This is a genomic window from Micromonospora sp. NPDC003241, from assembly GCF_053589795.1.
This window is the reverse complement of the sequence record NZ_JBSFSO010000003.1, coordinates 1-230,686: the sequence shown is the minus strand read 5'-3', so window position 1 is coordinate 230,686 and position 230,686 is coordinate 1. Positions and strand designations below refer to the sequence as shown.

The 230,686-nt window shown below is 72.7% G+C and carries 198 protein-coding genes, 4 pseudogenes and 1 riboswitch (1 of these 203 cut by a window edge); of the genes and pseudogenes, 77 read left to right on the top strand and 125 right to left on the bottom strand.

The window, feature by feature from the left end; all coding sequences use genetic code 11:
* From ACWDVW_RS04350 to ACWDVW_RS04310, 9 genes are all read left to right on the top strand, one after another.
* A protein-coding gene (locus ACWDVW_RS04350) for a hypothetical protein (RefSeq protein ID WP_449944647.1) crosses the window boundary here: on the top strand, nucleotides 1-1,900 show its 3' portion. 401 nt of this gene lie to the left of the window's left edge; 1,900 of the gene's 2,301 nt are visible here — the last part of the coding sequence; its start codon lies beyond the left edge, outside the window; the stop codon is at nucleotides 1,898-1,900.
* 184 nt (nucleotides 1,901-2,084) lie between these two features.
* Complete coding sequence (locus ACWDVW_RS04345; RefSeq protein ID WP_449944644.1) at nucleotides 2,085-3,908, top strand: ATP-binding protein; 1,824 nt, start codon at nucleotides 2,085-2,087, stop codon at nucleotides 3,906-3,908.
* A 32-nt stretch (nucleotides 3,909-3,940) separates the two neighbouring features.
* The gene (locus ACWDVW_RS04340) at nucleotides 3,941-5,089 is read left to right on the top strand and encodes an exonuclease SbcCD subunit D (protein WP_449944641.1); all 1,149 of its coding nucleotides are present in this window, start codon (nucleotides 3,941-3,943) and stop codon (nucleotides 5,087-5,089) included.
* Nucleotides 5,089-7,563 (top strand): AAA family ATPase, encoded by a 2,475-nt coding sequence (locus ACWDVW_RS04335; protein WP_449944638.1) that lies wholly within the window; start codon nucleotides 5,089-5,091, stop codon nucleotides 7,561-7,563. Before ACWDVW_RS04340 ends, ACWDVW_RS04335 begins: the two co-directional genes overlap by 1 nt.
* Before the next feature lie 114 nt (nucleotides 7,564-7,677).
* Complete coding sequence (locus ACWDVW_RS04330; protein ID WP_449944636.1) at nucleotides 7,678-8,637, top strand: hypothetical protein; 960 nt, start codon at nucleotides 7,678-7,680, stop codon at nucleotides 8,635-8,637.
* Nucleotides 8,637-9,494 (top strand): spermidine synthase, encoded by an 858-nt coding sequence (locus ACWDVW_RS04325; RefSeq protein ID WP_449944633.1) that lies wholly within the window; start codon nucleotides 8,637-8,639, stop codon nucleotides 9,492-9,494. The genes ACWDVW_RS04330 and ACWDVW_RS04325 overlap by 1 nt, the downstream gene beginning before the upstream one ends.
* 84 nt (nucleotides 9,495-9,578) lie before the next feature.
* Nucleotides 9,579-10,271: a sigma-70 family RNA polymerase sigma factor gene (locus tag ACWDVW_RS04320; protein WP_119579049.1), complete on the top strand. Its 693-nt coding sequence runs from the start codon at nucleotides 9,579-9,581 to the stop codon at nucleotides 10,269-10,271.
* Nucleotides 10,268-11,041: an anti-sigma factor family protein gene (locus ACWDVW_RS04315; RefSeq protein ID WP_449944629.1), complete on the top strand. Its 774-nt coding sequence runs from the start codon at nucleotides 10,268-10,270 to the stop codon at nucleotides 11,039-11,041. The genes ACWDVW_RS04320 and ACWDVW_RS04315 overlap by 4 nt, the downstream gene beginning before the upstream one ends.
* 196 nt (nucleotides 11,042-11,237) lie before the next feature.
* Nucleotides 11,238-11,924, top strand: a complete 687-nt coding sequence (locus tag ACWDVW_RS04310) for a COG4315 family predicted lipoprotein (protein WP_449944626.1) — start codon at nucleotides 11,238-11,240, stop codon at nucleotides 11,922-11,924.
* 61 nt (nucleotides 11,925-11,985) lie between these two features.
* Here the strand turns inward: ACWDVW_RS04310 and ACWDVW_RS04305 are convergent, their stop codons facing one another.
* Both ACWDVW_RS04305 and ACWDVW_RS04300 read right to left on the bottom strand, forming a co-directional pair.
* Nucleotides 11,986-13,755 carry a stealth conserved region 3 domain-containing protein gene (locus ACWDVW_RS04305; RefSeq protein WP_449944623.1) on the bottom strand — a complete coding sequence of 590 codons (1,770 nt, stop codon included), beginning with the start codon at nucleotides 13,753-13,755 and terminating at the stop codon, nucleotides 11,986-11,988.
* Entirely contained in the window at nucleotides 13,752-15,713 is a 1,962-nt protein-coding gene (locus tag ACWDVW_RS04300; RefSeq protein ID WP_449944621.1) for a stealth family protein, read from the bottom strand. The genes ACWDVW_RS04305 and ACWDVW_RS04300 overlap by 4 nt, the downstream gene beginning before the upstream one ends.
* 470 nt (nucleotides 15,714-16,183) lie before the next feature.
* On the opposite strand from ACWDVW_RS04300, the gene ACWDVW_RS04295 reads away from it, so the two are divergent.
* Complete coding sequence (locus ACWDVW_RS04295) at nucleotides 16,184-17,101, top strand: DNA-3-methyladenine glycosylase family protein (RefSeq protein WP_449944618.1); 918 nt, start codon at nucleotides 16,184-16,186, stop codon at nucleotides 17,099-17,101.
* Between the two features lie 5 nt (nucleotides 17,102-17,106).
* Here ACWDVW_RS04295 and ACWDVW_RS04290 read toward each other — a convergent pair whose 3' ends face one another.
* Complete coding sequence (locus ACWDVW_RS04290) at nucleotides 17,107-17,319, bottom strand: hypothetical protein (RefSeq protein ID WP_449944615.1); 213 nt, start codon at nucleotides 17,317-17,319, stop codon at nucleotides 17,107-17,109.
* A 135-nt stretch (nucleotides 17,320-17,454) separates the two neighbouring features.
* Here ACWDVW_RS04290 and ACWDVW_RS04285 point away from each other — a divergent pair, with 135 nt between their 5' ends.
* The 4 genes from ACWDVW_RS04285 (at nucleotide 17,455) to ACWDVW_RS04270 (ending at nucleotide 21,349) form a co-directional block, all read left to right on the top strand.
* Entirely contained in the window at nucleotides 17,455-18,561 is a 1,107-nt protein-coding gene (locus tag ACWDVW_RS04285) for an ATP-dependent DNA ligase (RefSeq protein ID WP_449944612.1), read from the top strand.
* Nucleotides 18,562-18,633: 72 nt separating this feature from the next.
* Complete coding sequence (locus ACWDVW_RS04280) at nucleotides 18,634-20,202, top strand: alpha/beta hydrolase (protein WP_449944876.1); 1,569 nt, start codon at nucleotides 18,634-18,636, stop codon at nucleotides 20,200-20,202.
* A gap of 139 nt (nucleotides 20,203-20,341) precedes the next feature.
* Complete coding sequence (locus ACWDVW_RS04275; RefSeq protein WP_449944610.1) at nucleotides 20,342-20,848, top strand: hypothetical protein; 507 nt, start codon at nucleotides 20,342-20,344, stop codon at nucleotides 20,846-20,848.
* A 48-nt stretch (nucleotides 20,849-20,896) separates the two neighbouring features.
* Nucleotides 20,897-21,349, top strand: a complete 453-nt coding sequence (locus ACWDVW_RS04270; RefSeq protein ID WP_449944607.1) for an N-acetyltransferase family protein — start codon at nucleotides 20,897-20,899, stop codon at nucleotides 21,347-21,349.
* A 613-nt stretch (nucleotides 21,350-21,962) separates the two neighbouring features.
* Here the strand turns inward: ACWDVW_RS04270 and ligD are convergent.
* Nucleotides 21,963-22,988: a non-homologous end-joining DNA ligase gene (gene ligD / locus ACWDVW_RS04265; RefSeq protein ID WP_449944604.1), complete on the bottom strand. Its 1,026-nt coding sequence runs from the start codon at nucleotides 22,986-22,988 to the stop codon at nucleotides 21,963-21,965.
* Between the two features lie 47 nt (nucleotides 22,989-23,035).
* On the opposite strand from ligD, the gene msrB reads away from it, so the two are divergent.
* A complete protein-coding gene (gene msrB / locus ACWDVW_RS04260; protein WP_449944602.1) occupies nucleotides 23,036-23,446 on the top strand; it encodes a peptide-methionine (R)-S-oxide reductase MsrB in 411 nt (136 codons plus the stop codon).
* Between the two features lie 456 nt (nucleotides 23,447-23,902).
* Here the strand turns inward: msrB and ACWDVW_RS04255 are convergent, their stop codons facing one another.
* The 3 genes from ACWDVW_RS04255 to ACWDVW_RS04245 all read right to left on the bottom strand — a co-directional run bounded on the left by ACWDVW_RS04255 (nucleotide 23,903) and on the right by ACWDVW_RS04245 (nucleotide 25,741).
* Complete coding sequence (locus ACWDVW_RS04255) at nucleotides 23,903-24,511, bottom strand: DUF305 domain-containing protein (protein WP_449944599.1); 609 nt, start codon at nucleotides 24,509-24,511, stop codon at nucleotides 23,903-23,905.
* A gap of 104 nt (nucleotides 24,512-24,615) precedes the next feature.
* A complete protein-coding gene (locus tag ACWDVW_RS04250) occupies nucleotides 24,616-25,362 on the bottom strand; it encodes a lytic polysaccharide monooxygenase (RefSeq protein WP_449944597.1) in 747 nt (248 codons plus the stop codon).
* A 103-nt stretch (nucleotides 25,363-25,465) separates the two neighbouring features.
* A complete protein-coding gene (locus ACWDVW_RS04245) occupies nucleotides 25,466-25,741 on the bottom strand; it encodes an isoamylase early set domain-containing protein (RefSeq protein WP_449944595.1) in 276 nt (91 codons plus the stop codon).
* A 206-nt stretch (nucleotides 25,742-25,947) separates the two neighbouring features.
* On the opposite strand from ACWDVW_RS04245, the gene ACWDVW_RS04240 reads away from it, so the two are divergent.
* The 3 genes from ACWDVW_RS04240 (at nucleotide 25,948) to ACWDVW_RS04230 (ending at nucleotide 28,107) form a co-directional block, all read left to right on the top strand.
* Nucleotides 25,948-26,208, top strand: coding sequence for a Prokaryotic metallothionein (locus ACWDVW_RS04240; RefSeq protein WP_131057241.1), 261 nt, complete (start codon nucleotides 25,948-25,950; stop codon nucleotides 26,206-26,208).
* A gap of 177 nt (nucleotides 26,209-26,385) precedes the next feature.
* Nucleotides 26,386-26,826 (top strand): GNAT family N-acetyltransferase, encoded by a 441-nt coding sequence (locus ACWDVW_RS04235; RefSeq protein ID WP_449944592.1) that lies wholly within the window; start codon nucleotides 26,386-26,388, stop codon nucleotides 26,824-26,826.
* A gap of 177 nt (nucleotides 26,827-27,003) precedes the next feature.
* A complete protein-coding gene (locus ACWDVW_RS04230; RefSeq protein WP_449944589.1) occupies nucleotides 27,004-28,107 on the top strand; it encodes a lytic polysaccharide monooxygenase auxiliary activity family 9 protein in 1,104 nt (367 codons plus the stop codon).
* A 224-nt stretch (nucleotides 28,108-28,331) separates the two neighbouring features.
* Here ACWDVW_RS04230 and hemQ read toward each other — a convergent pair whose 3' ends face one another.
* The 3 genes from hemQ to hemE are packed head-to-tail and all read right to left on the bottom strand — an operon-like array spanning nucleotide 28,332 to nucleotide 31,543.
* A complete protein-coding gene (gene hemQ, locus ACWDVW_RS04225) occupies nucleotides 28,332-29,033 on the bottom strand; it encodes a hydrogen peroxide-dependent heme synthase (RefSeq protein ID WP_131057853.1) in 702 nt (233 codons plus the stop codon).
* Complete coding sequence (gene hemG, locus ACWDVW_RS04220) at nucleotides 29,030-30,439, bottom strand: protoporphyrinogen oxidase (protein WP_449944586.1); 1,410 nt, start codon at nucleotides 30,437-30,439, stop codon at nucleotides 29,030-29,032. The genes hemQ and hemG overlap by 4 nt, the downstream gene beginning before the upstream one ends.
* 6 nt (nucleotides 30,440-30,445) lie before the next feature.
* On the bottom strand, nucleotides 30,446-31,543 hold the full coding sequence (hemE, locus tag ACWDVW_RS04215) for a uroporphyrinogen decarboxylase (protein WP_449944583.1): 1,098 nt from the start codon (nucleotides 31,541-31,543) through the stop codon (nucleotides 30,446-30,448).
* Between the two features lie 199 nt (nucleotides 31,544-31,742).
* Between hemE and ACWDVW_RS04210 the strand changes: the two genes are divergently transcribed.
* The 5 genes from ACWDVW_RS04210 (at nucleotide 31,743) to ACWDVW_RS04190 (ending at nucleotide 38,124) form a co-directional block, all read left to right on the top strand.
* Nucleotides 31,743-32,315 (top strand): DUF3000 domain-containing protein, encoded by a 573-nt coding sequence (locus tag ACWDVW_RS04210; RefSeq protein WP_449944580.1) that lies wholly within the window; start codon nucleotides 31,743-31,745, stop codon nucleotides 32,313-32,315.
* A gap of 91 nt (nucleotides 32,316-32,406) precedes the next feature.
* On the top strand, nucleotides 32,407-33,765 hold the full coding sequence (locus tag ACWDVW_RS04205) for a ribonuclease D (protein ID WP_449944577.1): 1,359 nt from the start codon (nucleotides 32,407-32,409) through the stop codon (nucleotides 33,763-33,765).
* Between the two features lie 181 nt (nucleotides 33,766-33,946).
* Nucleotides 33,947-35,143 (top strand): thiolase family protein, encoded by a 1,197-nt coding sequence (locus tag ACWDVW_RS04200; protein ID WP_449944575.1) that lies wholly within the window; start codon nucleotides 33,947-33,949, stop codon nucleotides 35,141-35,143.
* Nucleotides 35,140-37,206, top strand: coding sequence for a 3-hydroxyacyl-CoA dehydrogenase NAD-binding domain-containing protein (locus tag ACWDVW_RS04195; RefSeq protein ID WP_449944572.1), 2,067 nt, complete (start codon nucleotides 35,140-35,142; stop codon nucleotides 37,204-37,206). The genes ACWDVW_RS04200 and ACWDVW_RS04195 overlap by 4 nt, the downstream gene beginning before the upstream one ends.
* A gap of 123 nt (nucleotides 37,207-37,329) precedes the next feature.
* A complete protein-coding gene (locus ACWDVW_RS04190) occupies nucleotides 37,330-38,124 on the top strand; it encodes a hypothetical protein (RefSeq protein WP_449944569.1) in 795 nt (264 codons plus the stop codon).
* Nucleotides 38,125-38,173: 49 nt separating this feature from the next.
* Here the strand turns inward: ACWDVW_RS04190 and ACWDVW_RS04185 are convergent, their stop codons facing one another.
* Nucleotides 38,174-38,596, bottom strand: a complete 423-nt coding sequence (locus ACWDVW_RS04185; RefSeq protein ID WP_449944566.1) for a VOC family protein — start codon at nucleotides 38,594-38,596, stop codon at nucleotides 38,174-38,176.
* Nucleotides 38,597-38,688: 92 nt separating this feature from the next.
* Between ACWDVW_RS04185 and ACWDVW_RS04180 the strand changes: the two genes are divergently transcribed.
* Nucleotides 38,689-39,675 (top strand): helix-turn-helix transcriptional regulator, encoded by a 987-nt coding sequence (locus ACWDVW_RS04180; protein WP_449944564.1) that lies wholly within the window; start codon nucleotides 38,689-38,691, stop codon nucleotides 39,673-39,675.
* A gap of 4 nt (nucleotides 39,676-39,679) precedes the next feature.
* Here ACWDVW_RS04180 and ACWDVW_RS04175 read toward each other — a convergent pair whose 3' ends face one another.
* From ACWDVW_RS04175 to ACWDVW_RS04160, 4 genes are all read right to left on the bottom strand, one after another.
* The gene (locus ACWDVW_RS04175; protein ID WP_449944561.1) at nucleotides 39,680-40,075 is read right to left on the bottom strand and encodes a VOC family protein; all 396 of its coding nucleotides are present in this window, start codon (nucleotides 40,073-40,075) and stop codon (nucleotides 39,680-39,682) included.
* A 128-nt stretch (nucleotides 40,076-40,203) separates the two neighbouring features.
* On the bottom strand, nucleotides 40,204-41,403 hold the full coding sequence (locus tag ACWDVW_RS04170) for a sensor histidine kinase (protein ID WP_449944558.1): 1,200 nt from the start codon (nucleotides 41,401-41,403) through the stop codon (nucleotides 40,204-40,206).
* Nucleotides 41,400-42,068, bottom strand: coding sequence for a response regulator transcription factor (locus ACWDVW_RS04165; protein ID WP_396744997.1), 669 nt, complete (start codon nucleotides 42,066-42,068; stop codon nucleotides 41,400-41,402). The genes ACWDVW_RS04170 and ACWDVW_RS04165 overlap by 4 nt, the downstream gene beginning before the upstream one ends.
* Before the next feature lie 78 nt (nucleotides 42,069-42,146).
* Nucleotides 42,147-43,448 (bottom strand): outer membrane protein assembly factor BamB family protein, encoded by a 1,302-nt coding sequence (locus ACWDVW_RS04160; protein ID WP_449944555.1) that lies wholly within the window; start codon nucleotides 43,446-43,448, stop codon nucleotides 42,147-42,149.
* Nucleotides 43,449-43,527: 79 nt separating this feature from the next.
* Here ACWDVW_RS04160 and ACWDVW_RS04155 point away from each other — a divergent pair, with 79 nt between their 5' ends.
* On the top strand, nucleotides 43,528-45,381 hold the full coding sequence (locus ACWDVW_RS04155; RefSeq protein ID WP_449944552.1) for a hypothetical protein: 1,854 nt from the start codon (nucleotides 43,528-43,530) through the stop codon (nucleotides 45,379-45,381).
* A gap of 80 nt (nucleotides 45,382-45,461) precedes the next feature.
* On the opposite strand, the gene ACWDVW_RS04150 is transcribed toward ACWDVW_RS04155, so the two are convergent.
* From ACWDVW_RS04150 to ACWDVW_RS04110, 9 genes are all read right to left on the bottom strand, one after another.
* Entirely contained in the window at nucleotides 45,462-45,854 is a 393-nt protein-coding gene (locus ACWDVW_RS04150; RefSeq protein WP_449944550.1) for an AtzH-like domain-containing protein, read from the bottom strand.
* A gap of 88 nt (nucleotides 45,855-45,942) precedes the next feature.
* Nucleotides 45,943-47,625: a regulator gene (locus tag ACWDVW_RS04145; RefSeq protein WP_449944548.1), complete on the bottom strand. Its 1,683-nt coding sequence runs from the start codon at nucleotides 47,623-47,625 to the stop codon at nucleotides 45,943-45,945.
* A 13-nt stretch (nucleotides 47,626-47,638) separates the two neighbouring features.
* Complete coding sequence (locus ACWDVW_RS04140) at nucleotides 47,639-48,331, bottom strand: cysteine hydrolase family protein (RefSeq protein WP_449944545.1); 693 nt, start codon at nucleotides 48,329-48,331, stop codon at nucleotides 47,639-47,641.
* A gap of 8 nt (nucleotides 48,332-48,339) precedes the next feature.
* Nucleotides 48,340-49,029, bottom strand: a complete 690-nt coding sequence (gene biuH, locus ACWDVW_RS04135; RefSeq protein WP_449944543.1) for a biuret amidohydrolase — start codon at nucleotides 49,027-49,029, stop codon at nucleotides 48,340-48,342.
* Between the two features lie 40 nt (nucleotides 49,030-49,069).
* Entirely contained in the window at nucleotides 49,070-49,822 is a 753-nt protein-coding gene (locus tag ACWDVW_RS04130) for an allophanate hydrolase-related protein (RefSeq protein ID WP_449944872.1), read from the bottom strand.
* Nucleotides 49,705-50,934 carry an amidase family protein gene (locus tag ACWDVW_RS04125; RefSeq protein WP_449944540.1) on the bottom strand — a complete coding sequence of 410 codons (1,230 nt, stop codon included), beginning with the start codon at nucleotides 50,932-50,934 and terminating at the stop codon, nucleotides 49,705-49,707. Before ACWDVW_RS04125 ends, ACWDVW_RS04130 begins: the two co-directional genes overlap by 118 nt.
* A 75-nt stretch (nucleotides 50,935-51,009) precedes the next feature.
* Complete coding sequence (locus ACWDVW_RS04120; RefSeq protein WP_449944539.1) at nucleotides 51,010-51,675, bottom strand: GntR family transcriptional regulator; 666 nt, start codon at nucleotides 51,673-51,675, stop codon at nucleotides 51,010-51,012.
* Nucleotides 51,676-51,723: 48 nt separating this feature from the next.
* Complete coding sequence (locus ACWDVW_RS04115; RefSeq protein ID WP_449944870.1) at nucleotides 51,724-53,526, bottom strand: hypothetical protein; 1,803 nt, start codon at nucleotides 53,524-53,526, stop codon at nucleotides 51,724-51,726.
* Entirely contained in the window at nucleotides 53,526-55,436 is a 1,911-nt protein-coding gene (locus ACWDVW_RS04110) for a hypothetical protein (RefSeq protein WP_449944868.1), read from the bottom strand. The genes ACWDVW_RS04115 and ACWDVW_RS04110 overlap by 1 nt, the downstream gene beginning before the upstream one ends.
* A gap of 412 nt (nucleotides 55,437-55,848) precedes the next feature.
* On the opposite strand from ACWDVW_RS04110, the gene ACWDVW_RS04105 reads away from it, so the two are divergent.
* Nucleotides 55,849-57,045, top strand: a complete 1,197-nt coding sequence (locus ACWDVW_RS04105) for a hypothetical protein (RefSeq protein ID WP_449944536.1) — start codon at nucleotides 55,849-55,851, stop codon at nucleotides 57,043-57,045.
* Nucleotides 57,046-57,189: 144 nt separating this feature from the next.
* Here ACWDVW_RS04105 and dxs read toward each other — a convergent pair whose 3' ends face one another.
* The 4 genes from dxs to ACWDVW_RS04085 all read right to left on the bottom strand — a co-directional run bounded on the left by dxs (nucleotide 57,190) and on the right by ACWDVW_RS04085 (nucleotide 63,864).
* Entirely contained in the window at nucleotides 57,190-59,148 is a 1,959-nt protein-coding gene (gene dxs, locus ACWDVW_RS04100) for a 1-deoxy-D-xylulose-5-phosphate synthase (RefSeq protein ID WP_449944534.1), read from the bottom strand.
* 70 nt (nucleotides 59,149-59,218) lie between these two features.
* Nucleotides 59,219-60,391, bottom strand: a complete 1,173-nt coding sequence (locus ACWDVW_RS04095; RefSeq protein WP_449944531.1) for an anhydro-N-acetylmuramic acid kinase — start codon at nucleotides 60,389-60,391, stop codon at nucleotides 59,219-59,221.
* Between the two features lie 36 nt (nucleotides 60,392-60,427).
* Entirely contained in the window at nucleotides 60,428-61,792 is a 1,365-nt protein-coding gene (locus tag ACWDVW_RS04090) for a class I SAM-dependent RNA methyltransferase (RefSeq protein ID WP_449944528.1), read from the bottom strand.
* Nucleotides 61,789-63,864: an APC family permease gene (locus ACWDVW_RS04085; protein ID WP_449944526.1), complete on the bottom strand. Its 2,076-nt coding sequence runs from the start codon at nucleotides 63,862-63,864 to the stop codon at nucleotides 61,789-61,791. The genes ACWDVW_RS04090 and ACWDVW_RS04085 overlap by 4 nt, the downstream gene beginning before the upstream one ends.
* A gap of 152 nt (nucleotides 63,865-64,016) precedes the next feature.
* Here ACWDVW_RS04085 and ACWDVW_RS04080 point away from each other — a divergent pair, with 152 nt between their 5' ends.
* Together ACWDVW_RS04080 and ACWDVW_RS04075 are read left to right on the top strand one after the other, a co-directional pair.
* Nucleotides 64,017-64,679: a potassium channel family protein gene (locus tag ACWDVW_RS04080; RefSeq protein WP_396745026.1), complete on the top strand. Its 663-nt coding sequence runs from the start codon at nucleotides 64,017-64,019 to the stop codon at nucleotides 64,677-64,679.
* A gap of 1 nt (nucleotide 64,680) precedes the next feature.
* The gene (locus ACWDVW_RS04075) at nucleotides 64,681-65,370 is read left to right on the top strand and encodes a potassium channel family protein (RefSeq protein WP_131056112.1); all 690 of its coding nucleotides are present in this window, start codon (nucleotides 64,681-64,683) and stop codon (nucleotides 65,368-65,370) included.
* A 13-nt stretch (nucleotides 65,371-65,383) separates the two neighbouring features.
* Here ACWDVW_RS04075 and ACWDVW_RS04070 read toward each other — a convergent pair whose 3' ends face one another.
* The 4 genes from ACWDVW_RS04070 to dut form a co-directional block, all read right to left on the bottom strand.
* Nucleotides 65,384-66,064: a DUF3159 domain-containing protein gene (locus ACWDVW_RS04070; protein WP_449944522.1), complete on the bottom strand. Its 681-nt coding sequence runs from the start codon at nucleotides 66,062-66,064 to the stop codon at nucleotides 65,384-65,386.
* Between the two features lie 31 nt (nucleotides 66,065-66,095).
* Complete coding sequence (locus ACWDVW_RS04065) at nucleotides 66,096-66,476, bottom strand: OB-fold nucleic acid binding domain-containing protein (RefSeq protein ID WP_396745032.1); 381 nt, start codon at nucleotides 66,474-66,476, stop codon at nucleotides 66,096-66,098.
* 130 nt (nucleotides 66,477-66,606) lie between these two features.
* Entirely contained in the window at nucleotides 66,607-67,275 is a 669-nt protein-coding gene (locus tag ACWDVW_RS04060; protein WP_449944518.1) for a DUF3710 domain-containing protein, read from the bottom strand.
* The gene (dut, locus tag ACWDVW_RS04055; RefSeq protein ID WP_350693932.1) at nucleotides 67,272-67,802 is read right to left on the bottom strand and encodes a dUTP diphosphatase; all 531 of its coding nucleotides are present in this window, start codon (nucleotides 67,800-67,802) and stop codon (nucleotides 67,272-67,274) included. The genes ACWDVW_RS04060 and dut overlap by 4 nt, the downstream gene beginning before the upstream one ends.
* Nucleotides 67,803-67,887: 85 nt before the next feature.
* On the opposite strand from dut, the gene ACWDVW_RS04050 reads away from it, so the two are divergent.
* On the top strand, nucleotides 67,888-68,379 hold the full coding sequence (locus ACWDVW_RS04050; RefSeq protein ID WP_449944515.1) for a DUF3093 domain-containing protein: 492 nt from the start codon (nucleotides 67,888-67,890) through the stop codon (nucleotides 68,377-68,379).
* A 96-nt stretch (nucleotides 68,380-68,475) separates the two neighbouring features.
* On the opposite strand, the gene ACWDVW_RS04045 is transcribed toward ACWDVW_RS04050, so the two are convergent.
* Together ACWDVW_RS04045 and ACWDVW_RS04040 are read right to left on the bottom strand one after the other, a co-directional pair.
* On the bottom strand, nucleotides 68,476-69,330 hold the full coding sequence (locus ACWDVW_RS04045; RefSeq protein WP_449944512.1) for a hypothetical protein: 855 nt from the start codon (nucleotides 69,328-69,330) through the stop codon (nucleotides 68,476-68,478).
* Between the two features lie 222 nt (nucleotides 69,331-69,552).
* The gene (locus ACWDVW_RS04040; protein WP_007075406.1) at nucleotides 69,553-69,849 is read right to left on the bottom strand and encodes a DUF4193 domain-containing protein; all 297 of its coding nucleotides are present in this window, start codon (nucleotides 69,847-69,849) and stop codon (nucleotides 69,553-69,555) included.
* 431 nt (nucleotides 69,850-70,280) lie between these two features.
* Here ACWDVW_RS04040 and ACWDVW_RS04035 point away from each other — a divergent pair, with 431 nt between their 5' ends.
* The gene (locus tag ACWDVW_RS04035) at nucleotides 70,281-70,796 is read left to right on the top strand and encodes a LytR C-terminal domain-containing protein (RefSeq protein WP_350693926.1); all 516 of its coding nucleotides are present in this window, start codon (nucleotides 70,281-70,283) and stop codon (nucleotides 70,794-70,796) included.
* 94 nt (nucleotides 70,797-70,890) lie between these two features.
* On the opposite strand, the gene ACWDVW_RS04030 is transcribed toward ACWDVW_RS04035, so the two are convergent.
* Nucleotides 70,891-71,712, bottom strand: coding sequence for an inositol monophosphatase family protein (locus ACWDVW_RS04030; protein ID WP_449944509.1), 822 nt, complete (start codon nucleotides 71,710-71,712; stop codon nucleotides 70,891-70,893).
* 287 nt (nucleotides 71,713-71,999) lie between these two features.
* Between ACWDVW_RS04030 and ACWDVW_RS04025 the strand changes: the two genes are divergently transcribed.
* The gene (locus ACWDVW_RS04025; protein WP_449944507.1) at nucleotides 72,000-73,598 is read left to right on the top strand and encodes an RNA polymerase sigma factor; all 1,599 of its coding nucleotides are present in this window, start codon (nucleotides 72,000-72,002) and stop codon (nucleotides 73,596-73,598) included.
* 243 nt (nucleotides 73,599-73,841) lie between these two features.
* Nucleotides 73,842-74,075 carry a DUF7455 domain-containing protein gene (locus ACWDVW_RS04020; RefSeq protein ID WP_117226588.1) on the top strand — a complete coding sequence of 78 codons (234 nt, stop codon included), beginning with the start codon at nucleotides 73,842-73,844 and terminating at the stop codon, nucleotides 74,073-74,075.
* Between the two features lie 256 nt (nucleotides 74,076-74,331).
* Here ACWDVW_RS04020 and ACWDVW_RS04015 read toward each other — a convergent pair whose 3' ends face one another.
* From ACWDVW_RS04015 to ACWDVW_RS04005, 3 genes are all read right to left on the bottom strand, one after another.
* The gene (locus ACWDVW_RS04015; RefSeq protein WP_449944503.1) at nucleotides 74,332-76,056 is read right to left on the bottom strand and encodes a DEAD/DEAH box helicase; all 1,725 of its coding nucleotides are present in this window, start codon (nucleotides 76,054-76,056) and stop codon (nucleotides 74,332-74,334) included.
* Between the two features lie 286 nt (nucleotides 76,057-76,342).
* A complete protein-coding gene (locus tag ACWDVW_RS04010; protein WP_449944501.1) occupies nucleotides 76,343-76,996 on the bottom strand; it encodes a trimeric intracellular cation channel family protein in 654 nt (217 codons plus the stop codon).
* A gap of 40 nt (nucleotides 76,997-77,036) precedes the next feature.
* The gene (locus tag ACWDVW_RS04005; RefSeq protein ID WP_449944499.1) at nucleotides 77,037-77,255 is read right to left on the bottom strand and encodes a DUF3039 domain-containing protein; all 219 of its coding nucleotides are present in this window, start codon (nucleotides 77,253-77,255) and stop codon (nucleotides 77,037-77,039) included.
* Between the two features lie 89 nt (nucleotides 77,256-77,344).
* Here ACWDVW_RS04005 and ACWDVW_RS04000 point away from each other — a divergent pair, with 89 nt between their 5' ends.
* Complete coding sequence (locus ACWDVW_RS04000; RefSeq protein ID WP_449944497.1) at nucleotides 77,345-78,280, top strand: pseudouridine-5'-phosphate glycosidase; 936 nt, start codon at nucleotides 77,345-77,347, stop codon at nucleotides 78,278-78,280.
* Nucleotides 78,277-79,218: a carbohydrate kinase family protein gene (locus ACWDVW_RS03995; RefSeq protein ID WP_449944495.1), complete on the top strand. Its 942-nt coding sequence runs from the start codon at nucleotides 78,277-78,279 to the stop codon at nucleotides 79,216-79,218. The genes ACWDVW_RS04000 and ACWDVW_RS03995 overlap by 4 nt, the downstream gene beginning before the upstream one ends.
* 59 nt (nucleotides 79,219-79,277) lie before the next feature.
* On the opposite strand, the gene ACWDVW_RS03990 is transcribed toward ACWDVW_RS03995, so the two are convergent.
* Together ACWDVW_RS03990 and ACWDVW_RS03985 are read right to left on the bottom strand one after the other, a co-directional pair.
* Nucleotides 79,278-79,634: a DUF3099 domain-containing protein gene (locus tag ACWDVW_RS03990; RefSeq protein WP_396691590.1), complete on the bottom strand. Its 357-nt coding sequence runs from the start codon at nucleotides 79,632-79,634 to the stop codon at nucleotides 79,278-79,280.
* 88 nt (nucleotides 79,635-79,722) lie between these two features.
* On the bottom strand, nucleotides 79,723-80,304 hold the full coding sequence (locus ACWDVW_RS03985) for an HhH-GPD-type base excision DNA repair protein (RefSeq protein ID WP_431729042.1): 582 nt from the start codon (nucleotides 80,302-80,304) through the stop codon (nucleotides 79,723-79,725).
* Between the two features lie 121 nt (nucleotides 80,305-80,425).
* Here ACWDVW_RS03985 and ACWDVW_RS03980 point away from each other — a divergent pair, with 121 nt between their 5' ends.
* Genes ACWDVW_RS03980 through ACWDVW_RS03970 form a run of 3 tightly spaced genes read left to right on the top strand, consistent with a single transcriptional unit; the run spans nucleotide 80,426 to nucleotide 84,201 of the window.
* Nucleotides 80,426-81,487, top strand: coding sequence for an iron ABC transporter substrate-binding protein (locus ACWDVW_RS03980; RefSeq protein WP_396745436.1), 1,062 nt, complete (start codon nucleotides 80,426-80,428; stop codon nucleotides 81,485-81,487).
* Nucleotides 81,488-81,531: 44 nt separating this feature from the next.
* On the top strand, nucleotides 81,532-83,088 hold the full coding sequence (locus ACWDVW_RS03975; RefSeq protein WP_449944864.1) for an ABC transporter permease: 1,557 nt from the start codon (nucleotides 81,532-81,534) through the stop codon (nucleotides 83,086-83,088).
* A 54-nt stretch (nucleotides 83,089-83,142) separates the two neighbouring features.
* Entirely contained in the window at nucleotides 83,143-84,201 is a 1,059-nt protein-coding gene (locus ACWDVW_RS03970) for an ABC transporter ATP-binding protein (protein WP_449944491.1), read from the top strand.
* Nucleotides 84,202-84,308: 107 nt separating this feature from the next.
* On the opposite strand, the gene ACWDVW_RS03965 is transcribed toward ACWDVW_RS03970, so the two are convergent.
* Entirely contained in the window at nucleotides 84,309-85,529 is a 1,221-nt protein-coding gene (locus ACWDVW_RS03965) for a S8 family serine peptidase (RefSeq protein ID WP_449944489.1), read from the bottom strand.
* A gap of 178 nt (nucleotides 85,530-85,707) precedes the next feature.
* Between ACWDVW_RS03965 and ACWDVW_RS03960 the strand changes: the two genes are divergently transcribed.
* The gene (locus tag ACWDVW_RS03960) at nucleotides 85,708-87,192 is read left to right on the top strand and encodes a DUF7782 domain-containing protein (RefSeq protein ID WP_449944486.1); all 1,485 of its coding nucleotides are present in this window, start codon (nucleotides 85,708-85,710) and stop codon (nucleotides 87,190-87,192) included.
* Nucleotides 87,192-87,614 carry a D-aminoacyl-tRNA deacylase gene (gene dtd / locus ACWDVW_RS03955; RefSeq protein WP_449944483.1) on the top strand — a complete coding sequence of 141 codons (423 nt, stop codon included), beginning with the start codon at nucleotides 87,192-87,194 and terminating at the stop codon, nucleotides 87,612-87,614. Before ACWDVW_RS03960 ends, dtd begins: the two co-directional genes overlap by 1 nt.
* A gap of 57 nt (nucleotides 87,615-87,671) precedes the next feature.
* Here dtd and ACWDVW_RS03950 read toward each other — a convergent pair whose 3' ends face one another.
* Nucleotides 87,672-88,460 carry a sporulation protein gene (locus ACWDVW_RS03950; protein ID WP_449944481.1) on the bottom strand — a complete coding sequence of 263 codons (789 nt, stop codon included), beginning with the start codon at nucleotides 88,458-88,460 and terminating at the stop codon, nucleotides 87,672-87,674.
* Nucleotides 88,461-88,734: 274 nt separating this feature from the next.
* On the opposite strand from ACWDVW_RS03950, the gene sigB reads away from it, so the two are divergent.
* The gene (gene sigB / locus ACWDVW_RS03945) at nucleotides 88,735-89,745 is read left to right on the top strand and encodes an RNA polymerase sigma factor SigB (RefSeq protein WP_449944479.1); all 1,011 of its coding nucleotides are present in this window, start codon (nucleotides 88,735-88,737) and stop codon (nucleotides 89,743-89,745) included.
* Nucleotides 89,746-89,907: 162 nt separating this feature from the next.
* Complete coding sequence (locus tag ACWDVW_RS03940) at nucleotides 89,908-90,324, top strand: VOC family protein (protein ID WP_449944478.1); 417 nt, start codon at nucleotides 89,908-89,910, stop codon at nucleotides 90,322-90,324.
* A gap of 48 nt (nucleotides 90,325-90,372) precedes the next feature.
* On the opposite strand, the gene ACWDVW_RS03935 is transcribed toward ACWDVW_RS03940, so the two are convergent.
* The 3 genes from ACWDVW_RS03935 to ACWDVW_RS03925 are packed head-to-tail and all read right to left on the bottom strand — an operon-like array spanning nucleotide 90,373 to nucleotide 95,023.
* Complete coding sequence (locus tag ACWDVW_RS03935; RefSeq protein ID WP_449944476.1) at nucleotides 90,373-92,925, bottom strand: bifunctional acetate--CoA ligase family protein/GNAT family N-acetyltransferase; 2,553 nt, start codon at nucleotides 92,923-92,925, stop codon at nucleotides 90,373-90,375.
* 24 nt (nucleotides 92,926-92,949) lie between these two features.
* Complete coding sequence (locus tag ACWDVW_RS03930; protein ID WP_449944474.1) at nucleotides 92,950-94,131, bottom strand: acetoin utilization protein AcuC; 1,182 nt, start codon at nucleotides 94,129-94,131, stop codon at nucleotides 92,950-92,952.
* A 37-nt stretch (nucleotides 94,132-94,168) separates the two neighbouring features.
* Nucleotides 94,169-95,023, bottom strand: a complete 855-nt coding sequence (locus ACWDVW_RS03925) for a sulfurtransferase (protein WP_449944472.1) — start codon at nucleotides 95,021-95,023, stop codon at nucleotides 94,169-94,171.
* Nucleotides 95,024-95,120: 97 nt separating this feature from the next.
* Here ACWDVW_RS03925 and ACWDVW_RS03920 point away from each other — a divergent pair, with 97 nt between their 5' ends.
* On the top strand, nucleotides 95,121-95,810 hold the full coding sequence (locus tag ACWDVW_RS03920; RefSeq protein WP_449944470.1) for a metal-dependent transcriptional regulator: 690 nt from the start codon (nucleotides 95,121-95,123) through the stop codon (nucleotides 95,808-95,810).
* Between the two features lie 4 nt (nucleotides 95,811-95,814).
* On the opposite strand, the gene ACWDVW_RS03915 is transcribed toward ACWDVW_RS03920, so the two are convergent.
* From ACWDVW_RS03915 to nrdR, 4 genes are all read right to left on the bottom strand, one after another.
* Nucleotides 95,815-96,054: a DUF5522 domain-containing protein gene (locus ACWDVW_RS03915; RefSeq protein WP_449944467.1), complete on the bottom strand. Its 240-nt coding sequence runs from the start codon at nucleotides 96,052-96,054 to the stop codon at nucleotides 95,815-95,817.
* A gap of 290 nt (nucleotides 96,055-96,344) precedes the next feature.
* On the bottom strand, nucleotides 96,345-96,626 hold the full coding sequence (locus ACWDVW_RS03910) for a DUF3892 domain-containing protein (protein WP_449944466.1): 282 nt from the start codon (nucleotides 96,624-96,626) through the stop codon (nucleotides 96,345-96,347).
* A 197-nt stretch (nucleotides 96,627-96,823) separates the two neighbouring features.
* Complete coding sequence (locus ACWDVW_RS03905; protein WP_396745442.1) at nucleotides 96,824-99,700, bottom strand: vitamin B12-dependent ribonucleotide reductase; 2,877 nt, start codon at nucleotides 99,698-99,700, stop codon at nucleotides 96,824-96,826.
* A gap of 70 nt (nucleotides 99,701-99,770) precedes the next feature.
* Complete coding sequence (nrdR, locus tag ACWDVW_RS03900; RefSeq protein ID WP_350693877.1) at nucleotides 99,771-100,259, bottom strand: transcriptional regulator NrdR; 489 nt, start codon at nucleotides 100,257-100,259, stop codon at nucleotides 99,771-99,773.
* A 567-nt stretch (nucleotides 100,260-100,826) separates the two neighbouring features.
* Here nrdR and lexA point away from each other — a divergent pair.
* The gene (gene lexA, locus ACWDVW_RS03895) at nucleotides 100,827-101,606 is read left to right on the top strand and encodes a transcriptional repressor LexA (protein WP_449944463.1); all 780 of its coding nucleotides are present in this window, start codon (nucleotides 100,827-100,829) and stop codon (nucleotides 101,604-101,606) included.
* Nucleotides 101,607-101,715: 109 nt separating this feature from the next.
* On the opposite strand, the gene ACWDVW_RS03890 is transcribed toward lexA, so the two are convergent.
* Nucleotides 101,716-103,698: a hypothetical protein gene (locus tag ACWDVW_RS03890; protein WP_449944460.1), complete on the bottom strand. Its 1,983-nt coding sequence runs from the start codon at nucleotides 103,696-103,698 to the stop codon at nucleotides 101,716-101,718.
* Between the two features lie 52 nt (nucleotides 103,699-103,750).
* Complete coding sequence (hflX, locus tag ACWDVW_RS03885) at nucleotides 103,751-105,202, bottom strand: GTPase HflX (RefSeq protein ID WP_449944457.1); 1,452 nt, start codon at nucleotides 105,200-105,202, stop codon at nucleotides 103,751-103,753.
* A 174-nt stretch (nucleotides 105,203-105,376) separates the two neighbouring features.
* Between hflX and ACWDVW_RS03880 the strand changes: the two genes are divergently transcribed.
* Complete coding sequence (locus tag ACWDVW_RS03880) at nucleotides 105,377-106,849, top strand: NAD-dependent malic enzyme (protein ID WP_396745111.1); 1,473 nt, start codon at nucleotides 105,377-105,379, stop codon at nucleotides 106,847-106,849.
* A 221-nt stretch (nucleotides 106,850-107,070) separates the two neighbouring features.
* On the opposite strand, the gene dapF is transcribed toward ACWDVW_RS03880, so the two are convergent.
* Genes dapF through ACWDVW_RS03865 form a run of 3 tightly spaced genes read right to left on the bottom strand, consistent with a single transcriptional unit; the run spans nucleotide 107,071 to nucleotide 109,594 of the window.
* Nucleotides 107,071-107,904 carry a diaminopimelate epimerase gene (dapF, locus tag ACWDVW_RS03875; protein WP_449944453.1) on the bottom strand — a complete coding sequence of 278 codons (834 nt, stop codon included), beginning with the start codon at nucleotides 107,902-107,904 and terminating at the stop codon, nucleotides 107,071-107,073.
* 8 nt (nucleotides 107,905-107,912) lie between these two features.
* Entirely contained in the window at nucleotides 107,913-108,830 is a 918-nt protein-coding gene (gene miaA / locus ACWDVW_RS03870) for a tRNA (adenosine(37)-N6)-dimethylallyltransferase MiaA (RefSeq protein WP_449944450.1), read from the bottom strand.
* Nucleotides 108,827-109,594: a hypothetical protein gene (locus tag ACWDVW_RS03865; protein WP_449944448.1), complete on the bottom strand. Its 768-nt coding sequence runs from the start codon at nucleotides 109,592-109,594 to the stop codon at nucleotides 108,827-108,829. The genes miaA and ACWDVW_RS03865 overlap by 4 nt, the downstream gene beginning before the upstream one ends.
* A 258-nt stretch (nucleotides 109,595-109,852) precedes the next feature.
* On the opposite strand from ACWDVW_RS03865, the gene ACWDVW_RS03860 reads away from it, so the two are divergent.
* Both ACWDVW_RS03860 and ACWDVW_RS03855 read left to right on the top strand, forming a co-directional pair.
* Complete coding sequence (locus ACWDVW_RS03860) at nucleotides 109,853-111,061, top strand: DUF349 domain-containing protein (protein ID WP_449944446.1); 1,209 nt, start codon at nucleotides 109,853-109,855, stop codon at nucleotides 111,059-111,061.
* 419 nt (nucleotides 111,062-111,480) lie between these two features.
* Nucleotides 111,481-112,914: a pectate lyase family protein gene (locus ACWDVW_RS03855; protein WP_449944443.1), complete on the top strand. Its 1,434-nt coding sequence runs from the start codon at nucleotides 111,481-111,483 to the stop codon at nucleotides 112,912-112,914.
* Nucleotides 112,915-112,960: 46 nt separating this feature from the next.
* Here ACWDVW_RS03855 and miaB read toward each other — a convergent pair whose 3' ends face one another.
* Nucleotides 112,961-114,466: a tRNA (N6-isopentenyl adenosine(37)-C2)-methylthiotransferase MiaB gene (miaB, locus tag ACWDVW_RS03850; RefSeq protein ID WP_449944440.1), complete on the bottom strand. Its 1,506-nt coding sequence runs from the start codon at nucleotides 114,464-114,466 to the stop codon at nucleotides 112,961-112,963.
* 51 nt (nucleotides 114,467-114,517) lie between these two features.
* Between miaB and ACWDVW_RS03845 the strand changes: the two genes are divergently transcribed.
* Complete coding sequence (locus tag ACWDVW_RS03845) at nucleotides 114,518-114,736, top strand: DUF2277 family protein (protein ID WP_117226614.1); 219 nt, start codon at nucleotides 114,518-114,520, stop codon at nucleotides 114,734-114,736.
* A gap of 163 nt (nucleotides 114,737-114,899) precedes the next feature.
* On the opposite strand, the gene ACWDVW_RS03840 is transcribed toward ACWDVW_RS03845, so the two are convergent.
* Complete coding sequence (locus tag ACWDVW_RS03840; RefSeq protein ID WP_396745135.1) at nucleotides 114,900-115,379, bottom strand: hypothetical protein; 480 nt, start codon at nucleotides 115,377-115,379, stop codon at nucleotides 114,900-114,902.
* A 300-nt stretch (nucleotides 115,380-115,679) separates the two neighbouring features.
* On the bottom strand, nucleotides 115,680-116,669 hold the full coding sequence (selD, locus tag ACWDVW_RS03835) for a selenide, water dikinase SelD (protein WP_449944435.1): 990 nt from the start codon (nucleotides 116,667-116,669) through the stop codon (nucleotides 115,680-115,682).
* 170 nt (nucleotides 116,670-116,839) lie between these two features.
* Here selD and ACWDVW_RS03830 point away from each other — a divergent pair, with 170 nt between their 5' ends.
* The 4 genes from ACWDVW_RS03830 to ACWDVW_RS03815 all read left to right on the top strand — a co-directional run bounded on the left by ACWDVW_RS03830 (nucleotide 116,840) and on the right by ACWDVW_RS03815 (nucleotide 120,270).
* Nucleotides 116,840-117,607, top strand: a complete 768-nt coding sequence (locus ACWDVW_RS03830; RefSeq protein ID WP_162854365.1) for an amino acid ABC transporter ATP-binding protein — start codon at nucleotides 116,840-116,842, stop codon at nucleotides 117,605-117,607.
* 64 nt (nucleotides 117,608-117,671) lie between these two features.
* Nucleotides 117,672-118,550: a glutamate ABC transporter substrate-binding protein gene (locus ACWDVW_RS03825; RefSeq protein ID WP_449944431.1), complete on the top strand. Its 879-nt coding sequence runs from the start codon at nucleotides 117,672-117,674 to the stop codon at nucleotides 118,548-118,550.
* A 23-nt stretch (nucleotides 118,551-118,573) separates the two neighbouring features.
* Nucleotides 118,574-119,281, top strand: a complete 708-nt coding sequence (locus ACWDVW_RS03820) for an amino acid ABC transporter permease (RefSeq protein WP_350693854.1) — start codon at nucleotides 118,574-118,576, stop codon at nucleotides 119,279-119,281.
* Complete coding sequence (locus ACWDVW_RS03815) at nucleotides 119,278-120,270, top strand: amino acid ABC transporter permease (RefSeq protein WP_449944427.1); 993 nt, start codon at nucleotides 119,278-119,280, stop codon at nucleotides 120,268-120,270. Before ACWDVW_RS03820 ends, ACWDVW_RS03815 begins: the two co-directional genes overlap by 4 nt.
* 70 nt (nucleotides 120,271-120,340) lie before the next feature.
* On the opposite strand, the gene rny is transcribed toward ACWDVW_RS03815, so the two are convergent.
* From rny to ACWDVW_RS03760, 11 genes and pseudogenes are all read right to left on the bottom strand, one after another.
* Nucleotides 120,341-122,107 carry a ribonuclease Y gene (gene rny, locus ACWDVW_RS03810; protein ID WP_449944424.1) on the bottom strand — a complete coding sequence of 589 codons (1,767 nt, stop codon included), beginning with the start codon at nucleotides 122,105-122,107 and terminating at the stop codon, nucleotides 120,341-120,343.
* Nucleotides 122,104-122,244: a hypothetical protein gene (locus tag ACWDVW_RS03805; protein ID WP_449944421.1), complete on the bottom strand. Its 141-nt coding sequence runs from the start codon at nucleotides 122,242-122,244 to the stop codon at nucleotides 122,104-122,106. The genes rny and ACWDVW_RS03805 overlap by 4 nt, the downstream gene beginning before the upstream one ends.
* Before the next feature lie 455 nt (nucleotides 122,245-122,699).
* Entirely contained in the window at nucleotides 122,700-123,449 is a 750-nt protein-coding gene (locus ACWDVW_RS03800; RefSeq protein ID WP_449944418.1) for a regulatory protein RecX, read from the bottom strand.
* Between the two features lie 8 nt (nucleotides 123,450-123,457).
* Entirely contained in the window at nucleotides 123,458-123,958 is a 501-nt protein-coding gene (locus tag ACWDVW_RS03795; RefSeq protein ID WP_350694093.1) for a hypothetical protein, read from the bottom strand.
* Between the two features lie 171 nt (nucleotides 123,959-124,129).
* Nucleotides 124,130-124,705: pseudogene (locus ACWDVW_RS03790) on the bottom strand (LAGLIDADG endonuclease); the annotation flags it as partial.
* Nucleotides 124,706-124,744: 39 nt separating this feature from the next.
* Nucleotides 124,745-125,596: pseudogene (recA, locus tag ACWDVW_RS03785) on the bottom strand (recombinase RecA); the annotation flags it as partial.
* A gap of 185 nt (nucleotides 125,597-125,781) precedes the next feature.
* Nucleotides 125,782-125,982 carry a DUF3046 domain-containing protein gene (locus ACWDVW_RS03780; protein ID WP_449944415.1) on the bottom strand — a complete coding sequence of 67 codons (201 nt, stop codon included), beginning with the start codon at nucleotides 125,980-125,982 and terminating at the stop codon, nucleotides 125,782-125,784.
* A 5-nt stretch (nucleotides 125,983-125,987) separates the two neighbouring features.
* Entirely contained in the window at nucleotides 125,988-127,373 is a 1,386-nt protein-coding gene (locus ACWDVW_RS03775; RefSeq protein ID WP_449944412.1) for an MFS transporter, read from the bottom strand.
* A 66-nt stretch (nucleotides 127,374-127,439) separates the two neighbouring features.
* Entirely contained in the window at nucleotides 127,440-128,579 is a 1,140-nt protein-coding gene (locus ACWDVW_RS03770) for an acyl-CoA dehydrogenase family protein (RefSeq protein WP_449944409.1), read from the bottom strand.
* Between the two features lie 27 nt (nucleotides 128,580-128,606).
* A complete protein-coding gene (locus tag ACWDVW_RS03765; RefSeq protein WP_449944406.1) occupies nucleotides 128,607-129,308 on the bottom strand; it encodes a UdgX family uracil-DNA binding protein in 702 nt (233 codons plus the stop codon).
* Nucleotides 129,309-129,390: 82 nt separating this feature from the next.
* Nucleotides 129,391-130,731: an aminotransferase class I/II-fold pyridoxal phosphate-dependent enzyme gene (locus ACWDVW_RS03760; RefSeq protein ID WP_449944403.1), complete on the bottom strand. Its 1,341-nt coding sequence runs from the start codon at nucleotides 130,729-130,731 to the stop codon at nucleotides 129,391-129,393.
* A gap of 34 nt (nucleotides 130,732-130,765) precedes the next feature.
* Between ACWDVW_RS03760 and ACWDVW_RS03755 the strand changes: the two genes are divergently transcribed.
* Both ACWDVW_RS03755 and leuE read left to right on the top strand, forming a co-directional pair.
* Nucleotides 130,766-132,010 carry a bifunctional pyridoxamine 5'-phosphate oxidase family protein/GNAT family N-acetyltransferase gene (locus tag ACWDVW_RS03755; RefSeq protein ID WP_449944401.1) on the top strand — a complete coding sequence of 415 codons (1,245 nt, stop codon included), beginning with the start codon at nucleotides 130,766-130,768 and terminating at the stop codon, nucleotides 132,008-132,010.
* A complete protein-coding gene (gene leuE / locus ACWDVW_RS03750) occupies nucleotides 132,007-132,669 on the top strand; it encodes a leucine efflux protein LeuE (RefSeq protein WP_449944398.1) in 663 nt (220 codons plus the stop codon). The genes ACWDVW_RS03755 and leuE overlap by 4 nt, the downstream gene beginning before the upstream one ends.
* A gap of 176 nt (nucleotides 132,670-132,845) precedes the next feature.
* Here the strand turns inward: leuE and ACWDVW_RS03745 are convergent, their stop codons facing one another.
* The 11 genes from ACWDVW_RS03745 to ACWDVW_RS03695 form a co-directional block, all read right to left on the bottom strand.
* On the bottom strand, nucleotides 132,846-133,775 hold the full coding sequence (locus ACWDVW_RS03745; RefSeq protein WP_449944395.1) for a sporulation protein: 930 nt from the start codon (nucleotides 133,773-133,775) through the stop codon (nucleotides 132,846-132,848).
* A gap of 11 nt (nucleotides 133,776-133,786) precedes the next feature.
* Nucleotides 133,787-134,854: a hemolysin family protein gene (locus ACWDVW_RS03740; protein WP_449944393.1), complete on the bottom strand. Its 1,068-nt coding sequence runs from the start codon at nucleotides 134,852-134,854 to the stop codon at nucleotides 133,787-133,789.
* On the bottom strand, nucleotides 134,851-136,200 hold the full coding sequence (locus tag ACWDVW_RS03735; protein ID WP_449944390.1) for a hemolysin family protein: 1,350 nt from the start codon (nucleotides 136,198-136,200) through the stop codon (nucleotides 134,851-134,853). Before ACWDVW_RS03735 ends, ACWDVW_RS03740 begins: the two co-directional genes overlap by 4 nt.
* Before the next feature lie 587 nt (nucleotides 136,201-136,787).
* Entirely contained in the window at nucleotides 136,788-138,341 is a 1,554-nt protein-coding gene (locus tag ACWDVW_RS03730) for a M20/M25/M40 family metallo-hydrolase (protein WP_449944387.1), read from the bottom strand.
* Nucleotides 138,342-138,505: 164 nt separating this feature from the next.
* Entirely contained in the window at nucleotides 138,506-138,928 is a 423-nt protein-coding gene (gene mnhG / locus ACWDVW_RS03725; RefSeq protein ID WP_449944384.1) for a monovalent cation/H(+) antiporter subunit G, read from the bottom strand.
* Entirely contained in the window at nucleotides 138,925-139,188 is a 264-nt protein-coding gene (locus ACWDVW_RS03720; RefSeq protein ID WP_131053511.1) for a monovalent cation/H+ antiporter complex subunit F, read from the bottom strand. The genes mnhG and ACWDVW_RS03720 overlap by 4 nt, the downstream gene beginning before the upstream one ends.
* Entirely contained in the window at nucleotides 139,185-139,793 is a 609-nt protein-coding gene (locus tag ACWDVW_RS03715) for a Na+/H+ antiporter subunit E (RefSeq protein ID WP_449944381.1), read from the bottom strand. Before ACWDVW_RS03715 ends, ACWDVW_RS03720 begins: the two co-directional genes overlap by 4 nt.
* Nucleotides 139,790-141,292: a Na+/H+ antiporter subunit D gene (locus tag ACWDVW_RS03710; RefSeq protein WP_449944378.1), complete on the bottom strand. Its 1,503-nt coding sequence runs from the start codon at nucleotides 141,290-141,292 to the stop codon at nucleotides 139,790-139,792. Before ACWDVW_RS03710 ends, ACWDVW_RS03715 begins: the two co-directional genes overlap by 4 nt.
* A 37-nt stretch (nucleotides 141,293-141,329) precedes the next feature.
* A complete protein-coding gene (locus ACWDVW_RS03705; RefSeq protein WP_449944375.1) occupies nucleotides 141,330-141,800 on the bottom strand; it encodes a Na(+)/H(+) antiporter subunit C in 471 nt (156 codons plus the stop codon).
* On the bottom strand, nucleotides 141,797-144,634 hold the full coding sequence (locus ACWDVW_RS03700; RefSeq protein ID WP_449944372.1) for a Na+/H+ antiporter subunit A: 2,838 nt from the start codon (nucleotides 144,632-144,634) through the stop codon (nucleotides 141,797-141,799). Before ACWDVW_RS03700 ends, ACWDVW_RS03705 begins: the two co-directional genes overlap by 4 nt.
* A gap of 260 nt (nucleotides 144,635-144,894) precedes the next feature.
* On the bottom strand, nucleotides 144,895-145,233 hold the full coding sequence (locus ACWDVW_RS03695) for a hypothetical protein (RefSeq protein WP_449944369.1): 339 nt from the start codon (nucleotides 145,231-145,233) through the stop codon (nucleotides 144,895-144,897).
* 178 nt (nucleotides 145,234-145,411) lie between these two features.
* On the opposite strand from ACWDVW_RS03695, the gene ACWDVW_RS03690 reads away from it, so the two are divergent.
* On the top strand, nucleotides 145,412-149,995 hold the full coding sequence (locus ACWDVW_RS03690) for an ATP-dependent helicase (protein ID WP_449944367.1): 4,584 nt from the start codon (nucleotides 145,412-145,414) through the stop codon (nucleotides 149,993-149,995).
* 42 nt (nucleotides 149,996-150,037) lie between these two features.
* Here the strand turns inward: ACWDVW_RS03690 and ACWDVW_RS03685 are convergent, their stop codons facing one another.
* On the bottom strand, nucleotides 150,038-150,598 hold the full coding sequence (locus ACWDVW_RS03685; protein WP_396745206.1) for a hypothetical protein: 561 nt from the start codon (nucleotides 150,596-150,598) through the stop codon (nucleotides 150,038-150,040).
* Between the two features lie 114 nt (nucleotides 150,599-150,712).
* On the opposite strand from ACWDVW_RS03685, the gene ACWDVW_RS03680 reads away from it, so the two are divergent.
* The gene (locus ACWDVW_RS03680) at nucleotides 150,713-151,546 is read left to right on the top strand and encodes an SAM hydrolase/SAM-dependent halogenase family protein (protein ID WP_449944860.1); all 834 of its coding nucleotides are present in this window, start codon (nucleotides 150,713-150,715) and stop codon (nucleotides 151,544-151,546) included.
* 24 nt (nucleotides 151,547-151,570) lie between these two features.
* Nucleotides 151,571-151,813 (top strand): CPCC family cysteine-rich protein, encoded by a 243-nt coding sequence (locus ACWDVW_RS03675; RefSeq protein WP_350693818.1) that lies wholly within the window; start codon nucleotides 151,571-151,573, stop codon nucleotides 151,811-151,813.
* A gap of 52 nt (nucleotides 151,814-151,865) precedes the next feature.
* Here ACWDVW_RS03675 and ACWDVW_RS03670 read toward each other — a convergent pair whose 3' ends face one another.
* Nucleotides 151,866-153,095 (bottom strand): hypothetical protein, encoded by a 1,230-nt coding sequence (locus ACWDVW_RS03670; protein ID WP_449944364.1) that lies wholly within the window; start codon nucleotides 153,093-153,095, stop codon nucleotides 151,866-151,868.
* 111 nt (nucleotides 153,096-153,206) lie between these two features.
* On the opposite strand from ACWDVW_RS03670, the gene ACWDVW_RS03665 reads away from it, so the two are divergent.
* Together ACWDVW_RS03665 and ACWDVW_RS03660 are read left to right on the top strand one after the other, a co-directional pair.
* A complete protein-coding gene (locus ACWDVW_RS03665) occupies nucleotides 153,207-154,055 on the top strand; it encodes a zinc finger domain-containing protein (RefSeq protein ID WP_449944361.1) in 849 nt (282 codons plus the stop codon).
* 246 nt (nucleotides 154,056-154,301) lie between these two features.
* Nucleotides 154,302-158,081, top strand: coding sequence for a hypothetical protein (locus tag ACWDVW_RS03660; protein WP_449944358.1), 3,780 nt, complete (start codon nucleotides 154,302-154,304; stop codon nucleotides 158,079-158,081).
* Nucleotides 158,082-158,896: 815 nt separating this feature from the next.
* Here ACWDVW_RS03660 and pspM read toward each other — a convergent pair.
* From pspM to ACWDVW_RS03625, 7 genes are all read right to left on the bottom strand, one after another.
* Nucleotides 158,897-159,679: a phage shock envelope stress response protein PspM gene (pspM, locus tag ACWDVW_RS03655; protein ID WP_449944355.1), complete on the bottom strand. Its 783-nt coding sequence runs from the start codon at nucleotides 159,677-159,679 to the stop codon at nucleotides 158,897-158,899.
* 23 nt (nucleotides 159,680-159,702) lie between these two features.
* Nucleotides 159,703-160,575 carry a PspA/IM30 family protein gene (locus ACWDVW_RS03650; protein ID WP_449944352.1) on the bottom strand — a complete coding sequence of 291 codons (873 nt, stop codon included), beginning with the start codon at nucleotides 160,573-160,575 and terminating at the stop codon, nucleotides 159,703-159,705.
* 204 nt (nucleotides 160,576-160,779) lie between these two features.
* Nucleotides 160,780-161,238 carry a helix-turn-helix domain-containing protein gene (locus ACWDVW_RS03645; protein WP_449944350.1) on the bottom strand — a complete coding sequence of 153 codons (459 nt, stop codon included), beginning with the start codon at nucleotides 161,236-161,238 and terminating at the stop codon, nucleotides 160,780-160,782.
* A gap of 125 nt (nucleotides 161,239-161,363) precedes the next feature.
* On the bottom strand, nucleotides 161,364-161,888 hold the full coding sequence (locus ACWDVW_RS03640; protein WP_449944858.1) for a CinA family protein: 525 nt from the start codon (nucleotides 161,886-161,888) through the stop codon (nucleotides 161,364-161,366).
* A gap of 49 nt (nucleotides 161,889-161,937) precedes the next feature.
* A complete protein-coding gene (gene pgsA, locus ACWDVW_RS03635; RefSeq protein WP_449944346.1) occupies nucleotides 161,938-162,531 on the bottom strand; it encodes a CDP-diacylglycerol--glycerol-3-phosphate 3-phosphatidyltransferase in 594 nt (197 codons plus the stop codon).
* 56 nt (nucleotides 162,532-162,587) lie between these two features.
* The gene (gene rimO / locus ACWDVW_RS03630; RefSeq protein ID WP_449944344.1) at nucleotides 162,588-164,123 is read right to left on the bottom strand and encodes a 30S ribosomal protein S12 methylthiotransferase RimO; all 1,536 of its coding nucleotides are present in this window, start codon (nucleotides 164,121-164,123) and stop codon (nucleotides 162,588-162,590) included.
* A gap of 135 nt (nucleotides 164,124-164,258) precedes the next feature.
* A complete protein-coding gene (locus tag ACWDVW_RS03625) occupies nucleotides 164,259-165,182 on the bottom strand; it encodes an ornithine cyclodeaminase family protein (protein ID WP_449944341.1) in 924 nt (307 codons plus the stop codon).
* Nucleotides 165,183-165,275: 93 nt separating this feature from the next.
* A riboswitch (guanidine-III (ykkC-III) riboswitch) is annotated at nucleotides 165,276-165,341 on the top strand.
* A 60-nt stretch (nucleotides 165,342-165,401) separates the two neighbouring features.
* On the opposite strand from ACWDVW_RS03625, the gene ACWDVW_RS03620 reads away from it, so the two are divergent.
* Nucleotides 165,402-165,716 (top strand): DMT family transporter, encoded by a 315-nt coding sequence (locus tag ACWDVW_RS03620; protein WP_449944338.1) that lies wholly within the window; start codon nucleotides 165,402-165,404, stop codon nucleotides 165,714-165,716.
* Between the two features lie 81 nt (nucleotides 165,717-165,797).
* Nucleotides 165,798-166,040, top strand: a complete 243-nt coding sequence (locus ACWDVW_RS03615; RefSeq protein WP_131057160.1) for a hypothetical protein — start codon at nucleotides 165,798-165,800, stop codon at nucleotides 166,038-166,040.
* Nucleotides 166,041-166,166: 126 nt separating this feature from the next.
* On the opposite strand, the pseudogene ACWDVW_RS03610 reads toward ACWDVW_RS03615, so the two are convergent.
* A pseudogene (locus tag ACWDVW_RS03610) lies at nucleotides 166,167-170,087 on the bottom strand (DNA translocase FtsK 4TM domain-containing protein); the annotation flags it as partial.
* Nucleotides 170,088-170,200: 113 nt separating this feature from the next.
* On the opposite strand from ACWDVW_RS03610, the gene ACWDVW_RS03605 reads away from it, so the two are divergent.
* Both ACWDVW_RS03605 and ACWDVW_RS03600 read left to right on the top strand, forming a co-directional pair.
* Nucleotides 170,201-170,668: a YbjN domain-containing protein gene (locus ACWDVW_RS03605; protein ID WP_449944334.1), complete on the top strand. Its 468-nt coding sequence runs from the start codon at nucleotides 170,201-170,203 to the stop codon at nucleotides 170,666-170,668.
* Nucleotides 170,665-172,395, top strand: coding sequence for a YbjN domain-containing protein (locus ACWDVW_RS03600; RefSeq protein ID WP_449944331.1), 1,731 nt, complete (start codon nucleotides 170,665-170,667; stop codon nucleotides 172,393-172,395). Before ACWDVW_RS03605 ends, ACWDVW_RS03600 begins: the two co-directional genes overlap by 4 nt.
* A gap of 57 nt (nucleotides 172,396-172,452) precedes the next feature.
* On the opposite strand, the gene ACWDVW_RS03595 is transcribed toward ACWDVW_RS03600, so the two are convergent.
* The 6 genes from ACWDVW_RS03595 to ACWDVW_RS03570 all read right to left on the bottom strand — a co-directional run bounded on the left by ACWDVW_RS03595 (nucleotide 172,453) and on the right by ACWDVW_RS03570 (nucleotide 179,328).
* Nucleotides 172,453-173,637, bottom strand: a complete 1,185-nt coding sequence (locus ACWDVW_RS03595; RefSeq protein ID WP_449944328.1) for a S1 family peptidase — start codon at nucleotides 173,635-173,637, stop codon at nucleotides 172,453-172,455.
* Between the two features lie 71 nt (nucleotides 173,638-173,708).
* Nucleotides 173,709-175,400, bottom strand: a complete 1,692-nt coding sequence (locus tag ACWDVW_RS03590; RefSeq protein ID WP_350693796.1) for a ribonuclease J — start codon at nucleotides 175,398-175,400, stop codon at nucleotides 173,709-173,711.
* Between the two features lie 52 nt (nucleotides 175,401-175,452).
* Entirely contained in the window at nucleotides 175,453-176,379 is a 927-nt protein-coding gene (dapA, locus tag ACWDVW_RS03585; RefSeq protein WP_449944324.1) for a 4-hydroxy-tetrahydrodipicolinate synthase, read from the bottom strand.
* A gap of 80 nt (nucleotides 176,380-176,459) precedes the next feature.
* On the bottom strand, nucleotides 176,460-177,203 hold the full coding sequence (gene thyX, locus ACWDVW_RS03580) for an FAD-dependent thymidylate synthase (protein WP_350694085.1): 744 nt from the start codon (nucleotides 177,201-177,203) through the stop codon (nucleotides 176,460-176,462).
* A gap of 206 nt (nucleotides 177,204-177,409) precedes the next feature.
* Nucleotides 177,410-178,102, bottom strand: coding sequence for a DUF2752 domain-containing protein (locus ACWDVW_RS03575; RefSeq protein ID WP_449944321.1), 693 nt, complete (start codon nucleotides 178,100-178,102; stop codon nucleotides 177,410-177,412).
* Complete coding sequence (locus tag ACWDVW_RS03570) at nucleotides 178,099-179,328, bottom strand: winged helix-turn-helix domain-containing protein (protein WP_449944318.1); 1,230 nt, start codon at nucleotides 179,326-179,328, stop codon at nucleotides 178,099-178,101. The genes ACWDVW_RS03575 and ACWDVW_RS03570 overlap by 4 nt, the downstream gene beginning before the upstream one ends.
* A gap of 79 nt (nucleotides 179,329-179,407) precedes the next feature.
* Here ACWDVW_RS03570 and ACWDVW_RS03565 point away from each other — a divergent pair, with 79 nt between their 5' ends.
* The gene (locus tag ACWDVW_RS03565) at nucleotides 179,408-179,959 is read left to right on the top strand and encodes an N-acetyltransferase family protein (RefSeq protein WP_449944315.1); all 552 of its coding nucleotides are present in this window, start codon (nucleotides 179,408-179,410) and stop codon (nucleotides 179,957-179,959) included.
* On the opposite strand, the gene ACWDVW_RS03560 is transcribed toward ACWDVW_RS03565, so the two are convergent.
* Nucleotides 179,858-181,159 (bottom strand): glycosyltransferase family 87 protein, encoded by a 1,302-nt coding sequence (locus ACWDVW_RS03560; RefSeq protein ID WP_449944854.1) that lies wholly within the window; start codon nucleotides 181,157-181,159, stop codon nucleotides 179,858-179,860. The two genes, ACWDVW_RS03565 and ACWDVW_RS03560, sit on opposite strands and share 102 nt — an antisense overlap.
* 35 nt (nucleotides 181,160-181,194) lie before the next feature.
* On the opposite strand from ACWDVW_RS03560, the gene ACWDVW_RS03555 reads away from it, so the two are divergent.
* Entirely contained in the window at nucleotides 181,195-181,809 is a 615-nt protein-coding gene (locus ACWDVW_RS03555; RefSeq protein WP_449944313.1) for an N-acetyltransferase family protein, read from the top strand.
* Between the two features lie 362 nt (nucleotides 181,810-182,171).
* Here the strand turns inward: ACWDVW_RS03555 and dapB are convergent, their stop codons facing one another.
* The 6 genes from dapB to truB all read right to left on the bottom strand — a co-directional run bounded on the left by dapB (nucleotide 182,172) and on the right by truB (nucleotide 189,417).
* Entirely contained in the window at nucleotides 182,172-182,945 is a 774-nt protein-coding gene (gene dapB / locus ACWDVW_RS03550) for a 4-hydroxy-tetrahydrodipicolinate reductase (protein WP_449944310.1), read from the bottom strand.
* A 68-nt stretch (nucleotides 182,946-183,013) separates the two neighbouring features.
* Nucleotides 183,014-184,423: a M16 family metallopeptidase gene (locus ACWDVW_RS03545; protein ID WP_449944307.1), complete on the bottom strand. Its 1,410-nt coding sequence runs from the start codon at nucleotides 184,421-184,423 to the stop codon at nucleotides 183,014-183,016.
* A gap of 100 nt (nucleotides 184,424-184,523) precedes the next feature.
* Nucleotides 184,524-186,884, bottom strand: a complete 2,361-nt coding sequence (locus ACWDVW_RS03540) for a polyribonucleotide nucleotidyltransferase (RefSeq protein ID WP_449944304.1) — start codon at nucleotides 186,882-186,884, stop codon at nucleotides 184,524-184,526.
* Nucleotides 186,885-187,110: 226 nt separating this feature from the next.
* Nucleotides 187,111-187,380: a 30S ribosomal protein S15 gene (gene rpsO, locus ACWDVW_RS03535; RefSeq protein ID WP_117226670.1), complete on the bottom strand. Its 270-nt coding sequence runs from the start codon at nucleotides 187,378-187,380 to the stop codon at nucleotides 187,111-187,113.
* A 170-nt stretch (nucleotides 187,381-187,550) separates the two neighbouring features.
* Nucleotides 187,551-188,480: a bifunctional riboflavin kinase/FAD synthetase gene (locus ACWDVW_RS03530; protein ID WP_449944301.1), complete on the bottom strand. Its 930-nt coding sequence runs from the start codon at nucleotides 188,478-188,480 to the stop codon at nucleotides 187,551-187,553.
* 52 nt (nucleotides 188,481-188,532) lie between these two features.
* The gene (gene truB, locus ACWDVW_RS03525) at nucleotides 188,533-189,417 is read right to left on the bottom strand and encodes a tRNA pseudouridine(55) synthase TruB (RefSeq protein ID WP_449944298.1); all 885 of its coding nucleotides are present in this window, start codon (nucleotides 189,415-189,417) and stop codon (nucleotides 188,533-188,535) included.
* Nucleotides 189,418-189,559: 142 nt separating this feature from the next.
* Between truB and ACWDVW_RS03520 the strand changes: the two genes are divergently transcribed.
* Entirely contained in the window at nucleotides 189,560-189,880 is a 321-nt protein-coding gene (locus ACWDVW_RS03520) for a hypothetical protein (protein ID WP_449944296.1), read from the top strand.
* A gap of 18 nt (nucleotides 189,881-189,898) precedes the next feature.
* Here ACWDVW_RS03520 and ACWDVW_RS03515 read toward each other — a convergent pair whose 3' ends face one another.
* From ACWDVW_RS03515 to rimP, 10 genes and pseudogenes are all read right to left on the bottom strand, one after another.
* Entirely contained in the window at nucleotides 189,899-191,248 is a 1,350-nt protein-coding gene (locus ACWDVW_RS03515) for an MATE family efflux transporter (RefSeq protein WP_449944293.1), read from the bottom strand.
* Between the two features lie 561 nt (nucleotides 191,249-191,809).
* Complete coding sequence (locus ACWDVW_RS03510; RefSeq protein WP_396745455.1) at nucleotides 191,810-192,019, bottom strand: DUF6186 family protein; 210 nt, start codon at nucleotides 192,017-192,019, stop codon at nucleotides 191,810-191,812.
* On the bottom strand, nucleotides 192,019-192,426 hold the full coding sequence (locus tag ACWDVW_RS03505; protein WP_350693770.1) for a hypothetical protein: 408 nt from the start codon (nucleotides 192,424-192,426) through the stop codon (nucleotides 192,019-192,021). The genes ACWDVW_RS03510 and ACWDVW_RS03505 overlap by 1 nt, the downstream gene beginning before the upstream one ends.
* Before the next feature lie 66 nt (nucleotides 192,427-192,492).
* Complete coding sequence (locus ACWDVW_RS03500) at nucleotides 192,493-193,488, bottom strand: DHH family phosphoesterase (RefSeq protein ID WP_449944849.1); 996 nt, start codon at nucleotides 193,486-193,488, stop codon at nucleotides 192,493-192,495.
* 194 nt (nucleotides 193,489-193,682) lie between these two features.
* Nucleotides 193,683-194,180, bottom strand: a complete 498-nt coding sequence (gene rbfA, locus ACWDVW_RS03495) for a 30S ribosome-binding factor RbfA (protein WP_449944289.1) — start codon at nucleotides 194,178-194,180, stop codon at nucleotides 193,683-193,685.
* A gap of 142 nt (nucleotides 194,181-194,322) precedes the next feature.
* A complete protein-coding gene (locus tag ACWDVW_RS03490) occupies nucleotides 194,323-194,616 on the bottom strand; it encodes a DUF503 domain-containing protein (protein ID WP_350693767.1) in 294 nt (97 codons plus the stop codon).
* A 90-nt stretch (nucleotides 194,617-194,706) separates the two neighbouring features.
* Nucleotides 194,707-197,709, bottom strand: coding sequence for a translation initiation factor IF-2 (gene infB / locus ACWDVW_RS03485; RefSeq protein ID WP_449944284.1), 3,003 nt, complete (start codon nucleotides 197,707-197,709; stop codon nucleotides 194,707-194,709).
* Between the two features lie 93 nt (nucleotides 197,710-197,802).
* Nucleotides 197,803-198,133: pseudogene (locus ACWDVW_RS03480) on the bottom strand (YlxR family protein).
* Between the two features lie 16 nt (nucleotides 198,134-198,149).
* Nucleotides 198,150-199,193: a transcription termination factor NusA gene (gene nusA / locus ACWDVW_RS03475; RefSeq protein WP_449944281.1), complete on the bottom strand. Its 1,044-nt coding sequence runs from the start codon at nucleotides 199,191-199,193 to the stop codon at nucleotides 198,150-198,152.
* The gene (gene rimP, locus ACWDVW_RS03470; RefSeq protein WP_350693760.1) at nucleotides 199,190-199,846 is read right to left on the bottom strand and encodes a ribosome maturation factor RimP; all 657 of its coding nucleotides are present in this window, start codon (nucleotides 199,844-199,846) and stop codon (nucleotides 199,190-199,192) included. The genes nusA and rimP overlap by 4 nt, the downstream gene beginning before the upstream one ends.
* A 174-nt stretch (nucleotides 199,847-200,020) precedes the next feature.
* Here rimP and ACWDVW_RS03465 point away from each other — a divergent pair, with 174 nt between their 5' ends.
* The 7 genes from ACWDVW_RS03465 (at nucleotide 200,021) to ACWDVW_RS03435 (ending at nucleotide 206,573) form a co-directional block, all read left to right on the top strand.
* A complete protein-coding gene (locus ACWDVW_RS03465; RefSeq protein WP_449944277.1) occupies nucleotides 200,021-200,533 on the top strand; it encodes a hypothetical protein in 513 nt (170 codons plus the stop codon).
* Nucleotides 200,530-200,991, top strand: coding sequence for a ferritin-like domain-containing protein (locus ACWDVW_RS03460; protein ID WP_449944274.1), 462 nt, complete (start codon nucleotides 200,530-200,532; stop codon nucleotides 200,989-200,991). The genes ACWDVW_RS03465 and ACWDVW_RS03460 overlap by 4 nt, the downstream gene beginning before the upstream one ends.
* An 82-nt stretch (nucleotides 200,992-201,073) precedes the next feature.
* Entirely contained in the window at nucleotides 201,074-201,655 is a 582-nt protein-coding gene (locus tag ACWDVW_RS03455) for a PadR family transcriptional regulator (RefSeq protein ID WP_396745313.1), read from the top strand.
* A gap of 92 nt (nucleotides 201,656-201,747) precedes the next feature.
* On the top strand, nucleotides 201,748-202,461 hold the full coding sequence (locus ACWDVW_RS03450; RefSeq protein ID WP_449944847.1) for an ABC transporter ATP-binding protein: 714 nt from the start codon (nucleotides 201,748-201,750) through the stop codon (nucleotides 202,459-202,461).
* Nucleotides 202,462-202,484: 23 nt separating this feature from the next.
* Nucleotides 202,485-205,202 carry an FtsX-like permease family protein gene (locus ACWDVW_RS03445; protein ID WP_449944271.1) on the top strand — a complete coding sequence of 906 codons (2,718 nt, stop codon included), beginning with the start codon at nucleotides 202,485-202,487 and terminating at the stop codon, nucleotides 205,200-205,202.
* A gap of 63 nt (nucleotides 205,203-205,265) precedes the next feature.
* Entirely contained in the window at nucleotides 205,266-205,784 is a 519-nt protein-coding gene (locus ACWDVW_RS03440; protein ID WP_449944268.1) for a nitroreductase/quinone reductase family protein, read from the top strand.
* Nucleotides 205,785-205,853: 69 nt separating this feature from the next.
* Complete coding sequence (locus ACWDVW_RS03435; protein WP_449944265.1) at nucleotides 205,854-206,573, top strand: nucleotidyltransferase domain-containing protein; 720 nt, start codon at nucleotides 205,854-205,856, stop codon at nucleotides 206,571-206,573.
* Between the two features lie 12 nt (nucleotides 206,574-206,585).
* Here the strand turns inward: ACWDVW_RS03435 and ACWDVW_RS03430 are convergent, their stop codons facing one another.
* Nucleotides 206,586-207,302: a VIT1/CCC1 transporter family protein gene (locus ACWDVW_RS03430; protein WP_396745325.1), complete on the bottom strand. Its 717-nt coding sequence runs from the start codon at nucleotides 207,300-207,302 to the stop codon at nucleotides 206,586-206,588.
* Nucleotides 207,299-208,156, bottom strand: a complete 858-nt coding sequence (gene map, locus ACWDVW_RS03425; RefSeq protein WP_449944261.1) for a type I methionyl aminopeptidase — start codon at nucleotides 208,154-208,156, stop codon at nucleotides 207,299-207,301. Before map ends, ACWDVW_RS03430 begins: the two co-directional genes overlap by 4 nt.
* A 94-nt stretch (nucleotides 208,157-208,250) precedes the next feature.
* Between map and ACWDVW_RS03420 the strand changes: the two genes are divergently transcribed.
* The gene (locus ACWDVW_RS03420) at nucleotides 208,251-208,565 is read left to right on the top strand and encodes an STAS domain-containing protein (RefSeq protein WP_396745331.1); all 315 of its coding nucleotides are present in this window, start codon (nucleotides 208,251-208,253) and stop codon (nucleotides 208,563-208,565) included.
* A gap of 18 nt (nucleotides 208,566-208,583) precedes the next feature.
* Here the strand turns inward: ACWDVW_RS03420 and ACWDVW_RS03415 are convergent, their stop codons facing one another.
* From ACWDVW_RS03415 to pcaF, 9 genes are all read right to left on the bottom strand, one after another.
* A complete protein-coding gene (locus ACWDVW_RS03415) occupies nucleotides 208,584-212,222 on the bottom strand; it encodes a SpoIIE family protein phosphatase (protein ID WP_449944256.1) in 3,639 nt (1,212 codons plus the stop codon).
* 174 nt (nucleotides 212,223-212,396) lie between these two features.
* Nucleotides 212,397-213,161, bottom strand: a complete 765-nt coding sequence (locus ACWDVW_RS03410) for a 3-oxoacyl-ACP reductase (protein WP_449944253.1) — start codon at nucleotides 213,159-213,161, stop codon at nucleotides 212,397-212,399.
* 3 nt (nucleotides 213,162-213,164) lie between these two features.
* A complete protein-coding gene (locus tag ACWDVW_RS03405) occupies nucleotides 213,165-214,520 on the bottom strand; it encodes an aldehyde dehydrogenase family protein (RefSeq protein WP_449944250.1) in 1,356 nt (451 codons plus the stop codon).
* A 243-nt stretch (nucleotides 214,521-214,763) separates the two neighbouring features.
* Nucleotides 214,764-216,128 carry a glutamine synthetase family protein gene (locus ACWDVW_RS03400; RefSeq protein WP_449944248.1) on the bottom strand — a complete coding sequence of 455 codons (1,365 nt, stop codon included), beginning with the start codon at nucleotides 216,126-216,128 and terminating at the stop codon, nucleotides 214,764-214,766.
* Between the two features lie 544 nt (nucleotides 216,129-216,672).
* A complete protein-coding gene (locus ACWDVW_RS03395; protein ID WP_449944245.1) occupies nucleotides 216,673-217,173 on the bottom strand; it encodes a DUF456 domain-containing protein in 501 nt (166 codons plus the stop codon).
* Nucleotides 217,174-217,185: 12 nt separating this feature from the next.
* The gene (locus ACWDVW_RS03390) at nucleotides 217,186-217,368 is read right to left on the bottom strand and encodes a hypothetical protein (RefSeq protein WP_449944242.1); all 183 of its coding nucleotides are present in this window, start codon (nucleotides 217,366-217,368) and stop codon (nucleotides 217,186-217,188) included.
* Between the two features lie 55 nt (nucleotides 217,369-217,423).
* On the bottom strand, nucleotides 217,424-219,583 hold the full coding sequence (locus ACWDVW_RS03385; RefSeq protein ID WP_449944239.1) for a putative bifunctional diguanylate cyclase/phosphodiesterase: 2,160 nt from the start codon (nucleotides 219,581-219,583) through the stop codon (nucleotides 217,424-217,426).
* A gap of 4 nt (nucleotides 219,584-219,587) precedes the next feature.
* The gene (locus ACWDVW_RS03380) at nucleotides 219,588-220,406 is read right to left on the bottom strand and encodes an SAM-dependent methyltransferase (RefSeq protein ID WP_449944844.1); all 819 of its coding nucleotides are present in this window, start codon (nucleotides 220,404-220,406) and stop codon (nucleotides 219,588-219,590) included.
* Nucleotides 220,407-220,521: 115 nt separating this feature from the next.
* Nucleotides 220,522-221,724 (bottom strand): 3-oxoadipyl-CoA thiolase, encoded by a 1,203-nt coding sequence (gene pcaF / locus ACWDVW_RS03375; protein ID WP_449944236.1) that lies wholly within the window; start codon nucleotides 221,722-221,724, stop codon nucleotides 220,522-220,524.
* 105 nt (nucleotides 221,725-221,829) lie between these two features.
* Between pcaF and ACWDVW_RS03370 the strand changes: the two genes are divergently transcribed.
* The 3 genes from ACWDVW_RS03370 to ACWDVW_RS03360 all read left to right on the top strand — a co-directional run bounded on the left by ACWDVW_RS03370 (nucleotide 221,830) and on the right by ACWDVW_RS03360 (nucleotide 224,704).
* A complete protein-coding gene (locus ACWDVW_RS03370) occupies nucleotides 221,830-222,795 on the top strand; it encodes a glutathione S-transferase family protein (RefSeq protein ID WP_449944233.1) in 966 nt (321 codons plus the stop codon).
* Nucleotides 222,788-223,564: a DUF998 domain-containing protein gene (locus tag ACWDVW_RS03365; protein WP_449944231.1), complete on the top strand. Its 777-nt coding sequence runs from the start codon at nucleotides 222,788-222,790 to the stop codon at nucleotides 223,562-223,564. The genes ACWDVW_RS03370 and ACWDVW_RS03365 overlap by 8 nt, the downstream gene beginning before the upstream one ends.
* A gap of 72 nt (nucleotides 223,565-223,636) precedes the next feature.
* On the top strand, nucleotides 223,637-224,704 hold the full coding sequence (locus tag ACWDVW_RS03360) for an NADH:flavin oxidoreductase/NADH oxidase (protein ID WP_449944228.1): 1,068 nt from the start codon (nucleotides 223,637-223,639) through the stop codon (nucleotides 224,702-224,704).
* Nucleotides 224,705-224,756: 52 nt separating this feature from the next.
* Here ACWDVW_RS03360 and ACWDVW_RS03355 read toward each other — a convergent pair whose 3' ends face one another.
* Nucleotides 224,757-228,449 carry an ATP-binding cassette domain-containing protein gene (locus ACWDVW_RS03355; RefSeq protein WP_449944225.1) on the bottom strand — a complete coding sequence of 1,231 codons (3,693 nt, stop codon included), beginning with the start codon at nucleotides 228,447-228,449 and terminating at the stop codon, nucleotides 224,757-224,759.
* A 110-nt stretch (nucleotides 228,450-228,559) separates the two neighbouring features.
* Nucleotides 228,560-229,399 (bottom strand): GNAT family N-acetyltransferase, encoded by an 840-nt coding sequence (locus ACWDVW_RS03350; protein WP_449944223.1) that lies wholly within the window; start codon nucleotides 229,397-229,399, stop codon nucleotides 228,560-228,562.
* Nucleotides 229,400-229,584: 185 nt separating this feature from the next.
* Here ACWDVW_RS03350 and ACWDVW_RS03345 point away from each other — a divergent pair, with 185 nt between their 5' ends.
* Nucleotides 229,585-230,163 (top strand): PadR family transcriptional regulator, encoded by a 579-nt coding sequence (locus tag ACWDVW_RS03345; RefSeq protein ID WP_449944220.1) that lies wholly within the window; start codon nucleotides 229,585-229,587, stop codon nucleotides 230,161-230,163.
* Nucleotides 230,164-230,686 lie beyond the last annotated feature (523 nt).

Below are 230,686 nucleotides of genomic sequence, written 5' to 3'. Positions count from 1 at the left end.
CGTGACCGTGGACATCATCGGCTGGCAGTGCACGCCCTACCAGCCCTGCGTGCACAACCGCCCGTACCTGTCCTGGCTGTCCGACCTGCCGCTGGGGCCCCGCCTGGCGCTGCTCGCGCTGCTGCCGATCGGTGCGCTGCGGCTGCTCTGGTGGCTCGGCGAGCGGTCCGCCCGGGTGTTCGAGGCGTTCCCGGCCGCGCGCGGGCAGGACCGGGGCGGCGGCGGGGAGGACCGGATCGACAGTCCGGGCTTCTGGAACGACGCGCTCGTGGTGCAGCGACTCCGCGCCATCCACCGGGCGGTCGGGCTGGGCACCCTGGACGCCATCCTGCTCGGCGCACAGATCCACATCCGGCCCACCCTGGTCGCGTACGTGCTGTTCGTGGCGACCTGGGTCCTGATCGCCGCCTGCGTGGTGCTGCTCGTGGTGCCCGCCCGCCGGGTCGACGAAGGTCCGGGCCGGGGGCCGGTCGACGTCCGGGGCATCCGGCCGGTGCGGCTGGTGGCCACCGGGCTCACCGTGCTGGCGCTGGTCTACACCGTAATCCCGCTGGAACCGGCCCCGCCCCGGGAGCAGCTTCCCGGATTCGAGGGGGCGGTGGCCGCGTTGATCGCGGTCCAGGCCGCCCTGCTGGCCGTGCTCACCGCCACCACGCTGCACCAGCGCCGCCACGCGGCGAAGGGCTCGTCCTGGTTGAGCGGGCTGGCCGCGCCGGTGTTCGCCGCGGCGGCGGTCGCCGCGGCGTACGGGTTCTCCGCCGCCCTGGTCTACCGGGTCGCCGACTTCCTGGACCGGGGTGAGATCCCGAACCCGATCCGGCCGAACGTGCCCGGCGCGCCGCCCCTGGAACCGCCCGTCTCCTACCGGTGGGCAGCGCTGGCCGGACTGGTGGCGATCGTGGTGGTGGCCGCGACGGCGATGTGGCGGGTGCTGAGCAGCCGACGGCGACGACGCCGGATGGCCGACGAGATCGTGCGACGCGACTTCCCCGACGTACCGCCGGAGGCGGTCCCCCGGCGCCGCACCGTCCGCCAGGTGGTCGCCCGGGCCGCGATCGCCGAGCAGCTCACCCCGGCCTTCATCGTGTTCCTGGTGCTCTCCCTGCTCGGCGTGGCCGTGGTGGGGCTCGACCTGATCGGCATCGGACCGTCGGACCTGAGTCGACGACTGGCCGACACCGACGGCGTGGCCACCACGAACCTGGCCATCGCCACCGACGTCGGCATGTACGTGATCGGTCTGGTCGCTCTGGGCATCCTGGTCCTCGGGGTGCTCTCGTACCGGTCCGAGGAGACCCGCCGCACCGTGGCGGTGATCTGGGACCTGGGCACGTTCTGGCCGCGTACGGTGCACCCGTTCGCACCACCCTGTTACGCCGAGCGGGCCGTGCCGGAGCTGGCCAAGCGGGTCACCGCGCTGACCAGCCGGGGCGACGTGGTGCTCTCCGGGCACAGCCACGGTTCCGTCCTCGCCGCCGCCACGCTGCTCCAGTTGCCGGACCCGGTGCGGCAGCGGGTGGCGTTGCTGACCCACGGCAGCCCGCTGCACCGGCTCTACGCCCGCCTCTTCCCCGCCTTCCTCGGCGACGCGACCCTGTGCGAACTGGGCGAACGGGTCGGCTGGCGGTGGGTGAACCTGTGGCGCGACACCGACCCGGTGGGCGGGCCGATCTTCTCCGCGCACCACCCGGGCGAGCGCCCGCGCGTGTCGGGGCCGCCCGGTACCGTCGACCGGCGGCTCCGCGATCCCCGCGCGGTCGTCGTCGACCCCGACGACACCGTCCCGCCGCCGATCGACCAGCACTGGCCGTTCCACACCGACCGGGGGTACGAAGCGGCCGTGCACGAGTTGGCCGGGCGGCTCGACCCGAGCGGGCAGCCGCCGCGGCGACACCGGTAGCTCGTCCCGCCGGTAGCTCGTCCCGCCCATCGACACGCAGCGTCGACGGTCGGTCGCGGTACGCGCCGGGCGGGTGTGACCGGGGCGTGGTCTCCGCCGCGTCGCGTGGCGGCCTGTCGTACTCCTCCGGCAGGATGCAGGGCGTGTGTGCCGACCGCGACGACCAGCCGACCGGAGCTGCCTGATGACCGACCAGGAGATCTACAGTCCGGGCGAGATCGTCGGCCCGGTCGAGGGGGTCGGTCCGGGCGGGATCGACGGTCCGGGCGAGATCGACGGTCCGGGCGAGGGGGTCGGTCGGGTGCTCGGCACCGCCGACGCCACGCCGCTGCAGTTCTGGACGGCGGTCGCCCCCGGCAGCTACCTCCAGCTCGACGACGTCGTGGTCACCCGGCGGGAGCTGCCGGACCGCGAGCCGGTGACCATCGCCGGGGTGGTCACCCAGGTCCGCGCGCGGCACGAGGGCGCGCAGTTCGACTCCGACGTGTTCGCCATCGCCGACGGCACGCTGCCGGCGCAGGTGCAGGAGGCCGCCGAGATCACCACCACCCGGGTGGACCCGGAGTTCTACGTGCCACCGCACCCGGGCGCGGTGGTGCACCGGGCCGAGGGGGACGCCCGCGCCCGGGCGCTGCACTTCGACCGGATGGAGCGACGTGTCCCGATGGGCACCGGGCGCGACGGGGTGCCGGTCTATCTCAACGCCGACTTCCTCGACGGCACGCGCGGCGCACACGTGTCGATCTCCGGCATCTCCGGGGTGGCGACCAAGACCAGCTTCGCCACCTTCCTGCTCTACTCGGTGTTCCGCTCCGGCCAGCTCGGCGGGGACGCGGTCAACGCCAAGGCGTTGATCTTCAACGTCAAGGGCGAAGACCTGCTCTTCCTCGACCATCCGAACGTCCGGCTGGACGACGCCACCCGGGCCGCGTACGCCCGGCTCGGTCTGGTCGCCGACGCCTTCCCGGACGTGCGGGTGTACGCCCCGCCGAGGATCGGCGACTCCTCCGGCACGCCGGACGTGCACAACCGACTGACCGGAGTGGACAGCTTCTACTGGACGCTGACCGAGTTCTGCGAGAAGCGCCTGCTGCCGTACGTCTTCGCGGACGCCGACGACGAACGGCAGCAGTACACGATGGTGGTCCACTCGGTCGCCGCCCACCTGGCCCGCTACGCCCAGCCCGCCGACGGCGGGGTCAGCGTCGACGGGGTGCGGCTGGGCACCTACGCCGACCTGGTCGACCACATCGTCGAGCAGCTCAGCGACGACGAGACGCGCAGCGACTGGGCGGGCAGCGCGGTCGGCCTGGGCACGGTGAACGCATTCGCCCGACGACTCATCGGCAGCAAGAAGGACCTGTCCCGGCTGATCCGGGGCGACCTGGCGACCCGCCGCCCGCACTCCATCAACACCGCCGAGTCGGCCCAGGTCACCGTCGTCGACCTGCACAACCTGCCGGATCGCGCGCAGCGTTTCGTGGTCGGTGTGACCCTCAAGACCGAGTTCGACAACAAGGAGAAGCAGGGCGCCAAGCCGCTGCTGTTCGTGGTGCTCGACGAGTTGAACAAGTACGCCCCCCGCGAGGGCTCCTCCCCGATCAAGGAGGTGCTGCTCGACATCGCCGAGCGGGGCCGCTCGCTCGGGGTGATCCTGATCGGCGCGCAGCAGACCGCCAGCGAGGTGGAACGGCGCATCGTCACCAACTCCGCCATCCGGGTGGTCGGCCGGCTCGACCCGGCCGAGGCGTCCCGCCCCGAGTACGGTTTCCTGCCCCCGGCGCAACGGCAGCGGGCGCTGCTGGCCAAACCCGGCACGATGTTCGTCAACCAGCCGGACATCCCGGTGCCGCTCTGCCTGGAGTTCCCGTTCCCGGCCTGGGCGACCCGGGTCTCCGAGGCCGGTGCCGCCCCGTCGCAGACGCTGCGCTCGATCACCCAGTCCGCCGACCCGTTCGCCGTGGTGGGTTCCGGTGGCGGCAGCGCCGACGACGACATCCCCTTCTAGACGACTTCCGCGCCACGAGGAGAGGGCTACCCGTGAAGATCCTGCACACCTCGGACTGGCACGTGGGCAAGGTCCTCAAGGGGCAGTCCCGGGCCGAGGAGCACAAGCAGGTGCTGGCCGGGGTCATCGACATCGCCCGCCAGGAACGGCCCGACCTGGTCGTCATCGCCGGCGACCTCTACGACACCGCCGCGCCGACGGCGGAGGCGACCCGCCTGGTCACCCGGGCGTTGACCGCGTTGCGCCGCACCGGCGCGGACGTGGTGGCGATCGGTGGCAACCACGACAACGGCGCGGCGCTGGACGCGCTGCGGCCGTGGGCCGAGGCCGCCGGCATCACGCTGCGCGGTGCGGTCCGCGAGGATCCGGCCGAGCACGTCGTGGACGGCACCACCGCCGACGGGGAACGCTGGCGGCTGGCCGCGCTGCCGTTCCTGTCCCAGCGGTACGCGATCCGCGCGGTGGAGATGTACGAGCTGACCGCCGCCGAGACCAACCAGACGTACGCCGACCACCTGGGCCGCATCCTGGCCCGGTTGACCGAGGGCTTCGACGAGCCGGACCGGGTGCACCTGGTCACCGCGCACCTGACCGTGGTGGGCGCGACCACCGGTGGCGGCGAACGGGACGCGCACACCGTGCTGGGGTACGCCGTGCCCGCCACGGTCTTCCCCGGCACCGCGCACTACGTGGCCCTGGGCCACCTGCACCGCGCCCAGCGGGTCCAGGGACCGTGCCCGATCCGCTACAGCGGCGCCCCGTTGGCGGTGGACTTCGGCGAGCAGGAGAACGTCCCGTCGGTGACCCTGGTCGAGGTGACCGCGACGACGGCGGCACGGGTCCGGGAGGTGCCGGTGGCGGAGGCGACGGCGCTGCGCACGGTACGCGGCACGCTGACCCAGCTCGCCGGGATCACCCCGCCGGAGGGCTGGCTGCGGGTGTACGTCCGCGAGCAGCCCCGGGCCGGGCTGCGGGAGGAGGTGCAGGAGCTGCTCCCCCGCGCGTTGGAGATCCGCATCGATCCGGAGCTGGTGCCCGCGCCGGGCAGCGGCACCCGGGTCGCCCAGCGGGCCGGCCGGTCGCCCCGCCAACTCTTCGCCGACTACCTGGACAGCCGGGGGCATGCCGACGACGGGGTCCGGGAACTCTTCGACGAGCTGATCGAGGAGGTCGATCACTGATGCGGCCGATGCGGCTGGACATGGCGGGCTTCACCGTCTTCCGGGACGAGACCACCGTCGACTTCACCGACGCCGACTTCTTCGCCCTGGTCGGGCCGACCGGTTCGGGCAAGTCGACGGTGCTCGACGCGATCTGCTTCGCGCTCTATGGCACGGTGCCCCGCTGGGGTGGCGCGCGGGGGCTCGGCAACGCGCTGGCCCCGTCGTCGACCGAGGCGCGGGTGCGGCTGGTCTTCGAGTCCGGCGGGGCCCGCTACGTGGCCACCCGGGTGGTGCGCCGGGACAGCCGGGGCAACGCGAAGACCGCGAACGCCGGTCTGCAACTGATGCCCGACGGGTTCGACGTCACCAAGCTGGACACCGGGCTCAGCCCGGAGGACCTGGGCGAGGTGGTCGCCGGCACGCCGGCCGAGATGGAGACCGCCGTGCTGGAGGCGGTGGGCCTGCCGTACGAGCAGTTCACCAGTTGCGTGGTGCTGCCGCAGGGGCAGTTCGCCGACTTCCTGCACGCCCGTCCCGCGACCCGCCAGCAGATCCTGGTCAACCTGCTCGGACTCGGCGTCTACGAACAGGTGCAGCAGCGGGCCACCACCCGCGCCGGGCAGGCCGAGGCCAAGCTGGAGGCGGTCGACCAACTGCTGGCCGGGCTCGCCGACGCCGACGACGCCACGTTGACACAGCTCACCGACCAGGTGCACCGGATGCGGGAGCTGGCCGGGGCGGTGGCGGAGGCCGTACCGGAGCTGGACGCGGCGCGGGCGACGGTGCGCGAGGCCGGGACGGCGCTGGCGGCGCTGGACGCCGAGTTGACCGTGCTGGGCGAGGTCCGGGCACCGGACGGGGTGGCCGAGGTGGCCCGGGCGGTGGACGCCGCGCGGGCCGAGGCCGACGCGGCGGCGGGCGCGGTGTCGCTGGCCGAGGAGCGCGAGGAGAAGCTGCGCGGGGAGTTGGCCGCCGCCGGTGACGAGAGCGCGCTGCGGATGCTGCTGCGCGCGTACGCCGACCGGGACCGGCTCGACGCCGAGGCGGAGCAGGTACGCGCCGTGGTGCAGACGGCCGGTGCCGAGCACGAGGCGGCGGCCGGGGCGCTGGCCGAGGCCCGGACGGCGGCCGACCGTGCCGAGGCCGAGCTGGCGGCGGCGTTCCAGGCCCACGAGGACGCCAAGGCGACCGACCAGGCGGCGGCGTTGCGGGCGCACCTGAGCGCCGGCGACTCCTGCCCGGTCTGCGAACAGACCGTCGCCCGGGTGCCGGCGATGCCCGCCGGTTCGGCGGTGGCGCAGGCGGTGGCGGCCGGCAAGGCGGCCCGGGCGGCCAGCGAGGCGGCCAAGCGACTGCTGGCCGAACGCGACTCGGCCGCCCGTGAGCTGGAACGGGTGCTGCTGCGGGCCCGCGCCGAGCAGGACGGGCTGCGCAGCCGCCTGACCGAGGTGGACCAACGGCTGGACGGTGCGGCCACCGCCGAGGCGCTGCGGGCCACGCTGGCCGAGCACGCGCGGCTGCGGCAGGCACTCGACGAGGCGGCAGCGGCGGTCCGGTCCGGTCGGGACAGCGCCCGGCGGGCCCGGGGTGCGCTGGACACGGCCCAGGAGCGACTGCGGTCGGCGTGGCGGCGGTTCGACGGCGTACGCGACGGGGTGGCCCGGTTCGGGCCGCCGGCCGCCGACCGGGACGACGTCGCCGCCGCGTGGACCACGCTGTCGGAGTGGGCCCGGGAGCAGGCGCGGCAACGCCAGACGCTGCGGGCCGGGTCGGCGGAGTCGGTCGCCGCGGCCGAGGCGGTGGCCACCGAGGTCGCGGCCCGGATCGCGGGCATCTTCACCACCGCCGGCCTGCCCGCTCCCGACGATCCGGTACGCGCCGCCACGGTCGCCGTGGAGCGCGCCGAGGCCGACCTGCGCCGGCTGACCGAACGCCGGGCCCAGGCCGAGGAGCTGCGCGCCCAGCGGGCCGAGCACGAACGCCGGGCCCAGGTGGCCCGCGCGCTGGCCGGGCACCTGCGGGCCAACAACTTCGAGCGGTGGCTGCTGGCCGAGGCGCTGGACCTGCTCGTCGACGGCGCCTCGGGCATCCTGCGGGAACTCTCCGGCGGGCAGTACGACCTGGTCCACGACAAGGGCGAGTTCTTCGTCGTCGACCACTACGACGCCGGGCTGCGTCGGGGCGTACGTACCCTCTCCGGCGGCGAGACGTTCCAGGCGTCCCTGGCCCTGGCGCTGGCGCTCTCCGAGCAGTTGGCCGGGATGTCCACCACGGCGGCCAGCCTGGAGTCGATCGTGCTGGACGAGGGCTTCGGCACCCTCGACGCGGCCACCCTCGACACGGTCGCCGCCACCCTGGAGAACCTGGCCGCCCGGGGTGACCGGATGGTCGGCGTGGTCACCCACGTACCGACCCTTGCCGAACGCATCCCGGTCCGCTTCGAGGTCCGTAAGGACGCCCGCTCGGCCCGCATCGAACGGACCGGCCGGTGAGCGCGAGGAGTGCAGCGCAGCGGAGCCCCGCAGTCGCGAACGAAAGGCAAGTCCCGTGAGCGCGAGGAGTGCAGCGCAGCGGAGCCCCGCAGTCGCGAGCGAAAGGCGTGACCCGTGAGTGCCGGGCGGTTCTTCGTCGACGCGTGGGATCCCGCCTACGGGGCCTCGTTCGAGGCGTCGGCGGCCGGGCCGGCCGCGCCGAGCAGCGCCCAGGTGGAGGCGGAGCACGAGCTGCCGGTGGTGGACTGGCGGGCGATCGGTCCCCGGCCCGGGGTTCGCGCCCCGGACGTGGTGTTGCTGGTCGACGGGGTACGCCGGATCGACGCCAGCGTCTGGACGGCGGAGGAGGACGGCACGTCGTTCCCCGGCCTGGCCGCCTCGTACGCCGCCGGGGTGGTCCGGTGCGACCTGGAGCGGGGCGCGGCCCGGTTGGCCGGCGCCACGGTGGGTCGGGGCCTCTTCACGGCCAGCCCGTCCGCCACCGACGTGGTCGCCGGCACCGTCCGTTATCCGGTGCACCGGGTCAGCGGCACCGGGGAGCTGGCCAAGCTGCCGGCCGCCGTGCAGGGGCCGCTGACCGCGCTGGAGGTGGAGGTCTCGTCCGCCGCGCGTACCGATGACGACCTGCTGGTGGTGGACGGACCGCTGCGCAACCGGCGGCAGTTGCCGCGCACCCTGGGCTACATCAAGACCCAGCACAGCCAGTATCTCGACGCCCGGCTCACCGCGGTGGTCACCGGGCTCGCCGCCGGCCACCGCTCGCCGGTGTTCCGCCTGGGTACGGCGTGGGGTGGCTGGTCGTGGTATCTGCGGCTGCCGGTGGCCGCCGGTGCGCCCTGGGCCGGGATCGTCCGCCTGGAGTGCTCGGCGGACCTGGAGATCACCGAGGTGGTGCGGCTGGCCGACCTGTCGCTGGTCACCCTGCCCCGGTTCGCCTCCACTCCCTACAAGGACCCGCGCGCCCCGCAGAACCTGGTCCCGATCGCCGGGCTGGAACGGTTGCTGCGCTCCCGGCTGGGTGACTCCCGGCTGCTGCACCGCGCGTTGACCGCCGCCGCCCGGCGAGGTCGCTGATGGGTCGGCGGCGCGACGCCGACCGGATCACCGCGCAGGTCGACACCGGGCAGGCCGAGCTGGCACCCGACCCGGACCGGCCCGGGTCGTGGACGCTGCTGCTGGACGGCGCCCCGCAGTCGCATGTGGACCTGACCGACCCGACCCACCTGGAGTTCGAGTACGTCCGCCGCCTGGCCGCCGCGATCGACCTGGTCGCACCCGCCGGTACGCCGTTGCGGGTGCTGCACCTGGGCGGCGGTGCGCTCACCCTGCCCCGGTACGTCGCCGCCACCCGCCCCGGCTCGGTGCAGCGGGTGGTCGAGGTGGACGGTGCGCTGGTCGACCTGGTCCGTCGGGAGCTGCCCTGGCGACCCGATGCGCGACTGAAGGTCCGGGTGGACGACGCGCGGGCGGTGTTGGCCGGCGGGCGGGACGCCGGCTACGACGTGATCGTCGCGGACGTCTTCGCCGGCTCCCGGACACCGGCCCGGCTGACCTCGGTCGAGTACGCCGCCGAGGTGGCCCGGGTGCTGCGGCCGGGCGGCTGGTATCTGGCGAACCTGGCCGACGGGCCGCCGTTACGGTACGCCCGTGGGCAGGTGGCGACCGTCCGCGAGCTGCTGCCCCGGGCCTGCCTGGTAGCCGACGCCGCGGTGCTGCGCGGGCGGCGCTACGGCAACCTGGTGCTGGTCGCCGGTCGGCAGGAGCCGCCGGTGGCGGCGTTGACCCGGCGGGCCGCCGGTGACTGGTTCCCCGGCCGGGTGCTGGCCGGCGCGGAGCTCGACCGGTTCGCCGGAGGCTCCCCGGTGGTGCGCGACAGCGACGCCAGCGACTCCACACCGCCCCCACCGGGGATTTTTTCCGTCCGCCGTTGATCCGTTCGGCGAGGCCCTCCGTACTACCCGGCAGCCATGCCCGTGGGGGGACGGCTTTCTGTCCATGGACATCCGGAGGTCTGCATGCATGCACTGGCGGTCGGTTGGCAAGGCGACCGGGTGCGGGTGGACTGGATGTCCGCTCGATCCCAGTCGCGGCCGACCACGTCTGACCGTGGGGTCGACTCCCGGGCGACGTCTCGCCAGAATAGCCCGGTGACGCCGCGACCTGCCCCTGGCCGACACCAGGCCACGACGACCGAGGCCGCCCACTCCGACCAGTTGATCCGCACGCTGTACGCCGAGCACGCCGGCCCGCTGCTGATGTTCGTCATGCGGCTGACCGGTGGGGATCGGCAGCGGGCGGAGGACATCGTCCAGGAGACGTTGCTGCGGGCCTGGCGAAATGCGCACCGGCTGGGTACGCAGGGGCAGGGGTCGCTGCGGCCGTGGCTGGTGACGGTGGCTCGCCGGATCGCCATCGACGAGCATCGCAGCGAGCAGGCGCGCCCGGCCGAGACGTACGACCGGGACCTGACCGCCTTCGCCGAGTCGGACAGCACCGACCGGGTGCTGCGCTCGATGACGGTGGCGGACGCGTTGCGCACGTTGAGTCAATCGCACCGGGAGATCCTGGTGGCGACGTACTTCCGGGGCCGGACGGTGCCGGAGGCGGCCGAGGAGCTCGGTCTGCCGTTGGGCACCGCGAAGTCGCGGGTCTACTACGCGCTGCGCGCGCTGCGCACAGCTCTGCAGGAACGGGGGGTGACGGAATGAGCCGGGTAGACCACATGGACGTCGCCGCGTACGCGCTCGGCGTACTGGACGAACAGGACATGGAGCGGTTCGAGGAACACCTCGCGACCTGCTGGGCCTGCGCCGCCGAACTGGAGTCGATGGTGCCGGTGGTCGGGCTGCTCTCCGACATCGACGAGGAGTCGGTGACGGCGCTGGAGCAGACCCACTCCGATCCGGTCCTGCTGGACCGTACGCTCGTGGCGTTGCGCAGCCATCGGCGCAAGGCCCGGTTCCGGCAGATCCTGGCGACCGCGGCGGCCGTGGTGGTGTTCGGCGGTCTGACCGGCGTGGTTTTCAGCAACCTGTCCGGCGACAGTGGCGCACGGCCCTTCGCCGGGCCGAGCAGCGCCCCGGTCGACCCGTCGGGCGGCGGCTCCGGCAACCCGGGCCCCGGCTTCGGCGGCAACGAGCAGGAGGGTGAGCAGGTCGACGTGACCGACCCGAGCACCGGTGTCGAGGGCACGTACTTCTTCATCGGCAAGGACTTCGGCACCAAGCTGGACTTCAGCCTGGGCCGGCTGCCCGGGCCGCGCACCTGCCGTCTGGTCGTGGTGAAGAAGGACAACAGCACCGAGGTCGTCTCCACCTGGACGGTGCCGCCGTCCGGGTACGGCACCAACAGCAACCCGGTCCGGGCCACGCTCTCCGCGACCACGTCGGCGCAGTTGGACGAGATCAAGCACGTCGAGGTGCAGGAGGTGAACGGCAGGGGCGCCGCCCGGTCGCTGCTGACCGTGCCCGCTCCCTGATCCGTACCGCATCGACGAAGGCCCGTCTCCGTTCGGAGGCGGGCCTTCGTGGCTCTGGTCTGCGGATACGCACTCCTACGCAGGTTCAGGGGTTCCGGTTCAACGGCTCCACTGTGAAATGAGCCACCGTTTCGCATTCAACCTTGACACTGCCGTCCCCGTATATCCCGGTGACTGTCAAGCATGAGGAGGGCACGTGGCACAGATCAAGCGGACCGTCATCGCTGTGAGCGCCGTGGGCGCCATGGTCGTACTCACGGCCTGCGCTCCCGCCGGCTACGACGGGACGAACGCCGGCGCGGTCGAGCCGGTGGCCGTTGCCGCGGCCGAGCCCACCGTGACCGCCGACCCGGAGGCCAGCGCGAACCCGGAGGCGAGCGCCACGCCGGGCGCCTCGGCATCACCCGGCGCGGGAGACGACAACGACGTTCCCCTGCCCGACGGCCTCGAACTGACCGAGAGCCTCACCGGCAAGAAGTTCCCCCGGATGGGGAGCGCGGTCGTGAACCAGGACGGGTTCCTCCTGTACCGCTTCGACAACGACACCAACGACCCGCCGGCCAGCAACTGCGAGGGCCAGTGCATCGAGGTGTGGCCGGCCGCGCTGACCGACGGCAACCCGAAGCTCAAGGGCGTCTCGGACGACGCGGTGGGCACCATCACCCGCCCCGACGGCACCCGTCAGATCACCCTCGACGGCTGGCCGCTCTACACCTACATCGGTGACAAGAAGCCCGGCCAGTGGAAGGGCCAGGGCGTCGGCGGCACCTGGTTCGTGGTGAACCCGGACGGCAGCAAGAACCTGGAGTGCCTGCCCAAGGGCACCCCGAAGGCGGTCGCCCCGCCGTCGAAGACCAAGTCGGACAGCGGCTCGGACTACTGATCCGATCCGTCACCGGTGGCCGGTCGCAGCCCGTACGGGCGCGGCCGGCCACGGTCGTCTCTCAGCCGTTCTCCCACGGGCTGGGCACCGGGAAGTAGGTGTCCAGGAACGGGGTGACGACCTTGAGCTGGTCGGCCAGGTCCTCCTCGGTGGAGAAGGCGTCGTTCAGACAGAACACCTGCCGGTCCCGGCGGGCCAGCAGGTACGCGAGCCGGGCGGGAGTGTCCGGGTGGGACAGTTCGGCGATGGCGTACCGCAGGTCCCCCGGCACCGCCCGACCGGTGTGGAACGCGTAGTAGTGGTGCAGCGACGAGGCGATCGAGATGTCCGTCATGCTGCGGAAGCGAGCGCCTGCGGTCAGGCCGTGCGGTCCGGCGAAGTTCTCCTCGATCTCGTACAACACGCTGCGCCGCAGTGCGTGCGGCATGTGCTTCATCTTCTGCGTCAGCACGGTCCCGAAGCGCTCGGTGATCAGGGCACGGTTGTTCTTCCCCGCCGCCGAGGACGGGATGTCCTCGGCGGTCGCCGCTCCGGGCGGCACCAGCGCCGGTGACGGGAAGAACCGGGAGATGCCGTTGGCGAGGAAGAAGTCCGAGGGCAGCACCTCGGTACCGAGGAACACGTCGTCGTTGAAGTAGAGGAAGTGCTCGGAGAGCCCGTCGATGTGGTGCAGTTGGCTCTCGATGGCGTGCGAGTTGTAGGTCGGCAGCACCGACGGGTCGGCGAAGACGGCCCGGTGGCTGACCACCCGGATCCCCGGCGCGGACCGCGCCAACCACGGCGGCACCTGGTCGTCGGTCACCAGATAGACGTTGCGCACCCAGGGCGCGTACAGGTGCAGCGAGCGCAGTGAGTACCGCAGTTCGTCCCGGCTGAGGAAGCGCGCCGGGTTCGCCGCCTCGCTGTGGTAAGGCACTCCGGTCACCTCGGCGCGGCGCCGCAGCCAGTCGGGGTCGGTGCCGTCCACCCAGGTGTAGACCACGTCGACCGGGAACGTGACGTCGAAGGGGCGCGGACCGGCGAACGGGGACCGGGTCCGGGCGGTCGCCGTGGTGCTCGCCGGCTCCAGCCCGGTGAACAGCGCCTCGGACACCACGACCGGGGGCCCCTCGGCGTCCACCTCGGCCGTCACCCGGTTCGGGCGGGGCGCGACGAGCACGGCACCCTGCCGGGTCCAGAACTCCACCTCGCACCCGTACGCCTGACCCAGCACCAACCGGTGCCGGGGATCGGTCCAGTACCAGGTCAGCCGCAGCACCGAGGCGTCCACGACACGCCGCCAGGTCTTCGCCTCGAACCCGGGGGCGAGCAGACCCGGCCTGCCGCCGGACAGCACGGTGACGTAGCCGGGCATCCGCTCGCAGGCGCCGGCCAGAGCGGTGTACGCCCGTTCCCGGTCCGCCGCGTCGACCGCGACCACCGACGCCCGGTGGGAGGCACCACGGACCCGGAAGTACGCGACGCCGGCCTCGTCGAGCGCAGCCGTCACCGCCGTCAGGTTCTGACGCCGTACCTGCGCCGGGGTGACGGTCGCCGCCACCTGGGCGATCCGGGGCGCCTGGTCGGCGACGACCACCGCCCGATCCGCGCCGGCCAGCAGCTCCGGCTGCCGACGCGCCAACCGTTCCCCCCGCCGACCGGCGGTACGGCTGTCCCCGGTGGCACGCGCCACCCACTGCTTGAGCTGGTGCCGGGTACGCGGGCTGACCCTCTTCGCGATGGCGCGACGGGTCTGCTTGCTCAGCACCCGCCGATAGACCTCCACGAAACCCGACGGCTCGGCCACCGCCTTGGGGATCTCTTCGGACGGGACTCGCCTGGACTCGGTCACGAGCCGCGCTCCTCTGTGCTGCCGCTGGGGCCGATCGACGACGGCGAAGCGGACTCCGGCTCCGCCGGCAGACCGACGGACCTGCGGTCGACGCGCCCGGCGGCTCGGCCCGACGGCAGGGTGGGCGCGTCCGGTCGGGGCTCGTCCGGTCGGGGCTCGACCGGGAGTGTGGGCACCGTGGTCGCGTCCACCTGCCTGCCGATCCGCAGCGACGGCGTCGTCTCCGCGTCCACCTGTCCATCGGTCCGGTCACTGGTCCGGTCGCACCACAGGGCGCTGGCACTGCGCTTCCGCCGCTCCACCACCTCGTCCTCGGGCAGTTCGAACGGCGCGGGGAAGGGCAGGTAGCGCGGCAGGAAGTCGGCCAGCATCCGCTCCTGCTCGGCGAACGTCCGTGGGTCCGAGTCGGTGTCGTTGAGGCAGAACACGTCGCGGTGGCGACGGCTCAGCAGCTCGGCGAGGCGGGCGGGGGTGGACGCGTGGCCGAGGTCGGCGTACTCGTACTCGATGTCGCCGGGCACGGCCTGCCCGGTCAGGTATGCCCAGTACTGATGCAGCGACGACGGGATCGACAGGTCCTCGTGGTGACGGAACCGGTGCTGCGCGGTGGCGGTGACGTCCGCCAGGAGCATCTCCTCGATCTGATAGAGGATGCTGCGCCGCAGGGCGAACGGAGTGTGCTTCATCTTCTGCGTGATGGTCACCCCGAACTGCCGCTGAATGTGCCGGCGGTTGTTCTTCCCGGCGGCGTTCACCGGGGGGTCGGTGGGTTTCGCCGCGCCGAGACCGAACTGCGCCGGGGACGGGAAGAACTTCGCGATGCCGTTGGCGTGGAAGAAATGCGTGGGCAGCAGCGGACGCCCCAGGAATACGTCGTCGTTGAAATAGAGGAAGTGTTCGGCCAGGCCGTCGATCCGGTGCAGCCGGGATTCGATGGCGTGCGAGTTGAACGACGACAGGCCACCGAGGTCGGCGAAGAGATCGGTGTGCGGGACCACGGTGATCATCGGGTGGGTCGGGTCGAGCCAGCTCGGCAGTTGACTGTCGGTGACCACGAAGATCTTCCGCAGCCAGGGGGCGAAGGTGTACAGCGCCCGCATGGCGTACCGCAACTCGTCCCGGTTGTGGTAGCGCGAGGTGTTCGCGGCGATGGCGTGCACCTCGTCGCCGGGCGTGCCCAGCGCCGCCTGCTTGCGCGCCAACCACTCCGGGTCCGAGCCGTCCACCCAGGTGAAGACCGCGTCGATCGGGAACCCGACCCGGTCCGGAGCGCGGACGACGAGGTCTTGGCGGGTGCCGTAGGTGTGGTCGTCGGCCTCGGGCACGAAGTGGCTCAGCAGTGCCGCCGCCACCCGGACCGGTTCGGCGGCCGCCGGAGCCTCGTCGATCACCGCGTTGTGTCGGGGCGCCCGGACCACGTCGCCGACGCAGGTCCACAGCTCGATCTCGCAGGCGAACTCCGCGCCCAGCACCACACCGGCCCGGACATCCGTCACCGGGAACCACACCTGGATCACCTCGGTCGGCGCCAGGTCCGGCTGGTGGCGTTCGGGTCGGACCTCGACGACACGGACGTGGGCTCCCGACAGTTCCGGCGCGGAGCCGACCAGCTCGCGTACCACGTGCCGCTTGTCGTCCAGGATCGCCACCGTGCTGCGCAGGTGGTCGTCGTTGCGGACGCAGTGGTAGTCGATGCCGGCGGACTCCAACATGGAGGTGACGGCGGTCAGGTTGCGGTGCCACATCTGCAACGGTGTGGCCGCCGCGACGACCTCGGCCTGTGTGCGGATCCCGTCCTCGGTGACCGCCACCCTGGCTCCGACCGGATGCACGGTCTCGCCACCGCGAGGTCGGGTGAGGGTGCGGACGACACCGATCCGCCGGTGCTCGGGCAGCAGCCGCAGCAGGCGGCGCCGGGCGGCGGCTGGCAGCAGTCGGTAAACGCGCAGAGCGATCATCGGACCCGCCGTCGAGTTCGGCGGGTCATGGTGTGGGCGTCCACGTCAGTGTGAGAACGCATGTGACGAGACGGCGGCTCCGCGCCACCCCGGCTGAATCACCGTTCCAGCAGACATCTCTTGTGCCTTTCGGAAAAGCTCCCCGTGATACGCGACTCGGTGACCGGAAACTGACCATTCGGCCTCCCCCGACTGTGCACTCACATCCGGTGTGGACGGGACGGGTGCCGCGCGAATCGGACCATAGCAGCGGGGCGTAGGGGCACGACAGCGATGAATCCGTGATGGCGTCACCGAACCCTCATGATCGCGCTGGTTACATCAGCATCTAGGGGGATTTGACCGAAGAATCCTGGCCGTTCAGGTAGACGGTTGCAGAACGGACGGTTATTGATTGGTTTCGGCATCGCAAACGAGGAACACCCCGACCGCGCTGCACCGGCTCGCCGGGCGGGTGGCAGAGTGGGGTGGTGACCGGGACCGCGCCGACCGCGAGCCGGACGCTGTGCCCGCCACCCGGCTACCGGCTGGCCGCCTCGATCCGGCCGCTCACCTTCAGCCCGTACGACCCCTGCGCCCGGATCGTCGACGGCACCCTCTGGTGGGCGACCCGTACGCCGGTCGGACCCGCCACCCTGGCCCTGCACGAGATCGGGGGCGAGCTGCGGGCCGACGGGTACGGGCCGGGTGGCGACTGGGTGGTCGCGCACGCCGACGCCATCGCCGGGCTGCGCGACGACCTCACCGGCTTCGCCGACCTGGCCCGGTCGCACCCCGTGGTGGCGCGACTCGCCGCCCGACACGCCGGGGTGCGGATGCCCGCCACCGGCCTGGTCTTCCCCCGGGTGCTCCGGGCCGTCTTCGAGCAGAAGGTGACCGGCAAGGAGGCGTACCGGGCGTACGCCGCCACCGTCCGCCACTTCGCCGAACCGGCGCCGGGGCCGGTGTCGCTGCTGCTGCCGCCCGAGCCGGCCGCCGTCGCGGCCACCCCGTACTGGGTGTTCCACCCGTTCGGCGTCGAACAGCGCCGGGCCGAGACACTGCGCCGGGCCGCCGCCGTCGCCGACCGGCTGGAGCGCTGCGCGGACGCCGCCGAGGCCACCCGCCGGTTGACCGCCGTCGCCGGCATCGGCGTCTGGACCGCCGCCGAGGTGGTACGCGTGGCGTACGGCGACGCGGACGCGGTCAGCGTCGGCGACTTCCACGTGCCGAACACGGTCGCCTGGGCGCTGGCCGGTGAGCCGCGTGGGGACGACGCCCGGCTGTTGGAGCTACTCGAACCGTTCCGGGGACACCGGGGTCGGGTCTGCCGGCTGCTGGAGATCGCCGGCGTCCAGGCGCCGAAGTTCGGCCCCCGCGCGCCGATCCGCTCCTTCGCCCGCTTCTGAACGGATCAGGCGGCTTCGCGCAGGTCGGCCAGGCTGACCGGGGTACGCCTCAGCAGCAGTTCCGCCAGCTCGGGCACCGAGCCCACCTCGCCGAGGACGTTCTTGCCCCCGCCGAAATGCGACGGATAGTGGTGCACCAGCCGGTACACGTACCGCTGCCGGATCAGCTCGACGCTGACCCGCCACCGCCCGCAGCACCCGCACACCCACTCCGGCACTCCGCGAAAGTAGCCCTGACCTGCGGTTTCCTGATTCGCCCGGGTGGCACGGCAGGGCGTACGGGCGGACACCGCGCCCACGGCACGCCCGTGATCTGCCTCACCGCTGTCGGTGCCGTCTGGTTGACTGGCGCCGTGGACCTGCCGATCAACCCGCCGGTGGAGCCGATGCTGGCGCGCAGCGTCGCGTCGATCCCGACCGCGCGGGGGATGACCTACGAGCCCAAGTGGGACGGCTTCCGCTGCATCGTCTTCCGGGATGGCGACGAGGTGGAGCTGGCCAGCCGGGGCGGCAAGACGATGACCCGCTACTTCCCCGAGGTGGTGGAGCAGGCCCGTCGGCAGCTGCCGGAGCGCTGCGCGGTCGACGGCGAGCTGATCGTGATCCGCCGGGACGGGCCGAGCGGGCAGCCCCGGCTGGACTTCGAGCTGCTGGCCCAGCGCATCCACCCGGCGGCGTCGCGGGTGAAACTGCTGGCCGAGACGACCCCGGCCGACTTCGTCGCCTTCGACCTGCTGGCGCTGGACGGCGAGAGCCTGCTCGACGCGCCCTACCCGACCCGCCGCGCCCGGCTGGAGCAGGCGTTGGCCGGGGTACGGCCACCGGTGCACGTCACCCAGGTCACCACCGACGCGGACACCGCCCGCCGCTGGTTCGACGTGTTCGAGGGCGCCGGGCTGGACGGGCTGATCGCCAAGCCGGCCGACCTGCCGTACGAGCCGGGCAAGCGGCTGATGTTCAAGGTCAAGCACGCGCGTACCGCCGACGCGGTGGTGGCCGGGTTCCGGTGGCACAAGTCCGGCCCGGTGGTGGGTTCGCTGCTGCTCGGGCTCTACGACGACGCGGGTGTGCTGCACCACGTCGGGGTGAGCGCCTCGTTCACCATGGCCCGGCGGGCCGAGCTGCTGGAGGAGTTGGCGCCCTACCGTGACGTCGGCGCCGAGCACCCGTGGGTGCACGGCGACCACGAGCGGGGCCAGCGCATCCCGGGCGGGGTCAGCCGGTGGACCGGCACCAAGAACCTGGAATGGGAGCCGGTCCGTCCGGAGCTGGTGGTCGAGGTGGCGTACGACGCGATGGAGGGTGACCGGTTCCGGCACACCGCGCGGTTCGTCCGCTGGCGGCCCGACCGCGACCCGCGCTCCTGCCGATACGATCAACTCGACCGGCCGGTGCGGTTCGACGTCGACCAGGTCCTGCGGGGCGACCCGGCGGTGCCGGTGGGATCCGCGCCCGACTGACTCGCGCCCGACCGACCCGCGGCCGTCGACCCGATCACGGAGGCCCGACTCGTGACCCGTACTTCCGACCGGATCCGCCGCCGGCGGCTCACCCTGGCCGGCCTGACCGCCGCCGTACTCGTCACCGCCGGTTGCACAGTGCCGGCCTTCGCACCGCGCGCCGAGGTCGACGCGCAGGAGTCGGCTGCCCCGCCCGGCACGGCACCCGACTGGCGGGCCTGCCCCGAGGTGCCCGACGACCTGATCGGACGTCGCGCCCCCGGCGTCCGGTACGACTGCGCCCGCATCCAGGTGCCGCGCGACTGGGCCGGCGGCACCGGCGCCACCACCGGTCCCGGCGCCGACGAGACCTTCGAGATCGCCCTGTTGCGGGTCCGCTCCGACAACCAGCGCGACCGCATCGGCTCACTGCTGATCAACCCGGGCGGCCCGGGCGGCTCGGGCGTGGACACCGCCGTCTACCTCTCCTTCGGCGAGCAGTTCGGCGGCCTGCCCGACAGCATCATGCAACGGTTCGACATCATCGGCTTCGACCCGCGCGGCGTGGCCCGGTCCAGCCCCGTCGAGTGCATCTCCGACGCCGACCTGGACGGCGTCTTCGGCTACGACCCCGACCCGGAGAGCCAGGAGAAGTTCGACGTCTTCGTCACCATGGCCAAGCGGATCGGCCAGGGCTGCGGCGACAAGTACGGCGACCAGCTCAAGCTCTACTCCACCGAGCAGACCGCCCGGGACATGGACGCGATCCGCGCGGCGGTCGGCGACGACAAGATGACCTACCTCGGGTACTCCTACGGCACGCTGCTCGGCGCCACGTACGCCCAACTCTTCCCGCAGCGGGTGCGGGCGCTGGTGCTCGACGGCGCGGTCGACCCCCGACAGAATCTCATCGCCGGCTCGGAGAGCCAGGCCAGAGGCTTCGAGCGCGCCTTCGACAACTTCGGCCGGTGGTGCGCGGCCAACGCCGCCAACTGCCCGATCGCCCCCGACGCCCGGGCCGCGGTCGTTTCCGCCATCGACAAGGCCACGTCCTCCCCCGTCCGCTCCGCCGACGGCCGTGAGGCCACCGCCGGCTGGGTCTTCTACGCGGTCATCTCGTCGCTGTACAACGAGACCGGCTGGCGGCAACTCGCCCGCGCCATCGACCAGTTGGACAAGGGCAACCCCGACGCGGTGTTCCAGCTCGCCGACAACTACACCGACCGCGACGAGAACGGCCGCTACACCAACCTCTTCGACGCCAACACCGCGATCAACTGCGCCGACGACGAGGAACGCCCCAGCCTGGAGCGCATCCGCCAGTTGCAGTCCCAGTGGCGTACGCAGTACCCGCTGTTCGGTCCGGCGCTCGCCACCGGCCTGATCTCCTGCACCGAATGGCCCGGCGGCACCGACCCCTACCCCACCGGCCGCGCCGCCGGCTCCCCACCCATCCTGGTCATCGGCACCACCGGCGACCCGGCCACCCCCTACGAGCAGACCCCGGCCCTGGCCGAGATGCTCGGCGTCGGACGCGTGCTGACCTGGGAGGGCGAGGGGCACACCGCGTACCCGCAGACCCCCTGCATCACCGAGGCCGTCGACGCGTACCTGATCGATCTGACGCTGCCCGCCGAAGGCCTGCGCTGCCCAGCCCGCTAGTGCGGTGTCCAGGAACGTTGGCGGTCACCTCAAGCAGCGCGATCAGGCTCCGGCGCGGCGCACACGGCGACCGACCGCTCCGCGAGGGCGACCGGCATGTCCCCGAGGACAAGAGTGGGCATAGCGGTCTAATGGGCTGGTGCTACGGATCGATGTCCTCGTTGTGGGGCTGCTGCTGACGCTGGCTGGCTGCTCCTCCGGTGCCCCTCCGACACCCACCGACGCCTCGTCAGCCCAGTCCCCGACGCCACCTGCCCCGACGGTCGAGAGAGGCCGGGTTCTGGACGGTGACGGTTACCGGACCCTGGTCGCCGGCGCCACGTACGCCTTCCTCGCGGCGATGCACGGCCGGGTAGCCGTGGGCGACGGCGGTTGCCTGATCCTGCGGGACGAGACAGGTCCCGGAGCGGTCGCGGTCTGGCCACCGGGAACCACGATCCTCGACGACGGACGGGTCGGTGTGCACGTGCCTGGGGTCGGCGCGATCGTCGTGGGCGATCGCGTCGAGGGCAGCGGCGGACACTTCGAGGCGCCGCGTACCGAGGACGAGCCGCCGGGCCACCTGCCACCCATGCCGGCCGAGTGCGGAGCCGCCGGCGCCCCGATCTCGGTGTTGCAGGACGTCACCCGTCACAACGACGGCTGACGCCGCTCCGCCGCGCATCGGTTCGCGCCGCTGTGGGACGCTCGCGGGATGAGCGACGCGTTCTTCCGGGAGGCGGTCCGGGCCGACCTGCCCGCCGTCCTCGATCTGCTCGCCGACGACGTGTTGGGGCGTACCCGGGACGTCGGGGAGGTCGACGCCACGTACGAGAAGGCGTTCGCCGACATCAGTGCCGACCCGCGTAACCACCTCGTCGTCGCCGAGGCCGAGGGTGAGGTGCTGGGATGCATGCAGCTCACCTTCATCCCGGGGCTCGGCCGGCACGGCACGGAGCGACTGTTGATCGAGGCGGTACGGATCCGCTCGGACCAGCGCGGGCGGGGCGTGGGCCGCCTGATGATGACCTGGGCGATCGACCGGGCTCGGCAGCGCGGCTGCGGGCTGGTGCAGCTCACCACCGACAAGAGCCGCCACGACGCGCACCGTTTCTATCTCGGCCTCGGCTTCGTCCCGAGCCACGAGGGCATGAAGCTCAGTCTCTGACCCTCGCCTCGACCGAGGATCCCGGCGGCCTGAACCGTCCACGTCACAGCCGCCCAGAGACCCGTGAGCCTCGACGACACCCCGATCGACTGGCCCGCCGTGAACAGCGGCAGATACTGCGGACGCCCAGACCCGATCCGTGGATCAGGCCCCGAGTGTTCTCCCGGACACCCAAGACACAGGCCGGTCACCTGCACGTGGCCTCCAACCTGAGGTAGCCCCGCATGTCCCGGCCTGCCGAGTATCGGGCTGCCACCCGACGAACATCACGCTCGATCCAGGATCGAGTGGTCTCGTCGCGCTATGAGGCCACTCGATCCCGGATCGAGCGTGATCTTGCCGAACGCGCCGCACCCGGCGTCCCGCACGGCCTCGCGAACGCGCCGCACCCGGCGTCCGGCGTCCGGCGTCCGGCGTCCGGCGTCCGGCGTCCGGCGTCCGGCGTCCGGCGTCCGGCGTCCGGCGTCCGGCGTCCGGCGTCCGGGCATGGTCACGCGGAACGCGCCGCAACCGACGACGCAGAGCCCGGCGACGCGACGGGTCGCGGTCAGCGGAGACGGTCGCCATGGTCGCCATCAGCGGAGACGGTCGCCGTCAGCGGGGACGGTCGCCGTCAGCGGGGACGGTCGCGGTCCTTGGAGGGTTGGACCCGCTTGGGTTCGCCGGGCATCTTCGGGTGGTCCGGCGGGTACGGCAGGTCGCCTTCGCCGGCTGCGGCGTCCCGCTCGGCCCACTCCAGCAGCGGGGTGATGTCCCACCCGGCGTCGTCGATGCCGGCGTGCGGGTCGCCGCGCTCGGCCAACCGCTTCGGCACGGTACGCAGGTCGAAGTCGTCCGGGTCGACGTCGGGCAGTTCGTCCCAGGTGACCGGGGTGGAGACGGTGGCCCGGGCGTTGGCCCGCAACGAGTACGCGCACGCGATGGTGCGGTCCCGGGCCATCTGGTTGTAGTCGACGAAGACGCGCTCGCCGCGTTCCTCCTTCCACCAAGCGGTGGTGACCAGCTCGGGGCGGCGGCGAGCGAGTTCCCGGGCCAGGGCGATGGTGGCCCGGCGTACCTCGACGAAGCTCCAGCGCGGCTGGATGCGCAGGTAGACGTGCACGCCCCGGCCGCCGGACGTCTTCGGCCAGCCGGGCACCCCCAGCTCGTCGAGGAGCGCGCGCAGCTCGACGGCGGCGGTGGCCGCGTGGGCGAAGTCGGTGCCGGGCTGCGGGTCGAGGTCGACGCGCAACTCGTCGGGGCGGTCCACGTCGGCGGCGCGTACCGGCCAGGGGTGGAACACCACCGTGCCCATCTGCGCGGCCCAGGCCACATGGGCGAGGTCCGCCGGGCACAGCTCCGCGGCCTTGCGTCCGCTGGGGAAGCTGATCTCGGCGGTACGCACCCAGGGCGGCACGCCTCGCGTCGGCACCCGCTTCTGGAAGAACATCTCGCCCTCGATGCCGTCCGGGAAGCGTTGCAGGGTCGTCGGGCGGTCGCCCAGCGCCCGCATGATGCCGTCGCCGACGCTGCGGTAGTAGTGGAAGACGTCGGCCTTCGTGAAGCCGCGCTCGGGGAAGATCACCCGATCCGGGCTGGACAGCCGGACCGTGTGCCCGGCGACCTCGATCTCCTCGGCCGCAGCCTTCGCACCTGCCATGGCGCGACCATATGCGATGGGTCCGACCTTCGACGTACGGTTGTCCGGTGAGTCTTCCCGACAGCGAACTGCCCCGCACCGAGGACGAGTGGCGGGTCCGGCTCAGCCCCGAGGAGTTCCGGGTGCTGCGCGAGGCCGGCACCGAACGGGCGTGGACCGGAGAGTACGTCGACACCAAGACGCCGGGGATGTACCGCTGCCGTGCCTGCGGCGCGGAGCTGTACCCGAGCGACACCAAGTTCGACTCGCACTGCGGCTGGCCGAGCTTCGACGACGCCATCCCGGGCGCGATCACCGAGATCGAGGACGACAGCCACGGCATGCGGCGGGTCGAGATCCGCTGCGCCCGCTGCGACAGCCACCTGGGGCACGTCTTCCGGGGCGAGGGCTTCACCCCGAAGAACACCCGGCACTGCGTCAACTCGCTCTCCATCCGCCTGGACCCCAGCACCGCCTGACAACCGAGCGCTCCCCCGGCCCGGCGGCGCCACCGCCGGGCCACGCCGCGTGGCGGCCCCCGTCGACCCGGTCCTCCTAGCGGTCAGACGTCGGCCAGGCCGGTGTGCCGACCAGCCGTCGGCCGAAGCCCGGCCCCCGGCAGACCTCATTCGAAGCCGGATCCCGGTCGGGCCACAGCCCAAGCCGGGTCTCGACCAGCCCCCGCCCCGAGCCGGGTCTCGACCAGCCCCCGCCCCGAGCCGGGTGCCATCAGACGGCGAACCAAGCCGAGTCAGCCCTGGCCAGGGTGCCGACCAGCTGCCGACCAAGCCCGGTCCCGGGCAGGCGCCGGGCCGCGTCCGGGCCAGCCGTCGGGCCCCGCCAGGTCCGGGCCAGCCGTCGGGCCCCGCCAGGTCCGGGCCAGCCGTCGGGCCCCGCCAGGTCCGGGCCAGCCGTCGGGCCCCGCCGGGTCCGGGTCAGCCGTCGGCTGCCGGGCGCGCCGTCAGCATCGCCACCTGGGCGGTACGCGACTGGGCGACGCGCCGGGCGAGGTCGCGTACCCGCTCGTCGGTGCCGGCGGCGAGATGCGCCCGGGCCAGGTCGGCGGCGGCCTGCTGATGGGCGCCGAGCACCTCGACCAGGACCACGTCGACCTGGCCGGGTGCGGCGTCGCGCAACCGGGCCAGTTGGTCCGGGCCGGTGCCGTGCCCGGCGTGGTCGTCGGCCCGCGCGGTACGTCCGGCCTGCGCCAACCAGGCACGGGCGTCGGCCAGCTCGTCGGTCTCGGTCACCTCGACGGCGGCCACCAGGGTCCGTAGCTCACCGTCGACCAGCCGGTCCCGGACCAGCCGGACGATCTCCAGGGTCTGCTCGGTGTGCCCGGCCATCATCGACAGGAACAGCAGGTCGATGCCGGTCATCTCGGTCGCGGCGGGCGGCGTTTCCGGTGCCGCGACCGCTGACGGCGTACCGCTCGGCGTGTGGTCCGCAGCCGGCACGGACGAGCCGCCGCATCCGGCGGCGAGCAGCACGACGAGCAGGGCGGGCAGTGCGGTACGCCAGCGACGCGACGCGGCGGACCGCACGGCAGGCCGGTGGTGTCGCAGGCGGGACGCGGCGGCGCGTACCGCCGGGTGGGGAGCCGGCGCGAGGTGCGGTGCGGGCCGGGCCCGACCGCACCTCACGCTGGTCAGACCTGGGTCCACAGCGCCGGTACGTTCGGCGGCTCCCATCCGGCGATGGCGGTGTGCGCCTGCCGGCAGCGGTACGTGCGCCCGCCGTAGGTGACCTGGTCGCCGACGGCGTAGGCGCGGCCGGCGGTCCAGGTGCCCCCGGCCGGCGGGTTGGTGGTCGGGCCGGTCGTCGGGGTCGGCGACGGTGCCGGCGGGGTGGTCGGGCTCGGGCTCGGCGTGGGGTTGCCGCTGCCGCCGCCGATCTGTAGGTCGACGCAGGAGTAGAAGGCGTTGGCGGTGTCCGAGATGTTCCACACGGCGAGGAGCTTCTGGCGGCCCGAGTAGCCGGACAGGTTGACCGTGTGCGAGACGGTCGGACCCGGCTGGCGATTGCCGCCGCTGAACACCGCGACCCGGCTGTTGCCGATGAAGTACTCCCAGTCGCGGGTGGCGTGCTGCGCGGTGTTGACCCAGGTGAAGGTCACCGTGGTGCCGACCGAGGTGGCGGGCCAGCCCCGGTTGTCGTCGTTGAGGACGGCGAAGTGGGAGATGTTGGCGTGGCAGTTGCGCAGTCCCTTGGGGCCTTCCACGCTCTGCGGCTCCCAGCGGATCTGGCCGCAGTCCGGGACGCGGTTCTGGGCGCAGAGCGCCTGGCGGCTCGGCGGCGACGAGACGTAGCCGTGGGCCTGGGCCGGGGTGGCGACGGCCAGGGTGGAGACCATGGCCCCGGCGGCGACGAGCGGGAGGGTGATTCTTCGACGCATGGCGGCACTCCCTTTCGGCATGTTGCCTGGTGAGGTGCCACCAACATAATTTAAACCTTGTTAACAGTAAAGACCACTATCGATAAAACGCACGCTCCGAACATCAGAGGACCAGCAGGCTCCCTCGCTCGTCGATCCGGTCGGCCGACTCGTCGTCGAACCACAGCCCACCCGTGGCGAGATAGCGGAAGCGGTATCGACCCGGACCGAGGCGGACGGTCACCGTCCGGGTGCCGTCGCGTCGCGTGACCAACTCGTGCCGGCCGGGCTGCCACTCGTTGAAGCAGCCGACCACGCTCACCACGCCCGGCGGAGAGTCCCGGGGCAGGCAGAAGGTGACACGGGTCTGACTGCCGAAGAGTCGACTGCGCTTGATCATGTTTCCTCCGGTCCACGATCACCGGGACGCCAGCGCCACCCGCCGGCTCCACCGGATCGCCCACGCTCGGCCAGGTCACCTCGTACAACGGGCGACGCGCGCAGCCGACACGCCGGACCGACCGGACGAGTCGCCGCGATTTCTCGTCGAGCCGGCGCGATATGGGGTCAAATTACACAAAAGGTTTCTAAATGGAGGGATCCGTCGTGGCCACCTGTGAGGTCTGCGGTAACGACTACTGGCTGGCGTTCGAGGTGCGTACGGTCAGCGGCGACGTGCACACGTTCGACAGCTTCGAGTGCGCCAGCCACAAGCTGGCCCCGATCTGCGAGCACTGCGGCGTCAAGATCCTCGGGCACGGCGTGGAGGTCTCCGGCCGCTTCTTCTGCTGCGGGCACTGCGCCCGGGCCGTGGAGACCGAGCAGGGCGCCGAGATCCGCGACGCCGTCGGCGCCCGCCCCGCCTGATCGCTCCCCCGCCTGATCGCTCCCCCGCCTGATCGCTCCCCCGCCTGGCGTCCCGCGAGGTGCGCAGCTCCGCGAGGTGCGCGCGGCCCGCGTGTTAGCAGGGGTCCCCTGCTATGCACGAGGCGTTAGCAGGGGACCCCTCCTTACACGCGGCCGGGCACGGCCTAACCTGGCCGGGTGTCGAGCACCGAACTGCGGGTCGCGCGCTTCGCCGACCTGGACGCCCGAACCTTTCACGACCTGGTACGCCTGCGCGCCGACGTGTTCGTGGTCGAGCAGCAGTGCCCGTACCCGGAACTCGACGGGCGGGACGTCGAACCGGGCACCTGGCACCTCTGGCTCGCCCACGACGGCGCCCCCGTCGCGTACCTGCGGATTCTCGCCGACCCGGACGGCGTCGCCAGGATCGGACGAGTGGTGGTGGCCCCGGCGGCGCGCGGCGGCGGGCACGCCGGGCGGCTGATGACGGAGGCGCTGGACCGGATCGGTGACCGGCCCTGCGTGCTGGACGCCCAGTCGCACCTGGTGGCGCTCTACGCCCGGTACGGCTTCACGGTCAGCGGGCCGGAGTACGTCGAGGACGGCATTTCGCACACCCCGATGCGCCGCACGAGCTGAACCGCTTCACTACCTACTCCGCCCACGAGCACGACCGACACCACTTCCGCATTGACCAGTGGCGATGGTGTGTGCCATTCTTCGGGCGAAGCCAGGGCAACGTGATCAGGCCGGGAGAGGCAACTCCCGAGCGATCCGGGCGATGTCGCGATCCCGACGACTCCCCCTGGGGGCTCCATGTCCAAGCTAATCCGAAAATCACGGGCACTGTCGCTGTTGGGTGTGGCGGCCGGTGCCATGCTGCTGCTCTCCACGGCGCTGGTCGCTCCGGTCTCCGCCCACGGTTCCGTGGCCAACCCGGTCTCCCGCAACTACGGCTGCTGGCAGCGCTGGGGCGGTGACTTCCAGAACCCGCGGATGGCCACCGAGGACCCGATGTGCTGGCAGGCCTGGCAGGCCAACCCGAACGCCATGTGGAACTGGAACGGCCTGTTCCGCGAGGGGGTGGCCGGCAACCACCAGGGCGCCATCCCGAACGGCCAGCTCTGCTCTGGCGGCCGTACCGAGAGCGGGCGCTACAACGCGTTGGACGCGGTCGGCGCCTGGCGGACCACCTCCGTGGCCAACAGCTTCCGGCTCAAGTTCTTCGACCAGGCCAGCCACGGTGCCGACTACATCCGGGTGTACGCGACCCGGCAGGGCTACGACGCACTGACCAAGCCCCTGGCCTGGTCGGACCTGGAACTGGTCGGCCAGATCGGCAACACCCCGGCCTCGCGGTGGCAGCCGGAGACCGGCGGGGTGTCCACCGAGATCCCGGTGAACGCGCCGGGACGCAGCGGACGGCACGTGCTGTTCACCGTCTGGCAGGCCAGCCACACGGACCAGTCGTACTACATCTGCAGCGACGTGCAGTTCGGTGGCGGCACCACGCCGCCGCCCACCACGCCGCCCCCGACCACGCCGCCGGCCTCGCCGACGCCGACGCCGACCTTCGACCCGCCCACCACGCCGCCGACGACCACCGCACCGCCGGTGGCGGGCGCCTGCGCGGCGACGTACCGGGTCACCTCGACCTGGTCCGGTGGTTTCCAGGGTGAGGTGCAGGTGACCGCGGGCAGCGCGGCCATCCGGAGTTGGCGGGTGACCTGGACGTACGCCAGCGGACAGCAGGTCAGCCAGGCGTGGAACGCCACCGTCAGTTCCAGCGGTTCGACGGTGACCGCCCAGAACGTCAGCTACAACGGCGGTCTCGGAGCCGGGGCGAGCACCACCTTCGGCTTCCTAGCCTCCGGAAGCGGGTCGAGCGCGCCGACGCTGACCTGCACGGCGACCACCTGACCCCGAGCGGGGCCGCGCCTACCTCCCTCGGGCGCGGCCCCGCCCGGCTCGTCGCGTCGACCGGTGCCGCCGCGCGCCGACCGGTGCCCGCCGCGCGTCGAGCGGTGCCGCCGCGCGTCGGCGCGGGTGTTAGCAGGGGACCCCTGCTATGCACGAGGCGTTAGCAGGGGACCCCTCCTTACACCTCAGCCCAACAACTCAGCCCAACACCTCAGCCCAGCAACTCAGGCGAGCGCGGAGACGATGTCGGCGATCGGGCGACGGCGGCCGGTGTAGAACGGCACCTCCTCGCGGACGTGCAGGCGCGCCCGCGAGCCGCGCAGGTCACGCATCAGGTCGACGATCCGGTGCAGCTCGTCGGCCTCGAAGGCCAGCATCCACTCGTAGTCGCCGAGCGCGAACGAGGCGACCGTGTTGGCGCGTACGTCCGGGTAGCCCCGGGCCATCTTGCCGTGCTCGGCGAGCAGTTCGCGCCGCTCGGCGTCGGGCAGCAGGTACCAGTCGTACGAGCGGACGAACGGGTAGACGCACAGGTAGGCGCGGGCCTCCTCGCCGGCCAGGAACGCCGGGATGTGGCTCTTGTTGAACTCGGCCGGCCGGTGCAGGGCCATCTGCGACCAGACCGGGGTCAGCGCCCGACCCAGCGCGGTCCGCCGCAGTCGCAGGTACGCGTCCTGGAGGTCGTCGCTGGACGAAGAGTGCCACCAGATCATCAGGTCGGCGTCGGCGCGCAGACCGGACACGTCGTACGTGCCGCGCACCACCACGTCCTTGCCGGCCAACTCCTCGATCAGCGACTCGACCTCGCCGGTGACGTTGTCGCGCAGCGACGGCAGCGGCGCGCTGGCCCGGAACACCGACCACATCGTGTAGCGGATGGTGTCGTTGAGTTCCCGCAGCCGGGCCGCGTTGCTCTGCTCGGTCATCTGCCCGATCCCTCCAGTGCTGTGATGATCTCTTCGGCCGCCGTCTCGCCGGAGCGGACGCAGACCGGAATGCCGACGCCGTCGTAGCCCGCGCCGGCCAGCGCCAGCGTCGGATGTGTCGCCCGCAGCGCGGCCCGCGCGGCGGCCACCCGGTCGAGATGACCGGGGGTGTACTGCGGCAACGCGCCGCCCCAGCGCTGCACGTGTCCGTCGACCGGGGCGGGCAGCGGGGTGTCGAGCACCGCCGACAGTTCCCGGTGCACGGTGGCGGCGAGGTCCTGGTCGGGGCGCTGGAGTTGGGCCTCGTCGCGGTAGCGGCCCACCGAGGCGCGGACCAGGGCCACCCCGTCGGACCGGCGCAGGTGTCCCCACTTGGTGGTGAAGAAGGTGGACGCCTTGATCAGCAGGCCCTCGGTGCCGGGCACCAGGAAGCCGGAGAGCGCCGGCAGCGCCGGCTCCGGCAGGGCCAGGGTGACCAGGGCGACGCTGGCATAGTCCAACTCGCCGATCCGCGCCGCCACCTCGGCGACCGGTTCGGCGAGCAGCCGGGCCGCCGGGCGGGCCGGCACGGCCAGCACCACCGCGTCGACCTCGACGTGCTCCGGGTCGCGGGTGGGTCCGACGGTGAGCCGCCAGCCGGGGCCGACCGGGGTCAGTTCGCGGACCGCCGCGTTGCGCCGGACGGTCGCCCCGGCGGCCGTCGCGGCGGCGTCGACCAGGGTGCCCAGTCCGCCGGCGAGGGTGCCGAAGACCGGCTCGCCGGGGGCGCGCGGGGTGGCGGCCTGCGCCGCGCGTACCGCTCCGAGCAGCGTGTGTTCCACCCGGGCGGCCCGGGCCAGCGCCGGCATGGTGGTGGCCAGCGACAGGTCGTCGGCACGCCCGGCGTACACACCGCCGAGCATCGGGTCGACCAGCCGGTCCACCACGTCGTCGCCGAAGCGGGTCCGGACCAGCGCGCCGACGGCGACGTCCTCGTCCGGGCCGAGCAGCGGTCGACCGCCGTCCCGGTCGGCCTCCGGCGTCGGCCGGGCCACCGCCGCCACCTTCGCCAGATCACCGGGTACGCCCACCAGCGTCCCGCCCGGGATCGGGCGCAGCCCGCCGTCGACGGCGAGGGCGGCCTGCCCGACGGTCGGGTGCACGATCCGGTCGGCCAGCCCGAGCCGGCGGACCAGGGTCACCGCGGCCGACTCGCCGCCGGCCGGGTCACGCATCAGGAACGACTCGGCGCCGAACTCCACCGGCCCACCGGCCAGCTCGCCGGTGCACAGCTTGCCACCGAGCGCGCCGGACTGCTCGTACACGGTGATCTCGGTGCCCTCGGGGGCGCGGTCGCGCAACCGCAGCGCGGCGGCCAGCCCGGTGATGCCGCCGCCGACCACCGCCACCCGCCACCGCGTCGCCATGGCTCGTCAGTCCCGGTCGGCGGACCGGGCGGAAAGCTCGTGGACCAGCGCGACCACCCGGGTCAGCACCTCCGGGTCGGTCTCCGGCAGCACGCCGTGGCCGAGGTTGAACACGTGCCCGGGGGTGGCCCGGCCCTCGTCGAGGATCCGGCGCACCTCGGCCTTGATCACCGGCCACGGGGCGAACAGCAGGCACGGGTCGAGGTTGCCCTGCACGGCCTTGTCCGGCCCGATCCGGCCGGTCGCGACGTTCAGCGGCGTACGCCAGTCCACGCCGACGACGTCGGCCCCGGCCTCGCCCATCGCGCCGAGCAGCTCGGCGGTGCCCACCCCGAAGTGGATGCGCGGTACACCGGCGTCGGCCAGCCCGCTGAGCACGGCCGTCGAGTGGGGCAGCACGAAGCGGCGGTAGTCGGCCTCGGAGAGCGCGCCGGCCCAGGAGTCGAAGAGCTGCACGGCGGAGACGCCGGCCTCGATCTGCACGCGCAGGAACGCCGACGTCACCTCGGCCAGCCGGCCGGCCAGCGCGTGCCACAGGTCGGGCTCGCCGTACATCAGTGCCTTGGTCTTGGCGTGGGTCCGCGACGGTCCGCCCTCGACCAGATAGCTGGCGAGCGTGAACGGGGCACCGGCGAAGCCGATCAGCGGCGTGTCGCCCAGCTCCTTGACCAGCATCCGGACCGCCTCGTCGACGTACCCGACGTCGCTGCGGTCGATCAGGCGGATCCGCTCGACGTCGGCGGCGGTGCGTACCGGTTCGGCCACCACCGGGCCGGTCCCGGGCACGATGTCCAGGTCGACCCCGGCGGCGGCGACCGGCACCACGATGTCGCTGAACAGGATCGCCGCGTCCACGTTGTGCCGGCGTACCGGCTGGAGGGTGATCTCGGTGACCAACTCGGGGCGGCGGCAGGACTCCAGCATCGCCACGTTGGCCCGGATCTCCCGATACTCGGGCAGCGAGCGACCGGCCTGGCGCATGAACCAGACCGGAGTGTGCGGGACGGACTGGCGGCGGCACGCCCGCACGAAGGGCGAGTCGGCCGGCCCGTCGGGGCGGGTTACGTCGTCTCGGGCAGCGTCGCCCGTGGTGTCGGTGGCCATCGCGGCAATCGTGCCACGCGCCCGATCCCCACTCCGCGCCCACCGCCGGCATTGTGACGTGAAAGGAAGGGACCCCTACTAACGCCTGCGGTAGAGCAGGGGACCCCTGCTAACACAAAGGCGAGCGGAGCACGGCGTGTGGGGAGATCGTCGGCGCGCCATCCGGGCCGCGAACCGGGCGGCGGCTTAGGCTGCGAACATGGCCGCCCCGATCGCGCTTCCGGACACCTTCGCCCGCGCGGTCACCGGGCTCCGGGTCGCGGCGCCTCGACCGGAGATCATGCTGGAGGAGGTCGGCGCGCCGCAGCGGCTGGCGCCGTACTCGTTCGCACTCTCCGCGGCGGTGCTGCGCGACGGTGACGAGGTGGCCACCGCCCGGCTGATCCTGCTGCACGACCCGGCGGGGCACGAGGGGTGGCAGGGCACCCTGCGGCTGGTCACCTACGTGACCGCCGAGCTGGAGGTCGACCTGGCCACCGATCCGCTGCTGCCCGGGGTGGCCTGGACCTGGCTCACCGACGCGCTGGAGACGCACGACGCCGGGCACCGCGCGATCGGCGGCACGATCACCCAGACGGCGTCGACCCGGTTCGGCGACCTGGCGGGTCCGCCGGCCGCCTGCGACATCGAGATCCGCGCGTCGTGGACCCCGACCGACATCGAGCTCACTCCGCACCTGTACGCCTGGTGCACGTTGCTCGCCTCCACGGCGGGTCTGCCGCCGCCCGGCGTCACCGCGTTGCCCGAGCGTCGCGCCGCGGCCGCCGGTTGACGGGGCCGGTTCGGCCACCCGGCGACGAACCGCCGACACGCGGCGGGGCGGGTGCGCGCCGCACGATCCGTTGGCGCACTAGGGTTGCCAGGTGACCGACGAACCACCCCTGCGCCGTCGGACCGCCGCAAGCCGTTCGGGAAACGACACGCACCACGAGCCGTCGGCGCGGCCGGAGCCGTCGGACGCGGGGACCGAACCCACCGGCGGCGAGTCCGTGCCGTTGACCGCCCCTCGTGAGGGCACCCCCGAACCGGTGGCGACACCGGACCAGCTCGCCGAGGTGGTGGCCCGTTTCGCGGCCGGCACCGGCCCGGTGGCCCTGGACGCCGAGCGCGCCTCCGGCTACCGGTACAGCCAGCGGGCGTACCTGGTGCAGTTACGCCGTCAGGGTGCCGGCACCGTGCTGATCGACCCGTTACCACTGCCCGACCTGAGCACCCTGGACGCGGCGATCGCGGACACCGAGTGGGTGCTGCACGCGGCCAACCAGGATCTGCCCTGCCTCGCCGAGCTGGGGTTGCGACCACGCCGACTGTTCGACACCGAGCTGGCCGCCCGGCTGGCCGGGTTCGAGCGGGTCGGCCTGGCCGCGCTCACCGAGCAGTTGCTCGGGTTCAGCCTGGAGAAGCACCATTCGGCGGCGGACTGGTCCAGCCGGCCGTTGCCGGAGTCCTGGCTCACCTACGCCGCGTTGGACGTGGAACTGCTGACCGACCTGCGGGACGCGCTCGACGCGGAGCTGTCCCGGCAGGGCAAGTCCGCGTGGGCGGCCGAGGAGTTCGCCGCGCTGGTGAACAGCGGGGACCGTCCACCGCGCGTCCGGGCCGATCCGTGGCGACGCACCTCCGGCATCCACCGGGTACGCGGGGCGCGGGCGCAGGCCCGGGTCCGCTCCCTCTGGTACGCACGTGACCAGATCGCCGCCCGCCGGGACGCCGCACCGGGGCGGGTGCTGCCCGACTCGGCCATCGTGGCCGCCGCCGAACTGGACCCGAAGGACGAGAAGACGCTGCTCACCCTGCCCGGCTTCGGCGGTCGGTCGGTACGCCGGCTGGCCCGGACCTGGCTGACGGCGCTGGACGACGCCCGGCAGTTGCCGGACGACGAGTTGCCGGTGACGCCGACGGTGGAGGGTCCGCCCCCGCCGCACCGGTGGGCGGAACGGGACCCGGCTGCCGCCGCCCGGCTGGCCCGCTCCCGTGAGGTGGTGCTGCGGGTGGCCGGTGGGCACCATCTGCCGCCGGAGAACCTGATCTCCCCCGACACCATCCGCCGCGTCGCCTGGCAGCCGCCGGAGGAGATCACCGAACACACGGTCGCCGAGGCGCTCCGCAGCCACCACGCCCGGGAGTGGCAGATCGACCTCCTCCTCCCCGACCTGGCCGAAGCCCTAACCACCCCACCCCCACCCCCTCCCCCGCCTCCGCCCCCACCCCCACCCACCTGATCCGGCGTTGATCAAGAGGTTTGCGTCCGATGGGCGGCCGGTAGCCGACGCAAACCTCTTGATCAACGCGAGCCGTCGACATGAGCGTGGGTGTGGGATGGGCCACAGCGGGGGCGCGGGCACTGGTTATTACTGGCGAGTAGCATTCGAGGGAAACGCCAGTGCTGGCTAGGAGGCTCAAGTGCCCCGTGAAGTTCGGGATGTCGTCTTCGTGGACGGCGTCCGCACCCCGTTCGGCAAGGCGGGTGGGATGTACGCAGACACCCGCGCCGACGATCTCGTGATCCGATGCATCCGTGAACTGCTGCGCCGCAATCCGCAGCTCCCCCCGGAACGGGTCGAGGAGGTGGCCATCGCCGCCACCACCCAGATCGGTGACCAGGGCCTGACCATCGGCCGTACCGCCGCGCTGCTGGCCGGCCTGCCCAAGACGGTGCCCGGCTTCGCGATCGACCGGATGTGCGCCGGAGCGATGACCGCGGTGACCACGGTCGCCAGCGGCATCGCCGTGGGCGCGTACGACGTCGCGATCGCCGGTGGCGTCGAGCACATGGGCCGCCACCCGATGGGCGAGGGCGTCGACCCGAACCCGCGCATCGTCGCGGAGAAGCTGGTCGACCCGTCCGCGCTGGTGATGGGCTCCACGGCGGAGAACCTGCACGACCGGGTCCCGCACATCACCAAGGAGCGCACCGACGCGTTCGCCCTCGCCTCGCAGCAGAAGACCGCGAAGGCGTACGCCAACGGCAAGCTCCAGGACGACCTGGTCCCGGTGGCGGTCCGCGACCCGGAGACCGGCTGGGGCCTGGCGACCGTGGACGAGGCGCCCCGGGACACCTCGCTGGAGAAGCTGGCCACGCTGAAGACGCCGTTCCGCCCGCACGGCAAGGTGACCGCCGGCAACGCGGCCGGGCTGAACGACGGCGCGACCGCCAGTCTGCTGGTCGCCGAGGACGTCGCCCGTGAGCTGGGCCTGCCGATCGCCATGCGGCTGGTGTCGTACGGCTTCGTCGGCGTCGAGCCCGAGGTGATGGGCGTCGGCCCGATCCCGTCGACCGAGAAGGCGCTGCGCATCGCCGGCCTGAGCATCGACGACATCGGTCTGTTCGAGCTGAACGAGGCGTTCGCCGTGCAGGTGCTCGCCTTCCTCGACCACTTCGGCATCGCCGACGACGACGCCCGGGTCAACCAGTGGGGCGGCGCGATCGCCATCGGGCACCCGCTCGCCTCCTCCGGCGTACGGCTGATGACCCAGCTCGCCCGGCAGTTCGCCGAGCACCCGGAGGTCCGCTACGGCCTCACCGCGATGTGCATCGGCATCGGCATGGGCGGCACCGTGATCTGGGAGAACCCGCACTGGGAGGGTGACGACAAATGAGCCTCGCGGCACCGAACGAGGTGGTCACCAGGGCGCTGCTGCGTCAGGTGAACGTGCCGGGGCTGGACCGCCCGGCCGCCCTGATCACCCTCGACAACGGATTCGACCACACCAAGCCGAACACCTTCGGCCCGGGCGGCCTGACCAGCCTGGACGAGGCGATCAGCGCCGCGCTGGCGGCCGAGCCGGCGTTCATCGCGGTGACCGGCAAGCCGTACATCTTCTGTGTCGGCGCGGACATCACCAGCCTGCCGCTGCTGGCGGACCGGGCGCAGGCGTTGGAGATCGGCCGGCTGGGGCACCGGGTCTTCGCCCGGCTCAAGGACAGCCCGGTCCCGACCTTCGCCTTCGTCAACGGGGCGGCGATGGGCGGTGGCCTGGAGCTGGCCCTGCACTGCCACTACCGGACGCTCTCCGGCGGCGCGGCGGCGCTGGCGCTGCCCGAGGTGTCGCTCGGCCTGATCCCGGGTTGGGGCGGCACCCAACTCCTGCCGCACCTGATCGGCATTCCGGCGGCCACCCAGGTGATCATCCAGAACCCGCTGATGCAGAACAAGATGCTCAAGCCGAAGCAGGCCGCCGAGTTGGGCATCGCGGACGTGCTGCTGGAGCCGGCCGACTTCCTGGAGCGGTCGCTGGAGTGGGCTGCCGGGGTGGTGCGCGGCGAGGTGACGGTCACCCGGCCCGAGGTCGACAAGGACATGTGGGCGGGCGTGCTCTACTTCGCCCGGCAGACGCTGGACCAGCGGCTGCACGGCGCGGTCCCGTCCGCGTACCGGGCGCTGGACCTGCTGGAGACGGCGAAGGACGCCGACTTCGCCACCGGGACGGCCGCCGAGGACGAGGCCCTGGCCGATCTGGTCTTCTCCGAGGAGTTGCGCAGCGGTCTGTACGCCTTCGACCTGGTGCAGCGGCGGGCCAAGCGGCCGGCCGGCGCGCCGGACAAGGGGCTGGCCCGCCCGGTGACCAAGGTCGGCATCGTCGGCGCGGGCCTGATGGCCGGCCAGTTGGCGCTGCTGTTCGCCCGCCGCCTCCAGGTGCCGGTGGTGCTCACCGACCTCGATCAGGCGCGGGTCGACAAGGGCGTCGGCTACGTGCACTCCCAGATCGAGAAGGCCGTCAGCAAGGGCCGGATGGACAAGGGCACCGCCGCCAAGCTGTACGGCCTGGTCAGCGGCACGGTCGACAAGAGCGCGTTCGCGAACGCCGACTTCGTCATCGAGGCCGTCTTCGAGGACCTGGCCGTCAAGAAGCAGGTCTGGGCCGAGCTGGAGAAGATCGTCCCGCCGGAGGCGGTGCTGGCGACGAACACGTCCTCGCTGTCGATCACCGCGATGGCCGAGGACCTGGAGCACCCGGAGCGGGTGGTCGGCTTCCACTTCTTCAACCCGGTCGCGGTGCTGCCGCTGTTGGAGATCGTCCGTGGCGAGCGGACCGACGACGCCACCCTGGCCACCGCCTTCGCGGTCGGCAAGCAGCTCAAGAAGTCGTCGGTGCTGGTGAAGGACGCCCCGGCGTTCGTGGTCAACCGGCTGCTCACCCGCTTCCTCGGCACCGTCTTCGCCGCCGTGGACGCGGGCACCCCACTGGAGGTGGCGAACCGCGCGCTGGACCCGCTGGGCCTGCCGATGCGACCGCTGGCACTGCTCCAGCTCGTCGGTCCGGCCGTCGCCCACCATGTCGGCGGCACCCTGCACGCGGCCTTCCCGGACCGGTTCACGGTCAGCGAGAACCTCAAGCGGATCGCGGACTCCGGCCAGCCGATCGTGGTGGACGACGAGATCAACGCCGAGGTCGCGAAGCTGCTGGTGGTCGGCGACCAGCCGCTCACCGAGGAGCAGGTACGCCAGCAGGCGCTCGACGCGCTGGCCCAGGAGATCCGGCTGATGCTGGACGAGGGGGTCGTCGCCGAGGCGCAGGACATCGACCTGTGCATGATCCTCGGTGCCGGGTGGCCGTTCCACCTGGGCGGCGTCACGCCGTACCTGGACCGGACCGGCACCAGTGAGAAGGTCACCGGTCAGCGTTTCCTGCCGCGGGGAGTGGCCAGCCTGACCGGCTGAGCCGTCCCAGGTCACGGTGGTCGCCCCGACCCGGGGTGACCACCGTGACCGGCGGTCGGGGGCAGCGGCGCGTGCGGCGGCTGGCTACCATCCCGGTTCCACCCTTCACCAGGAGCTGACCGCATGTCCCACCCGGACCAGCACCACAATCCGCCCGGCGGCCCGTACCCGCAGGGCGGCGGCTACCCACCGCCGAGCAGCGGTCACCCGCAGGCCGGGCCGTACCCGCAGGCCGGTGGCTACCCACCGCCGCCGGGTGCCGGCTATCCCCCGCCGCCGCAGGCCGGCGGATACCCCGCGCCCGGTCAGCAGTACGGCGCCTTCCCCCCGCCGCCGCCGAAGAAGTCCAACGCCGGCAAGATCGTGCTGATCGTCCTCGCGGTCCTCATGGTGCTCTGCGTGGGCGGTGGCGCGGTCGTCTGGTTCGTGGTCCGGGACACCGTCGGCGAGGCGGTCGACGCCACCCGGACCCGGGTGGTGGCACCGGAGACCCTGGCCGGCCGCCCGAAGGTTACCGAACCGGAGTTGCAGCAGCTCTCCGACTCGATGGTCCGGGAGCTGAAGGCCTCCATCGACAACGAGACCAGCGCGGTCGGTGCCTTCTACGGTGACCCGTCGCAGGAGAACCTCGTGATGATCGTGGCCGTCTCCGGGCTGATGGCCGACCCCAAGAAGGAGCTCGACGAGGCGGTCCAGGCCATCTCGACCGAGTTGACGGTCAGCAACATGACGGCGGTCGAACCGGGCCCGCTCGGCGGCGAGGCCCGCTGCGGCGACGGCCGGGCCGACGTGGCGTTGGGCATCTGCGTCTGGGCCGACCGGGGCAGCGTCGGCATGATCGTCATGTTCTGGTCCTCCCGCAACGACGCCGCGTCCGAGTTCCTCACCATCCGGGGCCAGGTCGAACAACGGTCCTGACGTACGCGTCGATGGCCGGGCGGGGTGGATCCCCCGCCCGGCCATCGCGTCACCCCTGAGGCTCGGCCGCGGCGTCGAGGACCCAGACGACGCCGAAGCGGTCCCGCAGCATCCCGTACGCAGGTGCCCAGGCCGCCGGCCCGAGTGGCACCACGACGGTCGCGCCGTCGACGAGCGCGTCCCAGTAACCGGTGATCTCGTCGGCGGTCTCGCCGCGCACCGAGACGAAGAAGGCGTTCTCGCCCCGTTCGTAGGGGAGGTTCGCGGGCACGTCGTAGGCCATCACGTGGAAGCCGACGGCGGCCCGCACCTGGCCCCACATCACCTGGTCGGCGGCTGCCTCGTCCGAGACGGCACCGGCGTCGGAATAGCTGAGGACGGTCAGGTCGCCGCCGAAGACGCGCTGATAGAACTCCAGTGCCGCGCGGGCGTCCCCCCGGAAGTTGAGGTGGGTCGTGGTCGTGACGGACATGCTCGTCTCCTGTCTCGGTAGGTCGGACCGGAGACACGGTGCCAGCAGAAGCGGACAGAAACTGTCCTCTTCCTCGGGGCATGATGGGGACCATGCCGAGAACCTCAGCGCGACTGCTGTCGCTGCTGTCCCTGCTCCAGGCGCGCCGGGACTGGCCCGGGGCCCTGCTGGCCCAGCGGCTGGAGGTCAGCGCGCGGACGGTCCGCCGGGACGTCGACCGCCTGCGCGAACTCGGCTACCCGATCGCGGCCGTGAAGGGGCCGGACGGCGGTTACCGGCTCGACGCCGGGACGCGGATGCCGCCGTTGCTCTTCGACGACGAACAGGCCGTCGCCCTCGCCGTCGCGCTGCGGATCGCCACCACCGCCGGTGCCGGGATCGAGGAGGGCGCGGCCCGGGCGCTGCACACCGTCCGGCAGGTCATGCCCGCGCGGCTGCGCCACCACGTCGACACGCTTCCCGTCACCGCTGTCGGGCGGTCCGCGACGGTCGACAGCGGTGTGCTGATCGCGCTCGGTGCGGCCGTACACGGCCAGGTGGTGCTGCGCTTCGACTACCCGTCTGAGTCGACCGACTCCGGGCCGCCCCGCCGGGTGGAGCCGCACCATCTCGCCACCCGGGGTGGACGGTGGTATCTCGTCGCCTGGGATCTCGACCGCGACGACTGGCGCATCTTCCGGGCCGACCGGGTCACGCCGCGTACCCCCACCGGGCCGCGCTTCCGGCCACGGGCGCTGCCCGGCGGCGACCTGGCCGCGTTCCTGGCCGGCCGGTTCCGCGGCGCCGACGGCACCGGCGACTGGCCGTGTCGGGGCGAGGTGGTCCTGCACCGGGCCGCCGCCGACGTGGCACCGTTCGTGCCCGACGGGGTCGTCGAGGAACTCGGGCCGGACCGCTGCCGGCTCACCCTCGGCTCGTGGTCGTGGCCGGGACTCGCCGCCACGATCGGCAGGTTCGACGCCGACATCGAGGTGGTCGGCCCGCCCGAGCTCCGCGCCGCGTTCGCGTCCCTGGCCCGGCGGTACGCCGCCGCGAGCGCCCCGCCGGACGACGACGCACACCCGACGGCGCGGCGGTGAGCGGTCACCCGTCCGTCAGGGAGTGTTCCGCCACGCTGCGTTCCACGCAGAACTCGTTCCCCTCCGGGTCGGCCAGCACCACCCATCCCGTGCCGTCCGGCCGACGGCGGTCGTCGACCGGCGTGGCGCCCAGGCCGAGCAGGCGTTCCACCTCCTCGTCCCGGGTCCGGTCGGTCGGTTGGAGGTCCAGGTGGATGCGGTTCTTCACGGTCTTGCCCTCGGGCACCCGCTGGAAGAGCATCCCGCCACCGGCGATGTCCGGGCCGGACAGCAACGCGCACTCCTCGTCCCCCGGCCGGTCGTCCGGGTCGGGCCGCAGCCCGGTGACCGCCGCCCAGAAGGTCGCCATGGTGTACGGGTCGGCACAGTCGACGTCGATCCAACGCACTCGGGAAGTCATGACCCCAACCTCTCACCGGGATCAACCGATTATCGGCGGTGTAAGCAGGGGTCCCCTGCTATGCACGAGGCGTTAGCAGGGGACCCCTGCTCACACACACCCCGGCACGGCCAAACCTGTGCTCCGGGTCAGCGCGTGCCCTGCTCCACGGTCGGCGCGGAGTCGGCCGCCGGCAGGTTGACCGTCACCTCCAGGCCGCCCCCGGGCTGCGCCACCGCCGTCACCGTGCCGCCGTGCGCGTCGCAGACCGCCCGCACGATGGAGAGGCCGAGGCCGGACCCACGGGCGCCGGTCCGCTCCCGGCCGCCGCGCCGGAACGGCTCGAACAGCCCGGGTACGTCGGCCGGGTCGACCTCGAAGCCGGTGTTCCCCACCACCAGCCACGACCGTTGGCCGTCGGAGCCGGTCCGCACCCAGAGCCGCCCGTGCAGGTGGTTGTAGCGGACCGCGTTCTCGATCAGGTTGCCGGCCAACCGGTCCAGCAGCCCGGGGTCGCCGACCACCGGCGCCGGCTGGAGCGAGGTCCGCACGTCCAGCTTGATCCGTTCCACCTCGCGGCGGACCGCCGACAGCGCGTTGAGTGTGCCGGCGGCCAGGTCGCACTCGGTACGCCGGCCGAGCCGCCGACCCGTCTGCGCCTCGCTGCGGGCCAGCACCAGCAGGGCGTCGACCAGTCCGTTGGCCCGTTCAGAGGCGTCGCGGACCACGGTCGCCATCCGGCGGTACTCGGCCGCGTCCGCGTCGTCGTCACTGAGTGTCACGTCGATCTCGGTCCGCATCACCGCCAGCGGCGTGCGTAACTCGTGTGAGGCGTTGGCGACGAACCGCTTCTGCGACTCGAAGGCGGCCCCGATCCGGTCCAGCATCGCGTCGAAGGTGTCGGCCAGCTCGGCCACCTCGTCGTCCGCCCCGGAGTAGCCGATCCGCTGGTGCAGGGTGGTCTCGCCGAGTCGCCGCGCGGTGGCGGTGACCTGGTGCAGCGGCCGCAGTGCCCGCCCGACGACCGCGTACGCCCCGACCACGCCGGCCGCGCCGACCGCCAGCAGCGCGGCCAGCCCCTTCGCCAGCAGTTCGCCGGAGGCCGAGCTGACCAGTTGCTGCTGCCACGCCCCGGCCTCCAGGGTGCTGCCGTCGGCCAACACCACGGTGGTGCCGGGCAGCAGCTCGTCGGTGGGACGCAGCGCGTCACGGACCAGCAGCCAGGCCAGCAGCAGCAGGATCGCCCCGGCGCCGATCAGCAGGACGCCGTTGAGCAGGGTGAGCCGCAGCCGCAGGGTGGGCCGCGGTCGCAGCCGCGTGACCGGCCCGATCCCCAGGGCGGGCGTCACGCCGGCACCTCGGCGGTGCGGTAACCGGCCCCCACCACGGTCTCGATCAGCGGCGGATCACCGAGCTTGCGGCGCAGTGTCATCACGGTGACCCGGACGATGGTGGTGAACGGGTCGGTGTTGGCGTCCCACACCCGCTCCAGCAGTTCCTCGCTGGACACCACCGCCCCGCGCGCCTTGAGCAGCTCGCAGAGCACCCCGAACTCCTTGTTGGTCAGCTCCACCGGCTGCCCGGCCCGGGTGGCCACCCGTCGGGCCGGGTCGACGACCAGATCGGCCAGTTCCAGCACCGGTGGTGCCGCCGGGGTGGCCCGCCGGCCGAGCGCCTGCACCCGGGCCACCAGTTCGTCGAAGGCGAACGGCTTGGGCAGGTAGTCGTCGGCACCGAGTTGCAGGCCCTCGACCCGGTCGGCGACCGTGCCGCTGGCGGTGAGCATCAGCACCCGGGTCAGCGCGCCGGACCCGGCCAACTCGGCGCAGATCTGGTCACCGTGCATGCCGGGCAGGTCACGGTCGAGCACCACCACGTCGTACCGGGTGACGAAGGCCATCTCGTGCCCGCTGTCACCGTCGTACGCGACATCCACCGCCATGCCGCGTTTGCGCAGGCCGCGCGCGATCGCGTCAGCGAGGTTGCGCTCGTCCTCGACCACCAGTACCCGCATGTCACGCCCCTTTTCCGCCGGTGACCACCCGACAACCTAGCGCCGGTCGCCAAGTCGGTGTGCACCACCGGCCGGGTGTCACTCCGGCAGTCGCCAGACCCCGAAGTCGCCGTCCTGTCGACGGCAGACCACGAGGTCGTAGCGGGCCTGGCAGTCGCCACGCGCCCCGGCCAGCACGTCGATCGGCCGGGCCCGGTCCTCGTCCGGCTGAAGTCGGGCCAGCACCAGGCCGACGTCGCGCGACGGTCGCACGGCGAGCAGGTGCGGCGCGTACTCGTAACGGTGGACCTGCTCCCAGAACCCGTGGTCGACGAGCAACCCCCCGGTCGTCATGTCGAAGGTGGCCAGCTCCATCGTCCCCTCGGCCCACCCGGACAGGACCAGCGCGCGCCGCTCCCCCACCAGCAGGAGGTCGGCGATGTCCCGGTTGTCCCACTGGGCGGCACCGGTGGCCGGGTCGAGGACCTGCACCCCACCGCTGGCCGGAAAGGCGCAGAGCAGCGCGGCGCAGGCGGTGACGTGGTAGACCGTCGGCACGGTGGTCTGCCAGAGCGGGGTCAGCCCGTCGACGGTGTAGGCGGCGACGGTGTTCGAGTTCCGGACCACCGCCACCAGGTCGCCGACCACCCACGCCGACTGGTAGCCGGCCGGGTCGTCGGCGGGCGGCGTCAGGCGGTGCCGGACCTTCCCGGTCTCCGGGTCGCGCACCTCCACGCCGCCGTCGAGTGTGGACACCACGACCGCGTCGACCACACCGTCGCGCAGCCGGTAGTCGACGCTGGACGCCGAGAGCGGAATGGACCACAGCTCGCGGGCGCTCGGCAGCTCGATCATCCGCAGCGTGTTCGGCGTGCTCTCGCGATGGGTCCGCAGCAGTGCGCGACGGGGGTCGTCGAACATCGCCACGCCCGGCTCGCGCCAGCGTTCCTGGCCGGTACGGGCGTCGAGCAGCACGCTCTGGCTGGTCTCGGTCTCCTCGGCGGACATCGAGACCAGCACGCCGTCGTCGGCGACGGGCTGCACCCGGAAGACCCGATGGCCGAGCGACAGTCGGGTCCGCCAGGACGGCGTGAGCGTCGGCGGCGTACCGGTGGCCTTCTCGGGATAGGGGAAGGCGAGCAGTTCGGGGTGGCCGTCGGTGGCCTCGGTGCCCGGGATGACGGCGAAGATCTGGTCCGCCGCGAGGAGCAGGTTGGCGCCGAGTGGCACCGGCACCGTCGCGTACACCCGGCGGGTCGGCGGCGCGGCGCCGGCCATCGACACCAGCACGACCACCGCGAGCAGCGCGACCCCGAAGCGGCGCGAACCGGCGACGATCCGGCGGCGTCGCGGCGGGTGGTCGGTCGGCTCGGTGAGGTCACCGAGGTCGATCAACGTCACGGTCGTCCTTCCTGCGGCGCGCCGACGCGGCCCTCACGGCCGTCGGCTGCCCCGGCGACCGCCTGTACGATGGCCCGTCGTGGCTGTGCCGGTGATTGATTCCTCGTTGAACCCCGTCCCCGAGACCGTCGAGGCGGAGTCAGCGACAAGACGTCGCCGACGCGGGCCGACGCGCACCGACGTGGTGGCCATCGGAGCCTACGTCCTGCTCGGCGTCGTCGTCTGCCTCTACTACTGGGTGGACGTGCAGAACCGCGTCTCGTCACATCTGCCCACCGACCACAGTTGGTTCGAGTGGCTGTTCTCGCACGGTGCGTACTCGGTGATGCACCTGGAGAACCCGCTGTTCAGTACGCGGCAGAACGCCCCGGACGGGGTGAACATGATGGCCAACACCTCGCTGCTCGGGGTGACCCTGCCGCTGGCCCCGCTCACCTGGCTGCTCGGTCCGCAGGTCGTGTACGCGCTCTACCTGGGCGGTGCGCTGGCGGCCACCGCCGCCACCTCGTACTGGATGCTGTCCCGGCACATGGTGCGCTCCCGGGCCGCCGCCTTCGTCGGCGGCGCGTTCCTCGGCTTCGCTCCCGGCATCGTGCACCACGCCAACGGCCAGCCGAACTTCGTCTCCAACTTCCTGCTGCCCCTGATCGTGGTGCGGGTGTTCCGGCTGAGCGAGCCCGGCCGGTGGCGGCGCAACGGGCTGGTGCTGGGCCTGCTGGTGGCGTACCAGATCTTCATCAACGAGGAGATGCTGCTGCTCACCGCGCTGGCCTGCCTGGTCATCGTGATCGCGTACGCGATCATGCGGCCGCGCCAGGCGCGGGAGCGCGCCGGCACCTTCGGCGCCGGGCTGGGCCTCGGCGGCGGCGTCGCCCTGCTGCTCACCGCCTACCCGATCTGGTTCCAGTTCAACGGCCCGCAGTCCTACCGGGGTCTGCAGGGCGGGGTGTTCCACAGTTGGGGCGAGGACGTCGTCGCCTTCGTCACCTTCCCCCGCGACACCATCGCCGGCAACGAGGCGGTGGAGGCGACCATCGGGATGACCGAGCAGAACACCTGGTTCGGCTGGCCGATAGTGCTGTTCACGGTGGTGGCGCTGGCGCTGCTGGTACGCCGGTCACTGGTGGCCCGGATCATCGCCGTGCTGGTGGTGCTCTTCTCGGTGGCCTCGCTCGGCCCGGAGATCCGGTTCAACGGCGAACTGACCGGCATCGCCGGCCCGTGGTCGTACATCTCGGAGGACGTGCCGCTGGTCGAGATGATGATGCCGACCCGGCTGACCCTGGTCACCACCGCCGCGCTCGGTGTCCTGCTCGCCCTGGCCTGGGACGCGGTGGCCGGCAACCGCCGCTCGCCGGTGCCGGCACCCCGCTCCGGCGAACCCACGCCCGCCACCAGCCGCTCCCGGCCACGGTGGCAGCGCGGCGTCGGGTACGCGGCCATCTCGCTGGCCGTGCTGCCGTTGATCCCCACCCCACTGCCGGCGAAGGAGGTCGCCCCGCCGCCGACCTTCATCACCTCCGGCGGCTGGCGACCGTACGTGCCGGAGGGCCGGACGTTGGTGCCGGTGCCCATCCCGAGCAACGTGCACGGACTGTCCACGTTGCGCTGGAGCGCCCTGACCCAGCACGAGTTCCCGATCCCGGCGGGCTACTTCATCGGCCCCAACCTGGACGGTGAGGGCGTCTTCGGTGCGCCGAACCGGCCGACCAGCACCCTCGTCTACCGCACCATGGACGCCGGTGAGGTGCCCGAGCTGACCGACGAGAACCGCCAGCAGGCGGTCGAGGACCTGCGCTTCTGGCGGGCCTCGGTGGTGGTGCTCGGCGCCCACCCTCGGGAGGCCGTGCTGCGGGACCTGCTGACCGGCCTGCTCGGTGAGCCGCAGCGGGTGGACGACGTCTGGCTCTGGGACGTCCGCGACCGAGTCTGAGGACGTGTAAGGAGACGTGTAAGGAGACGTGTAAGGAAGGGTCCCCTGCTAACGCCTCGTGCATAGCAGGGGACCCCTCCTTACACCTCAGGCGCAGCGGGCAGCGGCTCGGAGACGTGCGCGGTGACGATGCGCCAGCCGACGGGCAGGCGTACCCAGGTCTGGGTCTGCCGGCCGGTGGCGGCGGTGCCGGCGTAGCCGAACCGGGTGGTGACGACCGCGAGGTCCGGACCGAAGGTGGTGATCACCGGGTCGACCAGCCGGCGACCCGGTGGCAGCGGTGGCTGCGCGGCTCGCCATTTCCGCTGCTCCTCCAGGCCGTACTGGTGGTCGGCGAGGCCGAAGCGCACCGTCCGGTCGGAATTCCGGAAGTAGCCGCAGATCCGCTCCGCGTCCCCGTCGACCAGGGCCTGCTCGTAGCCGGCGAACACGGCCGCGACCTCGGCCACCACGTCGGCGCGGTCGATCTCCATCGGGTTCGTCCTCTCCAGTCGGAACGACAGCGGGCGGCGGGGTGTCCCGGTCGGGCGGCGGGACCTGCCGCCCGACCGGGACACCGCCTCAGCCACTCACCGCCGCCTCACGGGTGTCGTCGTCCGCCGGGGCGGCACCGGCCGGACGGCCCGGCGCGGAGACCGAGGTGGTCGGGGCGTCCCGGGTTCCGGGCGGGGTGGCGCCGCTGTGCAGGCGATCCAGTTCGGCCTCCTCCGGGGCGGGCACCCGGGGCGGGTGCGACCCGAGCGCGAAGATCCCGCAGATCACCGCGACGAAGAGGTAGCCGAGGGCCACCTGCCCGTTGGCGTTCCACCGGACCTCCTCGCCGTGGATCAGGCCGATGAAGGCGAGCACCGCACCCGACGCGGCGAACACGGCCGCGTGGACGAAGCGTTTGTCGATGATGAACGCCACGATCGCGCCGAGCACCAGGCCGGCGAGGATGGCCCCTTCCCCGAGTGTCCGCAGCCCGTCGTAGACCACCCCGGCACCGGCGAGCGCCTCGTTGCCGACCTCGGCGGCAGTGGTGCCGGCCGCCGCCAGAGCGTTGTTCATCTGCCCGGTCGCCCAGGCCGCGATGTTGGGGATCAGCGCCGCCACCACCGCTGCCGCGTGCGCCCGGGGCGTGGCCTGGAACGCCTGCGCGCCGATCAGCAGCCCGATGTAGAGCAGGATCGGAACGATCGCCGCGGTCGGGAAGATCGCACCGAGCAGGGAGAACATCCCGAGGAAGCAGAGCAGCGCGATGACCACCCCGGTCGCCATCGAGTAACCGGTCCGCCCTCCGGCGGCCTTCCAGCCGGGGTGCCCGACGTACACGGCGGGCGGGAAGGGGGAGCCGAGGGCCGCACCGACCACCGCCCCGGCGCCGTCGGCGAGCAGGACACTGCGCAGGTTGTAGTTGTCCCCGGCGGTGGCGGCGCTCTCCACGTTGGTCATCGCCTCGGTGAAGTTGTAGACCCCGAGCGGGATCGCGGTCGCCAGCAGCGGCGCCATGTCGGACAGGCCGCGCCCCAGCAGGTCGAGCTGGAACGTCGGGACGGCGACGGCGATGTCCCGCGCCGCCGCCGTCACGTCCGGCACCGACATCGCCCCGCCGAGCCAACCGATCGCCGTACCCAGCAGCAGGGCGGCCAGCCCGATCGGGAAGTTGAACGGCAGTCTCACGTCGGTGAGCAGCCCGATCAGGAGCAACGCGAGGACCGGCAGGGCGATCCAGGCCATCCGCCACATCTGTCCCGCCGGGTTCATCGAGATGAAGGTGATGCTGATGCCGGCCAGCGTGCCGAGCAGCGCGGCGCGTGGGGTGTACCGGCGGATGTACGGGCCGACGAACGCACCGATCAGCACGATCACGCCGATGATGAACGCCCACGCGAGCCCGGCCTCCCAGGCCCGCCTCGGGTCTCCGGTGCTCAGGAAGATCGGCAGCATGATGACGAAGATGACGATGAACATGTGCGGCACGCTCGGCCCGTACGGCAGGGCGGTCACGTCGGTACGCCCCTCCCGTCGTGCCAGCCGCCGGGCCAGGTGGGTGTAGTAGATGTTGCCGGCCACGAGGGCGATGCCGAGGGCCGGCAGGATCGTGCCGAACACCTCGCGTTCGGGCAGGTTCACCACGAAGATGCAGAGCCCGGTCAGGGTGAGTACGTTGACCAGGACGTTGACGCCGAAGCCGAAGAACGCGTTGGTGTCGCCGCGTACCCAGTACGGCAGGCGCGGCGCGGAGATCGTGGTGGGGTCCATGGGCTGCTCCCGGTCAGGAGGAGGCGGGCGACGAGGGGGCGCTGGGCAGCACGGCGAGTACGTCCGTCGAGTCGGCCACCCAGCCGAAGATGCCGCCCTGGGCGGCGATCATGTCGAGTCCGACCCGGTGGAACTCCGGGAAGTAGGACCCGACGCAGTCGGCGAGCACGAGGCACTCGTATCCGCGGTCGTTCGCCTCCCGGACGGTGGTGTGCACGCACACCTCGGTGGTGACGCCGGTGACCAGGAGGCTGTCGATCTTCCGTTCGGCGAGCAGTTCCGCCAGGCCGGTGGCGTGGAAGGCGCCCTTGCCGGGCTTGTCGACGACCGGCTCGCCGGGCAGCGGCGCCAACTCGTCGACGATGTCGTGGCCGTACTCGCCGCGGATCAGGATCCGGCCGTTGGGCCCGGGGTCGCCGATGCGCATGCGCGGGGCGCCCCGCTGGAGCTTGGCCGGTGGACAGTCGGAGAGGTCCGGCAGGTGGCCCTCGCGGGTGTGCACGACGGCCAGGCCGGCGGTGCGGGCGGCGGCCAGCAGCGCGCCGAGTGGCGCGATGGTACGCCGCAACTGGTCGACGTCGTTGCCCAGGCTCTCGCCGAAACCGCCCGGCTCCAGGAAGTCGCGCTGCATGTCGATGACGAGCAGCGCCGTGGTCGAGAGGTCGAAGGTGTACGGGAAGGGTCGCGCGGCGGCGATGGTCGGCATGCTCCACCTCACCCGGTCGTGGCGGCGATGACGTCGTCGGAGGTGGCCACACAGCCGAAGACACCGCCCTGCATGGTCACCATGTGCAGGGCGGCCTCGTGGTTGCCCTTGTCGGTGGCGCCGGTGCAGTCCGACAGGATCAGGCACTCGTAGCCCCGGTCGTTCGCCTCGCGCATCGTGGTGTGCACGCAGACGTCGGTGGTGATGCCGGTGAGGATCAGGTGGGTGATGCCCCGGGAACGCAGCACCAGGTCCAGGTTGGTGGCGTAGAAGGCGCCCTTGCCCGGCTTGTCGACGACCACCTCGCCGGGGGCCGGGGCGACCTCGGGCACGATCTCCCAGCCCGGTTCGCCCTTGACCAGGATCCGGCCGCACGGACCGGCCCCGCCGATCTCGGCGCCGATCCGCGCCGAGCGCCACCGCTTGTTGGCCGGCAGGTCGGACAGGTCGGGGTCGTGTCCCTCCCGGGTGTGCACCACCAGCATGCCGAGCGACCGGACGTGCGCCAGCAGCCGGGCGGTGGCCGGCAGGCCGGCCCGGGTCAGGCCGATGTCGTAGCCCATCGCGTCGACGTAGCCGCCCGGCCCGCAGAAGTCGGTCTGCCAGTCCACACAGAGCAGTGCAGTACGCACGGTGTCGACCGTGCCGTCGTACGGCCACGGGTAGGGGTTCGCCGGTACCGGACCGATCGTTGCCATCGCTCCTCCTGTCCTCTCCGTTCACGGTCGGGTGGCGGTGTTAGGAGGGGTCCCCTGCTATGCACGAGGCGTTAGCGGGGGACCCCTCCTTACGAACGGCCCGCCGGTACGCACGCCAGCCACCGGCGGCGCTGATGTCCTCGGCGTCCGGGCCGGCCGCGTACGCCTCGCAGAGGAACCCGAGCACGTCCCGCCCGTCGTGCAGCCGCACCCAGCCGAGCGAGAGCGGAGCGGGCACCCCGCCGAGCAACCCGCCCACGGCCGACGCCGGCAGCGACCAGAGCTCGACCTCGATCGGATACCCGTCGGGGGCGGCCGAGGCGACCCGGACGAGTCCGGGCAGCCCTTCGCCGTCCGGGGTCGGCATCCGGTACAGCCGGTAGAGCGGCGCGGTGCGGGCGGCCCCGGCGAGGGTGGCCCCGAGGTCGGTCAGTTCGGCGTTGCGCGACTCTCCGGTCAGGTGCCGCCCGACCACGGCGATCAGCACCTCCCCGCCGCCGGTCGGTGCGCCACCGCCCCGGATCGGCGGCGCGGCCCCGCCCGACGTGGTCACCGTTCCCGGATCGGCTCGGGCGAAGGCGGCGGCGAGCCGGGCCAGTGTGGTGTCGCTGAAGGCCGGGCCGACCAGGGTCAGGCTGGCCGGGCGACCGTCGGCGGTGAAGCCGTTCGGCACGGTCACCGCGGCCAGGTCGAGCAGGTTCGCGAACTGGGTGTACCGGCCGAGCACGGCGTTGCGTCCGATCGGGTCCTCGGCGATCTCGTCGAGCGTGAAGGTGGTGCCGACGGTCGGCACGACCAACACGTCCATCTCCTGCCACCACCGGTCGACCTCGGCCCGCAACTCGCGGAGCCGGTGCGCCCCCGGAAGGCGTCGACGGCGTCGTAGCGCCGCCCGGTCTCCAGCACCGTCCGGGTGACCGGAAGGACCGCCTCCGGATGCGTACGCAGGAAGTCGTCCAACCCGGCGAGCCGCTCGGCCACCCACGGGCCCTGGTAGAGCAGGTCCCCCGCAGCGAGGAAGGGCGCCAGCGGGACCTGCTGCACGGTGCCGACCAACTCCCGCAGGCGGTGCACGCCGGCCGCGAACCGGACCGCCTGCCCGGCGTCGTCGAAGAACTCCAGATCTGCGGTCCGGGGTACGCCGAGGCGGAGCGTCCCCGGCGCGCGGGCGGTGAACCGCTCGGCCGGGAGTGCACGCCCCCAGGGGTCGGCTGTGCTCACCGCGCGGGCGGCGTGCAGCACCTCGCTGGCGCCCGCGACGTCGACGGCGAAGACCGAGACGCAGTCCAGCGAGCGGCAGGCCGGCACCACACCGGCCGTGCTGAGCAGCCCTCGGGTGGGTTTGACGCCGACGATCCCGTTGAGCGCGGCCGGGACGCGGCCGGAGCCGGCGGTGTCCGTGCCCAGGGCGAAGGCGACCTGACCGGCGGCGACCGCGACCGCCGAGCCGGAACTGGAACCGCCGGATACGAGGCCTCCGCCGAAGACGCTCTCGACGCTGCCGTACGGGGATCGCGAGCCGGTCAGGCCGGTGGCGAACTGGTCGAGGTTGGTCTTGCCGACCAGCAGGGCTCCGGCGTCGAGGAGTCGGCGGACGACCGGCGCGTCCTCGGCGGCGCGGTACCCGAAGTCGGGGCAGCCGGCAGTGGTGACCATGCCGGCCACGTCGATGTTGTCCTTCACCGCGAACGGGATCCCGTACAGCGGCAGCGTCTGCGGGTCGGTGTCGGTCAGCGCGGCGGCCCGGGTCCGTAGTTCCTCGGCGGAGACGGTGCTGATCCAGACCGGTTCACCGCCTCGCCCGGCGAGTCCTTCCAGGACGGTCTCGGCCAGTTCGGCGGGAGTGAGGCGATGCTCGCGGTACGCCGACCGCAACTCCGAGATCGATCCGATGCGCTCTGGCATACAGTCGATTGTCGACCGTTCTGTTTCAGGGAGCGGCGCCGGACGTAACGACGACATGACGCCGCCGCCGATCCGCTACTCCAGATACGTTCGTGCCCCGTGCCCGGAGAGGGCGGCGAGGACCACCTCCGGGTCTCCCCCGGCCACCGCATCGAAGAGCCGCTCGTGCCGGTGCACACCGTCGAGGGGCTGCGCCTGCTCCGCCTCGCGGCGCAGGTTGATGGCCATGTAGAGCTGCAACTTCACCAGGATCGAGTCGTACGTCCCGGAAAGCTGACGGTTACCGGCCAGCGCCACCAGCGCCACGTGGAACGCGCGGTGCGACTCGGCGACCGCCAGCCGGTCACCGCCGCGCGTCGCCTCCCGCATCCGGTCCAGCGCCGCCCGCAACCCGACCAGGTCGCTCTCCCGCCCCACCGGGATCGCCGACCGGACCGCGAACCGCTCCAGTACGTCGCGCACCTCGTACAACTCCTGGACGTCCCGGGTGGAGAGGGTGGCGACCCGGACCCCGCGCCGGGGCACGTGCTCGACCAGACCCCGCTGCGCCAGCAGCCGCAACGCCTCGCGCAACGGTGCCCGGCTGATCCCCAACCGCCGGGTCAACTGCTCCTCCACCAGGCGCTCACCCGGTTCGCTCCGGCCGCTGAGGAGGTCCCGGGTCAACCGGGAGACGGCGAGATCCACCAGACTGACACTTTCCAGCTCACCGTCCATCGGCGTCGCGGCCACGTCGCTCACCCCGACGAGTCTGCCATCCGGTCCACGGGCGACCGGTGCGGGCGCGACTCAGCCGATCAGCGGGCGGACGTCCCAGACCAACGCGCCGTCGATCTCCCGGGGCGGGCCGAGCAGGGCCTGCACGGTGTGCCGCACCGGGTCGCCGTGGTGCAGCCCGCCCTGCACGACCACGGCCGCCCGCCAGTGCCGCAGGTCCGCCACCGCCTGCCGGCGGTCCGCCTCGGTGATCGGCGGCACCACGCCGGTGTCCGCCACCCGCCGCAACAACAGCGAGGTGGGCCGGTCCGGGGCACCCCACCGGGCCGTCGGGTCGTCCGGGGCGTGCGGGCCGATGAAGAAGCCGCCCGGCGCGGTGAAGGCCAGGCCCGTCCGGGCCGACCAGAGCATGCCCGGGCTACGACCGGCGTTGGTCACCGGCGGCACCGGCACCAGCGTGCGGCCCGCCGGCACGTACGCCCGCCAGGCGCCGTCGGCGACGAACGCCGGCACCGGCCGGCTCGACACGGTACGGATCGGCGTCGGCACCAGCGGCAGCAGGGCGACGGCCAACACGGCGGGCCCGACGAGGCGGACCGACCGGTGCCACCGGCCTCGGGCGGGCGCGGTGTCGACGGCCGGGCGCCGATTCCACAGGTCCACCGCGAGCGCGACCAGGACGCCCAGCACCGGGGCGCAGACCAGCGCGAACCGGGCCGGCACCACGTGGTCGAGCAACGGCAGCTCGGCGATCAGCCGGTACGGGCCGGGCAGGTCGGTGGCCCGCCCGTCGAGGCGTACCCGGGGACCGAGGGAGAGCAGGGCGAACACCAGGCCGCAGGCGGCCAGCGCGCGGACCAGCGGCCGACGCCGGAGCCAGACCGTGACCACCACGGCCAGCACCAGCAGCCCGACGCCGAAGAACGAGTTCTCCTCGGTCGGGTTGGGCGCGAGCAGGCCGGGCGGACGGTCCTCGCCGAACAGCGTCTGCCGGGCGAACCCGGTGAACGACGCCGCGTCCAACTGGTAGCTGTACGCGTGGAACGGCATCCCCCGGTAGTGGCCCGGGCCGAAGAACTGGAACCACAGCGGGTACGCCAGCAGCACCCCTGCCACCAGCGCGCCGACCCCGATCCGCCCGGCCGTCGACGGGGCGAGCCGACGGGCGGTCGACGGGTCGGCGATCGCGTACGCACCGGCGAGCACGCCGGCGGCCAGCGCCACGAAGAGCAGCACCTCCTCGCCGAGGAAGACCTGGTACGTCACGACCAGCCCGAGCAGCACCCCGTGCCGCCACACCCGGCCGCCCGGCTCGGGGCGGAACACCAGCGCCAGGATCAGCGGCACCAGGAACTGGGCGGCCATGTGCAGGTGCGTACCGGCCTGGGCGACCATGCCGGGCGCGAAGCCGCAGATCAGCCCACCGACGGCGGCGGCCGGCCAGGAGCCGACCAGCCGGCGGCGCAGCAGGGCGTACCAGGCGGTGGCGGTGCCGGCGAGGCAGAGCACCACCGCGACGCCGAAGGCGGCCTGCGACCCGAACAGCAGCGTGACCGGGGCCAGAGGGACACCGAGGCCGAGCACCGAGGTGTTCGCCATCAGGTTCACCCCGCCGGGCGCGTTCAACGCGTCGCTCCACAGCGGGTTCTCCAGCGCGGCCACGGCACGGGCCGCGCGGGCCAGCATCCACTCGAAGAGGATCTGGTCACCGGCCTGGTGGAACAGCCGGTCCGGGCGACCCCACTGGCGGTGGGTCAGCCACGCCGCCAGCGCGAGGTAGCCGACCGGCACCGCCAGGTCCGGGGTACGCGCGGGCAGCCACCGGCGACGGCGCGACGCCACCTCGGCGGTACGGTCGGCCGCGCCGACGGCCATCAGCCCGGCGGAGCGGTCAACGGCCGTACGTCCCACACCCAGACGTCCAACTCCTGCCGGGCCGGGCCGACCAACTGCTCGACGGTCTGCCGCAGCGGCTCCGAGTGCGGCTGGCGCAGCGGCAGCACCAGCACGGCCGCCTTCCAGTGCCGCAGTTCGTCCAGCGAGCGCCGCCGCTGGCGGTCGTCCAGTTCGGGCGTACGGCCGGTCGTGGCGACCTCCTCCAGCAGCTTGCCGACGCCGCTGGGTCGCCCGTTGAAGCGGCCCGGGTCACCGGTGGTGGCGTTGCGCGGGGCCAGGAAGTAGCCGCCGGGCATCTTGAAGTCGAGATTCGTCGAGGCGGCCCAGCGCATCCCGTGGGTGTTGCCCATGCTCGGCACCGGGATGGGGACCAGCGTCTGGTCCGGCCCGACGTAGGCGCGCCAGCGGTCCGAGGTGATGAAGTCGGGCACCGGCGGCCGGGAGGTCATCGGCAGCGGCATCGGGGCGATCGGCAGCAGGGCGAGCACCAGACCGGCCACGGTCAGCGTACGCACCACCTGCCGGTCCAGGTCCAGGGTGCGGCTGCGCTCGATGGCCAGCGCCAGCAGGATCGCCACCACCACGCTGACGATCATGCCGAACCGGGTCGGCACCACCGCGTCGAGCAGCGGCAGCCGGACCAGCCACTCCCACGGGCCGACCATCAGCTCCCGGTCCCACCAGGTGATGCGCTCACCGAGGGAGAGGATCACGTAGAACCCGGCGGTCGCGGCCAGCGCCCGGACCAGCAGTTCCCGCCGCAACCAGAGCACGATCCCGACCGCGATCAGGGCCAGGCTCCACCCGAAGAAGGCGTTCTCCTCCGAGTAGTTCGGGGCCAGGTTCACGTTGGCCCGCTGGTTGCCGCCGATGGTCGGCGAGCCCGGGGCGAAGTACGCGGCGATGTCGTTGCCGTAGTCGCGGACCGCGTCGCTGAGCCCGTGGTACGCCATCGGCCCGGCGAACTGGATGTAGAGCGGGTACGCCAGCAGCGCGCCGGCGATCACCGTGCAGGTGGCCACCGCCTTGCCCAGCGGACGCCAGGCCGCCGACCAGAGTCCGGGCCGCTGGACGACCATCGCGATCAGGAAGATGCCGCAACCCATCGCGGTGAAGAGCAGGATCTCCTCGTTGATGAACGCCTGCACGGTCACCAGCAGGGCCAGCAGCGCACCGTCCCGGTACGGGCGGGTGGAGCGGGTGATGACCATGACCCGCCACACGATGAACGGCAGCAGGAACTGGCTGATGATGTTCGGATGCCAACTGGCGTGCGACAGCATCGCCGGGGAGAACCCGCAGAGCCAGCCACCGACGATCGCGGCCAGCGGGTAGCTGACCACGTGCCGGGACAGCACGTGGTACCAGGCCGTGGCGGTGCCGGCGAGAGCGAGCGTGACCAGCACCACGAAGGTCACGGCGGGCCCGAACAGCAGGGTCACCGGCACCATCGGAATGCCCAGCGCCAGGATGGCCGTGTTGGCCATCAGGTTGACGCCGTCCGGGTAGTTGAACTGCTCGGTGAAGAACGGGAACTCCCCGTGCAGCACCACCCGCACCGAGTGGGCGAGGAAGAACTGCACCTGTGCCGGGTCGCTGCTGTAGAGCGAGGCCACCCGACCGGCCGGGTCCATCCAGATCTGGCTGGTCACCCAGATCGCGGTGAGCAGGAATCCACCGAAGACGGCGAGATCCTGTCGGCGGCGGGTCCAGCGGAAGCGCCGCCACCGCGACGGCGCCGAGCCGGCCGCTGCGGCCCCGGTCGACGGGTCCGCGTCCTCGGCCGACGCGTCGGACGCTGACGTGGTCCCGGAGTCGGCCAGGGCGTCGACCGTCGGCGTGGTCCCGGACTCGGTCGGGGAGTCGGCGACCGGTGTGTCGTCGATCACCGGTGCGGTCGTGTCGGCCTCCACAGTGGAGCTGACATCGGGTGCCACGGGGTCGGCGTGCGCGGCCGGATCGGGAGGTGCCGCGGCGGCGGCGGAGGTTCCGTTGCCCACGGAGACGTCCGTGGTGTCGATCGTCGGCGCGGAGTCGCGCGTACCCTCACCCAGCGTGACGGGTTCGGAAGGCGAGCCTGCGACGACGTCGGGTTTCGGCGGCGATGCGGCGCGGGTCTCAGCAGGCGTCACAGTCGGCGGAGTCTACCCGAGTGGGGAAATAGCTCCCAAGTCGACGCGGCGTCCCCTGTGGCCGGTGTACCGCCCGGGCGACGCAGCGTGAGGCGGCGCGAGCCGACGGCCCGGCGTCTCGTAGTATTGCCCAGCGAAACGACGGCCGATGTGATCGGGGGCGTGACAGGTGGCTCCAGCCCGCTGGCGCGGCTTGACCGCCACCGGCCTGTCCGGTCTGCTGCTCGCCGTCACCGCCTGCGGCCCGGTCGCCGAGCGTCGGCCGCAGGACCTCCGGGTCGGCTACGACAGCATGGACGGGTCGCTGACGGTGTGGCCGCCTCGCGGCTCGCTGGTCGAGGACGCGGCGGCCACCGCCGCGGTGACCGAGGCGGTCCGTGAGTGGCGTTCACCGATCGACGACCGGGTGCACGTACCCTCCTCCGGCATCCTCTTCTCCGGCGAGGTCGACGGCGCCCCGCTGGCCCTGGTGGCCGCGTCGGTGCCCGGCCAGGCCGCGTCCTGGCTGCTCCAGCTCGGCGGCGGCGACGGCGGGTACGAGGTCAGCCAGGCCACCGAGTACACCGACCCCGGCTATCTCGTCTACTCCGACGTGCTGCCGGTGCAGACCGCCGAGGGGCGGCGCTATCTCACCTCGGAGCGGGTCCGGCGGCTGGTCGGCCCGAACGGCCGTGCCGTTGCGGCCACCGACGGCCTGACCGACCCGGTCGACGTGCCGCAGTGCGAGGCGGTGCCGGTGACCGCCACGCTGCGCTCCACCGAGTCACTGCCCCGGGGACGTGCCGCCGACCGGCTGCTGGATCTCGGCACCGGCACCGCGAACCCCCGGTATCCGCTGGTCCGCGACGACAGCGGCGCGGGCCGACGGGCCCTGGCCGACCTGGACACCTGTGCGCTGGCCGGCGAGGACGGCCCGTTCGGCAGCGTCATCCGGCGCGTCGGCGACCGGGACACCCCGGATTCGGTGCCGGCGTCCTGGCCGAAGTCGAAGGTCGCCGTGCGGACCCTCGGCGAGTTGGCGCTCGACGGCGGTGAACCGGCGGAGCTGGAGCAGCTCAGCTGGGACACCGCCGACGGCACGATGACCGCGCTGGTCTACCGACCGGCGGACGGCGGCCCGACGGTGCTCTCCCCCGCCGACCGGACCACCCCGTTGCAGGTCTACGAGCTGCCGGTGCCCGGTCAGCCGCTGGTCGTGCTGAGCTGGCGCGCCACCAAGGACACCACGCTGTCGGTGCCGCCGGACACGACCCGCCTGCTCGACCGTCCCGGCCTGGTGGTGGCGCCGCTGCCGGAGCGCAGCGAGACCTTCAGCCTCGCCGCCGACGACAAGACGCACTACCGCTCCGCCGGCCACCGCCGCTGACCCCCACGCGCCACGCACTCCCCACGGGTCGCTCTCCCCACTGATCGGCGGCGTGAGGCACCACCCGCACGCCGGTAACGGCAGTGTGCGGGTGGTGTCGGCCACGGGCCGCCCTGAGGGCCGAGCGCGAGAGGCGCGGACGGGTCAGTTGGCGGAGGGGGTGGGGGTGCTCTCGGAGGTCAGGCGGGCCGGGTCGACCGGGGTGGTCTCCAGGCGGGAGATCCAGCCGGTGACGTCGCGCGCCACGTCCTGCGCGGTCAGGCCGAGGTCGGCCAGGATCTGCGCGCGGGTGCCGTGCGGGTGCCAGTCGGCCGGTACGCCCAGGTCGCGCAGCGGCACCTGGACGCCCGCGTCCCGCATGGCCTGGGCGAGCGCGTCCCCGACGCCGCCCAGCCGGACGCCGTCCTCGACGGTGACCACCAGGCGGTGCCCGGCGGCCAGCTCGACCAGCTCGGCCGGGACCGGACGCACCCAGCGCGGGTCCACCACGGTGACCCCGTAGCCCTGCTCGGCGACCCGGGCGGCGACCTCCATGCCGAGCTGGCCGAAGGCGCCCACCGCGACGAGCAGCACGTCGGTACGCGCCGACTCGGCCAGTACGTCGACCGTGCCGATCCGGCGGATCGCGGGCAGGTCGGCGGCGACCGCACCGGTCGGGTAGCGCAGCACGGTCGGTCCGTCGTCGACGGCGACCGCCTCGCGCAGCTCCTCGCGCAGCGTGGCGGCGTCACGGGGGGCCGCCATCCGCAGGCCCGGCACCACCCCGAAGACCGACATGTCCCAGATGCCGTAGTGGCTCGGCCCGTCCGGGCCGGTGATGCCGGCCCGGTCCAGCACGAAGGTGACCGGCAGCTTGTGCATCGCCACGTCCAGCAGGACCTGGTCGAAGGCCCGGTTGAGGAAGGTCGCGTAGACCCCCACCACCGGGTGCAGCCCGCCGAGCGCCAGGCCGGCCGCCGAGGTGACCGCGTGCTGCTCGGCGATGCCCACGTCGTAGGTGCGCTCGGGGTATTTGCGGGCCAGCTTCGCGATGCCGGTCGGCTCGGCCATCGCGGCGGTGATGCCCACCACGTCGGGCCGCTCGTCGGCGATCGCGACCAGCTCGTCGCCGAACACGTTCGTCCACTTCACCGACGGCGCGGCGGTGGCCTTGCCGGTGGCGATGTCGAAGGCGCCCGGCCCGTGGAAGCAGTCCGCCTCGTCCTCCTCGGCGGGGCGGTAGCCGTAGCCCTTGCGGGTGACCGCGTGCACGATCACCGGGCCGCCGAAGTTCTTCGCGGCGCGCAGCGCGGTCTCGACGGCGGCCACGTCGTGCCCGTCGACCGGACCGACGTACTTGATGCCGAGGTCCTCGAACATCGCCTGCGGCGCGACGGCGTCCTTGATGCCCTTCTTGACCGCGTGCAGCACCTCGTACATCGGCTTGCCGACCAGCGGCGTCGAGCCGAGGGCGTCCTTGACCGTGTCGAGGACCTTCTCGTAGCCCGGGTTCAGCCGCAGCGTCGAGAGGTGGTCGGCGAGGCCACCGATGGTCGGCGCGTACGAGCGCCCGTTGTCGTTGACCACGATCACCAGCGGGTTGCCGGCGGAGGCGATGTTGTTCAGCGCCTCCCAGCACATGCCGCCGGTCAGCGCCCCGTCGCCGACCACGGCGACCACGCTGCGTGCCTCGCCCCGCAGCGCGTACGCCTTGGCCAGGCCGTCGGCATATGACAGGGCGGTGGAGGCGTGCGAGTTCTCGATGATGTCGTGGTCGCTCTCGGCCCGGCTCGGGTAACCGGAGAGCCCCCCGCGCTGACGCAGCTGGTCGAAGCCCTCCTGGCGGCCGGTAATGATCTTGTGAACGTACGCCTGGTGACCGGTGTCGAACAGCAGCCGGTCCCGGGGAGAGTCGAAGACCCGGTGCATGGCGAGGGTGAGCTCCACCACGCCCAGGTTGGGGCCGATGTGACCCCCGGTGCGGGACACCTTGGCGACCAGGAAGTCACGGATCTCGGCGCTGAGGATGTCCAGTTCGCTGGCGGACATCCGCTTGACGTCCTGGGGACCGTGCACCGTGGCCAGCAGCCGGCCCTGGTTGGCCGTGTCCTCTTCAACACTCATGACCGCAGAGTCTATCGGCCTCCGCACACCTCGCAGCCCGGGTCACCGCGCCCCCACCCTGACCGCCAGGTCAGGCCCGCACCCGTAGTCGGCGTGGCGGCAGCACCCCGGCCGGCGCGGTGGCGGACCGGGCCGGCGGACCGGCCGGCGTCCAGGAGCCGAGCACGGTGGCCCGGCCCGCCCCGGTCACCGAGGGCAGCGCTCCCGGCAGCCCGTGCCAGGACAGCCACCCCAGCAGCGCGAAGGCGTACGCCTCCTTGGCCTGCGCCGGGACGCCCAGCTCGTCGGTGGTACGCAGCGGACGCCCGGCGCCGAGTTCGGCGAGCCGACGCCACAGCGTGCGGTTGCGGACCCCGCCACCGGCGGCGACCACCTCGGTCACCCGGTGCCGGTCGCAGGCGTCGGTCACCGTCCGTGCGGTCAGCTCGGTCAGCGTGGCGAAGACGTCGTCGACGGCCACCGGCCCCGCCAGAGCCGCCAGCCGCCGATCGAGGTACCCGGCGTGGAACAGCTCCCGGCCGGTCGACTTGGGCGCCGGGGCGGCGTAGTACGGCTCGGCCAGCAGCTCGGCGAGCAGTCCGGCGTGCACCCGACCGGCCGCCGCCCGGGCACCGTCCCGGTCGCAGGGCGCCCCCAGCAACCGCTCGGCGGCGGCGTCGAGCAGCGCGTTGGCCGGACCCACGTCGTACCCGAGCACCGGCGATCCGGCCGAGACCACGGTGAGGTTCGCGATGCCGCCCAGGTTCAACGCCGCGCGCGGCGCCGGATCGTCACCGGCCAGCAGCAGGGCGTCGAAGGCCGGCACCAGCGGCGCGCCCTGACCACCGGCGGCGACGTCCGCCGAGCGCAGGTCGGCGAGGACCGGTACGCCGACCCGGGCGGCCACCCGGGCCACCGCACCCAGTTGCAGGGTGCCCCGGGCCCGGCCGCCCTCGACCCAGTGGAAGACCGTCTGCCCCGGCGACACCACCACGTCGACGCCGCCCCCGGCCAGCTCCAGGCCGACGGCCGCCGCCTCGGCGAACACCTCGCCCAACCGGTTGTCCAGCCGGCACACGTCGGCGATCGTGGTCGTGCCCGGCGGCAGCACCGCCCCGATCGCGGCGCGCAGCGCGTCGTCGTAGGTCAGCCCCCGGTGTCCGAGCGGCCGCAGCCACAGCGTGTCGCCCTCGACGGTGAACTCGGCCACCGCCACGTCCACCCCGTCGTAGGAGGTCCCCGACATCAGCCCGACGATCTTCACCGGCCCAGGCTAGGTGGTCTGCCCGGAGAGGTCGGGCTAGGTGGTCTGCCCGGCGAGGTCGGGGACCAGCAGCCCGACCAGCTCCACGTGCTGGGTCATCGGGAAGAGGTCGTAGCCGCGCAGCGCCGCCAACCGCCAGCCCAGCCCGGTGAAGACCCGCAGGTCCCGGGCGAACGCGGCCGGGTCGCAGGCCACGTAGGCGACGGCACGCGGCCCGGCGGCGACCACGTCGCGCACCACCCGGGCACCGGCGCCCGACCGAGGCGGATCGAGCACCACCACGTCGACCGGGCCGGTGATCCGGCGGCGGGCCAGCGCGGTCTCCACCCGGGCCGCCACCACCTCCACCCGGGGCAGGTCGCGCAGGTTCTCCCGGGCCGCCGTGACGCCGTCACCGGCCGCCTCGACCAGCGTGACCCGGCCGGACTCGCCGACCCGTTCGGCCAGCGCGGCGGCGAAGAGTCCGGCCCCGCCGTAGAGGTCCCAGGCGGTCTCGCCCGGCTGCGGGTCGGTCAACTCCCGCACCGCGTCGACAAGCGTGTCCGCCGCCGCCGGGTGCACCTGCCAGAAGGACGAGGCGGGCAGCGCCCACTCCCGGCCCACGGCCCGCTCGCGCACCCGCTTCGGGCCGCTGACGATCCGGGTACGCCCGGCCGCGACGGCGGTCACCGTCACGTCCCCGCCGGTGGACGCGACCGTCTCCACCGCCTCGTCGTCCGGCCACCGCCTACCGGAAGAGGTGAGCACCGGCAGGTCCTGCACGGCCGGGTGGGCGATCAGGCAGCGGTCGATCGGCACCACCTCGTGTGAGCGGTGTTTGAGCAGCCCGGCCCGGCCCGCCGCGTCGACCGCGTAGCGGACCCGGGAGCGCCAGCCCAGCGGCCCGCCGGGTAGCGCCTCGACCCGGACGCCCAGCGCGTCGCAGGCGGCCTCGTCGAGGCCGCCGATCCGGACGAGTTGCTCGCGGACGACCGTGGTCTTCCAGTCGAGTTGGGCCTGCGGGGTGACGTGTTGCAGGTCGCACCCGCCGCACTGGCCCGGCCGGGCGTACGGGCAGGGCGGGGTGACCCGCTGCGCGGCGGGCTCCAGCACGGTCACCGCGTCGGCCCGGACGAATCCCCGGTGCACCTCGGTCACCTCGGCCACCACCCGTTCGCCGGGCAGCGCGTGCCGGACGAAGACCACCTGCCCGTCGGCCCGGGCCACGCAGTGGCCACCGGGCGCGACCGCCGCGACGGTCAGCTCGACCCGCTGGGCCTCCTCCAACCCGCCGCCGACGGGACCACCGGCGCCGGCCAGGCCACCGCCAGCCGGACCACCGGCGGTCAGGCCACCGTCGGTCGGTCCGTCGGCGGTGTCGTCCCAGCGCGCGGCGGGGGTGTGCGGCGTCGGCCCGCTCATCGCGGCTCACCGCCCGGCGTCTCGCCGTCGCGGGACGCCACCGAGCCGGCCGGCGGGACGTTCGGCGGCAGCGTGCTGCGCGGCGTCACCCGGGGCCCCCGGGCCGGTCCCCGGCTCAGCGTGGCGTCCATCCGGTCCAGGTCCTTGCCGGCGGTCGAGGCGAGCTGCCACGGCACACTGGTCACCATCACTCCCGGTTCGAAGAGCAGGCGGCCCTTGAGCCGCAACGCGCTCTGGTTGTGCAACAGGTTCTCCCACCAGCGGCCGACCACGTACTCGGGGATGAAGACGGTGACCACGTCGCGCGGTGACTCGCGGCGGACCCCCGCCACGTAGTTCAGGATCGGCCGGGTGATCTCCCGGTACGGCGAGTCGATCACGGTCAGCGTGATCGGCACCTCCCGCCGCTCCCAGTCCGCCTGCAACTGCCGGGTGTCGGTGTCGTCCACGTTGACGGTCACCGCGGTCAGCGTGTCCGGCCGGGTGGCCTGCGCGTACGCGACCGCCCGCAGGGTCGGCTGGTGCAGCTTGCTGACCAGCACGATCGCGTGGTTACGGGCGGGCAGCACCGGGCGACCGTCGTCCGGGGTCAGTTCCACCGCGACCCGGTCGTAGTGCCGACGGATGGCCAGCATCAGCAGATAGATCACGCCCATCGCGACGATCGCGATCCAGGCACCCAGCAGGAACTTGGTGATCAGCACGATGACCAGCACCGTTCCGGTCATCGCCATGCCGAACGTGTTGATCGCCCGGGAACGGACCATCCGGGACCGCACCCGGGGATCGCGTTCGGTGCGCAGCAGCCGGTTCCAGTGCCGGATCATGCCGGCCTGGGAGAGCGTGAACGAGACGAAGACCCCGACGATGTAGAGCTGGATGAGCTTGGTCACCTCGGCCTGGAAGCCGACGATCAGCACGATCGCGAAGGCGGCCAGGAACAGGATGCCGTTGGAGAAGGCCAGCCGGTCGCCCCGGGTGTGCAGTTGCCGGGGCAGGTAGCGGTCCTGGGCCAGGATCGAGCCGAGTACCGGGAAGCCGGTGAAGGCGGTGTTCGCGGCCACGAAGAGGATCGTGGCGGTCACCCCGACCACCAGGAACCCCAGGATCGAGCCGGATCCGAAGATGGTCTCGGCGAGCTGCGCGGTGACGGTCTTCTGCACGTACCCGTCCGGGCCCCCGACGATCTGGTGGCCCGGGTCCTCGACGAACTGCAACCCGGTGAGCCGGGCCAGCCAGACGATGCCGACCAGCATGGTCACCGCGACCAGGCCGAGCATCAGCAGCGTGGTGGCGGCGTTGCGGCTCTTGGGGGCCTTGAACGCCGGCACCCCGTTGGAGATCGCCTCCACGCCGGTGAGCGCGGCACATCCGGAGGAGAAGCTGCGCAGCAGCAGGAACGCCATCGCCCAGCCGGTGGTGTCGTGCCACTCGGCGGCGATCACCAGGTCGGCGCTGGGTGCGCGCAGGTCCTCACCGAGCACCACGATCCGGACCAGCCCGGTGAGGATCATGCCGATGATGACGATCATGAAGCCGTACGTGGGGATGGCGAACGCGCTGCCCGCCTCCTTGAGCCCCCGCAGGTTGACCGCGGTGAGCAGGACCACCGCGCAGACCGCGATCAGCACCTTGTGGGTCGCCACGAACGGGATCACCGAGCCGAGGTTGGCCACCCCGGAGGAGACCGACACGGCGACCGTCAGCACGTAGTCGACCAGCAGGGCGCTGGCCACCCCGACCCCGGCCCGTGGGCCGAGGTTGACCGTGGCCACCTCGTAGTCGCCGCCGCCCGAGGGGTAGGCGTGCACGTTCTGCCGGTAGCTGGCCACCACGGTCAGCATCACCACGACGACGCCGAGGGCCACCCACGGCGAGAACACGAAGGCCGAGGCCCCCGCGATGGAGAGCATCAGAAGGATCTCGTCCGGCGCGTACGCCACGCTGGACAGCGCGTCCGAGGCGAAGACGGGCAGGGCGATGCGCTTCGGTAGGAGGGTGTGCTTGAGGCGGTCGGACCGGAACGGTCGACCGACGAGCAGCCGCTTCAACAGGGAGGTGGATCGGGCCACAACCGCCAAGCGTACGACCGCTGTCGCCCGGGACGCGCGGTGGTCGCCCGCAGCCGCTCCCGAGGCCGGAGTACCGTCGGTCCCCGTCCGCGACGCCGACGTGGCAGGCTCGCAGGCGACGAGGCGCGGCGGTACGCACCGTGGGAGGAAGCGTGCATATCGTGATCATGGGGTGTGGCCGGGTCGGGTCGACCCTGGCGCACAGCCTCGAAGCCCGGGGGCACTCGGTGGCGGTGATCGACCACGACGCCGAGGCGTTCCGCCGGCTGGGGCCGGACTTCGCCGGGATCACGGTCACCGGGGCCGGTTTCGACGGCGACGTGCTGCGCGAGGCCGGCATCGAGCGGGCCGACGCCTTCGCCGCCGTCTCCAGCGGCGACAACTCCAACATCATCTCGGCCCGGCTGGCCCGCGAGACGTTCGGCGTGTCCCGGGTCGCGGCCCGCATCTACGACCAGCGTCGCGCCCAGGTCTTCGAGCGCCTCGGCATCCCCACCGTGGCCACCGTCCGCTGGACCGCCGACCGGATGCTGCGACACCTGCTGCCGGAGGGCAACGTGGAGATCTTCCGCGACCCGACCAGCACGGTCTCGATCATCGAGGTGCCGGTGCACGAGGACTGGATCGGTCGACCGGTCCGGGCGCTGGAGGAGGCCACCGGGGCCCGGGTGGCGTACCTGATCCGCTTCGGCATCGGCACGCTGTCCACCGGTTCCAGCGTGGTGCAGGAGGGCGATCAGGTCTTCATGCTGGTCACCGACGACATGGTGGCCACGGTCACCGCCACGGCGGCGGCGCCGGAAGGGGGACAGTGACATGCGGGTCGCCATCGCCGGTGCCGGCAACGTGGGCCGCTCGATCGCCCAGGAGCTGATCGAGAACGGCCACCAGGTGATGCTCATCGAGCGGCAGCGGCGGAAGCTGCGGCCGGAGCGGGTCCCGGACGCGCAGTGGGTACTGGCCGACGCCTGCGAGCTGACCAGCCTGGAGCAGGCCGACCTCGCCGGTTGTGACGTGGTGGTCGCCGCCACCGGCGACGACAAGGCCAACCTCGTGGTCTCGCTGCTGGCCAAGACCGAGTTCGCGGTGCCCCGGGTGGTCGCCCGCGTCAACCGGGCCGAGAACGAGTGGCTCTTCACCGAGCAGTGGGGCGTGGACGTGGCGGTCAGCAAGCCGCGCGTGATGGCCGCCCTGGTCGAGGAGGCGGTGACCGTCGGCGACCTGGTCCGCCTGATGACCTTCCGGCAGGGTGAGGCCAACCTCGTCGAGATCACGCTGCCGCCGACCGCGCCCTACGTCGGGCAGCCGCTGCGGGCGGTGCCGCTGCCCCGGGACGCCGCGCTGGTGGCCATCCTGCGCGGCAAGCGGGTCCTGGTGCCCAGCCCCGACGACCCGGTCGAGGCCGGCGACGAGCTGATTTTCGTGTGCACCGCCGAGATGGAGGACGCGGTACGCGCGGTGATCCTCGGCCCGGACAGCGTCGAGCGCACCCGCGAGTCGCGCTGAGCCGCCGCCCGGGTCAGCTCGGCAGCGGCGTCGGCTCCGGCTCCCGCGAGACCCGCCGGACGGTCCAGACCGTAATCAGCAACAGCAGCACGTACGGCGGGTAGCCCAACGCGAGCCGGGCCACGCCCAGCGCGGTGTCCTGCTGCGCCAGGTAGAGCCCGGCCTGCACGCCGACCTTGGCCAACCAGACCACGCCCCACAGCACGGTCAGGCCGGTGAAGGTACGCACCAGCTTCGGGTCGTCGCGCCACTCGGAGCTGCCCTTGGCCACCAGCACCGACCACAGCCAGCCGACCAGGGGTTGCCGGATCGCCGCCGAGACCAGCAGCGCCACTCCGTAACCGATGCCGTAGAGGATGCCGGGCAGATAGAAGTCGCGGGCCTCGCCGGTCCGCCAGGCGATGGCGGCACCGATGCCGATGCCGAACAACCCGTTGACCGCGTGGCGCACCGGCCGGCGCTGGGCCAGCCGCAGCACGCCGATCAGGACCGCCACACCCACCGACGCGATCACCGCGGGACGCAGTTCGCCGAGGATGTTGACCACCACGAAGACGACCACCGGGATGCTGGACTCGACCAGCCCCCGCCATCCGCCGAGCTGGTCGGCCATCTGCTCGGCGACGGTCGGCAGCCGCTCCTCGTCGGTCGGCTCGGTCTCCGGCTGGGTGGCCGGGTGCTGTCCGGTGGTCATCGCCCGCCTTTCATCCGCCGCGCCCGCGCAGTCACGTCGACGGCTCCAACTCGTAGTACGGGTTGTAGATCACCTTGCGGTCGTCCCGCACCGCGATCCGCCCCTTGGCGGTCAGGTGTCGCCCGGGTTCGATGCCGGTGATGCGCCGCTGCCCCAGCCAGACCAGCGTCACGACGTCACTGCCGTCGTAGAGGTCGGCCTCCAGTGCCGGCTGGTTGGTGCGCGGCGTGTAGACCACCGTACGCAGGCGGCCGGTGACCGACGCCACCTGGCCCCGGGCACACTGCGCCGCCGGGACACCGCCGCACCGGGCGCTGTCCCGCTGCAACTGCTGGGCCTCGATCTCGGCCTCGCTGGCGGTGAGCCGTCGCAGCATCCGCCGCAGCGAACCCCGACCCTCGCCGGTGCCCATGACCTCCGCGTCACCCCATCCACGCCGGCCGGGACGTCTCCGGCACCCGCCGTGCTCCCGGCGGCGCCGGAACGGTTCACGCCAGCGTACGCCGGTCCGGGCCGTTCCGACGCCTTCGCCGGAGCCGGGCTCAGCGCGTACCGGGTGCCGGCGCCGTCTCGGCACCGGCCTCGGCCTGATCGGCCGCCTCGCGGGGCAGGCGCAGCGGCAGCGGTTCCCGCACCGGCTTGGCCTCCTGTCCCCGGTCGACGACCAGGCCGTTGAGGCAGTCGGCCAGCGGACCGGCGGCGTCCGGGTCGGTGGCCGCCGCACCCTGGTACACCGCCCGGACCATCCACCGCGGCCCGTCGACACCGACGAACCGCAGGTCGGTCAGCCCGTCCTCGGTACGCACCCGGGCGTGCAGCTCGGTGCCGTACTCGCCGACGACCTCCTGGGCGGCGGCGCCGTCGTTGAACAACGACTTGCGGATCTCCTCGCGCACTTCCTCCCAGATCCCCTCGGAGCGCGGCGCGGCGAAGACACCGAGTTGCAGGGCGCTCGGCCCGTGCACCAGCACGACCTGCTGGATCACCCCCTGCGGGTCGGCCTGCACCCGCACCTCCACCTCGGGGATCGCCGGGATCTGCAGGCTGCCCAGGTCGAGTCGCTGCACCCCGTCCGGCGCCTCGGAGACGTCGTACGGCCCGCGCGCCGGTCCCTCCGACGCCGACTCGGCGCCGTCGACCGTCTGGAGCGCGTCCGTGGCTCGCTCGTCACGGGCGTGCCGTCCCGCGGCCCGCTTTCGGGAGAAGATCACTGCGTCCACCCTCCGCTGTTCGCACTCACCGTGCCATCTCTTCCGTCCACGCCGTCCGTGGCCGGCGGCGGCACCAGCCCGACGTGTCCGCCGGTGGAGCCGTGCCCGCCGGTCCCGCGTCCGGACGCGGGCAGCTCGGCCACCGGCCGGAAGGCCGCCCGTTCCACCCGCTGCACAACGAGTTGCGCGATCCGGTCGCCCCGCGAGATCTTCACCGGTGCGGCCCGATCATGGTTGATCAGGTTGACCAGGATCTCACCCCGGTAGCCGGCGTCGACCGTACCGGGCGCGTTGAGCACCGTCACGCCGAGTCTGGCCGCGAGCCCCGATCGGGGGTGGACCAGGCCCACGTACCCCTCGGGCAACGCGATCGCCACGCCGGTCGGCACCAACGCCCGGCCGCCGGGCGGCAACTCGACGTCGGCGGCGGCCACCAGGTCGGCACCGGCGTCACCGGGATGCGAGTACGCCGGCAGCGGCAGCTCGGGGTCGAGTTGCCGTACCGGCACGGGCACCAGGTCGGTCACGGTCTACCTCTTTCGTCCGTTCCGCTGGGGGTGACCCTGCCATCCTGCCCGGTACCCGGCCCGCCGCGCGCCGTACCCTGGCCGAGTGAGCACGTCACCGTCCCCCTCCCCCACCACGGCGCCCCCGACGTACGCCGAACGGCTCCGTCTGCCCTGGTGGCTGTGGCCGGCCGGGATCGCGGTCGCCGCGCTGCTCTCGGTGGAGGTCTGGATGGGCGCGGCCGGCGTCCGCGCCTGGCTGCCGTTCGCGGTGCTCGTCCCGCTCGCGCTGGCGACCATGGCGTGGCTGGGCCGGATCCGGGTCGCGGTGACCGGCGGGGAGCTTCAGGTCGACGACGCGCGGCTGCCGGTGCGCTTCGTCGCCGACGCCGTCGCGTTGGACGCCGACGGGCGGCGTGAGGTGCTCGGTGTCGCCGCCGACCCGCTGGCCTTCGTGGTGCAGCGGCCGTGGATCTCCGGCGCGGTCCAGGTGGTCCTCGACGACCCGGACGACCCCACCCCGTTCTGGGTGGTCAGTTCCCGACGCCCGGTCGAACTCGCCGAGGCGCTCCTGGCCGCCCGCGACGCGGCACGCTGACTCCCACCCCACCCCGGGCGCGCTCGGGCCTCCTCGACGCTTTCAGGGCCGCCGCCGACGCTGTTCCGGGGCTCAGCCGTCGTGCGGGGAGGTCGGTCAGGAAGCGGGCAGCGCGGGCGGACCACCGGGCGCGGGCGGCGCTGGCGGCCCGTCGGGCAGCGCCCGCCGCTGGCGGCGCAGGTCGGTGCGGAGCTCGTCGGCGAGCGCCCGGGTGGCCCGCCGGTTCAGAAAACTCGCCACCGCCGCGCCGGTCAGGAAGGGCCCGAGCGTGGTCAGGTTACGACCGAACCGCTTGAGCAGGGTGTCCCGCAGCTCGTGGCGGGCGGCGGTGCCGAGCACGGCGCCCACCCCCACGCCCGGCATCATCGGGTTGACCCCGCGCCGGTTGGCCCACGCCTGCACCAGGGCGACCGTGCGTTCGGTGCCGCCGCTGGGCAGCGGCACGCCGTAGATCTCGTGCAGCTCGCCGGTCAGCTTCAGCTCGATCGCCACCACGGTGACCGTCTCGGCGGCCAGCAGCACCGGCGCGGACAGCAGGCTCGGGGTGACCGTCCACTGCACCGCGGAGGCGCCGCCGCCGGCCGCGCCGATCCCCGCCGTAGCCCGGGACGCGTTACGCACCAGCCGGTCGGCCAACTGCTCGTCGTCCAGGCCCGGGAAGTGTCGGCGCAGGGTGGCCAGATCCCGGATCGGTACGTGCGGGGCGATCTCGGCGACGGTGTCGACCATCCAGCGCACGGCCGCCTTCGGCTTGAACAGGTCACCGATGCCCCGGGCCCGGGCCTGCCCCACCAGCCGACCGAGCAACTGGCGGCGTTTCGCCGGCTCGACGTCGTCGGCGGTCAGCGCGACCACCGTCGCGCCCAGGTCGTCCGTACCCCGCTGGTCCGTACTCTGCTCGTCCGCGTCCCGCCCGTTCACGTCCCGCCCGTTCGCGTTCGGCTCGCTCATGCCGCCACTCCGCTGCCCTCCGTGCCGCCACGCGACACCGCGGTACGGGACCGATGACTCGACCGCCGCCGCGCGCCCATGCCTGACCTCCCCCGGCTGACGGCCACCACGTGGCACGTCACCTCACGAGTGAATCAGGTCTCGGGCGTCACCGCTCGCCGAGCCGGGTAGCGGCGGCTCCGTGCCGGAGCCGCCGCTGTGGTGGTGGTGTCGGGCCGTCGGTCAGACACACTCACGGCAGATCAACTCGCCGTTGCGCTCGACCGCAAGCTGGCTGCGGTGGTGCACCAGGAAACACCGGGCACAGCGGAACTCGTCCTGCTGCATCGGTAGCACCTTGACCGTGAGCTCCTCGTCGGCGAGGTCGGCGCCGGGCAGCTCGAAGCTCTCCGCCACCTCCGCCTCGTCGACGTCCACGGCACCCGACTGTGAGTCGACGCGCCGGGCCTTGAGCTCTTCGAGGCTGTCCTCGCCGAGGTCGACCTCGTCGCGGCGCGGGGCGTCGTAGTCGGTGGCCATCGGTTTCACTCTCCCATTTCGATGTTGTCGCTTCCGGTTGTAACGCCGGACGACGCTGTTTCGGTTCCGCTGGCCGGCCACCGCAAGTGTCGGCCACCCGACCCGACGACTGCGTGGGCCAGACCGCCAGAGGATCTCCCCGACGAGCGCGGAACCTACCCCCCCTTGGGCGAGGCATGTATACCGCCCTCGTGGCTGAGATGTACGCCCCTGCACGGGAAGTTGTTCCCAATGTGACTCAGGCGACACGAAGATAGGGGTAGTAGTACCCGGTTCCAGGGTGGCGCGCCGGTATGTCGGACTGTTTCCACGCGACGGTCGGACAACCGTTAACCTCAGCGGCGTACCCGGCGGCCGGCGGGACGGCCCCCACGCCGACGGCCGCTGCCACCCATCCATCGCCCGGGAGCGCCCTGATGAGCTTTGCGCGAGTGCGAGCACTCGTTGTCGTCGGCATGCTGGCGGTGGTCGCCCTGGTCTTCGTGGTCGTCGCCCTCGTCAAGGACACCCAGGGTAACGCGGGCTCCGCCCAGGGTTGCCCGGAGGACTGGCCCCGCGCCGACGTGACGTTGCGCGAGCGCAAGGACGTCAAGATCAAAGTGTTGAACGCCACCGACCGCCCCGGGTTGGCCGGCAGCGTGGGCGACGAGTTCCGCAACCGCGACTTCCAGGTCCAGAAGGAAGGCAACCAGAAGAAGCAGGTCGACGACGTGGCGGTGCTGCGGTACGGCCCAAAGGGCGTCGGCTCCGCCCACCTGCTGCGGGCGTACTTCCTGAACAACGCCGAGTACGAGTACGACGCCAAGCGCGAGGACGACGTGGTGGACGTGATCCTCGGCAACGGCTTCCGGCAACTGGCGACCACCACCGAGGTCAACCAGTCCCTCGGCGACCTCGGTTCGCCGGTGGCCCCGCCGGGCACCTGCCCGATGCCGGTCGAGGACTGACCGACGGATCGGTCCGACCGGGTGGACCGGACGAGCCGGGCGGGCCGAATCTGATCGGCCGAGCGTCCCGACTTCGGCTCACCCGGCCGGACGATCACGGACCGCCGGAGGCGTCCAGCGCGGCCAGCCGGTCGTGCAGGGGCGCGAACAGCTCCGGCGGCGCGGCGATGACCATGTCCGGCCCGGGGCCCTGCCCGTCGATACCGCCGATCCGCAGGCCGGCCTCGGTGGCCACCAGCCCGCCGGCCGCCCGGTCCCAGTCCGCCAGGCCCTTCTCGTAGAACGCGTCGGCCCGCCCCTCGGCGACCAGGCAGAGGTCGACGGCGGCGGCGCCGAGTCGACGGATGTCCCGGACGTGCGCGATCAGCTCGGTCACCACCCGGGCCTGGTGGGCACGTCGAGCCGGGTCGTAGCCGAAGCCGGTGATCACGAGCGTCTGCCCGAGGTCGGTCTCGGTCGAGCCGCGCAGCCGCCGGCCGTCCCGCCAGGCACCGCCGCCGGCCGTCGCGGTCCACTCCTCGCCGGTGTGGATGTTGCGCACCACCCCCGCCACGACCTTGCCGTCCACCTCCGCGGCGATCGACACCGCGCAGTGGGCCAGTCCGTACAGGTAGTTGACCGTGCCGTCGATCGGATCCACGATCCACCGCACCCGCGCCGGTGCGGCCGTGCCGCGCTCCGTCGCGCCGTACTCCTCGCCCAGCACCGCGTCGTCCGGGCGTCGCCGGCGCAGCGCGTCGACGATCTGGCGCTCCACCGCCCGGTCGGCCGCCGTCACCACGTCGGTGGCGGTGCTCTTGGTGGCCGCCACGGAGACGCCCTCGACCCTCATCCGGTACGCGGTGGTCGCCGCCTCCCGCGCCACCTCGATCGCGATCTCCAACAACTGCCCTGGCTGCGGCGTCGAGCGGTCCATCGTCCGTCCCCTTCCCGCACGGCCGGGTTTCCGAGTCCTGCGCGGGTATCATCCTTACAAAGTCCAGATGTGCACCGAATCGGCGGTCTCGACCGCCGGTCAGCCGTGCGGCGCAGGATGATCGCCGCAGACGGCGTTACAATTCACCCCTGCCCACCGCCACGGGCGACCGGACGACCGGTCGGCCGGGGACACGGGGGTTCCTCAACCACATCGCCCGGCGTGGTGCCCCACGCTGCGCCGGACGATCCCGGCCGTGCTCGCTCTTCGCCTCCGGAAGGTCATTCGTGACAGAACCCCGCCAGACCGGCGCCGACGTTCGCTCGCTCACCGACACCCTGATCGCCCACGCGCAGAGCGCCGGCGGCCAGCTCACGTCGGCCCAGCTCGCGCGCACCGTCGAGTCCGCCGAGGTGACTCCGGCCCAGGCCAAGAAGATCCTGCGGGCGCTCTCCGAGGCCGGGGTGACCGTGGTGGTCGACGGTTCGGCCAGCACCCGCCGCCGGGTCGCCGCCGCCCGCTCCGCGACTCCCGCCTCCCGGGCCACCACCGCCAAGACCACCAAGAAGGCGGCGCCGCCCGCCCCGAAGCAGGCAGCCGCCGCCGACGAAGCGCCGGCACCGGCACCCCGCAAGGCGACCGCGCGCAAGGCCGCCGGCACCACCGCCGACGTGGCCAAGGCCGTCGCGCCCGCCAAGAAGTCCACCCGGGCCACCAAGGCGACGGTGGCCGCCGCGACCGGCGCCAAGCCGGCCAAGGCCACCGGCAAGGGCGAGGGCGCCGAGGGTGAGGTCGACCCCGAGGAGCTCGCCGCCGAGATCGAGGACGTGGTGGTCGAGGAGCCGGCCGAGCTGACCCGGGCCGCCGAGGCCGACGCGGCGAGCTCGGCCACCGACAACGACTTCGAGTGGGACGACGAGGAGTCCGAGGCGCTCAAGCAGGCGCGCCGCGACGCCGAGCTGACCGCGTCGGCCGACTCCGTCCGGGCGTACCTCAAGCAGATCGGCAAGGTGCCGCTGCTCAACGCCGAGCAGGAGGTGGAGCTGGCCAAGCGGATCGAGGCCGGGCTCTACGCCGCCGAGCGGCTGCGCGCGGCCGACGAGGGCGAGGAGAAGCTCGTCCGCGAGATGCAGCGCGACCTGCTCTGGATCTCCCGCGACGGCGAGCGCGCCAAGAACCACCTGCTGGAGGCCAACCTCCGCCTGGTCGTCTCGCTCGCCAAGCGGTACACGGGCCGTGGCATGGCCTTCCTCGACCTCATCCAGGAAGGCAACCTCGGCCTCATCCGCGCCGTCGAGAAATTCGACTACACCAAGGGCTACAAATTCTCCACCTACGCCACCTGGTGGATCCGCCAGGCCATCACCCGCGCCATGGCCGACCAGGCCCGCACCATCCGCATCCCGGTGCACATGGTCGAGGTGATCAACAAGCTGGGCCGGATACAGCGCGAGCTGCTCCAGGACCTGGGCCGTGAGCCCACTCCGGAGGAGCTGGCCAAGGAGATGGACATCACACCGGAGAAGGTGCTGGAGATCCAGCAGTACGCCCGGGAGCCCATCTCGCTCGACCAGACCATCGGCGACGAGGGCGACAGCCAGCTCGGTGACTTCATCGAGGACTCGGAGGCGGTCGTCGCGGTCGACGCGGTGTCCTTCTCGCTGCTCCAGGACCAGCTCCAGCAGGTGCTCCAGACGCTGTCCGAGCGGGAGGCGGGCGTGGTCCGCCTGCGTTTCGGCCTGACCGACGGCCAGCCGCGCACGCTGGACGAGATCGGGCAGGTCTACGGGGTGACCCGGGAGCGGATCCGGCAGATCGAGTCCAAGACGATGTCCAAGCTGCGGCACCCGTCGCGTTCCCAGGTACTCCGGGATTATCTCGACTGATCAGCTCGCGTCAACTGATCGTGTCGTTTTGACCACCAGGCGTCAACGCCGGATGGTGATCAGGTGGTTGCACGAATGTGATCGTTGACGTGGCACCCTGGGTGCACGGCACACTGTCCGTGCCAGGTGTGACCTCGGTCCCCCGCGGGCACACAGGGAAGGCGAGGCCCTGCAAGGGTGTTGCACGATAGGTGACCAAGACCGAAGAGAGTGTTCATCGGTGACGACCAGAGGAGGAAGGCGATGACCCCGACCCTCACGCCGCCGCCCGAGACGGTGAGCCCCCCGGCCGCCGATGAACGGTGCGACCGCTGCAATGCCGCCGGCAAGCTCCGGATCACCCTCTCGGGTGGCAGTGAGCTGGTGTTCTGTGGGCACCACGCCAACAAGTACGCGGAAGATCTCGTGAAGATCACCGTACGGTTCGCGACGGACCCGGAGTTCACCTGGCGCGGCGCCGACCTGATGGCCAACTAGAACCCACGAGACACACAGCCGGCCGGAGGCCCCGCAAGGGCCTCCGGCCGGCTCCGTTTACCCCCACCCCCTCCCTCTCCCTCCCTCCCCCACCCACCCCACCCGCCTGACGCGGGTGATCAAGAGGTTTGGGCCACGATCGCCGACTCACCCCGACGCAAACCTCTTGATCAACCGCGTCGGCGGGGGCGTCGTGGGTGGGGTGGGTGGGGAGGGAGGGAGAGGGTGGGTGGGTGGGTGGGGAGGGTGGGTGGGGTTAGAGGGTCTGGACGGTGGCTATGCGTTCTTCGAGCTGTTCGATGGTGGCCTGGGCGCTGGGCGGGCCACCGCAGAGGCGGCGGAGCTCGGCGTGGATCTTTCCGTGCGGTTGGCCGGTGCGGTGGTGCTGGGCGGCCACCAGGGCGTTGAGCTGACGGCGTAGCGCGACTCGGCGCTGTGCGGCGTTCATCGGTGCCGGCGCGGGCGGTGCCGCCGGTTCGGCCGGTCGCTCGGTCGCGCAGCGCTTGCGGGCCGCCAGTTGCGCGGACTGCCGCTTGGACAGCAGCTCCGCCACCTGCTCCGAGGTGAGCAGCCCGGGCAGGCCCAGGTACTCCTCCTCCTCGGGGGTGCCGGCCTGGGCGGCGGTGCCGAACGAGGCGCCGTCGAAGATCACCTGATCCAGCTCGGCGGTGGCGGACAGCGCCGCGAACCGCTTCTCCAGCTCGCCGCTGGCCTGGTCGTCGCGCTGGGCCCGCTCCAGGAGGTCGTCGTCGAAGCCCTCGCGGTCCTTCGGCTTGCCGAGCACGTGGTCCCGCTCGGCCTCCATCTCGCTGGCCAGCCCGAGCAGGTGCGGGACGCTGGGCAGGAACACCGAGGCGGTCTCCCCCGGGCGGCGGGCCCGGACGAACCGCCCGATCGCCTGCGCGAAGTACAGCGGGGTGCTGGCACTGGTCGCGTAGACGCCGACGGCCAGCCGGGGGATGTCGACCCCTTCGGAGACCATCCGCACCGCGACCATCCAGCGTTGCTCGGACGCCGCGAACGTCGCGATCCGGGCCGAAGCGCCCACGTCGTCGGAGAGTACGACAGCCGCCTTCTCCCCGGTGACCTGCTCGATGAGCTTGGCGTACGAGCGCGCGGACTGCTGGTCGGTGGCGATCACCAGACCCGCCGCGTCGGGCATGCCCGCCTCGCGCAGCACGGTCAGTCGGGCGTCGGCGGCCCGCAGCACCTGCGGCATCCAGTCGCCGGCCGGGTCCAGGGCGGTACGCCATGCCTGGGCGACCAGATCCTGGGTCATCGGCTCGCCCAGCCGGGCCGACAACTCCTCCCCGGCGTTGGTACGCCACCGGGTCTCCCCCGAGTACGCCAGGAACAGCACCGGCCGCACCACACCGTCGCGCAGGGCGTCGCTGTAGCCGTACACCGAGTCGGCCCGGGACCGCAGCAGCCCGTCCCCGCCCCGCTCGTACTCGACGAACGGGATCGGGTTGTCGTCGGAGCGGAACGGCGTACCGGTCAGCATCAGCCGGCGTACGGCGGGCTCGAAGGCGGCCTTCACCCCGTCGCCCCAGGTGCGGGAGTCGCCGGCGTGGTGGATCTCGTCGAGGATGACCAGGGTGCGCCGGGTCATGGTGCGCCGCCGGTGCACGTGCGGCGCCATACCGACCTGTGCGTAGGTGATCACCGCACCGTGGAAGTCCGTCGACGAGTGCAGGTCGGCGTTACGGAACGCGGCGTCGAGCTGGATGCCGATCCGGGCCGCCGCGTCCGCCCACTGGGTCTTCAGATGCTCGGTCGGCGCCACCACGGTCACCGCCTCGACGGTGCCGTCCGCGAGGAGTTCGGCGGCGATCCGCAGGGCGAAGGTGGTCTTACCGGCGCCAGGGGTGGCGACCGCGGTGAAGTCCTCGCTGCGACGGCGTAGGTACTCCACCATCGCCTTGCGTTGCCAGGCCCGTAGGGGCGGGAACGTCTCGAGCGCCGGCGTCCGGGGTGCCACGGCTCGCTCCTCTCCGACCGCAGTGTCCCGACCGCAGGCCGGCGGACCCGGGCCGGGGGCGCGGTAGTCGCCCCACGAAAACGCCTCCGCGCAGAAGAAGCCGCGAAGGCCGACTCAGCATAACCAGGACCGGCGACCGGCCCCACGCGACGCCACACCGGCCGTCCGGTGCCCTTCGCCACTGCCCGGCCGCGACGGCCACCGTGCAGGTCGCGCGCCACGTCGGCCGCCGCACCGCGTCCGCGACGCCGCCCCCGCCGCGCCGGGACGGCCGGAGTGGCGGGGGTCACTCCGGCGGCGGCCCGGACGCCCCGGTACGGGGCGGGCGCAGTGTCGCCACCGGCGCCGACCACCGTCGCCGCAGCGCCACCAGACGTATACCGAAGACCAGCACCGCCGCGGCGGTGAGCGGGACCGGGCCGGTGCGGTCGAGGCCGTGCAGGACCGCGACCACGATCGCGCCGACAAGCGCCGCGAGCGCGTAGATCTCCCGCCGCAGCACCACCGGTATCTCACCGGTGAGCAGGTCACGGACCAGGCCGCCGCCGATCGCGGTGAGCATCCCGATCAGGCAGGCGCCGACGGCCGGCACTCCGGCTCCGAGCGCCTTGAGGGTGCCGACGACGGTGAACAGGCCGAGCCCGGCCGCGTCCAGCACCAGAACGGTGGTACGCAGCCGGGCGAACTGCGGGTGCAGCCAGAAGATCGCCCCGGCGGTCAGCGCGGCCGTGGTCGCGTACCGCCAGTCGCCAAAGGCCAGCGGCGGCGCCTCGTTGATGACCAGGTCACGGAAGATCCCGCCGCCGAGGGCGGCGACGAAACCGACGAAGACCACGCCGAACAGGTCGAGTCGCTTGGCGACCGCCGCAGAGGCTCCCGAGGCGGCGAAGACCGCGACCCCGGCCAGGTCGGCCAGGAGCAGGGCGGTGGAGGTGGTCACCGCCGCAGGTTACGCGGGCGTACGGGCGGTCGGCCCGAGGTCACTCGCGGTACGAGTCGTAGATCTCCTTGCACTTGGGGCAGACCGGCGAACCCTTCTTGGGGGTCTTCGTCACCGGGAACTTCTCTCCGCACAGCGCCACGACGAAGGTGCCCATGACGGCACTCTCGGCGATCTTTTCCTTCCGGACGTAGTGGAACATCTCCGGGCCGGTGTCGGCGTCCTTCAGCTCGGGACGCTCGAGGACCTCTGTGCTCACGTCTGCACCTCCGACCGTCAAGTCTGGCAGGTCACTGTGGCCCCGGTCCACCTGAGGTCACCGGGGTGGCGGCAGTACCGTGGGCGACTGTGACCGACTTTCACCTTCGCCACGGCACCGAGGTGGCCCAGGCGCTGCGCGAGCGGCGTCCTGTGGTCGCCCTGGAGAGCACCATCGTCTCGCACGGCCTGCCCCGGCCGGACAACCTTCGGGTGGCCCGAGAGATCGAACAGGCCGTCCGGGACGCGGGCGCGGTCCCGGCCACCATCGGGATGGTCTCCGGCGAACTCGTGGTGGGCCTCGACGACGCCGAGCTGACCCGGCTGGCCACCGCCGAGGACGTGACCAAACTCTCCGTACGCGATCTCGCGGTGGCCGCCACGACCGGCGCGGACGGTGCCACCACCGTGGCCGCGACCAGCGCGGTGGCGGCTCGGGCCGGCATCGGCGTGTTCGCCACCGGCGGCCTGGGCGGGGTGCACCGGGAGGCCGCGCAGACCTTCGACGAGTCCGCCGACCTGGTCACCCTGGCCCGGACGCCGATCGCGGTGGTCTGTGCCGGGGTCAAGTCGATCCTCGACGTCGGGGCGACGCTGGAGCGCCTGGAGACCCTCGGGGTGGCCGTGGTCGGCTACCGCACCCGCCGGTTCCCGGGCTTCTTCATCACCGACAGCGGCTTCGACCTGGACTGGTCGGTCGACTCGCCGGAGCTGATCGCGGACGCGCTGGCCGCCCGCGAGGCGCACGGCGTGCACCACGGTGGTCTGGTCGTCGCCAACCCGCTGCCGGTCGACGAGCAACTCGACCCGGACCTGCACGACCGGACCCTCGCCGAGGGACTGGCCCGGCTGGAGCGCGACGGGGTGAGCGGCAAGGCGGTCACCCCGTACCTGCTCTCCCACTTCCACTCCGCCACGGAAGGCGCCAGCCTGGCGGTCAACGTCCGGATCATCCTGCGCAACGCCGATCTCGCCGCCCGGATCGCGGTGGCCGCCGCCACCCGGCGCGACAGCGCCACGGCGTGAGCGGATCCGGCGTACGGACCGGCACCGGAGCACGCCGGGGCAGCGCCGCCGGCCGGGTGCTGGTCGTCGGTGACGTGATCACCGACGTGGTGGCGGTGCTGACCGCCCCGCTGGCGCGGGGCACGGACACGCCCGCGTCGATCCGGTTCACCGGCGGCGGGCAGGCCGCGAACACCGCCGCCTGGCTGACCACGCAGAGCGTGCCGGTGACGCTGGTCGGCGCCGTCGGCGACGACGCCGCCGGACGGGACCGGATCGCGGAACTGACCGCCGTGGGCGTCGACTGCGCGGTGCGGACGGTGGCCGGGATGGGCACCGGCACGGTGATCGTGCTGGCCGGTGGGGACGAACGCACCATGGTCACCGAGCGCGGGGCGAACGTGGGGCTGTGCCCCGAGCAGGTCGACGCGGCGCTGGCCGAGGCGCCGGAGGCGAGCCACCTGCACCTGTCCGGGTACACGCTGCTGGACCCGGAGTCCCGCCCGGCGGGTCGGCACGCGCTGGCCGCCGCCCGCGAGCGCGGCCTCACCACAAGCGTGGACGCGGCCTCCGCGGCGCCGCTGCGGGCCGTCGGTGCGGCGGCCTTCCTGTCCTGGGTACGCGGGGTCGACCTGCTGCTGGTGAACACCGACGAGGCGACGGTGCTGGCCGGCGGACTGGATCCGGCGGCCCAGGGACGGGCGCTGGCCGCCACCGCGCGACGGGTGGTGGTCAAGCGCGGCGGGGCGGGCGCCACCTGGGTCGAGCGGACCGGCACGCTCGTCACCTCACCGGCCCGCCGGGTGGCGGTGGTGGACGTGACGGGAGCGGGTGACGCCTTCGCGGCCGGGCTGCTCGCCGCCTGGCTGACCGGGGCGACTCCGGAGGCCGCCCTGAACCGGGCCACCGACCTCGGCGCGGCGGCGGTCTCCCAGGTGGGTGCCCGGCCGGTCGGCTGAACCGCTTACGACGACCAGTCCTGCCCGGGCCGGGCCAGTGCTGCCCGGGTGGGACTGCGTCAGGGCTCGGCGTCGATGACCTTGTGCGGCCGTTCCTCGGCGGTGAGGCTCATCGGCGGGGCCTCCTGCTGCTGCCGCCGTGCCGACCGGCCGATCAGCCGGTGCTGTTCCTTCGGCGGCCGGTCGTTGGCCAGCAGCACCGCGAGCCACGGGACGACGATCATGCCCAGCGCCACCAGCGGCAGCCAGAGCCAGAGCAGGGGTGCCCGCGTGCCGACCAGGATCGCGCCGGCGATCACGCACGCCACCCGGACGCCCATCATCGCGACGTACCGCCGCTGCCGGGTGGTGAGCTGGTCGTTCTGGCTGCGCGAGGCGTCGGTGATGAGGATCGGCCGGTACGCCTGATGCTTCACCGTGTACCTCCTCGAGGGGTCGCTCCCATCCTGTCACCTCGACCGGGCCCGCGACGACGTTCCTCGGGCCGTCGCCTCGCCCGGCCGCTCAGCCCCCGGTGGCCTTCGCCTTCGCCGCCGCCTTCTGCTGCTGCTTGTACTCCCGGACCAGGCGCAACGACTCGGCGTCGGTGACGTCGGCCACCGACCGGTGGACCTCCGGCTCGCCGTAGCCGCCGGCCGCCTCCTGCCAGCCCGGCGGCCGTACGCCGAACCGCTTGCCGAGCAGGGCGAGGAAGATCTGCCCCTTCTGGCGGCCGAAGCCCGGCAGGGCGGTGATCCGCGCGAGCAGCTCCGCACCGTCGGCGGGGTCGGCCCAGAGTCGGGCGGCGTCACCGTCGTACCGGTCGACCAGCGCCCGGCAGACCTCCTGCACGCGGGCCGCCATCGCCTTCGGGAACCGGTGCAGCGCCGGCGGCTGGGCGAAGAGGGCCACCAGCGCCTCCGGGTCGTACTCGGCGAGTTCCCGGGCGTCCAGGTCGTGACCGAGCCGCTGGGCCAGCACGTACGGCGAGGAGAACGCCTTCTCCATCGAGATCTGTTGGTCGAGAACCATCCCCGTCAGCAGCGCCAGCGGACTCTGCGTGAGCAGCCGGTTCGCCTCCGGGTCGATGGGCAGTGCGAGTGTCATGCCCCTCATCCTGCCCGCCCCGGCCGGCAGCAGGTGATCCAACACTCAGCTTGATTCCGGATTAGGTTAGGCTGTGCTAACTTCGGCGCTCGGTCGTCCCGGGCCGCAGAGGAAAGGGTTCATCGTGCTTCTCACCCGCCGTACCACCGGCGCGTTGCTCGCCGCCAGCTTGCTCACCGTCGGGCTGGCCGCCTGCGGATCAGGTGAGGAGGACGCGGCGGCAGACTCGGGCCAGTCGACCGACAAGTCGATCACCGTCTACAGCGGACGCAACGAGCAGCTCGTCAAGCCGCTGCTGGACAAGTTCACCGAGCAGACCGGCATCACCGTCAACGCCCGGTACGCCAACACCGCGCAGCTCGCCGCCCAGCTCGTCGAGGAGGGCGACCGGTCCCCCGCCGACGTGTTCTTCGCGCAGGACGCGGGCGCCCTGGGCACCGTGGCCAAGCAGGGCATGTTCACCACGCTCGCCGAGGAGACCACGGCGAAGGTGCCGGCGTCCTACCGCGCCGGCAACGGCCAGTGGGTCGGCGTGAGCGCCCGCGCCCGGGTGTTGGCGTACAACGCCGACCTGGTGAAGGCCGAGGAGCTGCCCGCCTCGGTGTTCGACCTGACCGGCCCGGCCTGGAAGGGCAAGGTCGGCGTCGCCCCGACCAACGCCTCGTTCCAGGCGTTCGTCACCGCCATCCGGGTGCAGCACGACGACGCCAAGGCCGAGCAGTTCCTCAGCGGCCTCAAGGCCAACGACCCGCAGATCCGCGACGGCAACGGCAAGATCCTCGAGGACGTCGGCGCGGGCACGATCCCGGCCGGCCTGGTCAACCACTACTACCTCGGTGAGATCGCCAAGGAGCAGGGCACCACGCCGGACGCGCTCAAGGTCAAGCTGCACTTCTTCTCCGGCGGTGACACCGGTGCGCTGGTGAACGTCGCGGGCGTCGGCGTGCTCAAGCGGGCCGCCGAGAACGCCGACGTGCAGAAGTTCGTGGACTTCCTGCTCGGCACCGAGGCCCAGACGTTCTTCGCCGAGCAGACCTACGAGTACCCGGTGATCGACGGCGTGCCGTCCCCGGCGTACGTGCCGGCCCTGTCCGAGCTGGCGGTGCCGCAGATCGACCTGAACGACCTGGACACCCTCGACGCCACCGTCACCATGATCAAGAACTCGGGCCTGGTGCCCTGACCGCACCACCCTCCGTCGCAGGGCCGTCCCGATCCGGGTCGGCCCTGTCCGGCGTACCCGGCGGGTTCCGGCGACTGGCGCCACGGCCGGCGTTGCTCGCGGCCTCGACCGCCGCGGTGGCCGTCGCCCTGATCCCGCTGGCCTACCTCGGGGTACGCACCGCCGAGGCGGGCTGGGACGCGGTCGTCGCCGAGCTGTGGACCGAACGGGTCGCGCTGCTCGCCCTGCGCAGTCTCGGACTGGCCGCCGTGGTCACCACGGCGTGCGTCCTGCTCGGCGTGGGCACCGCGTTCCTGGTCACCCGGACCGACCTGCCCGGCCGCCGGGCCTTCGCCGTGCTGGCGGCGTTGCCGCTGGCCGTACCCACCTACATCGCCGCCTTCGCCTGGGTCTCCGCGCTGCCCCGGCTGGAGGGGTTCTGGCCGGCGGCGCTGGTGCTCACCCTCTGCTCCTACCCGTACGTGCTGCTGCCGGTCGCGGCGGCGCTGCGCGGCGCGGACCCGGCGCAGGAGGAGGTGTCCCGGTCGCTCGGGCGCAGCGGGTGGCAGACCTTCACCGCGGTGACGCTGCGGCAGATCCGCCCGGCCACCGCCGCCGGTGCGCTGCTGGTCGCCCTCTACGTGCTCTCCGACTTCGGCGCGGTCTCCATCCTGCGCGCCGACACCTTCACCCGGGCCATCTTCGTCGCCTTCGACCTCGGCTTCGACCGGACCGGCGCGCTGGTGCTCTCCAGCGTGCTGGTGGTGCTCACGGTGGTGCTGCTGACCGGCGAGACCGCCACCCGCCGCCGGGGCGCCCGGTACGCGCGGCTCGGCGGCACCCGCCGTCCCGCACCCCGGCTGGCGCTCGGGTCGGCCCGCTGGCCGGCCATCGCCGTGCTGACCGGCGTCGCCGCGCTGGCGCTCGGCGTACCGGCGGTCAGCCTCGGGCGGCGGCTCGCCGCCGGGGTGTCCCGCCCGGGCGCCCTGCCCGAGGTGCTCACCGCCGCCGGGAACTCGCTGACCGTCTCGCTGGCCGGCGCCGCGCTCACCATGCTGCTGGCGCTGCCGCTGGGGCTGCTCGTCGCGCGGGCGCCGGGTCCGCTGACCACCGCACTGGACCGGCTGGCGTACCTGGCCCACGCCCTGCCCGGCGTGGTGATCGGACTCTCGCTGATCTTCTTCGGGATCAACGTGGCGTACCCGCTCTATCAGACCCGGTGGTTGCTCGCCCTGGCGTACGCGACGCTCTTCCTGCCGCTGGCGGTCGGCGCGGTGGCCGGCGCGGCCGCCCAGTCCCCCGCCGGCCTGGAGGAGGTGGCCCGGTCGCTCGGCCGTGGCCCCTGGACCGTGCTGCGCACGGTGACCCTGCCGCTCACCCTGCCGGGCATCGGCGCCGGGGCCGCGCTGGTCTTCCTCACCGGCATGAAGGAACTCCCGGCCACCCTGCTGCTGCGCCCCACCGGCACGGACACCCTCGCCACCGAGCTGTGGACGAGTACGGCCGTCGGCGCCTACGCGGCGGCGGCCCCCTACGCCGCGCTGCTGGTGCTGATCTCGGCGGTACCCACCTGGCTGCTGGTCGCCCGCAGCGGCCTGCTCGACCGGGAACGCGGCACATGAACGAAGAACGCACGCAACGAGAGTGGAGGGGTGGCATGAGTGTGGAGGGGTGGCATGAGTGAGGTCGTGCTCGACGGTGTGGTGAAGCGGTACGGGCGGGTCACCGCGTTGGCCGGCGCCGACCTCAGCGTGCCGTCCGGGCAGTTGACCGCAGTGCTCGGGCCGTCCGGCTGCGGTAAGACCACGTTGCTGCGCTGCCTGGCCGGCTTCGAGCGGCTCGACGGCGGCGAGATCCGCATCGACGGCGCGGTGGTCGCGGGCGGCGGTCGGCACCTGCCGGCGCACCGACGCCGCATCGCGGTGGTGCCCCAGGAGGGTGCCCTCTTCCCGCATCTGCGGGTCGCCGAGAACGTCGGCTACGGGCTGGACCGGGCCACCCGACGGACCGACCGGGTCGAGGAGGTGCTGGCGCTGGTCGGGCTGGCCGGGTACGGCGACCGGATGCCGCACCAGCTCTCCGGCGGGCAGCAGCAGCGGGTCGCGGTGGCCCGTGCGCTCGCGCCCCGGCCGTCGGTGGTGCTGCTGGACGAGCCGTTCAGCGCCCTGGACGCGGGGCTGCGCGCCGGGCTGCGGCACGACGTACGCGAGGCGCTGCGCGCCGACGGGGCGACCGGTGTGCTGGTCACCCACGATCAGGGTGAGGCGCTGTCGGTGGCCGACAAGGTGGTGGTGCTGCGCGACGGACGGGTGGTGCAGGCCGCCGCGCCGACCACGGTCTATCGGGAGCCGGCCGATCCCTGGGTGGCCGGTTTCGTCGGTGACGCGGTGCTGCTGCCGGCGATCGTCGAGAGCGGCACCGCCCGGACCGCGTTGGGGGTGCTTCCGGTCGCCGGTGCGGTGGCCGACGGGCCGGTCACCGTGCTGCTCCGACCGGAGCAGATCCGCCTGGCCGCCGGAGCGGGCGGGGTCACCGGCACCGTGCTGCGGCACGACTTCCACGGTCACGACGCGCTGGTCGGCCTGCGGCTGGGCGACGGTACGGCGATCACCGCCCGGGTGCTCGACGGCGCCGCCGTACCGATGGACGGCGAGGTCGGGGTACGGGTCGACGGCGCGGCGCGGGTCTTCCCGGTGGACGCCGACCGCCGGGCACCGGTCGATCTCGCCGCCTGACCTCGGCCGGCGGTCCGGTCCGACGCCGTCGGTCGGCCTGGCTCTCCCTGCTCACACGGAGGCCCGGCGGACGGTGGTGCCGTCCGCCGGGCCGGTGTGCGTCAGGGTCAGTTGACCACGAACAGCAGGCGGTTCGGCGAGCCGCTGCCCGGGCTGGTCACCACGCCGGTGGTGGCGTTGCTGGTCAGGTAGCTCTTGACCTGGGCCGGGGTGTAGGACGGGTTGGCCGAGAGCACGAGCGCGGCGGCGCCGGCCACGTGCGGGGATGCCATCGAGGTGCCGCTCAGCGTGCTGGTCGCGGTGTTGCTGGTGTGGTACGCGGACAGCACGCTCGACCCGGGCGCGAAGATGTGCACGCACGAGCCGTAGTTCGAGAAGGACGACCGGGCGTCGGTGCTGGTCGTCGAGCCGACGGTGATGGCGGTCGAGGTACGCGCCGGCGAGTAGTTGCAGGCGTTGGCGTTGGAGTTGCCGGCCGCCACCGCGTAGCTGATGCCGGAGGCGATCGAGTTGGCCACCGCGTTGTCGATCGTGCTGCTGGCCCCGCCGCCGAGGCTCATGTTCGCCACGGCCGGCTTCACCGCGTTGGCGGTCACCCAGTTGACGCCGTTGACCACGCTGGCGGTGGTGCCGCCACCGGAGCAGTTGAGCACCTTCACCGCGACCAGGCGGACGGACTTGGCCACGCCGTACGTCGCGCCGCCGACGGTGCCGGCGACGTGGGTGCCGTGGCCGTTGCAGTCGGTGTTGTTGGAGTCGACCGTGTTGGTGCCCCAGGTGGCCCGGCCACCGAACTCGTTGTGCGTGGTGCGGATGCCGGTGTCGATGATGTAGGCCCGCACGTTCGAGGCCGTGTTCGGGTAGGTGTAGGTGCCGCTCAGCGGGCGGTTCCGCTGGTCGATGCGGTCCAGGCCCCAGGTGGGGTTGGTCTGGGTGGCCTGGACGGTGAACGCCTGGTCCTGCTCGACGTAGGCGACCGCCGAGTTGGCGGCGAGCCGGGCCGCCTGCTTCGCGGTCATCTTGGCGGCGAAGCCGGTCAGCGCGGCGGAGTAGGTGTCGGAGACGCTGCCCCCGTACCGCTGGACCAGGGCGGTGGCCCGGTCCGGCACTGCGGTGCGAGCCGCCGACGAACCGGCGGCGCCGACCGCGTCGGAGCGCAGGACGACGAGGTAGCTGCCGCTGACGGCGTTCGCGGCGCCGGCGCCGCGGATCTCGCCGGTGGGTGCGGCGACCGCCGCGGTGGTGCTGGCCGCTGATACGGCCGCCGCGGTGGCGACGACGGCGAGCGCCCGGATGACGTGCCGTCGCGCGATGGACCCTGAGGACATCGTCTGCCTCCCTAACCGGAACGGCCGACCGGGTCATGGCCGGACGGCGCATCCCATGGACTCGAATGGAGGAGATGCTAGCCTTAGATCGATGAATATGACAGAGATGTTCGTCGATTGATTGAGATTGTCACGGGCACCCGCTCCCCTCCCCGTCGTCACCAGGCAGGATGGCGGTGTGGACGGACACGACATGCTCCTCTCCCCCGCCGGCGTCGAGGCGCTGCGGACCGCGTTGACGCGAGCCGCCTTCACCGCCAACGGCATCGCCACCCGGCTCGGCCCGCAGGCCACCGGCGGGGTGGCCCGCAACGACTTCCGGGCCGCGCTGCGCGCCACCGCCGACGGTGACCCGCTCGCCACCCTGATCCGGGTCTTCATCTGCGAGCAGACCGAGCCGGAGGCCGCCGTCGCCGCCGCGCTCGCGCCGCTGTCGCTCGACGAGGCGCTCGCCGCCGGAATCGTCGAACGGTACGGCGACGGGCTGCGGATGGGGCTGGACCTCGAACCGTACGGCGACGACTGGTGGGTGCTGGCCGACGTGCCGGCCAGCGCCCGTCCCGGTCGGCCCCTGCACGCCGAGCACGTGCTGGGCATCGGCGGGGCGACCCAGACGATGATCGGCGCGGCCGTCCGGCAGCCGGTGCAGAGCGCGCTCGACCTGGGCACCGGCTCCGGCGTCCAGGCCCTGCACCTGAGTACGCACGCCCGGCAGGTGACCGCCACCGACGTCTCCCGGCGGGCGCTGCGGTTCGCCGCCACCACGGCCGCGCTCAACGGCCAGCGGTGGGAGCTGCTGCGCGGCGACATGGTGCAGCCGGTCGCCGGACGGCGCTTCGACCTGGTGGTCAGCAACCCGCCCTTCGTGGTCGGGCCGGGCACCACCACGCACGTCTACCGCGACTCCGGGCGGGTCGGTGACGCGATCGGCGCCGAGCTGGCCGCCGCCGCCGACGGCCTGCTCACCGAGGGTGGCACCATGCAGTACCTCGCGAACTGGGTGCACGTCGCCGGTGAGGACTGGGGCGAGCGGGTGGCCGGCTGGTTCGCCGGGACCGGCCTGGACGCCTGGGTGATCCAGCGCGAGGTCGCCGACCCGATGGCGTACGTCAACCTCTGGCTCACCGACGTCGGCGAGGCGGCCGACCCGCAGCGGATGGCCGACTGGCTGGACTGGTTCGACGCGCACAAGGTGGAGGCGATCGGCTTCGGCGTCGTCTCGCTGCGCCGGAGCGGGCACGACCACCCGGTGCTGCGGGTGGAGGACCTGCGGCAACGGGTGGAGGCTCCGATGGGAGACCGGGTCGCGACCTGGTTCGACCGGCAGGACTGGCTGCGCCGGCAAGGCGGCGACGGGCTGCTGGACGCCCGCTACCGGGCCGCCGACGGGCTCCAGTTGCGGCAGGAGGCGACCATGGGCGCGGACGGCTGGGGCGTCGACCGACAGGTCCTCACCATGCCGCACGGGCTGCGCTGGACCGAGGAGATCGATCCACTGGTACTCGCGCTGGTGGGTGGCGCCGACGGGCGCCTGCCGCTGCGCGACCAGATCGCACTGCTCGCCGTCGCGCACGACGTGACGCCGGGCGAACTCACCGAGGCGGCCGGACCGATCGTGGCGCACCTGGTCGAGCGCGGCTTCATCGAGCCGGTGCGGTCCTGATGCGGGCGGTGGTGCAGACCGTCGGAAGCGCCAGCGTCACCGTCGACGGCGAGGTCGTCGGCGCGATCGACGACGGGCTGCTGGTGCTGGTCGGGGTGACGCACACGGACACCACCGAAACCGCCCGGACCCTGGCCCGCAAGGTGTACGAGCTGCGCATCCTGGACGACGAGCGGTCCGCCGCCGACGTCGGCGCGCCGATCCTGGTGGTCAGCCAGTTCACGCTCTACGGCGACGCCCGCAAGGGACGCCGTCCGAGCTGGACCGCGGCGGCTCCGGCCGAGGTGGCCGAGCCGCTGGTCGACGCGGTGGTCGAGGCGCTGCGCCAACGCGGCGCGACGGTCGCCACCGGCCGTTTCCGGGCGCACATGCTGGTGGAGAGCGTCAACGTCGGGCCGCGCACCATCCTCCTCGACCTGTGACGCCTCACGAGGTGGACGGGCCCGGATCACGGCGCCCGCCCACCTCGTGGTCAGCGGTCAGCCGAAGAGTCCCCGACGTTGCAGGGACTGCCGCAGCCAGCCGTCGAGCTGCGCCGCCCAGTCCGTACGGTCCATCGTGGCGTAGTCGACGGTGAACCGGCCGAAGACGTCCCGGCCCTCGGTCAGCAGGCCACCACGCTTGTCCAACTCCAGCACCACCTGCATCTGCCGGGGATCGGCGACGAAGGTGACCTCCAGTTGCTTCATCGCACCCGCGTACTGCGGCGCGGGGTAGAACTCGATCTCCTGGTAGAACGGCAGCGTCTGGTGCACGCCGTAGATGTGCCCCCGCTCGACGTCGGCCCGGGCGAACCGGAAACCGAGCCGCAGCAACGCCTCCAGCAGCTTCTCCTGCGCCGGCAGCGGGTGCACCGCCACCGGGTCCAGGTCACCCTTGTCGAGTGCGCGGGCCACCTCCAGTTCGGTACGCAGCCCCATCGTCATCCCGTGCAGGTGCTGCCCGTAGAGCTGGGTGACCGGGGTCTCCCAGGGCACCGGGAACCGGAACGGTACGTCGTAGCGCTGCCCGGCCTCGAGGCGGAACGGGCCGGTCACCTGCTGCCGGTGGAACTCCTGATTCGTGTTGTACTCGTTGTCGCCGCTCTCCACCTCGACCCGGGTCATCAACCCCAGAGCCACGTACGAGATGTCCACCCCGTGCTCGCCTCCGGTCACCGCGATGCTGCCCGTCAGCTCCCCGCCCGGCCGGCAGTTCGGGTTCGTCAGCACCGTCTCCACGGACGGGCCGCCGACTCCCATCGCCTGCATGAGCCGCTTGAAGACCACCATTGCCTCCGTCGCTTGGTCGCCCGACCCCGGGCACCCGGGGTACGGGGTTGCGTCGGCCCGACGGCCGACCGCTGGCACGGTAACCGGCACCGCCAAGTCGCATCTGCCGAACCAGCACACCCGCCCGCAAGGAGGGGGTAACGGAACGGTCACTGTCGGTTCTCCGATCGCCTCACTCCCGTTTTACGCCTCACCCGCCAAGCTGTGTGTCACCGGCCGCCACATGGGCCGGGGCGACACGGCACGGACGTGGACACGGGGAGAGACAGAGATGGCCCTGCAGATGATGGAGCACCGGATGCGCGCCGGCACCGAGGCGGAGCACGGCGTCGACACCCTTACCGACCTGGACGCCACCGACGAGCGTGGCGTCTCCACCGACCTGGTTCGCGCGTACCTCAACGGGATCGGCCGGACCAAGCTGCTCACGGCGGCCGAAGAGGTGGACCTGGCGAAGCGGATCGAAGCCGGGTTGTTCGCCGAGGAGAAGCTGTCCACCTGCACCCCGCTCTCGGCCGACCTGCACGCCGACCTGAAAGTGGTCGCGCAGCAGGGTCGGGCCGCCAAGAACCACCTGCTGGAGGCGAACCTGCGCCTCGTGGTGAGCATCGCCAAGCGGTACACCGGCCGTGGCATGGCCTTCCTCGACCTCATCCAGGAAGGCAACCTCGGCCTCATCCGCGCCGTCGAGAAATTCGACTACACCAAGGGCTACAAGTTCTCCACCTACGCCACCTGGTGGATCCGCCAGGCCATCACCCGCGCCATGGCCGACCAGGCCCGCACCATCCGCATCCCGGTGCACATGGTCGAGCAGGTCAACCGGATGGTCCGGGCCCGCCGCGAGCTGTCCGTCTCGCTGGGTCGGGAGCCCACGGTGGCCGAGGTCGCCCGCGCGCTGGACGTACCCGAGTTCCAGGTGATCGAGCTGATCTCGTACGACCGGGAGCCGGTCAGCCTGGACCAGGCCGTCGGCGAGGACGGGGAGAGCGCACTGGGTGACTTCGTCGCCGCCGCCGACCCGGCCGGCGGGCCGGGCGACACCGCCGCCCAGGGCGAGCTGCGCAACGAGGTGAGCATCGTGTTGGCCACGCTCTCCCAGCGCGAGCAGGCGGTGATCCGGCTGCGGTTCGGCCTCGACGACGGCCGGCAGCGTACCCTGGACGAGGTCGGCCGTGAGTTCGGACTGTCCCGCGAGCGGATCCGGCAGATCGAGAAGGTGACGCTGCTCAAGCTGCGTGCCCCGGAGCGGGCGCAGCGGCTGGAGGCGTACGCCTCCTGACGTGACTGGTGTGCGATCGGCCCCGGCGGTGCGCCGGGGCCGATGTCGTGTGCCGGGGCGGTTTCGTGCGCGGCTCGTGTCGCGTGGGCCGAACGGACTACGGATCGTCCAGAGTGGGTGCACGACGTCGAGTCGTCGACGCGGGCACCAGGAGGACTGATCGTGAACTGGACGCTGGAAGTGGTCGTCGTGCCGGTCTCCGACGTGGACCGGGCCAAGGCGTTCTACGCCGACCGGGTCGGTTTCACCGTCGACCACGACACGGTGATGGGTGACAACGGCCGCATCGTGCAGCTCACCCCGCCCGGCTCGGGCTGCTCGATCGTGATCGGCACCGGGCCGCTGCCGTACATGCCGCCCGGCTCGCTCAAGGGGATCCAGCTCGTCGTGCCGGACCTGGAGAAGGCCCGCGCCGAGCTGAGCGAGCGCGGCGTCGAGGTGAGCGAGATCCAGGTGCTCGGGCAGAACCCGAGCCCGACGCCGCACCCGTTGGACAACGTCGGCTTCGTCTTCTTCGACGACCCGGACGGCAACTCCTGGGCGGTCCAGCAGATCTCCGCCCGCGCGACCGAGATGTAAGGAGGGGACCCCTGCTATACACGAGGCGTTAGTAGGGGACCCCTCCTTTCACAAACGGCGGGGGCCGGTGTCGGGGCGGGGGGCGGCCGAGCCGGTGCGGACCGAGGCGTGCAGCACGGACAACCCGTCCGGGCGGGCCAGCACCGGGTTGAGCGTCAGTGCGCGTACCCGGGGTTGCTCGTCGGCGAGCCGCCCGATGCGCAGCAGCAGGTCGGCCAGGGCCGCCCGGTCCACCGGGGCGGCACCCCGGTGGCCCCGCAGCAGAGGCGCCGCGCGTGGGGCGTCCACCAGCTCGGTCGCGTCCCGGTCGGTCAACGGCACCGCCCGCCAGGCCCGGTCGCCGAGCAGGTCGGTGGCGACCCCGCCGAGGCCGAAGCCCACCACCGGTCCGAACGCGGGATCCTCGACCAGCTCCACCACACAGGCCACCCCGGGCGGCACCATCGGCTGCACCAGCACGTCCGCGCCGAACGCGGCGGCCAGCTCGGCGTAGGCGCGGCGGACCGTGTCGACGTCGGGCAGGTCCAGGCGGACCGCACCGAGGTCGAGGCGGTGCCGCAGACCACCGGCGGCGGCCTTGAGCGCCACCGGGAAACCGAACCGCGTCGCCGCGTCGACCGCCGCGTCGACCGAGTCGACCCGCGCCGACTCGACCACGTCGATGCCGTACGCGGCGAGCAGCGCCTCCGGATCGCCACCGTCCGCCCGCAGCGCCACCTGCGCCGCCACCGGATCGACGTCGGGCAGCTCGGGCAGTACGCCGGCCGGACGACGCCGCCACTCGGCGTACGCGGTGACCCGGGCCAGTGCGCGTACCGCCTCCTCCACGCTCGGGTAGGCCGGTGTCCCCGCCGGCGCCCGACCGACCAGGAAGGTGGCGACCGTCGGCTTGTCGGCCGTGGGCGCGGCGAGCGCGGCGGCGAAGTCCGCCTCGGTGTCGGTGAGCTGCCCCGGCAACGGTGGTGCGAAGAGGACCACCAGCGCGTCGACCGAGTCGTCGGCGGCAGCGTCGGCGAGCGCCGCACCGAACTCGGCGGCGCCGGCCCGGGGGCCGACGTCGACCGGGTACCCGGGTGCGACCCGCAGGCCCTGTGCCGCGCAGGCGGTGGCCGCCAGCCCGGTCAGCGCCGAGGAGTTGCCGACCACGCCGACCCGGTTCCCGGCCGGTAGCGGTTGGTTGGCCAGCAGCGCCCCGACGTCGAGCAGCTCGGCGACGGTGTCCACGCGGATCACCCCGGACTGGGCGAACAGGGCGCTCACCGCCGTCTCGTCCGGGCCGGCGGAGTCGCCCAGACCGGGTGGACGGGCCGGGGAGGCCAGCGCCACCACCGGTTTGTCGCGGCCGATCCGTCGGGCCAACCGGGCGAACTTGCGCGGGTTGCCGAAGGTCTCCAGGTACAACATGATCACGTCGGTGTCCGGGTCGTCCTGCCAGTACTGCAACAGGTCGTTGCCGGAGACGTCGGCCCGGTTGCCGGCGGAGACGAAGCTGGACACACCCAGACCGCGCCGGTCCGCCTCGGCCAGCAACGCCACCCCGAACACGCCCGACTGGCTGAAGATGCCGACCCGCCCGGGCTCCGGAAGCCGTGGGGCGAGGGTGGCGTTGAGGCGTACCGCCGGATCGGTGTTGGCCACCCCCAGGCAGTTGGGGCCGATCACCCGCATGCCCGCCGCGTGGGCCGCGCGCACCAGCGTGCGCTGCGCGGCGGCGCCCGCCATCCCGGCCTCGGCGAAGCCCGCCGAGATGACCACCAGCCCGTGTACGCCGGCCGCGGCGGCGTCCGCGACCACCTCGGGCGCCGACTCCGGCGGCACCGCCACCACCGCCAGGTCGACCGGCAGGTCGGCGTCGACCGCCGACGGGTACGCGGGAAGCCCGGCGACCCGGGCGGCGGTCGGGTGCACCGGCACCACCGATCCGGTGTACCCGCCGTCGCGCAGGTGCCCGAGCACCGCCGCGCCGACGCCCTGGCCGGTGGCGCTGGCGCCGTAGACGACCACGCCACGCGGGGCGAGCAGCCGGGCGATGGACCGGGCCTCGGTGCGGTGCTCCCGCCCGCGCTGCACCTCCAGGGTCGCCTCGGTGGGCGCGATCGGGAAGGTCAGGTGCACCACGCCGTCGGCGAACTGGCGCTGGATCTGGTAGCCGAAGTCGGCGAAGACCCGCAGCATCGCGCCATTGGCCGGCAGCACCTCGGCCACGAAGTTGACGATCCCGCTGCGCCGGGCCGCGTCGGCGAGGTGTTCCAGCAGCACCGAGCCGATGCCGCGCCCCTGGTAGGCGTCCTCCACCACGAACGCGACCTCGGCGTCGGGCGAGGCCGGGCCGAGCCGCTCGTACCGACCGACGGCGACGATCTCATCGCCGGCCAGCACCACGAACGCCTCCCGGTCCCGGTGGTCGACGTTGACGAAGCGCTGCAGGTCCCGTTCCGGGATCCGCGGGTACGGCGAGAAGTACCGCAGGTAGCGGGTGCGCTCGGAGAACCGGGAGTGCATCGCCACGATCCCCGGCGCGTCAGCGGGACGGATAGGTCGCAACTGGACGGTGCTGCCGTCACTGAGCAGCACGTCCACGGCTGGTTCGGTTGTGGTCACCTCGGGCGGCCCTCCCCGGCCGACTCAGTCGCGTGGATCGTGCGGGTCGAGGCCGAGCAGCGGGAAGACGGCCTTCCGGGTGGCCGCGATGGCCCGGTCCACCGGGTTCGGCTCGCCGGTGGGCTGCCACGGCTCGTAGCTCGGGTCGACGTCGTCGGTCATCCGCAGCGGGATGTCGGTGCCGGGTCGCCGGGCCCGGGCCAGGTCACGCCAGCCCTGCGGAGTCAGCGTGGCCGGGTCCAGCGGCGCGCCGGTGGCCACCGCGAGCAGGTGCGTCCAGGCCCGGGGCACCACCTCGACGAGCGCGTACCCGCCGCCGCCGGTGGCCACCCACCGGCCGTCGCACAGCTCGTCGGCGAGCGCCCGCAACGCCAGATAGGTGGCGCGCTGCCCGTCCACCGACAGGTGCAGGTCAGCGAGGGGGTCGACGCGGTGGGCGTCCGCGCCGCACTGGGTGAACAGCACCTGCGGGCGGAACGCGCGCAGCACCGACGGCACGACCGCGTGGAAGGCCCGTTGCCAGCCGGCGTCCTCCACCCCGGGCGGCAACGGGACGTTGACCGCCGTGCCGGCGGCGTTCGGGCCACCGGTCTCGTCGGGGAACCCGGTGCCGGGAAAGAGCGCGAGCGGGGTCTCGTGCAGGCTGACCGTCAGCACCCGAGGGTCATCCCAGAAGATCTGCTGCACCCCGTCGCCGTGGTGCACGTCGACGTCGACGTACGCGATGCGCTCCGCGCCCAGGTCGAGCAGCCGGGCGATGGCCACCGCCGGGTCGTTGTAGACGCAGAAACCGGCGGCCCGGTCGGCCATGGCGTGGTGCAGGCCGCCGGCCACGTTGACCGCGCGTCGGGCCTGACCGCGCCACACCGCCTCGGCGGCGGCCACCGTCGCTCCGGCGATCAACGCGCTCGACTCGTGCATCCCCTGGAAGACCGGGTTGTCCGAGGTGCCCAGACCGAAGCCGGTGAAGAAGGGTTCCCGCGGCGCCATCCGGACCGCGCCGAGGTAGCGCGGGTCGTGCACCCGGCTGAGCAACTCGTCGTCGGCCGGGTGGGGTTTGACCATGCGGACTCCGGGCCGGTGCAGCACGCCGAGTTCCCAGGCGAGTGCGAGAGTCAGCTCCACCCGGACCGGATCGAGCGGGTGGTCGCCGAGGTCGTAGGCGAGCAGCGACTCGTCCCACATCACCACCGTGTCGTCGGACATCTGCCCATGGTCGCACGCGACCGGACATCCGGCCTGATCAGGCGGTCGGCTCCGGGCCGGTGGCCACCGGTCGCTCCGGGTCGGCCACCCAGTTGCTCCACGAGCCGACGTAGAGCGCGGCGTCCGCACGCCCGGCCAGGTGCAACGCGAGCACCGCCTGCGCGGCGGTCACCCCGGAGCCGCAGTACGCGCCCACCGGCACACCGGTGGTCACCCCGGCCGCCGCGAAGCGGTCCCGCAGCACCTCGACGGCGGGGAAGCGGCCCTCGGTGACGTACTCGGGGGCGGGCACGTTCACCGCACCCGGGACGTGCCCGGCGACCGGGTCGATCGGCTCCTGCTCACCCCGGTAGCGCGGCGCCGCCCGCACGTCGAGCAGCACCCCGTCACCGGCGGCCAGTCGGGCGGCGGCCGAGGCGTCGAGCACCGGCAGCGCCCCCGGACGGACGGTCACGTCGCCGGGTCCGGGCGTCGACACCTCGTCGCTGGTGGGCAGGCCGGCGGCCAGCCAGGCCGGGTAGCCGCCGGACAGCAGGCGTACCGGTCGGTGGCCCGCCCAGCGCAGCGTCCACCAGGCGCGGGCGGCGGCCATGCCGTCACCGCCGTCGTACACCACCACCGGGTGACCGTCGCGGACCCCGGCGGCCCGCAGCGCCGCCTGCAGGGCTTCGGGGTCGGGCAGGGGATGCCGGCCGGCCGGACCGGGCGGGCCGCAGAGCGCGGTGTCCAGGTCGACGAAGACCGCACCCGGAACGTGCCCGGCCGCGTAGTCGTCCCGGCCGGGTGGGCCGACCAGACGCCACCGTACGTCGAGCAGGGTGGGCGGCTCGGCAGCGTCGAGTTCCGCGGCGAGCGACCGCGCCTCGACCAGAAGATCGTCTGTACCGGACATGCACCCAGTCAACACCATCAGTGACGACGGCGGCGGTTCGGTGACCATCGATCGGGGTGCGGCAGGGTACCATCGATGCCGGAGGGCCGCTGACACCATGAAGTCTCACGACTTGGTCGATACGACCGAAATGTACCTGCGCACCATCCTCGAACTCGAAGAGGAGGGAGTGCCGCCGCTACGCGCCCGGATCGCTGAACGGTTGCGCCAGAGCGGCCCCACCGTGAGCCAGACCGTCGCCCGGATGGAACGCGACGGCCTGCTGACCGTGGAGGGCGATCGGCACCTCACCCTCACCGACCTCGGCCGCGCCACCGCCGTCTCGGTGATGCGCAAGCACCGACTCGCCGAGCTGCTGCTGGTCAACGTGATCGGGATGCCCTACGAGGAGGCCCACGAAGAGGCCTGCCGCTGGGAGCACGTGATGAGCGACGCGGTCGAGAAGCGGGTCTACGACCTGCTCAACCGGCCGACCCGGTCGCCGTACGGCAACCCCATCCCGGGCCTGGACGAACTCGGTCCGCCCACCCAGAGCGAGCCGGAGACCGCCGAGAGCGAGCGCAACCTCGCCTTCCCCGGCCTGAGCGGCAAGGTGATCGTCCGGCGGATCTGCGAGAGCGTGCAGACCGACGCCGAGGTGCTCCGCCAACTGCACGCCGCCGGGGTCGACCCGGGGGCCACCGTCACCGTGGCGCAGGAGCGGGACGGGGTGTCGATCGACCGTTCCGGCGAGAGCGTCCGACTGCCCCGCGAGGTCGCCTCCCGGGTCTTCGTCGCCGCCGCCTGACCGTTCACTCCACGTACGGGCAGTGCCGGCAGCCCCGGCCGCAGCAGGTTCCCCGGCGGGCCAGGAAGCCGGCACTGAGTACGAACAGCCCGGTGTCCGGGTCGAGGTAGCCGGCGTCCCCGGCGGCCAGGGCCGCGTCGTGCGCGGCGATGATCCCCGCACGGCCGGGGTGCCCAGGCGACAGCCGGGACGGGTGCGGCTCGCGCAGAGGCCGCGCCGCCAGGGGCTTTCGCTCTCCACTCATCCCGCGCAGTCTAGGCAACGACCCCTCTCCCGCTCGGGTCGCGCCAACGCAGCACGTCACCCCCACCACGCCACAGCGGGCCCCTACCAACATCCTCGCGGCCGCGCCGATCTTGGAGAACACGTAGACGCCTGCCCTTCGCGATCCCACTTCCGCGCCCCCCGGTCCAGACCTGTGAAGCGTCGCTAACGCCAGGATCAGGCCTACTGCCCATGGCCGAAGCTGAGCCAAACGTGGACAGGCAGGTTCTCGCCGCCCCGAAAAGGGCACGGGGCGGCGAGAACGAAGGCTTACTGCCTCGGCAACGCCAGAAGGTTATCGGTCCAGACACCGTTAGCGTGCGTACGCAGGTACTTCTCGCCGTACGTCGGCTTGACAACACCAACGTCGGCTCGGTTGCCGCGGCTGTCCTCGACATACGCCTTGCCGCCCTGGGACTCGATCCACTCGATAAGGGCCGCTCGGGAGTTGTTCCCGGTTGCGCCTGTCGAGGGGTTCTCCCACCAGAGCCAAACGATGTGCTCATGAGCCGCGCCATCCGACAGGCGGATAGCCGTAATCTTGATTGCCATGACCTCTTCCTCACTCTGTGTGTCAGTTTTTGTGACATGGAGCGAGGGCCGTACGCTATCGCTGCAGCATGGGTTGCGTAGCGACCCTCAGTTGAGGCGGGCATTGGCGTGCCCGCCTCAACTACTTACTCACATGCTCGACATTCCGCTATGAATAAGAGGCTTTGTCGAACATTGCTTCGGTGCATCCGACCAGGTCAGCTGCAGCCGCTGGTGGAGCCGCAGCCCTCGCAGACGTAGCAGCTACCGGCCGGGCGCATCTTCGTACCGCAGGTGAAGCAGAGCGGTGCGTCGGCGGCCTTGCCGATCACGGCCTCCAGCAGCTCGGTGCTGGAACCGACCGACGGTGCCGGCTTGATCGCGGCGGCGTCGGCGAGTTCCTGGGCCGGCTGGGCGACCGGGCCGACCCTCGGCTCGGTGGGGGTCTCCACCGGTGCGGAGGCGGCCATCGCGGTGAGGTCCGTGCCGTTGGCCTCCGCCTCCGCCTCGGCGGCGAGCTGGGCGGCCCGCTCCTTGGCGGTGAAGATGCCGATCTCGGCGCGGCGCTCGTAGGGCAGGAAGTCCAGTGCCAGGCGACGGAAGATGTAGTCCATCACCGAGGCGGCCATCCGCACGTCCGGGTCGTCGGTCATGCCGGCCGGCTCGAAGCGCATGTTGGTGAACTTGCTGACGTACGTCTCCAACGGGACGCCGTACTGCAGGCCGATGGAGATGGCCACCGAGAAGGCGTCCATCACCCCGGCCAGGGTGGAGCCCTGCTTCGACATCTTGAGGAAGACCTCGCCGAGGCCGTCGTCCGGGTAGGACGAGGCGGTGAGGTAGCCCTCGGCGCCACCGACCGAGAAGGAGATGGTCTCCGACGGACGCTTCTTCGGCAGCCGCTTGCGCACCGGGCGGTACTCGACGACCTTCTCCACCACCGGCTCGACCGCGGTGACGGTCGCCTCCGGCGCGGCGGTCTTCTTCTTCGCCACCGACAGCGGCTGACCGACCTTGCAGTTGTCCCGGTAGATCGCCAGCGCCTTGAGGCCGAGCTTCCAGCCCTCGAAGTAGATCTTCTCGACGTCGGCGACGGTCGCCTGCTCCGGCATGTTGACCGTCTTGGAGATGGCGCCGGAGATGAACGGCTGGACCGCCGCCATCATCCGCACGTGGCCCATCGGGGCGATGGACCGCTCGCCCATGGCGCAGTCGAAGACCGGGTAGTGCTCCGGCTTGAGGCCGGGGGCGTCCACCACGTGCCCCTGGTCGGAGATGTGCTCGACGATCGCCTCCACCTGCTCCTCGGGGTATCCGAGGCTGCGCAGGGCGCGCGGCACGGTCTGGTTGACGATCTGCATCGAGCCGCCGCCGACCAGCTTCTTGAACTTGACCAGCGCCAGGTCCGGCTCCACACCGGTGGTGTCGCAGTCCATCATCAGGCCGATGGTGCCGGTCGGGGCGAGCACGCTGGCCTGCGAGTTCCGCCAGCCATTCTTGTCACCGATCTTGTTGCCCTGGGTCCACTGCTTGGTGGCCTCGCGCACCACCGCGGTGGCCACCGTGCCGGCCGGCTTGATCTGGTCGTTGGCGGCGGCGTGCTTGCGCATGACCCGCTTGTGCGGCTCGGCGTTGCGCGCGTACCCGTCGTACGCGCCGACGATGCCGGCCAGCTCGGCCGAGCGGCGGTACGCCGTGCCGGTCATCAGCGAGGTGATCGCGGCGGACAGCGAACGACCCTGGTCCGAGTCGTACGGCAGGCCGGAGGCCATCAGCAGGGCACCGAGGTTGGCGTACCCGATGCCGAGCTGCCGGTAGGCCCGGGTGGTCTCCCCGATCTTCTCGGTCGGGAAGTCGGCGAAGCAGATCGAGATGTCCATCGCAGTGATGACCATCTCGACGCTGCGGACGAACTTCTCCACCTCGAAGCCACCGTCGGCGCGGAGGAACTTCATCAGGTTCAACGAGGCCAGGTTGCACGAGGAGTTGTCCAGGTGCAGGTACTCCGAGCACGGGTTCGACGCGGTGATCCGGCCGGTCTCCGGGCAGGTGTGCCAGTCGTTGATGGTGTCGTCGTACTGCAGGCCGGGGTCGGCGCACTCCCAGGCGGCCTGGGAGATGGTGCGGAACAGCTTCTGCGCGTCGATGGTCTCGATCACCGCGCCGTCGAGCCGGCCGCGCAGGTCGAAGCCGCCGCCCTGCTCGACCGCCGCCATGAACTCGTCGGAGACCCGGACCGAGTTGTTGGCGTTCTGGTACTGCACGCTGACGATGTCGGCGCCGCCCAGGTCCATGTCGAACCCGGCGTCGCGCAGCGCGCGGATCTTGTCCTCCTCGCGCGCCTTGGTGACCACGAACTCCTCGATGTCCGGGTGGTCGACGTCGAGGATGACCATCTTGGCCGCCCGCCGGGTGGCGCCACCGGACTTGATGGTGCCGGCGCTCGCGTCCGCGCCACGCATGAAGCTGACCGGACCGGAGGCGGTGCCGCCGGAGGAGAGCAGCTCCCGGGAGGAGCGGATCCGGGAGAGGTTCACCCCGGAGCCGGAGCCGCCCTTGAAGATCAGCCCCTCCTCCTTGTACCAGTCCAGGATGGAGTCCATCGAGTCGTCGACGGCGAGGATGAAGCAGGCGCTGACCTGCTGCGGCGACGGCGTACCGACGTTGAACCAGACCGGCGAGTTGAAGCTGAACACCTGGTGCAGCAGCATCCAGGTCAGCTCATGGGCGAAGACCTCGGCGTCGGCCGGGGAGGCGAAGTAGCCGTACTCCTCACCCGCGGTGCGGTAGGTGGTGACCACCCGGTCGATCAACTGCTTGAGCGACCACTCCCGCTCCGGGGTGCCCACCGCGCCCCGGAAGTACTTGGTGGTCACGATGTTGGCCGCGTTGACGCTCCAGCTCTCCGGGTACTCCACCCCGCGCTGCTCGAAGTTGATCGAGCCGTCCCGCCAGTTGGTCATCACGACGTCGCGGCGCTCCCAGGCGACCTCGTCGTACGGGTGCACGCCCTCGGTGGTCCAGACCCGGTCCACCTTGAGGCCCGCGTTCGTCTTGTTCCGTGACCTGCTTGTTGTCACACCGTCCCCCGGCATCTCATCCGCCCCCTCGCTCACGCGGGCACCCCGCGCGATCCGACTGTCACTACTGCTGCTGCTCAGACGTTCACTGCGCGTGGGCCGTCTCGGCCCCGGCGCCCTCCCGGGCGCGCGCGGCGGCCCGCAGCGTCTCGATCTCCTGCTCGAAGTCGGCGAGCGAGTCGAACGACCGGTAGACGCTGGCGAACCGCAGGTAGGCGACCTCGTCCAGGTCCCGCAGGGGACCCAGGATGGCCAGCCCGACATCGTGGCTCGGGATCTCGGCGGCCCCCTTGGCGCGAATGGTCTCCTCGACCCGCTGCGCCAGGATCGCGATCGAGTCCTCGTCGACCGGTCGCCCCTGGCACGCCTTGCGCACTCCGCCGATGATCTTCGTCCGGCTGAACGGCTCGGTCACCCCGCTGCGCTTGACCACCGCCAGCACCGCCTCCTCGACGGTGGTGAACCGTTTGCCGCACTCCGGGCAGGAGCGCCGCCGACGGATCAACTGTCCGTCGTCCGCCTCCCGCGAGTCGACCACCCGGGAGTCGGCGTGCCGGCAGTACGGACACCGCATCGCCCGACCTCCTTGATCGACTTCGGGTACGCCCCCATCCGCCTCCGGGCACACGCAGGGACGGCGGAGCCGCCCCGCAGGACGGCCGCCGGCTCGGCGGTGCGGAAAGTGCGGTGGGTAGTCGAACCCAACCTGTAGGCGACTTACGCCCATGTGACTACTACATCTAGGGGTCGAACCTATGCCGCTGGCGATCCGAGGTCAAGTTGACCGGCGTGTCCGGCGCGTCACCTGACAACCCACCCACTCCCCCCTCTCCAACCGACCCGAGAACCCAACGCGGACCGGCGGCGGGAGTTACCGTCCGGCCGGACAGGATCACCGACTATCCGTACCGGGTCGAACACGCGTTCGACTCCGCGTACCATTTATCAGAACGGACGTACGACTGTCGCGCTTTTCCGGCCCGACACGCGGAGATAGGTCGTACAGATGTTTGAAAATGACCGATCCCACCGATACGGTCATGAACAACCGGAGGTGACCATGGTCGCCGCACCGGCCGACAGATCACCGTGCGCACCACGAGCCGCCGAGGCACCCCAGCGCCGACCAGGGAGGACGGACGTGACCGAGGACCGGGCCAACCGGCCGCAGAGCCCGCAGCAGAGCATCGAGGCGGGTCCGCCGGCCGCCCGTCGCCGCAGCGTCACCCGCGCCCGCTCCGGGCAGCCCGCCGTACGCCCGGTGACCCCGGTGGTCAGCGGCTTCCCCGACCCGGCGACCGTCGACCTGACCGCCCGTCAGCGACGCATCCTCGACTTCATCCGCACCTGGGTGGAGCGGCACGGCTACCCGCCGAGCGTGCGCGAGATCGGCGAGGCGGTCGGGCTGGTCTCCCCGTCCAGCGTCGCCTACCAGCTCAAGGAGCTGGAGAAGAAGGGCTTCCTGCGGCGCGACCCGAACCGGCCGCGCGCGGTCGACGTCCGCTCCCCCAACGTCGACGACGAGCTGACCCGCTCGCAACGCCCCACCCCGGCGTACGTGCCGATGCTCGGCCGGATCGCCGCCGGTGGGCCGATCCTCGCCGAGCAGTCGATGGAGGAGGTCTTCCCGCTGCCTCGCGAGTTGGTCGGCGAGGGCGAGGTCTTCATGCTCCAGGTCAAGGGCGACTCGATGCTCGACGCGGCGATCTGCGACGGCGACTGGGTGGTCGTCCGGCAGCAGCCGACCGCCGACTCCGGCGAGATCGTCGCCGCCATGCTGGACGGCGAGGCGACCGTGAAGACCTACCGGCGGCGCGACGGCCACGTCTGGCTGATGCCGCAGAACCCGGCCTTCGACCCGATCCCGGGTGACGACGCCACCATCATGGGCCGGGTCGTCGCGGTGCTACGCCGGATCTGAACGACCACGCGGCCGGTGCTGACCCGAGGTCAGTACCGGTCGCCGTCAGTACCGGTCGCCGTCAGTACCGGTCGCCGTCAGTACCGGTCGCCGTCAGTACCGGTCGCCGTCAGTACCGGTCGCCTCGGTAGCCGTAGTTGCCGCCCGGCATCTGGCCGTACGGCTCGTCGCCGTCCTCGCGGTAGCGGCCGGAACGCCGGCCCCGGTGGTCCGGCTCGCCGCCGGGTCCACCCCGCCGGGGCGGTTCGGCACGGCCTCCACCGGGCTGTCCACCCCGTCCACCGCCGGGCGTCCCGTTCGCGCGGCCACCGCCGCCGGGCGCGCCACCTCCCCGGCCGCCGCCACTGGGCATCCCACCGCCACGGCCACCGCCCGGGGCACCGCCGCCCGGGGCACCACCGCTGCGGCCACCGCCACCGGGCGGTCCGCCAGCCCGGCCACCACCGCCGCCGCCGCCGTAGACCCCACCACCGGAGCGGCTCCCGCCACCCTGAGCCGGGCGTCCGCCGCCGCCCTGCGACGAGCGGCCACCGCCGCCGGGACGGCCGCCACCGTAGACCGGGCCGCCCTCACCACCCGACCGGCCACCCTGGTCGCCGGAGCGGCCACCACCACCTCCGCCGCCGTAGACACCTCCGCCCTGAGCCGGGCGGGAGCCGTTGGCACCGGCCGGACGGCCACCGCCGTAGACCGCACCCGACCGGGCACCCTCGGGCCGGTCGCCCTTCGCCGACCCGCCGTAGACGGCACCGGACTGGGCGCCGCCGTACACCGCGCCCCGACCCCGGTCCTTCGGGCCGAGGCCGTCGTCCTTGCGGCTCGGATCGTCGTCGTCATCGTCGCCGTCGCGGCTCTTGCCGGCCGGCACCGGACGCTTGCGGGCCCGCAGGATGCCGAAGATGCCGGCGCCCACCAGCAACGCGCCGAGCACGCCGACGGTGGCGATCAGGTAGGTGATGTCGTCCAGGGTCAGCCCGTCGAACCACGACCGGCCGGCCGCGTTCTTCACCGCGTCCGGGTCGTCGGCAAGGTTCTTCGGGCCCTCGGTGGACGGCGTGTAGCTGAGGATGTCGACCGGCTCGTTGTCGTCGAGATGCCCCGCGTCGGAGACGGTCAGGAAGGTCCTGCCGTCGGTCGAGTACGCGATCGCCTCGCCGAACGGGTCGGCCAGCGGAGTCACCCGGGGCGTGGTGGTGGTCAGCGCGGCGACGATGTCGCCGTTCTGCACGTCGTACTCGAAGGCGTCGGCGTACGTGCGCAGCGCCACCCGGGTGCCGTCCGGGGACCGGGCCGCACCGGTGATCGCCACCCGCCCGAAGGTGCTCAGTGGGTTCTCGGTGTCGGTCTTGGGCAGCTCGATGTCGCCGAGCTTCTTCATCGGCACCGGCTCGGTGTCACCGGTCTTGAGCGCACCGTCGGCGGTGAAGATCTCCGCCTTGCCGGAGGTGACCTTCGTGATGATCAACGGCAGGTTGTCGTCGCCGATCAGCAGCGCCTCGGCGTCGCGGGGCTTGCCGTCCGGGTACGCCAGCCGGTGCAGGACCGGCGACTTGCTGCCGTTGATCGGCATGCTCCAGACCGCGACCCGCTTGCGGCGCTCCCGGCTGGTGATGTTGTCACCGGTGTCGGCGATCCACAACGTGTTGCCGTCCGGCGAGACGGCGAGGTCCTCGGTGTCGAACGGCCCCGCACCCGAGTAACGGACCTCGCGGGTGACGTCGCAGTCCTTGTTGAGGTAGAAGACCCGCTTGCGGCTGTCCTGGTCGGTGCTGTCGTTGATCACGATGTACCCGTTGCGGGTGACCACCAGGCCGGACATCTCCCGCAGCCGCGAGTCGGTGACCGAACACTGCTTCTTGGGCGCGGCCGCGAGCGGCGCGGCGGCCATCGGCACCGCTGCCGGAGCGACGGCGCCAGCGGCGAGCACCGGCCCCACGTCGGTCGATACGGTCGGCGAGCCGACATCGGTCACCGGCGATGCGGCGTACGCGGGTGGCGACGACCCGGGCGCGGCGAGAGTGACGCCGGTGACCGCCACGGTGGCCCCGAACAGGCCGAGCGCAACCGTGACCGAGGAAACAGTGCGGTGCATGAAAGGAAGTGTCGCACGCCCGACGTTTCCTTCGGGTGACGCGGCTGGGCGGTCACCGCGCGGCACGAACCGCCTGCGTCGCGTCGACGTACGTGGACAGTTCGGCGGCGAGCGCCTCGTTGACGCGTACGTGCAGCATGGTGCCCTCGGCCAGGTGCGCGGTGCTGAGTACCTCGCCCTGTCGGTGCAGACGGGCCACCAGGTCACCCCGCTCGTACGGCAGCACCACCCGCAACTCCACCGCCGGGCGTGGCAGCCGCTGCTCGATCGCCGTCCGCAGCTCGTCGATGCCGCGACCGCGGTGCGCGGAGACGAAGATCGCCTCCGGCCAGAGCCGCTTGAGGTGCAGCAGGGTCTCCTCGTCGGCGGCGTCGGTCTTGTTGACCACCAACAGCTCGGGCAGCCGGTCGGCACCGACCTCGCCGAGCACCTCGCGGACCGCCCGGACCTGCTCCTGCGGATCGGGGTGGGCACCGTCGACCACGTGCACCACCAGGTCGGCCTCGGCGACCTCCTCCAGGGTCGAGCGGAACGCCTCGACGATCTGGTGCGGCAGGTGCCGGACGAACCCGACCGTGTCCGACAGCGTGTAGACCCGCCCGTCGGCGGTGGTGGAGCGGCGGGTGGTCGGGTCGAGCGTGGCGAAGAGCGCGTCCTCGACCAGTACGCCGGCACCGGTGAGCCGGTTGAGCAGGCTCGACTTGCCGGCGTTGGTGTAGCCGGCGATGGCCACCGCCGGCACGGCGTTACGGGTACGGCGGGCGCGCTTGGTCTCGCGTACCGTCCGCATGGCCTTGATCTCGCGGCGGAGCCGGGCGATGCGGTGGCGGATGCGCCGCCGGTCGGTCTCCAGCTTGGTCTCACCGGGACCACGCACACCCACGCCGCCACCGGCGCCGCCGCCACGGCCGGAACCACCGGTCTGCCGGGACAGCGTCTCGCCCCAACCACGCAGGCGGGGCAGGAGGTATTCGAGCTGGGCCAGCTCGACCTGGGCCCGGCCCTCCTTGCTCTTGGCGTGCTGGGCGAAGATGTCGAGGATCAGCGCCGTCCGGTCGACCACCTTGACCTTGGTGCGCTGCTCCAGGTTGCGGAGCTGGGACGGGGACAACTCACCGTCGCAGATGACCGTGTCGGCACCGGCGGAGAGCACCACCGAGCCCAGGTCGTCGACCTTGCCCCGCCCGATGTAGGTGGCCGGGTCCGGCCGGGTACGCCGCTGGATCAGCCCTTCGAGCACCTGCGAACCGGCGGTCTCGGCCAGCGCGGCCAGCTCGGTCAGGGAGTTCTCCGCGTCGGTCTGGCTGCCTTCGGTCCAGACGCCGACCAGGACCACCCGCTCCAGCCGGAGCTGGCGGTATTCGACCTCGGTGACGTCGGTCAGCTCGGTGGAGAGGCCGGGGACCCGTCGCAGTGCCTGCCGTTCGGAGAGCTCGTAATCACCGGTGGTGGTGGCGTCGAGCTCGTCGTCGGGAAATGGAACGTGGGTCTCCTGGTCGCGCAAGCGTCTCTCCTGTCCGTTCTGTGCATGTACCGAGCAATCCTGACATGTGTCAACGCGCGGTGCACCTGCTATATGCCCACCGCGGGAACGGGCAAAGGCGGGGGCGGCTGCCAGCCTCCCAACCAGGGCGAGTAGAAATGGGCGAGCCGTTCAGCGCCGACGGAGGGGATCCGCGTGCCCACCACCCGACTGCCCAGTGCCGGATTCTCGATCACGATCCGGATCGCCGTACCCGCCGATGCGTCCTCGATCGGCCGGTTGACCACCTCCGTGGGCGAGGCCGGGGCCATCGTCACCGCGCTGGACGTGGTCGACTCCGACCCGACCCACGTGATCGTCGACCTCACCTGCGACACCGCCGACGCCGGGCACGCCGACCAGGTCGTGGACGCGCTCACCGCGCTGGACGGCGTGGACGTGCGCAAGGTCTCCGACCGGACGTTCCTGCTGCACCTGGGCGGCAAGATTGAGGTCAGCTCGAAGGTGGCGCTGCGGACCCGGGACGAGCTGTCCCGGGCGTACACCCCGGGGGTGGCGCGGGTCTGCCAGGCGATCGCGGAGAACCCGGCCGACGCCCGACGACTGACCATCAAGCGCAACACGGTCGCCGTGGTCAGCGACGGCTCGGCCGTGCTCGGGCTGGGCAACCTCGGCCCGGCCGCCTCCCTGCCGGTGATGGAGGGCAAGGCGGCGCTGTTCAAGCGGTTCGGCGGGGTCGACGCCTGGCCGGTGGTGCTGGACACCCAGGACACCGACGAGATCGTCGCCATCGTGAAGGCGATCGCGCCCGCGTACGGCGGGATCAACCTGGAGGACATCGCCGCGCCGCGCTGCTTCGAGATCGAGGCGCGGCTGCGCGAGGCGCTGGACATCCCGGTCTTCCACGACGACCAGCACGGCACCGCGATCTGCGTACTCGCCGCGTTGACCAACGCACTGCGCGTCGTGGGCAAGCAACTCGCCGACGTACGGGTGGTGGTCTCCGGAGCCGGCGCGGCGGGCACCGCGATCATGAAGCTGCTGCTGCGCCAGGGCGTCGGCGACATCATCGCGTGCGACCGGCAGGGCGCCCTGCACCGTGGCCAGACCGGTCTCAACTCGGCCTGGCAGTGGCTGGCCGAGAACACCAACCGGGACGGCTACTCGGGCGACCTGGCCGGTGCGCTGAACGGCGCGGACGTCTTCATCGGGGTGAGCGCGCCGAACCTGCTCACCGGCGACGACGTCGCCACCATGGCCAAGGACTCGATCGTCTTCGCGCTGGCCAACCCGGACCCGGAGGTCGACCCCCGGGAGGCGCGCAAGCACGCCGCTGTGGTCGCCACCGGCCGCTCCGACCAGCCGAACCAGATCAACAACGTGCTCGCCTTCCCGGGCGTGTTCCGCGGCATGCTCGACGCGCACGCCGAGGAGTTCACCGAGGAGATGGCGCTGGCCGCCGCTCGGGCCATCGCCGACGTGGTCGGCGAGGAGAAGATCAACCCCACGGTCATCGTACCCAGCGTCTTCGACTCCCGGGTGGCCCCGGCGGTGGCCGCCGCCGTCCGCGCCGCCGCCCAGAACCCGGCCGTCACCCCGCCGCCCGCCGCCGACCCGGGCCCGGCCGACCTCCCCGAGATCGCCGCCAGCGCCTCCGCCACCCCCTGAGTCCCGCCCCGGCTCCGACCGCGCCCGGCAACCCTGGACGCGGCCGCCCGGCATCGCACGCCTCCCCCGAAGGCCGCCTGGTTCGCCGATCATGGAGTTGTGGCGCAGACAAAGCCCCCCAAGTAGGTCACAACGTCAACCACAACTCCATGATCGACGCGGTGAGTGGGTGCGGGGTGAGGGGTGCGGGGTGGGCGGGGTGGCGGAGGGGGCGGGAGTGGTCAGGCGAGGGTGAGGGTGCCGGTGGCCACGAGGACGGCGGGGCCGGAGAGCCAGCAGGAGTCCTCGTCGACGGTCACCGTGAGGCGGCCGCCGGGCACGTCGACCGCGACCGTGCCGGTCTCCCGGCCGGCCTCGTGCAGGGCGACGGCGGCGACCGCGCACGCGCCGGTGCCGCAGGAGAGGGTCTCGGCCGAGCCGCGCTCGTAGACGCGCATCAGCACGTGCGGGTCACCGCCGTCGACGGCGTCACCGGCGGCGGTGAACTCGACGTTCACCCCGTGCGGGAAGAGGTCCTCGTCGACGTGGGGCGCCCGGGTCAGGTCCAGGCCGGCGAGGTCCAGGCCGGCGGGCAGCGGGCAGACCAGGTGCGGATTGCCGACGTCCACCGCCGTGCCGGGCAGGGTCAGCCCGCCCAGGGCGGCCGTCGAGGCCGCGTACAACCGGGGACGCCGCATCTGGACGGCGACGGTGTCGCCGTCGACCCGGGCCCGCACGATGCCGGCGCGGGTGGCCACCGGCAGGTCGCCGCCGCTCGGCGCGGCCAGCCCGGTCTCCAGGAGGTACCGGACGAAGACCCGGGTGCCGTTGCCGCACATCTCGGCGAAGGACCCGTCGGAGTTCCAATAGTCCATGAACCACTCGGCCTCGCCGGCCAGGGCGACGCCGTCGGGGTGCTTGGCGGCGCGGACCACGCGCAGCACGCCGTCCCCGCCGAGGCCGCGTCGCCGGTCGCAGATCGTCGCCACCAGTTCGGGCGTCAGGTCGAGCGCGCCGTCCGGGTCGGGCAGGATCACGAAGTCGTTGGCGGTGCCGTGTCCCTTGGTGAACTCCACGCCTTCCATCATGGCGCAGCGGCGCGGACCGTTCCGAGGGCGGCCTCGATCAGTCCCGGATCGGCCGAGTCGAGCCAGCGTACGCGGGGGTCGCGGCGGAACCAGGAGCGTTGGCGGCGGACGAAGCGACGGGTGGCCCGGATCGTCTCGTCGTGCGCCTCGGCCTCGGTCAGCTCACCGGCGAGGAAGCGCAGCACCTGTTGGTAACCGAGCGCCCGGCTGGCCGTACGCCCCTGCGAAAGGCCCTGACCGACCAGTTCGCGGGTCTCGGCGACCAGGCCGTCGGCCCACATCCGGTCCACCCGCAGGGCGATGCGCTCGTCCAGCAGGGCGGTGTCCAGGTCGACGCCGAGTTGGACGGCCGGATAGTAAGGCGTCGGTTCCGGCAGGGCGGCGGTGAAGGGTCGGCCGGTCAGCTCGATCACCTCCAGCGCCCGGACGATCCGCCGGCCGTTGCCGGGCAGGATGCCGGCCGCCGCCGCCGGGTCGGCCGCGCGCAGCCGCGCGTACAGCGGTGCCGGGCCGACGGCGGCCAGCTCACCCTCCAGGCGTTCCCGCAGCGCCGGGTCGGTGCCGGGGAACTCGAACCGCTCCAGCACCGCCCGCACGTACAGCCCGGAGCCGCCGACCAGCAGCGGCACCCGGCCCCGGGCCGAGATGTCGTCGATCGCCGCGCGGGCCAGCCGCTGGTACTCCGCGACGCTGGCCGGCTCGGTCACCTCCCAGAGGTCCAGCAGGTGGTGTGGCACGCCCTCGCGTTCGGCGACGGTGAGCTTGGCGGTGCCGATGTCCAGACCCCGGTAGAGCTGCATCGAGTCGGCGTTGACCACCTCGCCGCCGAGCGCGTGCGCCAGCGCGATGCTCAGTGCCGACTTGCCCGCCGCGGTCGGCCCGACCACCGCGACGACCGGGCCCGGGGCACTCATGCCCGCTCCCAGTTGGCCACGAGGTAGGCCACGCCGTAGGGGGCGCTGTGGTGGCGCAGCGCGCCGCGCCAGTCGCCGCCGCTCGCCCGCGCCGCACCGGCGAGCACCTGCCAGGGCGCCCGCCCGGCGGCCTTGAGCTGCGAGGACAGGGCGGGGTCCAGGCCGAGCAGCGCGTCGGCGTCCGCGTCGGCGAGGGCTTGGGCGACCGTCTCGTCGTACGCCTCGGCGCGCGGGTCGGCGTAGCCGGGTGCCTTCTCGCCCCGGCAGGCCGACCCGTCGCCCATCACCAGCAGCGCCCACGGTCGGCCAGACACGAGGCGGGCACCCAGGTCGGCGCACGTCTCGACCGGCGCGTCGGCGGCCACGGTCGACATGCGCCACGTCGCGTCGCCGGTCGCGGGCGACGGGTGGCGGTCCAGCGCGTCGCCGGTCGCGGGCGACGGGTGACGGTTCAGCAGCCAGGCGCCGACGAGCAGGCCGAGCGGTAGGCGGTCGGTGCCGGGCCGGTCACCGGGGAGGTCGCCGAGGCGTACCTCCAGCGGCAGGCCCCAGGGCACGAGGCTGCCCCGGAACGGGGGGTCGAGGTCGGCGGTGTGATCGCCGGCACCGACCACCAGCACGTCGCGCGCGCCCGAGTCGAGCAGCCGGGCGACGGCGGCGTCGCAGGCGGCGCGCAGATCGTCCAGTTCGGGCGCGGCGGCACCGGCCACCTCGGGGATCAGCAGCGGTGGGTGGGGGCAGACGGCGGCGGCGACCAGTGGCACCAGGCAACCGTATCGGGCGGGCCGGCCGGGACCGCCGCGCACCGGCCGGCGGGCCCTCGGCCGTACGCCGTTCGGCGAAAATCGGCACGCCGGTTCGGACGGTGACGACAGAGAGCTAGGACACCGTATGGTCACGGTCGGCGATAGGCGCTCGACGCGGACCGGGGCGGACCTGTGACAATGCCCGGAGAACTTTGACTGCGCCGTGGCGGGCCCGGGAGGCTGCTCCCTGGGCACCGGGAGATCGAGGATGGGCACATGAGCGACTGGACTGCCTTCGGACGGGTGGACGCGGACGGCACCGTCTATGTCAAGACCGCCGAGGGCGAGCGGGTGGTCGGATCCTGGCAGGCGGGAGCGCCGGAGGAGGGGTTGGCGCACTTCGCGCGCCGCTTCGCCGACCTGGTGACCGAGGTGGATCTGACCGAGGCGCGGCTCAACTCCGGCGCGGCGGACGCCAACCATTCGCTGAGCACCATCCGGCGTATCCGCGGGTCGCTGGCCGAGGCGCACGTGGTCGGCGACATCGACGCCCTCGCCGCGCGGCTCGACAAGCTCGCCACGGTGGCCGAGGAGAAGGCCGGTGAGGCGCGGGCCGCCAAGGAGGCCGCCCGCAGCGAGGCCCTGGCGCGCAAGACCACGCTGGTCGAGGAGGCGGAGAAGCTGGCCGCCGAGTCGACCGGTTGGAAGACCGCCGGCGACCGGCTCAAGGAGATCCTCGACGAGTGGAAGACCATCCGGGGGGTCGACAAGAAGACCGACGGCGAGCTGTGGAAGCGTTTCGCCGCCGCCCGGGACGGTTTCACTCGCCGCCGGGGCGCCCACTTCGCCTCCTTGGACTCGCAGCGCAAGCAGGCGCAGACGGTCAAGGAGGAGCTGGTCGCCGAGGCCGAGAAGATCTCCGACTCGACCGACTGGGCGTCCACGGCCAACCAGCTCAAGGAGCTGATGAACCAGTGGAAGGCCGCACCGCGCGCCTCCAAGGAGGCCGAGCAGCGGCTGTGGGAGAGGTTCCGGGCCGCGCAGGACGCCTTCTTCACCCGGCGCAGTGAGGTCTTCTCGGCCCGCGACAACGAGCAGCGCGCCAACCTGGAGCGCAAGCAGGCGCTGCTCGCCGAGGCCGAGGCGCTCGACGTCGAGGGCGACCCGAAGGGCGCGCAGGCCAAGCTGCGGGACATCCAGGCGCAGTGGCACGAGGCCGGCCGCGTTCCCCGGGAGGCGGCGGCCGGGCTGGAGCGCCGGCTGCGGGCCATCGACGAGAAGGTCCGCGAGGTGATGGACTCGGCCTGGCGCCGGACCACCCGCGAGGACAACCCGCTGCTGGCCCAGATGCGGTCCCAGGTGGCCGAGGCCGAGGAGCGGCTGGCCCGCGCCCAGGCGGCCGGCGACGCCCGACGGATCAAGGAGGCCGAGCAGGCGCTCGCCTCCAAGCGGCAGTTCCTCCAGTTGGCCGAACAGGCCGGCTGAGCGCAGCTCGGACAACCCCGGTTCCCGGTGTGGGAGCCGGGGTTTCTCCATCGCCGAACCTCCTGGTCAGGGCGATGTGAACGTACGACATTTACATCGAGCTGATTCTATGGTTACCTGGGGAAAGCGTTTGCCCTCCGGGGCCAGACACGCCGAGCCACTCCGACCCACTTCGTCCGACGGCAGGCCGCACTCCGCGACCGCCACGGCACCGCTGCCACTGGGCAGGGCAGTCACCGGCGCCGGGGCGTACCCCCTGCCGACCGGTCGACGCATCGAGGCCGACGCCACGGGACACACCACCGGCACCCGATCGTGGCGGGCCGCATCGCGGACGCGTCCGGGCAGCGACAGTCGATCCGCGAACACCACGCGTCGTCCGGCCCGTTCCGCGTACCCGAGGATGAGGAGAAATCTCCGTGCTTGCATTCGTCACGCGTCGCCTGACCCGGCGACTCGCGGCGCTGGCCGCCACGGCGGTCGCGCTGCCCACGGCGCTCGTCGCGGTGACGGCCGCCCCGGCCACGGCGGCGACCGTCGACACCAGTGCGTACTACGTGTTCGTGAACCGCAACAGCGGCAAGGCGATGGACCTGTGGAACTGGTCCACCGCCGACGGTGGCGAGATCCGGCAGTTCACCCGCGCCGACGGCAACAACCAGCAGTTCCAGTTCGTCGACGTGGGCAGCGGCTACTACCAGCTCCGCAACCGGCACTCCGGCAAGGTCGTGAGCATCCCCAACTCGAACGACGGCGTGCAGGTCACCCAGGTCACCGCGAGCAGTGACACCAAGCAGCACTTCCGGCTCGCGGACTCCGCCAACGGCGACGTCCGGTTCATCAGCCGGCACAGCAACAAGGCCCTTGAGGTATGGCAGTGGTCCACCGCCGACGGTGGGATCGTCTCGCAGTACGCCGACATCGACGGCGCCAACCAGCGCTGGCAGTTGGTCCGGCTCGGGGGTGGCACCACGCCCCCGCCGAACCCCGGCCCGCAGACCGGACTCGTCGGCTGGGCCACCCAGAACGGCGGCACCAGCGGCGGCGGCAGCGCCGGCACCACCACGGTGACCACCGCCTCGGCGCTGACCAGCGCGCTCGGCTCCAGCAGCGCGGCGGTGATCCGGGTCTCCGGCACCATCAACTGCTCGGGGATGCTGCGGGTCCGGTCCAACAAGACCATCCTCGGCAACGCGGGCGCGACGATCGTCGGGTGCGGCCTCACCATCAACGGTGACCGCAACGTCATCATCCGGAACCTGACGTTCCGCAACTGGGGCGACGACGCGATCAACATCGAGCAGTCGGCCACCAACATCTGGGTCGACCACAACACCTTCAGCAGTGGTTACGACGGCGCGGTCGACATCAAGCGCGGCTCCGACTTCATCACGGTGTCGTGGAACCGGGTGTTCAGCCACGACAAGACCATGCTGCTCGGGCACAGCGACGACAACGCCGGCCAGGACGTCGGCAAGCTGCGGGTGTCGTACCACCACAACTGGTTCGACGGCAGCAACCAGCGTAACCCCCGGGTCCGCTTCGGCAACCCGGTGCACGTCTACAACAACTTCTACAGCAACGTGCGCGGCTACGGCGTAGCGTCCACGATGAACGCCGGTGTGCTGGTCGAGGGCAACTACTTCGAGAACACCCCCGACCCGTTCCACCGTGGTGAGGGCGACTCCGGCCCCGGCTCACTGGTGGCCCGCAACAACCACTTCGTCAACTCGGGCAGCGGACAGAGTGGCGGCAGCGTGGCCGGCATCCCGTACGCGTACACCCTGGACACGCCGAGCAACGTCAAGTCGATCGTGACGGGCGGCGCGGGCGCCGGACGGATCTCGGTCTGACCGCGCGGGTCGGTCGGGGCGCGGCAGGCCGGGCCCCGACCGGCTCTCAGGGTGCGACGGCGCAGCCGCCCGTCGGCGCGGGCACCGCGGCCGGCGCGCCCACCGACGGCAGCCCGAGCAACACCCCGGGGGTACGCGGCGAGCGACCCGCCTCGGCCGCGTCACCGGCCCGGGTCCGCCGGTGCGACAGCGGCTCCCCGTCGGCGTTGAGGTGGTGCGGGGCGGCATAGGTGATCGCGGTGTGCACGATGTCGCCAGGCCGGATCGCACCCGGCTCGACCGAACCGGTCGCGAAGTGCACCAGCCGGCCGTCGCGCGCCCGGCCGGACATCCGGCCGGTGCGCTCGTCCTTGCGGCCCTCCCCGACGGCGACCAGCACCTCGACGGTCTCGCCGACCAGCTTGCGGTTCTCCGCCCAGGTGATCTCCTCGACGCAGGCGATCAACCGCTCGTACCGCTCCTGCACGACCTGCTTGGGCAGTTGGCCGTCCATGGTCGCGGCGGGCGTGCCGGGGCGCTTGGAGTACTGGAACGTGAAGGCGGAGGAGAACCGGGACTCGCGGACCACGTCCAGGGTGCGCGCGAAGTCCGCCTCGGTCTCGCCGGGGAACCCGACGATGATGTCCGTGGTGATCGCCGCGTCCGGCATGGCGGCGCGGACCTTCTCGATGATCCCGAGGTATTTCTCCGACCGGTACGACCGGCGCATCGCGCGCAGCACCTCGTCCGAGCCGGACTGCAACGGCATGTGCAGCGAGTGGCAGACGTTCGGCGTCTCGGCCATCGCGGCGATCACGTCGTCGGTGAAGTCCTTCGGGTGCGGGCTGGTGAACCGGACCCGCTCCAGCCCGTCGATCTCCCCACAGGCGCGCAGCAGCTTGCCGAAGGCGTACCGGTCGCCGAACTCCACGCCGTACGAGTTGACGTTCTGCCCGAGCAGCGTCACCTCCAGCACGCCCTCGTCGACGAGCGCGCGTACCTCGCTGAGGATGTCGCCGGGGCGGCGGTCCTTCTCCCGGCCCCGCAGCGACGGCACGATGCAGAAGGTGCAGGTGTTGTTGCACCCCACCGAGATCGACACCCACCCGGCGTACGTCGACTCGCGGCGGGTCGGCAGCGTCGACGGGAACACGTCGAGGGCTTCGAGGATCTCCACCTCGGCGGCCGTGTTGTGCCGGGCCCGTTCCAGCAGCACCGGCAGCGAGCCGATGTTGTGGGTGCCGAAGACCACGTCGACCCAGGGCGCCTTGCGGACGATCTCGCCGCGGTCCTTCTGGGCCAGGCAGCCACCGACCGCGATCTGCATGCCCGGGTGCCGGTCCTTGACCGGCCGCAGGTGCCCCAGGTTGCCGTACAGTCGGTTGTCGGCGTTCTCGCGGACCGCGCAGGTGTTGAACACCACCACGTCCGGGTTGTCGTCGGCCCCGCCCGCACGGACGTAGCCCGCCTGTTCGAGCAGGCCGGAAATGCGCTCGGAGTCGTGCACGTTCATCTGGCAGCCGTAGGTGCGCACCTGGTAGGTGCGCGGGCCGCCCGCCGCTGCGGTAGTCATGACGTGCAAAGCGTAGCCGGACCCGTGGAACGGTCGGAACGAGGAGGAGCCGTGTGCCGGAGCATCAAGACTCTGCGTGAGCCGTACACCCCGCAGGTCACCGACGCGGACGTGGAGGCCGCGGCGTTGCAGTACGTCCGGAAGATCTCCGGATTCCGGGCGCCGGCGGCGCACAACGCCGCCGCGTTCGACGCCGCGGTGGCCGCGGTCGCCGCCGCCACCCGCACGCTGCTCGACGAACTCGTGGTCCGTGGCGCCCGCCCCAGCTGACGCCGCACATCGCTGGCTGGCAGTGCAAGGAAGGGCACCTTGTTAACGCCTGCGGTAGAGGAAGGGTCCCTTGTTAACGGCAACCCTCGCGCTGACGGCTCGTGCCGTTAAGAGGGGGCCCGTGCTATGCACGAGGCGTTAACAGGGGGCCCTTCCTTACACCTCAGGCGGCGGCGAGGGCGGGGTTCACCGAGTCCGGGGTCCACCGCGAGCCCCGGCACCGGGACCAGCCCCGGCAGCGCGCGTCGGCCTCGGTGCAGAGGCGACGCTCGCTGAGCACCTCACCGTCGTCGGTCTCCCGCACGTCGAAGTGCACCGGCCGGATGCTGCCGTCGGGAGCGACCAGCAGGTGCCGGGTCTCGTCGAGCGTGTCGTCGCGCAGCAGGCAGTTGCGGTCGAGCAGCCGGGCCAGCGCCGCGACGCTGGGCAACTCGGGCAACCCGTCGGGTACGCCGTAACAGTCCACGATCGTGGCGAACTCCCCCGGTGCCTGCCACACGTCGCAGATCACCGCGTACGTTGGCAACCGGGCCGGATCGGCCACGGCCAGGGGCATGACCACCCGACCGAGCGCCTCGGCCAGTGCCGGGTAGACCTCCGCCGGTCGTACCTGGTCGATTCTCCAGTTCCACAGCTCGGTCATGCCGCCTCCTCGCTGTGCTCGTTCCACCGGCCTCCGGATCGGGCCTTACTGACGATGGTGGGGGGCATTTGCCCCAAGCCGGGGGCAAGTTACCGGTCTGTGACCATTCTGGGCAAAATTTCCCGTCGCTGGATCGCTGCGGGTAGCGGGAAGGTGACAGTTTATCGGGTATGGTCCGCGCTTCCACGCAGCGGCTCGCCGGGTCGGCACAGCGCACCCGGTGCTCGGCGCGGATCAGCGCAGGAATCCGGGCCTCGGCCAGCCATCAGCCCATCACCTACGGACCGGCCCGGCCCGCCGTCAGCGCAGGACGATCCGGTGCTCGCTGCGCGGCCGCAGCTCGCCGATCACCGGGGCGCCCGGCACCTCGCCGGCCACCAGCAGACCGCCCGAGGTCTGCGCGTCGGCCAACAGCAGTCGCTCGGCCTCACCGACCGCGCCGAAGTCGGTCCACGGGGTCACCCATTCGAGGTTGCGGCGGGAGCCGCCGCTGACGTACCCGTCGCGCACCGCCTCGGCGGCGCCGGCCAGATAGGGCACCCGAGCGGTGTCGATCACCACGGTGAGTTCGCTGGCCCGGGCCAGTTTCGACGCGTGGCCGAGCAGACCGAATCCGGTCACGTCGGTGCCGCAGCGCACCCCGGCCGCCACCGCCGCCCGGGCCGCGTCCCGGTTGAGTGTGGTCATCGCGGCGACCGCCTCGGGGAAGCTCTCCCCGGTGTTCTTGTGCCGGGTGTTGAGCACGCCGACACCGAGCGGCTTGGTCAGCGAGAGCGGCAGCCCGGCCCGCCCGCCGTCGAGGGTGATCAGCTCCTCCGGCCGGACCAGACCGGTGACGGCCAGCCCGTACTTGGGGCCGTCGTCGTCCACGCTGTGTCCGCCGGCCAGGTGGCAGCCGGCCTCCTGGGCCACGTCCCGGCCGCCGCGCAGCACCTCGCGGGCCAATTCGAGCGGCAGTACGTCACGGGGCCAGCAGAGCAGATTGAGCGCCACCAACGGGGTGCCGCCCATCGCGTACACGTCGGAGAGCGCGTTGGTGGCGGCGATCCGACCCCAGTCGTACGCGTCGTCCACCACCGGGGTGAAGAAGTCGGCGGTGGTCACCACGCCGGTCCGCTCGTCCAGCCGGACCACCGCGGCGTCGTCGCCGTGATCGAGCCCGACCAGCAGGTCGGCCGCGCCGGCGGCGGGACCGAGCCCGGCCACCATCGCCTCCAGCTCGCCCGGTGGGATCTTGCAGGCGCATCCGCCGCCTCGGGCGTACCGCGTCAGCCGCACCCGTTCAGTCATCAGCCCATGATCTCCGTCACTGGGCGTGAGCACCACCGCTGACCGGCAATTTCGGACTTCAGGTCAGGATCCGGATCGGTGTTACCGCTCCGTGACCAACTGAGTTGTCTACCGACATGTCGCCCCGCCTACAGTGGCCGCTAACCGAGGGTCATCCGGCCCTCAAAGCAATGAGGGGGACGGTGGACGACGTGACGACGGGCGAACCGCTCATCGTGCTGGACTCGGTCAACAAGTGGTTCGGGCCGTTGCATGTACTGGACGACGTCTCGGTGTCGGTGAACCGGGGTGAGGTGGTCGTGGTGATCGGCCCGTCCGGCTCCGGCAAGTCGACCCTGTGCCGCACGATCAACCGACTCGAACCGATCAACTCCGGCACCATCACGTTCGACGGCCAGACGCTGCCGGCCGAGGGCAAGGCCCTGGCGAAGCTGCGCAGCGAGGTCGGGATGGTGTTCCAGTCCTTCAACCTCTTCGCGCACAAGACGATCCTCGAGAACGTCACCCTCGGCCCGGTCAAGGTGCGCAAGGAGAAGCCGGCGGCGGCCCGCGAGCGGGGTCTGGCCCTGCTCGACCGGGTGGGCATCGCCAACCAGGCCGACAAGTACCCGGCCCAGCTCTCCGGCGGTCAGCAGCAGCGCGTCGCGATCGCCCGGGCGCTGGCCATGCAGCCCAAGGCGATGCTCTTCGACGAGCCCACCAGCGCACTCGACCCGGAGATGGTCGGCGAGGTGCTGGAGGTGATGACCTCGCTGGCCCGCGACGGCATGACCATGGTCGTGGTGACCCACGAGATGGGCTTCGCCCGGCACGCCGCCAACCGGGTCATCTTCATGGCCGACGGCAAGCTCGTCGAGGAGTCCACCCCGAACGAGTTCTTCGCCAGCCCGAAGACCGACCGGGCCAAGGACTTCCTCTCCAAGATCCTCACTCACTAGTCCGACCGAATACGAGCACGCCGTCCCCCCGGCGGTGGAGCTTTGTCGCAGAAGGAGATGAAAAATGCGTATTAAGCGCATAGCGGCGGTTGCCGCGGCAGCCACCCTCGCCCTCGGCATGACCGCCTGTGGCGGGGACGACGCCGACGACGCCGCCACCGGCGAGACCAAGGACTTCGCCGCCGGCAGCACGATGGAGCGCCTCAACAAGGCCCAGGCCATCAAGATCGGCACCAAGTTCGACCAGCCGCTGTTCGGCCTCAAGGGCCTCGACGGCGACCCGCAGGGCTTCGACGTCGAGATCGGCAAGGTCATCGCCGCCGAGCTGGGCATCCCGGAGAGCAAGATCGAGTGGGTCGAGACCCCGTCCGCGGTCCGCGAGCAGCGGATCGAGGAGTCGGCGGTCGACCTGGTGATCGCGACCTACACGATCAACGACACCCGCAAGGAGCGGATCGACTTCGCCGGGCCGTACTACATCGCCGGCCAGACGATCCTGGTCCGGGCCGACGAGAGCGAGATCACCGGCCCCGACTCGTTCAAGACCACCACCAAGAAGGTCTGCTCGGTGCAGGGTTCGACCCCGGCCAAGAACATCGAGCCGTACCTGAGCAACATCGCCGAGCAGCTCGTCGTCTTCGACGTGTACACCAAGTGCCTCGACGCCCTCAAGGGCGGCCAGGTGGACGCGATCACCACGGACAACGTGATCCTGACCGGCTACATGTCGCAGAACGAGGGCCAGTTCAAGCTCGCCGGTGAGACCTTCACCGAGGAGCCGTACGGCATCGGCCTCAAGAAGGGCGACAACGACTTCCGCACCTTCCTGAACGACACCCTCGAGGCGTCCTTCACCGACGGCCGTTACCTGGAGGCCTGGAAGAACACCGCGGGCAAGGTCGACTCGGCCGACCCGAAGACCCCGACCGTCAACCGCTACTGATCCCTTAGCTGAAGGGTGATTTCGTGAACGTCCTCGTCGACAACTTCGACGTCTTTCGCAGTGGATTCTTTGTCACTCTTCAGCTCTGCATCCTTTCGGCCACGGGGGCGTTGATCCTCGGCGTCCTCGTGGCCGTCATGCGGATCTCGCCGGTGCCTCCACTGCGGTGGCTCGGCGGAACGTATGTCACGGTGCTGCGCAACTGTCCACTCACGATCGTCATGTTCTTCGCCGCGTTCGGTCTCCCGGCACTCGGGTCCAACGCCGACTTCCTCCGGATCCCGGGGCTGGACTCGATCTTCCAGCGCCTCGGGACCGACCTCCCGTACTTCCGGTTCGCGTTCATCGCGCTGAGCGTCTACACGGCCGCCTTCGTGGCCGAGGCGGTCCGCAGCGGTGTCAACGGTGTGTCGAGCGGCCAGGCCGAGGCGGCTAGGGCCATCGGACTGACCTTCACGCAGAACCTGCGCTTCGTCGTCCTGCCCCAGGCATGGAAAGGAGCGATCGTGCCGCTCGGCAGCGTGCTGATCGCCATGATCAAGAATTCGGCGCTGGCCGGCTTCTTCGGCGTCGCCGGAGACCTCTCCGCCAGCGGCCAGGCGCTCACCAGCGTGGGCGGCCTGCCGATCATCCCCGTCTTCATCGGCATCAGCCTGGGCTACCTGATCCTCACGGTCCCCCTCGGCCTGATGCTGGACCGGATCGAGCGCCGGCAGGCGGTGGCCCGATGAGCAACCAGACGATGTCCGTCCTCTACGACGCTCCGGGTCCGCGCGCCCGCCGGATCACGATCATCTCCAGCGTGCTCGCCGCCGTCGCGGCCGTCGCCGGTGCCTACTTCCTCGTCTACCGGCCGCTCGACGAGCGCGAGCAGTTCGCGATGGAGAAGTGGGGACCGCTGATCGACCCGAGCAACGAGGTCTTCGGCCAGGTGTGGACCCAGCTCGGCCAGGGCTTCCGGGCGACCCTGATCGCCGCCGCGCTCGCCATCGTCAGCTCGCTGGTCTTCGGCACCCTGCTCGCCATCCTGCGGGTGCAGCTCAAGGCGCTGATGCGCCGCCGCTTCACCACCCTGGCGCCGCCGGTGGCCCTGGCCGTACGCGGGCTGAGCTGGGTGCTCAACGGCGTGACCAAGTTCTTCGTCGAGGTGTTCCGGGGACTGCCGGTCGTCATCACGATCTTCTTCTGCGCCAGCGGCCTGCCGGTGCTCGGCGTGGACCTGGGCAGCATCCTGTGGTACCTGGTGATCGGCCTGACCATCTACAACGGTGTGGTCATCGGTGAGATCCTCCGCTCCGGCATGGAGGGCCTGCCCGGCGGCCAGCGCGAGGCGGCCGACGCGATCGGTCTGACCTCGTTCCAGGCGACCCGGATGATCCTGCTGCCGCAGGCGTTCCGGATCATGCTCCCGGCGCTGATCAGCCAGCTCGTCGTGGTCTTCAAGGACACCTCGCTGGGCTTCATCATCAGCTACGAGGAGGTGCTCCGGAAGAGCAGCTTCATCATCCAGGTGCTGGACAACCCGATCCAGGTGTACTTCGTCGTCGGCGTCATCTACATCGCCGTCAACTACCTGCTGTCGAAGCTCGCCGAGTACGCCCAGCGGCGTCTCGCTCGGGGCCGTCGGGCGATCAAGAACACGCCGAAGGATGACGCGACCCCGAGCCGGGCAGAGCCGGGCCTCGGCCAGGACGTGGCGGTCGCCGGCACGGCCACCTGACCCCGATCAGGAGCACCGCACGAACCGGATGGCCGGTCGGAGGCGAGAAGCCACCGACCGGCCATCGGCGTCAGCGGGCGATCTCGGTGACCCGGGACTCGCGTACCACCGTCACCCGGATCTGTCCCGGGTAGGTCAACTCCTCCTCGACCTGCTTGGCCACGTCACGGGCCAGCACCGCCGCGCCGATGTCGTCGACGTCGTCCGGCTTGACCATCACCCGGATCTCGCGGCCCGCCTGCATCGCGAAGACCTTCTCCACGCCGTGCTTGCCGGCGGCGATCTCCTCGATCCGCTCCAGCCGCTTCACGTACGCCTCCAGGCTCTCCCGCCGGGCCCCCGGCCGTCCCCCGGAACAGGCGTCGGACGCCTGGGTGAGCACCGCCTCGACGGTCTGCGGCGGCACCTCGTTGTGGTGCGCCTCGATGGCGTGCACCACGTCCTCGCTCTCGCCGTACTTGCGGGCCACGTCGGCGCCGATGATGGCGTGGCTGCCCTCCACCTCGTGGGTGAGCGCCTTGCCGATGTCGTGCAGGAACGCCGACCGCTTGATCAGCGGCACGTCCAGACGCAGCTCGGCGGCCATCACCCCGGCGATGTGCGCGGTCTCCACCAGGTGCTTGAGCACGTTCTGCCCGTACGAGGTGCGGTAGCGCAGCCGTCCGAGCAGCGTGACCAGCTCGTCGTGGATGTCGGTGATCCCGACCTCGACCAGGGCGTCCTCGGCTGCCCGCCGGCAGAGCTGGTCCACCTCCTGGCGGGCCAGGTCGTGCACCTCCTCGATCCGGTGCGGGTGGATCCGGCCGTCGAGCACCAGCTTCTCCAGCGTCAGCCGGCCCACCTCCCGGCGTACCGGGTCGAAGCAGGACAGCAGCACCGCCTCGGGGGTGTCGTCGATGATCAGGTTGACGCCGGTGACCGACTCGAAGGCCCGGATGTTGCGGCCCTCCCGACCGATGATCCGACCCTTCATCTCGTCGCCCGGCAGGTGCAGCACGCTGACCACGCTCTCCGCGGTCTGTTCGCTGGCCACCCGTTGGATCGCGTCGACCACGATGTGCCGGGCCCGCTGCTCGGCCGTGGAGCGGGCGTCGGACTCGATGTCCCGCACCAGCAGCGCGGCCTCCCGCTTGGCCTGGGTCTCGATCGCCTCGACCAGCTCGGTCCGGGCCGCGTCGGCGGTCAGTCCGGCCACCCGCTCCAACTCCCGCCGCCGCTGGTTCTCCGCCTCGGCCAGTTCCGCCTCCCGGGCGGCCAGCGCCGCCTCCCGGGTCGCCAACGCCGCACTCGCGGCGGTGAGCTGGCGCTCCCGCTCGGCGAGCCGTTCCACCTCCTCGGTGTGCAGCCGCTCCCGCTCGTCCATCCGGGTGGCCCGCCGCTCGACCTCGGCGGCCTGTTCCCGGGTGGTCGCGGCGAGCACCGCCACCTCCCGCTCACCGCTGCGCCGGGCCGCCGTGCGCAACTGCTCGGCGTCCGCCTCGGCCTGCTTGTGCGCCCGCTCCAGCACGGCGTCCGCCTCGGCCCGGGCGTCGTCGAGCACCCGGCGGGCTTCCGCGCGGGCCGACTTCGCCTCCGCCTTGGCCCCCGCCGCCTCGGCGCGCGCCGCGGACGCCGCCGACTTGGCCACGTCGATGGTGCTGTTCACCTCGTCGGCGGCGGTCCGCAACGCCGCCAGCGACTGCTCCTGACGGTCCTTCTCCGCGATGTACGCGGGATCCTCCGGTGCCGGACGTGACTGCATGCCGCGCAGCACCCGCAGCCCGAGGAAGGCCGCGCCGAGCACCACCGCGGTCAGCAGCAGGACGGCGACCAGGAGCACCACGTCCAGGCCCCTCATCCGGCGGCCCCCCAGGCTGCGTCACCGGTCGCCGCGATGCGGCGCGTCGGCTGCTCTCCTGACGACCCCGAACTCTGCTCACCGTCGTCGGTGGCCCCCGCACCCGCCTCGGCGGGTACGCCCGTTCCCCCGCTCATGCCGGCCACCCGATGGACCCATACCGCCTCGACATGGCGCGCCTCCCCTGAACGTCGCGCCGCAGCAGCATGCCGGTGGGCACGCTCCTACGGCTCTGGACGCCCGACCGGAGCGCCTGGCCGTGGGATGGCTTCCTCCGCCGACGGTCGCTGAGACCGTCGGCGGGCCGGGTGCAGTTGTCCCGTCGACCCGGACCGGCCTGTCCGCGGTCGACGTATGCAGCCGGTGAATCCGGCCAAAGTGATGCTGTTCCGTTACGAGATCTATGTTGTGCGCTTAGCCTGCGCCGGTCGGGCAATGTGAGCCTTTATGGCGAGGCTAGGACTCCAACGCCCTCCGGTCAAGAAGTCATGATCAAACCACCCAGACGGAGAGAAGTTGCACAGTCACCCTGAGCCACGAAAGAGTCGGACTTCAACGGACAAACGCCGCCGATGACCGGCCGAACCTGCGGTCAGTCGCCCGGACCGCCCGCCGCGTCCCCCTCGGCGTCGATCAGGGCGTCCGCGTCGAGCCGCTCGGCGAACTCGGCCGCCTCGGCACTCTGCGCCGCCAGGGCGTCCTTCACCGCCCGGATCGCCACACCCGGTGGATAGCCCTTGCGGGCCAACATGCCGACCAGCCGTCGGAACACCGCGTCCGGCTCGCCCCGGGCGGTGCGCAGCTTCCGCTCGACCAGGGCCCGCGCGGTCTCCGCCTCGGTGGTCTCGTCCAACTCACCGAGCGCCTCGCTGGCGGTGTCGCCGTCCACGCCGCGGCGGCGCAGCTCGTTGGCGAGCGCCCGGCGGGCCAACCCACGGCCGGCGTGCCGGCTGCTCACCCAGGCCCGGGCGAACGCGGCGTCGTCGATGATGCCGACCTCGTCGTACCGGTCGAGTACTCCGACGGCGGTCTCCTCGGAGATGCCCCGTCGGGCGAGCGCGGTGGCCAGCTCGGCACGGGTGCGCGGACGCACCGCGAGCTGCCGCAGGCAGATCTCCCGAGCCACCTCGGACTCGTCGCGGGGTGGGGTTGCTCCTCGGCCACCCGCCGTTCCGTCGCCCGACGGCGTGCCGGAGCCCGTCTCGTCGTCGAGCGGACCGGAGGTCGGGCCGGACTCGTCACCGGCGGCGCGGCGACCCCGGCGTGGACGTGGGGTGCCGTCGGCCGTACGAGGCGGACTGGCATCCCAGCCTCGCCCCGTACGCGCGCGTCGTCCTGCCATGAGTCAGATCAGAAGTCGACCGGCGGCAGCTCCGGGCCACCGGCGGCATCGCCCGCGCCGGCCCCGACGCCGAGCTTCTCCAGGATCTTCTTCTCGATCTCGGCGGCCACGTCCGGGTTCTCCCGGAGGAACTCGCGGGCCTTCTCCTTGCCCTGGCCGAGCTGGTCACCGTCGTACGTGTACCAGGCGCCGGACTTGCGGATGATCGCCTGCTCGACGCCGACGTCGATCAGCGACCCCTCGCGGGAGATGCCCTTGCCGTACATGATGTCGAACTCGGCCTGCTTGAACGGCGCGGCGACCTTGTTCTTCACGACCTTGACCCGGGTACGGTTACCGACCACGTCGGTGCCGTCCTTGAGGCTCTCGATGCGGCGCACGTCGAGCCGGACCGAGGCGTAGAACTTCAGCGCCCGACCACCCGTCGTCGTCTCGGGACTGTTGTGCACCATGACCCCGTCGACGAAGTAGTTGTGGTTGCCCTCCACCTCGATGTCGAACCGGTTCATGGAGCGGGTCTTCGGCTTGACCCGCACGTCGATGACCCGCGCGGGGACCGGCGTGAGCTCCGCCGTGACGAACTGCGGCTCGACGGCGTACCGGCCACGGAACCCCGGCAGCAGCTTCGACTCCATCGCCACCGGCACGTACGGAGCGACCAGCTCCTGGAACCTCGCCGACGACTCGGTGGTGAAGATGATCGACGCCGTCTGCCGCGCCCCACGGGAGACCAGCTTCACGTCCATGCCGTACGCGTCACGCAGGTGCTCGACCATCCGATCGCGGCTGCCCTCCGCCATCGCCTCGACGCAGATCTCGATCCGGCCGGAGCCGCCGGCCGTGCGCTCCTGCATGCCCTTGGACCGGACCGTGAAGCAGCCGTCGTCCATGTACCACACCGCGAGGGCGAGCGGGGTCAACGCCTTGAGGTAGTCCCAGCTCAGGTGCTTCTTGCCGTCACCCAGGTAGACGGCCTGCCGCAGCTCGTCCAGCTCCGGCAGCGGAGTGAAGTCGACGAAGGCCGCGCCTCGGGAGTCGGTGTGCCGGGAGTGCCCGATGTTGCCGAGCAGCGAGACCTTCCAGTCGAGGTAGTCGACCTGCTGCGCACCGTGACCAAGGCGGAAACGAACACCGGAGCGGTCCCGGCGGTTCGGTGAGAGGGCACCGTCGCCCATCAGCGAACCGAGCACCACCTGCCACTGCTGCTCACTGAGGCGCCGCGCCTCGGCCAACATCACCCGGTCACCGGCGATCACCTCGCCCGCCTCGCGCCAGCCACCGGGGGTGCGGATCAGGTGGTTGGCGGTGGCGGCGAACTGCGCCCGGCCGTTGCCGCCGGACTTGGCGACGGTGAACTGGAGGAACTGTTCGGCCGGACCGTTGTTGAACCAGTTGACGATCCGCTTCGGCTCGACCCGGTCGGTCTCCGGGTCGTAGGAGAGGACCTCGACGTCCATCCGCTGGTTGACGATCTTGCCGATCTTCTCCTGGGTGCCGTCGGCCAGGGTGACCCGGGTCGAGTACGACATGCACCCGAACATGACGCCGATCTTCTCGCGGAGCTGGTTGATGAAGATCGCGGTGGTGCCGGTGTTGTTGAGCACACCGGTGATCTTCCGCAGCGCCTGGCTCATCAGCCGGGCCTGCAGACCCACGTGGCTGTCGCCCATCTCGCCCTCGATCTCGGCGCGCGGCACCAGCGCGGCGACCGAGTCGATCACGATGATGTCGATGGCGCCGGAGCGGACCAGCATGTCCACGATCTCCAGCGCCTGCTCGCCGGTGTCCGGCTGGGAGACCAGCAGGGCGTCGGTGTCGACGCCGAGGGCCTTGGCGTACTCCGGGTCGAGCGCGTGCTCGGCGTCGATGAACGCGGCGATGCCGCCGGCCCGCTGGGCGTTGGCCACCGCGTGCAGGGCGACCGTGGTCTTACCGCTGCTCTCCGGGCCGTAGACCTCGACGACCCGGCCCCGGGGCAGGCCGCCCACGCCGAGCGCGACGTCGAGAGCGATGGAGCCGGTGGTGATCACCGCGGTCTGGATGATCGGCCGCTCCCCCAGCCGCATCACCGAGCCCTTGCCGAACTGTTTATCGATCTGAGCGAGAGCAAGGTCGAGTGCCTTCTCCCGGTCCGGCCCTGCCGCCATCGTTGCCACCCCTGCCTTCGCCGGCGTCTTTCCTGAGCTTCGCGTCACGCGGGACACGCTAGGCGCTGGGTCCGACAGAAAACCAGCCGACGGGCCGTGGTCTGTGGACGAGCACCCCGCTGTGGACAATAGCCGAACAGGTGTACGAGTCGGCAAGGGACACGCGGAAGTAACGAATCGGCTGCTCAGCGTAGTCGGGTGGGCACCCGGTCGGGATAGGCGGCGACCACCGCCCGCCACACCACGTGCGTCTGGGCCCCGGCCGCGAGCGCCTGCTCGATGGTCCGCCCGTCGAGCTGCGCCAGCACCTGGTCACGGGCGATGCTGGCCGCGTACCCGGGGCCGAACGCCTCCTCCAGCCGCGTCCAGAAGTCGGTCAGCCGCACGTCGATCAGTCCTCCTCGTCCGGTGCGCCCACCGGCACCGGCCGCAACGCTAGCGCCAGCAGGGGGGCCACCGCGACCGCCGCCAGCAGGGTCAGCACGGGATATCCCGACACCTGCACGACAAACCCGCTGATCGCGCCGGCCAGCGCACCGGCCAGCCCCATGAGCAGGTCGGACAGGCCCTGGGCGCTGGGGCGTACCGCGTCCGGCACGGACTCCGACAGCAGCGTGGAACCGGCCACCATGGTCGCCGACCAGCCGAGCCCGAGCAGCACCAGTCCGACGACCAGCCGGGCGGTGTGGTGCCCGGCGGTGCCGGCGACCGCGCAGGCGGCCAGCAGCGTGCCGACCCCGCCGAGGATCACCGCGCGGCGGCCCAGCCGGTCGGCGAGCCAGCCGACCACCGGCGCGAGCGCGTACATGCCGGCGATGTGCAGGCTCAGCACCAGCCCCACCACCGGCAGCACCTCGTCCACCGGGTGGAACTCGCGCAGGTGCACCGGGGTCATCGCCATCACGGCCACCATCACCAGGTGACCGACGGCCACGGCGGCCACGCCGAGTCGGGCGGCCGGGCGGGCGCGTACCACCGACCAGGCGGCGCGCATCCCCGCGCCGCGCCGGGCCGACGGCGCCGGCACGGGCACGGGCTCGGCCGTCACCGGGTCACCGGGCGGCGGCGCGGGGGTGGACCGCGCACCGGCCGCCTCGGGACCGACCTTACCGGGACCGTCGGGGACGGCCGCCGCGAGACGGCGCGCGGTCAGCAGCGGGTCGGGCCGCAACCGCACCAGGAGTACGCCGGCGGCGAGCACGAACGCGACGGCGCTGAACGCGAACGGGCCGGACAGCGCCGGCAGCCCCCAGCCACCGGTGACGCGGTCGGCCAGCGCGGCGAAGTTCGGGGCGGCCACCGCGCCGACGGTGGTGGCCCAGACGACCAGGGACAGGTGCCGGGCGCGGCGGGCCGGCGCGGCCAGGTCGACGGCGGCATAACGGGCCTGGAGGTTGGCCGCGGACCCGCCGCCGAACAGCAGCATGCCGAGGAAGAGCAGCGGGATCCAGCGGGTCGCCGCGGCCACCACGATCAGCGTCCCGCCCAGCGCGCCGACGCCGTACGCGACGGCCAGGCCCGGCCGACGGCCGTGCCCGGTGATGATCCGGGTGATCGGTACGGCCAGCAGCGCACCGCCGACCACGGCGGCGCTCTGCGCCAGACCGGCCGCGGCGGTGCCGGCGATCTCGGCGACGAGCAGCGCCCCGACGGCGAAGCCGATGGTCACCCCGATCCCGCCGAGCACCTGGGTGCTGCAGAGCAGGCGCAGGGTGCGCCGCTGGAGCGACGCGACGTCGACGGGTGCCGTCGTCGGTGTGCTCAGGTCGGTGGCCAACGAACCACTCCTCGGTGAGGGGTGCCGATCCTGACGCACCCTACGACGGCGATCGCCCGGGCGTCGTCACAGCCCCAGCTCACGCCCGATGATCTCCTTCATGATCTCGGTGGTGCCGCCGTAGATGGTCTGCACCCGGCTGTCCAGCCAGGCCCGGGCCACCGGGTACTCCAGCATGAAGCCGTAGCCGCCGTGCAGTTGCACGCACCGGTCGGCGACCCTGTTCTGCAACTCGGTGGTCCACCACTTGGCCTTCGCCGCGTCGGCCACCGTCAGTCGGCCGGCACCGAACTCGGCGACGCAGTGGTTGACGAAGGTCCGCGCGATGGTGACCTCGGTGTCCAGCTCCGCCAGGACGAACCGGTTGTGCTGGAACCGCCCGATCGGACGGCCGAACGCCTCCCGGGTGCGGGCGTGGTCGAGCGTGATCGCGAGCAACCGTTCGGCGGCGGCGACCGCGGCGACCGCGATGCTCAGCCGCTCCCGGGGCAGGTTGGCCATCAGGTGGTAGAAGCCCTGGTTCTCACTGCCGATCAGGTTCGCCACCGGCACCCGACAGGCGTCGAAGAACAGCTCGGCGGTGTCGTTGGCCCTGAGACCGACCTTGGCCAGTCGTCGGCCCCGGGTGAAGCCGGGGGTACCGGCCTGGACCGCGAGCAGGCTCAGCCCGTGCGCGCCCTCGTCGGCCGTCCGGGCCACCACGATCACCAGGTCGGCCAGTTCGCCGTTGGTGACGAACGTCTTCTGCCCGTCGAGCACGTACGAGTCGCCGTCGCGTACCGCCGTGGTGCGGACGCCGGCCAGGTCGGAGCCGGCGCCCGGCTCGCTCATGGCGATGGCGGTGACCAGGTCGCCGGAGCAGAACCGGGGCAGCCAGCGCTGCCGCTGCTCGTCGCTGGTCAGGTCGGTGAGGTACGGCGCCACCACGTCGTTGTGCAGGCCGAAGCCGAGCCCGGAACACCCGGCGGCGACGATCTCCTCGACCAGGACCGCGTTGTACCGGAAGTCGCGCTGACCGCCACCGCCGTACGCCTCGTCCACGTCGGTGCCCAGCAGCCCGGCCGCTCCGGCCTTGCGCCAGACCTCCCGGTCGACGATCCCGTCCGCCTCCCACCGGTCGTGGTGCGGCACCGCCTCCCGGGCCAGGAAGGCCCGGCACAGCTCACGGAACTCGTCGTGGTCGCGTTCGTAGAGATGCTGCCGCATGGCGGCAAGTGTGGCACCGCCGGACGGTCAACGGGTGAGTGCGCGAGCGGCCACGGTGAGGTCGGCGACGAGCCCGTCGTAGGCGACGTCCTGGTTGTCGGCGCGCAGCACCGCCGACGGGTGGATGGTGGCCAGCAGCCGGGCGGCGGGAGCGTCGGCGGTGTGCCCGACGCTGTCCACCGGGACCCGCCGGAAGTCCTCGGGGTGCTGGGCGGCGGCCGGCCAGGGCAGCAGTTCGCCACGCTGGCGGGTGACCCGGAACGTCGGGCCGAGCAGCGCCTTCGCGGCGGTCGCCCCGAGCACCACCACGATCTCCGGGTGCAGCCGGGCGAACTCGGCGACCAGCCAGGGCCGACAGGCGGTGATGTGCACCCGGTCCGGCGTCTGGTGGATGCGCCGCTTGCCGCGCATCTCGAAGCGGAAGTGTTTGACCGCGTTCGTGAGATAGATCTGTCGAGGGTCCAGCTTCGCGTCGTCGACCGCCTTGCGGAGCAGTCGGCCCGCCGGACCGACGAACGGCAGTCCCTTCTGGTCCTCCAGGTCGCCGGGCTGCTCCCCGACGAAGACCACCCGGGCGTGGGCGTCGCCCCGACCGAAGACGGTCTGCGAGGCGTCCCGGTACAGCTCGCAGCCCCGGCAGCCGGCTGCGGCGGCGCGCAGGTCGTCGAGCGTGTCGGCCTGCGGCGGGATGAACCGTTGGGCGCCGGGCGCGGTGTCGGTGTCGGACATGTCGACTGTTCTACCCGGTGTGGCGCGGGCCACGCGAACGAGGCCGGCAGTTCGACCGTAGGGCAGGTCCCGGACGTCTCGATCAGGCGCTGAATCCGGCGGGTGGGGCGGGGCGGGCGGCGCGGGCCAGCGCGTCGGCCAGTGCCGGCAGGTCCGCCTCGTCCAGCGGGCTGACGGTGATCCGCAGCGCGGGCGGGCCGGCGATGCGGTAGAGCGCGCCCGGGGCGGCCAGCCAGCCGGCGTCGCGCAGCAGGGTCGCGGCGAGGGTCTCGTCGGCCACCGGCAGCCACACGTTGATGCCGCTACGTCCGTGGGCGGGCAGGCCCCGGGCGGCGAGTGCGGTGATCAGCCCGTCGCGCCGCCGTTCGTAGCTGTCGGCGGCCCGCGCGACGGAGGCGGCCACCGCCGGGTCCTGCCAGAGCGAGAGCACCAGTCGTTGCAGCACGGTGGAGACCCAGCCGGCACCAACCCGGGCCCGCCCGGCCACCCGGGCCACCGTGGTCTCGTCCCCGGCCAGCACGGCCAGCCGCAGGTCGGGACCGAACGGTTTGCTCACCGAGCGGAGGAAGGCCCAACTGGCGGTCGCGCCGGCCAGCGGGTGCAGCGGCACCCGGGCCAGTTCGGCGGCGTGGTCGTCCTCGATCAGCAGCAGGTCGGCGTACTCGGCGAGCAGGGCGCGCAGCGCGGCGGCCCGGTCGGCGGAGACGGCCGCGCCGGTGGGGTTCTGCGCCCGGCTGGTCACCACCAGCGCCCGCGCTCCGGCGGCGAGCGCGGCGGCCACCCCGGCGACCATCGGCCCGTCGTCGTCGACCGGTACGCCGATCGGCCGCATCCCGAGCGCGGCGATCAGATCCAGCAGGCTGGCCCAGCCCGGGTCCTCCACCGCGACCGCGTCTCCGGGGCGCAGGTGCGCGCCGAGCAGGCGCTCGATGCCGTCCAGCGCGCCGCCGGTGAGGGTCACCTCGGCCGGGGGTACCCCGTCGGCGACCAGTCGCGCCCGGGCCGCCTCGGCGACCTCCGGCAGCACGCCGACGTCGGGGTAGCCGACCGGCGTGCCGGTGGATTCGGCCAGCCGGGCCAGGTGCGGGCCGAGCGGGGGCAGCAGCCGGGTGTCGGGCTGCCCGGCGGACAGGTCGCGCAGCCCGGGGGCGGGAGGTGGACGCAGCGCGGCGCGGCGGGCGGCCACCGGCGGGCGGGGGCGTACCCGGGTGCCGTGTCGGCCGGCGGTGGCGACCAGGCCGCGTCGGCGCAGGTCGGCGTAGGCGCGGGAGACGGTGGCCGGGCTGACCGCCAGGTCTGCGGCGAGCGTGCGGACCGGCGGCAACGGGTCGCCGGGGACGAGGGCGGCATGGCGGATGCCCGATTCGATGCTGGCCGAGATCTCGGCGGCCGTCGCACCGGTCACCTGATAGCGTGCTGACACAAACAAGAGATTGTACTAGAACAAAGGTGGGAGCATGTACTCGCCGACCCCCCGCACCACCGCCAGTCGCTCCCGGGAGCGGATGAGCTACGACCGCGACGCCGCGCACGCGGTGCTCGACGAGGCGTACCACTGCGCGCTCGCCTTCACCGCTGACGGTGAGCCCCGCGTCCTGCCCACCCTGCACGTCCGCGTCGGCGACACCCTCTATCTGCACGGCTCCACCGGCAGCCGGCCGCTGCTCGCCGCCCGTGGCGACGGCCTGCCGGTGTGCGTGGCGGTCACCCTGCTGGACGGCCTGGTCTATGCCCGGTCGCAGTTCCACCACAGCGCCAACTACCGCTCGGTGATCGCGCACGGCACCGCCCACCTGGTCACCGACACCGACCTGCGGGCCGAGGTCTTCACCGCCCTGATGGAGAAGATCGGCACCGGCCGCGCCGCGCAGAGCCGCCCGCCGAGCCGGCGGGAGCTGGCCGAGACCGCCCTGCTGGCCCTGCCGCTACGCGAGGTCTCCGTCCGCACGCGCACCGGCGGCGTCCGCGACGAACCCGAGGACCTGACGCTGCCCTACTGGGCCGGGGTGGTGCCGCTGCGGTTGACCGCCGGGCCGCCGCAACCCGACGCCGGAGTCACCGCGCCGGTGCCGGCGTACCTGCGACCGGCCGGCACGCCCTGGCACGAACCGGCCGAGCTGCGCGGCGCGCACGTCCGGCTGGAACCGCTGGACCTGTCGCACACCGACGAGCTGTACGCGGCCACCGTCGACCCGGAGGTCTGGCGGCACCTGGGCGTCCCCCAGCCGGCCGACCCGGAGGCGCTGCGCGACGAGATCGCCACGGCGCTGGCCGCCCAGCACCGTGGCGAGCGGGTCGCCTGGGCGCAACGGTGCGCGGTGACCGGGGCCGTCGTCGGCTCCACCTCGTACTACGAGATCGACGACGACCGGCGGTCGCTGGCCATCGGCTACACGTACCTCGGGCGGCCCTGGTGGCGTACCGGGATCAACACCGAGGCGAAGCTGCTGCTGCTCGGCCGCGCCTTCGACGACCTCGGCGCGATCCGGGTGGTCTGGCACACCGACATCCGCAACGAGCGCTCGCAGCGGGCCATCGAACGGCTCGGCGCCGCCCGGGAAGGCGTGCTGCGCAAGCACCGGCAGCGGCCGGACGGCTCGTGGCGGGACACCGTGCAGTACTCGATGACCGCCGACGAGTGGCCGAACGCACAGGTCAGCCTGCGGGAAAGGCTTCTCTCGGGGGCCGGCGCGGCCGGATGATGTCGAGCGTGCTGGGGATCACCGACATCTGGACGTACGTGCTGGGCACGGTCGCCATCATCCTGCTGCCCGGACCGAACTCGCTCTTCGTCCTCTCCATCGCCGCCCGGCGCGGGGTGGGCACCGGGTACCGGGCCGCGGGCGGGGTGCTCGTCGGCGACGCGGTGCTCATGGTCCTCTCCGCCGCCGGGGTGGCGTCGCTGCTCAAGGCGTACCCGCCGGTCTTCCTCGTGATCAAGTACGCGGGTGCCGCGTACCTGGCCTATGTCGGGGTGACCATGCTGCGCGGCGCCTGGCGGCGCTGGCGCGACCGCAACGACCCGGACACGCCGCGGCTGATCGACGCCGCGAAGCCGGCGGAGATGCGCAGTCCGTTCCGCAAGGCCATGATGATCAGCCTGCTCAACCCGAAGGCGATCCTGTTCTTCGTCTCGTTCTTCATCCAGTTCGTCGACCCCACGTATGCCTGGCCGGCGCTGTCCTTCCTGCTGCTCGGCCTGATCGCGCAGGTGACCAGCCTGCTGTACCTGACCGCGCTGATCTTCGCGGGCACGTTCCTGGCCACCCAGTTCCGCAGGCGTCGCCGCCTGTCGGCCGGTGCGACCACCGCCGTGGGCGCGCTGTTCCTCGGCTTCGGCTTCAAGCTCGCGCAGGGCTGAGTGACGCGGGTGCGGGGTGCGGCTTGTGCGGGGTGCGGCTTGTGCGGGGTGCGGCTTGTGCGGGGTGCGGGTTTTTGTGAAAGGAGGGGTCCCCTGCTAACGCCTGAGGTATAGCAGGGGACCCCTCCTAACACCGATGGGCGCAGGGCGCCGCAACCCAGGAGCGTATGCGAGCGTCAGGTGCCGTCGCCGCCGCCTCCACCGCCACCGACACCCGCGCCGCCGGCCGTGCCGCCCAGGCCGAAACCGGGGGCGATCGGCCGGTCGGGCCGGCGACTGACGTGGGCGGACTCGGTGATGGTGGCCGACCAGTCGGCCTGTGCGGCCGCTGCCGCGTGCCGATTGATCGTCTGACGCAGCCAACCGTCCACGACGGAGATCCAGTCGCGCTGATCGGCGTCGGCATGCCAGATACGGAACCGGCTGATGCTGGTGTGGGTGATCCCGGCCAGCGCCAGCCGACGGTCGCACCAGAGGATCACCTCGAGGCCGGCGGAGTTGGCCACGAAGATCACCTCCAACTCGGTGATCGGCCCGGCGTAGAGCGGCCCGACCCAGAAACCCCACCGCTGGTGCAACGGCAGGGTCTGCTCCACCCCGGGCAGCCGCCCGTCGACCAGCCCCGACTGGCGCACGCTGAACCCCAGCGTGTCCAGCGCGGCCAGGACGTGCTGCTGGGTGGGCAGCGGGTGGACGAAGACCGGCACCATCGCGCCCTGGTCCAGCGCCGGGTCGAGCGCCACCTCGGTACGCAGACCCATCCGCAGGCTGAGCAGCGGCACCCCGCCGTAGGTGGTCACCGGCGTCTCCCACGGCAGCGGGAACTCGAACGGGATCGACCGCGCCCGCCCCGCCCGCAGCACCAGCGCGTCGGCCACCTGTGCCTGGTGGAACTGCACCAGCCGCCGAGGGGCCTCCGGATCGTCCGGCTCGACCGAGCTGACCAGGCCGAGCCGGACGTGCAGGACCGGTACGTCGACCGCACCGGCGATCAGGTTCACCCGCCCCGGCAGGCGTAGGCCGGGGCGGGTGCTCGGATTGGCCAGCGCGGTCTGCACCGTCAGGCCCGTACCGCCCGACTCCGGTGACACCCCCGTCAGCCGCATCCGTGTCGCTCCTACCTCAGGCGGCGTACCGCACGTGGGATCGGATCGGTCTCGTCGTCGAACTCCCCGATGACCTCCTCCAGCAGGTCCTCCAGGGCGACGAAGCCGACCGGCCGGGCCGGACCACCGCCGTTGCGGACCAGCGCGAGCTGCGAGCGGCGGGCCCGCATCACGGCCACCGCCTCGGTCACGGTGGCCGTGCCGGGCAGGGTGATCGCCTCGTTCATCAGGTCCACCGCCCGGGCGTCCGGCCGGACGGCGGTGGCACGCACCGCCTCCCGTACGTGCACCAGGCCGCAGACGTCACCGGCCGCGTCCAGGACCGCCAGCCGGGACCGACCGCTGTCCCGGCTGACCTGCTCGATCCGGTCCACCGGGTCCTCCCGACGAACCGTCACCATCCGGTCGAAGGGCTCCATCACCTGCGCCACCGTGGTCGCCTGCAACTGGAGCATGCTGGTCAGCAGCTCGTGCTGCGCGGCGCCGAGCAGCCCGTGCTCGTGCGACTGCTCCAGCAGCATGCGCAACTCGTCCGGGCCGTGCACCTGGGCCAACTGGTCCTGCGGGTTGACCTTGAACAGCCGCAGCATCGCGTTGGCCACCGCGTTGAGCACCGACAGCACCGGCCGGGCCACCCGGGCGAAGGCCCGGAACGGCAGGGCCAGCAGCAGCGCGGACCGCTCCGGGTGGGTGATCGCCCAGGACTTCGGCGCCATCTCGCCGACCACCAGGTGCAGGAAGGTGACCAGGCTGAGCGCGAAGATCAGCGCGATCACGTGGCTGGCGCCGGAGGGCAGGCCGACGGCGTGCAGCAGCGGCGCCAACAGCCGCTCGATCGCCGGCTCGGCCAGCGCACCGAGGCCCAGCGTGCACAGGGTGATGCCGAGTTGTGCGCCGGCCAGCATGAGCGACAGTTCGCGTACGCCGTCGAGGGCGGCCTTCGCCGCCCGGCCGCCGCCTGCCGCCGCCTGCTCCAGTCGGTACCGCTTGCTCGCCACCAGGGCGAACTCGGCCGCGACGAAGAACCCGTTGAGTGCCAGCAGGACCACCGAGGTGATCAGCGCGAATCCGGTGCTCACACGCCCACCTCCTCGGGGCCGTCGGCGACTTGGAGCCGGACCGAGTCGGCCACGTGCCGGTCCACCGCGAGCACCTCGACCAGGGCACGCGGCCCCGGCCCGTGCTCACCGTCGGCCGGCAGGCTGATCTCCAGGCGGTCACCGACCTCGGGTACCCGGCCCAGCTCCCGCATCACCAGCCCGGAGAGGGTGTCGTACTCGGGACCCTCGGGCAGGGCGATGCCGGTGCTGTCGGCGACCTCGTCGATGCGCCAGCGTGCCGGCACCACCCACGAGCCGTCCTCCTGCCGCGCCGGGGCCCGCTCCGGCGGATCGTCCTCGTCACGGATCGGGCCGACCAGTTCCTCGGCGATGTCCTCCAACGTGATGACGCCCGCGAAGCCGCCGTACTCGTCGACCACGCAGGCGAGCTGCCGGTGCCCGGACCGGAGCCGGTCCAGCACGATGGGCAGCGGCAACGTCTCGGGTACGAGCAGCGGCGGACCGGCGACCGTACTGACCGGGGTGGTGGCGCGTCGCGCCGGCGGCACCCCGAGCACGTCGGCGATGCCGATCACGCCGACCAGGTCGTCGACGCCCTCGGTGCCGCGTACCGGGAAACGGGACCGGCCGGTGTCGAGCAGCTCGACCACCCGGCTGATCGGCTCGTGAGCCAGGACGGTGTGTACGTCGACCCGGGGCACCATGGCCTCGCCGGCGGTCAGTTGCCGGAAGTCGAGCCCCCGGTCCAACAGCTCGGACATCTCGGCGTCGAGGTGACCGCCCTGCCGGGACTCGGCGATGATCTGCTCCAGGTCCTCCGGCGTGGCGCCGCTGGGCAGCTCCTCGATCGGCTCGATGCCGACCCGGCGCAGCAGGCGTACCGCGGCCCGGTCGAACAGCTTGATGACCGGCCCGGCGACGGCCAGGTAGACCAGGGTGGAACGGGACAGCGCCCGGGCCACCGGCTCGGGCCGGGCGATGGCCAGGTTCTTGGGGGCCAACTCCCCGACCACCATCTGCACCACGGTCGCGATGACCAGGGCCAGCGCCACCGACAGCGGCAGGCTGACCGCGGTCGAGACGCCGGAGACGCCGAGCAGCTCGGCCAGGCCCGCGCCGAGGTACGGCTCGGCGAGATAGCCGACCAGCAGGGTGGTGACGGTGATGCCGAGCTGCGCGCCGGAGAGCATGAACGACAGCCGCCCGGTGACCTCCAGGGCGCGGACGGATGCCGGGTCGCCCTCGTCGGCACTCTGCTTGAGCTTGCCCCGGTCGACCGCGACGTAGCCGAACTCCTGCGCGACGAAGTAGCCCGTCGCGATGGTCAGAACGATGATCAGTACGAGACCGACGGTGATCAACACGGGAGGCTCAGGGCTCCCGGGGTCGTCGGGTCGTGTGGGTGCCGGGGCTTACCCGGCTGGCTACTGCTGCCCTCCTGGGCAGAAGAGTCGATCATCCCGTCATTCTACCGGCGGGGACGCCCCGCTCGCGGGCTGTGGAGGCACTGTCCCGACCGCGTGGCACGCCGCCGTCGGGCCGCCCCGCCCGACGCAGCGCTCGTGTGCGGCGTGCGGCGCTGGGCGTGCGGCGCTCGGCGTGCGGCGCCCGGCGTGCGGCGCCCGGCGTGCGGCGCCCGGCGTGCGGCGCTCGGCGCTCGGCGTGCGGCGCTCGGCGCTCGGCGTGCGGCGCTCGGCGTGCGGCGCTTGGCGTGCGGCGCTTGGTGTGTGTGGCAGTGCAGCTGCTGTGCGCACGGCGTGTCGAACAGCTGCACTGCCACACTCTTTCCGATCGGTGAGGCGGCGATGGGCGCGGTGAGCCGGGGTGACGATGTGGCGGGCCAGGGCACCCGGGGCGTCAGCCGGATCGAGCTTCCGCTGTGCGGATGTTAGGAGGGGACCCCTGCTATACCGGAGGCGTTAACAGGGGGCCCTTCCTTACACCCGGGCGGTCAGCTCTGCACGATGCGGACGTCGTCGACGGCGGCCTCGACCAGGCTGGCGGTGCTGGCGTCGGCGGCGTCGATCACGATTCGGACGGTCTGTCCGCGCAGGGCCGAGATGTCCGCGCTGCCGCTCTGCCAGGACGCCGCCCGGTTGGTGGCCGCGCCGGTGGCGCTGAGCGCGGTGACCGTGCTGCTGCCGACGACGCGTACCCGTAGGTAGTCGGCGCTGCTGGAGTTGTTCAGGTGGGCCAGGTACCAGGAGAACGACAGCGTCAGCGTGCCGGTGGACGGCAGGGTGATCGTCGGGGACTGGACGGTGCTGACGCCCCCGTCGAGGTCGTGGTCCCCGGCGCTGCTGCCCGCGAGCGGGCCGGTGACCAGGTCGAAGCTGCCGCTGACCGTGGTGCCGAGCTGGGTGGCGACACCGGAGCTACTGGTGGCGGCGGGATCCGCGCGCTCCCACCGGCCGGCGGTGGCGGTGTCCGTACCGGCCGGGTTGACGGTCCAGCCGGTGGCGGTCTCGAAGGTGTCGCTGTAGACCGTGGTGCCGGGCGGTGGGGTCGCCACCTGGGCCAGCGTCCAGACGGTGTACGCGATGGCGTCGGCGTTGCGGTCCAGCGCGGTGTCGTTGATGTTGGTGAGCGTGTCGCAGGCCCGGTGGTAGCAGGGGTCGAAGGCCTGCCCGGCGGTGCCGCCCCAGAGTGACGCCTGGGCGCTGGACTTGGTGCCCTCGGCGCCGGTGAAGGTGCCGCCGGCCGGGATGCCCACGCTGATGAACGGGCCGTAGTCGCTGCGTCCGTCGAAGTCGGTGCCCCGGGTCGGTACGCCGATCGAGGTGAAGTAGGCCTGGATGGTCTGCTCGATCTGGGCCGAGCCGGCCGGGCCGGGGCCGGAGCCCACCCCGTCGGAGTTGTCCCCGTCATAGACGAAGTAGCCGGCGTTGGGCGAGCCGACCATGTCGAAGTTCAGGTACTGCTTGATCCGGCTCCGCTCGGCGGTGGGCAGGTTGTTGACGTAGTACTGCGAGCCGCGCAGCCCCAACTCCTCCGCGCCCCACCAGGCGAACCGCAGGTGCCGGTCGGGCGTGAACCCGGTCCGGGCGACGGCGAGCGCCACCTCCAGGATCGCCGCCGAGCCCGAGCCGTTGTCGTTGATGCCGGGCCCTGCGGTGGTGCTGTCCAGGTGCGCCCCGGTCATCACGACCGCGTTGGGGTCACCGCCGGGCCAGTCGGCGATCAGGTTGTAGCCGGTGGCGCCGTTGTAGGTGAACGACTGGACCGCGGTGGTGTAACCGACCGCGTCGAGCTGGGCCCGGACGTAGTTGACCGAGGCGAGGTAGCCGGGTCGGCCGTGTGCCCGGTTGCCGCCGTTGGCGGTCGCGATCGACTGGAACTGGTTGAGGTGTCCCTTGACGTTCGTCAGGGAGATGTCGGGTGCGGCGACGGCGGCGGTGATCGGCGCGGCGCCGGCCACGGGCGCGCCCGCGAGGGCCGACGCGGCGACCGTCGCGGTGGCGACGACCGCGGCGAGCCCGACGGTACGGAGGGTGCGGGGTCTCATGGATCCTCCCGGTTCGGGGGCGAGCACCGGCCGACCGTGGGTGCACGGGTGGCCGGAGGACGGTCACTTGATCGATGCCCGTCATTGCGAGAGGTTGCTGGGCGCCGCCCCGGCGGGCAAGACGCAAGGTGCCGGATTGATCGCTCCGTCCGAAATCCGGCGTGTCACCGGTCGGCGAGATCGTCGGCCTCCAGCAGTTGCCGGTCCAGCCGTCCGCTGCGGTACGCCGCCCGGCCGATCATCTGCGCGGCGACCGGCGCGGTGGCCAACTGGAAGACCCCGACCAACGCGATCATCCCCAGGTCGGAGACGGTCCGCAGCCGCAGTCCCACCCCCAGCAGCAGGAGCAGGACGCCGAGCACCTGCGGTTTGGTGGCCGCGTGCATCCGGGTCGGCGCGTCCGGGAAGCGCACCACCCCGATCGCGGCGGCCAGGCTCAGCAACGCCCCGGCGATCAGGCTGGTCGCGCCCAGCCAGTCGGCGACGGCCCCGGGCGTCACCCCGTCCAGCCAGTCGGCGACCGCTCCCGGCGTCACCCCGTCCAGCCAGCTCGCCGCCGACACCCCAGCCGACCAGGCGGTCGTCACGGCTTCTCCCGGACGGCGAAGCGGACCATCGACACCGAGCCGACGAAGCCGAGCAGGCCGAGCGCCACCAGCACCGGCAGCGTGGTGGCATGCCGGTTGATCGCGGCCTCCGCGCCGACCGCACCGATCATGGTGGCCAGCAGCATGTCGGCGGCGATCACCCGGTCCAGCAGCGACGGTCCCCGATAGAGCCGGGCGAGGGCGAGCAGCGCGGTCACCGACAGCAGACCGGCGAGTACGACGATGAGGACGGTGTTCACGGGGACTCCTTGTCGGCCGGGTCGGCGCGCAGGCGGCGGACCTCGGCCGTCGACCCCACCGCCTCGATGATCCGCTGTTCCACGGCGCGTACCTGCTCGCGCGCGTCGGCGAGGTCGCTGCGTCGGCGTACGTCCAGCACGTGCACGTAGAGCGTCGCGCTGGCCCGTTCCACGTCCACGATCAACGTGCCCGGCACCAGCGAGAGCGCCTCGGCGGTGAGGGCAAGGTTGAGGTCGGTGCGGACCCGCAGGCGCACCGCCACGATGGCCGAGCGGGGCACGTACCCGGGCTGCACCGCGATCCGGGCGACGTGCAGGCTGGCCCGGACCAGTTCGACGACGAAACGGCCGGCGAACACCAGCAGGCCCCGGGGCCGGAGCCGCCCGGCGAAGGTCACCGGCGGGAGCGGGAAGAACACCAGCACCGCCACGCCGACCAGGATCCCGCCCAGCAGGTTGCCCCAGGTGAACTCGCCCCAGAGCAGGTTCCAGACCAACACCAGCCAGCCGACCGCGATGGCCTGGTCCCGCCACCGGCCCGCCCGGCCGCGTCCGTCCCGACCCGGTCCGTCGGCCGGTCCGCCGTCGAGGTCGGTCCCGGTCACGGCGGGCCGTCCGGGAGTACGGCGTGGATGTACGGGGTCCGGTCGCGCAGGTCAACGGCGGCGCCGGTGGTGACGTCGAACAGCGGGCCCGCCACCACGGTCAGGGACACCCCGAGGGCCACCAGGGCGATGGTGGCGCCGACGGTCAGCGCGGGTAGCGGAGCGGTCGACTCGACGGTCTGGCAGGGCGAACGCCAGAAGGCCAGGTTCCACACCCGACTGGCCACGTACAGGGTGAGCAGGCTGGTCAGCGTGCCCACCGCCACCAGCGTCCAGGGCAGGGCGCCGCCGACGGCCACGCCGGCCTGGAGCAGCCCGAGCTTGCCGAGGAACCCGGAGAACGGCGGGATACCGGCGAGGTTCATCGCCGAGACGAAGAAGAGCACCGCGAGCAGGGGCGTCAGCCGGGCGAGTCCGCCGAGCCGACGCAGGTCGGTGCTGCCGGTGCGTTGTTCGATCAGGCCGGCGACCAGGAACAGCGTGGTCTGGATGGTGATGTGGTGGACCACGTAGAAGATGGCCCCGACCAGCCCGGCGACGGTGCTGAGCCCCACTCCGAAGATCATGTAGCCGATGTGGCTGACCAGCGTGAACGAGAACAGTCGTTTCAGGTCCGACTGGGCCACCGCGCCGAGGATGCCGACCAGCATGGTCAGCCCGGCCACCACCATCAGCACCCGGTCGGCCTGCTCGCCGGGGAAGAGCAGGGTCTGGGTCCGGATGATCGCGTACACGCCGACCTTGGTGAGCAGGCCCGCGAAGACGGCGGTGACCGGGGCCGGGGCGGTCGGGTAGCTGTCCGGCAGCCAGGCGGACAGCGGGAAGACCGCCGCCTTGATGCCGAAGGCCAGCAGCAGCATCAGTTGCAGGCTGAGCCGTACTCCCTCGGGCAGCCCGTCGAAGCGGGACGCCAGGTGGGCCAGGTTGAGCGTGCCGGTGGCCGCGTACACCAGGCCGACCGAGATCAGGAAGATCATCGAGGCCAGGACGTTGACCACCACGTACGTCGAGCCGGTGCGGATACGCAGCCGGGTGCCGTTCAGCGTGATCAGGACGAAGCTGGCGGCGAGCAGCATCTCGAAGCCGACGAAGAGGTTGAACAGGTCCCCGGCGAGGAAGGCGTTCGTCACGCCGGCGGTCAACACCAGGTAGGTGGGGTGGAAGATGGCCAGCGGCGCGGACTCGCCGGTCTCCGCCTGGCCCTGGCCGATCGAGTAGAGCAGCACGCACAGGGTCACCGCCGAGGAGACCACCAGCATCAACGCGGCCAACTGGTCGGCGACCAGCACGATGCCCACCGGTGCCGGCCAGGCCCCGATCTGCACCACCAGCGGTCCGTGCCGGTAGGCGTGCACCAGCAGCAGCACCGCCACCACCAGCGTGGCGGCCAGGCAGAACACGCTGACGATGCGCTGCGGCACCGGCCACTTCGCCAGCAGCAGGGTCAGTGCCGCGCCCAGCAACGGCAGCAGCACCGGCAACGGCACGAGGGCGGTCATCGGTGCCCCCGACGCGGGCGGGTCGACGCGTACCGGCTCATCCCGGGCCCCCCTCGCCGCGTCGCTGCCACGGCGCGGGCGCGTCGACCTGCTCGGGGTCGGCCTCCGGCGGCTCCCCGCCGAGGTCCGCGGTGGAGACCTCCCGGCGCGCCGCCCGGCGCACGATCTGCTGGTCCTCCAGGTCGTCGGGCACCTCGTCGTCGCCGGTCAGATACCAGCTCCGGTAGCTGATGGCGAGCAGGAAGGTGGTGAACCCGAAGGTGATGACGATGGCGGTGAGCACCATGGCCTGGGGCAGCGCGTCGCTCATCCGATCCGGCTCGGTGACCCCGGCGACCGGTGCCCGCCCGGACCGGCCACCGAAGATGATCAGCAGGTTGACGCCGTTGCCGATCAGGATGATGCCGAGCAGGATCCGGCTCAGGCTGCGCTCCAGCAGCAGGGTCACCCCGCAGCCGACCAGCACCCCGATCGCCACGAACGAGACCAGGTTCGCCCCGGCGCTCATCGGGTGCCGCCCCGACGCTCGACGGCGAGCCCGCCCTCGGGCCCACCGGCCGCCTCGATGTGCCGGTCCACCTCGGCGCCGAGACTGCGCAGCACGTCCAGCGCCAACCCGATCACCACCAGATAGACGCCGACGTCGAAGAAGATCGAGGTGATCAGATAGAAGTCGCCGATCACCGGCAGCCAGAGGTCGATCCGCGCGCTCTGCAGCACGGCACCGCCGGCCAGCAGGGAGACCACCGCGCCGCCGACCGCCAGGCCCAGCCCGGCGCCGAGCACGGTGCCGGCGGAGACCGGCGCGGCCTCGGCCAACTCGTACCGGCCGCCCGCGAGGTAGCGCATGGTCAGCGCCAGGCTGGCCACCAGGCCACCGGCGAAGCCGCCGCCGGGGGCGTTGTGGCCGGAGAAGAGCAGATAGAAGGAGAAGAGTACGGCGGTGTGGAAGATCAGCCGGGTGACCACCTCCAGCACGATCGAGCGGTTGCGTTCGATCAGCGTGGCGCCGCCGCGCAGCCACACCGGCCGCCCGGCCAGGCTCTCCCCCCGGTCGGCGTCCAGGCGGCGGGGCCGGGGGCCGGTGCGGGACTGCTGGAAGACCAGGCTGGCCACCCCGGTCGCCGCGGCCACCAGCACGGCCAGCTCGCCCAACGTGTCCCAGGCCCGGATGTCGACGAGCGTCACGTTGACCACGTTGCGGCCGTACCCCTGCTCGACGGCGAGCCGGGGGAAGTCCTCGGAGATGGTGCGGGTGTGCCGGGCCGCCGTGGCGGTCAGCGCGAGCCCGGCCACGGTGAGGCCCACCAGGAGTCCGATGGACCGGCGGATCCAGCGGCTGCGGCGCAACGGGCGCACCGAGAAGCGCTCCGGCAGGCGACGCAGCACCAGTACGAAGACCGCGATGGTCACGGTCTCCACCAGGAACTGGGTGAGCGCCAGGTCGGGCGCGCCGTGCAGCACGAAGAACATCGCGGTGCCGTAGCCGGTCACCCCGACCAGCAGCATCGCGGTGAGCCGACGGCGGGCCCCGACGGCGAGCAGCGCCGCCATCGCGATCACCAGCAGCACCACCGGTTGCGCGGGTGAGCCCCACAGCTTCAGGGACTGTTCCCACGGCCGGATCACCAGCAGCACTCCGCCCGGCACGGCGGACAGCACGATCAGGATCAGCCCGAGGTACTGCGGCAGCGAACCGCGCTGGGTGACGCTGGTGACGTCCACGGCGGTCCGGTCGAAGCGGTGGACGAGCCACTCGTAGCCCTGCTGGCCGGTGGCCGGGGACCGCAGCCGCGCCAGTACCGGGGATAGTGGACCGCGCAGCAGGAACAGCATCGCGCCGCCGGTCAGGGTGAGCGCGGAGAGGCCGAGCGCGAGGTTGGGGCCGGGCCAGAGCGTCAGGTGCCCGTGGACCGGTCCGAGCAGTCGCGCGTACGGGCGGATCAGGTGGTCGAGCGCGCCGGCCGCCGGCCCGGCGACGAGCCCCGCCCCGGCGAGCACGGCCGGTGGCCACAGCATGGCCGCCGGGATCCGGTCCACCTCGGTCGGGGCCAGCCCGGGACGAGTGCCGAACGCGCCCCAGAGGAACCGGATGCTGTAGGCGACCGTGAGGACGGTGCCGACCACCAGGACGGCCAGCGCCACCGGCCGGTCGGTGAAGGCGGCGAAGATCGCCTCCTTGGCGACGAAGCCGAACAGCGGCGGCACCCCGGCCATGGAGGCGGCGGCGAGTCCGGCCACCACCGCCAGGAAGGGGGTACGCCGACCCAGGCCGGACAGCTTGCGCAGGTCACGGGTGTGCGCGCCGTGGTCGATGATGCCGACGACGAGGAACAACGCCGCCTTGAACAGGGCGTGGGCCACCAGCATCGCCACGCCGGCCAACGCGGCGTCCGGGGTGCCCAGCCCGACCGCCACCGCCACCAGGCCGAGTTGGCTGAGCGTGCCGTAGGCCAGCAGCAGTTTCAGGTCGTTCTGCCGCAGCGCGGCCCAGCCGCCCATCACCATCGTGGCCAGCCCGGCGACCAGCACCACCGGACGCCACGGACCCACCTGCGCGAGCAGTGGGGCGAGCAGGCCGAGCAGGTAGACGCCGGCCTTCACCATCGCCGCCGCGTGCAGGTACGCGCTGACCGGCGTCGGCGCCGCCATCGCCACCGGCAGCCACGAGGTGAACGGCAGCAGGGCCGACTTGGACAGCGCCCCGAGCAGGATCAGCACCACCGCGACGACCAGGTACGCCCCGTCGGGCAGCGGGTGTTGCGACAGTTCCGACAGGCGGTAGGTGCCGGCGTGGTGGCCGAGCATGATGAACCCGACCAGCATGGCCAGGCCGCCGAACGTGGTCACGGTCAACGCCTGGGCGGCGGCCCAGCGGGCGGACCGCCGCTCGGCGCTGTGCCCGATCAGCAGGTACGAGAAGACCGTGGTGAGTTCCCAGCAGACGTAGAGCAGCAGCAGGTCGTCGGCGAAGACCAGGCCGAGCATGGCCCCGGCGAAGCCGACCATCACCCCGGCGAACTGGGCCGTGCCGACGGCCGGCGGCGGGAAGTACCGCGCGCTGTAGACCAGCACCAACGCGCCGACGCCGCCGATCAGCAGCGTCATCACCCAGGACAGGGTGGTCGTGCGGAAGGCCAGGTCGAGACCGAGCTTCGGGATCCACGGGTACGTCTCGACCACCGCACCGCCGTCGACCACGTCGGGGGTGCGGTACACCGCCCAGCCGAACGCGGCGGCCGGTGCCAGCGCCAGCGGATAGCAGGCGCGCGCCCCCCACCGACGGACCAGCAGCGGTGCCGCCAGCGCCGCCACGAGGTGCAGGATCAGCAGTACGAGCACGCGCGCTCCCGGTCGAGGTGGCAGCGGCGCCCGTTCCGCGTGCACGGCGCCTACCTGCGATCAGACGACATCTCCGGGGCGCAATAGACGGTTTTGCCGAAAAAAGCCCATATTCACCTTTGTCCGGTGCGATGTGGTGCGACAGGCCCGACGGCCAGGCGTCCACCTCGCTCCGGCGCGCCGGCTCGTGGGCGGCGGTGTCGACACCGGTGACCGGACGGGGCTGCGCCGGCACCGCAGGCGGGCCGGGGCTACCCGCCCTACCCGGCGCGGGTCTCGACCGTCAGGTCCGGGCGGCCGAGTTGCCGCGCCGCCTTGTTGACCAGCCGCTGCGCGGCGGCGAGGGAGCGCACGGAGAGTAGTCGACCTCGGCTCTCCCGGCGGAGCACGAAATAGTGCACGGCGACCCGCACCCGCGCCCGGTCGGCGGCGCTGGCCTGGGCCGTCGACGCGATCAGCTCTCGCAGGCAGCCGGCGAGACGCTCGGCGAGCTCCAGATCGGGGCCGTGCAGGCCGGTGCGGAGAGTGGCGACATGACTGTCGACCTTGCGAACCAGGACGTCGGTGCCGGACCCTGGACTCCGCTCCTCGACGTCCATCCGACCTCCTCACCGCGCGCTACACCGCGAGTGAAGTTACTTTATGTTGCAGGATGCAAGCAAGCAGTTAAGTAAGACTTAACGGATTCTACGGGCAAGACGACTGCAACGCCTTAAACAGACATACTTCTCCGCCGCCGTACCCGAGGATGTCGGTCCCCGGAGGCAGGATGGGATCGTGGCGGATTCCAGCGGCAGGTCGACCGGGGTGCTCTCCCGCTTCGGTCCGGCGACCCGGGAGTGGTTCGGGGCGGCCTTCGCCGCACCCACGGCGGCGCAGTCCGGTGCCTGGACGGCGGTCGCGGCCGGGCGGCACGCCCTGGTGGTGGCACCGACCGGGTCCGGCAAGACCCTCGCCGCCTTCCTCTGGTCGCTCGACCGGCTGGCCCGCGAGCCGGCCCCGGACGACCCCCGACACCGGTGCCGGGTGCTCTACGTCAGCCCGCTCAAGGCGCTCGCGGTCGACGTCGAGCGGAACCTGCGCGCCCCCCTGGCCGGCATCCGGCAGGCCGCCACCCGACTCGCGCTCCCCCCGCCGGAGATCACCGTCGGCATGCGGACCGGCGACACCCCGGCCGACGAGCGGCGGGCCTTCGCCCGGACTCCCCCGGACATCCTGATCACCACCCCGGAGTCGCTGTTCCTGCTGCTCACCTCCGCCGCGCGGGACGCACTGCGGGGCGTCGAGACGGTGATCGTCGACGAGGTGCACGCGGTCGCCGGCACCAAACGCGGCGCCCACCTCGCGCTCTCCCTGGAGCGTCTCGACGAACTGCTGCCCACCCCGGCGCAGCGGATCGGGCTCTCCGCCACGGTCCGACCGGTCGACGAGTGCGCCCGCTTCCTCGGCGGCGCCCGCCCGGTCGACGTGGTGGCCCCGGCCAGCGCCAAGACGATCGAGGTCAGCGTCCAGGTCCCGGTGGAGGACATGACCCGCCTCGACGAGCAGGAGCAGCCGGAGGACGACCTCGGCCGCCCTCGGTCGGCGTCGATCTGGCCCGCCGTCGAGGAACGCGTCTACTCGCTGATCCGGGCCCACCGCTCGACCATCGTCTTCACCAACTCCCGGCGCAGCGCCGAGCGGCTCTGCGCCCGCCTCAACGAACTCGCCGTCGAGGAGAGCAGCGAGGAGACCACCGACGGGGCGATCCCGCCGACCGGGCGTCCGGTGCGGACACCGGCGGAGATGATGGCCCAGGCCGGGGCGGTGGCCGGTGTCCCACCGGTGATCGCCCGCGCGCACCACGGCAGCGTCTCCCGCGAGGAGCGACGCCACATCGAGGAGTCGCTCAAGGCCGGTCAGCTCCCGGCCGTGGTCGCCACCTCCAGTCTCGAACTCGGCATCGACATGGGCGCGGTCGACCTGGTGGTGCAGATCGAGGCGCCGCCCAGCGTGGCCGCCGGCCTGCAACGTGTCGGCCGGGCCGGGCACCAGGTCGGCGCGGTGTCCCGTGGGGTGGTGCTGCCCAAGCACCGGGGCGACCTGCTCTCCTGCGCCGTGGTCGCCGAGCGGATGGGCGACGCCGCGATCGAGGAACTGCACCATCCGCGTAACCCGCTCGACGTGCTCGCCCAGCAGATCGTGGCGATGGTCGCGCTGGACGAGTGGCCGGTGGCCGACCTGGCGACGGTGGTCCGCCGGGCGGCGCCCTTCGCCGAGCTGCCCGACTCCGCGCTGCACGCCGTGCTCGACATGCTCTCCGGCCGCTACCCGTCGACCGCCTTCGCCGAGCTGCGTCCCCGCCTGGTCTGGGACCGCGCCACCGACCTGCTGACCGGCCGGCCGGGCGCCCAGCGGCTCGCGGTGACCAGCGGCGGCACCATCCCCGACCGGGGTCTGTTCGGCGTCTTCCTGGCCGGCGCCGAACGCGCCGCCCGGGTCGGCGAGCTGGACGAGGAGATGGTCTACGAGTCCCGGGTGGGCGACGTCTTCCTGCTGGGTTCGTCGTCCTGGCGGATCGAGGAGATCACGCCGGACCGGGTGCTGGTCTCCCCCGCGCCCGGCCAGGCGGCGAAGATGCCGTTCTGGAAGGGCGACCAACCGGGCCGTCCGGTCGAGCTGGGCCGGGCCATCGGCGCCCGGGTACGCGGCCTGCTGCGCCAGGGCGACGAGGAGGCGACCGCCGCGCTGCGCGCCACCGGCCTGGACGACTGGGCCGCCGGCAACCTGATGGCGTACCTGCGCGAGCAGCAGGCCGCCACCCGGGCCCTGCCCGACGACCGGACGGTGGTGGTCGAACGGTTCCGCGACGAGTTGGGCGACTGGCGACTGGCGGTGCACAGCGTGCTCGGCGCGCGGGTCAACGCGCCCTGGGCGCTGGCCGTCGGCCGTCGACTTGCCGAGCGGTACGGCGTGGACGCCCAGGTGCTGCCCGCCGATGACGGCATCGTGGTCCGCCTGCCGGACACCGCCGACACGCCGCCCGGTGCCGACGTGGTGGCCTTCGACCCCGAGGAGATCGTCCAGCTCGTGGAGGAGTCGGTCGGCACCTCGGCGCTGTTCGCGGCCCGGTTCCGCGAGTGCGCCGCGCGGTCGCTGCTGCTGCCCCGCCGCGACCCGCGTCGCCGCCAGCCACTCTGGCAGCAGCGGCAACGCGCCGCCCAACTGCTCGACGTCGCCCGCGAGTACGCCGACTTCCCGGTCACCCTGGAGGCCGCCCGGGAATGCCTCCAGGACGTCTTCGACCTGCCCGCGCTGACCCAGGTGATGCGGGACCTGGCCGGTCGCCGGGTGCGGCTCGTCGAGGTGGAGACCCCGCGCCCGTCGCCGTTCGCCCGCTCGCTGCTCTTCGGGTACGTGGGCGCCTTCCTCTACGAGGGCGACTCGCCACTGGCGGAGCGCCGGGCGGCGGCGCTGGCGCTCGACTCGGCCCTGCTGGGCGAGTTGCTCGGTCGGGTCGACCTGCGCGAGTTGCTCGACGCGGAGGTGCTCGCCGAGACCGAGCGGCAGTTGCGCTGGCTCACCCCGCAACGTCGTCCCCGCGACGCCGAGGACGTGGTCGAGCTGCTGCGCCAGATCGGCGACCTGAGCGACGACGAGCTGGCCGAACGCGGGGTGCCGGTGGACTGGCTGACCGAGCTGGCCGCCGCCCGGCGGGTGCTGCGGGTCCGGATCGCCGGGCAGGACCGCTGGGTCGGGGTGGAGGACGCCGGCCGGCTCCGGGACGCGTTGGGCGTGGCCTTGCCGGTGGGCGTCGCCGAGGCGTACCTCGAACCGGTCGCCGATCCGCTCGGTGACCTGGTCGCCCGCTACGCCCGTACGCACGCGCCGTTCGCGGCGAGCACCTGCGCGGCCCGGTTCGGGCTGGGCGTCTTCGTGGTGGAGCAGGCGTTGCGTCGGTTGGGGGCCACCAGCCGGGTGGTCTCCGGCGAGTTCACCCCGGAGTCGGTCGGCACCCAGTGGTGCGACGCCGAGGTGCTGCGCATGTTGCGCCGCCGTTCGCTCGCCGCGCTCCGCCGCGAGATCGAGCCGGTGCCGCCCCGGGCGCTGGCCACCTTTCTGCCCCGCTGGCAGCAGGTCGGCTCGTCGGCGCGGGGCGTCGAGGCGGTGGCCGCCGCCGTGGAGCAGTTGCAGGGCGTCTCGGTGCCCGCCTCGGCCCTGGAACGGCTGGTGCTACCGGCCCGGGTGGCCGACTACTCCCCCGCCCACCTCGACGAGCTGTGCGCCAGTGGCGAGGTGCTGTGGGCCGGCGCGGGTGCGATCTCCGGCGGCGACGGCTGGGTCGGCCTGGCGTACGCGGACGCCGCCGCGCTGCTGCTGCCGCCGACGGACGACACGCTGGCGCGTACGCCCCTGCACGACGCGGTGTTGGACGCGCTCGGTGACGGACAGGCGATGTTCTTCCGTCCGCTGGCCGACCGGGTCGGGTCCACCGACGACGCCGCGCTGACAGCGGTGATCTGGGAACTGGTCTGGTCCGGTCATCTCACCAACGACACGCTGGCACCGCTGCGGGCGCTGCTCGGCGGCGGTGGCGCGCACCGGTCCCGGCCGACCGCCGCGCGGGGCCGCTACCGGCGGCCGGGGCGGGTGGCCCTGCCGGCCCGGGGTGGCCCGCCGACGGGGGCGGGCCGCTGGTCCCGGCTGCCGGAGCGGGACACCGACCCGACCCGTCGGGCCGCCGCCCTGGCCGACGTGCTGCTGGAGCGGCACGGTGTGGTGACCCGGGGCGCGGTCGTCGCCGAGCAGGTGCCGGGCGGGTTCGCGGCGGTGTATCCGGTGCTGGCGGCGATGGAGGAACGCGGCGCGGCCCGACGGGGGTACTTCGTCGACGGGCTGGGCGCCGCACAGTTCGCGGTGCCCGGCGCGGTGGACCGGATCCGGGCCCTGGCGGAGCCGCTCGACGGCGGGCGGGCGAGCCGGGGTGCCCCGGCGATGGTGCTGGCCGCGACCGACCCGGCCAACCCGTACGGCGCGGCGCTGCCCTGGCCGGATCGGGTGGTGGACTCCGGTGACGCGTCGACACCGGCGCCCACCGGGCACCGCGCCGGGCGCAAGGCCGGTGCCCTGGTCGTGGTGGTCGCCGGTGACCTGGTGCTCTATGTCGAGCGCGGCGGCCGGACTCTCCTCAGCTTCACCGACGACGCCGACGCGTTGACCGCCGCAGGCAAGGCGCTGGCCGACGCGGTCCACTCCGGTGCGCTCGGCCCGATGTCGGTGGAACGCGCCGACGGTGAGGCCGTCCGCTCGTCGCCGCTGCGGGACGCCCTCACCGCCGCGGGATTCCGCACCACCCCACGCGGCCTGCGGCTCCGCGCCTGATCCCGGGTCGCCCGAGACCGGCCCGCGCGGTGGGCGTCCGGCTCAGTCGAGCGCGGTCAGCGCCTTCTCGTAGGCGGGGCGGTCGGCGCGGGGCGTCTTGGCCTCCAGGTAGTTGAGCACGACGGTGCCGGAGCGGAACGAGGCACCGGCCCACACCTCGGCCATGTCGGTGGCGCTGACCTCGTCGGGGAAGACGTAGACGGCCACCCCGTCGGTGACCACGATCTCCGAGCAGCCCAGGCCGAGCCCGTCCGGCCCACAGTCGACGGAGCGGTCCTTGGACTTGCCCGCCTTGAGCCCGGCGCTCCGGAAGGCGGCGACGACCTCCCGCGCGCTGGGCTCGCCGGCCTTGCGAGGCGGCAGTTCCACCGGGGGCGGGCTGGGCGGACGGCGTTCGGTGCTGCCGGTGACGGTCGGCTCGGCGGTGGACGGCGCGCTCGACGGCGCGTCCGACGGGGCCGGCGCGGTGGCCGGCGCGCCGGCCGTGGGCGGCGCGCTCGTCGGGTCGGCGGCGGAGGGCTGTTCCTTCTCCCCACCACCGCAGGCGGTGAGGGCGGCGGTGACCGCGACGAGGACGAGGGCTGGCAAGATCCGGTGGCTCACTCCGAGCAGTCTGCCGGGCGGGCGGCGCGCTGTGCAGTGGCCGGTCGGTCAGGCGGCCTGTCACCTATCCGGCACCCGCACCGGACCGTACGATGCGGTGCCGTGACCAGCAGCGTGGACCGCGTCGTCTCGTTCACCACCGACTACGGCCTGACCGACGGATTCGTGGCCGCCTGCCACGGGGTGATCGCACGGCTCGCCCCGACGGTGCGGGTGATCGACGTGACGCATCTGGTGCCGCCGGGTGACGTCCGGCGGGGCGCGACGGTGCTCGCCCAGACGGTGCCGTACCTGCCTGGCGGCGGGGTGCACCTGGCGGTGGTCGACCCCGGGGTGGGGACGGCCCGGCGGGGCGTCGCGCTGGCCACGCCCGGGGGCCTGCTGGTGGGACCGGACAACGGCCTGTTGTGCGACGCCGCCGACGCGCTGGGCGGGGTGCGTGCCGCCGTCGAGCTGACCGACCCGGCGTGGCTGGCCGCGCGGGTCTCCGCCACGTTCCACGGCCGGGACGTGTTCGCGCCGGTGGCGGCCCGGCTGGCCACGGGAGCGCCGATGGCGCAGGCCGGTCCGGCGGTCGATCCGGAAACGCTGGTACGCCTGCCGGAACCGGTGGTCGAGTCGACGTCGGACGGTTTCGTCGCCGAGGTGCTGAGCGTCGACCATTTCGGCAACGTGCAGGTGGCCGCGTCGGCCGACCTGCTCGCTCCGCTGCCGGGACGGTTGCACGTACGCCCGCAGGACAGCGAGTCGGCGCGGGTGGCGGTGCACGGGCGGACGTTCGGTGACGCGCCCGTCGGTCAGCTGGTGGCGCACGCCGACTCGGCCGGACTGGTGGCCCTGTCGGTCAACGGTGGACGCGCGGTGGACCTGCTCGGGGTGGTACCGGGTACGCTGCTGCGGGTGTGGGCGGCCCCCGCCGACGAGGTGCCCCGCGCCACACGCCCGTAACGTCTACTGTGGAAAGCTGTTCCGGTGAACGATCGCTGGGTTCCCGCCGCCTGCCCCTGCTGCGCGTACCGGACCGGCGGCGGCACCTGTCCGGTCTGTTTCTGGACCGACGACGGTCAGGCCGACGCCGACGCGGACGTGGTCCGTGGCGGCCCGAACGGGGACCTGAGCCTGTCGCACGCCCGGCTGAACTTCGCCGTCTACGGCGCCTGCCACCCTCGCTACCAGGACGCGGTCCGGGCTCCTCGGCCGGACGAGCTGCCCTGAGCCCAGGCCGGGCCGGCGTGGGAGGACACCGGCCCGGCTCCGCGCGCGGAGTTCAGCAGCGCGGCACCGTGGGGCCCCAGACCGCCGAGACGTACGCGTGGCTGACGAACTGCCCGCTGGCGAGACGGTTCCATCGGTTGGTGGTGCGGTACGGCCCGGCCACCGTCTGCCCGGTCACGTAGCACTCGACCGGTACGTGGGCGTAGCGGGCGGCCAGTCCCCGGCTGGCGTAGTTGGTGCCGGCTCCGGCCCGCACGTTCAGCGGCCCGTCGCCGATCACGGCGCGGCTGCCGGTGCCGGTCCACAGGTAGGCCACGTCGACCCAGGCGTTGGTGGTCAGTTGCAACCCGTCCCAGAAGGTGCCGTCGGCGAGGTCGATCCCGGCGGGGTTCAGCACCGTACGGCCGAACTGGTCCCGCCCGCCGTTGTAGCCGTTCTGGTAGGCGGCCTGTGCCTGCGGACGCCCCTGCGGCAGGTCCTTCCAGTTCTCCCGGACGGCGCTGGGGTTCCAGTAGTCGTCCCGGGTGTTCCACGGTCCGACGTCCCAGACCGGCGCGTACGTGCACCGGCTGCCGCTGGTGGTGCAGACCCGGACGGTGTAGTCGCCGCTGTTGCGCGGGGAGAGACTCCGCCGCGACGGCAGCGCCACGAAGTGGTCGCGGGGCGCGACCGTGTGCCCGTTGGCGGTCACCTCGCCGACGAGGCCGATCCGGGTGGTGAAGACGCGGTAGATCCGGCCGGGCGTGGCGGCGGTGACGGCCACCCCGCCGGTGTCGGCGGTGATCCGGACGGCGCGGACCTCGGCGGTGGCGCCGGCCGGACCACCGGTGATCACCACCCGGGTCTGCACCCGGGCGACGGGCCGGTCGAAGACCGCCGCCGGGACGGCGTCGCGCCATTCGGTCCAGCCGGTGTCGTGCCAGCCGCGTACCTGGGCGCTCGCGGTGGCACCGGACCGGGCGGTGCCGGTGACCTCGGCCCGGAACCGGGTGGCCGGGCGGGTCAGGGTACGCGGCGCGGTCACCAGCATTCCCTCGGCGACGGCGCTGCGGCGGGCCGGTACGCCGGGTGGCCGCGCGTCGGCCAGTCGCAGTCCGGACCGGGTGTGCCGGACGTTGACGTCGTCGGCGTCGACGGTGGACAGGCTGGCGTGCCACGTGTCGGTGCGGGCGGCCGAGGCGGGCGCGGGGGGAGCCAGGGTGACGGCCAGGACGGCGGCCAGGACGGCGGCCAGGACGGCGGCCGGCGCGGTCGCCGGCCGTGATAGACGAATGCGATTCATTCGTTTTCCTCCTCAGATCTCCCCGATAATGCTCATATAAGGAGATCGAACCGAAGTGGCATACAAATAGCGATACATGCGAATTCGGTTCGGGTGAGGGAGGATGGTGGGGTGCCCGAAGGTGACACCGTCTGGAACACCGCCCGCGTCCTGGACCGCGCCCTGGCCGGCGCTCGGCTGACCGGCAGCGACTTCCGGGTGCCCCGACTGGCCACCACCGACCTGACCGACTGGGCGGTACGCGAGTGCGCCAGCCGGGGCAAGCACCTGCTGCTCCGCCTGACCGCGCCGACCAACGCCGTCCCCGCCTCCACCGGCACCACCCCGACCGGCGGCACCCGCACCGGCGTCGGCCAGGAACACTGGACGCTGCACTCGCACCTGCGGATGGACGGCACCTGGCGGACGTACGCCCCCGGGGAACGCTGGACGGCCCGGCCGGCGCACCTGATCCGGGTGGTGCTGCGGGCCGCCGCCGCGACGGCCGTCGGCTACCACCTGCACGACGTGACACTGGTGCCCACCGCCGACGAGGACCGGCTGGTCGGGCACCTCGGCCCCGACCTGCTCGGCGCCGACTGGGATCCGGTCGAGGCGGTACGCCGGCTCGGCGCGCACCCGGACACCGCGATCGGTGTCGCGCTGCTCGACCAGCGCAACCTGGCCGGGGTCGGCAACCTCTACAAGTGCGAGGTGCTGTTCCTGCGCGGCGTGCATCCGCGTACCCCGGTCCGCGAGGTGCCCGACCTCGACGGCCTGGTCCGGCTGGCGCAGGAGTTGCTGGCCGCGAACCGGGGACGGTGGACGCAGAGCAGCACCGGCTCGCTGCGGCGGGGCCAGACCAGTTACGTGTACGGCCGCCGGGCGCAGCCGTGCCGCCGCTGCGGTACGGCGATCCGCAAGGAGGAGTTGGGCGAACGGGTCACCTACTGGTGCCCGGTCTGCCAGCCCGCCGCCTGACTTCCGACGGCGTGGAAGTTCCGCCGCTCCGGACGCAAGTTCCACCGGTGTCTGCGCAGGTGACGGGCCGGGTCGGAGTGGCGCAGTCGACACGCCGGGCGGTCGGCAGATAGGGACGATTGGGTACTTCCTAACCGGCCCCCGGTCGTCGCATGCTGCGATTGAGCGCTCACGGAACGTCAAAGTCGCGCGCCGAGCCTGCCACATCGCGGTGGTGGCCGCCGCGCCCCGACCCCGGGGAGAGCCATGGCCGTGTTCCGCAGATTCCGGTCGACCTGGCGGGATCGCGCCACCCGCAACGGCGAGTCGGGCCCGGGGGCCGTCCCCGAAGCCCGCACCGACCCGGACCACGCGGACCCCGGCTCCGTCCCGGCACCGCAGGGCGCATCGGCTTCCCCGGCACCGCCCACCCCGCCGCCCAGTGCGCTACCCGCCACGGCCCGGAGCGCACCCCCGGCGGAGGCGTCACCGCCCGGCCGGACGGCACCGCACGCGCCGCCCCGGAGCGCGCCGGGCGAGCGACCGTCGGCACCGGCCAGTCTGGACCCGGCGGCGGCGCCCCGGCTCTTCGGCGCGGTGCCGAACCACGCGTACAGTCCGCTGCCGGTGGTCGACGCCGACGGCGCGGTGGTGGGCGGCACCGGCATCCGCAAGTTCGTCGACCCGCTGCCCGGTCTCGGCCCGCTGGGGCGTACGCCGCTCGGCGCCCACCTGCCGGTCGCGGTGCCCGACACCATCAGCTACCCCGGCTGCGACTACTACGAGATCGGCCTCGCCGAGTACACCCAACGCCTGCACAGCGACCTGCCGGCGACCCGGATGCGTGGTTACCGGCAACTGAACCTCGGCACCGACGTCGACGGGCACAACACGGTGGCCCCGCCCCGCCAGCCCTGGCACCTCGGGCCGGTGGTGCTGGCCCGACGCGGCCGACCGGTACGGATCAAGTTCATCAACCAGCTTCCCGCCGGGCCGGCCGGCGACCTCTTCCTACCGGTCGACCCGACCGTGCCGGGGGCCGGGACCGGGCCGCTCGGCGGACCGGCACCGTACCCGCAGAACCGGGCGGTGCTGCACCTGAGCGGCGCGTCGACCGGTTGGGCCAGCGCCGGCAACCCGTGGCAGTGGATCACTCCGGCCGGGGAGATCACCCCGTACCCGACCGGGATCGGGCTGACGCACGTCCCCGACATGCCGCACCCGGGGCAGGGCGCCACCACCCTCTACATCCCGAACGAGCAGAGCGGGCGGCTGCTCTGGTTCCACGACAACACCGCCGGGCTGTCCCGACTGACCGTCTACTCCGGACAGGTCGCGCTCTATCTGCTCACCGACGAGACGCAGGAGCGGCTCGCCGACGACGGGGTGCTGCCCTGCGAACAGCTCCCACTGGTCTTCGAGGACAAGACCTTCGTGCCCGACGACGCGCAGCTCGCCACCCAGGACCCCACCTGGGACCGCAGCCGCTGGGGGACACGCGGCAGCCTCTGGCACCCGCACGTCTATCAGCCCCGGCAGGACCCGCACCGCCCCGAGGGCGTCAACCCGACCGGCCGCTGGGACTACGGCCCGTGGTCGCGTACCGCCGTGTCGGCCGGACCGGAGGTCACCGCCGCCACCGTGGCCAACCCGCACCACGACCCGGTCACCGACCCGGACGAGCCACCGGAGGCGCCGGGCGTGCCGCACCCGAGCGCGGTGCCCGCCGCGTACGGGGACACGGTGCTGGTCAACGGCGCCGCGTACCCGTACCTGGAGGTAGAGCCGAAGGTCCACCGGTGGCGGATCCTGAACGCCTGCACCGACCGGTGGCTGAACCTCCAGCTCTACCGGGCCGCCTCGGACGAGCCGATGTGGACACCGGAGGGCCGGCTGGCCGACGCCGACGCGGGCGAGGTGCCGATGGTCGACGCGGTCCGGGCACCCGGCCGGCCGACGGGCTGGCCGACGGACGGCCGCCCCGGTGGCGTACCGGACCCGTCCGCCGCCGGACCGGAACTGATCCGGATCGGCAACGAGTGCGGTCTGCTGCCCGAGCCGGTGGTGATCCCGAACCGTCCGATCGGATTCCGATACGACCGGCGCGAGGCGACCGTGCTCAACGTCGACGGGCACGCCCTGCTGCTGGCACCCGGCGAACGCGCCGACGTGCTGGTGGACTTCGCCGCCGTCGCGCCGGGCAGCACGTTGATCCTCTACAACGACGCCCCGGCCCCGCTGCCCGCGTTCGACCCCCGACACGACCACCACACCGACGGACCCGACCGCACCGCCGAGGGCGGCGCGCCACCGACCCGTCCCGGGTACGGCCCGAACACCCGCACCCTGGTGCAGTTCCGGGTGACCGGCTCCCCCGCGTCCCCGTACGACCTGGACCGGCTGCGCGAGCGGCTGCCCGGCGCGTACGCGGCCAGCCAACGTCCCCCGGTCGTGCCGCAACCCGCCTACGACGCCGGCTTCGGCACGGTCTCCGCGCCGACCCGGATCCCGGTGCACGCCGCCGCCGTCACGTTCACCCCGACCGGCGGCACCACACCGGTGACGCTGCCGCTGGCGGTCAAGGCCGTCCGGCAGCTCTTCGAACCCGAGCACGGACGCGCCACCGGCCGCCTCGGCGTCGGCCACCCGCACGCCGGCCCGCTCGACGAGCCCACCCTGCCGCTCGGCCCCGCCGACCCGGCCACCGAGACCCTGCACGTCAGCGACCCGGCCGTCCCGATCGGCGCACCCGGTGACGGCACGCAGCTCTGGCGGGTACGCGGCAGCGGCCGACACACCCACCCGGTCCGCTTCGACGGCCTCGACGTGCAGGTGGTCAGCCGGGTCGGCCGCGACGGTCGGATCCGGCCGCCGCACCCCGGCGAACTCGGCTGGAAGCAGGTCGTCCGGGTCGACCCGGGCGAGGACGTGCTGGTCGCGCTCCGCCCCGAGGCCCCGCCGTTGCCGTTCAAGCTCGGCGACAGCATCCGGCTGCTCGACCCGACCCGACCGGCCGGCGTACCCACCGGCTCCACCGAGATCAGCCCGCTCGACGGGCGTCCCGCCTCGGTGGTCAACCGCCTGGTCAACCTGGGTTGGGAGTATCGCTGGGGCAGTGCCGCGGCGGGCCTGCGCGACCAGGGCATGAGCCGTCCGCTGGTGGTCCGCGTCGCGCCCCGCTCCCCCACCGGCCTGAACGCGACCCCGGCCCCCGGCTCGGCCACCGCCCTGCCGGCGATCAACCTGACCTGGACCGGCAACGGCAGCCTGCCCGCCGCCACCAGCCACCTGCTGCACCGGGCCACCGACTCCACCTTCGCCGGCGGCCTCACCGAGATCACCGTGGCCGGCACCGCCACCCGCTACACCGACGCCACCATCACGCCCGGCGTCACGTATCACTACCGCCTGCGCGCGGAGAACACCGTGAGCTGCTCCGCCTGGTCGAACAGCGTCCCGGCCGCGGTGCAGCTCACCGCCCCCACCGGCCTGACCGCCACCATCCCACCGGCCGCCCCGCTCCGGGCCGCGCTGCGCTGGGCCAACCGCTCCTTCGCCACCGGCATCGACGTGCAGCGGGCCACCAACCCCACCTTCACCAGCGGCCCCGGCACCACCGCCATCGGCGTCGGCGACCACCACCTGGACACCGCGCTCGCCCCCGACACCACTTACTACTACCGGGTACGCACCACCTACCTGGGCGTCGCCTCGCCCTGGTCCACCGTGGCCACCGTGATCACCCCGCCGGTGCCCGGCGTACCCACCGCGGTCAGCGTCGCCACCAGCACCCCCGACCCGGACACCGCGACCGTCGTACTCGGTTGGGCGGCGAGCACCCCCACCGGCGCGGGAGCCGGCTTCACCGTGGAACGCGCCCTGGACGCCGCGTTCACCCGCGAACTGGCGACCTTCACCGTCACCGGACGCGGCTTCACCAACACCGGCCTGGCCCGAGGCGTCACCTACCACTACCGGATCCGCTCGTTCAACGTGGTGGCCGCGTCCGCGTACACCGGCCCCATCCCGGTCACCACCCCCGTATGACCTCTGGGCGCCCCACCCCGTTGCCGCCCCCGCCTGCCCCGCCTCCCCGCCTGCCCACCCACACCGCCTGTCCCGCCTATCCCGCCTGTCCCGCCGACGCCGCCGACCCCACCCACACCGCCTGTCCGCCCACTCCGTCTGCCCGCCCACGCCGCCGATCATGGAGTTGTGGTAGCGACAGAAGGTGCACTTCGCCACGTAATGACGACCTCAACTCCATGATCGACGGCGTCGGGGAAGACGGCGGCCAGGTGGGGACGAGGCGCTCGGCAGGCCTCGGGTGTGCAGGGCGGTGGGTAGATCTGTTGTCGCTGCAGCGACAACAGATCTACCCACCCACGTCCTCACGCCCGACGGCATGGTGGCCGACCGACGATTTGCCGCACGCCACGAACCCCACTCCATGATCGGCAGGCCGAGGTGCCTGACCGCGCACGGGCGCAGCGGCATCAGCGTGGCGCGGGCGACGACGAGAGGTGTGACCAGCCCGGACAGACGGGCTCGACCGGCGACATGCCCGCTCGGGCGACAACCAGCCCGGACCAGCAGGCCCAGCCAGCGACGACGGGTCCGACCGGCACGAACTGACAGATCCAGCCAGCGCACACCGCCTAGTCCAACCGGCACGGACCGCCAAGTCCAACCGGCACGCACCGACAGATCCAGCCAGCACGGACAGCCAAGTCCAACCGGCACGCACCGACAGATCCAGCCAGCACGGACCGCCTAGTCCGACTGGCGCGGACCGACGGATCCAGCCGGCGCACACCGACGTGCCCGACCGGCGGCAGACCGCCGACGACGGGGTCCGGCGGTCAGGAGGTGGTGGCGGGGCGGCCTACGGCCCGCAGTTCCGACAGCGCCGACGCGAACCCGTGCAGCATGTCCGTCGCTTCGGTCAGCCGTGCCGCAGACGGGTGCTCGCTGGTCGGCCGGTACTCCTCGGCCAGGTAACCGGCCGCCGCCACGACCAGCCGCTCGTACGCCCCCACACCGGCGTCCAACTGTCCGGTCAGCGCCTCGTGCGCCTCGGTGAGCGCGGGACGCGCGTCCGGGGGCGCGAGGCGGACCGCGCGTTCCACGCTCGCCACCCGGTTCGCCAGTTCGCGCAGCGACTGCTCGGCCACGGCGGCCTCGGCGACGGCGGGCTCGGCGAAGCCGGTCAGCCGGCCACCCATCGACGCCAGGGTCGACGCCGCCCGGTCCAGCCGTTCCCACGGCTGGGCCGCGCTGGTGCCGCGCAGGGCGCCACGGGATCGTGCCCGGCGCACCTCGGCCACCACCCCGGCCCCGACCGGTAGCCGTTCCACGGCGGCGACCAGACGGGCGCGGCTGCGGGCGGCGGCCTGGGCGGGGTCGAGGGCGGGTGGGGCGGGCTGGGCGGACAGCGCCCGCAGGTCCACCCAGCGCCAGGCGGCCAGGGCCGTGGAGGCGCCTGCAGCGGCGGCCCAGAAGGCGTCGGCGAGGCCAATGCCGGCGTACGGGGTCAGGATGACGGTGGCGCCGCCGAGCCCGCCGGCCAGTACGCTCCACCGGCGGGCGGAGCGGCGGAGCTTGCCCAGCCGACGGAAGTAGCGGGTGCGCTCGTCTGCTGCCACCGTCGCCTCCTTGACGCCTCGGTTCAGCCGGCGGCGCTGGCGTCGCCGGTGTTGCGATCCCGGTTCATGCTGGCCCGCAGCTCGTCGAGGCGGGCCACACCCGGGTCGTTGGTCTGTGCCGCCGGCTGCTGGCCGCCACCGACGGCGTTCTGGTCGGCCGTGCCACCGAGCTGCTCGCCGGCCATGCTGGCCCGGATCTGGTCGAGGCGGGACGCCCCGGCCACGTCCAGCGTAGCCTTCTGGATCTCCAGCATCCGGCCCTCGGCCGAGTTGCCGGCCAGCTCGGCGCGGCCCATCGCGGTGGAGTAGCGGCGCTCGATGCGGTCGCGGACCTCGTCCAGGCTGGGCGTGCTGCCGGGGGCGGTGAGCGCCGACATGGACTCCAGCGAGGAGGCCACGGTCTCCTGCATCTTGGCCTGTTCGAGCTGGCTGAGCAGCTTGGCCCGCTCGGCGAGCTTCTGTTGGAGGATCATCGAGTTGTTCTCGACCGCCCGGCGGGCCTGACCGGCGGCGGCGAGCGCCTGGTCGTGCAGGGTCTTGAGGTCCTCGGCGGCCTGCTCGGAGGAGACGAGCTGGCTGGCGAGAGTCTGTGCGGACTGCTCGTAGCGGCCGGCCTCGGTCTCGTCGCCCTTGGCGCGGGCCTGGTCGGCGAGGACCAGTGCCTGCCGGGCGTTGCTCTGCAACCGCTCGACGTCGGACATCTGCCGGGAGAGCTTCATCTCCAGCTGCCGCTGGTTGCCGATCACCGCGGCGGCCTGCTGCACGAGCGCCTGGTGTTGCCGGTGCGCCTCGTCGATCGCCTGCTGGAGCTGCACCTTGGGATCGGCGTGCTCGTCGATTCGGGCGCCGAAGAGCGCCATCAGGTACTTCCAACCCTTGACGAACGGGTTCGCCATCTCCGCCGTATCCCCTCAGTCACGTCGCTGCGCCAACCGCCATGTCCGGCCGGCCCAGCTCGGCCACCGGCGATGGTGGGTCCATCGTCCCAGCCGAGCGCCAGCACGACATCCGTACCGGCGCGAGGGGGACGCTGCGATCAACCCTACGCGGCGGTCGCCACCTCGACCATCGGCCGGCGGCTCACGCGGTGTGGAACACGCTCAGGCGGCGCAGACCACGTCCCGCTCGGTGCGCTCGGCGGAGCGGACCCGGGTGCTGCGCAGGGTCGCCTTGAGCGGGGACTCCTGGCGCACCGCGACCGCGACGGAGCCGTCCGAGCTGACCTGGCGTACGGGTCGACCGGTGGACTTGTGCACCGCCGTCGCGCCGACCGGAGTCGCCTCGGCCGGCTCGTCCTGCACCGGCACCAGCACGCCCGGTAGCTGCTCGGCGAGGGCGACGGTGTCGCTGACCTCGCGCAACAGCTCGGACAGGCGAGCGCCGAGCGCGTCGCAGATCGCGGCGAGCAGTTCGCTGGAGGGTTCCTTGTGGCCGCGTTCGATCTCGGACAGGTAGCCCAGGCTGACGTTGGCGGCGGAAGAGACCTCGCGCAGCGTGCGGTGCTGCCCCTGCCGGCGCGCCCGTAGTGCGTCACCGATCACCCGGCGTAGCAGGACCATCGCACCTCCCCTGAGGGACACAGTTCGCCCGGCCGCCGGCCCGGTGGTGCGCACCGGCTCCGACTGTCGGAGCTTTCCCGCAACCGTACCCGTTGCGGGCCGCCGCGACATCCCGCCCCGCCCTCCTAGCTTGCGGCAGCGACGTCCTTCTGCACGTGGGCGGCAACCATCCGAAGCGCCTCGGTGACCGTTTCGCCCCGAATGTGGTCCCGGCTACCGTCCAGGTGGAGTTCGCGTACCTCGCTGCCGTAGGGGCCGGCGACCGCGACGTAGACCAACCCGACCGGCTTGCCGTCCTGCGGCTCCGGCCCGGCGACCCCGGTGGTGGCCAGGCCCCAGTCGGCACCGCAGCGCTTCCGCCCGCCCTCGGCCATGGCGGCGGCGACGTCGCCGTCCACCGGGCCGCGCGCCGCCAGCAGATCCGCCGGTACGTCGGCGAGCTGTTCCTTCAGCTCGGTCGCGTACACCACCAGCCCGCCCCGGTAGACCGCGCTCGCCCCGGCCACCTCCACGATCGTGGCGGCCAGCAGTCCACCGGTCAGCGACTCGACGGTGGCGAGAGTCTCCCGCCGCTCGGTGAGGCGGTGCACCACACCGGCCGCCGCGCTGCCCATCTGTCCTTCGCCTTCTCTGACACCCACGCCCTGCATCCTTCCCGACAAGCGGGCGGTCTACTCGCCGCACCGCCGGGGCGAACGGTCAGCGGGTCCGCCGCAGCCGCAGGGCCTGCGCGATGTAGTCGAACCCGGTGACCACCGTCACCGCGACCGCCGCTGCCATGATCCACGGACCGACGGCGGCCAGGCCGTCGGGCATCGGCCAGAGGTACCAGGTGATGGCGAGGATCTGGAGCGCCGTCTTGACCTTGCCGCCCCGGCTCGCCGCGATCACCCCGCGCCGGATCACCCAGAAGCGCAGCGCGGTGATGCCCAGCTCGCGGGCGAGGATGACCACCGTCACCCACCAGGGCAGTTGGGCGTACCAGGAGAGCAGCAGCAGGGCGGCGCCGGTGAGCGCCTTGTCCGCGATCGGGTCGGCCACCTTGCCGAACGAGGTGACCAACGAGAACCGGCGGGCGATCCAGCCGTCGACCAGGTCGGTCGCCGAGGCCACCACGAAGATCACGCAGGCGACGCTGCGCCACCCGGCGTGCGTCATGCCGGAGACCACCACACAGGCGGCGAAGACCGGTACGAGCAGCAGCCGCAGCGCGGTCAGCGCGTTGGCGGCGTTGACCACCGGGACCACCCGGGCCACCACGGGCAGCGGGGTGGACTCCGTCGCCTCCGTCATCGGCGCGTTCTCCGGCAGCACACCTGGTCGCTCTCCCGCTTCGTCCTGGTCGGCGGTCACCGTGTCGCGCCGGGCGCCGCCGAGATCATCTCATCGGGTACGGCGACCAGGTCGACGCCCTCGGTGTCGGTGACGGTGGCCCGGACCAGGTCACCGGGGCGCAGCGCGGCCAGGTCGACCCCGCCGCCGTCCGGGGCGACAAGGGTGGTCGAGCCGTCCACCTCGGGAGCCTGGTGCGCGGCCCGGCCCTCGACCACGCCGCCGTCGACCGAGTCGACCAGCACCTCGACCGTGGCGCCGAGACGGTCCTCGGCCCGCTGCGAGCACAGCTCGTCGGCGAGGGCGCTGAGCTTGTCGTACCGCCGCTTGATGGTGGCGGCGGAGACCTTGCCGGGCAGTCCGGCGGCCTCGGTGCCGTCCTCGTCGCTGTAGTCGAAGACCCCGATCGCGTCGAGCCGGGCCTCGGTGAGGAAGCGGACCAGCTCGTCGTAGTCGGCGCGGGTCTCACCGGGGAAGCCGACGATGAAGTTGCTCCGCGCGCCGGCCTCCGGGGCCAGGGCCCGTGCCGAGGCCAGCAGTTCCAGGAAGCGGTCGGTGGAGCCGAAACGCCGCATCCGGCGCAGCACCGGCTCGCTGGAGTGCTGGAACGACAGGTCGAAGTAGGGCGCCACGCCGGGCGTGGTGGCGATCGCCTCGACCAGACCGGGCCGGGTCTCGGCCGGCTGGAGGTAGCTGACGCGGACCCGGACGATGCCGTCGATCACCGCGAGCTGCGGCAGCAGCTTCTCCAGCGCGCGGGGGTCGCCCAGGTCCTTGCCGTACGACGTGGAGTTCTCGCTGACCAGCACCAGCTCACGGACACCGCTCTTGGCCAGCCACTCCGCCTCGGCGAGCAGCTCGTCCGGCGTACGCGAGACGAACGCGCCCCGGAACGCCGGGATCGCGCAGAACGTGCAGCGCCGGTCGCAGCCGCTGGCCAGCTTGAGCGAGGCCACCGGGCCGCTGTCCAGACGGCGACGCAGCACCGGACGCAGGTGCGCCGGGGTGTGCTCGTCCACCTCGGCCACCGTGCCGTGGCCGGGCAGCGACACCGCGCTGTCCCGCCGGGCGACCGGGGTCAGCGGCAGCAGTTCCCGCCGGTCGCGGGGGGTGTGCGCGGCGAACTCCCGCCCGGCGACGACCGCGTCCAGCCGGGCCGCGATGTCCGGGTAGTCGTCGAAGCTGAGCACCGCCTGCGCCTCGGGGAGGCTGTCGGCCAGCTCCCGGCCGTACCGCTCGGCCATGCAGCCGGCCGCGACCACCTTGGCCCCGGTGTCGGCGGCGGCCAGCAGCGTCTGGATCGAGTCCTGCTTGGCCTTCTCCACGAAGCCGCAGGTGTTGACCACCACCACGTCGGCGCCCTCGCCGTCGGTGGTCACCTGCCAGCCGTCGGCGTGCAGGCGGGCGGCCAGCTCTTCCGAGTCGACCTCGTTACGGGCACAGCCCAGGGTCAGCAGGGCGACCCGGCGGCCGTCGGCGGGCTGCTCCGGGTCGCGGGGCGACGCCGGACGCACCGCCTGGGAGTCGTCGACAGGAGAGGTGGCAGACACCATCCGAGGGTACCGGGCCACCGACCCCCGACCGACAGCCCGGCCGGCTCCCGCCCCACCGGACACGGACGGGCGGGGCGGGCTCGGGCCGACCGGGCAGGGCGCGCGCCGACCGACCGGGCACGGCAGGGCCGGACGTCAGGCGGCCGGGGCGAGGACCGAGACCAGGCGGTCGAGCAGGAACACCTCGCCGCCGGCCAGGCCGACCGAGCAGAAGACCGAGATCTGGTCCGCGTCGGTGCGGCCGGGTGCCGCGCCGGCCAGCACCGCGCCCAGGTCGCGCAGGCGGCCGGCGTACGGCGGTTGGGCGGCGAGCATCGGCGGAACGTACGCGCCGGCCTGCTCCGGGGAGTCGCTGGCCAGCACGGCGGCGGCGTCCAGCAGGTCGGTGCCGAACTCGGCCCGGTCGCACTGCTTGAAGCCGACCGCGTTGACGTGCGTACCCGGGGAGACGTCGGCGGCGGTCAGCACCGGCGTGGTGGACGTGGTGGCCAGCACCACCACGTCCCGACCCCGGGTGGCCCCGCGCACGGTGTCCACCGCGCGGGCCGGGACGCCGAGTTCGGCGCGGACCCGGGCGGCGAACGCCTCCCGGCGGGCCGCCGAGCGGCTGTGCACGGTCACCTCGCGCAGCGGTCGTACCGCGGCGGCGGCCCACACCTGGGTCCAGGCCATCCGGCCGGCACCGATCACGCCCAGCGTGGCGGCGTCCGGGCGGGCCAGCGCGTCCACCGCGACCCCACCTGTCGCACCGGTCCGCCGGGAGCCCAACTCCTCCCCCACCGCCACCGCCCGCACCACCCCGGTACGCCCGTCGTGCAGCACCACCACCTGCTCGGCGCCCGGGTGCCCGAAGGTGTCGTACGACCGGTAGCCGTACCACTCGTCGCGCAGGTGCCCGGCGGTCAGCACCATCCGGCCCCCGCCCAGCGGCGCGGCGGCCCGGGGCGGGGCCACCAGCCGCCCCTCGTACGCGGCGAGCAGGGCGTGGCGCATCGCGTCCACGGTGGTCGCGGCGTCCAGCGCGGCGGCGACCTCCGGGTCGCAGATGAGGACCGTCATGCCTGCCATCGTGCAAGTTGAAGTCACCTTGAGGTCCACTCCCGGTGAGTGTTCTCACCCGAGCCGTCCACCGCGTCCGGTGCTACGGTCGGTCCCGACGGCCCGCGTGGCCGTCCCGGACGAGTCGTGGGCGTACCCGGTGAGCCAAGACGCCCCGCGTGATGGACCCGACTCGTCCCGGCGCCCCGGTGGCCCGGGCGGCCCTGAAGAGGTGACCCGATGGCCTGGATCGCACTGGTGATCTCCGGACTTCTCGAAACGGCGTGGGCGATCGCCCTGGACCGCAGCGCCGGTTTCACCCGACCCGTCCCCTCCGCGGTCTTCGCGGTCACGCTGGTGCTCAGCATGGCCGGACTGGCGTACGCGCTGCGCGAGATCCCGGTCGGCACCGGCTACGCGATCTGGGTCGGCATCGGCGCGACCGGTACCGCCCTGGTCGGCATGCTCGCGTTGGGCGAGTCGGCCAGCGTGCCCCGGCTGCTCTGCCTGCTGCTCGTCGTCGCCGGTGTGGTCGGGCTCAAGGTCTATCACTGATCCGTGGCCGGGGTGCTGTTTGGACGGCACCCCGGCATGGGTACTGGCCGATCAACGACGAGTTGACCACCGGAGGAGATCATGGCCAACATGCACGCCGGCACCCGCCCGCGCACCAACGCCGCCCGCATCTGCACGATCGCTGGCTTCGTCTTCGCCGGTCTCGCGCTGTTCCTGTTCCCGCTGCTGTTCGGCCTGGTCGCCGTCGGGCTCGGGGTCGCCGGCGCGGTGCAGGGCGACAAGCCGCTCGGCTGGTACGCCGCCGGGGCGGGCGTGGCCGCGATCCTGCTCAACCTGGTCCTCGCGGCAGCGCTGGCGAGCTGACCCGCGACACCGCAGACGAGGAAGGGCCCGCCGGACGTCCGGCGGGCCCTTCCTCGTGTGTCGGTCGGCCCGCAGTGGCGGTGCCGACGGGTCAGCCCGGTGCCGGGGTCAGCCTTCCGCGCCCCGCAGACCGTCCAGGACCTCTTCCAGCTCGTCCGGCTTGATCAGCACGTCGCGGGCCTTGGAACCCTCGGAGGGGCCGACCACGCCCCGGGTCTCCATCAGGTCCATCAGGCGGCCCGCCTTGGCGAACCCGACGCGCAGCTTGCGCTGGAGCATCGAGGTCGAGCCGAACTGCGAGGTGACCACCAGCTCGACCGCCTGTACGAGCAGGTCCAGGTCGTCGCCGATGTCCTCGTCGATCTTCTTCTTGTTCTCCTGGGCGGGGGCCAGTACGTCGGAACGGAACTCCGGCTCGCGCTGGTCCTTGCAGAACTTGACCACGTCGCCGATCTCGCGCTCGGTGACCCAGGCGCCCTGGATCCGCACCGGCTTCGACGCGCCCATCGGCAGGAACAGGCCGTCACCGCGCCCGAGCAGCTTCTCCGCGCCCGGCTGGTCCAGGATGACCCGGGAGTCGGCCAGCGACGAGGTCGCGAACGCCAGCCGGGACGGCACGTTGGCCTTGATCAGACCGGTCACCACGTCGACCGAGGGCCGTTGGGTGGCGAGCACGAGGTGGATGCCGGCGGCCCGGGCGAGCTGCGTGATCCGGACGACCGAGTCCTCCACGTCCCGCGGCGCGACCATCATCAGGTCGGCCAACTCGTCCACGATCACCAGCAGGTACGGGTACGGGCGCATCTCCCGCTCGCTGCCCGGTGGCGCCTTGATCTCGCCGTTGCGGACCTTGCGGTTGAAGTCGTCGATGTGCCGGACCCCGTTGGCCGCCAGGTCGTCGTAGCGCATGTCCATCTCGCGGACCACCCACTCCAGCGAGTCGGCGGCCTTCTTCGCGTTGGTCACGATCGGGGTGACCAGGTGCGGGATGCCCTCGTAGCCGGTCAGCTCGACCCGCTTCGGGTCGATCAGCAGCAGCCGCACCTCGTCCGGCGTGGCCCGGGTCAGGATCGACACGAGCAGCGAGTTGAGGATGCTCGAATTATGGGTCGGCACGAGTGCCCGGCTGGCCAGGTACAAATGGCTCGGGCTGTCCACCTGAATACAACGGACGGGTACCGACGGGATCGGCCGCACGTCGACGATGTACCGGCGGGAGGTCGTCGAGCGGTTCTCCACCACCTGACGACTGAGCTTCCGACCCAGCCGGAAGACTTTGTCTGCCGGAGTGAAGCGAATTCGATAGGCGGTCGAAGTCGTCGGCTTTCTTCCTCTGACGGCCTTCGTCGTCATCGTCGCCTGATACCCGAGGCCACGGATGAGCTCAAGGGCGTCGCGGGCGAGCCGCTCGTTGGTGAGCGTCAACTCCACACCACCCCGCTTCGAGACGGTGCCATCGGTGTCTAGAAGACCAGCCAAAAGGGCACGCCGTTGAGGCTCAGACGCTCTCAGGTACACCGGCGGGATGTGTTTGTCCCCGATCTCCCGAAAGAGCGCCCGCATCGTCCGATACGGCTGCCGACCGGCTTCGGGCAACGTCACCGGCGCATGGACCACTGCTCCCTGACATTGCTTGCGAGCGCGATAGACGGCTGCCGCTGACACCCCGACAAACTTGGCGGCGGCTCGCCCCCCCACTCCCTGCTCCGCCAGCAACAGCGCTTCCGCTACACGTCGGTCACGGTCGGGGCGGTTCGAGATGGTGTAGTGGAGTTTGCTGGCCGCATGCTTGGTCAACAGGTAGCCGTCGATTCGGATCTGATCGAGAATCTCGTCGTCAGCGGAGGTGAGCATGGCAGAGCCGGTTGTCCCATCGCCCAACCAGCATCCCAGGGTGTACGGAGCAACAGGCAGTTCCTGCTCGGGACAACTCAGCGGGGCCGCGACATCCACGGCATGGTTCGTCCACTGTCCATTCGGTCCCACCCGCAGGGACGCAGCGATCTCAGCCGTCGTTACGGTGCCCTGGGCGAGGTACTTCCTACCACTCGACCGTCCGGGACCGAGTACGCGATGGGACAGCATGTCATACACGCATCGACGAGAATAGGTGGGCACCCAACGAGTCACCGTTCGACCACCACGCTCGTACGGCACCCTGGCAAGCTCTGACCGCTTCGGGACATCTCGGAGGATCTGGTACAGAACATTCCGGAACTGCGTGCCCAGGTCCGTCAAGACCTCCCGGCTCGACACTGGACGATCAGGATCCCTCATCACCTGGGCCCAGCGGTCGGCGATCAGATCGCGATCCGCTGATGACCAGTAGGACCCGTCCTTCCACCGGTGCAGACGGTGGGTGCGCTCGGCCCGGGTCGTCGTCCGCCACTCGTGGTTCTCATCAGCGACGATCGTGGTGCCGTCGGAGAACTCCACCTCGTAACAGGGCCGATCGTGCATGACCGGCGTGACGGCAACGACCGTGCACGGCTGGCCGTGCTCGTCGAACACCTGATCACCGACCCCGAGCTCCCCCATAGTGGACCAGCCGGCAGGTGTGGCTATCGGTGTGTCCAGAGCCAGAGCCTTGCCCGCGCCGGTGGCACCGGCGATCAGGATGTGCGGCATCTTGGCCAGGTTGGCCACCACGAATCCACCCTCGATGTCCTTGCCGAGGGCCACCACCATCGGGTGGTGGTCGCTGGTGGCCGCCCGCGACCGCAGCACGTCGCCGAGCGCCACGTTCTCCGGGTCGGTGTTCGGGATCTCCACGCCGACCGCGCTCTTGCCCGGGATCGGGCTGAGGATGCGGACGTCCGGCGACTTCACCGCGTACGCGATGTTGCGGGAGAGCTGGGTGATCCGCTCGACCTTGACGCCGTGGCCCAGCTCGACCTCGTACCGGGTCACCGTCGGGCCCCGGGTGAATCCGGTCACCGCCGCGTCCACGTCGAACTGGTCGAAGACGCCGGTCAGCGCCGCGATCACCTCGTCGTTGGCCTTGCTGCGGCTCTTCGGCGCGGCACCGGTACTCAGCATGTTCGCCGGAGGCAGCGTGTAGTCCCCGGCCATCCCGGTCAACGCGAGCTGCTCGGCCCGGGTCGGTGCGGGCGAGTGCTCCGGCGGCTCGGCCGGCTTGCGGCTGGCCGGCACCCGGGACGGCGCCTTGCGCGGCAGGACCACGGTCTCCTGGAGGTCCACCCCGTCCAGGTCCTCGAAGTCGTCCGGGTCGATCGGCGGAGGCGTCCGCTTCGCCGGCCGTCGTTTCGGCGGCGTGGCGGGCGTCTCGGCCTCGTCCTCCTCGTCGGTGCGGCCGATCACGGTCCCGGCCAGCAGGCCGAGCCGCTCGGGCACCTTGTTGATCGGCGTCGCGGTCACCACCAGCAACCCGAACACCAGCAGCAGGAGCAGCAGCGGCACGGCCACCCACGCGGTCACCGCGCGCTCCAGCAGGCTGCCCACGCCGGCGCCGATCAGGCCACCGGCGAAGTCCCGCTCGGTCGGGTCGGCCGGCTGCTGACCGATGTGCAGCATCGCGGCGGTGGCGACCAGCATGGAGCCCCAGCCGATCAGGCCGCGGCCCCGGTGCTCGGGGTCGCCGGGTTGCCGCATCAGCCGCCACGCGCCGATGCCGAGCAGCACCGGCACCACGATGGAGATGGCACCGAGGAACAGCCGGATCGTGTCGGCGAGCTGGGCGCCCAGCGGACCGGCCCCGGAGAACCACAGTGCACCTGCGGTGAGCAGGGCGAAACCGATCACCAGCAGCCCGGCGCCGTCGCGGCGGTGCTCCGGATCGATGTCGGCGGCGGAGGCGGCCTGCCGGCCGGTGGCGCGTACCGCCCACCCGACGCTGTGCGCCAGACCCATCCACACCGCACGGACCGCCCGGCCGACGTACGCCGCCGGGCCCGGTCCCCGGGCCGTGGTGCGACGCCGGACCGGCGCCCGGGTCTTCTTCGCCGGTTGGCGGGCACGACTGTTGTTCGTGCCACCGCGCGGCGACGCGCCGCGTCGGCGGCTCGCCTGAGAGGTACGGCCCGCCATAGCATCACCGTAACGGCGGGCCCCGGGATCTGCCGGTCTTACTGGTCGCGTCCGCGTGTCGCAGCGCGGCCACCGCCGTATGCCGTGATATTCGCCCCAGGGAAGGGTGTCCGATGGCGTCGCCGGAGTTCGAGGACGGACCGTTGGCCGGCCATCCGTCGGCGCTGCGGCCGTTGACGCACGACCTCGTCTCAGCCGTGCTGGCGCGCCGAGGGCACCCCGTCGACGCCGACGGGGCCGCGCTGGTCGGCCGGTGGGCCGAGGGCCACATCTGGTTCCTGCGCGCCGGGGACGACGGCGAGATCCTCCAGGTACGCACCGTCGCCACGCCCGCGTTCGGCGTCGATGAGGTGCCCCGGCTGCACGAGTTCTGCAACACCTGGAACCACGACCTGTTCTGGCCCAAGGCGTTCGTGCACGTCGACGACACCGGCCGGGCCCGGGTCTGCGGCGAGGTGATCACCGACCTGGAACGCGGCGTCACCCCGCACCAGCTCGACCGGCTGCTCGACCGGGGCATCTCCACCGGTCGCCGGCTGGCCGCCGAGGTGGGCCGGCTCGTCGGGTCGGAGCGGTCGTGACCGGCTGGCCGACCGGTCCCGGACGTGGCCGCCAGCGCAGCCGGACCACCACCGGGCCGGTCCCCGGTGAACGGCCCGCCGACGCGTTGCACGACGCCCGGGACCGGCCGGACGGCGAGGCGCGGATCGCCGAACTGGAACGCGTCGCCGCCCTCGCCGAGGCCGCCGGTGACACCGCCACCGCCCGGGCCGCCTGGTCCGAACTGGTCGAGACGCACCTGCGCGGCGGCGAGCGGTGGCGGCTGTTCGAGCCCGTCCGGCGCTGCCTCGACGCCGCCGCCCGCGCCCGGCCGCTGCCCGGCGGCCCCGACGACGAGACGCTGCGCCGCTACCGCCGGTACGCCGCCGAAGCCCTGCTCGGCACCCCCCGCATCGGCCTGGACCAGGCCGCCCACCTGCTCGACACCGGCACGGGCCCCGGAATGCTGGCGGCGGGCGGGGACGACGTGGACGCGGTGGTGGCGCAGGTGCGCTGCCGGATCGCCGACCACCTCGGCGACGAGCCCGCCGCCCGGCACTGGCTGCGCCGGTGGCAGGCCGCGCGCGCCGACCCGGCCGCCGGATGTCCCGACTGCCTGCCGGTACGCCAGGCCGACCTGCTCGCCGGCTGGGGCGACTGGACCGAGGCGCTCGCCGCCGTCGCGTCCGTCCTGGACGGTCCGGGCGGCTGCACCGCCCAGCCGGAAGCGGCCCTGACCGGGGCACTGCTGCCCTGGCTGCGGGCCGGTGAGACGCACCGGGCCGCCCGCGCCCACGTGCGCGCGTACCGGCGGCACCGGGTCGAGCCCGACGGGTTCGGCCACCTCGCCACCCACCTGCGTTTCTGTGCCCTCGGCGGGCACCTCGGGCGAGGGCTGGCGATCCTGGTCGAGCAGTTGCCCCGGCTGGACCAGCCGCACGACGACCGGTCGGTGATGGAGTTCACCGCCGCCGGTGCGCTGGTCTGCGTCCGCGCCGCCGCCGACGGCGACCACCCGGTACGCCGACCGGCCTACCGGGGACGGCCGGCGGCGCAGGTCACGGTGAGCGCGCTCGGCACCGAACTGCTCGCCGTCGCCACCGCCCTGGCCGGTAGCTTCGACGCCCGCAACGGCACCGGCCACCAGTCCGGCCGGATCGCCGCCTGGCTGTCCGAACGCCCGCTGGCCGCGCCGGTGCCGCTGCCCGGCGAGGACGGGATCGAGCCGGACGACGAGCCGTGGCCCGGCGACGCCGCGCCGACCGGGTCCGCCGACGACGCGACCGGGGCCGAGGGCGGAACGGTCGACGGGACCGGGGCCGAGGTCCTGACGGGCGGCGGAGCCGGTCTGGCGGTGGACGAGATCGGCGCGCTGACCGTACGGATGATCACCGAGGCGCTGGACCGGAGGGGTGACGGGTACGCCCTGGACCCGACCGGCACCGTGCTCGGGCGCTGGGGCGACGCGGTGATCCAGTTCCGGCGGGCCGGGGAACGCGGGGAGATCCTGCACGCCCGGGTGGTCGCCGGTCGGCGGTTGCCGACCGCCCGGCGCGCCGAGGCGTACGCGTTCTGCAACGGGTGGAACCGCGACCGGCTGCTGCCCAGCGCGTACGTGCACGATCCGGGCGAGGGTGAACTGGTGCTGGCCGGCGAGGTGACCACCGACCTGGCGTACGGGGTCGCCCCGGCACAGGTCACGGTGCTGGTCGACGCGGCGGTCCGCACCGGGGTCGCGTACGCGGAGGCGGTCGCCGCCCTGCCCTGAGCGGACGTACGACGGCCCGGCCGGACGTGACGCGTCCGACCGGGCCGACGGAGGAGATCAGCGTCGACTGCCCAACGTGGCGAAGTTCTGCGTGGTGAGCAGCGTCAGGTTGTTGCGTTGCAGGATCTCGTTGACCGGCTGGTAGAACGTCGTGCCACCGCGTACGCAGTCGCCCGAGCCGCCGGAGGTGACGCCCTGCGCCTGGTTGCCCGAGATCCACGAACCGCCCGAGTCACCGGGCTCGGCGCAGACGTTCGTCCGGACCAGTCCGCTGACCAGACCCTCCGGGTAGCGGACGGTGGCGTTGCGGGCCTGCACGGTGCCGCAGCGCACGCCGGTGGTGGAGCCGGACCGGCAGATCGACGATCCGGCCGGCACCTCCTGCGAACCGGCGACCCGGGCGATGCCGCCCCGGAAGTCGGTCACCTCGGGCAGCACCCGGGTGTTCTGGTTGACCTGCACGAAGGCCCAGTCGTCGCCGGGGAAGGACGAGGCCCGGAACACGCCCTGCAACTCGCCGTCGGCACCGGAGGTCCGGGCACCGACCCGGCCGCAGTGTCCGGCGGTCACGTAGCCACCGACCACGGCGAAACCGACCGAACAGCGGCCGGCGCCGACGAAGAAGGGTTCGCCACCACGGACGTCGGCGAAGAGGCGCGGCTGCTCCTCGGTGGCCATCCGGACCGCCTGGCGGGGTACGCCGGCACGCGCCACGAACCGCCAGCCGGCCGCTTCGGCGCCCGGGGCGGCGAGCACCACCACGCTGTTGGTGGCGACGTCGACGTACCAGCCGGAGACGTTCTCGGCCCGCCCGGCGGTCCGGTCCATCCGGGTCTTGATCGCGTCGAGTTGCCCGACGCCGCGCTCCACGACCTTCGGCACCGCGCCGGTGGCGCGTACCCGCTGCGCCTGTGCCTCGTCGGCGACCGCGACGTTGAGCTGGCCGCCGTCGGCGCTCAGCCAGCTACCGGCGTAGTCCCCGCCGAGGTCCGACCGGAGCTGGTCGACGACCCCGCTCGCCCAGCGTTCGGTCTTCAGCCGCGCCGCGACCTGAGCCTGGTCCAGCCCCAGGTCGCGACGCATGGCCTCGACCACCTCCGCGTCGGCGCCCGCCACGGCCTGACCGGTCGGCGCGGCGTTCGGCGCGTTGCCGTCACCGGCGAAGGACGGCAGGGCCACCGCCGCCGCCGCGCCCAGCGCCGCCACCACGACACCGATGGCTGTCAATCGTCTGCGGTCCATCCGCCATGCTCCTCCCGGCCGGCGCGGGGCACGCCTGCCGGATCGGAGTACGGGCGGATGGACCGAACGGTTCAGACTTCGACGACAGTGGGCACGATCATCGGCCGACGACGGTAGGCGTCGTTGACCCACCGGCCCACGGTGCGACGGACGATCTGCTGGAGCTGGTGCGGGTCGGTGATGCCGTCCGCGGCGGCCCTGTTCAGGGCCTCGGTCACCAACGGGATCACCGCGTTGAACGCCTGCTGGTCCTCGGAGAAACCCTTGGCGGACACGGTCGGCCCGGCGACCACCTTGCCGGTCACCGAGTCCACCACCACCGTCGCGGCGATGAACCCGCCGTCACCGAGGATGCGACGCTCGGTGAGCAGCGACTCGCTGACGTCACCGACGGCCAGGCCGTCGACGTAGACGTACCGGCTCTTGACCCGACCGACCAGACTGGCCCGACCCTCCACCAGGTCGACCACGTCGCCGTCCTCGCAGAGCACCACCCGGTCGGCCGCCACGCCGGACTCGATGCCGAGCCGGGCGTGCGCCCGCAGGTGCCGCCACTCCCCGTGCACCGGCATCAGGTTGCTGGGCCGCACCACGTTGAGCAGATAGAGCAGCTCACCGGCGGGCGCGTGACCGGAGACGTGCACCTTGGCCACGTCCTTGTGCACCACCACCGCACCCGCCCGGGCCAGCCGGTTGATCACCCGGTAGACCGAGGTCTCGTTGCCCGGCACCAGCGACGAGGCCAGCACCACGGTGTCACCTGGGGCGATGGTGATGTGCCGGTGGTCGCCGCTGGCCATCCGGCCCAGGGCGCTCATCGGCTCGCCCTGCGACCCGGTGGACATCAGCACGATCTGCTCGGGCGGCATCGACGTGGCCTCGTCCAGACCGACCACCAGGCCGGCCGGGATGTTGAGCAGCCCCAGGTCGCGGGCGATGCCCATGTTGCGGACCATGGACCGGCCGATCAACGCGACCTTGCGGCCGTGCTCCAGCGCCGAGTCGAAGACCTGCTGCACCCGGTGCACGTGCGAGGCGAACGAGGCGACGATGATCCGGCCGCGCGCCTTCGCGAAGATCGAGTCGAGGACCGGGCCGATCTCCCGCTCCGGGGTGACGAAGCCGGGGATCTCCGCGTTCGTGGAGTCCGACAGCAGCAGGTCCACGCCCTCGGCGCCGAGCCGGGCGAACCCGGCCAGGTCGGTGATCCGGCCGTCCAGCGGAAGCTGGTCCATCTTGAAGTCGCCGGTGTGCAGCACCAGGCCCGCCGGCGTACGGATGGCCACCGCCAGCGCGTCCGGGATCGAGTGGTTGACCGCGAAGAACTCGCACTCGAACGGACCGAGCCGCTCCCGGCCGCCCTCGCGCACCGTCAACGTGTACGGCTGGATCCGCCGCTCCGCCAGCTTCGCCTCGACCAGCGCGAGGGTGAACTGGGAGCCCACCAGCGGGATGTCCGGCTTGTGGGCGAGCAGGTACGGCACCGCGCCGATGTGGTCCTCGTGCCCGTGGGTCAGCACGATCGCCTGGATGTCGTCGAGCCGGTCGAGGATGGGACCGAAGTCCGGCAGGATCAGGTCGACACCGGGCTGCTCCACGTCGGGGAAGAGCACGCCGCAGTCGACGACCAGCAGCTTGCCGTCGTACTCGAAGACGGTCATGTTCCGGCCGATGGCGCCGAGCCCGCCGAGCGGGGTTATCCGCAGTCCGCCCTCCGGCAGCGGCGGCGGAAGTTGGGCCTCCTCGTTGTGCGCCTCGGTCACGCGTTCACCTCATTCTGCGACGCCGTCACCCGGCGTCCGTCGTGTCGTTTGATCATTCGGGCAGCGGTAGCCCGGCCGCCGCGCAGTCGGCGCGGAGCTGGGCGAACTGGTCTTCGGTGGCGTCCACGAGCGGCGACCGGACCGGCCCCGCGGGCAGCTTCGACGCGTTCAGACCCGCCTTGACCAGGATCGTGCCCTGGGTACGGAAGATCCCGGTGAACAGCGGCAGCAGCCGACGGTGCAGGGCGAGCGCGGTCGCGGTGTCCCCCGCGTCGTACGCCTCGATCATGCGCTTGGTGTCGGCCCCGGTGAAGTGCGTCGAGGTGCCGACCACGCCGACGCACCCGACCGCGAGGGCGGGCAGCGTGCTGGCGTCGTCGCCGCTGTAGAACGCCAGGTCCGTACGGCTGGTCACCCAGCTCGTCGCGGTGATGTCGTTCTTGGCGTCCTTGACCGCGACGATGCGGCCGTGCTCGGCGAGCCGGACCAGGGTCTCGGTCTCGATCGGCACCCCGGCGCGGTGCGGGATGTCGTAGACCATCACCGGCAGGCCGGTGGAGTCGGCCACCTCGGTGAAGTGACGCAGCAACCCGACCTGCGGCGGCTTGTTGTAGTACGGGGTCACCACCAGCAGCCCGTGTGCACCGGCCTTCTCCGCGGTGGCGGCCAGCTCGATGGTGTGCCGGGTGTCGTTGGTGCCGACTCCCGCCACCACCCGGGCCCGCTCACCGACGGTCTCCACCACGGTCCGGATCAGGCGTTCCTTCTCCGCGTCCGTGGTGGTCGGCGACTCGCCGGTGGTGCCGTTGACCACCAGTGCGTCGTTGCCCTGCTCGGTGACGAGGTGCTCCGCGAGCCGCGCGGCGCCGTCGAGATCGAGCGCACCGTCGGCGGTGAACGGGGTCACCATCGCGGTGAGCACTCGTCCGAAGGGGCGGGAGGCCGCCCGGACCGGTGTGTCAAGGTGGTCGTGCGTCATGGTGACAACCTAGCGGACGGCCGGCGGTCGGCCGCCGGGGAAGGCCTCAGGACCCCTCGGTGTGCGGAGGGCTCTCCCGCTCAGGATGCCGCGATGTGCGGGCTCGCCGCCACCTCGGTGCCATCGGCGAGAGTCGAGACGACGAAATCGGCGAAGACGTTCGGCGCCACCCGCTGCAACTGCCGCAGGCACTCCACCGCCAACTCACGGATCTCCACGTCGGCGTGCTCGGTGGCCCGCATCCCGATGAAGTGCCGCCAGGCGCGGTAGTTGCCGGTCACCACGATCCGCGTCTCGGTGGCGTTCGGCAGCACCGCCCGCGCCGCCTGCCGGGCCTGTTTGCGCCGCAACGTCGGGTTGGGCTCGTCGGCGAAGTGCCGCTCCAAGCCCTCCAACAACTCGGTGTACGCCCGTACGCTCGCCTCGGCCGCCTCGACGAACCGCTTGTGCAGCTCCGGGTCCTCGGCGATCACCCTCGGCTCCACCATCGCCGCGTCCCGCTCCGGCACGTACCGCTGGGACAACTGCGAGTACGAGAAGTGCCGGTGCCGGATCAGCTCGTGCGTGAACGACCGGGAGACCCCGCTGAAGTAGAAGCTCACCGACCCGTGCTCCAGCACCGAGAGGTGCCCGACCTCCAGGATGTGCGCGAGGTAGCCGGCGTTGGTGGCGGTCGCCGGATTCGGCTTCTTCCAGCTCTGGTAGCAGGCCCGCCCGGCGAACTCCGCGAGCGCCTGTCCCCCGTCCGCGTCAGTCGACCACGGCACGTCCTCCGGCGGGTCGAAGTGGGTCCACGCGATCAGCTTGACCTGGGGCTGCACCATCTCCGGCATTCCTGCGACTGTAGTTGGCCCCACCCGACCACCCCCACCCCACCCCCACCACCCCACCGCGCCCCCACCGCCAGCGCCACCGCCCCCACCACCACCCCCACCGCCGCGTTGATCAAGAGGTTTTGGTCACGAACGAGGTGGCCGGAGGGCGCAAAGCTCTTGATCAACTACTTCAGGGGTGGGTGGGGGTTGGGGGGTTAGACGTAGAGGGCGGTGAAGGGGGGCCAGGGGAGGTTGCGGATCACCGTGAAGGCCAGCCAGGCGGCGAGGAAGCCGCCGACCAGCTTCGGGCCGACGCGCAACTCGGGCAGTCGCCAGCCGAACGCCTGCTTGCCGGCCCAGGCGACGAAGAAGTACGCCAGGAACGGCAGCGCGAAGACGAAGAGGAAGTGGTGCCGCGCGGCGGCCGGCAGGTCGGCGTGCAGGACGTACCAGAGTGCGCGGGTGCCGCCACAGCCGGGACAGTCCAACCCGGTGGTGAGTTTGAGCAGGCAACTGGGGATCGCGTCCGGCGCGGAGCGGGTGGGATCGCTGAGCAGCGCGTAGCCCATGCCGGCGGCGACGCACCCGACGGCGGCCAGCGGCACCACCCAGCGTGGGGTGCGCGCGTGCAGGCGCGTCACGAAGCGGGTGAGGCGGTCGGGCTCGGCGATCGGCGGGTAGTAGCCCGCCGGATAGCCGCCGGGATAGCCCTCCGGGTAACCGGCCGCCGGATGACCAGCCCCGTGGGCGCCGGGGTGGCCGGCGGGCGCGGGCGAGGTGGCGACCGATCCCGGCTCGTCCGCGACGGCGGCCGGATCGGGGTGGGCCGAGGTGGCGGGCGCGTGGGGATCGGGGGCGGGCAGAGGTGGCTGGGCGCCCGGTCGGTCAACGCTCGTCACGTTGCTCACCGTACACCCGCCACGCTCAGCAACGCGGCGGCCAGCGGTGCGGCCAGGTCACCGGCGGACGGCGGGACGACCGCGTCCAGGCCGAGCCAGCCGGCGAGCCGGTACAGCTCGGCGGCGAGGGCGACGGCGGTCTCCCCCGGGTCGGCGCCCGGCTCGACCCAGGCCGCCGGCACCAGCAGCACCCCGGCCTTACGGTCGGCCTTGAGGTCGACGCGGGCGGTGAACCGCTCCCCCTGGCGGAACGGCAACACGTAGTAGCCGTACACCCGCTGGGGTGCCGGCACATAGATCTCGATGCGGTAGGTGAAGCCGAACAGCCGCTCGGTGCGGGCGCGTTCCCAGATCAGCGGGTCGAAGGGGCTGACCAGGGTGTTGCCGCGCACCCAGCGGGGCAGCCGGGCCTGCGCGTGCAGCCAGGCCGGCTGCCGCCAGCCCGGCACCGTCACCGGACGCAACTCCCCCGCCTCGACCAGCTCGGCGACGGCCTGCCGGGCGCCGGCCACCGGCAGCCGGAAGTAGTCGCGCAGCTCGACCTCCGCGGCCACGCCGAGCGCGCGGGCGGCGATGCCGACGAGCGTGCGGTACGCCTCGGCGTCGGTCGGCGTGGGCACGTTGAGCACCTCGGCGGGGAGCACCCGTTCGGGCAGGTCGTAGCGGCGGGCGAAGGAGGTGGTGCGGTCCGCCGCGCACACCTCGCCGGCCCAGAAGAGGTATTCCAACGCCTGCTTGACCGCCGACCAGTTCCACCCCCAGTTGCCGGTCTCCCGGGGCGCGTCGTGCTCGATCTCGGCCACGGTCAGCGGGCCGCGTGCGGCCACCTCGTCGCGTACCCAGGCCACCAGGGCGGGCTGCTCCTGGGCGATGCGGCGCATCCCGCCCCAGGCGTCGGTGTGTGCCCGCGCCATCCGCCAGCGCAGCGCCGGGTGCAGGCCGACCGGCACCAGGGACGCCTCGTGCCCCCAGTACTCGAAGAGGTCACGTGGCCGGCGGTAGGCGGCGGTGTCCAGCAACGTGGTCGGGTACGGCCCGAGCCGGCTGTAGAGCGGCAGGTAGTGCGCGCGTTGCAGCACGTTGACCGAGTCCATCTGGATCAGCCCGACCCGGTCGAGCACCCGACGCAGGTGGCGGCGGGTGGGCGCCCCGGTGGGCGACGGGTCGGCGAAGCCCTGTGCGGCCAGCGCCACGCGGCGGGCCTGGGCGAGCGAGAGCGATTCCGGTGCGACCATCGCAGCGCAGGCTACGTCACCCGTACGACACCGGTGCGGAGACTGGACCTGACGCCCCGCGCCGCCTAGAACTGGAGCCATGCCCACCATCCGTCGGGAGGAACCCGAGGACGCCGAGGCGATCGCCCGGGTGCACGTGAGCGGCTGGCAGGCCGGGTACGCCGGGATCATGCCGGACGAGGTGCTGGGGCGGCTCAACCCGGTGGCCTGGGCGCAGCGCCGCCGGGCTGTCGGCACGGCCGACCCGGAGCACCCGTTCACCACGCTGCTCGCCGAGGTCGACGGGGCGTTGGCCGGGTTCACCACGTTCGGGCCGTACCGCAACAACCAGGACCGGGGCGACCTCGACCCGACGTACGGCGAGGTGCTGGCGCTCTACGTGGCACCCGCCCACTGGGGCGACGGCACGGCTCCGGCGCTGTTCGCCGCCGCGCACGACGGGCTGCGGGCACACGGCTGGTCGGAGTACCGGGTGTGGGTGCTGGCGGACAACCACCGGGCCCGCCGGTTCTATCAGCGGGCCGGGTTGTCACCGGATGGTGAGGAGTCGACCTATCCGGTGCCGCTGTCCGGCGGGCGTCCGCCGATCGGGCTGGTCGAGTTGCGGTACACCGGCCGCCTCGACGGCTGACCGCGCGGCCGGCGGTTCGTCCCGGCCCAGCGGTTCGCCCGGGCGGCCCAGCGGCAGGAAGGCCAGCAGCGCCAGGCTGATCCAGACGTACGTGTTGCCGAACAGGAAGCCGTCGACCCCGCTGAAGTCCTGCTCCCACGCCCAGACGATCCGGCTGGTCAGGAAGCCGTACCCGACGGTGGCGGCGGCCAGCAGCAGCCGACGGCGACGGCTGCGCGGTGGCGCGGCCATGCCGTGGTCCACCAGCAGCAACAGCCCCGGCAGCAGCCAGACCAGGTGGTGCACCCAGGTGACCGGGCTGACCAGGCACATCACCGCGCCGGTCAGCGCCAGACCGGCCGCGGAGTCGCCCTTCGCCGCGGCCGTCCGGGACCGTCGGATCCACAGCGCCACCGTCGCGGCCACCAGCGCCAGCCAGGCCAGCGTGCTGGGGCTCTGCGGGTCGAGCCGGGCCACCACCCCGCGCAGCGACTGGTTGGAGATGAAGGCCAACTCGCCGACCCGGCCGGTGTTCCACAGCGCGGAGGTCCAGAACTCGCGGGCCGCGTCCGGGAACAGCGCGGCGGCGAGCACGGTCGCCCCGGCGGCGGTGCCGGTGGCGGTGAGCGCCGCCCGCCAGCGACCGGTGACCAGCAGATAGATCAGGAAGATGCCGGGCGTGAGCTTGATCGCGGTGGCCAGGCCGATGCCGACACCGGCCCACGTGCTGTCGCGTGGCAGCAACCGCAGCAGGTCCACCGCGACCAGGAACAGAAGCAGCGTGTTGACCTGGCCGAAGTTGATGGTCTCGCGCATCGGTTCGAACGCGGCGGCCAGGCAGAGCGCCACCGCGAACGCGAACCAGCGGGTCCAACCGGCGCGCCGGGACACCGGGTCCAGCAGCCACCAGATCAGCACCGCCGCGGCGGCCACCCCGGCGGCCACGCTCACCACGATCGCCCCGTGCCAGGACAGGTACGCCATGGGCAGCATCACCAGCGCGGCGAACGGCGGGTAGGTGAAGCCGTACTGGGTGCCCGGCTTGAGGTAGTCGTAGATCTCGCCGCCGTCGTGCACCCACCAGACCAGCGCGCCGCGATAGACGTGCAGGTCGAAGAAGCCGTGCCGGACCGCCGCCACGGACAGGAACGCGGTCACCGCGACGGCGAGTACGACCACTGCGACGACCTGTCCGACCGTCCGCCTGGCACCCTGCGCCACCGTCGCCTCCCTCACCCTGCGTAGGCTGTCGTCCCATGGCTCTGGGGTTTGTCCGCCCGGCGCGTCCGGAGGACGTCGCCGAGATCGCCCGCATCCAGCTCGCGACCTGGCGGGTCGCCTACCGGCGGCTGCTGCCCCGGCACGTGCTGGAGAACCTCGACGAGGCGTGGCTCGCGCGGCGGTGGGACGCCGCGGTACGCCAGCCGCCCGGCGACACTCACCGGGTGCTGGTCGCCGTCGAACAGGCCGAACAATCGTATCTGGTGGGCTTCGCCGCCTCCGGGCCGGCCGACGCGGAGGCGCTGGCCCCGAACGAGCCGGCCGACGCGCTCGGCGCCGACGTGGTGGCCGTGACCGACCTGCTGGTGGAGCCGCGCTGGGGCCGACGCGGGCACGGCAGCCGGCTGCTGGCCGCCAGTGTGGACCTGTGGCGGGAGTCCGGATTCACCCGGGCGGTCTCCTGGGTCTTCGAGGGCGACGAGGCGTCCCGGAAGTTCCTCGGCGCGGCCGGCTGGGAGCCCGACGGCGCGGGCCGGGCGCTGGACGTGGACGACATGCTGGTGCCGCAGCTCCGGCTGCACGTGGCGGTACCCACCGAGGCGGGCGAAGCGGCTGACCCGTCCGCCGCCCCGCCCGCCGAGGCGGACTGAGCCGTTGCTTCGACCTGCCGTCGCCGGCTCTGTGCCGACCGGCCACCATGCGCCGGTGCTGCGGCAACACCGGAGTACTACTGCCACCCCGGCGCCTGTCGAGCTGAGAGCAGAGACGGATCACCGACGGCCCACTCGGCAGCGAGCAGCCAGCGACGGCTCGTCCGGCAGCGACGGGTCACACGTAGCCGACCGACGGTGCCGGGCGGCCGACCGGCCGCGATAGCGCAGACGGTTCAGCTCGACAGTGCCCAAAGCAGGGGTAGGACACCGCCCCGGCCCGTCGCGGCAGCCCCGGCCCGTCGCGGCAGCCCCGGCCCGGGAGGAGTCCGCGTCGGGCGTGGCGGCCGCCCGGGCCGCGCTCAGTCGAGCAGCGGGTCCAGGCCGAGGGTCAGACCGGGTCGGCCGGGCACCGCGCGGACGGCCAGCAGCACGCCGGGCATGAACGACACCCGGTCGTACGAGTCGTGCCGGATGGTCAGCGTCTCGCCGGTGGTGCCGAAGAGCACCTCCTGGTGGGCGAGCAGGCCGGTGGCCCGGACCGCGTGCACGCGTACCCCGTCGACGTCGGCGCCCCGGGCACCGGCGACCTCGTCGGCGGTGGCGTCCGGCATCGGGCCCAGCCCGGCCTCGGCGCGGGCCGCCGCGACCAGCCGGGCGGTGTGCGTGGCGGTGCCGCTGGGCGCGTCGAGCTTGCGCGGGTGGTGCTGTTCGATGATCTCGACGGACTCGAAGTGCCGGGCCGCGCGGGTGGCGAACTGCATCATCAGCACCGCGCCGATGCCGAAGTTCGGGGCGATCACCACGCCCAGCTCCGGCGTGCCGCCCAGCCATTCCCGCACCTGGTCCAGCCGCTGCCTGGTGAAGCCGGTGGTGCCGACGACCGCGTGCACCCCCTGGTCGACGCACCAGCGCAGGTTGTCCATCACCACGTCCGGGGTGGTGAAGTCGACGACCACCTGCGCCCCGGCGTCCGCGACGGCGGACAGCGGGTCGCCCTGGTCGACGCCGGCGACCAGCTCCATGTCGGCGGCGCCGTCGACGGCCTTGCACACCTCAAGGCCCATCCGGCCCCGGGCACCCAGCACGCCGACCCGGATCGGCCCGGTCGCGCCCTTTTCCTGCTCGTCAGTCACGCGGCACAACCTATCCCAATCGGGACGCCGGCACCCCGGGGGTACGACGACCCACCCGGGCGGCCGGATCAGGCGATGAAGTCCGACTCGCCGAACGGGCCGACCACGGCCAACGACATGGGCCGGCTGAGCAGGTCGGCGGCGAGGGCGTTGACGTCGTCCAGGGTGACCGCGTCGACCCGGTGCAGCAGTTCGTCGACCGGGACCAGGTCACCGTAGAGCAGCTCGCCCTTGGCCAGCCGGCTCATCCTCGAGCCGGTGTCCTCCAGGCCGAGCACGAACGAGCCCTTGCTCATCCCCTTGCCCCGGGCCAGCTCGGCCTCGGTGACGCCCTGCGCGGCGGTACGCGCCAACTCGGCCCGGGTCAGCTCCAGCACCTCCTGCACCCGGCCCGGTGCGCAGCCGGCGTACACGCCGAACAGGCCGGTGTCCGCGTACTGGCTGGCGTAGGAGTAGACCGAGTACGCGAGGCCGCGCCGCTCGCGGATCTCCTGGAACAGGCGGCTGGACATGCCGCCGCCGAGCACGTTGTTGAGCACGCCGAGGGCGAAGCGCCGCTCGTCGAGCCGGTCGATGCCGGGGCAGCCGAGCACCACGTGCGCCTGCTCGGTCTCCTTCGCGTGGACGACCACGGTGGGGGCCTGGGTGCGTACCTCCGGGGTGGTCTGCCGGTGCGACGCGGGCGTCGCCGGGTCGGTGTCCAGCGGGCTGCCCTTGAGCGCCGACCGGACCAGCCGGACCACGGTCGCGTGGTCGAGGTTCCCGGCGGCGGCGATGACGATCTGCGGCGCGACGTAGCGGCGGCGGTAGAAGCTCTGGATCTGCCGGCGGGTCATCGGGGTGACCGTCTCCGCGGTGCCGGAGATCAGCCGGCCCAGCGGGTGGTCGCCGTAGACGGCCCGGGTGAGCAGGTCGTGCACCTCGTCGCCGGGCTCGTCGTCGTGCATGGCGATCTCTTCGAGGATGACGCCCCGCTCGGTCTCCACGTCGGCCGGTTCCAGCACCGAGTCGGCGACCAGGTCGCACATCACGTCGATGGCCAGGGGCAGGTCCTCGTCCAGCACCCGGGCGTAGTAGCAGGTGTACTCCTTCGTGGTGAAGGCGTTGGTCTCGCCGCCGACCGCCTCGATCGACGAGGAGATCTCCAGAGCGTCCCGCTTGTGGGTGCCCTTGAAGAGCAGGTGCTCCAGGAAGTGGGCGGCGCCGGCCTGCGGCCCGGTCTCGTCCCGGGAGCCGACCGCCACCCAGATGCCGAACGAGACGCTGCGCATCGCCGGGATCGCCTCGGTGAGTACCCGCAGCCCGCTGGGGAGCACCGTGCGGCGCACCGTACCGCCCAGCGGGTCGTCACTCAGCGTCCTGGTCACCGCCCGGGTGGCCGCTCCGGCGGACCGGGTCGTCGCGGCGGCGTGCCGGCCGCCGGACGGTGTCCCTCCCGGTCGCGCCGTGGGCAAGGACGAACGGCGGGTCCGACTCACGGCAACCTGCTTCCCAGTACGACGAGGGGTGGTGGATCACGAACCGGCCGGGCGACGGTGTCGCCCGGCCGGTCAGCGGTGCGGTACTACCAAACGACGATCAGCTGTGCCGGGTGCGGCGCCGCGGACGGGAGTCCCCGCCGTCGCCGCCCTCGCCACCCTCCGGGCCACGCCCGCCCCGGTCGCCACCGCGCTCGCGGTCGCCCCGGTCACGCGGGCCCCGGTCGCCCCGGTCGCGGCTGGCCGGCCGCTCGCCACCGGCCTCGGCGGCCGGCGCCTCGGCGCCCTCCGGCCGGACCTTGTCCAGGTAGATCTTGCCGCGCTGGTCGATGTCGGCGATCTCGACCTCGACCTTGTCGCCGACGTTGAGGAAGTCCTCGACCTTCTCGACCCGCTTGCCGTCGCCCACCTTGGAGATGTGCAGCAGGCCGTCGCGGCCCGGCAGCAGCGAGACGAACGCGCCGAACGGCGCGGTCTTGACCACCGTGCCCAGGAAGCGGTCGCCCATCTTGGGCAGGGTCGGGTTGGCGATCGCGTTGATCCGCTCGACCGCGGCCTGCGCCGACGGGCCGTTGGTGGCGCCGACGTAGATGGTGCCGTCGTCCTCGATGGAGATCTCGGCGCCGGTCTCGTCCTGGATGGCGTTGATGGTCTGGCCCTTCGGGCCGATCACCATGCCGATCTTGTCGACCGGGATCTTCACCGTGGTGACCCGCGGGGCGTAGTCGGACATCTCGGCCGGGGCCTCGATCGCCCGCTGCATCACGTCGAGGATGGTCTGCCGGGCCTCGTACGCCTGCTGGAGCGCGGCGGCCAGCACGTCCGACGGGATGCCGTCGAGCTTGGTGTCGAGCTGCAGGGCGGTGACGAAGTCCCGGGTGCCGGCGACCTTGAAGTCCATGTCACCGAAGGCGTCCTCGGCACCGAGGATGTCGGTCAGCGTCACGTACTGGGTCTTGCCGTCGACCTCGTCGGAGATGAGGCCCATGGCGATGCCGGCCACCGGCGCCTTCAGCGGCACACCGGCGGAGAGCAGGCCCAGCGACGAGGCGCAGACCGAACCCATCGAGGTGGAGCCGTTGGAGCCGAGCGCCTCGGAGACCTGCCGGATCGCGTACGGGAACTCCTCGCGCGACGGCAGCACCGGGATCAGCGCCCGCTCGGCCAGCGCGCCGTGCCCGATCTCGCGGCGCTTCGGCGAGCCGACCCGGCCGGTCTCACCGGTCGAGTACGGCGGGAAGTTGTAGTTGTGCATGTAGCGCTTGGACTTCTCCGGGGAGAGGGTGTCCAGCGCCTGCTCCATGCGGAGCATGTTCAGCGTGGTGACGCCCAGGATCTGGGTCTCGCCGCGCTCGAACAGCGCCGAGCCGTGCACCCGGGGCAGCACGCCGACCTCGGCGCTCAGCGGACGGATCTCACGCGGGCCACGGCCGTCGATCCGGACCTGCTCCCGCAGCACGCGACCGCGCACCTCGGACTTGGTCAGCGAGCGGAAGGAGGCCGACAGCTCCTTCTCCCGACCCTCGAAGCGCGGGCCGAGCTCCTCCAGCAGGCGGGCCTTGACCGCGTCCAGGGCCTCCTCGCGGTCCGCCTTGCCGGCGATCTGCAGGGCCTCGGCGACGTCGGCGCGAGCGAACTCGGCGACCGCGTCGTACGCGTCGTCCTGGTACTCCAGGAAGACCGGGAACTCGGCGACCGGCTTGGCGGACACCTCGGCCAGCTCGCTCTGCGCGCGGCACAGCTCACGGATGGCCGGCTTGGCGGCCTCCAGACCGCTGGCCACGACCTCCTCGGTGGGTGCCGGGGCACCGTCGGCGACCAGCTTGACGGTGTGCTCGGTGGCCTCGGCCTCGACCATCATGATCGCGACGTCGCCGTCGGCCAGGGCGCGACCGGCCACCACCATGTCGAAGGTGGCGCGGCTCAGCTCCTCGTGGGTCGGGAAGGCGACCCACTGGCCGTCGACGTGGGCCATCCGGGTGGCCCCGATCGGGCCGGAGAACGGCAGGCCGGAGAGCTTCGTCGACATCGAGGCGGCGTTGATCGCCACCACGTCGTACGGGTGCTGCGGGTCGAGCGCGAGGATGGTCTCGACGACCTGCACCTCGTTGCGCAGGCCCTTGACGAACGAGGGGCGCAGCGGCCGGTCGATCAGGCGGCAGGTGAGGATGGCGTCCTCGCTGGGGCGACCCTCACGGCGGAAGAACGAGCCGGGGATCCGGCCCGCGGCGTACATCCGCTCCTCGACGTCGACGGTCAGCGGGAAGAAGTCGAACTGCTCCTTCGGGTGCTTACCGGCGGTGGTGGCGGAGAGGACGACCGTCTCGCCGAGCTGGGCGATGACGGAGCCGGCGGCCTGACGGGCCAGCCGACCGGTAGAGAAGGTGATCTCGCGGGTGCCGAACGACCCGTTGTCGATCACGGCGGTGCGGGTTTCGGTGCCGAGTTTGGTCTCGGTCATGGTGCTGTAGTGCTCCTTCGCATCGGGGGCCACGACGCGGGAGCTGTGCGGACGGCCGGTCTTCGATCGAAGCGCCCGGTACCACCGGCGAACTGCCGGGGCCTCCGGAGGCCACTACCGGAGACCGGTACGCCGACGGCTCCCCTTGTCTCAGGTGCGCGCGGCCCGTGTCTCGGGTGGGACGCGGACGGGGGGAGCGGCCCGCTGGGCCGCTCCCCCCGTCACGTCACCGACGCAGACCGAGTCGCTCGATGAGCGACCGGTAGCGGTTGATGTCCTTCTTCTGCACGTAGTTGAGCAGCCGACGGCGACGGCCGACCAGCAGCAGCAGCCCACGGCGGCTGTGGTGGTCGTGCTTGTGCACCTTCAGGTGCTCGGTGAGCTCGGCGATCCGCTTGGTGAGGACCGCGACCTGCACCTCGGGCGACCCGGTGTCACCCTCGGCGGTCGCGTACTCTTCGCGGATCTTGGCCTTGGCCTGCTGGTCGAGCGCCATGTTCTCCCTGTTCTGGTGGGTTGTCGATACGGTTCGTCGGGCCGGGCTAGGGCACCGGCGACGAACGGCCTTCGCGCCCGCGGCGTCGAGCAGGCAGCGAGGCCCCACGTCGGTCAGCCGACGTCCACGCCAGCCTACCAGCACCTGGTCGGGATCGCCCTGACGAGCCCTCAGCCCAGTGCCCGGCGCGTCTGCGCGACGTCCTCGGCGATCTGGGCGACCAACGGTTCGATCGCGTCGTACCGGACCTGCCCGCGCAGGCGGGACACGAAGTCCAGGGCGAGCCGCTCGCCGTACAGGTCGCCGTCGAAGTCCAGCGCGTACGCCTCGACGCGCCGCTCCCGGCCGGAGAAGGTCGGGTTGGTGCCGATCGAGACGGCGGCGGCCAGCGGGTGCGGCTGCCCCCGACGGATCATCCGGGCCGCGTAGATGCCGTCCGCTGGGACCGCCGCGTACCGGTGGCAGAGCAGGTTCGCGGTGGGGAAGCCCAGTTCCCGGCCGCGCTGGTCACCCCGGACCACGACCCCCTCCAGCCGGTGCGGTCGTCCGAGCGCGACGGCAGCGGCGGCCACGTCCCCCGCGTCGACGCAGGAGCGGATGTACGTGGACGAGAAGACCGTGCCCGCCTCGGAGACCAGCGGGGCGTCCTCCACGGCGAAGCCGAACGTCCGGCCGAGCCGGTCGAGCAGGGCGACGTCCCCGGCGGCCCGGTGCCCGAACCGGAAGTTGTCCCCCACCACCACCAGCGCGGCATGCAGGTGCGCGACCAGGATGTCGTGCACGAACGCCTCGGCGGGCAGCCGGGAGAACTCGGCGGTGAACGGCACCACGCAGAGCACGTCCACGCCGAGCGACTCGATCAGCTCGGCCTTGCGGGCCGGTTCGGTGAGCACCGCCGGATGGGAGCCGGGCCGGACCACCTCGGCCGGGTGTGGGTCGAAGGTGACCACCACCGACTGCACGCCCAGTTCGCGGGCCCGGGCGACGGTGTGGCCGATGGTCGCCTGGTGCCCCTTGTGCACGCCGTCGAAGACGCCGATGGTGACGACGGACCGCCCCCACCCGCCGGGCACCGCGTCGAAGCCCCGCCACCGCTGCATGCTGTTCCTCCGCTAGTCCGCCCGCCCGCACCGACCGGGCCGGCATCCGCCGTCAGGCCGGGGCGAGCACGATCTCCGCGCGGGCCCGGCCACCCCGCTCGCTGACGATAGCGATCAAGCCGCCGGCCGGATCGAAGACCGCGTACGGTCCGGCCAGCCCGACCGGCTCCAGCGGCCCCCCGTGGGAGAGCACCTTCGCCTCGTCGGGTCCGGCGTCCCGGCGGGGGAAGAACCGGTCGGCGGCGGCCGCCAGCGGCACCCCGACCACGTCGGGCGCGCGCTGCTCCAGCTCGTCGAGGGTGGCGGCCTCGGCCAGGGTGAAGCCGCCCACCGCAGTCCGCCGCAGCGCGGTCAGGTGCCCACCGACCCCGAGCGCCAGGCCCGCGTCGCGCGCGATCGCCCGGATGTACGTACCGGTGGTGCAGGACACGTCGATGTCGACGTCGACGATGTCCGGTTGGTCGCGCCGGATCGCCAGCACGTCGAGGCGGGACACGGTGACCCGCCGGGCCGGCAGGTCGACGCTCTCCCCCGAGCGCACCCGCTTGTACGCCCGCTGCCCGTCGATCTTGATGGCGCTCACCGCGCTCGGCACCTGGTCGATCTCGCCGGTCAGGTCCGCCAGCGCGGCGTGGATCGCCGCGTCGGTGACGGTGCCGGCGGGCGTGGTGGCGATCACGTCGCCCTCCGCGTCGTCGGTGACCGTGGACTGGCCGAGGCGGACGGTGGCGGTGTAGCTCTTGTCCGCCCCGATCACGTACGTCAGCAGCCGGGTGGCCCGGTTCACGCCGATCACCAGGACCCCGGTGGCCATCGGGTCGAGTGTGCCGCCGTGGCCGACCCGCCGGGTCCGCGCGAACCGGCGGATCCTCGCCACCACGTCGTGCGACGTCATGCCGCCGGGCTTGTCCACCACGATCAGACCGTCAGTGCTCACGACGTGCAAGCCTGCCAGACCGCCCGCGCCCGCCCGACACCGGACGACCAGCCGGAAATCGGATGTACGCGCCGGTGGCGGCCCTGCCAGCATGGTGCGCCGATGGCGGCGAGGTGCCACCGGCGGATCACGAGGAGACGAGATGGCCACGAACGACGGCACCGTCCGCAAGCGAGGTCCCGAGCGCCCGGTGGGCCTGCGGACTCCCGAACAGCCGAGCATGTTGCCCGACTGGATGCGCGACCCGCCCCCGCCTCGACGCACCCTGGCCACCCGGGTCGGCGACCGCCTCGCCGCGCTGCCCGGAGCGCGGTGGCTGCGGGGCCGATGGTGGGCCTGGCAGCGACGGCAACGGCTGTACCAGCGCTTTCCGGTCACCGCCAAGATCGTCATGATGGTCGTCGCCTGGACGCTCGCGCTGGTCCTGGTGCTGGCGGCCTACGGGATCTTCAACCTGATCTGAACCGCCGCCGCATCGCCGTCACGCGACGGCGTCGGCGGTCCGCGTCTCGTCCCGGACCGCGCCGGTCACCGCCCAGGCACCGCTGCGCAGCCGCAGCACCAGACCGACCAGCCGAACGACGACGAACAGCATCAGGCCCGCCCAGATCCCGCCGAGGCCGAGCTCGAAGGCGTAGGCGAGCCAGATCGCCGGCAGGAACCCGCCCAGCGCGCCGGCCACGGTCAGATTGCGCAGATAGCGGATGTCACCGGCACCGATCAGCACGCCGTCCAGGGCGAACACCACCCCGGCCAGCGGCAGCATCGCGACGAACCACGGCCAGGCCACCATCGCCTGCCTGTGCACGTCGGTGTCCGGGGTGAACAGGGCCGGCACCACACCGGCACCGGCCGCCACCAGCACTGCGAAAGCGGTGCCGCAGACCGCGCCCAGCCAGGCGACCCGGCGGGCCAGGGCCCGCGCCACCGCCGCGTCGCCGCCGCCGAGGGCCGCACCGACCAGCGCCTGCGCGGCGATGGCCAACGCGTCGAGCACCAGCGCGGCGAAGAACCAGAGCTGCACGGCGATCTGGTGGGCGCCGACCACGGCGGCACCGAACCGGGCCGCCACGGCGGTCGCCGACAGGAAGCTGACCTGGAACGCCACGCCCCGGATCAGCAGGTCCCGGCTGAGCACGAGTTGCTGGCGGATGACCCGCAGGTGCGGGCGCAGCGGGGCCCGCTCGGAGATCAGCGCGCCGACGAAGAGCACGCCGCCGAGGGTCTGTGCGACCGCGTTGGCCACCGCCGAGCCGATCATCCCCATCCCCACCGGATAGACCAGCACCGGACAGAGCACCGCGGAGAACAGGTTCGGGCCGACCACGAAGAACAGCGGCCGTCGGGTGTCCTGCACGCCCCGCATCCAGCCGTTGCCGGCGGCGGCGAGCAGCAGACCGGGCGCACCGAAGGCGGCGACCCGCAGCCACTGCCCGGCGGCCTCGCCCACCTCGCCGCCGCCCGCGAGGGCGCCGGCCAGCGCGCCGCCACCGAACTGCATGGCGACCACGACCAGCAGTCCCACCCCGAACGCCAGCCAGGAGGACTGCACGCCCTCGGCCACGGCGGCGGCCCGGTCACCGGCGCCGAAGCGGCGGGCGGCCCGGCCGGTGGTGCCGTAGGCGACCACGGTGCCCAGCCAGGCGGTCAGGGTCATCACGGTGCCGCCGACGGCCACCGCGGCCAGCGGCACGCGGCCCAGGTGCCCGACGACGGCAGTGTCGACGAGGACGTAGATCGGCTCGGCGGCCAGCACCACGAGGGCGGGCAGGGCGAGCGCGGCGAACCGGCGCGGCGAGGCGACACGGCTGGCAACGGTGGTCTGGCTCATCGCCGCCGATCCTGGCATGCGATGTGTAAGGAGAGCAAGCTCCTGCGCCACTTACCCGTCGTGGGCGTCCACCAGGAGGGCGGGAGGACGGGTGATGGTCGGTACGCGGCCGGTGGCGCGGGCCGCGCCGGGATCGTCAGGCGACCCGAGGCGGTGACGCCGTACGCGCGGTGCGGCTCGGCGTCACCGCCGGTCGCGTACGGTCACTGACGGGTGTCCATCGAGGTCTGCAGGGCACGGCGGGCCTGCTCGCGGGCCTCGTCGGTGGTCTCGGGCTTGGGCTTGGCGGGCATGGCGAACCCCTTCCAGGGCGCGCGCCGACTGGCGCGACGGCATCACGGGCGGTGTACGACAGACACCCGGAACCGGCCCCAGGATCACCGGAGCTATGGACGGGTGGTGTGTGGTTGGCCCGGGTCGGTCGACCCTGGAGGGGAAGCGACGCCGGGTAGGGCTCCGCTCCCGTGACCCGTGCCACAGCAGCACCGGTCAATTCCCAAGCTATCGTTCAGGTCCACATGGTGCGTGCTGTTCCCGCCATCTGGACTGGTGGAATCCCGGTCACCTGGCCAGGAAGTGCCAGCCCACCCACCACCAGAAGCCGAACATCCCGATCCGGCCCACCGGAACCGGACCGACCTCGTAGCGCATCACGTAGGCGCACATCTCGCCGAGCGTCGGGATTCGCGAGCCCTCCCGGCGCGCCATCCACTCGACCACCGCGAACAGCGCCAGACCGACCAGGAACCCACCGATCGCCAGATACCGCATCATCGGCGCACCAACCCCCAGAACGCCGACAGCCAGACCAGCCAGGCGGCGGAACGGACCAGCCGGTCCTCCAACAACGGGTCGGCCAGCAGCGAGAAGGTGGGGAAGTCGTCACCGGCCGCCGCGAAGAACGTGGCCCCCTCGAACACCCCGAACACCACCACCGGCAACGTCCACCAGACCGCGCCGGAACCCAGGCGCTGCGGGGCCGGACGGGCCTGCACCCGCTTGGTCAGGCCCAGCCAGATCAGCAGCCCGCCGGTGCCGAACACGTAGAGGTTGGCCTCCGTGGAGAACGACGGGAATCGCCCGCCGACCAGCGAGAGGGCCACCAGCACCGGTACGCAGACGACCGGTCTCTCCCACGTACGGGGGGCGTCGATCGTGAGGTCGTGGGGCTGCTCCATCACTCGATTCTCCCCGTCATCTCCCGGCGGCGGTATGGCAACACTCCCCCGAGCCGCCCCTGAAAATCACCCCTCGGGGTCGACACCGCTTCCCGACCCGGGCGCCACCAACTCGGCGCGTACCCGGTCGACCACGTCGTCCACACTGCCCCGGCCGGTGAACCCGGCGGCGAGTCGATGCCCACCACCGCCCAGCGCGACCGCGACCCGGCTCACGTCCACCGCACCCTTGCTGCGCAGCGACACCGCCCACTCCTGGGGCCCGGTCTGCTTCACCACGCAGCTCACGTCGGCCTCGGCGGTGCACCGCACCGGATCGATCAGCGCCTCCAGAACGTACGGTCGCTGGTCGTGCCGAGCCAGGTCGTCCAGGGTCGCGTACGTCCAGACCAGGCCGTGCCCGGACGCCGCCTCGGGCTCCAGCCGGGCGCGGCCGAGCACCTCGCCGAAGAGGCGCACCGCGCCGAACGGGCGGCTGTCGAACACCCGCCGGGAGATCTCCCCCGGCCGGATGCCGGTGGCCAGCAGACGGGCCGCCATCTCGTGCACGGCCGGAGTGGTCGCGTCGAACCGGAACGAGCCGGTGTCGGTGCTCAACGCCACGTACAGGCACTCGGCGATGCCGGCGTCCAGCGGGACGCCGAGCCGGGCCAGCAGCTCCTCCGCGACCACCGAGGTCGCCGCCGCAGCCGGGTCGACCAGGTTGACGTCACCGAAGCCGGAGTTGGAGGCGTGGTGGTCGAGCACCAGCGCGGTGCCCGGCCCGGCCAGCCGGTCGGCCAGGTCGCCGAGGCGCGAGTCGCTGGCCGCGTCGAAGCAGATCACCAGGTCCGGCTCCGGGTCGGCCTCGGTCGCCGGAACCAGCAGCTCCAGCCCGGGCAGGCCGCGGAACGGCTCGGGCACCTCCGGCGGCCCGGGAAAGGTCGCCTGCAAGCGGCGTACGCCGAGCTGCCGCAGCCCGAGCCCGAACCCGAGCATGCTGCCCAGCGCGTCGCCGTCCGGGTTGACGTGGCAGATCAGCAGCACCCGCCCGGCGGGCACCACCTGGCGTACCGCCGCCACCGCCGCGGCCCAGTCGGCCTCGCGCGGCGCGGACCCGCCCGGGGACGACGACGTCGCCGCGTCCGTCGAGACTCCGGTGGTCGCCGCGTCCGGGTCGGCGGAGACCGCCGGCCCCTCGGCCGCGCCGGGGCGGGCCGGACTCGGCAGCGCCGCGCCCGGGCCCGACTCGGTCAGCGCACCGCCGGAGGGGGCGGTCACCGCCGCTCCCCGCTCCGGGTGTCGTCCGTGTCACCGGTGCCGGGCTGGTTCTCGGCCTCGTCGGCCTCGTCTTCCTCGTCTTCGAGCCGGTAGGGCTGGGCCTCACCGGCGTACTCGGCCTTGGCAGCGAGGCGCTGCACCTCCGCGTCGGCGGTCCGGGCCGCCGCGAGCAGGTCGTCGATGTGCTTCACCTGGTCCTGCACGTCGTCCAGGACGAAGGTCAGGGTCGGCGAGTGGCGCAGCCCGAGCGCCTTGCCGACGGTGCTGCGCAGCATGCCCTTGGCGCTGTCCAGCGCGGCGGCGGTGCCCGCCTGCGCCGCCGCGTCACCGAGCACGGTGTAGAAGACCGTGGCGTCACGCAGGTCGGCGGTTATCCGGGCGTCGGTGATAGTGATCATGCCGAGCCGCGGGTCCTTGATCTGGCTCCGCACCACCGACGCGACCAGTTCACGCACCCGCTCCGCATGCCGACGTACCTTGGCCGGATCCGTCATCTCCGCCACCTCCACGGCGTCCCGCTGCCGGCCGGAACCGGCGACGCCGTCACCGGAACCCGCACCGACCCCAACACTGGAAACCCTACCCGCGCCACGTGCTCCGGCGCGCGGGGCGGCAGGTGGCCGCGACCACCACCGGTCAGTCCTCCGCGCCGTGCAGTCGGCGGCGCACCGACAGCAACTCGACCTCCGGTCGACCGGCCACCAGGCGCTCGCACGAGTCGAGCACCTCACGGGCGTGTGCCGCCTCCGCGGCCACGACCGCCACTCCTATCTCGGCTCGACCGTGCAGGTCGAGCGCACCCACCTCGGCGGCCGACACCTCGAAGCGGCGCAGCGCCGCCACGATCGGCCGTACGTACGATCTCTTCGCCTTCAGCGACCGGGAGTCGCCCGGCAGCAGCAGGTCGAACACTGCGGTTGCGGTGAACATCGCTGCGGACACTACCCGCACCCCACCCCACATGATCAAGGGGTTTACGCCATTCGACGTAAACCCCTCGATCAGTGCGTCACTACCGGATCAGGCGCGAACCTTCTCCCGCATCTCGAAGGTCTCGATGATGTCGCCCGGCTGCACGTTGTTGTAACCGGACAGCGTCAGACCACACTCGAAGCCCTCGCGGACCTCGGTCGCGTCGTCCTTGAACCGCTTGAGCGAGCTGATCGTGATGTTGTCCGCCACGACCGTGCCGTCGCGCAGCAGGCGCGCCTTCGCGTTGCGCCGGATGATGCCCGACCGGACGATGCAACCGGAGATGTTGCCGATCTTGGACGAGCGGAAGACCTCGCGGATCTCCGCGCTGCCCAGCTCGACCTCCTCGTACTCCGGCTTGAGCAGGCCCTTGAGCGCCGCCTCGATCTCCTCGATGGCCTGGTAGATGACGGTGTAGTACCGGATCTCCACGCCCTCGCGGTCGGCCATCTCGCGGACCTTGTTGGAGGCCCGCACGTTGAAGCCGATGATCGTGACCGGCTCGGACGAGGCGCTCGCGAGCATGACGTTGCTCTCGGTGATCGCGCCGACGCCCCGGTCGAGGACCTTGAGCTGGACCTCCTCGGGGATGTCGAGGTTGAACAGCGCGTCCTCCAGGGCCTCCACCGAACCGGAGACATCGCCCTTGAGGATGAGGTTGAGCGACGTCTTCTCGCCCTCCTTGAGCTGCTCCATGAGCGTCTCGAGGGTGGCCCGGCCACGGGAGTTGGCGAAGGCCGCCGCCCGCCGCCGCGCCTGGCGCTGCTCGGCGATCTGCCGCACCGTGCGGTCGTCCGCCGCGGCGAGGAAGGTGTCACCGGCGCCGGGCACCGCGGTCAGGCCGAGGACCATGACCGGACGCGCCGGGCCGGCCTCGGTGACCTGGTTGCCGTTCTCGTCGAGCATCGCCCGGACCCGGCCGTGCGCCCCACCGGCGACGATCGAGTCGCCCGCCCGCAGGGTGCCCTTCTGCACCAGCACCGTCGCCACCGCACCACGGCCCTTGTCCAGGTGCGCCTCGATGGCCACACCCTGCGCCGGCCCGTCGGTCGGAGCGGTCAGCTCCAGCGACGCGTCGGCGGTGAGCAGCACGGCCTCGAGGAGTTCCTCGATGCCGATGCCGGGCTTCGCGGCCACGTTGACGAACATGGTCTCGCCGCCGTACTCCTCGGCGACCAGGCCGTACTCGGTCAGCTGCTGGCGGACCTTGTCCGGGTTGGCCTCCGGCTTGTCGACCTTGTTGACCGCGACCACGATCGGCACGTCCGCCGCCTTGGCGTGGTTGAGCGCCTCGATGGTCTGCGGCATGACGCCGTCGTCGGCCGCCACCACCAGGATCACGATGTCGGTGACCTGGGCACCACGGGCACGCATGGCGGTGAACGCCTCGTGACCCGGGGTGTCGATGAAGGTGACCGCCCGGTCCTCGCCCTCGTGCGGGACGTGGACCTGGTAGGCGCCGATGTGCTGGGTGATGCCACCGGCCTCGCCGGCCACCACGTTCGCCTTGCGGATCGCGTCGAGCAGCTTGGTCTTACCGTGGTCGACGTGACCCATGACGGTCACCACCGGCGCACGGCTGACCAGGCGGTCCTCCGCGACCTCGGCGTCGAGGTCGATGTTGAACTGCGCGAGCAGCTCGCGGTCCTCGTCCTCCGGGCTGACGATCTGCACGTTGAAGCCGAGGTGCTCACCCAGCAGCAGCAGGGTGTCGTCGGAGCACGACTGGGTCGCGGTGACCATCTCGCCCAGGTTGAACATCTCCTGGACCAGCGAACCCGGGTTGGCGTTGATCTTGTCGGCGAAGTCCGACAGCGAGGCGCCACGGGAGAGCCGGACCACCTGCCCCTGACCCCGGGGAGCACCCGAGCTCATGGTCGGGGCCGACAGGTTGTCGAACTCCTGTCTGCGCTGCTTCTTGGACTTGCGACCACGGGTCGGCTTGCCACCCGGACGCCCGAAGGCACCGGCGGCACCGCCGCCACGGCCACGACCGCCGCCACCCGGACGACCGCCGCCACCGGCGGGACCACCCGGACGGAAGCCGCCACCAGCACCGGCGCCACCGCCGCCGCCGGGACCGCCACGGTAGCCACCGCCACCGCCGCCACCACCGGGACCGCCACGGTAGCCACCGCCACCGCCGCCACCACCGGGACCGCCACGGTAGCCACCGCCACCGCCGCCACCACCCGGACGACCGGCACCGCCGCCGCCACCGGGGCGACCGGCACCCGGGCCACCCGGACGGCCGGGACGCTGGCTCGGCATGGAGGCCGGGCTGGGCCGCGGCGGCATCGAGGCGGGACTCGGCCGCGGCGGCATCGAGGCCGGGCTGGGCCGGGGACCACCGGCACCGGCGGCCGGCGGCCGCTGCTGCTGGCTGCCCTGGATACCGAAGGGGTTGTTACCGGCGCCACGCGCCGGCGGGCGACCCTGCCGGCCACCCGGGCCGGGGTTCGGGCCACCGGGACGACCCGCGGCCGGGGAACCCGGGCGGGGCGGCATGGTGCCGGGACCGGGCCGCGGACCCGGACCCGGACGGGCGCCACCGTCTGCCGGAGGCTCCCGGCGGACGTTGTCGCGCTGCTGCTGGCGGGCGGCCTGCGCGGCCTTGACCGCGGCCTCCTGCTCGGCCTTCAGCGCGGCGGCGCGCGCCTCGGCGGCGGCCACCTCGATGTCGTGGGCACTCGCCGGCTTGGCGACCGGGGCCGCCGCCGGCGGAGGGCCGGGAACCGGGGCCTTCGGCTTCGGTCCGGGCGTCGCCGGACGCCTCGGCGGCATCGGCTTGGCGGTGACGCGGGGCTCGCCGGGGGTCGCCGGCGGGGTGGGCGCTGCCGCCGGAGCCGGTGCGGCCGACGGCGCAGCCGCCGGGGCACCAGAGCCGCCGGAGGCGACGAACGCGTTACGCAGCCGTCGGGCGACGGGCGCCTCGACCGTGCTCGACGCGGACTTGACGAACTCGCCCATTTCCTTCAGCTTGGCGAGAACGGTCTTGCTTTCGACCCCGAGCTCTTTCGCAAGCTCGTGTACGCGGGCCTTGCCTGCCACTGCACTCCTCACTCCGAGGTCGTGCGGGCAGCACCCGCAGCGACCTCACTCGTGCACTTGAAGCCTGGTCATTTCTGGGACTTCATCGTGTGCTCATGTCGGTCGTCCTACCTTGCTAGCGGCCACACCCGGTCGGATGACCGGACGTGGTGGTTGAACGCGTCAGGTACTCCGCGAGGGTGCCGTCATCTGGAACCCCGGCGAGGCGCAGCGCGCGCCCGAAGGCGCGACGCCGCACTGCCTGCGCGAAGCAGGCCGGATCTGGGTGCATGTTCGCTCCCCGACCCGGCAGTCTGCGGGCCGGATCGGGTCGAAGGCTGAATCCAGCCTCGTCACCGACCGCGACGATCCGCAGTAGTTCACTGGCCGGTGCCCGCCGTCGGCAACCCACACAGGTGCGCTCCGGCAGCGCGCGTCGTGCCACTGGAAAGAGTCTACCCCTAGCTACCCGAGACCGCTCCGCCTGGCTCCCGGACGTGGTCGGCCCCGGGCCGACCACTGGAGCCAGTTTGTTCCGCGTCGGACCGGATGTCGATCCGCCAACCGGTCAACCGGGCAGCAAGCCGGGCGTTCTGCCCTTCCCGCCCGATCGCCAGGGAGAGCTGGAAGTCCGGCACGGTCACCCGGGCCGCCCGGGCACCCAGGTCCACCACCTCGACCCGCAGCGCCTTGGCCGGCGACAACGCGTTGCCGACGAAGGTCGCCGGGTCGTCGGACCAGTCGATGATGTCGATCTTCTCACCGTGCAGCTCGCTCATCACCGCCCGGACCCGCTGCCCCATCGGGCCGATGCAGGCGCCCTTGGCGTTGACCCCAGGAGCGGTGGACCGGACCGCGATCTTCGTACGGTGACCGGCCTCACGCGCGATCGCGCTGATCTCGACCGTACCGTCGGCGATCTCCGGCACCTCCAGGGCGAAGAGCTTCTTCACCAGGTTCGGGTGGGTACGCGACAGCGTGATCTGCGGGCCGCGCATCCCCTTGGCCACGTGCACCACCACGCAGCGGATCCGCTCGCCGTGGGTGTACCGCTCCCCGGGCACCTGCTCTGACTGGGGCAGCACCCCCTCCAGCTTGCCCAGGTCGACCGTGACGATGCCCTTCTCGGCCCGGGCCTCGTGCGCCTGCACCACGCCGGTCACCAGGTCACCGTCGCGGCCGGCGTACTCGCCGAAGTGCACCTCGTCGGTGGCTTCCCGCAACCGCTGGAGGATGACCTGTTTGGCGGTCATGGCGGCGATCCGCCCGAAGTCGTGCGGAGTGTCGTCCCACTCCCGATCCACGGTGCCCTCGTCGCCCAGTTCCTGGGCGTAGACCAGGGCCACGCCGGTCTTGCGGTCGATCTCCACCCGGGCGTGCGACTGCGCACCCTCGGTGTGCCGGTACGCGGTCAGCAGCGCGGTCTCGATCGCCGCCAGGATCGTGTCGAACGGGATCTCCCGCTCGCGCTCGAGTGCGCGCAGCGCCGCGAGGTCTATGTTCACCTCTCCTCGTCCTCCACATCATCGTCATCGTCATCGTCGTCGAGGTCTTCTGATTCGGCCAGTTCGTCGAGGCGGCTGAACTCGACCTGCACCCGGCCCGGCCCCAGCTCGGCGTACGCCCACTCGGCGCGCTCGGTGTCGGTCTCCAGCACCACGCGCTCGTCGTCGGCCTCCACCACCCGCCCGGTGACCTGCCGGTCGCCGGCCGTGCCGCCACCACGCACGGTCACCCGGACCAGCCGGCCCACGTTGCGCCGCCAGTGCCGGGGCAGGGTCAGCGGCCGGTCCACACCCGGCGAGCTGACCTCCAGTTGGTACTCCCCGGCGACGATGTCGCCGCCGGCTTCCTCGGCCGCGTCCAGCGCCGCCGAGACCGCCCGCGACACGTCGGCGACCGCGTCCAGGTTGATGCCGCCGTCGGCATCGACGATCACGCGTACCACGTGCCGCCGGCCGGCCCGGGAGACGGCCAGGTCCTCCAGGTCGTAGCCGGCCTCGGCGACGACCGGCGCGATCACCGCGCGCAGCCGCTCGCGGCGGGCGGACAGGTCGCCCCGGCCACCCTGCGCGCTGCGCGGCGCGGGACCACCTCGCGGAGCCTGGCCGCCACGGGGTCGCCCCGTCGTTCTGGTGGCACGGCCACGCTGCGTCATCTGTTGGACCTTCCACTACTCGTCGGCCGCCACGCCGGTACGCCACCGGTGCGGGCGCGCCGGTGGTTGCGCAGAGCGTAACGCGCCCGGCGGAGGAGAGCCCGGGCGGCGCACCGGCGCCACCGCGCCACACGGCCCACGCCGATGGTGTTGACTTGTCCGGTGGTGATGGGCATGACGAGTCAATCGGACGGGTCCGCCGAGCTGTCCCGGCGCACGGTCCTGCGGGCCGGTGCGCTGCTGGCGCTGGGTGGGGCCGCCGTGCCGCTGAGCGGTTGCGGTCTCTTCGGCGGGGACGAGCGGCCGCCGGAGCCGGATCCGCTGGCCCCGCTGGTGGACGAGTCGCTGAGTCTCGCCGCGGGGCTGCGCGCCGCCGCCACCGCCCACCCCGACCTGGCCGCCCGGCTCGTCCCGCTCGCCGAGTCGCACGAGGCACACGCGGCCGAACTGGCCCGGTTGACCGGTGCCGCGACGCCGTCCGGCTCGGCCGTACCGACCGGGGCGTCCTGGTCCGCACCCGCCGTCGGGTCGGGCGAGCCGACCGCCGCGCTGGCCGCGCTGCGCCAGGCCGAGCGGTCCGGCCGGGAGTCGGCCAAGGCCGCCTGCGCCGCCGCGCCCGCCGAGCGGGCCGCGGTGCTGGGTTCCGTCGCCGCCGCCCGTGCCAGCCACCTGGAGGCGCTGCGATGAGCGGATGGAGCACCGGGCGCGGTGCGCCCGCCGGGCCCGGTGAGGCGCTCGCCGGGGCGTTGACCGCCGAGTACGCGGCCATCTGGGCCTACGGCCCGATCGGAGTGCGCCTGCCCCGTGACGAACGGGCGGCCGCCGCCGAGGCGGAGGCGGCCCACCGGGGCCGGCGGGACGCACTGGTGATGCAGCTCAGCACCGGTGGCGGGACCGTGCCGCCGGACCGGGCCGGCTACGCCCTGCCCTTCCCGGTGACCGACCGGGCCAGCGCGCTGCGGCTCGCGATCGTGGTGGAGGAGCGTACGGCGGCGTTCTGGCGGGCGGCGCTGCCGGTCAGCACCGGCGCCGAGCGGGAACGCGCCCTGGCCGCTCTGGTCGAGTACGCGGTCCGGGCGACGCGATGGCGGCGCAGCGCCGGCACCACCCCGCTGACCGTGCCGTTCCCGGGTCGCCCCGCCTGAGGGACACGCCCGTCGATGGGTAGGCAGCATCACGGTCCGCACCGGTTGCGGATGGCATACCAGGTATGCATACTCCGGTTCCATGTCCATCCGTCACGGCCTGCTCGCCCTGCTCGAACGCGGCCAGATGTACGGCTACCAGCTCCGGGCCGCCTTCGAGGAGTCGACCGGCTCCACCTGGCCGCTCAACATCGGGCAGGTCTACACCACCCTGTCCCGGCTGGAGCGGGACGGGCTGGTGCGGTCGTTGCCGGAGAGCGAGGCCGGGCAGCGGCCGTACGAGATCACCGAAGCCGGACGGGCGGACCTGACGCTGTGGTTCGCCACCCCGATCAGCCGCAACGACCGGCCCCGGGACGAACTGGCGATCAAGCTGGCGTTGGCGCTGACCACGCCGGGGGTGGACGTTCGCTCCGTGGTGCAGACCCAGCGCACCGCGACGATGCGGACACTGCAGGAACTGACCCGGCTGAAGTACTCCAGCGACCGGCCCGAGGACCTGCCGTGGCGACTGGTGCTGGACGCGATGGTCTTCCAGGCCGAGGCGGAGGTGCGCTGGCTCGACCACTGCGAGAGCAGCCTGGTGCGGCACCGCCCCCCAGCCTCCGGCCCGACGCCACTGCCCGAGGCGGCGGGCCGCAGTGGTGAGGAGGCCTGGCGGTGAGCGCGGACGACCGGCCCGCGTCGGCCACCCGCGACACCCCCACGGCACCTGACTCCCGCCGACCCGACGGCGCCGGACCCGACCCGGAGGCGGTGCTGGAGCTGCGGGACGTGCACCGGACGCACGGCAGCGGCCCGGCCGCGGTGCACGCGCTGCGCGGGGTGAGTCTGGTCGTCCGCCCCGGCGAACTGGTCGCCGTGATGGGTCCCTCCGGCTCCGGCAAGTCCACCCTGCTGACCCTGGCCGGCGGGCTGGACAGCCCGACCGGTGGTCACGTGCTCGTCGAGGGACAGCCACTGCACGCCCTGGACCGGCGTGGTCTGGCCCGGCTGCGCCGCCGCCGGATCGGCTACATCTTCCAGAACCTCAACCTCATCGGCAGCCTGACCGCCGCCGAGAACGTCTCCCTCCCCCTCGAACTCGACGGCGCGGGCGTACGCCGGGCCCGCCGGCTGGCGCTCGACGCGCTGACCGAGGTGGGTCTCGCCGAACTCGGCGACCGCTTCCCCGACCAGCTCTCCGGCGGCCAGCAGCAGCGTGTGGCGATCGCCCGGGCACTGGTCGGCGAACGGCGTCTGGTGCTGGCCGACGAGCCGACCGGGGCGCTGGACTCGCAGACCGGTGAGGCCGTCCTGCGGCTGCTGCGCCGCCGGGTCGACGCCGGAGCGGCCGGCGTGCTGGTCACCCACGAGGCGCGGCACGCCGCCTGGGCGGACCGGGTGGTGTTCCTGCGCGACGGAGTGGAGGTCGACTCGACCGCCCCGCTGGTCGGCGTCGACGCGCTGCTCTCCGGCAGTCCTCGGTGAGCCTCCGCCCCCATTCGCGGCCGGTGCACGACCTTCCACCCGAGCGGCCCCGCCGGAGTCGGTCGGCCGAGACGCTCGGTTCGTGGCGGGCCGCGCTGCGGATCGCCCGGCGCGAGGCGACGCGGGCCCGTGGGCGTACCGCCCTGGTGCTGGCGATGATCGTCCTGCCCGTACTGGCGCTGTCCTTCATCGCGGTCAGCGCGGACATGGCCCAGCTCGATCCCGCCGAGAAGATGGAGCAGCGGCTCGGCGACGCCGACGCGGAGCTGCGGGTGGTCAGTCAGGGGCAGGTCGCCCAGAACGCCGACGGCAGCGTCTGGAACGCGCCGGAGGACCGGATCCCCGAGACGGTCACCGTGGACGACGTCCGCCGGCTGCTCCCGGCGGACAGCCGGGTCCTCCCGGTACGCCGCTGGGTGCCGCTGCCGGTCCGGGACGGCACCCGGATCCGCGACGACGTCTCCGCCACCGAGGTCGACCTCACCGATCCGCTCGCCGCCGGCCTCGTTCGGGTCCACGAGGGTCGGGCGCCGGCCACGGCCGACGAGGTCGCGCTGAACCGGGCCGCTCGGCGCACCTTCGGCGTCGACGTCGGGGGCGTGCTCAACGCCGGGGACGGCACGAGGAGCTGGACCGTCGTCGGTGTGGTCGAACTCCCGGAGTCGCTGGAGCCGATGGCCTTCCTGCGTCCCGCCGGTGAACCGTCGGGCTCGCTGGATCACGACACCGTGTTCCTGGTCGACCTGCCCGGGCCGGTCACCGACGATCTGTTCCGCCACCTCAACCGCAACGGAGTGGTGGTCGGTGCCCGCGTCTGGGCTCCGTCGAGCCCGGTGGAGGCGGTCCGTCCGCTCGGTAACAGCCTGGGCGCGGAGGCGATCGGCACCGGAATGCTGATCGGCGGACTGGGCCTGCTGGAGGTGGTCCTGCTGGTCGGCCCGGCCTTCGCGGTCGGGGTCCGACGACGGCGGCGGGAGCTGGCACTCGTCGCGGTGGCGGGCGGCGACGCGGCGCAGCTCCGCCGCGTGGTGCTCGCCGACGGCGTGCTGCTGGGGTGCCTCGGTGCCACCGTCGGGGTGGCGCTCGGCGTGCTCTCCGCGTTTGCCGCCCGGCCGCTGGTCGAGGAGTTCGTCTTCCAGCACCGCTTCGCCGGGTACCGCGTCTGGCCGGCGGCGCTGGGCGTGATCGCACTCGTCGCCGTACTCGCCGGGGTGCTGGCCGCGCTCGCGCCGGCCTGGACCGCCGCCCGGCAGGACGTGGTCGCCGGGCTCGCCGGCCGACGCGGCGCACCCACCCACCGGCGGCGCTGGCTGGCGCTCGGTGTGCTGCTGGCCGTCACCGGGTTGGTCATCGCCGGGATCGGGGCGGCGATGGTCCGTTCGTCGGTCATCCTCGCCGGGCTGGTGCTCGGCGAACTCGGGCTGGTCTTCGCCACGCCGACGCTGGTCGGGCTGCTGGCCCGGCTCGGCCGGTTCCTCCCGCTGGCGCCCCGGATCGCGGTACGCGACGCCAGCCGCAACCGTTCCTCGACCGCGCCGGCCATCTCGGCGGTGATGGCGGCGGTCGCCGGCAGCGTCGCTCTGGGGGCCTTCCTGGCCAGTGAGGACATCCGATCCGACGGGCAGTACCGTCCGTTGCTGCCGGACCGGACGGTGCTGGTCACCGCCCACGACCCGGGGTCCGACGGTCCACTCGGCCGGGACACCGTCACCGCTGCGGCCCGGGACCATCTCGGTGCCGCGACGGTCGCCCCGCTGATCGCGGCCGGCTGCCGGCCGGTCTTCGACGCCTGTCTGGTGAGCGCGGTGCCGCCAGTGGAACAGTTCTGCCCGTGGCGCCCCTACGACACGATGAGCGAGGCCGACCAGCGGCGGGCCCGGGCCGACCAACGCTGTCAGGGGCCGTCCGAGGACCATCTCGACGGCTACTTCCAGGTGGCGGTCGACGACGGCGCGGCGCTGCCGATGCTCACCGGCGCCACGCCGGCCGAGGTCGCCGACGCCACGGCCGTCCTGCGTGCGGGTGGCGCGGTGGTCACCGATCCGCGCTACCTCGCCGACGGCCGCCTGCACCTCCGGGTCGAGCCGGACGACCGCGCGGCGGAGGCGGCCACCACGACCGTGCCCGGGTACGCGACGCGGAGCGACATGCGGCCACCCTGGCTACTGCTCTCGCCCGCTGCGGCAGACCGCCTCGGCCTCACCGTCCGGCAGACCGGCTGGGCCATCGCCGCCGACGAGCCGCCGGAGCAGCGGCAACGGGACCGGTTCGTCGACGCGTTGGAGTCCCTCGGTCCGGTCGGCGCACAGTTCGAGGTCGGCAAGGGCTTCGGCGGCGCCGAGCCGTTCCTGCTCCTGCTGGCCGGAGTCTCGGCGCTGGTGACCGTGGGGGCCGCCGGGATCGCCACCGGACTCGCCGCCGCCGAGGGGCGGGCCGACCTGTCCACCCTCGCGTCGGTCGGTGCCGGTCCGGGCGTACGAAGACTGCTGTCGCTCTGCCAGGCCGGGGTGATCGCCGTGCTCGGCTCGTTGCTGGGCATCGTCGCCGGGCTCGGCTCGGCGGCGATCATCCTGACCTTCACCAACCGACGGTTGACCGAGGGGTGGCCGGTGGAGTCGCCGTACCCGCTGGTGGTGCCCTGGCTCACCCTCGGCGTGCTGGTCGTGGTGCCGCTGGTCGCGATGGCCGGGGCGGCGCTGCTGACCCGGTCCCGGCTGCCGGTGGAACGCCGCCTGGACTGACGGGACGCGGGCGCAGCGGCGGCGGCGTTGTCGTACCGACGCCGGTGGATGCAGAATGTCCCGATGTCCATCGTGCGGAACGTGACCCGCCGGATCGGCCACCACCCCTGGTTCGGCGCCACGGCCCGGCTGCTGGTGCCGCTCGACCGGGCGGTCGGCCGGCTGACCAAGGGTCGAGTGGTCGCGCTCGGGCTGGTGCCGTCCCTGGTCATCACCACCACCGGCCGCCGCTCCGGCAAGCCGCGCAGCAACCCGCTGCTCTATGTGCCGGACGGCGACGGGTACGTGGTGGTCGGCTCCAACTGGGGCCAGGCCCAGCAGCCCGCCTGGTCGCTGAACCTGCTCGCCGAACCGCGCGCCGAGGTGGACGTGTCCGGGCGCCGCATCGCGGTCCGCGGCGAACCGGCGACCGGCGCCGAACGTGAGCGGCTGTGGCGACTGCTGGTCGACGCCTGGCCCGCGTACGAGGCGTACGTGCGGCGGGCCGGCGACCGGGAGATCCGGGTCTTCCGGTTGGTGCCGACGGCCTCCGGCACGCCCGACGGCACGGACGCGCCGGACGGGCCGCCCGCGCCGCACTAGGGTGTGCGGTGACCGGGCCGTCGCTGCCGGCGACGGTCCGCACGGCGGCGCGATCGTGGGGTGGTCGGTGTGGACGGTGCCCAGGAGCACCGGGACGATCCCCGGTGGCACGTGGCCGAACGCGTCGCCGAGGCGGTCCGTCGACGCTTCCCCGCCGACGTGCTCGCCGTCGCGGTGCACGGGCCGCTCGCGCACGGCGACGACGACGGCGGCGGAGACAGCGAGGTCGGGCTGCTGGTGGTCACGTACCGACCCGGCACCGGGCCGCCCTCGGCCACCCGGCGGGTCGACGGGGTGCTCGTCGACCTGACCGTGGCCGCCGCCGAGGAGCGCCTGCGTCAGGCCCGGCAGCTCACCTCGCGGTGGCCGCTGACCGCCGACCGGTACGTGACGACCCGGCCGCTGCACGATCCGACCGGGTGGCTGCGCACCCTGCGTGACGAGCACCTCGGGCGGCTGGCGAGAGCCCGTCCGGCCGAGTTCAGCGGTGCCGCCCGCCGGGCGTGGTATCGGGGCAGCGCCGCGCACGCGCGGGCGGCCCGGCTGGCCGAGTGGTACGAGACGGACCAGGCCCTGCTGATGCTCGGCGAGGCGCGGCTGGCCGCCGCGACCGTCACCGGGCTGCTCAGCCGCACCTACTTCCGCGACTCCGGCGACGCGGTCCGGCGGACCGGGCTGGCCGGGGCGGACATGACCGAGGTGGGCGCGGTGCTGGCCCGCCAGTCGGCGGAGCTGACCGCCCGGGGCCGGCCGGTCGACGGGACCGTCGACGACCTGCTCGCCGGCTGACCGCGCGTCGGCTCAGCCCAGGCCGCCCTGCACGCCGATCAACGCACCGACCAGGTAGGTGGCCGCCGCCGCGGCGGCGCCCAGGAGCAACTGCCGCATCCCGCCGGTCCACCAGCGCCGGTTGGTGAACCGCGAGACGACCGCGCCGGCCACGAAGAGCCCGAGCCCGCCCACCGCCAGGGCCAGCGCCAGGCTGGTCGCGCCGAGAAGGTACGGCAGCAGCGGCACCAACGCGCCGACCGAGAAGCACAGGAACGACGACAGCGCCGCCGCCCACGGGTTGGGCTGCTCGTCCGGGTTGACGCCCAACTCCTCCTGGACGTGCATCCGCAACGCCTGTTCCGGATGCTGACGGACCGCCTCGGCCACCTGGACGGCAAGATCCTCGGGCAACCCCCGCGCCATCCACATCTCGGCGAGTTCCCGGGCCTCCTCCTCGGGGTGGCGTTCCAGCTCGCGCCGCTCCTTGGCCACCTCGGCGGCGATCTGCTCGTTGGCCGAGCGGACGCTCGTGTATTCCCCGAGCGCCATCGAGATCGCGCCGGCGACCAGACCGGCGGTGCCGGTCAGCACGATGGCCTGCGGCGAGACGCCGCCACCGCCGACGCCCGCGATCAGGGCGATGTTGGTCACCAGCCCGTCCATGGCACCGAAGACGGCGGGTCGCAGCCACCCGCCGGAGACGTCCGCGTGGTGGTGCTCCCGCAGTGCCGCAGGGGTGTCGGTCACGGCAGCGTCAGGATCTCGTACCCGTCCTCGGTCACCAGCACCGTGTGCTCGAACTGGGCGGTCCACCTGCGGTCCTTGGTGACCACCGTCCAGCCGTCCTCCCACATGTCGTACTGGTGGGTGCCGAGGGTGATCATGGGCTCGATGGTGAACGTCATGCCCGGCTCCATCACGTCGGTGGGCCGTGGGCTGTCGTAGTGCGGCACGTAGAGGCCGCTGTGGAACGCCTCGCCGATGCCGTGGCCGGTGAAGTCGCGGACCACGCCGTAGCCGAACCGCTTCGCGTACGACTCGATGACCCGGCCGATGACGTTGATCTGCCGGCCCGGCGCGACGGCCTTGATGCCCCGCGTCATCGCCTCGTGGGTCCGCTCGACCAGCAGCCGGACCTCCTCGTCGACCTCGCCGACGCAGAAGGTGGCGTCGGTGTCGCCGTGCACCCCGCCGATGTACGCGGTCACGTCGACGTTGATGATGTCGCCGTCGGCCAGCACGGTGGAGTCCGGGATGCCGTGGCAGATCACCTCGTTGAGGCTGGTGCAGCAGGACTTCGGGAAGCCCTTGTAGCCCAGCGTCGACGGGTAGGCGCCGTGGTCGATCAGGAACTCGTGCACCACCCGGTCGATCTCGTCGGTGGTCACACCGGGCTTGCAGTGCTCACCGGCGAGCTGGGTGGCCTGCGCGGCGAGCCGCCCGGCGACACGCATCTTCTCGATCGTCTCCGGCGTCTGCACGTGCGACCCCTGCCACGGCCGGGGGGACTTCTTGCCGACGTACTCGGGTCGGACGATGTGGGCGGGCACCGGCCGCCACGGGGAGAGCGTGCCTGGGGTCAACGGCGCACGGACGGTCATGCGGCAAGCCTATCGCCGCGCTCCGGGCGACCCCCACCACCGTCGGTCGCCCACGGTTGTTGCCCTACCACAAGTGCTGTGTCAAGGTGTCAGCGTGGATCAAGGGGGAGCACCGCCCGTCTTCTCCGCCAGCGCGGAGATCGACGGTGATCACCTCCGCGTGGTGGTCACCGGCGAGGTGGACATGGCGACCGCGGACACCATGCTGCAGACCGCGCTGCGCGAGCCGGCCACCCGGCTGACCCTCGACCTGCGCGCGGTGAGCTTCTTCGACTCGGCGGCGATCCACGCGGTGGTGCGGCTCGCCCGTCACTATCCGGACACCCTGGCGGTGCTGCCGTCCCGACAGGTCAGCCGCGTGCTGCACATCGCCGGTCTGGGCGAGCAGCACTGGTTGCGGCCGGTCTGACCCGCCGCGCCCACCGGCTCAGGCGCCCAGTTCCCGACACAGGGTCACCTCCGTGCCCTCCGCGGTGCGGGTGACCGACAGCTCCCCGAGTGCCTGGATCAGCGACAGTCCCCGTCCCCGGAAGCCCGACCCGGTCGACTCCCGCCAGCGTCCGCTGTCGCGTACGGTCGCGGTCACCGTCCGGCCCTCCACGGTCACCTCGATGCCGATCGTCGGCTCCACCGGGTCGACCGGGTGCTCGATGGCGTTCGCCGCCGCCTCGGAGACCGCCACCGTGAGGTCGAACAGGTCGGTCTCGTTCACCCCGTGCGCGACCAGGAAGTCCTCCAGGCGCTTGCGCAGCACGCTCAGCCGGGTCGGGTCGGCGGGCAGCCGCAGCGCGAACCGGTTGAGTTCGGCGGCCTCCAACGCGAGCACCGCCACGTCGTCACGGCGGGGCCGGTCGACGACCCGCTGCACGACGGCGTCGACCAGGTCCACCACGTGCTCCCCCGGCCGGGTCGCGTCGGCGCGGAGCTGGGCCAGCGCGTCGTCGATGTCGACGTTCCGGTCCTCGATCAGGCCGTCGGTGTAGAGCAGCAGCCGGTCGCCGGGACACAGCTCGCCGGTGACCGTCTCGTACTCCGCTCCGGGGATCGCGCCGACGGGCGGACCCAGCGCCCGGTCGTGCAGGAACGCCACGTCGCCTCCTCGGATCAGCAGCGGGGACGGATGTCCGGCGTTGGCGTACCGCAGCCGCCCGGTACGCGGGCTGAACCACAGGCAGAAGACCGTGGCGAAGGTGCGGGACTCGGTCGAGCCCACCAGTCGGTTGAGCCGGGTCAACGACTCCCCCGGATCGAACCCCTCCAGTACGTACGCCCGCAGCGCGTTGCGCAACTGGCCCATCGCCGCCGCGGCCGGCACCCCCTTGCCGACCACGTCGCCGATGACCAGGACCATCTCGTCGTCCTCGCGGGTCACCACGTCGTACCAGTCGCCGCCGACCTCGACGTCGTCGCTGCCGGGCAGGTAGCGGCTGGCCACCACGGCACCGGGCAACTGGGGCAGGGTGCGCGGCAGCAGGCTGTGTTGCAGGGTGGTGGCGATGCGGTGCTCCACCTCGTAGAGCTGTGCGTTCTCCAGTCGTACGCCGACCAGTCGGGCGAGTTGGGTCAACGCGGCCTCGTCCGTGCCGGCCGGCTCGGCGACCGCACGCCACACCCGCAGTTCGCCGAGGCGCTTGCCACCCACGCCGGTCAGCGGCAGGACGAAGGCGGGGTCGGCGGCGCTGGTGCCGCCGCCGTCGGCCTCGAACCGGGCGTCACCGGCGGTGACGGACACCCGGACCGCCTCGGCGAGACTCAACGCGTGCCGCGCCGCGACCTGGAGCACCTCGTCCGTGGAGCGCGCGGTGTTCACCGCCACGGCGGCGTCCGCGAGTGCGGCCAACCGCCGGATGAGTTGGCCGCGCAGTTGGCCGAGTTCGACGTTGGCCCGTACCCGGGCGACCAGTTCCTGCCCGGAGAAGGGCTTGGTCAGATAGTCGTCGGCACCCACCGCCAGGCCGGCCACCTCCTCGGCCGAGCCGGCACGGGCGGAGAGCAGCACGATCGGCACGTACCGGGTGCGCGGGTCGGCACGCAGCGCGGCGACCAGGCCGAAGCCGTCCAGCCGCGGCATCATCACGTCCGTCAACACCAGGTCGAAGTCGGTGTCGGCGGCCAGTCGCAGGGCGTCCACGCCGTCGGTGGCGGTGAACACCTCCCAGGTCGACGCGAGCAGCCGGGTGACGTGTTCGCGTAGGTCCGGGTTGTCGTCGACGACCAGGATTCGGCCCGCCGACCCCGGGTGGCGAATCTCTCCGGCCCCGGACCGGCCGTCGCTCCAGCGCTCGGTCTCGGCGACGAAGAGTGCGCTCTGCTGGGGCTCGCGGTCGGTGCCGGTATCGGCCACCCGGTCCGCCGGCAGGTGCCCGGAGCCGAACGGGACGGTGACGACGAAGCGGCTTCCCTCGTCGACCCGGCTGGTCACGTGGACCTTGCCGCCGTGCATCTCGGCCAGTTCCCGGACCAGCGCCAGGCCGATCCCGGTGCCCTCGTGGCTGCGCGACCGCACCCCGGGTGCCCGATGGAACCGCTCGAAGACGTGCGGCAGTTCCTCGGCGACGATGCCCACGCCGGTGTCGACAACCTCCAGGCGGGCCATCCCGTCGACCGCCCGGACCTCGATCCGGATCTCCCCGTCGAAGGTGAACTTCACCGCGTTGGAGACCAGGTTGAGGACGATCTTCTCCCACATCTCCTGGTCGACGTAGACCGGCTCGGGCAGCGGCGGACAGTCCACCGTCAGCCGCAACCCGGCACGCTCGGTGGCCGAGCGGAACGTGCTGGCCAGCCGAGCGGTGTAGTCGGCCAGGTCGATCGGCTCGTAGTGCGCGGCCAACCGCCCGGACTCCAGCCGGGAGAAGTCGAGCACCGTGTTGACCAGCTTGAGCAGCCGCAGCGCGTTGCGGTGCATCATCGTCAACCGCTGGGTGTACGGCTCCGGCAGGCCGGGGTCGGCGAGCAGGTCCTCCAGCGGGCCGAGCACCAGGGTCAGCGGAGTGCGGAACTCGTGGCTGACGTTGGCGAAGAAGTTGGTCTTCGCCAGGTCCAGGGCGGCCAGCTCGGCGGCGCGGGCCTGCTCCTGCTCGTACGCCCGCTGCTTGCCGACGGCCCGCGAGACCTGCGTGGCGACAAGTTCGAGGAAGGTGCGGTAGTCGTCGGAGAGCGGCAGGCGGCGGGCCACCCCCAGCACCAGCACGCCCGCCTGCTCCGCGGTGGCGGTGACCGGCAGCAGCAGCGCCTCGTCGGCGGCGTCGGCCGGCACCTCACCGAACAGGTCGGCGGTGGACACCACACCGCCCCCGGCTGCGGCACGCTCGGCGAGCCCGGCGGCAAGCTCCTCGGCACCGGTCACCGGGCCGCTCGTCCCGGCCAGCCGCAGGCCGCCGTCGAGGCCGTCCAGATAGAGCAGCCCGAAGGGGACGTCCTGCCGGTGCCGATCGAGCACGGCTGCGGCCACCCGGCCGAGTTCCGCGCTGCTGACCACGTCGGCCAGCTCGGAGCCGAGTTCGGCGAGCGTGCGCAGTCGCCGCTCGCCGAGCACCCGACCGGTGGTCTCGCTGCAGACGCAGAGCACCCCGCTGATCGAGCCGTCGGTGTCCCGGATCGGGTCGTACGAGACGTCGAAGTAGACGTCCTCCACGAAGCCGTACCGGTCGAGCAGGAAGTGGTGGTCCCGCCCCTGGTACGCCTCACCGGTACGCACGACGTCGGTGAGCAGCGGCTCGAGCACGTCCCAGGTCTCGACCCAGTGGTCGCGGGCCGGCTGCCCGATGACGGCGGGATGCTTGTCTCCTATCGTCGGCCGATAGGCGTCGTTGTAGAAGGCACGCTGGTCCTCGCCCCAGAAGACGACCATCTGCGCCTTCGAGGCGAGCATCGTGCTGACCGCGTTGCCGAGCGTGGTGGGCCAGTCCTCCGGTGCGCCGAGCGGACTGGTCGACCAGTCCCGGTCACGCAGCAGCGTGCCCATTTCGCCACCACCCGCGAACGCCGCCGCGAGCAGTGGTGGAACCGCACCACGCGTCGCCGACGGATCGCCTCCGTCCACGCCCCCCTGGGCCGAGTTCATGCAGCCTCCCCGGCCTGTGCGCGACGTGCCCTGATCATCGCTGCCGTGACCGGACTTCTACCCCGCCGCACCAGGAACGTAACGCATCAGCCACTGGCGACGCTGATTAGCCCACGACACTTGTCGATCAACCGATACGATTCGCCCACTCGATCACCGGAAGTGTCGGGAACATCACAGCGGCGTGACATAGGCGCCGGTGATCCCGCCGTCGACCACGAACTGCGCGGCGGTCATGAACGAGGAGTCGTCACTGGCCAGAAAGGCCACCGCCGCGGCGATCTCGGTCGGTTCGCCGAACCGCCCCATCGGCACGTGCACCAGCCGGCGCGCGGCCCGCTCCGGATCGGCGGCGAACAACTCCCGCAGCAGCGGCGTGGCCACCGGACCGGGGCACAGGGCGTTGACCCGGATGCCCTCGCGGGCGAACTGCACGCCCAGCTCCCGGCTCAGCGCCAACACCCCGCCCTTGCTCGCCGTGTACGCGATCTGCGACGTCGCCGCACCCATCAGCGCCACGAACGAGGCGGTGTTGATGATCGATCCCCGGCCCTGCCGGCGCATGTGCGGGATGACGTACTTGCAGCACAGGTAGACGCTGGTGGTGTTCACCCGCAGCACCCGCTCCCAGGCGTCCAGCCCGGTCTCCAGGATGGAGTCGTCGTCCGGCGGCGAGATGCCGGCGTTGTGGAACGAGACGTCCACCCGCCCGTACCGCTCGACCACCCCGTCGAAGAGGTCACGGACGGCACTCTCGTCGGTCACGTCGACGGCGACGAAGGTCCCGTCGACCTCCTCGGCGGCCCGGGTACCGCCCTCGGTGTCGACGTCGACGCAGACCACCCGGGCCCCCTCGGCGGCCAGCCTGCGTACGGTGGCCAGCCCGATCCCGCTGGCCGCGCCCGTCACCACGGCCACCCGGTCCTGCAACCGCTGCATCGCTCACTCCTCCGTGCTGATGAAGACGTTCTTGACGTCGGTGAACGCGTGCAGGGCGTCCGGGCCCAGCTCGCGGCCGAGACCGGAGCGTTTCATCCCGCCGAACGGCGTCCAGTACCGCACCGAGGAGTGCGAGTTGACGCTCAGGTTGCCCGCCTCCACCGCCCGCGCCACCCGCAACGCCCGACCCACGTCACGGGTCCAGACCGAGCCGGACAGGCCGTACTCGGTGTCGTTGGCCAGCCGGATCGCGTCCGCCTCGTCGTCGAACGGCAGCACCGAGACGACCGGGCCGAAGACCTCCTCGCGCCAGTGCCGGTCGGCCGGCGAGTCGGCGAGCAGCACGGTCGGCGGGTACCAGTAGCCGGGGCCGTCCGGGCAGGAGCCGGTGAAGGCGACCCGCGCGCCGTCGACGTACCCGGCGACCCGGTCCCGGTGCCCGGCGGAGATCAGCGGGCCCATCTCGGCGGCCTCGTCGGCCGGGTGGCGTACCCGGAACGCCCGCACCGCCGGCTCCAGCAACTCCAGGAAGCGGTCGTAGACCGGGCGCTGCACCAGGAGTCGGGAGCGGGCGCAACAGTCCTGGCCGGCGTTGTCGAAGACCCCTGACGGCGCGGTCGCCGCCGCCTTCTCCAGGTCGGCGTCGGCGAAGACCAGATTCGCCGACTTGCCGCCCAACTCCAGGGTCAGCCGCTTCACCTGGGCGGCGCAGCCGGCCATGATCCGGGTGCCGACCTCGGTGGAACCGGTGAAGCAGATCTTGCGTACCGCCGGGTGGCTGACGAAGCGTTCACCCACCACGTCGCCCCGCCCCGGCAACACCGTGAACACGTCCTCGGGCAGCCCCGCCTCCCGGGCCAGCTCGCCGAGGCGCAGCGCGGTCAACGGAGTCAGCTCGGCGGGTTTCAGCACCACCGTGTTGCCGGCGGCGAGCGCGGGAGCCAACCCCCAGGCGGCGATCGGCATCGGGAAGTTCCACGGCACGATCACCCCGACCACGCCGAGCGGCTCGTGGAACGTCACGTCCCACCCGCCCGCCACCGGGATCTGCCGTCCGGTCAGCCGCTCCGGCGCCCCCGCGTAGTAGTCCAGCACGTCGCGGACGTTGCCCGCCTCCCAGCGGGCGTTGCCGATGGTGTGCCCGGCGTTCTCGACCTCCAGCCGGGCCAACTCCTCCACGTGCGCGTCCACCACCGCCGCGAACCGCCGCAACAGCCGGGCCCGCTCCCCCGGCGCCACCCACCGCCACCGCTCGTACGCCACCGCCGCTCGCGCCACCGCCGCGTCGACCTCGTCCGCCGACGCTCCCACGACCTCGCGCAGCACCGCCCCGCTGGCCGGATCCCGCACCTCACCCACGCCCACCCACACTCCCCTCGTCGCCGTCCACGCCCACCCCGCCGCCCGCCCTTCCCGCGCCGCCCGCTTTCTCCGCGCCGCCCGCCCTCGCCGCGACGATCATGGAGTTGTGGCCTCCCGCAAAAGCCGAGAAAGCGGACAGGTCAGGCGCCACGAGTCCATGATCGGCGCATTGCGGCGTGGACCGCGTGCAGCCGAGCGGAACAGTCGCGTGGGTCGCCCTGCCAGACGACAGGCGGCCGGTCAGAGGCGCTCGAAACCACGGGCGAGTTCCCAGTCGGTGACGGCCGCGTCGAAGGCGGCCAGCTCGACCCGGGCCATGTTGGTGTAGTGGGCCACCACGTCGTCGCCGAAGGCCGTCCGGGCCACGGTGGAGGACTCCCAGAGCGTCAGCGCGTCCCGGAGGGTGCCGGGGACGCGTTCGGCCGCCGCGTCGTCGTACGCGTTGCCGGTGCACTCCTCGCCCAGCTCCAACTCCTGCTCGATACCGTGCAGCGCGCCCGCCACCAGCGCCGCGATCGCCAGGTACGGGTTGACGTCCGCCCCCGGTACCCGGTTCTCCACCCGCATTGCCTGACCGTGGCCCACCACCCGCAGCGCGCAGGTGCGGTTGTCGGTGCCCCAGCGCAACGCGGTCGGGGCGAAGGAATCCGGCTGGTAACGCTTGTAGGAGTTGATGTTCGGCGCGAAGAAGAGGCTGAACTCACGCATCGTGGCGAGCAACCCGGCCAGCACCCGCTGCCCGGTGACGCTCAGGTGCCCCGGCCCGTCGCCCAGCATCGCCGACCCGCCGGAGGCGTCCCGCAGCGAGAAGTGGATGTGGCAGGAGTTGCCCTCCCGGGCGTTCGGCTTGGCCATGAACGTGATCGACATGCCCTCCTGGGCCGCGATCTCCTTCGCCCCGTTCTTGTAGATCACGTGGTGGTCGGCGCAGCGCACCGCCTCGTCGTAGCGGAAGGCGATCTCGTGCTGGCCGAGGTTGCACTCACCCTTGGCGCTCTCCGGGGTGAGTCCCGCGCCGGCCATCTCGTTGCGGATGCGCCGCAGCAGCGGCTCCACCCGGGCAGTGCCGAGCAGCGAGTAGTCCACGTTGTACTGGTTGGCCGGGGTCAGCTCGCGGTAGCCGCGCTGCCACGCCTGCTCGTACGAGTCGCGGAACAACACGAACTCCAGCTCCGTGCCCGCGTACGCGGTCAGTCCGTGCGCGGCCAGCCGGTCCAGTTGCCGACGCAGGATCTGCCGGGGCGAGACGGTCACCGGGCCGGTGTCGCCGGGCCAGTGCAGGTCGGCCAGGAGCAGGGCGGTGCCGGGCTGCCACGGCACCCGGCGCAGCGTGTCGAAGTCCGGCGTCATCGCCAGGTCACCGTAGCCGCGCGACCAGCTCGACATCTCGTACCCGTCGACGGTGTTCATGTCGACGTCCACCGCGAGCAGGTAGTCGCAGCCCTCGCTGCCGTGCCCGACGACCTGGTCGAGGAAGAACGGCGCGTGAAAGCGTTTGCCCTGTAGTCGGCCCTGCATGTCGACCAGGGCCAGGACCACGGTGTCGATCTCGCCCTCGGCGACCGCGACCCGCAACTGCTCCAGCGTCAGCGGGGCTCTCTTCATGAACAACACCGAACCACCGCCCCGCCCTTGGTGCAAGGAAGGGACCCTTATTAACGCCTGGAGTATTAAAGGGGTCCCCTCCTAACATGCGCCGGCGGGCGGGTGGGTAAATGCGTTGCCCGACGGGTCCGGCCGGACGCATCCTGGGGCGGTGACCTGGTCCGGAACGGGACCACCGCCGGGCCCTCGGCCGGCCCGGCAGCCGCGGTGGCGCGGGGCGAGTCACCTCTCTCTCACCGGTACGTCCATCCGCCGTGCCCATCGACTCGTCCCCGCCACCCGGCACCCACCGCCGTTCCGCCACGAGCCCACCACGACGCGCCGCCGCCCGCCGGTCCGACTGCCCAGCCCAAGCACAACGGCGGGCCGACAGGCCCAGCCGAGCACGGCGCTGAGCGGACGGCTCAGGTGAGCACGGCGCTGAGCGGACGGCTCAGGTGAGCACGGCGCTGGGCGAAAGGCCCAGCCGAGCACCACGCCGATGGCCCCGCCGAGCACGAGGCTGGGCGGACAGCCGAGGTGAAGGCCACGCGGGGCCGACGGCTCAGGTGAGGACCAGGCCGGTCACCCAGAGCATGCCGATCACCATGCCGGAGAGGAACTCGATCAGCATCGACAGACCGGCCGCGCCGACCGCCTGCTTCGTCGCCGGCCAGGCCAGCCGGGTGTCGCCCAACCGCAGCCGTTCCATCGCGAAGATGCCGCCGATGAAACCGATCACCAGTCCGACGACCGGGATCACGAAGAAGCCGATCAGCCCGAGTACGGCACCGGCGAGCAGCGAGGTGGTGGGTACCCCGGCGCGTTTGAGGTTGCGTCCGGGCCAGGCGTACTTGACCACCGTGCCGCCGAGCGCGACCAGGGTTGCGGCGGCGAGCACCAGCCACCGGCCGGCACCGGCCCCGCCGAACAGCGCCCACACCAGCACGCCGCCCCAGCACAGCGGCAGCGCCGGCAGGCCGGGCACCACCACCCCGGCCAGGCCGGCGAGGATGGCCAGGGCGGCGACCACCGACACCACGCCGCTGGTGTCCGTCAGATCCACGTCGACTCCCCATCAGATCGTCTCGCCCACGTCGCCTGAGATCGTGCCCCAGCACCGCCACCGGGCCGCCACGCCGGGCCGCGCCACCCGCGAGCAGGACGCGCCGAGCAACGCCACCGCGAGCAGGCCGCCGCGCAGCGCGAACCACACCTGACCGGCGGAGCGCCACCGCAACGAGACGGCGCCCGTAGACAAGACGCCGCGCCACCACGAGCAGAACGGCGCGACACCGCGAACAGGACGTCACCGTTCATGACGACTCGCCGCGCAGTCGGGCGACGATCGTCTCCGCCGGGCCGGGTGCGCCGAAGAGCCGGCCCTGCGCGGAGTCGCAGCGCAGCGAGCGCAGTCGCTCGGCCTGCGCCTCGGTCTCCACCGCCTCGGCGGTCACCCAGAGCTCCAGCGCGTGGGCCAACCGGACCAACGCGTCCACGATCCGCACGTCGCGGTGGTCGGCGACGGACGGCTCGTCGCCCCGTAAACCCTCCACGAACGGCCCGGCCAGCTTCAGGCAGGTGATCGGCAGGCGGCGCAGGTACGCCAGGTTCGAGTACCCGGTGCCGAAGTCGTCGACGGCCAGCCGTAGGCCGAGCGCGGCGAGGCGGTACAGCGTCCGCAGCGGTTCGCCTGCGGAACCCATCACCGCGCTCTCGGTCAGCTCCAGTTGCAGCAGCTCGGCGGGGAGCCCGCTCTCGGCCAGGGCGTCGGCCACGGTGTCCACGATCGCCGGGGCGTCGGCCTGGCGGGCGGCCAGGTTGACGCTGACCACCAGCCGGGCCTCCGGGAAGTCGGCGTGCCACCGTTGGGCGTCCCGGCAGGACTGCCGCAGCACCCACTCACCGAGCCGGACGATCAGGCCGGTCTCCTCGGCCAGCCCGATGAACCGGTCCGGCCCGACCAGGCCCAGCTCCGGGTGCTGCCAGCGGACCAGCGCCTCGACGGCCAGCAGCCGGCCGTCCAGCAGGGACACGATCGGCTGGTAGTGCAGCACGAACTCGCCCCGGTCCAGGGCGGTGGGCAGTTCGGCGGCGAGCGCCGACCGGGCGATGTCCCGGGCGCTGCGCTCCGGGTCGTACACCGCCCACCGGCCCCGGCCCTCCCCCTTGGCCCAGTAGAGCGTGGTGTCGGCGGCCTTCATCAACTCGGTGGCGCTGGTGCCGGCGAGGTCCGAGTCGACGATGCCGATGCTCGCCGACACGGCGAGTTGCTGGTCACCGATGTGCACCGGGGCGGCGACGGCGGCCAGCACCGTCTCGGCCACCGCCGTCACGTCCTCGATCCGGGCGATGCCGTCGACCAGGATGACGAACTCGTCGCCGCCCATCCGGGCGACCAGGTAGCCGCGATCGGCCACGCAGTCGGCCAGCCGCCGGGCGATCAGCACGAGCAACCTGTCGCCGAGGTCGTGACCCAGGCTGTCGTTGATCGCCTTGAAGCCGTCCAGGTCCAGGAAGCAGACGCCGACCCGGCCGGGCGGGTGCGTACGGTTCACCAACCGACCGAGCGACTCGAAGAACAGCGTCCGGTTGGGCAGGCCGGTGAGCGGGTCGTGCAGCGCCTGGAACCGCAGCCGCTGCTGGAGTTCGTACCGCTCGGTGATGTCCTCGACCACGGCGACGGTGAACCGGGGACGGCCGTCGTCGTGGCGGATCAGCGAGACCGCCAGGTCCGTCCAGACGGCGGTGCCGTCCTTGCGGTAGTAACGCTTCTCGACCCGGACCGCCTCGTGCTTGCCCTCGATCAGCTCCTGGTACAGCTCCCACATCCCGGCGGCGTCGTCGGCGTGGAACAGCGACGCCACGTTGGTCTGCCGCAGTTCCTCGATGGCGTAGCCGAGCATCTCGGCGAAGCTCTGGTTGACGTCGATGATCGTGCCGTCGATCCCGGCGATGCCGATGCCGATGGCCGCCCCGCTGAAGACCGCCCGGAACCGCGCCTCGCTGTCGCGCAACGCCCGCTCCACGTCGTCCCGGGCCTGCCACGCCGAGCGCGCGATCCCCTCCTGCTGGGCGAAGGTGCGGTCGCGGAGCGCACCGGCGAAGCCGGCGGCCAGGCCCGCCTGCGCGGCCGAGATCCGATCGACGAGCCCGGACCGGTCCGCCCGGACGTCCAGCACCTCGGCGGGGAACCGGACCGCGAGGGTACGCACCGCCCAGCCGATCACCCCCGGCGCGATCAGATGGGCCGCCACCAGGGCCCGCCCGACCTCCTCGGCGGCCGGGGTCACCGGTTCACCCGAGAGCAGCGCACGGGCCAGCCGCAGGGTGTGCCCGAGCAGCAGCCGCTCGGTCTCGGCCGGGCTCAACGGCACGAACCCGAGCCCGCGTACGGCACGGGCCCAGTCGGCCGCGTACCGCTGGGCACCGATCTGGTCCACGGCGTTCCCGCCGGAGTCGCCGACGGCGGACATCAGGTCAGCCGGCGGACCGGTCGTTCCGGGCGACGCCGCCGAACGCACCGAACCGTTGCGGGTTCGCGGCCACGTCGGACGACGCGTCGGGGCGCCACAACTCCATGTGCACCACTCCCGGCGCAAGCAGCGTCCAGTCACCGAAGAAGCCGGTGATCTCGGCCCGCGAGCGCAGCGTGATCTCGGTGGCGGTCCGCGCCGACAGTCGTTGCGCGTCCAACATCTCCGGTGGCTGGTCCTCGAAGGTGGAGTGCGAGACGACCAGGTGGCTGCCGGGAGCGGCGGCGGCCCGCAGGGTGGCCAGGACCTCGGCGGGACGGTCGGTGTCCGGCACGAAGTGCACCACCCCGGCGAGCAGCACGCCCAGTGGTCGGTCGAAGTCGAGCAGCCGCAACGCCCGGGCGTCGGCCAGGATCCGCGCCGGGTCGCGCAGGTCGCCGTGCAGCACGCCGGTCAACTCGTCGCCGGCCAGCAGTTCCCGGCTGTGCGCCACCGCCACCGGGTCGATGTCGACATAGACCACCCGGGCCTTCGGGTTCGCCTCCCGGGCCACCTCGTGCACGTTGCCGACGGTGGGGATGCCGGAGCCGATGTCGAGGAACTGGTCGATGCCGGCGTCGAGCAGCACGCGTACGGCCCGACGCAGGAACTCCCGACCGGCCCGCATGGTCGCCGGCAGGTGGGGTGTGGTGGCGGCGATCTGCTCGGCCAGCCGACGGTCGATCTCGAAGTTGTGAGCGCCGCCCAGGAAGTAGTCGTACACCCGGGCCGCGCTGGGCCGCGAGAGGTCGATCTCGGAGGGGAGTCCGTCGGGGGTCTGCACTGGCACCTCAGCTCGTCGCGTGATGCTGACCACTCTAGGCCGGTCGGTCACGCCCGAGGGAGATCCACGAACACCTTTCCCGTACGCGCCGCGCCGCGCCTGCCGACGCCGCCGGTCAGGCGGCTTCCAGCAGCAGCGAGATGCCCTGCCCGACACCGACGCACATGGTGGCCAGGGCGCGCCGACCACCCCGGCGGCGCAGCTCCAGCGCGGCGGTGAGCGCCAGCCGGGCGCCGCTGGCGCCCAGCGGGTGGCCCAGCGCGATGGCCCCGCCGTTCGGGTTGACGTGCTCGGCGTCCGCCGGCAGACCCAGCTCACGCAGCACCGCGACGGCCTGCGCGGCGAACGCCTCGTTCAGCTCGATCACGTCGAGGTCGGCCAGCGCCAACCCGCGCCGGTCCAGCAGCCGCCGGGTCGCCGGGACCGGGCCGACGCCCATGGTCCGGGGCGGCACGCCGGCCGCCGCCGCACCGGAGACCCGGGCCAGCGGAGTCAGGCCGTACGCGGCGACGGCCGCCTCCGAGGCGACCAGCAGCGCCACCGCGCCGTCGTTGACGCCGGAGGAGTTGCCCGCGGTCACCGTGCCGCCCTCGCGGAACGGGGTGGGCAGGGCCGCCAGCTTCTCCAGCGAGGTCTGCCGGGGGTGCTCGTCGACCTCCACCAGCCGCGTCTCGCGCCGCCCGGCCGGCACGGTCACCGGCACGATCTCCTCGGCCAGCCGCCCGTCGGCCTGCGCCTTGGCGGCCCGCGCCTGCGACCGGTACGCGAACTCGTCCTGCGCGGAGCGATCCACGCCGTACTCCTCGGCCACGTTCTCGGCGGTCTCCGGCATCGAGTCGACGCCCCAGCCCTGCCGCATCAGCGGGTTGACCAGTCGCCAACCGATGGTGGTGTCGTGGACCTCGGCGGCCCGGGAGTAGGCGGTGGTCGCCTTCGGCATCACGAACGGGGCCCGGCTCATGCTCTCGACGCCGCCCGCGACCACCAGGTCGGCCTCACCGGCGACGACCGCGCGGGCGGCGGTGGCCAGCGCGTCGAGGCCGGAGCCGCAGAGTCGGTTGATCGTGGTGCCGGACACCTGCTCGGGCAGCCCGCCGAGCAGCGCGGCCATCCGGGCCACGTTGCGGTTGTCCTCGCCGGCCTGGTTGGCGCAGCCCAGGATCACGTCGTCGGTACGCGCCCAGTCCACCGCCGGGTGGCGGGCCACCAGCTCACGGATCACGTGCGCGGCCAGGTCGTCGGGGCGTACGCCGGCCAGGGCCCCGGCGTAGCGGCCGATCGGGGTACGCACACCGGCCACCAGGTAAGCCACGGTCATCGCGAGTCCTTCGGGGGTGGGAAGGGCGGGCACCGGCCGCCCGTCGGGTCCCGCCGGACGTCCGGCGGCCAGGATATCCCCGGCGTATCCCGATAGGTTGTCGGCATGGCCCGACCCCAGTTCCGCGCGGAGACCAGTGACGCGGGCGCGTTCGTCCGGCAGCCCAACCGGTTCACCGGGCGGGTCACCCCGCACTCCACCTCGCCGCCCGGCGCCGGGCCGGACGCGCAGGACCGTTGGCCGCTGGAGGCGGGCCGCTACCGGCTGATCTGGTGCCGCGCCTGCCCGTGGGCGCACCGGGCGTTGATCGTGCGGAACCTGCTCGGGCTCGGCGACGCCATCTCGCTGGGCACCGTCGACCCGATCCGGGACGACCGGGGCTGGCGGTTCACGCTCGACCAGGACGGCTTCGACCCGGTGCTGGGCATCGGTCACCTGTCCGAGGCGTACCTGGCGACCGACGCCGACTACTCCGGCCGGGTCACCGTGCCCGCGCTGGTGGACACGCTCACCGGCCGGGTGGTCACCAACGACTATCCGCAGCTCACCCTGGACCTGTCCACCGAGTGGCGACGGTTGCACGCGCCGGACGCCCCGGACCTGTACCCGGTGACGCTGCGCCCGGAGATGGACACGCTGATGGCGGAGATCCACCGGGACGTCAACAACGGCGTCTACCGGTGCGGCTTCGCCACCTCCCAGGAGGCGTACGACGAGGCGTACCGGGCGCTGTTCGACCGGCTGGACGCGTTGTCGCAGCGGCTGACCGACCGGCGGTACCTGATGGGCGACACGATCACCGAGGCGGACGTACGCCTGTTCACCACGCTGGTCCGCTTCGACGTGGCGTACCACGGGCACTTCAAGTGCAACCGGCAGAAGCTGACCGAGATGCCGGTGCTGTGGGCGTACGCGCGGGACCTGTTCCAGACCCCGGGTCTCGGTGAGACCGTGGACTTCGACCACATCAAGCGGCACTACTACGCGACCCACCACCAGATCAACCCGACCGGGGTGGTGCCGCTCGGCCCGGACCTGCACGGCTGGACGACCCCGCACGGACGTGACTGAGCCGTCGACGGCGTACCGCCGGGCGTCGGGACGGGGCGGCGTCGCGGCGGCGGGTGCCGCGCTGGGCGTGGTCACCGGGACGGCCCTGGTGGTCCTCGCCGTGGTCGCCGGTCCGGGACCGGGCCTGACCGGGTACGTCAGCGAGGCCGGTGTGGCCGAGAGCGGGTACGCGTGGACGTACCGGATCGGGGTGTTCTCCCTGGCCACGGCGCTGCTGCTGCTCGCGGTGTCGCTGCGCGACGAGGACCGGCGGCCCGATCCGGCGCGGATGGCGCGCCCGGACCCGGCGCGGGCGGAACACCCGGGCGTGGCCGTGGTGCGGCGGCTCGCGGGACACCGGGTCGCTGCGGTGCTGCGGCAGGTGGCGACGCTGCCCGGCGCGGTGGCGCTGCTCGTCGCGGGTGCGCTGTGCACGTTGCTGTCCGGGGCGGTGACCTGTAGCGCCGGCTGCCCGCTGCCGCCGTTCGAACCGGCCACCGTGGCGGATCTGGTGCACGGTGGGGCGAGCGTCGCCGCGACCGCAACGGTGGTGTTCGCGATGATCGCCATCGCCCTCGCCCCGCAGGCCGACCGGCGGCTGCGTCGGCCGGCCGTGATCGCGGCGGTGGTCGCGTTGCCGCTCGCCGGAGCCGTGGCCGCCGCCATGCTGTTCGTCGGGCGGGGCTCGCTGGTCGGCGTGCTGGAGCGGCTGCTGCTGGCGGTCGCCGTGGTCTGGGGTCTGACCACCGCTCTCATCCTGGCCGCCGGCGGACGGCCCGACCGGAGCTGACCGGCGCGGGAGTGCCCGACCCCACAGCCCGCGCCCGGGTCACGCGCCCGACGGCCGGGAGAGGATGGCGCGATGAGTTCGTTGTTCACGCCCCTTGCGCTGCGCACCGTGACCCTGCCGAACCGCATCGCGATGGCGCCGATGTGCCAGTACAGTGCCGGTCCCGACGGCCTGCCCACCGACTGGCACCTGGTGCACCTCGGCACCCGGGCCGTGGGCGGTGCCGGACTGGTGATGACCGAGGCGACCGCCGTGGTGCCGGAGGGGCGGATCAGCCCGCAGGACACCGGGCTCTGGTCCGGTCGGCACGTCGACGCCTGGCGTCCGGTGACCCGCTTCCTGACCGCGCACGGCGCGGTGCCGGTCGTGCAGCTCGCGCACGCCGGGATCAAGGCGTCGACGTACCGGCCGTGGGCGCCGCAGCGCGGTGGCGTGCCCGACGCGGAGGGCGGCTGGACGCCGGTCGGGCCGACCGCCGAGCCCTTCGTGCCCGAGTATCGGGAGCCGACCGCGTTGGACCCGACCGGGATCGCCGGGGTCGTCGAGGCGTTCGCGACCGCCGCCGCCCGCGCGCTGGAGGCGGGGTTCGCCGCCGTCGAGGTGCACGCGGCGCACGGCTACCTGCTGCACGAGTTCCTCTCCCCGCTGACCAACCGGCGCACCGACGACTGGGGCGGGGACCTCGCCGGGCGGATGCGGCTGACCCTGGAGGTCGTCCGCGCGGTGCGGGCCGCCGTGGGTCCGGACGTGCCGGTGCTGGCCCGCATCTCGGCCACCGACTGGGTCGACGGCGGCTGGACCGTCGACGACAGCGTGGTGCTCGCCACCGAGTTGGCCGGGGCCGGGGTGGACCTCGTCGACTGCTCCTCCGGCGGCGCCGCACCGAACGCCGCCATCCCGGTGGGCCCCGGCTACCAGGTGCCGGCCGCCGCCCGGATCCGCCGCGAGGCACGGGTACCCACCGGCGCGGTCGGCCTGATCGTCGAGCCCGCGCAGGCCGAGGCGATCGTCACCGACGGTGCGGCCGACCTGGTGCTGCTCGGTCGGGAACTGCTGCGCGACCCGTACTGGCCTCTCCGGGCCGCCGCCGAACTGGGTGCCGACGCGGACTGGCCGCACCAGTACCGCCGGGCACTCTGACCCGGCCCCCGCCGTCCCCTCGGGCCGGTTGATCCGCCACGGCCGTGCCGGATCAACCGGCCAGATGGCCCCAGCGCGGCGCCAGGTCGCGCCACGGCCCCTGCGCCCGCACCGCACCGTCGACGAGCACCACCACGTGGTCGGCCCGCACCAGGGCGGCCCGTTTGGAGGTGGAACCGACCACGGTCACACCGCGTTCGCGCAACGCCTGCCAGAGCGCCAGCTCGGTGGTGACGTCCAGGGCGGACGACACGTCGTCGGCGACCAGCAGTTCGGTACGCGGTGCCAGCGCCCGGGCCAACGCCAGGCGCTGCAACTGCCCGCCGGAGAGCCGGGTGCCCTTGTGCCCGATGAGCAGCCCGAGGCCGCTGCCGGTGGCGGCCAGGTCGTGTTCGAGCTGGGCGGTCGCCACCGCGTGCGCCGGATCCACCGGGTGCCCCAGGGTGATGTTGTCGGCGACGGTGCCGGAGAGCACCCGGGGCAACTGGCCGACGTAACCGACCTGGTTCGGACGCAGGAACAGCTCCGGCTCGGTCACCGGCTCCCCGTTCCAGGTCATCGACCCGGTGTGCGGGGCGATCCCGGCCAGGGCGCGCAGCAGCGAGGACTTGCCCGCCCCGACCGGGCCCACCACCAGCACCAACTGTCCGCGTGCCACGGTCAGGTCGACGTCGCGTACGGCGACCATGCCGTCGGTGTGCCGTACGCCGAAGCCGACCAGTTCCAGTCGCCGCAACGGGGTACGCGGAGTCACCGCCGGGGCGGGTGCCGTACCGGCCACCAGGTCCATCCCGGGCACCCGCGCCGAGTACGCCTCGATGCCGGTCATCTCCGCCGTCCGCCGCGTCCACACCCGCGCCGAGGGCACCTGGGAGATCAGCGAGGCGGTGGTCCAGGCGAACCAGCGCGCCGCGCCCAGCGTGGCGACCGAGACCAGTGCCGCCCCGGCGGAGATCGTGCCGGCCAGGAAGAGCGCCCACACCGCGATCGGCAGCAGGCCGCTGGCCATCGACGGGGTGGAGCGGGCCCAGACCTGCACGGCGATCTCCCGGCGCTGCCGGTCACTGCGCACGGTGTCCAGGTCGGCGAGGTGGGTCAACACCGGCCGGGTCGCCCCGGCGAGCTTCACCGTCCGGGCGGCCGACAGTGCCGACACCAGCGCGGTGGCGAACGCCGCCCGGGCGGTGACGGTCTCCCGCGCCGCGCGTTCCAGCCGGGGACCGAACGCCGTGGCGGCGAAGCCGGAGAGCAGCATCGTGCCGAGGAAGAACAGCCCCGGCACCACGCTGCCGGTGATCAGGGTCATGCTGACCAGCAGGAGCACGCCGACGGTCTGGTCCAGCACGTTGTCGGCGAGCTGCACCACCCGCTCGGTGTCGCCGCCCTGCGCCACCACCTCGGCCGGGGTGTGCCGGCTGACCCGGCGCGGGCCGGTCTGGCCGTACACCAGGCGGGCGCTGATCCGCAGCATCTGCCGGACCCACCAGGCCGGGAACCACAGGTGCGTCCAGTAGTGCGCGGGGATGGCGAGGACCAGCCCGGCCGCGATGCCCAGCGCGGGCAGCCACGGGTCGCCGGTGCCGTCGACCACGTCGGCCCAGAGCCAGGCCAGGATCGGGCCGTCCAGGCTCAGGACGGCCAGCACGGCGAAGATGCCCACGGCGGCGGCGCCGTACCGGGGGTCGTTGAGGCAGAGCCGGAAGATCTCCCGCAGGGTCCGCGCCCGGGACGCCGGCTTCCGGTCACCGGCCCGGTCCGGTCCCCCGGTGGTATCGGCGCCGTCGGCGACGGTGGTGGTACGGGTCGGCTCGCGTCCACCGACCTCCCGCGCGGTGATCTCCCGGCCGTCGGTCGGCGCGACCGGCTCGGGTCCGACGACGGGCGCGGGATCCACCACGGCGGTCAGCCCGGACGACCCGCTGAATCGATGGCCCTCCGTGACCGCACCGGTGACGCCGACCAGTGCCGGTTCGCCACGGAGGCGGTCGGCGCCCGGGTCGGCCAGCAGGTCGGCCGCGTCGGCGGTGTCGGCGGTGTCGGCGGTGTCGGCGGTGTCGGCGCCCAGGTCGGCGAGCAGGTCGGCGTCACCGGCGGCGAGGAGTTCGGCGAAGCGACGCGACCGGGCCAGCGGGGCGGCCTCGACCACCGCGCCGTCGGCCAGCACCACCACCTCGTCGCACTGCCGCACCGAGGAGAGACGGTGCGCGATGACGATGCCGATCCGGTCGCGCAGCAGCCGTTCGGTGGCCTGCTGCACCCGCGCCTCGGTGACCGGGTCGAGCCGGGCGGTGGCCTCGTCGAGGATCACCACGTGCGGGTCGCGGACCAGGATGCGGGCGAACGCGACGAGCTGCTCCTGCCCGGCGGAGAGCACGTGCCCACCCTCACCGAGCCGGGTGTCCAGCCCGGCGGGCAGTTCGGCAATCCACCCGGCCAGGCCCAGCTCGTGCAGGGCCCGCGCGGCGGCGTCGAGCAGCTCGGGGTCGAACAACGCGACGTTCTCGGCGAGCGTGCCGGCGAGGATCTCGGTGCGTTGCGGCACCACGGCGATCCACCGGCGCAGCAGGTCGACGTCGAGGTCGAGCACGTCGCGCCCGCCGAGCAGCACCGTTGCGGGTGGTACGTCCACCGCCCGGGTGAGCAGCTTGGCCAGCGTCGACTTGCCCGAGCCGGTCCGTCCCACCAGCGCGTACGAGCGCCCTCGGGCGAAGGTCAGGTCGACCTCGCGCAACGCCGGGCCACGGTCGGTGTCGGCGGCCGGATAGTGGAAGGTCAGATCGCGGATGACCAGGTCACCGTCGACCGGGGCGGCACCGCCGACGGGTTCCTGTGCGGCGGCCTGGAGCAGTCGGACCCGGCCCCACGCGCCGAGGGCGTACTGCACCTCGGGCACCATCCGGCTGACGTGCTCCACGGTCATCCCCAGCGAGAGGGCGAGCAGCCAGATCGCGGTCAGTCGGGCGGAGTCGACCCGGCCGGTGGTCAGCGCCCACACCCCACCCAGCACGACCAGCGCGACACCGACCCGGGTCACCCCGGCGGCCACGGTGTTGACCTGTGCGGACAACCGCCACACCCGCCAGCCGCGCCGCAGCACCTCGGCCGCCCGGGCGGCGTACAGCCGCAGCACGTACGGGCGGGCCAGGCTGGTGCGGACGTCGTCCTGGCCGTGGATGGACTCCTCCATCACCGCCGCCAGGTCCGACCAGGCCGCCTCCTCGTGCATCCGGGCCGGGGCGATCCGGCTCGCCGGCCGGCGCATGGTGACCGCGAGCAGGACGCAGAGCAGCAGCATGCCGATCCCGGCCGGCCACCAGACGGTGATCGCGACCAGCGTGGAGAGCAGACCCACCGCCAGCGACTGGGCCAGGCGCACCCCGGGACCGCGTACGCCGGAGGCGACGTCGTACACGTCGCCGTCGATCCGGTCGAGCATCTCGCCGACCGGCGTGGTCTCCAGGGCGGGAATCGGCTGGCCCATCGCCACCCGGCACAGCCGGCGTCGCAGGTCGGCGGCCCAGTCGGCGGTCACCCCGGCCATCACCAGGCTGACCACCAGATCGCTGGCGACCACCACGACCAGGGCTACCGCGAGCAGCATGAAGAACTCGACGGAGCGGTTCACCAGCACCGGACCGGCGAGCGCGGCGGTACCCGCCTGGCCGATCCCGCCGAGCACGATCAGGACCACCACCAGGGTCATCCGGCGGGACGAGGTGACCCACAGATCACGGAGCAGGCGCATGGGTCGGTTCCTCCGGTTTCGTGGCGGAGGTTCCAGCCTGCGTCGCGCGCCCGCGCAGCTCAACGCATTTTCGCCGGGGGCAGACCCGGGCGACGGCCGGCGGCGTCGGCTCAGAAGAGCACGGTGGCGAGGGTGCCGACGGGCCGGAATCCGCAGCGTTCGTAGACCCGCCGGGCGGACAGGTTGAAGTCGTTGACGTACAGGCTGACGGTCGGCGCGACCCGGGCCAGCGCGTCGCGGACCACCGCCGCCATCGCCGCCGTGGCGATTCCCCGGCCACGCCACTCCGGCGCCACCCAGACCCCCTGGACCTGCGCGGTGCGCCGGGTGACGACCGCGAGTTCGGCCTTGAAGACCACCCGGCCGTCGACGAAGCGGGCGTACGCCCGACCGGAGCGGATCATCTCGGTGACCCGACGGCGGTACCCGCGCCCACCGTCCTCGGCCAGCGGCGAGACGCCCACCTCCTCGGTGTACATCGCCACCGCGGCCGGGAAGAGCAGGTCGATCTCGCTGCCGCGGACCAGGCGTACCTGCGGATCGGCGCGGACCTCGGGCATCGCCTCGGTGGCCAACAGCGGCTGGTTGGGGCGGACGTCGCGGGCCGGCCCCCAGGTGCCGGCGAGCTGGTCCCACAGTTCGAGGACCGCGTCGGCTCGTCCGACGATCGAGGAGCAGAGCCGCTCCTCGCCCGCGAGCAGCTCGGCGAAGGCGGCCACGGCCTGCGACGAGGCGAGGACCGGGGTGAGGTTGCCGCCGAGCCAGCAGACCGATTCGAGATGGCGGCGGGAGCCGTAGCCGAGTACCCGGCCCTCGGCCCGCCACCACGCCAGTCCGCGCGCGGCGACCCGCTCCGCGACCTGCGCGCTCGCGTACGGGTCGGAGTCGAGCAACCGTTCGACCGCGCGACGTTCCGACTCCCCCAGTTGCCGCACCGGCGCCGTCAACACGCTTACAGCCTGCCAGATGCGTCCGGAGCGCGGTGGCGGACAGTGACCGGTGCTCGACGGCTGGACGACCCGCTACCGGACGGCGTGTCGCAAAACTCCCCACCGCTCCTCGGGTGACTTGTCGCCGATGTGTTTCCGATATATCGTCAACGTATCAGCGACAGTTCTACGAAGGAGACAGTCTGATGAGGTTCCACCGACGGGCACACGCCCTGCACGAGGCCCGGATGCGCGGATTCGGTTTTCCGCCCTTCCCGCCCGGTCCGCCCTTCCCGCACGGCGGGCACGGTCACGGCCGGGGCGGACGCGGACGGGGACGGGGACGCCGCCCGAACGTCCGTGGCGCGGTGCTCGCGCTGCTCACCGAGCGGCCGATGCACGGCTACGAGATGATCCAGGAGATCGACTCCCGCACCGGGGGCGGCTGGCGGCCCAGCCCCGGCTCGATCTACCCGACGCTCCAACTTCTGGAGGACGAGGGAGTCATCGTCGCCACCGAGGAGTCCGGCGGCGGCCGCAAGCGGTTCACCCTCACCGAACAGGGTCGACCCGAGGCCGAGACGGCGGCCCAGACGCCCCCCTGGGCGGAGGTCGCCGAGGACACGATCAACAGTTGGCACGACATCCGGGAGGCCGGCGCGCAGGCCATGAACGCGCTCCGCCAGGTCATGATGACCGGTACGGACGACCAGCGCGAGCGGGCCGCCCAGGTGCTCGACGAGACCCGCCGCAAGCTGTACGCCATCCTCGCCGAATCCGAGTGACCGCCACCGTCCGACGCGGATCCACCGCCCCGTCGGCCGCCACGGTCCCCGACCTCGTCGCTCTCCCGCACCGGGGCCCGGGAGGCTCCCCTCTCGGGGCGACCGACGAGCAGCACCGGCACACCCCGGACCCGCACCCGCTCCCGACGTCGGGGCCCCTCCCAAGATCCTGCTCGATGCAGGATCGAGTGGTCTCGTCGTGCCTGTGAAGCCACTCGATCCAGGATCGAGCGCGACCTTGGATGGCATCACGGTATGGCGACGCGGCATGGCGACGCGGCGACACGTGCCGCGTCGCGACGTGCGGCAGCGTGCCGGGCGATTCGGCGCACAGTTCGCCGGAGGTGCCGAGGGCGACCACTCGGTTGCGGGTGGCCGCCCTCGTGCCAGCGTTCTCGGATGCCTGCGCGAGTGCGCCGGGCAGCCCGGGGAGTGCGGACCACCATCCCCTTCGTCCGGCGGGTCCTCGACGACGCCGACTTCTGCAAGGGGCGCTACTCCACCGGCCTGGTCGACCGGATGA

Bases quoted from the DNA above. Each gene is read 5' to 3' on its own strand.
- ACWDVW_RS04230 (WP_449944589.1), top strand. From the start codon at position 27,004: ATGTCCAAGCTAATCCGAAAATCACGGGCACTGTCGCTGTTGGGTGTG.
- ACWDVW_RS03530 (WP_449944301.1), bottom strand. From the start codon at position 188,480: ATGCAGCGGTGGCGGGGCTTCGACGCGGTGCCCGGCGGGTGGGGGCGG.
- ACWDVW_RS03605 (WP_449944334.1), top strand. From the start codon at position 170,201: ATGGCGTCGCCGGAGTTCGAGGACGGACCGTTGGCCGGCCATCCGTCG.
- ACWDVW_RS03860 (WP_449944446.1), top strand. From the start codon at position 109,853: ATGAGCGACTGGACTGCCTTCGGACGGGTGGACGCGGACGGCACCGTC.
- ACWDVW_RS03385 (WP_449944239.1), bottom strand. From the start codon at position 219,583: ATGTCCGCCGTCGGCGACTCCGGCGGGAACGCCGTGGACCAGATCGGT.
- ACWDVW_RS03455 (WP_396745313.1), top strand. From the start codon at position 201,074: ATGTCCATCCGTCACGGCCTGCTCGCCCTGCTCGAACGCGGCCAGATG.
- ACWDVW_RS03660 (WP_449944358.1), top strand. From the start codon at position 154,302: ATGGCCGTGTTCCGCAGATTCCGGTCGACCTGGCGGGATCGCGCCACC.
- ACWDVW_RS03920 (WP_449944470.1), top strand. From the start codon at position 95,121: ATGAAGTCTCACGACTTGGTCGATACGACCGAAATGTACCTGCGCACC.
- ACWDVW_RS03410 (WP_449944253.1), bottom strand. From the start codon at position 213,161: ATGCAGCGGTTGCAGGACCGGGTGGCCGTGGTGACGGGCGCGGCCAGC.
- ACWDVW_RS03805 (WP_449944421.1), bottom strand. From the start codon at position 122,244: ATGAGCGGGGGAACGGGCGTACCCGCCGAGGCGGGTGCGGGGGCCACC.
- ACWDVW_RS04325 (WP_449944633.1), top strand. From the start codon at position 8,637: ATGGGTCGGCGGCGCGACGCCGACCGGATCACCGCGCAGGTCGACACC.
- biuH (WP_449944543.1), bottom strand. From the start codon at position 49,029: ATGGCAACGATCGGTCCGGTACCGGCGAACCCCTACCCGTGGCCGTAC.
- ACWDVW_RS03625 (WP_449944341.1), bottom strand. From the start codon at position 165,182: ATGACGGTCCTCATCTGCGACCCGGAGGTCGCCGCCGCGCTGGACGCC.
- ACWDVW_RS04020 (WP_117226588.1), top strand. From the start codon at position 73,842: ATGACCCCGACCCTCACGCCGCCGCCCGAGACGGTGAGCCCCCCGGCC.
- ACWDVW_RS04335 (WP_449944638.1), top strand. From the start codon at position 5,089: ATGCGGCCGATGCGGCTGGACATGGCGGGCTTCACCGTCTTCCGGGAC.
- ACWDVW_RS03400 (WP_449944248.1), bottom strand. From the start codon at position 216,128: ATGAAGAGAGCCCCGCTGACGCTGGAGCAGTTGCGGGTCGCGGTCGCC.
- ACWDVW_RS04165 (WP_396744997.1), bottom strand. From the start codon at position 42,068: ATGCGGGTACTGGTGGTCGAGGACGAGCGCAACCTCGCTGACGCGATC.
- ACWDVW_RS03730 (WP_449944387.1), bottom strand. From the start codon at position 138,341: ATGAGACCCCGCACCCTCCGTACCGTCGGGCTCGCCGCGGTCGTCGCC.
- miaA (WP_449944450.1), bottom strand. From the start codon at position 108,830: ATGAGTGCCCCGGGCCCGGTCGTCGCGGTGGTCGGGCCGACCGCGGCG.
- ACWDVW_RS04270 (WP_449944607.1), top strand. From the start codon at position 20,897: ATGAGCGACGCGTTCTTCCGGGAGGCGGTCCGGGCCGACCTGCCCGCC.
- ACWDVW_RS03825 (WP_449944431.1), top strand. From the start codon at position 117,672: ATGCGTATTAAGCGCATAGCGGCGGTTGCCGCGGCAGCCACCCTCGCC.
- ACWDVW_RS03830 (WP_162854365.1), top strand. From the start codon at position 116,840: ATGAGGGGGACGGTGGACGACGTGACGACGGGCGAACCGCTCATCGTG.
- ACWDVW_RS03520 (WP_449944296.1), top strand. From the start codon at position 189,560: ATGGCCACGAACGACGGCACCGTCCGCAAGCGAGGTCCCGAGCGCCCG.
- ACWDVW_RS03370 (WP_449944233.1), top strand. From the start codon at position 221,830: ATGGCCCGACCCCAGTTCCGCGCGGAGACCAGTGACGCGGGCGCGTTC.
- ACWDVW_RS03905 (WP_396745442.1), bottom strand. From the start codon at position 99,700: ATGCCGGGGGACGGTGTGACAACAAGCAGGTCACGGAACAAGACGAAC.
- ACWDVW_RS04245 (WP_449944595.1), bottom strand. From the start codon at position 25,741: ATGATCAAGCGCAGTCGACTCTTCGGCAGTCAGACCCGTGTCACCTTC.
- hemE (WP_449944583.1), bottom strand. From the start codon at position 31,543: ATGGCCACCGACACCACGGGCGACGCTGCCCGAGACGACGTAACCCGC.
- ACWDVW_RS03620 (WP_449944338.1), top strand. From the start codon at position 165,402: ATGGCCTGGATCGCACTGGTGATCTCCGGACTTCTCGAAACGGCGTGG.
- ACWDVW_RS03910 (WP_449944466.1), bottom strand. From the start codon at position 96,626: ATGGCAATCAAGATTACGGCTATCCGCCTGTCGGATGGCGCGGCTCAT.
- ACWDVW_RS03745 (WP_449944395.1), bottom strand. From the start codon at position 133,775: ATGCGGCTGACGGGGGTGTCACCGGAGTCGGGCGGTACGGGCCTGACG.
- ACWDVW_RS04345 (WP_449944644.1), top strand. From the start codon at position 2,085: ATGACCGACCAGGAGATCTACAGTCCGGGCGAGATCGTCGGCCCGGTC.
- ACWDVW_RS03965 (WP_449944489.1), bottom strand. From the start codon at position 85,529: ATGTCCTCAGGGTCCATCGCGCGACGGCACGTCATCCGGGCGCTCGCC.
- rimO (WP_449944344.1), bottom strand. From the start codon at position 164,123: ATGGTGTCTGCCACCTCTCCTGTCGACGACTCCCAGGCGGTGCGTCCG.
- ACWDVW_RS03515 (WP_449944293.1), bottom strand. From the start codon at position 191,248: ATGAGCCAGACCACCGTTGCCAGCCGTGTCGCCTCGCCGCGCCGGTTC.
- ACWDVW_RS03925 (WP_449944472.1), bottom strand. From the start codon at position 95,023: ATGTCCGGTACAGACGATCTTCTGGTCGAGGCGCGGTCGCTCGCCGCG.
- ACWDVW_RS04185 (WP_449944566.1), bottom strand. From the start codon at position 38,596: ATGTCCGTCACGACCACGACCCACCTCAACTTCCGGGGGGACGCCCGC.
- ACWDVW_RS03650 (WP_449944352.1), bottom strand. From the start codon at position 160,575: ATGGCGAACCCGTTCGTCAAGGGTTGGAAGTACCTGATGGCGCTCTTC.
- ACWDVW_RS03915 (WP_449944467.1), bottom strand. From the start codon at position 96,054: ATGAGTGGAGAGCGAAAGCCCCTGGCGGCGCGGCCTCTGCGCGAGCCG.
- hemQ (WP_131057853.1), bottom strand. From the start codon at position 29,033: ATGACCGAGCAGAGCAACGCGGCCCGGCTGCGGGAACTCAACGACACC.
- ACWDVW_RS04075 (WP_131056112.1), top strand. From the start codon at position 64,681: ATGCGGGTCGCCATCGCCGGTGCCGGCAACGTGGGCCGCTCGATCGCC.
- dtd (WP_449944483.1), top strand. From the start codon at position 87,192: ATGCGGGCGGTGGTGCAGACCGTCGGAAGCGCCAGCGTCACCGTCGAC.
- ACWDVW_RS04320 (WP_119579049.1), top strand. From the start codon at position 9,579: ATGCATGCACTGGCGGTCGGTTGGCAAGGCGACCGGGTGCGGGTGGAC.
- ACWDVW_RS04030 (WP_449944509.1), bottom strand. From the start codon at position 71,712: ATGGACCGCTCGACGCCGCAGCCAGGGCAGTTGTTGGAGATCGCGATC.
- thyX (WP_350694085.1), bottom strand. From the start codon at position 177,203: ATGGTGCAGCCCCAGGTCAAGCTGATCGCGTGGACCCACTTCGACCCG.
- ACWDVW_RS03670 (WP_449944364.1), bottom strand. From the start codon at position 153,095: ATGAATCGCATTCGTCTATCACGGCCGGCGACCGCGCCGGCCGCCGTC.
- ACWDVW_RS04040 (WP_007075406.1), bottom strand. From the start codon at position 69,849: ATGGCCACCGACTACGACGCCCCGCGCCGCGACGAGGTCGACCTCGGC.
- ACWDVW_RS04125 (WP_449944540.1), bottom strand. From the start codon at position 50,934: ATGCCAGAGCGCATCGGATCGATCTCGGAGTTGCGGTCGGCGTACCGC.
- ligD (WP_449944604.1), bottom strand. From the start codon at position 22,988: ATGGCAGGTGCGAAGGCTGCGGCCGAGGAGATCGAGGTCGCCGGGCAC.
- ACWDVW_RS04150 (WP_449944550.1), bottom strand. From the start codon at position 45,854: ATGGAGATCGACCGCGCCGACGTGGTGGCCGAGGTCGCGGCCGTGTTC.
- ACWDVW_RS03565 (WP_449944315.1), top strand. From the start codon at position 179,408: ATGCCCACCATCCGTCGGGAGGAACCCGAGGACGCCGAGGCGATCGCC.
- ACWDVW_RS04300 (WP_449944621.1), bottom strand. From the start codon at position 15,713: ATGATCGCTCTGCGCGTTTACCGACTGCTGCCAGCCGCCGCCCGGCGC.
- ACWDVW_RS03505 (WP_350693770.1), bottom strand. From the start codon at position 192,426: ATGGAGCAGCCCCACGACCTCACGATCGACGCCCCCCGTACGTGGGAG.
- rbfA (WP_449944289.1), bottom strand. From the start codon at position 194,180: ATGACGGATCCGGCCAAGGTACGTCGGCATGCGGAGCGGGTGCGTGAA.
- pcaF (WP_449944236.1), bottom strand. From the start codon at position 221,724: ATGACCGTGGCTTACCTGGTGGCCGGTGTGCGTACCCCGATCGGCCGC.
- ACWDVW_RS03640 (WP_449944858.1), bottom strand. From the start codon at position 161,888: ATGCAGGGCGTGGGTGTCAGAGAAGGCGAAGGACAGATGGGCAGCGCG.
- ACWDVW_RS04315 (WP_449944629.1), top strand. From the start codon at position 10,268: ATGAGCCGGGTAGACCACATGGACGTCGCCGCGTACGCGCTCGGCGTA.
- ACWDVW_RS03765 (WP_449944406.1), bottom strand. From the start codon at position 129,308: ATGTCCGACACCGACACCGCGCCCGGCGCCCAACGGTTCATCCCGCCG.
- ACWDVW_RS03510 (WP_396745455.1), bottom strand. From the start codon at position 192,019: ATGCGGTATCTGGCGATCGGTGGGTTCCTGGTCGGTCTGGCGCTGTTC.
- map (WP_449944261.1), bottom strand. From the start codon at position 208,156: ATGACCGTCCGTGCGCCGTTGACCCCAGGCACGCTCTCCCCGTGGCGG.
- rpsO (WP_117226670.1), bottom strand. From the start codon at position 187,380: ATGGCGCTCGACCAGCAGGCCAAGGCCAAGATCCGCGAAGAGTACGCG.
- nrdR (WP_350693877.1), bottom strand. From the start codon at position 100,259: ATGCGGTGTCCGTACTGCCGGCACGCCGACTCCCGGGTGGTCGACTCG.
- selD (WP_449944435.1), bottom strand. From the start codon at position 116,669: ATGACTGAACGGGTGCGGCTGACGCGGTACGCCCGAGGCGGCGGATGC.
- ACWDVW_RS03440 (WP_449944268.1), top strand. From the start codon at position 205,266: ATGTCCATCGTGCGGAACGTGACCCGCCGGATCGGCCACCACCCCTGG.
- ACWDVW_RS04070 (WP_449944522.1), bottom strand. From the start codon at position 66,064: ATGACCACCGGACAGCACCCGGCCACCCAGCCGGAGACCGAGCCGACC.
- ACWDVW_RS04250 (WP_449944597.1), bottom strand. From the start codon at position 25,362: ATGCGTCGAAGAATCACCCTCCCGCTCGTCGCCGCCGGGGCCATGGTC.
- ACWDVW_RS03345 (WP_449944220.1), top strand. From the start codon at position 229,585: ATGAGGTTCCACCGACGGGCACACGCCCTGCACGAGGCCCGGATGCGC.
- ACWDVW_RS03465 (WP_449944277.1), top strand. From the start codon at position 200,021: ATGACGAGTCAATCGGACGGGTCCGCCGAGCTGTCCCGGCGCACGGTC.
- ACWDVW_RS03555 (WP_449944313.1), top strand. From the start codon at position 181,195: ATGGCTCTGGGGTTTGTCCGCCCGGCGCGTCCGGAGGACGTCGCCGAG.
- ACWDVW_RS04045 (WP_449944512.1), bottom strand. From the start codon at position 69,330: ATGAGCGAGCCGAACGCGAACGGGCGGGACGTGAACGGGCGGGACGCG.
- ACWDVW_RS04180 (WP_449944564.1), top strand. From the start codon at position 38,689: ATGCCGAGAACCTCAGCGCGACTGCTGTCGCTGCTGTCCCTGCTCCAG.
- ACWDVW_RS03355 (WP_449944225.1), bottom strand. From the start codon at position 228,449: ATGCGCCTGCTCCGTGATCTGTGGGTCACCTCGTCCCGCCGGATGACC.
- ACWDVW_RS04140 (WP_449944545.1), bottom strand. From the start codon at position 48,331: ATGCCGACCATCGCCGCCGCGCGACCCTTCCCGTACACCTTCGACCTC.
- ACWDVW_RS04065 (WP_396745032.1), bottom strand. From the start codon at position 66,476: ATGGGCACCGGCGAGGGTCGGGGTTCGCTGCGGCGGATGCTGCGACGG.
- ACWDVW_RS03460 (WP_449944274.1), top strand. From the start codon at position 200,530: ATGAGCGGATGGAGCACCGGGCGCGGTGCGCCCGCCGGGCCCGGTGAG.
- ACWDVW_RS03360 (WP_449944228.1), top strand. From the start codon at position 223,637: ATGAGTTCGTTGTTCACGCCCCTTGCGCTGCGCACCGTGACCCTGCCG.
- ACWDVW_RS03695 (WP_449944369.1), bottom strand. From the start codon at position 145,233: ATGGACGTCGAGGAGCGGAGTCCAGGGTCCGGCACCGACGTCCTGGTT.
- ACWDVW_RS03415 (WP_449944256.1), bottom strand. From the start codon at position 212,222: ATGAACTCGGCCCAGGGGGGCGTGGACGGAGGCGATCCGTCGGCGACG.
- ACWDVW_RS03890 (WP_449944460.1), bottom strand. From the start codon at position 103,698: ATGCACCGCACTGTTTCCTCGGTCACGGTTGCGCTCGGCCTGTTCGGG.
- pgsA (WP_449944346.1), bottom strand. From the start codon at position 162,531: ATGACGGAGGCGACGGAGTCCACCCCGCTGCCCGTGGTGGCCCGGGTG.
- dxs (WP_449944534.1), bottom strand. From the start codon at position 59,148: ATGAGTGTTGAAGAGGACACGGCCAACCAGGGCCGGCTGCTGGCCACG.
- ACWDVW_RS03645 (WP_449944350.1), bottom strand. From the start codon at position 161,238: ATGGTCCTGCTACGCCGGGTGATCGGTGACGCACTACGGGCGCGCCGG.
- ACWDVW_RS03705 (WP_449944375.1), bottom strand. From the start codon at position 141,800: ATGAGCGCCGGGGCGAACCTGGTCTCGTTCGTGGCGATCGGGGTGCTG.
- ACWDVW_RS04195 (WP_449944572.1), top strand. From the start codon at position 35,140: ATGAGCCTCGCGGCACCGAACGAGGTGGTCACCAGGGCGCTGCTGCGT.
- ACWDVW_RS04145 (WP_449944548.1), bottom strand. From the start codon at position 47,625: ATGGACCCCACCACGATCTCCGCGCCGCGCCTGCCGTACTGGGTACGC.
- ACWDVW_RS04210 (WP_449944580.1), top strand. From the start codon at position 31,743: ATGGCCGCCCCGATCGCGCTTCCGGACACCTTCGCCCGCGCGGTCACC.
- ACWDVW_RS03755 (WP_449944401.1), top strand. From the start codon at position 130,766: ATGTACTCGCCGACCCCCCGCACCACCGCCAGTCGCTCCCGGGAGCGG.
- ACWDVW_RS04175 (WP_449944561.1), bottom strand. From the start codon at position 40,075: ATGACTTCCCGAGTGCGTTGGATCGACGTCGACTGTGCCGACCCGTAC.
- miaB (WP_449944440.1), bottom strand. From the start codon at position 114,466: ATGACTACCGCAGCGGCGGGCGGCCCGCGCACCTACCAGGTGCGCACC.
- ACWDVW_RS03985 (WP_431729042.1), bottom strand. From the start codon at position 80,304: ATGACACTCGCACTGCCCATCGACCCGGAGGCGAACCGGCTGCTCACG.
- dapA (WP_449944324.1), bottom strand. From the start codon at position 176,379: ATGACGCACGACCACCTTGACACACCGGTCCGGGCGGCCTCCCGCCCC.
- rimP (WP_350693760.1), bottom strand. From the start codon at position 199,846: ATGACGCAGCGTGGCCGTGCCACCAGAACGACGGGGCGACCCCGTGGC.
- sigB (WP_449944479.1), top strand. From the start codon at position 88,735: ATGGCCCTGCAGATGATGGAGCACCGGATGCGCGCCGGCACCGAGGCG.
- ACWDVW_RS03970 (WP_449944491.1), top strand. From the start codon at position 83,143: ATGAGTGAGGTCGTGCTCGACGGTGTGGTGAAGCGGTACGGGCGGGTC.
- ACWDVW_RS03840 (WP_396745135.1), bottom strand. From the start codon at position 115,379: ATGACCGAGCTGTGGAACTGGAGAATCGACCAGGTACGACCGGCGGAG.
- ACWDVW_RS03770 (WP_449944409.1), bottom strand. From the start codon at position 128,579: ATGCGGCAGCATCTCTACGAACGCGACCACGACGAGTTCCGTGAGCTG.
- ACWDVW_RS03490 (WP_350693767.1), bottom strand. From the start codon at position 194,616: ATGTTCACCGCAACCGCAGTGTTCGACCTGCTGCTGCCGGGCGACTCC.
- ACWDVW_RS03540 (WP_449944304.1), bottom strand. From the start codon at position 186,884: ATGACCGAGACCAAACTCGGCACCGAAACCCGCACCGCCGTGATCGAC.
- ACWDVW_RS03930 (WP_449944474.1), bottom strand. From the start codon at position 94,131: ATGTCCGACGACACGGTGGTGATGTGGGACGAGTCGCTGCTCGCCTAC.
- ACWDVW_RS03795 (WP_350694093.1), bottom strand. From the start codon at position 123,958: ATGAACCGGTTCGACATCGAGGTGGAGGGCAACCACAACTACTTCGTC.
- ACWDVW_RS04190 (WP_449944569.1), top strand. From the start codon at position 37,330: ATGTCCCACCCGGACCAGCACCACAATCCGCCCGGCGGCCCGTACCCG.
- ACWDVW_RS04115 (WP_449944870.1), bottom strand. From the start codon at position 53,526: ATGGCCGTCGGCGCGGCCGACCGTACCGCCGAGGTGGCGTCGCGCCGT.
- hemG (WP_449944586.1), bottom strand. From the start codon at position 30,439: ATGGCGACGCGGTGGCGGGTGGCGGTGGTCGGCGGCGGCATCACCGGG.
- ACWDVW_RS03615 (WP_131057160.1), top strand. From the start codon at position 165,798: ATGGCCAACATGCACGCCGGCACCCGCCCGCGCACCAACGCCGCCCGC.
- ACWDVW_RS04090 (WP_449944528.1), bottom strand. From the start codon at position 61,792: ATGAGCGGGCCGACGCCGCACACCCCCGCCGCGCGCTGGGACGACACC.
- ACWDVW_RS03815 (WP_449944427.1), top strand. From the start codon at position 119,278: ATGAGCAACCAGACGATGTCCGTCCTCTACGACGCTCCGGGTCCGCGC.
- ACWDVW_RS03710 (WP_449944378.1), bottom strand. From the start codon at position 141,292: ATGACCGCCCTCGTGCCGTTGCCGGTGCTGCTGCCGTTGCTGGGCGCG.
- ACWDVW_RS03595 (WP_449944328.1), bottom strand. From the start codon at position 173,637: ATGGACCGCAGACGATTGACAGCCATCGGTGTCGTGGTGGCGGCGCTG.
- leuE (WP_449944398.1), top strand. From the start codon at position 132,007: ATGATGTCGAGCGTGCTGGGGATCACCGACATCTGGACGTACGTGCTG.
- ACWDVW_RS03570 (WP_449944318.1), bottom strand. From the start codon at position 179,328: ATGGTCGCACCGGAATCGCTCTCGCTCGCCCAGGCCCGCCGCGTGGCG.
- ACWDVW_RS03800 (WP_449944418.1), bottom strand. From the start codon at position 123,449: ATGGCAGGACGACGCGCGCGTACGGGGCGAGGCTGGGATGCCAGTCCG.
- rny (WP_449944424.1), bottom strand. From the start codon at position 122,107: ATGAGGGGCCTGGACGTGGTGCTCCTGGTCGCCGTCCTGCTGCTGACC.